This is a genomic window from Mucilaginibacter sp. dw_454 (assembly GCF_018449775.1).
Lineage (GTDB): Bacteria > Bacteroidota > Bacteroidia > Sphingobacteriales > Sphingobacteriaceae > Mucilaginibacter.
In genome coordinates this window covers 460483-691168 of record NZ_JAAVVB010000001.1, presented here as the reverse complement: position 1 = coordinate 691168, position 230686 = coordinate 460483, and the positions used below count along the sequence as shown (strand labels likewise).

Genomic DNA, 230686 nt, shown 5'->3' with positions numbered 1-230686 from the left:
ACGGCCACCCTCTGCCATGCACAAAACAGCATGATGTATAGCCGGTAAAAAATTCCGTATACCTTTGCGCCCCGGGGCGTGTATCCCCAAAAAATAGCCTGCGCCGGTAAAAACAGCTGGTTCGTTCATCACCATCCAATGTTTTACCAGGTCGCCAAAGGCGTCGGCACAAACAGCAACGTATTCGCTAAACCAGTCAACCACATCACGGTTTGTCCAGCCGCCTTTCGCCTCGAGCACGTGCGGGATATCCCAGTGATATAGGGTGATCCATGGTTCGATACCATTATCCAGGCAGTATTGAATTACTTTACGATAATAGTTGATACCCGCCTGGTTAACCTTGCCGGTACCATCGGGCAATATGCGCGACCATGCTATCGAGAACCTGAAATTTGGAATATTTAATTGTTTGATGAGATCGATATCGGTTTGATAACGATTGTAAAAATCGGTTGCTGTGTAATGATGGTGACCGTGTAAGATCTTGCCTTTTTTGGTAGCAAAAACGTCCCAGATGGATTCACCTTTCCCGTCGACATCAAATGCACCTTCAATCTGCACGGCGGCAGTTGACACCCCCCATATAAAATCCTCGCCGAAAAGCTGTTTACTTAGCGGTGTATTCTGAGTATTAGATTCCATTAAATTGAGCTACGCGACGCCCAAATTGTATATTAAAATTGTATAAAAGAAACTATAGCGAAAATAAATTAATGAATGAATGACGATCCGATACTTTTAAGTATGATCCACTCACGCAAGCTGTTGAATAAATTGCCGATGAATTTCATAATTATTTGCTTTTGTTTGATACTAAGGTAGCCAGGTAGTGTGTGTTTAGCATATCGCTAACATTATCTTATTGTTAACTAATACAATAACCGCCAAGTACAAATATTGTTTAAATTAGCCCTGTTTATCAAGCAGCTATGCACCTATCCTATTACACCATTGCCCAAGTATTTGGCATTTCAGAAATATTATTACTCATCGCCAAACGATCAAAGAAAAGCGGCACTAAAAGCCAATCCGACAAAAGCTCATTAATTACGCTGTGGGTAATAATTACAGGAAGTATTACCATAAGTAGTTATGCCGTCATAGCCGGCATAGGTCAATTAAATCGTACCAACCTGGCAATGGATATAGGCGTTGCTGTGGCGATGATAGGTTTCATCATCCGCTGGACGGCTATTTTACAATTAGGAAAAATGTTCACGGTTGATGTTGCTATTACCAGCAGTCATCAATTAAAAACAGATGGATTATACAAGCTGGTACGCCATCCCAGTTACCTGGGGCTATTGCTCATTATTTGGAGCATTGCTATTTGCGAGCATAATATTGTGGGCTATGCAGTAATGATTATACCGAATTTTCTGGCACTAAGTTACCGTATCAATGTAGAAGAAAAAGCACTGACAGCCGAATTTGGCCAGCAATACATCGACTATAAAAAAAATACCGCCCGTTTAATTCCGGGGATATATTGAGTTATAATGAAAGACTATTTTTTGAGAATGTTTGGCTATGATTTATATGCCAATCAAGAAATGTTAACCGCAATACGCGGACTTAACAATCCCGAAAAACCCGTACAACTGCTTGGCCATTTACTGGCTGCCCAACAACGCTGGTTAAGGCGTTGTAAGAATGAAAGCGATGCCGATGTGATCATCTTCCCAAAAACCGAAACCGTGCGGTTTGAAGAATTAATAGCGGCAAACAATCGGGAATGGGTGGCGTTTTTAAATGGTTTGACTGAAGAAGATATGAATCGGGCTATCACTTACCAAACATCTAACGGTGCCCCATTTACCAATACTATTACAGAAGTTGTAACCCAGGTTATTAATCATGGCACGCATCATAGAGCACAGATTGGTCAGCAGTTAAAATATGCAGGTATGGAAACTTTACCGCTTATTGATTATATATTTTACATCCGCCAATAATTTAACCTACGGATTACACAAAACAGCCTGTTTAATGTAATTTTGCAGGCATCATAACCAAACACTTTATGAAGAAGATATTTCTGTTAGCATTTGCTGCTATAGCATTTGCCGCCTGTAATGATTCAAAGAACGACGAGAAAACTGTTTTGAACGATGTGATTAAAATACATGACACCGTAATGGCGCATAGCGACCAGTTAATGCACGACAAAATGAAGCTGGATACCTTGCTTAAAACCGCCGATGACACCGCCAAAACCAAGATTAGCCTTCTAATTAGCAAGCTTAATAATGCCGACGGCCAGATGGAAGATTTTATGCAGAAGTTTGATCCGGAGCAGAAAGGTAAATCGCACGATTATATGATGAACTATTTGACCGCACAAAAGATCCGTATCCATGCTGTTGATTCTATGATCAACTCGTCAGTAAAAGAATCAAGCGAATATTTGAAACATCTAAAGAAATAACATGAAGATATTGATTGGTGCAGCGGCCCTGTTATTTTTAGCAAGCGCCTGTAAGTTTAACGCTGCGCAAAATACCACTTTGCCCATTTATGGCAATCGTACCCCGGTAACAAACACAGTAGCTGGTAAAACCACAACAGATACCTTATATCAAACCATTCCCGATTTTAAAACTGTTAACCAATATGGCGACAGCATCAGTAGTAAAAACCTGAAAGGTCAGATCTATGTGGCCGACTTTTTCTTTACCACCTGCCCCTCTATCTGCCCTGTAATGGCCAAGAATATGCTGGATGTATATAACGCTTATAAAAACGACAAGGACGTAAAAATCATTTCTTATACCATCGACCCCAAACATGACAGTGTTAATGTATTAAAAAAATATGCGGATAAATTAGGCGTTGCGGGCAATACCTGGTGGTTTTTGCAAGGCAAAAAAGAAGAGATCTACAAATTGTCAGAAAGCTACCTGGTGCGCAAGCCCGAAGAGGACGCCAAGCAAATGTTTATTCACGATGGTTATTTTATTTTGATTGACAAGCAAAAACGCATCCGCGGTACCTATGATGGCACCGTGCCTGATCAGGTAACTCACCTTATTGCCGACATTAAAACACTAAAAGCGGAGTCCGGCCAGAAATGAAAATCAAGGTAATAAGCGTTTTATGTGTGCTGCTGGCCATACTCATTTACTCGTGCCAGAACGAAGACGACATTACTTTTAAACGCTATTACACCACAGGCAGCCTGGTTTACCAGTCGCATTGCCAAAACTGCCATGGTAACGACGGGCTGGGCCTATCGGCACTGATGCCTCCACTAACGGACACCGCTTTTCTGAGGAAAAATAAAACTTCGCTAGCCTGCTTTATCAAGTATGGATTGAAAGACAAGATACTTATCGTCGACAAAAGATCATACGATAACGATATGCCGCTCACCGACCTCGCTCCCATTGAAATTGCAGAAGTGTTGACTTATGTAGCCAACTCTTTTGGTAATAATCAGGGCTTGATTACCTCGCAAAAGGTCGAGGCTGATTTGGCCGAGTGTAAATAGACCATCTGTCATTGCGAGCGTAGCGTGGCAATCGCACGCGTTCCTTTTCTCCTTGCGATTGCCACGCTACGCTCGCAATGACAACAATTGAGTAACTTCCCGTCTAAAACCTTACCTTTACTCCTGCAAAACGTTCTATCGCTGCCCCGGCTTTTGTTGGGGCGGAGGAAAGTCCGGGCAACGCAGAGCATCCTGCTTCCTAACGGGAAGGCGCCGGCAGCCGGCGACAGCAAGTGCCACAGAGAATATACCGCCTCGCTTGCGGGGTAAGGGTGAAAACGTGAGGTAAGAGCTCACGGCTTTTCCGGGCGACCGGGATTGCGGTAAACCTCAGGAGTTGAAAAACCAAATAGGTCCCGAATGCGAAGCTGCTCGCTTCCGTCCCGATTTATCGGGGCATCGGGATGGGTAGGTTGCTTAAGCCTGTTGGCAACAGCAGGACCAGATTAATGATAGAAATCGTTCGCCTTCGGGCGGACGAAACAGAACCCGGCTTACAGATTTGCTGCTGTAAAAAAACGTCTCTTCTTAGGAAGGGGCGTTTTTTTGTTTTAGGCTTCGCTGTTTATATATTTGTTAAACCAATTAACCTCGCCTATGAAAGTAATCCTAAAGGCTGCCGCTTTACTCATATGTTTCCACTTTTGTGCATCAGGCGTATTTGCGCAAACTAACGAGAAAGCTTTTTACGGCAGTTGGGAGCTTGATCAATCAGCCTACTATGGTCGGCAAGAGCCGCCTACCCGTTACACCAAGATCTTTAACGCCGACCACACTTTTGCCAACCTGCAAACGCAAGCCGGCAAAACCTTCACCTCGCACAGCGGAAAATACCAGGTAAATAACGACGACTATTATACAGAAAGAGCCTTATACGTTAAAGAAGGGATGAGCTTCGTATTCAAAGACAAAGACGTTATTATCCACTACCATTTTAGTGATGATAAAAAATGGCTCACATTCAGTTTCACTGTTCAAAACGGCACCGCTTTTACTGAACGCTGGCGAAGATCAGACCAGGCCTATGCCGATAACAGCAATTTAAGTCAGAAAAAAATTAACCCAACCACAAGATAGTAAGCGGCATTCTTATATTTTCATCCCCCCTGCTCACGCCTAACCAATAATCTCCAACCTCTAATCGTTAATCTTCTATCCCCGCCAACCCATCTTTTCCACAATTGATAAAAAATCAATCATCAGCAAAACAAGTAGCACTAAAAAGTGTTTAGTTTCCTATACAATACCCTATATTAGTTAACGTTATTACAAGCATCCTATCTAAACATTATAATGGCTAAAATTTTAATTATTGACGACGAGCGGGCTATCCGTAATACCCTGCGCGAAATATTGGAATATGAAGACTACGAAGTTGAAGATGTAGACAACGGTATTGACGGCTTAGAGCTGATCGCCAATAACGACTACGATCTTGTACTTTGCGATATAAAAATGAGCCGTATGGACGGCATGGAGGTGCTTACCGAAGGTTTGGTTATCAAACCCGATCTGCCTTTTATCATGATATCGGGTCATGGCACAGTAGAGACCGCGGTTGAAGCCAGCAAGAAAGGCGCTTTCGACTTTATTTCTAAACCACCCGATCTGAACCGGCTACTGATCACCGTTCGTAACGCGCTTGATCGTGGTAGTTTGGTGGTTGAGACCAAGGTACTGAAACGCAAGGTATCGAAAGTTAGACCTATTTTGGGCGAATCTAACGGCGTAGCCAAGATCAAAGAAACTATAGACCGCGTAGCACCTACTGATGCCCGCGTACTCATTACCGGTGCCAATGGTAGTGGTAAAGAACTGGTAGCCCGTTGGTTGCACGAAAAATCGAATAGAGCTAACGCTCCTCTTATAGAGGTTAACTGTGCGGCTATCCCGTCGGAACTAATTGAGAGTGAATTATTTGGCCACGAAAAGGGTTCGTTTACTTCAGCTATTAAGCAGCGTATCGGTAAATTCGAGTCGGCTTCTGGTGGTACTTTGTTTATGGATGAGATTGGCGATATGAGCCTTTCTGCCCAGGCCAAAGTATTACGTGCCTTACAAGAAAACAAGATAACCCGCGTAGGCGGCGAGAAAGAGATAGATGTTGATGTACGCGTAGTAGCGGCAACCAACAAAGATCTGCTAAAAGAAATTGAAGCCGGTAACTTCCGGATGGACCTTTACCACAGGCTGAGCGTTATCCTGATCCATGTGCCCTCATTAACCGAGCGTAGAGACGATATTAGTCTGCTTACACAAAGCTTTCTGGAGGAGATTTGCAGCGATTACGGCATGCCGGTTAAAAAGATCTCTGAAGGTGCACTGGAAGCCTTAAAAGCCCTGCCGTGGACGGGTAATATCCGCGAACTACGTAACATGGTGGAGCGTTTAATTATTTTGAGCGACAAGACTATTACCGAAGAGGATGTAAAGGCATTTGCCAATCCATCTGCACCGGTTGCTGCAGAAGCACAAGCTGCTGCCCCACAAACCGATTTTAACCAGTTTAAAAACTTCCAGGATTATAAAGATTTTGCCGAGCGAGAATACATTAAATTCAAACTGGAAAAAAACAACTGGAACGTATCTAAAACTGCAGATGACATTGATATACAACGCAGTCACCTATACAGTAAAATTGAGAAATACGGCTTAAAACGCGGCGAGTGACACGATTGAAGAATTAAACACGATTGAAGGATTGTTAAGATTATCAGGATTTAAGATTAATCAGATTCTCCAATTATACCGAAAAGATAAAAGCCCCATCAGCCAAGCTGATGGGGCTTTTTATATAATATTAAGAATCTTATATAATCTTAAAATCCTGCAATCGTGTCATTCGCCCAATAGTTTCTTTTTCTGCGCTTCGTATTCGGCTTTGGTAATGGCACCCGAATCCATCAGCGCTTTGAGTTTTTTGATCTCGTCGGCTACCGAACCGGCACCTGTGGGAGATGCAGTGTCGCTTTTGCAGGGTTTTACTTCGCAGGCGTCAATAGCATCGTCAATAAAAACGGTGTAGCGCATCGGTCCCCCCGCGTTCACGCTAAACATATACTTATCAATGCCGCTAACCGTTGTTTTGCGCATGCTTTTAATAACGGCACCTCCGTTGGCAAACTGTTTGGGTAAAGTACGCACCGATCGTGGGTTTGGTATAATGCCATGATCTTCAAAATACATAAATGAGCCATCGGATTTAGTGCCATGACCCAGCCTCAAGGTATCGCCCACATGGTAGGTTATTCCATTAGACGCTTTGTATTCGGTGATCTGCGCCTTGCTTAGAAACGGAATGCAAAGCACAGCGAAAAATAATATTTTTTTCATGGGATGATAATTAATTAACCAAGATATCTAATAAAATTAAAGATTCTTTTTCCGATTTCAATCAAAATATTTATTATTACTTATCTAAAACCGATATTGCTATGGACGCCTCTCCTTCTATTACTGTTGCACCAAACGTTTGCGCTGTATGCTCAAAAAACGTTGATATTAACGACTCATTCTGTGATAACTGCGGATATCCTTTAAAAGGATCTGAAATGGATCAGCAAACTTTCGTAGTTACCCGCAATAACCACGAAATTGACCTGAATGAATCCCTGAAAAAAGTAAAAATGGCAAGCAACACTTTGTATTGGATTGCGGGAGCTACGGCCTTATTTGGCATTTTTAGTTATTTTATTACTGATGATCCGGCAACAAAAATAAGTTTGCTCATTGTTAATTTTATTTTGGCTGCGGTGTACCTGGGATTGGGTATCTGGAGTAAAAAGAAACCTTTTGCGGGCATTGTGTCGGGCTTTTCATTATATATATTGGTGATTATTCTAAATACTATAAATGATCCTGCCACTATTGCTAAAGGCCTTTTTATAAAAATAATTTTTATCGGTTATTTTATAAAAGGTATAAAATCTGCTCTTGAAGCAGAGCGGATTAAAAAAGAGCTGAATATTGAATAATCCTGCGATCGAAAATAGCATCGCAGATCAAAAAAACTGTAGCGCTTGCAATGAAGTGTTAGCCGCGGACAGCAGGTTTTGTAAATATTGCGGCGCTGACCAGGTACGTGAACATATTGTTTTAGGTAACCAAAGGTGGGTTGCAATTAAACAGGCTGCGTTATTTTATTTGTTCGATATAGCGCTTTGTTGCCTTGCTTTATTTGTACCGGCTTTTAAAACATTTGGATGGTCTGTACTATTTGACACCCTGCTTGCTGTAGTTGCAGTGGCCTTTTTTAGTTTAGATTGGAAAAACAATAAATCAATTTTAGCTTGGCGCAATTTTTCTGTGACCAGGCTTTTAAGTTATATCATATTGGCTGTTGCAGGGTCATTATTTGTAAGCTACACTATTGGGTGGTTAAATCAAACCCTTTTTTCAAAGCAATTATCTTATTATTGGCTTTATTCAAATCTGAGTTATGGTAAAGTAATTATGGTGATTTTTGTAGCCATAATGCCCGCCTTATTCGAAGAACTGGCTTACCGGGGATACCTGCTTCAGAAATTACTTTTTATAACCGAAAATAAACAGGCTATTTTCATATCCGCTTTTTTGTTTTCAATAATGCACATGAGTCTTATCTCGATAATTTGGTTAATTCCTTTTGCATTGTTATTAGGTTATGTTCGGGTTAAAGAAAACACACTATGGTATGGTGTTGTAATGCACTTCAGTTTCAATTTAACTGTATGTTTAATTGAGTTTCACCAAATGGCCCATCTAGCCTGACAAAACATGGCTGCCGGATTACTATTAGTTTAACCGTCCCTCAAATGCCTGCTTGTTACGGCGCCTATGCGCTTATAGACAAAAACTAAGATAGGAAACCATACAAATTTATCGCCTAAAAAACCTATTTTTGCGCCTGAATGAAGCACATACGCAATTTTTGTATTATAGCACATATTGACCACGGTAAGAGTACTCTTGCCGATAGGTTATTAGAGTATACCAACACCATTACCCAACGAGAAAGCCAGGCACAATTGCTTGACGACATGGACCTGGAGCGCGAGCGTGGTATCACCATAAAAAGCCACGCCATACAAATGGATTATGAGCTTGACGGTCAGAAATATGTACTAAACCTGATAGACACTCCCGGCCACGTAGATTTCTCGTACGAAGTATCACGCTCAATAGCGGCCTGCGAAGGCGCTTTATTGATTGTAGATGCAGCACAAGGCATCCAGGCACAAACTATATCTAACCTTTATTTAGCTTTAGAGAACGACCTGGAAATTATTCCGGTACTGAATAAAATGGACCTACCGGGTGCTATGCCAGAAGAGGTAAAGGACCAGATAGTTGAGCTGATTGGCTGCAAGCGCGAAGATATCTTAGCTGCATCAGGCAAAACCGGCATGGGTGTACATGATATTTTACGTGCCATTATAGAGCGTGTACCCGCTCCCGTTGGCGATCCGGATGCGCCATTACAAGCCTTGATCTTTGACTCGGTTTATAACTCGTTTCGTGGTATTGTGGCTTATTTTAAAGTGGTAAACGGCGAGATCCGTAAAGGCGATAAAGTAAAATTCTTTGCTACCGAAAAGCAGTATATTGCCGAGGAAGTCGGCACTTTAAAATTAAAGCAATTACCCAAAGACGTCATTAAAACCGGCGATGTGGGTTATATTATATCAGGTATTAAAGAATCGCGCGAGGTTAAAGTCGGCGATACCATAACCACTATTACCCGCCCTTGCGAAAGCGGCATACAGGGTTTTGAAGAGGTTAAACCAATGGTATTTGCGGGGATCTACCCGGTTGATACCGACGATTTTGAAGAACTACGCGAATCAATGGCTAAGCTGCAATTGAATGATGCATCTTTAGTTTTTGAACCGGAATCGTCTGCCGCTTTAGGCTTTGGTTTCCGTTGCGGTTTCCTGGGCATGCTGCACATGGAAATCATCCAGGAGCGCTTAGAGCGCGAGTTTAACATGACGGTGATTACTACCGTGCCCAACGTGTCTTACCTGGCTTACTCAACCAGAGGCGATGAAATCATCGTAAATAACCCGTCTGACTTACCCGACCCAAGTAAAATTGACCGTGTTGAAGAGCCTTATATTAAAGCAACTATCATTACCAAGTCTGAATTTGTTGGGCCGGTGATGTCGCTTTGTATCCAGAAACGCGGTTTTATTAAAAATCAATCCTACCTGACCTCAGATCGTGTAGAATTAATCTTTGAGATGCCGATGGGCGAGATTGTATTTGACTTTTACGATAAGCTAAAGACCATATCAAAAGGCTATGCATCGTTTGATTATCACCAGATAGGTTATCGCCCAAGTGATTTGGTACGTTTAGATATCAAACTAAACTCTGAGCCGGTTGACGCTTTATCATCATTGATTTTCAGAGGTAACTCATACGATTTTGGCAAAAAGATCTGCGAAAAGCTGAAAGAGCTTTTACCGCGCCAGCAGTTCGAGATTATTATCCAGGCTTCTATCGGCGCCAAGATCATCGCCCGCGAAACCGTAAAAGCCATGCGTAAAGACGTTACCGCCAAATGTTATGGTGGTGATATATCGCGTAAACGTAAACTATTAGAGAAACAAAAAGCCGGCAAAAAACGCATGCGCCAGGTGGGTAACGTAGAGATACCACAAAGCGCGTTTATGGCGGTGTTGAAATTAGATTAGACCGGAGAGAAATTTATGTCTGATAAAACACTTAAAATATCATCAGGATTACTATCTCTTGCTCTTTTAGTAACATTAATTTTCAAGTTGCAGAATGTGCCCGGAGGGATGATTCTGTCCGGACTTTTCTTAGGGTTAATGATCATAGTTGGCATTTTATTAGCCTGCATACCTGTTGCCTCACTTCTAAAATTCGTCTTTAAGAAAAACTCCTTTTTAACCCTCTATTCAATTTCGACTGTTGTAGCTTTTTTGTACTTTCATTACACGTTGTACTCTCCAACTTTAAAGTTAATTGTTCCCATAGGTTATAAAGGACAGGTCAACTTGGTTTTATCAAATGTAACTGATAATATATTGGTTTTGGATACCAACGGTATAGGTTATATAAATGAATGGACATTTAACCATACCTATTCCATTCCACAAGTTTACTATTCAAACGGTATAAACATAAATAATCTTTGCGTGGGATTTAATCCATCCACTTTTTGGGGCGGGGGGAAAACATGTTGCATGAGCGGACGAGAGATACAGTCATTATCTTTTGAAATTGTTTCAAAAGATAAAATCGGCCAAAAGTCATACGATAACAAAGATTTGACATTGCTTGTAAACAAGAAATTAGCTACGCTTTTAAAACCAGATCAATATACAAAAATACAAACCGATTCGGCAAAAGTACAAACCAAATAGGTCATTGGCCCTTACAACATTGCATATGCAGCTCTTAGACGGAAAATACGTATCAGAAAAACTTAAAGTTGAAATAGCCGAAGAAGCGGCTAAGATCTTAGCAACTACCGGCCGCAAGCCTCATTTGGTGGCAGTATTGGTTGGCCATGACGGCGGCAGCGAAACTTATGTAGCCAGCAAGATCAAAAACTGCGAGAACGTTGGTTTTAAATCAAGCCTGGTACGTTATGAAGATACGGTTACTGAGGCTGAGCTATTGAAAAAAGTGGAAGAGCTGAATGCTGATGCGGATATCGACGGCATCATTGTACAGCTTCCCCTGCCGAAACATATCGACCCCGAGAAGGTAACTGAGCGTATCGATTATCGTAAAGACGTTGACGGCTTCCACCCTATTAACCTGGGCCGCATGCAGCGTAATTTGCCTTCATTTATTCCGGCTACACCTTATGGCATTACTTTAATGTTGAAAGAATACGGCGTGGAGACTGCAGGTAAACATTGCGTAGTAGTTGGACGCAGTAACATTGTAGGCTCGCCTATGAGTATCCTGATGGCGCGTAACACCACTCCGGGCAACTGTACGGTAACCATTTGCCATAGCCGCACTCCTGATATCAAAAAGTTTACTTTGGATGCTGACATCTTGATTGTAGCCATTGGCAAGAAAAATTTTATTACTGCCGACATGGTGAAAGATGGCGTGGTAGTTATAGATGTGGGCATGAACCGCGAAACTTCAACCACAACCAAATCAGGCTTTAAATTATACGGCGATGTCGATTTCGAAAACGTGGCGCCAAAATCGTCGTTCATTACCCCGGTACCCGGTGGTGTTGGTTTAATGACGATTATCGGGTTATTAAGGAATACTTTAGCTTCGGCTAAGAAAGAAGTATACATTTAGTTAGAATCAAGAAACAAGAGCTAAGAATCAAGATAAATTGAGGTTCAACCTGTCTTGGTTCTTGATTCTTGTCTCCCTCTCTACTACTCAAGTAACCAACCCTACCCGGTAGTTCCAAGAGCTAAGAATCAAGCGTCAGGATTTGTTCTTCTTGATTCTTGACTTTCAACCCTCGACCCATTCTCGCCCAAATAATCAACCGGCACCTGGTAGTTTTCATTCTCATCGTTCCACACCATTGAGGTGATCTTCCAACTTTCGTCTATCAGAACATATTGAATGAAATTGATACCACGGATCATCTGGTCTTGCTGGTAATCAGAAAAGCTGCGTTCATAAACGCTGATGCGCTGTGCTATTTTACCAAACAATTCGGTTCGTGAATAAATTTCGTGTTGGTTGAATTGATTCGTCTCTCCCAAGGCAACCTTCGACTCCAGTTCCTGCACAAACGATTCAGCGGTATATAGAACCATTTGTTTATCGCTGTTGTTAATCAGTAGCCCATCACCGTGAAATATGGATTGCAATGATTCAATATCCGGAATCAATCCATTTTCAAAACTGATGTTATCGTAAAATTCTGTGGTTAATTGATCTATTGCTGTTACGCTCATTTAAATACCTGTTTAATTTTTTCTAAAAAGGAATCGATGCGGATGTAAATGCCGTCGTCCCGTATTTCAACAGGATAGGTATCTACAAAATCATGCTGACCGGGATCGCCCTTGCCTGTATGTATGTCATACGAGTAACGGTGAATAGGGCAAATAAGTTTTCCGTTTTTGCACCAGCCGCCGCTCAGTTCGCCACCGGCATGCGGGCAGGTTGATGACAAAGCATAGATGCTACCGTCATAGCCTACCAGGCAAATGCCACGTCCGTTAACTTTTACTTTTTTGATAAATGGCTGGTCAGTGTATTGAAAATCAGGTATTTTATACCAGGCCATAGTTTTAGAAATCTATTTTCAGGTTCATCACCGTTGGGTCCTTAATCACATCATCCATGGTGGTGGTGAGTGTAACATGGCGACGATCGGCAGAGACAATAGCTCTGGGATTGTTTACCTTTTTTACCGGCCTGGCAAAATTCAGTACTACTTTATACGGCATATCTATTAGCATGGCTTTAGCCATTACCAGTGTATTTTGAGTCTTCTTGAGAAAAGCGTTGAATTTAGCTTTGTCAATAATGCGGTAAAATTTGTGCGGGGTAACATCGTATTGGTAATAATCCTGTCCGCCTAACAATTCTCGTGCGTCATAACCATGGGTTTGTTTTGAACTTTTAGTTACTGCATCCAATTGACTATTCATTGAGATTTTGGAAAGATGATCCAAATAATACTGCAAATCATCTGCATCTTTAGCCATATGCGTGATACTCAACTTCATGACGCTTTTTTGCAGATCCATTTTAACAGACAGGTTGCAGTTGGCTGCCAAGGCTAACTCGTCTTTACTAAGCTTGGTTTCCAGGCTATCCGGCATTGCCGCCAAAAAGCTCATTGTAGTATCTTTAACTAAATTAAACTGAGGTGTTTGTTTAACTGAATCGGCGAGTATATTCTTAAAAACTTCAACAGCGCGGCCCATGTCAAAACCATAAACCACATTACATGAACCGTCTAATTTAAAATCATAATGCTCCTCTATGTCCACGCATGAGGTGAGGCAAAAAAGCAGGCATGAAAAAATTAGCAGGTAAGGCTTCTTCATCTATATCAAAGCTAGGTATTTAAGCTGAAAGCAGAAAGACCAAAGCTTAAAGCCTTAAGTTTTAAAAAAGTTTAATCTTTACGTCAGCTTATTGTCGCTTTCTGCTTTAGTCTTTCTGCTTTAAGCTTGAAAGCTTTCCGCTTTAAGCTCAAATAACTACCTTTGCGCCCTATTATGGCACACCAGGTTCCGGAAGACGGCACATTGCTTCCTTTAATGGAAGAGTTTTATACGATACAGGGAGAAGGATACAACACCGGCAAGGCAGCGTATTTTATCCGGCTGGGTGGCTGCGACGTGGGCTGCCATTGGTGCGACGTTAAAGAAAGCTGGGATGCCGAACTGCACCCGCTAACCGCTGCCGATACGATCGTTGAAAATGCCGAAAAATATCCCGGCAAAGCTGTAGTAGTTACCGGTGGCGAACCGTTAATTTATAACCTGGATTACCTTACTGCTCAATTACAGGGCAAAGGCATCAAAACGTTTATTGAAACTTCAGGTGCCTATCCCCTGTCTGGTCATTGGGACTGGATCTGTTTGTCGCCAAAAAAATTTAAAGGTCCTAGTGCGCATATCGCGCAGCATGCTAATGAGTTGAAGGTGATTGTCTTCAATAAATCTGACTTTGAGTTTGCCGAACAACATGCCGAACTTGTTTCATCTACTTGCAAGTTGTACTTACAGCCTGAATGGTCTAAAGCCAAAGAGATGACCCCGCTTATTGTTGATTACGTAATGAACAACCCAAAATGGGAAATATCTTTACAGACGCATAAGTATCTTAATATCCCTTAATTTTTTAACTTAGCGTGTACCATTAGGCGCTAAATTAAAATGAAAAGTGTATTCCTTACATTTTTATTGCTGTTTTTAACTGTTTGCGTTTTTGCGCAGCAGCCCTATTCTACCACCAATCAGGAGGCTATAAAAAACTACGCGCTGGGCAATCAGGCTATCGACGAGCATAGCTATCCTGAAGCTATCGATTTTTTGAAAAAGGCCATTGCTGCCGACGATAAATTCGTAGAGGCCCACGCCTTGTTAGGCAACACCCTGCATCTTACAAAAAACAACAAAGGCAGTATAGACGAATTTAGAAAGGTTATTGCTTTAAATCCTGATTTTAGCCGCGCCATATACATGAAGGTTGCCGATATGGAAATCTCTGAGGCTCAGTACAAGGAGGCTACGGCCCATCTGCAAAAATTCCTGTCATTACCAAATAATGCGGATCGCGACCGTGATTATGCACAGAAGTTACTAAAGGACTGCATCTTTGCTATTGATGCCATGCAGCACCCGGTGCCGTTTAAACCCGTCAACATGGGGCCTAATATCAACACCACTAATGATGAATACTCACCGGTATCTACAGCTGACGATAAGACCATTATTTTTACGCGACAAATAGCCCAAAACGAAGATTTTTATCAAAGCGATAAAACTAATAACCAATGGCAAAAAGCAGTGTATCTGAGCGACCGTATCAATACGCCAAACTATAACGAGGGTTCAGAATCTGTATCGCAGGACGGTAAATTTTTGTTTTTTACGGGATGTAATCGTCCTGATGGTCACGGGCGTTGCGATATTTATGTCGCCACAAAAAAGGGCGACGATTGGGGTAAGCCGTTTAGCTTAAGCCCCCCGGTTAATACCAGTGGCTGGGAGTCGCAGCCTTCTATCAGTGCCGATGGCCGCACGCTATTTTTTGTGAGTAACCGTAAAGGTGGATATGGTGGATATGATATCTGGAAATCGACGTTAGGAGACAAAGGCTGGAGCGAACCGGAGAACTTGGGACCTAATATCAACACCGCTTATAACGAACAATCGCCATTTATACACCCTGATGATAGCACGCTCTACTTCTGCTCTAATGGATGGCCGGGAATGGGCAACCAGGACCTTTTTGTAAGCCGCCTGGGTAAAGATGGCAAATGGCAGGTTCCTAAAAACCTGGGCTACCCTATCAATACTAATGGCGACGAAAGCGGATTAAGCCTTAATGCTAGTGGTAACCTGGCTTTTTTCTCGTCAAACAAACTAGACGGTTATGGCGGCTTCGATATTTATACCTTCGAGATGCCAATGGAGCTGCGCCCGCATATGGTAACCTATGTTAAAGGGTTTGTAAGCGACGCCAAAACGCATCAACCGCTCCAGTCGGCGGTAGAGATCATCGCACTGGAAAACAACCGCCCTGTTTATCAAGACTACAGCTCTGAGGACAAAGGCGACTTCCTGGCTACGATAACCGCCGGTCAAAACTACGGCTTAAATATCTCCAGACCCGGCTACCTGTTTTATTCCGAGAATTTTTCGTTGGTTGGGCACACCTCCAGCAATCCGTTTTTTATAACGGCTTTGTTAGAACCTATTGAGGTGGGTAATAAAGTTATCCTTAAAAACATCTTTTTTGACACTAATAAATTCCAACTAGAGCCGGAATCGAAACCGGAGTTACAAAAGTTGATCGAATTTTTACAGTTGAACCCTACAGTGCATATTGAAATTTCGGGCCATACCGATAACGTTGGTAAAGATGATTTGAATCAAACTTTATCAGAAAACCGGGCAAAATCGGTTTATAACTTCCTGATTAGCGGCAAAATTGATCCGGCGCGGATGGTGTTTATAGGCTATGGCAAAACACAGCCTTTGGCACCAAATGATACTGATGAAAATCGGGCTAAAAACCGCCGCACGGAGATTAAGATTACGGCAAAATAGTTGGACCTTTATTTATCAATCAAACTATAAATAATTTTATTCAATCGTCTGATAAACTTAACTTGATGGTTGTAGGCCACCATAAAGATTTTATTTTTTTCTTTTAAGCCATCAACGAGAAGAGGTTTTTGCAAATCATGATATTCCCTATTTAATTTTAGTTGCTCGTCCCCTTTTGCCGAAGCCTTGGCAAAATTATAATTCCTGCAATTTGAAATAAAATTATTAACGCTTACGAGTATATTTCCTTCTAATTCCATAGTTGATATTGCCAGCTCTCTTTCTAATTCCAAAAGTTCCAAATCATGTAAGTATAAATGCAAATTGTCTCTCGCTACGTTAAAAGCGAGCTGCTTTTCATTAAAAAACAAATCTATAGAAGTAAGGCTTTCAAAATTGTCGTATGAATAATATATCAGTGAAAAAGAATTTAGAGCATTTAACCAATCAGAGTATTTTAAATTTATTTCAATCAAAGCATTTCTCTCAAGGGTTTTTATATCCGTAAAACTTTGATTGTGTAGATTTAATTGACTTTTCAAATATTCGGTATCGTCATTATATTGTTTTTTTACCTCTTCAACAAGTTGAGTAATCTTAGCGATGTCTTGTTGCGTTGCTAAATTTTTTCCTTTTTCTTGAAAAAATGATTTAACAAAGGCCAAATATAAGCCAATTAAAATGGCAACACTTTCTAAGATTATATGTGTTATCTCCATATATTATTTAAAACTTTGCCTTTAATTTAGCGCAATACATGCGCATACAACAAAGGCCTCCAAATTGGAGGCCTTTGTTGTAATGTTAGTTAGTTTCCTAATTCTGACATGAATTTTATCCGCATCAGCTGTACTTCTTCGCGGGTATAGTCATCAGCGCCCAGCTCGGCCAACGCGTCGTCTATCGAGTCTATTTCGGCTGTACGGAAGTAATCAAACACTTCTTCCTGCTTGTCCTCATCTATCACCTCATCTATATAATAGTTAAGATTGAGTTTAGTACCCGAGTTAACGATGGTTTCAACCTCCTTCAACACTTCCTCGTAAGTCAATCCTTTTGAGGCAGCTATATCGTCGAGATTTAAATGCCTGTCGATATTTTGGATAATGAACACTTTCAATGCCGATTTATTGGCAGCACTTTTAATCACCATATCAACCGGACGGTCAATATCATTATCCTCAACATATTTCTTGATCAGATCAATAAACGGAGCGCCAAACTTAGAAGCTTTGCCCGCTCCTACGCCCGATATTTGTTTCAATTCGTCCTGCGTGATAGGATAATGCGTACACATCTCCTCTAAGGACGGGTCCTGGAACAACACAAACGGTGGCAAACCTTTTTGCTTCGCTATTTTTTTGCGCAGATCTCTCAGCATTTGCAGCAACTCTGTATCCAGCGCCCCTCCTCCCTGTTTGGTGTCGTCATCGCCACCATCATCATCAGCAGGCTCTATGGCGCGGTTCAAGATAAACCGAATACTGTGCGGGTTATCTAAAAAAGAGTGCCCCAGCTTGGTTAAACGCAATAAACCGTATTGATCAATATCTTTTGACAAATAATTATTCAGCAATGCCTGGCGCAGTAAGGAGTTCCAAAGTACTTCGCCGTCGTCTTTACCGGTGCGGAAAAGCTCCAATAAATGATGCTCATAATTATGCACCTGCTGGGTTTCAACACCCATTAATATATTGATAATGTGATGATCGTCAAACTTCTCGCCTGTTTGCTTGATTAAGTTTAACGCCTTGTGTAATTGCTCCTCAGCATCAAAATATGTTTTTTGCGCGCAGCAGTTGTCGCACATGTTATTACAACCGGCCTCGTTAAAATTTTCGCCAAAGTAATGCAATAACTGCTTACGACGACAAACAGACGACTCGGCATAATCAATAACTTCTTTCAGTATCTGGGTGCCGATCTCGCGTTCAGCAACCGGCTTATCTTTCATGAATTTTTGAAGCTTGTCTACATCTTTTTGTGAGTAGAAAGCCACACAAACCCCTTCGCCACCATCACGGCCGGCGCGGCCGGTTTCCTGGTAGTAACCTTCCATGCTTTTAGGCACGTCGTGGTGTATTACGTAACGTACATCGGGTTTATCAATACCCATCCCAAAGGCAATGGTAGCCACAATTACGTCCACATCTTCCATCAGGAATTTGTCTTGCGTATCGGCACGTACTTTAGGGTCAAGGCCGGCGTGATAAGGCAAAGCCTTTACCCCATTTAATGCCAATACCTCAGCCACTTCTTCTACCTTTTTACGGCTCAGACAGTATATAATGCCCGATTTTCCCTGGTGCTGTTTTACGTATTTAACAATCTCTTTGATGACATTTCGCTTGGCACGTACTTCGTAGAAAAGATTTGCGCGGTTAAACGACGATTTGTAGATCGTCGCATTATTCATCTGCAGGTTTTTTTGGATGTCCTGCTGTACTTTAGGCGTTGCGGTGGCCGTTAAAGCTATGATAGGTATATCGTCGCCAATATTGCTGATCACCTGGCGTATTTTTCGATATTCGGGCCTGAAATCATGCCCCCACTCTGAGATACAATGCGCTTCATCAACAGCCACGAACGATACGTTGTTCAAGCGTAAAAAATCAATATTTTCTTGTTTGGTTAATGACTCGGGCGCTACGTAAAGCAACTTGGTTTTGCCACTCAGCACATCATCTTTTACTCTAACTATATCGGCTTTGGTTAATGAAGAATTTAAGAAATGCGCAATACTGTCTGATCCGCCGAAGGCTCTTAATTGATCTACCTGGTTTTTCATCAGTGCGATAAGCGGCGAGATCACAATAGCGGTACCCTCGCTCATTAAAGCGGGTAGTTGGTAACACATAGATTTACCACCACCTGTAGGCATAATTACAAACGTATCATTACCGGCCAGGATGTTGGTGATAATCGCTTCTTGCTCTCCTTTGAAATTATCGAACCCGAAAAAGTTCTGGAGGTTGTCAAAGAGCGATTTTTTTGTCTCTATCATTATAGGTACTCCTATTTATTGTAATAATTTGAAAGTTTAAAGTAACAAAAATTTATGAATAAACGATAGATTTACTTTAAAATTTTATACTAAAATGATTATCCGTTAAAAAACAATTTGTTTATTTATCCTTTTATATGCTTATGCGATTTGTGCGGACAACAATATCATACCGGTTAACGATTACTTAACAGATAAATGCCCACATTTGCTGCAACAATACCAAACTAAATTTCTACAATAACAACATGAATAAAAACTATTATGCCATTATTATGGCGGGAGGTATAGGAAGCCGTTTTTGGCCTATAAGCCGTACCTCGCACCCAAAACAGTTTATTGATATTTTGGGCACCGGTAAAACGTTAATACAGCAAACGTATGACCGTTTTTTAAAAGTATGCCCTAAAGAAAATATTTTTGTTGTTACTAATGAAAGCTATACCGAACTGGTAAAAACCCAGTTGCCAGATATGGCCTACAACCAGATACTAACCGAGCCGGTAATGCGCAATACAGCGCCCTGCGTAGCTTACGGTTGTTTTAAAATAGAATCTATCAATCCGGATGCTGCTATTGTTGTGGCGCCGTCAGATCACCTGATTCTTGACGAAGCTGGTTTTGTAGCCACCATCGAAAAATCATTACAAACTGCTACAAAACACCAGTGCCTGGTAACCCTGGGTATTAAACCGTCTCGCCCGGATACAGGTTACGGTTATATTCAATACACTGAAAACGTTATTGACGGCGACTTCCATAAAGTAAAAACGTTTACCGAGAAGCCTACGCTGGAGATTGCAAGAACCTTCCTGCAAAGCGGCGACTTCTTGTGGAACGCGGGGATCTTTGTATGGTCGGCCAAAGCTATTGTAAAAGCATTTGAGCAATACCTGCCTGAAATGAATGATATTTTTGCCGAGGCACGCCCGCATTACAATACCGAAAATGAGCGCACCCACGTAAACCAGGCCTATATGCAATGCACCAATATCTCTATCGATTATGGTATTATGGAAAAGGCTGACAACGTTTACGTTTTGCCATCAGAGTTTGGTTGGTCAGATTTAGGCACCTGGGCCTCTATTTATGAGTTGGCTGATAAAGATTACGTAGGCAATGCGGTTATCCCGTCAGAAAAAGTGATTATGTACGACTCGTCGAACTGTATGGTGAATGTACCCGAAGATAAACTGGTGATTTTACAAGGCTTGCATGATTACATCGTGGTTGAATCAAACAACACACTACTGATCTGCCCGCGCGACCAGGAACAAAACGTTAAAAAAGTGGTTGCCGATGTGAAGCAACAGTTTGGGACAAAATATATTTAAGTTTAGTGATTAGAGATCGGGGGGCTAGAGATTAGTTTCTATCGATGGTCTACTTATAAAAACAAAAATCGCCTGATAATCAGGCGATTTTTGTTTTTATTTCAAAATATTTTTTATAAATTTAATTTGATTAACGTCACAATTAAACCCTAAAAACTATGAACCCAGCTTTGATCAATTGGCCCGCCGTTTTGGTGGCGGCTCTTTCTTCTTTTGTTATCGGCGGTATTTGGTACAATCCCAAAGTATTTGGCACCGCCTGGATGGTGGACAGTAAACTTACCCAAGAAGAGGTGCGAAGCGGCAACAGCGCCAAGATATTTGGCTTTACTGCTTTGTTTTCTTTAATATCATCGGCAAACCTGGCCGCTTTTTTGGCAACGCCTGCTACCACCACGTCATGGGGTGCCACCGCAGGCTTCCTGGCTGGTATCTGGACATTTGGTGCAATTGCCACGCATAGCTTGTTTGAGCAAAAAAGCTGGCGACATATTTTTATTAATGGACTTTACAGTATGGTAGCGCTGGTGGTGATGGGTGCGATATTGGGCGCCTGGAGATAATTGAAATATGTAGAGACGCAATATTTTGCGTCTTAGGCTTGCGATTCGACACGCATATACATCTTGCGATGATGCGGACAGAGACGCAAAATATTGCGTCTCTACAGTTGTTATTTTATTTTGATTATCCCTGAACGGTACAGATCGAGCGCTTGTTTTATTAGATCTTCAATGTCATCTACGGGCAAATCCTGATCAGGTTCTACAAACAGAATTTTCATCCTGGCGCGTTCTCCTAAAATCAAATCAGGATGATTGAGGTGTTTGCCTTCTACAAAACCGATGTAAGGTTTGTGGCTAACCTTATCTGCCCACAAATAGCAAAACATTTTGCCCTTATAACAAAAGAAAGGCATGCGGTATTTCCATTCGGCGGTAACGTCTTTGTCTTGATCTAAAATAAGCTTTCTAAGCGCAAGCAGACATGAGTTTACTTCATCGCTATGCTGTAAGTAGAAGTTATCCAGGTCGCTTATCATAGAATATCTATTCAAAAAATTGTCATCCTGAGCATAGCGAAGGATCTTACACGCCATACAAAGCAAATTTGATAAGATTCTTCGCTACGCTCAGAATGACAAGACGGTTTTTAACCTAACCGCTGCCTAATCGCCTCGTACAAAATTATCCCCGTAGCCACCGACACATTCAAAGACTCGATCTCGCCATACATCGGTATTTTAGCCAGGTGGTCTGCTATGCGGATGATATCGTTGCGTACGCCATCTTCTTCAGACCCCATGATGATGGCCGTTGGTGCGGTATAATCGGGTTTATAGATATACTCTTGCGTTTTTTCGGTGCAGCAAACCAGTTGCAGGCCACTTTCCTGCAGAAACTTGATGGTCTGCATAAAATTATCATGACGGCATACCGGGATCTTGTATAAAGCCCCTGCGGATGTTTTGATAGCGTCCGGATTAATTTGCGCCGAACCCTTTGCCGGTACTACGATGGCATGTACACCGCTGCACTCTGCAGTACGGGCAATGGCGCCCATGTTACGCACGTCGGTAATAGAATCCAACACCAAAATCAATGGTACCTCTCCTTTTTCAAATACCTGCGGAATGATATCTTCTATTTTCTGATAAGTAATTGGCGAGATAAACGCAATCACACCCTGGTGGTTTTTCATGGTGATGCGATTCAGCTTCTCTACCGGTACTTGTTGTGCCGTGATATTATATTCGGCCAGCAGTCCTTTTAGCTCCGCCAGCAGCTCGCCGCCGATGCCGCGTTGTATGTATAATGATTCAATTTCTTTACCTGCTTTGATGGCCTCAATAACCGCGCGGATACCAAAAACTACCTGGTTGCTTTCGCGGGGTTCCCTGTTATTATTATACATTTTGCTATTAGATTATGAGCGCAAAAATAGCCATATTAATTAACTTTGTACCGCGGGAGGTTATGCTGCGATTGATTGTATAAATTTTAGGTGTAAATAGCAAAATCGAGTTACTAACAACGCTATAGAAAGGGCGTTTTACAGTCAGAATATTTATTTACCAACAACGGACTGTTAACAACGCGATTTGAAAAAAAAAGTAATTAACTATAGGTAAATCCGCCGCTTTTTAGTATATTTTTGATGACCATGATTTTCGAGAACGATAACCAATACAACAAGCAAAATGCCAGCGATAAACGCAGCCGGATTACCAACCCAACCCCCTACACCGGTTTAGGCAAATTGCCCCCGCAAGCTATTGATTTAGAGGAAGCTGTATTGGGTGCCCTGATGCTGGAAAAAGATGCCCTGTCGTCTGTTATTGACATCCTGAAACCGGATGTGTTTTACAAAGACAGCCATCAACGAATCTTTAAAACCATACAATGGTTGTTCGAAAAAACGTCGCCGGTTGATATTTTGACCGTTACCTCGCAGCTGCGTGCCCAGGGCGAGCTGGAAATGATTGGCGGCGCTTATTATATTACCGAGTTAACCAATCGTGTGGCGTCTGCCGCTAATATTGAATACCACTCGCGTATCATCATTCAAAAATTCATTCAGCGCGAACTGATCCGTATTTCTACAGATATAATTACAACAGCTTACGAGGATACTACCGACGTACTGGACCTATTGGACAAAGCCGAGAAGAACCTGTTCGACATCGCCCAAAATAACCTGCGCCGCGATTCGCGCAAAATGGACGACCTGTTGCAGGAAACCTTAAAAGAAATTGAAGCCCTAAAAGATAAAAAAGACGGCCTAACGGGTGTAGCCTCCGGCTTTACCGACCTTGACCGTATGACCTCAGGCTGGCAAAAATCCGACCTGGTGATCATCGCCGCCCGCCCTGCGATGGGTAAAACCGCTTTCGTATTAACCTGTGCGCGTAATGCCGCGGTTGATTTTGAAAAACCTGTGGTGGTATTTTCTTTGGAGATGTCGTCGGTACAGTTAGTTAATCGTCTGGTATCTGGCGAAACCGAGATCGAGCAGGAAAAGATCCGTAAGGGTACGCTAGAGGAATGGGAATGGCAACAGATCCACTCTAAAATTGGCCGACTGGAACAGGCCCCGCTGATTATTGACGATACCCCGGCGCTGAACATCTTCGAATTCAGGGCTAAATGCCGCCGTTTAAAATCGCAGTACGATATCCAGCTAATCATCATTGACTACTTACAACTAATGCACGGTAAAAGCGATGCCAAAGGCGGCGGTAACCGTGAGCAGGAAATTGGTAGTATCTCGCGTGCCTTAAAATCGGTAGCTAAAGAATTGAACGTACCAGTTATTGCCCTGTCGCAGTTAAGTCGTGCGGTAGAGAGTCGCCCGGGTGCTAACAAAAGGCCAATGCTTTCAGATTTACGTGAGTCGGGTTCTATCGAGCAGGATGCGGATATGGTACTGTTCTTATACCGCCCTGAATATTACGGCCTGGAAGTTGACGAAGACAATAACCCAACCAAAGGCGTGGGCGAGGTTATCATAGCCAAGCACCGTAACGGCGAAACCGGAACTGTGCGACTGAAATTCGTTGGTAAATATGTGAAATTTACGGATTTGGACGCCAACGATTCATTCCAGCCAACCGGCAGCGCTTTCACCGGCCTTAACCCATCAACAGATTTTGATAAGCCGAGCAACTTTATTATCCGCCCGTCAAGAATGGATGATATGGAGGATGAGCCGCCGTTTTAATTTGATGTCGGAATTAAAAGATCTGTCATTGCGAGCGCAGCGTGGCAATCGCGAATTTACCCAGCTTCTTTGCGATTGCTTCGTCGTTCCTCCTCGCAATGACAAAAGGCTATTTTCTCTTGGCCGTTGTTGGTGTTATCACCAACAAGCCGTGCGGTGGGTAATGCTAGTAACGCCAATGATAGGGGGAGTTTTTTGAAATTATATTCGTGTTGTCATTTCGACCATCGGGAGAAATCTATACACGCGCAAATCATTCGGCAACTAACTCGTGTATATATCTCTCACTACCGTTCGAGATGACATTTACATACTTGGCAGTTGTTAGTATTAGCGCCGAATTTGGTATTCCTTAAACAAGCTCATAAGACTCCCGTATATAAACAAACACCCCCGGTTTGAGTTCATCGACATTGGTTAGCCGTAGGTGATTTTCATATTTTTTACCATTGGCCACGCTTTTTATCACCGGTTTTTCTTTATGCGGCTCTTTGGAGTAGAATTTTATATCGAGCCATTTTTTCATAGGGCGGATGATGAGGAAACCTGTGCGTTTATAAAACACAATGCAGTTGGGTGTGGTACTAATTAATACTTTGGGCCAGTCGGCTATCTCTGCCAGGATCTTGTCAAAAACAAGCACCAATTCTTCGGACCGGCCTTCAAAAAGCGAGTCGAGGCTAACCCGCTTACAATAATGCCGGAAATCTTGCCAGGGCAACTCGCGCTCACATTTGGGGCAGGTCCAGCTCATGGATTAGCAGGCATCAAGAATAATCATCCACTTATTGTTGTCGTCAAGCGCATAGGTTAGCCCGTCGCTCATTTCATAAACATGCCGGCCGCATTTTTCACTATAAAAGCTTTTGCTTTCGCGAACTATCTGTCCGCCGTTATCCTGGCGCAAATAGAAAGATAATGCACCCAGTGATGGATCAACATCACTAAGTTTTTGATACTCGCCCTCTTTTACAAACGCAGAACTCATAAAATCTTTATTTTTAAGAATTCTACAAATAATGTGCCTTAATACTTTTAACCTTCGGTGGCGCGAGTATGCAGCTCGGTATTTATTATTTTTTTGTCATTTCGACCGACGGGAGAAATCTATACACGCGCAAATCATTCGGCAACTAACTCGTGTATAGATCTCTCACTACCGTTCGAGATGACAAATTTTTACTCTTACCCACCACGTCATCGCGAACGAGGTACGAGTGTGGCGATCTCCGGATAAGCGGACTAACGCAACGGTCAGAGATCGTTACGCTCGTACCTCGCTCACGATAACGTAGCGGAAAATCTCTCGGCCGTTGTTGGTGTACGTTCTCTTGATGTAATGCGGTGATAACACCGACCACAGTCCAAAAGAGTGTAAACATTTATTTATTGCATATGTTGGCTAAACAACCACTCCATAATATGCGGATCGCTATAAACAGATAACCACGACAAGTGACCGGTTTGAGGATACAAAGTAAAGCCCGGGTGCGCACCTGCCTTACGCAATCCCAGCAGCATATCTACAGAGTTTTGATTATTAACGTTTGGGTCATCGCTACCCGCGCAGATCCACATTGGTATCTTGGCCGCTGCGCCGATCTTTGAGACATCGCCGCCACCACAAACAGGCAGGGCCGCAGCAAACAGATCTGGATAACGCTCAACCGCATCAAACGTACCAATCCCGCCCATGCTCAGGCCGGTAATGTATATCCGTTTAGTGTCTACATGATAATTTTTCACCACCTGGTCTATCAACTCACGCAAAGCCTGCATTGGCGTGGTTGGTGTCGACCTTAAATTGCCTATCATTCCGTTGTTACCTCTGTCGAAATTACCCCACTGTTGGCCCGGAGGGCATTGTGGTACAATAACTACTGCGGGATGCAAGGACATCATCTGGTCTGTAGCAAAAGCCATAGCGCCCCATTTTAATTGGGCCTGATTATCTGTACCGCGCTCGCCGCTGCCATGTAAAAATATCACCAGGGGTGTACTGCGCGAGATATCGTCATCCGGGCCAAGGATATTGTAACGCAAGGTATCGCCGGCTTTGTCTACAAATTTTTCGGCAGAAAAGCGCTCGCGTTGAGCAAAAGTATTAGTTGCAACTAAACAAAGTGCGAAGCAGGCAGAAGCCCGGAACAGGTTTTTTAAAGCTCTCATTGAATAAGTGGTTGATGGTTAATATAAAGCTAGTCTTTTATGCTTGAAAATTAAATATTTATTTACCGTTAGACACGGAGACCGGCGTATTGCTGCCATTTTGGAGTATGTAGCCTCAGCTTTGGATTGGCGATAAATGAGTTTGTTTTATAGATTAACGGTATTTCAATGCTGCGCCTGGCCGTTGTTGGTGTTATCACCAACAACTCGCCCGGTGGGTAATGCTAGTAACCCAATGATACTTGTTGGTGATAACACCAACAAGGGCGGACAATAGGTATGCAATATCATCCGCCTGGCGCGCAGAGATTGCTTCGTTCCTCGCAATGACGCTGTGTTGATTTTTTAAACGAATTGTTACTTTCGGTTCAATAATATATCATTTCGGTGTGCGCCCGATGGCCCCCGCTACCGCAAGCGTCCCGCTTGTGGAATTTAGGCTTTTTAATTTACCACAAGTGGGACGCTCGCGGTAGCTATATAATTAAGAGGCAACCTCCAACTTATACCCTCTCCCCCTCACAACAATAATATTGGTGTTCGGATCACCTTCCAATTTCTTCCTCAATTTTGATATAAACATATCCAGGCTGCGCCCCACAATAACACCCTCATCTTCCCAGATCTCTTTTTGTAGCCGGCTTCTTGCTATAGTCTCGTTAGGCGACAACGCGAAAATGATCAGCAGCCGCGTTTCCGTCCCGGTTAGCTCTATGGTGTTATTATTTATCACTAACTGGCGTTTCTCCGCATCAAACAATACCGAACCAAAATTGAATATCCTGGTGTGCTGATCGTTAGTTAAAGCTTTCCGCGGCTTAACAGATCTCAAGAAAATAAAACCAACAAAAGCCAGCAATGGCAGGCTGCCCAGCAGATACCCATTCTTTGTAGTAATTATGCCTGTTGGTTTAAATTTAACGTTAACCAGGTAACGTCCTTTGGGTTGCGTCCTTCCTCTGCAGGGAATAATACTATTATCTGCTTTATTTTGCGATATGGCATAGCCGTAGGCTACTTTGGAGCTGCCGGGGTTAAGCACGTTAACCACATAGTCGCGCGATAGTGGGTTTTTGGCCAGTAAACGCTTGGTGGTGTTAACCAACGAGTCCGGTTTAAAAGCAAACTCCTTCTCAAAGCTGATCTGGTATTCGTTTTCGGCGATTTTTTTTACCGGGAGCACTCTTGAGGTGCTATCGCCCGACTGTAATAGCAGTTTATCTCCTATCCTCCGCAGCAAAACTTCCCTCCTTGCCATATCAAAGTCGTCATCGCCGCTCATGCTGAAAGCTGCACAGATCAAAGCAATGAACGAGAGTAATAGCAACCCGAACAGGTACTTGCGTTTCCCGGAGAGCAAATTTCGGCTAAGAACCATATTGTCAAGTTTTTATTTACAAAGTTTACATTTTTATTTACAATCCCAATCCTTCAAGCCGAAAATATCAAAGTAATTTTGCTGAACCAATTGATTAGGATATGAAAAATAAAAGAAACGTTTTGCCCTGCCTGATTATTCTGCTTACAGGAGTAATTTATTTTACCGTACAGGCTCAGCAAAAGAAAAGCGTCAATCGCGCTAACTTTTCTGGTGAATGGAAATTTAATAAATCGAAAAGTCAGCTTGTTGAACAGTTTCCGCTGTGCATATTCGGGAACGATCGCATGAGATCTAAAACCATGAAAATAATCGGATACAAAGATTTTCTAACTGTCGAAGTAGAAAGTCTGTCTCCTGATGGGGCGCTGGTTACAAATCAACAGAAACTGATGTTCGACGGTAAAAAAAGGGAGGCCACTTATGTCGGAAACCCAAGGGACGAATCTACCGCAAGGTGGTCTGATGATGGCCGGACTATGACTGTTAACTCGGCCAGAACAATGACAAACCCGGTTAGCCCCCTTCATACATTCAATACAAATGTTGAGGCGGAGGCTATTAAAGTAACAGAGGTTTGGACGTTGATTAATGATGGAAAGTCTATGGCTGTCCAGGTCAAATCACACTCAAACTCCGGCGGGAATAGCATGACGCTGGTGTACGACAAACAACAGGCTGCGGATTACCGCTTCTAAGGCGTGAATTATAAACGACGCTGAGGTACAACCATGCTAACGATTTAAAACTGATTGGATATTGTTCCCGTCGCGTACTTTCTGCTACTCTTAACCAATATATTTTACTTAAAATTTAAAAAAATGAAAAGATTATTTGTATTTGTTCCGGCTATCTTGCTGGTGTTAGTTCTGCTAAATTCTTTTGCGCTAAAAGAAAAGAACCCAATAAAAGAAGGCAAATCACCGGCTATTGCCAACATCATTTTTAAATCTGCTGATGGCGGACAAACATGGCAGGACATTAGCGAAGGACTCCCTGAAGGATTGCAGAAAACAGGTGTGGGGGGAGCTGGTTTATTTGCAAATGACCGTGGGCTATATTTACGTGCCGGAAATGGCGTTTATCACAATGAGCCAAATTCTACAAATCTTCTTTGGACAAAAGATATTTTCCCTGGTGCCCAGCGTAACATTACCCCTGTCAAGAATGGAATAATTGCCTATAATTTCAGGGGGCAATTTTTACAAAAAATAAACGGAATAAATAATTGGTCGCCCATATATACTGATTTTCAAGAGCAAGCCGTACGCCTGGACAGAACGATAGATTGGATGTACAAGAATTTTAAAGAGCGGGAAGTACGCACCATTTTTGAAACTGCCGGGGGCACAGTTTTCATTGGCTCCAACAACAGCCTTTTTAGATCTGCCAACAGTGGAAAAACCTGGGAACAAGTGCATGTTGGAGACGGTAGCTTGAAATTAGCAGAGTCGGACGGTGTACTAATGACTACCAGCAACTATGGAATATTAAAATCGACCGATGATGGTCAAACCTGGGATCGTGTGCTTAGTGAAGGAGGCACCGGCATAGCTGTGGAACATATAGATGGGGGATTTGCTGCTATCATCTACAACGCAATAACCCAAACAAACAGTATACACATTTCACAGGATAATGGAAAAACCTGGAATGTTATAGGCGAAGAGCTTCAACCTTCCTGGTACAGTTTATTAATGAAAAAAATAGGCGTAACTAAATCCACTTCGAATATTTCATCAATTAAACAAATGGGTAAATATTTGATATGCGGCGGTTCAGATGGTATCTTCAGGTCGGGCGACATGGGCAAAACATGGAAAAAAATATCACTTCCTGATATAAAAAATTATGGCTTCAATTTATCTGTTGCAGGCAACGTGATTTATGTGCTACCAAATAAAGGATGTTAAAAAGATCCAAACGCAGCAATAATGTTTATTGCTGTGTTTAAAATAATTTGTCAAATGGCCGTTGTCGGTGTTATCACCACAACCCGCACGGATGATAATGATAGTAAGACTAATAGCCCTTGTAGGTGACAACACCAACAAAGGCGCAAAAAAAATTTCGACCTTTCTACCTTTCGAGGGTAACCCAGAGACGTCGTGGCAGCCGCCTTTTTAAATTATTATTCTATATTTAGCGCGGTACTAATTATAGATGAAAAAAATTGCCGTTTTTTTATACCTGTGGCTTGTTTTGCTGATGCAGGTAGTCAATGCACAAGTAATTTCAACTTATGCAGGCAACGGATACGACGGTGCTGGAAACAACGGCAATCCTAATTACAACGGCGACAACGGACCTGCGATCCAGGCCCAGATCAGTCCGCAATATATAGCGGCCGATTCCAAAGGTAATATCTATATTTCGCAAGGCGGGGCGTATTACACTGTAAGAAAGATAGATGCGAAAACAGGTATTATTACTACAGTTGCCGGCAATACAAAAATGGGCTATACTGGTGATGGCGGCCCGGCTACTTCGGCTAGTTTGAACGAACCTCGAGGGATTGCTTTCGATTCACATGATAACCTTTTTATAGCTGATTATTGGAATAACTGCATTCGCCGGGTGGATGCAGTTAGCGGTATAATAACAACTATAGCAGGGAACGGGAATATTATTAACGGCTATAGGGGCGACGGAGGGCCTGCCAAAGACGCTTTGTTATTTGAGCCATTTGCCATTGCTTTTGACAAAGCCGATGATTTATATTTTACTGATTTCAATAACAACTGCATTCGCCGTATAGACGCCGGCTCCGGGATTATTACAAAAGTGGCGGGAAGCGACCCACCAGGCTATGCGGGCTTTAGCGGAGATGGCGGACCCGCAGTGGATGCCAGACTATTTGCTCCGGGCAGTATTGCCATTAATAAATCCGGGGACGTTATTTTTGCTGATTTTGTCAACAACCGTATACGTCAGATCAATTCAAAAACCGGTATCATCAGCACGGTCGCCGGAAATGGTGAGGAAGGGTTTGGCGGAGATGGTGGACCTGCGGTAAATGCACAAATATACGCTCCGTGGTCGTTATCGCTTGATGATGCGGGTAATATCTATGTGTGCGACGGCGCAAATAACAGATCAAGTTACCAGGTGCGCAAAATTGACGTCTCTACCGGCATCATAAATGCTTTTGCAGGCAATGGCAGTCCTGATTACAGCGGTGATGGCGGCCCCCCACTTAAGGCGGGTATGGCTCCAAGAGGAACCGTGTTTGACAATGACGGAAATATGTTTATAGGAGATGCGGGGAGTTCCCGTGTCAGGAAAATCATTGTCGCGCCCTTAGGTCCCCCAAAAATTGATTATACCGGCACCTGTACGCAAAAAGCAACCTCTTTCAAATTGACGGCGGCCTATGTTATTGATTCGGCCAGGTGGAGTTTTGGAGATACCGGCAACACTTCAATAGAAACCTCTCCGCAATTTAGTTTTGCTGCTGCAGGCAAATATACCGTTAGCGTAACGGTGTACAGTGGCGGCAAAAGTGCAGCGGCCAATGCCGACATAAACATGATAGATTGCAGCACCTCCGGAGCTCCTGTGACACCGGGGGGATATTTTGAATTGCCGAATACCTTTACGCCCAATGGAGATGGCATAAATGACGAATTTAAACCGATATATGCTACGCCGCCACTAAATTATAACCTACTAATTTATGATCGGTATGGCAGCCTGCTGTTTGCTTCAAAAAGTATGACACAAGGTTGGAAAGGTAATTATAAGGAACACAACTGCCCCGTAGGTGTATATTACTATATAGCGACTTATCGATATGAGTCTGGAACAAAACAAACAAAATCGGGTAGTATCACTTTGTTGCGATAACATATAATCAAGGCTTTATTACTCTTGGCCGTCGTTGGTGTTATCACCAACAATCCGCGCGGTGTTGTTTAACTATCTTGTCATTTCTTCCAGCGGGATAACTACGCTCTTGAGCGCAGCGGAAACTCTATACACACGCTAAGCTTCAAGAATAACTCGTGTATAGATCTCTCACTATCGTTCAAGATGACACCTTTTTATTTGCTAACCTTGTAGTGTTTATTGCCTATATCAATCCGTTTTAGTGAAAAGATAGGTTTTTCCGCCTTGTATTAAAGTGAATGTCTTTTTAGCGGGTTCAAATGCTATGTTAACACCTGCTCTGGTAAACGAAAATTTATCATCGCCTTCGGCAGTAAGCGGAAAAGCGGGCTGACCGGTAGCTTGCCCAAATAATGTAGTCCCGTTTTTAGTTATGGCAATCTTTAGCGGCATTTGCTCGCTAGCGTAATGACCCAGATATTTATCAAGTTGGGCAGTAGTAAGGGTAATTTCTTTAAACTCGGGGATGGTGTAAGGTTTATTAAAATAAATGCTTAACGCACCTATACATATATCATTATTTGAATATCGCGCTCCATTAGAAGTATAGGCTATCGCCAGCTTGTCTTCCGGAAAATAGGTCAGTAAACTGGTGAATCCATCAATACTCCCACCGTGGCCATACCCTTTTTTCTCATAAAAAGGCATAACAAACATGGCCATACCAAAATTATCTTTCATTGTCTTCATCAACTGTAGGCTTGCCGGGTTAATCAACTTTCCTGCAAAAAGGGCGTCTATAAATTTAACAAGATCGGCGGGCGTGGATACAATAGCACCTGCCCCACCCGGGATGCTCATGTCGGTTTCGGGCATTTGGGTCCATTGCCCAGCGTAGGTGTAAGAGTAAGCTTCGTTTTTAGCCGGATTGGCTTTAGTGCCGTAATAAGTATTTGTTAAACCTATTTTTGAAGTAACGCGTTTTTTCAACTCTTGCGCATAAGTTTCACCGGTCAGCTTTTCAATGATATAACCCAGCAGTAAAAAATTAGTATTGCTATACTCCGCCTTTGTGTCCGGTTCAAAATCAGATTTCTCTTTGGCAATAATGCCGGTCATGTCAGCTTGAGACATAGGTTTGCCCATATAAGTGTGATAAAGCGAATCATTGGTAAAGTTATGAAGGCCGCTGCGATGGTCGAGCATTTCGCTTATCGTAATCTTTCCGGCATTGGGAAGTTGCGGGAAAAAAGAAGCCAGGGGTGTATCAAAGTTAAGCTTACCTTCATCAATCAATTGAAAGATCATGGTGGCGGTAAACATCTTACTAATGGAACCTATCCGATATTTGGTGTTAATGGTTGCCGGTGTTTTTAAAGTCCCATTCACCTGGCTGTAACCAACGGCCTTTTGATAAATAACCTTACCATCAACAGCTATTGTCATACTGCCCATGTTTTGGTTGTGCGCATTCAGCGCAACGAGAAAGCTATCTAACTTTGCTTTATTAAAGTTTTGTGCACAAGCCGCACCCTGTAAGAAAATAAAGAGCAATAACAAATTAACTGTTTTTTGGCGCATTATAGTGATGTTTAGATTATAAAGTTAACATTTAACGCTTTATAAAGGCTTTTATTAAAAGCCTACCATTGGTAGAAGTTAGCCCGCATTCTGCTTACAGACAAATACTTTTATCGCAACAAGCGTGAAACAAAAAAATACCTAAAAGTCATTTTTACTGTTTCATTCTGTTTCACTTTATTTTTATAAGTATATAATAATCAGCCAATTAATCAACTTTACTGTTTCACTTGTTTCATCTGTTACATACACACGTGAAACAAAACAGCAACCGCCTATCATTCCCCATCAGGGGGTTAGGGATCTAAAAGATCAGCCCCAGCGCTACCCCTATCAATATCACAAAAGGCGTTTTAATCTTAGTGAACTGCAGCAGCAAGAACGTGCAGATCATGATTGCATAGGCCATCCAGTTTAGGCCGAAGGGTTTGGTTAGTAATATGAGTGCCGTCGCCATAAAGCCTACAGCTACGGCGTTGATACCACTCAAGGAGTTCTTGATCCGCGTTATCTTCTTCAGGTCCTCCCAAAAGGGCACAATAAACAGGATCAGGATCAAGCCGGGCGAGTTGATACCGATAACAGCGATCAAGCTACCAATGATCTGCCCGCCTACACCATAACCTTGATTGCCCATCGTTACCCCGCCTAAGAATGAAGTAAAGCAGAATGTAGGCCCCGGCAGTGCTTGCTGCAAGGCATAGCCGGATAGAAACTCGGCGCCGGTGAGGTAATGCTTAACCTCCACAAACTCTGTGTACATGAGCGGTACCAGCACCTGCCCCCCACCGAAGATCAGGATACCATTACGGTAGAAGTTCTCGAACAAACGTATCGGCAAACTAAACGGCGATGTACGATTAATGATAGCACCCAGCGCAGCGAATGCCAGTAACACACCCACAAAGTACATCACCTTATTAGGGTTGGTATTAGCAAAGAGCTTAACACGCAGCTCGTTCTCTTGCGGTTGCGTTTCCAACGCAGAGGATACGATGCCGCCCAGCATAATCAATATCGGGAAGGCATAGGCATTCTGCAGGATCAGCGTAACAATGAAAGAGCCGATTGCCAGCATGGTGCTAACCCGCGTCTTCAAAAACTTGTTAGCAAACGTGTAAGTAGCATACGCCACAATACCCACGGCCATAGGCTGAATAAACTTCAGTATATCTGCTACTCTACCCCTCTCGGCAAACATCTTGTAGCTGATAGCCGCGGCGCACATAATGGCTGCCGAGGGTAAGATCCATAATAAAAACGTCGCGAGAGCTAACCACAGTCCGCCCACCTTCCAGGCTATGCCCACTAAGGTTTGGGTTGATGATGGGCCTGGCAGCACCTGCGCCAGCGCGTTTAGCTCCATTAATTCCTCTTCGGTAACATACTTACGCTTCTGCACAAACTCGCGCAGCATAACCGCAATATGTCCCTGCGGACCGCCAAAGGCACTCAGCGTATACAGGAAAGCATCGCTTAAGAAAAGGAGGTGACGTTTTCTCATGCAGCCCCCTCTAAATCTCCCCCGGTTGGGGAGACTTTTAATTTAAAGCCTTCCCTACCCGGGAGGGTTGGGTGGGGCTGATTAATAATCGTCGTCATCATCATAACCAATAGCTTCCCGATAAATGGATTGCAGCTCAGCAAAAGCATGATTATCGCGTTTAGCTTTGGTGATCTCCATACCTTTTTCGTAGGTCTTTATGGCGTCGTCTTTACGACCAAGCGCCTCATACAGTTTACCTAAATGATAATAGGTGCCAGCGTATTGAGGATGATTGGTAACCAGGTCCTCATAGTACTCCAATGCCCTATTTGCATCGTTTAAACGAAGATATTCAGTAGCCAGGGCATATTTTAAAAACTCGTCGTTTGGTTCGTTCTTTATAAACTCTAATAGCTTATCTAATCTGCTTGTCTCCATTTTCAATCCCTATCTTTTTTATCTAGATTTGTAGAAACCCTATGTTATGACCATCAGGAGCTACAATACTACTTAATTTGCTCCTGATAGCTTCGTTACCATAAAAAACAAATTACAGCAATGAAAACTCTTGTATGTATAAGCCATGTGCCCGATACCACCACAAAAATAACTTTTACCGATAACAACACGCAATTTAATACAAACGGGGTTCAATTCATTTTAAACCCGTACGATGAAATAGCTCTTGCGCGTGCTATCGAATTAACAGAGGGTGCTAATGGTACAGTAACCGTTATTAATGTAGGCGACGCCTCTACCGAGCCTACCATACGCAAAGCCCTGGCTATAGGCGCAACCGATGCCGTACGCATCAACGCGCAACCGCACGACGCATGGTTTGTGGCGTATCAGATAGCACAGTACATTAAATCAAATCCTTTCGACCTAATATTGACGGGCCGTGAGTCGATAGATTATAACGGTTCAAAGGTAGCTGGAATGCTTGGCGAACTTCTGGATATTCCGTCGGTATCAATCATTAAAAAGCTGGAGATTGAAGGTACTCAAGCTACTGTTGAACGCGAGATTGAAGGTGGCAAAGAAGTATTGGCCATTCCCTTACCGTTGGTAGTGGGAACTGCTGAAGGTGTCGCCGAACCTAAGATCCCCAACATGCGAGGCATTATGTCGGCACGTACTAAGCCGTTAACAGTTATTGAAGCTGTCGAGGTAAAAACAAATTCAGAGATCATCAGTTATGAAACACCAGCACCCCGTGGCCAGGTAAAATTGGTTGAGGCCGATGATCCGGCTAAATTAATTGAGTTATTACACACCGAGGCCAGGGTTATTTAATTAGATAGAAATACTATGTCAGTTTTAATATATGCGGAGAACGCTGACGGCAAATTCAAAAAGTCGACTTTTGAAGCTGTAAGTTATGCCCGCGCCATTGCCGACCAAAGCAATACTATACTTACGGCCCTATCCATCGGCGATGTAAGCGCAGACGAACTAAGCGCGCTGGCTAAATACGGTGCCGATAAGATATTGAACGTATCCAACAGTCAGCTTAAAAACTTTGTGAACCAAGCTTACGCTTCGGTGATTGCAGAAGCTGCTAAAAAAGAAGATGCAGATGTTGTTGTGTTGTCCAACTCCTTTTCGGGCCGGGGCCTCGCTCCCCGTGTCGGTGTAAAGTTAGAGGCAGGGATTGTTGACGGTGCCGTTGCATTACCCGAAATAAACGGCGGTAAATTTACAGTTAAAAAGACAGCATTTTCGGGCAAAGCCTTTGCTACGGTAGAATTAACATCAGTCAATAAAGTTATTGCGCTTACACCAAACTCCTTCAAGATAGCAGAGGTTGCCAAACCGGTAAAAGTTGAAGACTTTAGCACTGAGGTTAAAGCGTCTGATTTCAAGGCAATACTAAAAGAGATTGTACGCTCGACAGACAAGATTTCGTTGCCTGATGCTGAGATCGTTGTATCCGGCGGTCGTGGTTTAAAAGGACCTGAAAACTGGGGTATGATCGAAGAGCTCGCCGATTTATTGGGTGCAGCTACAGCCTGCTCAAAACCGGTATCAGACGCGGGTTGGCGGCCACATAACGAACATGTTGGACAAACTGGTATAGCTGTCAGTCCAAATTTGTATATTGCAATAGGAATTTCGGGCGCGATACAGCACCTTGCGGGTATCAGTTCATCGAAGGTTATTGTAGCGATAAACAAAGATCCCGAAGCTCCGATCTTCAAAGTAGCCGACTATGGTATTGTCGGCGATGCTTTTGAAGTGATACCAAAATTGATAACAGCGATTAAAGAACATAAGGCCTTAGTATAAGGATGTTGTGATGGGTAATAACATGAAAAAAATTAAGCTTGATATTGTTGGCTTGTCTTATAGCCAAACACAATCAGGCGCGTATGCGTTGGTTTTAGGCGAAGTTGGCGGCAGGCGCCGTCTACCGATCATCATTGGTAGTTTCGAAGCGCAGGCAATTGCCATCGAGATCGAAAAAATGACGCCAAGCCGTCCCCTAACCCATGACCTGTTCAAAAGTTTTGGCGAGGCATACGCTATTACCGTGCAAGAAGTGATCATTTACAACCTGGTTGACGGTATATTTTATTCAAAACTAATTTGCAGTGACGGTAAAAAAGTAATGGAGATAGATGCCCGCACATCTGACGCCATTGCTATTGCGGTACGTTTTGAGTGCCCCATTTATACTTACGAATTTATCTTATCAAGTGCCGGAATTGTTATTGAAGGAAACGACTTTGTTTACCTAGAAAACATCAGCGAAACGCCCGAAGATATATCAACGGTTTCGTCAACTGCCAGCGCCGGCTTTGGTGCGCTGGGTATCGAAGAATTAAAAGCCAAGCTACAAGAAGCTTTAGCTGAAGAATCATACGAGAAAGCCGCTAAAATTCGCGATGAGCTGAATAGACGTAAAGCCTCGTAGTTATTTATTGGTTGGAGATCAGAGATTAGGCTTAACATTACAATATTTGTCGATATAACTAATCTCTATCTCCCTTTCTATATTCCCATAAAATTCACTACTTTCAGATTTTGAATTTATAACTGATCGTCATTAATTAAAACCAGCCTGTATGAATGTTAAGTTTCGCTTGATACTAATGAATTTTATGCAATATTTTATATGGGGAGCATGGTTGCTTACCATAGGTGCATATTGGTTTCAAAACAAACATTGGTCGGGCGCTCAATTTGGCATTATCTTCTCTACGATGGGCATTTCGGCCATTTTTATGCCTGCTATAACCGGCATCATCTCAGATAAATTTATCAACGCCGAAAAGCTATATGGAGTCATGCACATTTGTGGTGGCATAGTACTGGCCTGCCTGCCACTCGTTACTAATCCAACTACTTTTTTTTGGGTGATGTTGCTGAATATGGTATTCTACATGCCAACATTGGCATTGTCAAATACTGTAGCCTACTCCGCTTTAAAAAGAGCCAATATTGATGTTGTTAAAGAATTTCCTCCCATTCGCATCTGGGGTACAATCGGCTTTATAGCCGCTTTGTGGGTAGTTAGCTTAACGCATAACGAAACCTCCGCCAATCAGTTTTATATTGCATCGGCTATAGCATTTGCTTTAGGTATTTATTCATTTTCATTACCAAAATGCCCGCCTTTATTGGCTAAGATCGACAATAAAACACTTGCAGGCGCTTTAGGCTTAAATGCTTTCGCGCTTTTTAAATCACCAAGATTTGCCATATTCTTTGCCTTCTCGCTTTTATTGGGTGCGGCCTTGCAGTTAACCAATGCCTACGGCGATACCTATATTCATGATTTTGCGAAAATCCCTTCGTACCAGGATACCATAGCGGTAAAATATCCGGCAATCATTATGTCTATCTCACAAATTTCAGAGACGTTGTTTATCCTGGCTATACCATTCTTTTTACGCCAGTTCGGTATTAAGTATGTGATGTTATTTAGCATGCTGGCTTGGGTACTGCGCTTTGGTTTGTTTGCATTTGGTAACCCTGCAGAAGGTTTATGGATGATTGTAATGTCATGTATTGTTTACGGCATGGCGTTCGACTTCTTTAACATATCCGGCTCATTATTCGTAGAAACACAGGCAGCTCCCGAAATCCGAGGTAGTGCGCAAGGTTTATTTATGATGATGGTTAACGGCTTTGGTGCTTTATTCGGTAGTTTTGCCAGTGGTTTGATCATTGATCACTTCTTCACTATGTCAAACGGCGACAAAGACTGGCACGGCATCTGGTTATGCTTTGCTGCCTATGCACTGGTAATTGCAGTGATATTTCCATTTGTATTTAAATACAGGCACAATGCTGCTTTAGAGCACGCTATTAAACACGCTTAAACACTAATACCATTTCTCGTTTTAATTAACTGATGAAAAAACATTATCGCAAAGAAACTGATTGTGCCAACTGCGGAACGCCGCTGCAGGGGAAATTTTGCTACCACTGCGGGCAAGAAAACCTGGAGCTGAAAGAGAGTTTTGGCCACATGATGAATCACGCAATCAGTGATTATTTCCACTTCGATCATCAGTTTTTCAGCACATTAAAACCCCTACTATTTGAACCTGGTAAACTAACTAATGAATATTTGGCCGGTAGGCGCGTGTCATACCTGCACCCGGTGAAAATGTACATTTTTATAAGTTTGATTTACTTCGTGCTACTATTTCAAAGTGGATATAAACCTCCGGTAAATATAAACGTGAGCAAACCAGAAGGACCTCATAAAAAGGAAATGGCCGTTACTGACAGAAAGCTGGATAGTGTGATTAAAAGTCCAAATACATCGGGATTAACTAAAAAAGTATTATCAATAACTAAAGGCAGGCTAGATTCTGAAGCTGTACATAAAACATCAGGTGATGTAGATCCCGACGACGATGTTGACGTGATGATTGGCGAAGGCCGTATGCCGGGAATGACCAAAGACACAACATACACGCAGTACCTGGCATCGCAGGCAAAGCTTCCAGATGACAAGCAGGATGGCTTCTTCGATCGCTTATACCACAAAAAATCATACGAATACAAAGAGAAATATGGTAAGCACGCCAGAGAGGCTTTTTTTGACGAGTTTAGGCACAATATGCCTAAAATGATGTTTTTAATGCTGCCATTATGCGCATTGATTTTCAAGATCACTTTTGCAAAGAATAAAAAATATTATGTAGAACATTTGATATTCACATTCCACTTGCATTGCTTCTTGTTTTTATTTTTGGCTATAATTATGACGCTGGAGCTGATTTTTCCAAAAAGCTGGGGTCTATATGATTGGTTAAGTTTGGCAGGTACAGTAGGTGTTATTTGGTATCTCTACAAATCTGTAAGGGTATTTTACCAAAGAAGCAAATGGCGCACAATAACCAAATTGCTGGGCGCCAGTCTGATGTATTTTATCGCATTTACCTTTTGCTGTAGTATAGCATTTATGCTGACAGCATTAACGATGTAACCCTAAGTTAGAATATTTTATAGGCTAAAGACAAGTTGAATAAATTGATTTTAGTCGATCCGGCTCCATAATTCTGTTTGCTTAATCCAGCCTCATAACGCAAATCGACAGATAAACTACGGATATCAATGCCGGTACCTAGTTGCCAGGCATAGTTTTGATTTTTATAATTTAGTCGGGTGATATTACTTGCCGCGTCGTCATAGTTTTGATCTTTGTTGATGGCAAATGACACCATAGGACCTGTATAAAAACGGGCACCAAAACCAAAAGCACCTACTTTTCCGCCAAATAGCAAAGGCACATCCACGCTGGTAAATTTCTGCTTGATACCATCTACGGTTACATTTTTTCCTGTTACATAGGCTTCTGGTTGAAAGTTAAAACCCAATGCTCCAAAACGCGCCCAGATGCCACCCAGGTAACCTGCCTGGTTGCTGCTATTGAAAGTACCAGATTTTGAAAGGTTGGTTAAATTCATCCCGCCTTTAATACCAAAAGCAAAGCTGGGAATTATTTGAGCTTGAGAAGTAAATCCTGTTGTTATAGCAACAGCGACGATTAATAAGATCTTTTTCATGGTTTAGTGAATTAAATAAAGGTCAAAATTATAATAAATTGTCATTGTGAGGAGGAACGACGAAGCAATCGCACGCTGCATAGTCCGCGATTGCCACGCTTCGCTCGCAATGACAAACTAAGTCTGAATTACACCTACATTAAATGGTTTCTCAATGGGCGAATGATTAGCAGCCTCAATACCCATCGATATGATCTTGCGAGTCTCCAATGGGTCTATAATGCCATCTACCCAAAGTCTGGCCGCTGCATAGTATGGCGTAGTTTGTGCGTTATAACGATCGGTTGTTTGTTTGAGCAGTTCAGCTTCTTTTTCTTCATTCACATCCTCGCCCCTTGCCTTCATGCCGGCCGCTTGCATTTGTACTAAAGTTTTAGCCGCTTGCGATCCACCCATTACCGCTATTTTTGCTGATGGCCACGCATAGATCAACCGTGGATCATAAGCTTTACCACACATGGCATAATTACCCGCACCATATGAATTACCGATTACAAAAGTAAATTTAGGTACTACCGAATTGGCTACCGCGTTCACCATCTTAGCGCCGTCTTTTATAATACCGCCTTGTTCTGACCGGCTACCTACCATAAAGCCGGTAACGTCCTGCAAGAAAACCAATGGAATTTTTTTCTGATTACAGTTCATGATAAAGCGTGTAGCCTTATCTGCCGAATCGGAATAGATTACCCCGCCAAACTGCATTTCTCCCTTTTTTGATTTGATGACTTTGCGTTGGTTAGCGACGATACCAACTGCCCAGCCATCTACCCTACCCAAACCGCAAATGATGGATTGGCCATAGCCTTCCTTGTATTCTTCCAGTTCTGAATTGTCCAACAGACGCAAAATGATCTCGCGCATATCATAAGCCTTTTCGCGATTATCAGGCAACAGTCCGTAAATTTCTTTTGAATCTAGTTTAGGCTGAACGGTTTTGATACGATCAAAGCCGGCTTTATTAAAATCGCCAACCATACTCATGATCTTTCGGATAGATTCCAGGCAGGTTTTATCGTTGGGTTGTTTGTAGTCGGTTACACCGGATATTTCACAGTGTGTGGTGGCACCGCCCAGGGTTTCGTTGTCGATGTCTTCGCCTATAGCGGATTTCACCAGGAATGATCCCGCGAGAAAGACGGAGCCTGTGCCTTCGACGATCATCGCCTCATCACTCATAATAGGTAAGTAAGCGCCGCCAGCTACGCATGAACCCATAATAGCCGAGATCTGAATGATACCCATGCTGCTCATCAGCGCATTGTTTCTAAAAATGCGACCGAAGTGCTCTTTATCCGGGAAAATTTCATCTTGCAAAGGCAAATAAACACCTGCAGAATCGACCAGATAAATGATGGGTAAACGATTTTCCATGGCAATTTCTTGCGCGCGCAGGTTTTTCTTTGCAGTTATCGGGAACCATGCACCTGCCTTAACCGTTGCATCATTGGCTACTATTACACACTGTCTGCCAGATACATAACCAATCCCGGTTATTACTCCGCCAGACGGACAGCCCCCATGCTCGGCATACATGCCATCGCCTACGAAGGCGCCAATCTCCAACCAGTTCGAATCCCGATCTATCAAATTAGCAACCCGCTCGCGGGCCAGCATTTTGCCTTTCTCTTTTTGTTTGGCAGCAGCTTTTTCGCCACCGCCCTGGTATATTTTTTTAAGCCGGTTATTTACTTCATAAACCAGCTGCTTATTAATATCCTCATTTTTATTAAAGTCGATATCCATGGTAAAGGTTATAACAGAAATACAATTTAGGTAAAAACGCTTGGTTGTGGCGTTTTTATATTGCTTATGCTAAATAACACAAAATGCAACATTTGTGTTACGAAAAAATTTGGAAGTGAAACTTTAATTCAGTTAATTCGTATAACTATTGATTAAACGCCCCTATTAAAACAGATGATTATATTAACAATAGCTTATTTACTCCGCCGCTTTAATGTGTTGCCACTTATCTATAGCAAAGTACTGGTAACTCAATTACCTGCATTCACGCTTGCCGCATTCGCAGCCTGCGCCTATCAAGTTTCTTAGGAAAGGTTTCTGTCTTTGAACCAAACCTCGTCCGGTTCAATTTTGGCGTGTTCCATCAGGTCAACTAATTCTATAGCATTAGCCGAGGTGATGACCAATTGGCGGTTTACCGGTTTAAGGAAACGCTGCTCAACCATTACGTCCATTTGCTTTAGCAGATAGTCGTAAAAACCATTAATATTCAGTACACCAACGGGGTGCTGGTGCAAACCTAGCTGTAGCCAGGTCAATACTTCAAAAAACTCTTCGAGGGTACCAAAGCCACCGGGCAGCATAATAATACCGTCGCACAAATCATTCATCATTTGCTTACGCTGATGCATATTCTCCACTATGTGTATTTCGGTAAGCCCTGTATGGCCAACTTCTTTATCCATTAAAAAGCCGGGGATAACACCAATAGCTTTGCCGCCGCGTTGTAAAACAGCATCCGCCATCAGGCCCATTACGCCTACCTTGCCACCACCATAAACCAAGGTAATGTCTTTGTTAATCATGACTTCGGCCAATAGCTCGATAGCCTCTTTTAAGACAGGATCGCCGTTAAAGTTGGCGCCACAGAAAACACATATGCTTCGCATTTGGTGATTGGAGATTAGTTAATTGGTGATTAGGTTTTGATTTATGATAATTGGAGACTAGAAATCAGGAACCCCAATATCTAACCTCCAATTTTTAATCCCTACCTGGTATAATTTGGTGCTTCCTTAGTAATCGTAATATCGTGCGGATGTGATTCGCGGATACCTGAAGCGGTGATACGGACAAATTTGGCTTGTTGCAGAGTTTCAATATCTTTAGCGCCGCAATAACCCATGCTGGCCCGCAGACCGCCTACAAATTGGTAAATAACCTCTGACAAGGTTCCTTTATAAGGTACACGACCAACAATGCCTTCTGGTACTAACTTCTTAATGTCATCCTCAACATCCTGGAAGTAACGATCTTTTGAACCTTGTTCCATGGCTTCGATAGAACCCATACCGCGGTATGATTTAAATCGACGCCCCTCATAAATAATACTCTCGCCGGGTGATTCTTCAACTCCTGCAAATAATGACCCTGCCATAATAGTACCTGCGCCTGCCGCAATAGCCTTCGCAATATCGCCGGTATGTTTGATACCGCCATCGGCTACAACAGGTACACCGGTGCCTTGCAGCGCTTTGGCACACTCATAAACCGCATATAGTTGTGGTACACCAACGCCCGCAATAATACGGGTGGTACAAATAGAACCCGGGCCAATACCCACTTTAACACCATCGGCACCGGCTTTAGCTAATGCTAACGCACCGTCGCCGGTTGCTACGTTACCTGCTATTACCTGCAAATCAGGATATTTGGCTTTAACTTCTTTCAGTTTATCAATAACGCCTTTTGAATGGCCATGAGCGGTATCAATAGCGATGACATCTACCCCGGCTTTTACAAGGGCGTCAACGCGTTCCATGGTATCAGCAGTAACACCAACGGCGGCGCCTACACGCAGGCGGCCGTGCTCATCTTTACAAGCGTTAGGGAAGTTTCTGAATTTCTGGATGTCTTTAAAGGTGATCAGACCTATCAGGATACCATTGTCATCAACAACCGGTAGTTTTTCAATTTTATGTTCCTGTAAAATCACTTCGGCTTGAGCCAATGTGGTACCTTTTGGCGCAGTAATCAGATCGGCTTTGGTCATTACTTCCTGAACCGGCTTGGTCATTTCTTTTTGGAAACGCAGGTCGCGGTTGGTAATGATACCTTTCAGCTTATTACTTTCGTCAACCACAGGAATACCGCCAATTTTGAACTCGCGCATGATCTTTATTGCGTCAGCAACAGTTGATGCTTCGTGCAATGTAACCGGGTCCTGAATCATTCCACTTTCTGAGCGCTTTACTTTACGCACCTGCTCGGCCTGGCGCTCAATGCTCATGTTTTTGTGCAGCATGCCTAAACCACCGGCTTGTGCCATGGCTATCGCCAATTTAGACTCGGTTACCGTGTCCATAGCGGCAGATACCAGCGGTATATTAAGCCTGATCTTTTTAGTTAAAAAAGAGCCGGTGTTTACATCGCGTGGTAAAACTTCTGAATAAGCCGGGAGTAATAGTACGTCGTCATAGGTTAATCCTTCGGCGACAAATTTTGATGGGTCTGACTGCATAGCAAATAATTATTTGGAGGTATTATTTGCCGGGCAAAGCTAATGATTTATTTCGGATTTCGGAAGTGTGATTTCGGAATTGGTCAAGATTTACAAAGCGATGATTATTAATTTCGGATTTTGGGTTAGTTAAATCCGAAATCGAAAATCCGAAATCCGAAATTCTAATATTTTCCTACAATAACCTTATAGAACTTGTCAAATTTTAAGTACTCATTAGCCAATTTCAATAAGTCGTTAGCAGTTACATTTTTGATGATATTGGTATAACGATCATAATAATCATAATCCATGCCTGAGAAATATAGATTCTTGAATTTATCGGCGTGCGAAAATACGTTCTCAAGGCTGCCCAGCAACGAACCCATCATGTAATTACGCACCAAGCTCAGTTCTTCTTCCGGCACTAATTCTGTTTTTAACAGATTGATCTCTTTTTCAATCTCAACGGTCGCTGCTTTGCAAACCTCTGCTCCCACTTCGGTAGCGATGAATAAAGCGCCACCCTGACGATATGAAACAACGCCACTACCAATGCCGTAGGTATAACCCTTATCCTCGCGAATGTTATTCATCAGCCTTGAGCCAAAATAGCCGCCCAGCACCGTATTTAATACTTGTACAGCAGGAAAGTCCGGATGTTGACGATTAATGAACGGCAAACCCATACGGATAGCTGATTGCAACGCGTCGGGCTTTTCTATAAAATAGAAATGTTCGGTAGCATTGTGTATTACTGGTTGGCTGGTATCTGCCGCTTTTGACTGGTTACTCCAATCATTCCCAAAGATATTTGTAAGCTGATCTATAGCTGTTTGTTCAACTTTACCGGCAATAATTAAGGTGCAGTTTGATGGCTGATACATTTGCTGGTAATGGGCCAATAAGTCCTCGCGTTTAACGGAATTGTAAGTTTCAATATCAGGCGTTAAACCGTAAATACTATCACCATACAAAGCTTTATTAAAAGTGCGACGCGCCACAACATCATTCTTTTGCAGGCCAACTTGTAATTTTTGTTGTTGATTGCGGATGTAGATATCCAGTTCTTTTTGCGGGAAGATAGAATTAACCAGGATATCCTTGACTACCGGCAAGGTTTTGTCTAAATGCTTGGTTAGCGAATACAAGGTAACCTGCGACTGCTCATGGCCATATTCTACCGATAAAAATGCGCCGTAAAAATCTATTTTATCGGCAATCTCGGCAGCAGTTAAGGTTTTGGTGCCATCGGTAAGCATAGTATTAACCGCGGTATTTAATAACGGCTTCGCCGGATCAAAACGCAGGTTATTAAAGATCCATTCAATTCTTACCAGTTCCTGATCGCCAGAATTAAAAGTATAAAGGCTACAGCCATTAGCAAACGTTGTTTTATCAGGCCTGATCAGGCTTATATGTTCTATCTGCTTTGATGCAGGAGCTTCCGTCCTATTTAATATATTAGTCATTGGTCTGTTCTGCAAGGTAAATTAATGTCGATGAATTATCTTTTCTGAACAGCTTGGTTGCTTCGCCTTTAATTTCCGCCGGTGTTACTGCCAGGAATTTTTCGGTTTCCTGATTAAATAATTCGGCATCACCCAAAAGCTCGTAGTACGCCAGGTTCATGGCCTTGTCTAACAACGACATCTCTGAAAATATCATAGTCGATTCGGTTTTGTTCTGCACTTTGGTCAATTCATCAGCGGGTACTTCTTGCCTCGTTAATTGCTCAACCTCGGCCCATAACGCAGCTTCAGCTTCTTCAACCGATACGCCTTCGCTTGGCTTACCTTCAAGTACAAACATGCCTTTATCCAGGCTACCGAAAACGTAGGCGTGAACCTCGCTAAATAATTGCTTATCTTTTACCAAACTACGGTACATGCGCGACGAATTACCACGCGAAAGAATATCAGACATCAACTCAATGGCATAAAATTCTTTCTCGCGCCTGCCCGGCATTTGCAAGGCGATATAGATGTCATTAACCGGCACTTTAGCGGTTATGGTTTCGCGGCGCTCGTCGTGCTGCTCATCTTCTTGGGGGAGATTACGATGATATTTTTCGCCGGCAGGTATCGGGCCAAACCATTTCTGGGCCAACTCTTTTACTTGCTCCAGCTTCACATCGCCCCCAACTACCATAATGGCATTTTGTGGGTTGTAATGCTTTTTAAAGAACGTTTTTACGTCTTCAATCTTAGCATCGGCAATGTGTTCAATCGTTTTGCCAATAGTATCCCAACGATAAGGATGCTTTTTAAATACCATGGGGCGCAAACGCAGCCAAACATCGCCATAAGGCTGGTTCAGGTAGCGTTGCTTAAACTCTTCTATCACCACGTTCCGTTGCACCTCCAGGCTTTTTTCACTAAAAGCCAGACTGAGCATCCTATCGCTTTCCAACCAAAAAGCAGTCTCTAAATTGGCCGATGGCAGTGTGATGTAATAGTTAGTGATATCATTGCTGGTAAAGGCGTTATTCTCGCCGCCAACCTGTTGCAGCGGGCTGTCGTAGTTTGGAACATTTACCGAGCCGCCGAACATCAGGTGCTCAAACAAATGCGCAAAACCGGTTTGTTCGGGGCTTTCATCGCGCGAGCCAACATCATAAAGGATGTTTAGTACGGCCATTGGGGTTGTGTTATCTTCATGGACAATCACCCGCAGGCCATTGTCTAATGTAAAACGGTTGAATTTAACCATGTATATTTAGTAGTAGTAAATTGTAGCGAACAAATGTATAATTTTTTAGATGTTTAGTGCTTAATTTTAAGAATTTGAAAATTGTATGATATGACCGCCGTAATATCAACCCCTATTTTTAAATAATGGATCAGAACAAACTCGTCAAACAGATAAGCGCTACCCTTGGTAAACTAAAAGTAATTGAGTTAAGCCGAATACTTAGAGATCAGCAATTTAACCTGCGCGATCTGATCGATATAACCCACTATCAAGACGAAGCTATTGCCTTCAGGGCCGCCTGGATCCTGGAGAATTTATTTCTGCAACAACCCGAAGTTTACGCATCGTATCTTGAATATTTGTTTAATGCTCTAACAGATATTAAATGGCCGCCTGTAAAAAGGCATTATGCCAAAATTGTGATGCATATCACGTCGCCTAAAGCGCCTAAAATCATTAAAGATCAATTAAAGCAAATTCATATAGAACCGGTGATTGAACAGTTATTTGAGTGGTTAATAGATCCGAAAATTAAAATAGCGGTAAAAGTATTTTCAGCAGAGGCTTTGTTTAATTTAAGAAATCAGCATGATTTGATCAAGGACGAACTGCGCAACCAAATTGAGTTTTTAATGCGCGATGGGTCTGCGGCGATACAGACCAGGGGGAAGAAGTTGTTGAAAGGGTTAGGATAATTAAAAACGTCATCGCGAGCGACAGCGTGGCAATCTCTGTGCAACAGACAGGTCTAATGTACAGAGATTGCCGCACTCGTTCCTCGTTCGCAATGACGTGTGCGAGATAAAGCAATTACGCTTGCGGTTTATCGCTGCTATGCAGGTTATTACTCACCATATAATGATGCAACTTAGCTTCAATGGCCGATGAGCTGTCATTAGCATAAGTGCCATAAGCGTTTACAATAATACCCTTAAGATCATATTTAGGCGAACTCACTGCGTACACTATCGACATATCGGCCGGGTTGCTTTGGCCCTCGAAGCGATAAAACTCATCTATAGAGAAATCATCCGCAGTCATGTGTATATCTTTCGACTTATCGTCGATCGTGTCGCCTTCCATACTCAGGTTGGCGGTATATCCCCTTTTCATCAAATCGTTAGTGGCATCCACTAAGGTTTCATAGTTTTCCATGGTTCTTGTAGTTTATTTAGGGGTAGCACAAAACCACCTCTGTTTATAAACCACAAAAGGAATATACTTGTTTGATTTTTACTGAAGATTTTTGGCTGATCAAACCTGCCTGTCGGCATCCCACTTTTCAAGATAATGCGCTATCCGGCTCAGGAAAGAGCCACCTAAAGCACCGTCTACCACCCTGTGATCGTAAGATAATGACATCATCATAATATGTCTTATGGCTATCACATCGCCCTCTGGCGTTTCAATCACAGCAGGCTTTTTCTTGATGGTACCCACCGCTAATATTGCCACCTGTGGCTGGTTGATGATCGGGGTACCTGATAGGTTACTAAAGGCACCAACGTTGGTAATGGTAAATGTTCCGTCTTTAACATCATCTGGTTGCAATTTACCTGTACGAGCCTTGTTAGCCAGGCTGTTAACGGCTTTGGTTATACCCAGTAAGTTAAGCTCTTCAGCCTTTTTAATCACCGGCACAATTAAATTACCATTTGGCAAGGCCGTAGCCATGCTGATGTTTATAGCAGCTTTTTTGATGATCTGTGTACCGTTAACCGATACGTTGATCATTGGATAATCTTTTATAGCTTTTACAACCGCCTCGATAAATATTGGCGTAAAGGTTATTTTTTCACCCTCACGTTTTTCGAAGGTGGCTTTTATTTTTTCGCGCCACAATACCAGGGCGGTAACATCAGCCTCAACAAATGAGGTTACGTGCGGCGATGTATGCTTGCTCATTACCATATGTTCGGCAATTAAGCGGCGCATACGGTCCATCTCTATAATTTCGTCAACGCCACTGGCTGTTAACGGTTTTGAATGCTCTATTTTGGTTTGTCCCGGTCTCGGCGCTTCCTGTCTTGGTGCAGCTGGCTGTGCCGGTTTCGGAGCAGCAGCTTGCGTACCGTTGGTTGCTCCATTCTGGTATCCTGGTGCAGGACTTGGAGCCGGTGCTGATTGAGGCGTAGCTGGGGGAGCGACTGTTCTCTTTTTTACATAAGCTAACAGGTCGTCCTTAGTTAACCTGCCCTCAGCACCACTACCAGGAATACTATCTAATTCGGCCTGGGTAATATTTTCTTGCTGCGCGATATGCTTAACTAAAGGCGAGTAAAATCTTGCTGCGCCCTTGGTATCATTGTTTTGTACAGGGGCAGTTGTTTGCAATCTTGCAGCTAACTGATCAACACCCGGAATTTGTGGTGGTTCTGGCTGCCTTACAGGTGCTGGCGCAGGGGGCGGTATACTTGCTGCTACAGGAGCAGGTGCTACAACAGCTGCTGGTGCCGGTGCGGCTTCTTCAGCAGCATCAGTTTCAATAATAGCTATGATTGAGCCAACCTGAACTACATCATTTTCTTTATAACGCTGCTCGACTAATCGGCCGTTTACAGGCGACGGGACTTCTGAGTCGACCTTATCAGTGGCGATTTCCATTACCGCTTCGTCGGCTTCTATATAATCACCTGGATTTTTGATCCATTTAATTACGGTTGCTTCTGCAACACTCTCCCCCATCTTTGGCAATAACAGCTGATATTTAGCCATACTTTAAAATATAGTTCTTTGGTCAAAATTAGATAATCTGCTGTTTACTTTTCAACATCCTTGAGTAAAGTATTCAACATAAATAATGCCGCTGAGGCGCTCCTTTCGATGTTTTGAAGCCTCTTGCTGCCGAATGTGTATTTCTTTCGCACCGTTTTTTGAGTCGATGCCGCCGCTATCCAAACCGTGCCGACAGGTTTATCGGGCATCCCGCCATCAGGGCCTGCAATACCGGTAACAGCAATAGCGTAATCTGATTTAAAATTGCGTAGTGCGCCTTCCACCATCTCAACTACGGTTTCTTCACTTACCGCACCATATTGCTGCAATGTCTCTTTTTTTACATCGAGGATGCTTTCTTTTAACTCGTACGAGTAAGAAACAGCTCCACCAAAAAACACTTTCGATGAACCCGGATGCTGCGTAAACAAATGCGAAATATAACCACCGGTACAACTTTCGGCTACCGAGAGTGTCAGATTACGCTCAGCCATAAAGTTCAGTATTGATTTCTCAAGCGCAATGTCTTCTTCGGCAATTACAAACTCGCCTACCCGTTTAACAATCTTTTTAGCATATTGTTCAATCTCATTGTTGAGCAGAACTTCATCATCGCCCTGGCCGCTTAAGCGCAGGCGCACCTGGCCCAGTTTGGGCAAATAAGCAAGCTTGATATGTTTAGGCAATGAATCTTCAATATCTTCAATACGCGTAGCCAGAAACGATTCGCCCTCGCCCGCCGTCAATATAGTTTTATGAATGATAAACGGAAGCTTAAACAAGGTTTTGATCTTGGGGATCACTACTTCCTCCATCATGTACATCATCTCAAAAGGCACACCCGGCATAGATACATAGATCTTGCCCCCAACATTAAACCACATTCCCGGTGCGGTGCCATTTTTATTGTCTATAACTTCACAGTTTGACGGAACCTGCGCTTGCAGCTTATTGATGTCCAGCATCGGGCGATTGTATTTCGCAAAAATGCGCATAACGTTGTCCAGTGCCTCTTTGCTTTCTACCATACCCACGCCAAAATATTCGGCCAGGGTATTTTTGGTAATGTCGTCTTTTGTAGGGCCCAGGCCACCGGTAATAAAGATCAGGTCAGCACGGCCTTTAGCTTCTTTCAAAGCTGTAAGGATATGTTGCTTATCGTCAGACACCGACGAGATCTGCTTTACGCGGATACCGGCACTGTTTAGCTGTTGCGCCATCCATGCCGAGTTCGTATCAACAATTTGTCCTATTAATATTTCGTCGCCTATAGTTATAATTTCTGCAAGCATGTTAATAGTTATTAAAGCTGGCGTTACTGGTGTAATCGCTTCGCTTGGTTAATTTGAGCGCCTGCAAAATTGCGGATTTAACCTTTAGTGTAACGTTGTACGATTTATAAAACCCAAACGGCACCCAGTTTACAGAAAGGTCCCAACAATGCAAATCGCGATATATAGCGAAAGATGTGGCACTACTCAATTGTTTTGCCTGCAAATCATAGTTGGTATTAAACTGTATTTTCCATTTCGGCGTCAAACTAAAATCGCCACTGAGCATTATGGTGTTTACGTGGTTGGTGTTTACGTAATTATCCGTGTAGCTAAAGTTATAATTCATCACCAGGTTCCACGGAATATTAAAGTCTATATACGCCGACGGATCACTATTGAGCAATGCCATGCTTTGCCGTTGCGCTTCTGTGGCGTTATTTAAGGTGTTTGGCAAATTAGGATTATAGCCCGGCAATGCGCTTGCGTCGGTATTATTGGGTGTTGGATGGAAAGACGCCGGGTTTAAGGTACCACTTAACGAGAAGTTAAAACTGGTTAATTTAGGGATTTTACCGTCTTGCCAGGTATAACGGTTAAACTTATGGCTATATGCGGTTACCCGACCGGCAGAAACCGAATCAAAGACCTTGGTTACATACGGATCAAACGAACCGCCAAAACTCACGTTAACTTTGTCATTGAATAAGCCCGTATGCCCAGAAATAGCTATCGGCGTTAACTTGAAAGAGTCGGCCGCAAAGTTGTAAAAAGTGTTAAAAGCTAGGCTTTGCAGTAGTTGCACTTTTTTAGGAGTTTGCGAGGTGTCCGTACTTTTAGGCCGAAATTTGGCTTCTAGGTTGTTATCAATGCTTAAGTTAAGCCCTGCCTGTCGCCCACCCTGCGGACCGCCATAAACACTATTTTGAAAGTAAGAATATCGTGAGTAAACCACGGGATATGGCACGCTGGCGTTACTTACTATTAAGTGATTATAACTTCTGTCAAGCCCAGAATAATCTGGCGCATACGAAAAGCTAAGGCTGGGTGTAATAACATGACGTACGGCCATTAACCGGCTATTTTTAAAATAGACTGTACCATAAAGCTTGGTAGACAACCCAGCGCTCAGATTATAATTACCTACCCTTTTAAATCCGGGTACCGTGTCGGTAGCCAATGAGTCGGCACGTGCATAATGCTGCCTTATTGATTGAAAATACCAGCGCTCGGTATAATTGGCGCCCATATTAAACTGGAAAAATTTAAACACGTTCAAGCTTAGCCCAACCGGTATCTGGTGTTGTATACCGTTTTGTAAACGTTTGGTAAGTGTCTCGCTTTTAAAGAGTTCAGATTCGGGCACATTGGTTATTTGGTTGGTAGCCGTCATGTTATAGGCCAACGTAATTTTCTCATACCATTTTTGCTCACCAACCTCGTCCTTCGATTGGAAAGGGTTTATGCTGGACATACTGAAGTTAATATTGGGCAATTGCAGGGAAACTGTTTTTGCCGTCAAATCCTGGCTATGATCCAAACTGGTAGTCATATTAAATGGCGTACCCTCCCAGGTTTTTGAATAAGAGATACTTGAACGCAAAGCGTTTGAGGTAAGTTGTTGCAGGTTATACCCGGTTGATGCCGGGTTATTCTGATAAAAGCTTGATGTACCGGCGTTTACTGATGCACTGAATGTACTGCCCGGGCTGGCATTTGGGTTTTGCGTGTGCTGCCAATCAATATGGAAATCTTTTTGCGGCGGGTCGCCGGCCAAACCGTAGTTGTGCGAGCTGTAGCTTAACGTTAAAGCTCCGTTATATTTATACCGGCTCATGTAGTTAAGCGCGCTGCTTACTTCGTACGATCCGTTGGAGTAATAAGTACCCAGGTTGGTTAAATCGGCGTAATCGCTTAAACCTATATAATAACCAAAGTCTCGCAAGAAAAATCCCAGCGTCGCATCTTCACCAAAAGTTGGCAGCAAAACTCCGGAAGAACGGGTGTCTTGTTTAGGGAAAAAACCAAAAGGTATGCCAATTGGTATCGGTATACCCTCAATCTCCAAATAAGCAGGGCCTGATATAATTCGCTTTTTTTCGCCAATACCACGGGTTATTACAATGCCATAATCGGGGGTTTCACCTTTTGATGGTTTGTCGCAGGCGCTAAAAATAACGTTATGATAAGCAACTTCATCGTCATTCAATTTCTTTGCCTCACCGTGCGAGATATAGTTACCATCTTGCTCAGAAAATGGATTATAAATATGTCCTTTTTTTGTTTCGTAGTTAAAATACAGCGAGTCGGATGTAATGGGCGATTCTTTACCCTGTTTAGATATCGGCCGGCCTATATAACGCCCGGTTCTTTTATCGGGCATGCCGCTGGCAAATATCAGGTGGTTTTTACGATCAATACGAATATATTCAGCATCCAGCTCAAAATTACCATAGGTAACGCGTGCATTGCCTATCCGGTAGCTTATTTGTGTTTTGGTATCATTAAAGCTTGAGTCGGCTATTTCTTTAACCTCATTATCTAAGGTAGATTTATTTTTGGAGGTATCTAAAATGGCGCCCCGTTTAGAAGTATCTCTTCCCACTGTCAGATTACCTCTTTTTGAAGTGTCATTTGCAATAACTTTTGGTATCGTATCGTTTTTTGAGGTAGAATTTCGCTTAGATTTCTTTAATTTAGCGGTAATTCGCGGAAATTTATCTGTTGAGTCGAGTTGTATAATAGTGTCCGCGGCAGATTTAAATATCGTAACCCTACCTTTATGAGCAAAGGCAATCAGGTTTACTATCAATATAAGTGCAAATAGAAAAATTAAGTTGACGAATTTCAAAATTGATTATGAATAGTATTTTTGCAGATATAGTTAACAGCGTTCAAAAATAATGAAAAATAAAGCATTGAAAAGATTGATTTTTGGATTATTGGCATTACCGGTGTGCTTTTCGTTATTTTCTTTTACATTAATTAAAACAATAAAAAACGATACCATTGTAAATAAAGGCTTTAAACTTAAAACCGTTATTATTGATCCGGGCCACGGCGGTAAACCTACCGGTACAGGCCATTTTTCGCACGGAGCATCTGGTTCTTTCTCTACCGAAAGAGGTGTAACGCTTGCTATAGGCCTAAAATTGCAGGCTGCCATACAAAAAGAATTGGATGGCGTTAAGGCTGTGCTTACACGTAGCAATGAGGATGATGTGTCGTGGGAGCGTCGATCAGAAATAGCTAATGAAAACAAAGGCGACCTGTTTATTTCGTTGCACTGTAATTCATTATCAGACAGAGTTGTTCGTGAGGCAGTGGGACACAAGCATGGCAAAACCGTTTACAAATCTGTGCGCGAACCAAACAGATCAGGCAAAGGGGTATTGTTACTGGTTTATGGCACCTGGCGCGGTCGCGAAGAAGAAAAGGCTATAAGCAAAAGTCAGTTAGAAGAGGGCGAAGAAGGCGAAGGCTCAGAAATGAATGCCGGGCTTGATCCTAATGACCCGGAATCCATCATCCTCATTAACCAATATAAAAGTAAATTCAGACAGCGCAGTATACATCTGGCTACCTTAATTAACACCGAATTTACTGATACTGATGGCCGCCCAAGCGAAGGCATACGCGAGCAAGGTGTACTAGTATTGTGCCACAGTGCAATGCCAGCGGTACTGGTTGAGACGGGCTATATCAATAATCCGGACGATGAAGAATACCTTAATTCTGACAAAGGACAGGACGAAATTGTAGCCTCAATTATCCGCGCTTTAAAGAATTACAGGGCCGATGTAGAACAAGTAGCCAAATAATTGGTTATAGTGTGAGTTCTGATAGCTATCGGGACTAAATGTGGGATAAGTGCGACGGACAAATAGTAAAATTTAATTAGCTTCATGCCCAACAATTAATCTCCAAACTAATATCACAACTACTACGTATGAAAATATCAAACGAGACCAAAATAGGCGCACTTACTTGCATTGTTATTGCCATGCTGATACTCGGATACAGTTTTTTAAAAGGTAACGACGTATTCTCAGGTTCAAATAAATATTACGCGATTTATAAAAGTGTAGACGGACTTACCGTATCAAAACCGGTACTGGTAAATGGCTTTCAGATTGGGCACGTATCAAAAATGCAATTGCATGAAGATGGCCGCACTACGGTTGAATTCAAAATCAAATCAGAATATAATATCCCTGTTAACACCCTGGCCAAACTGGTAAGTACCGACTTGCTGGGCAGCAAAGCCATTGTGTTTTTATTGGGCGATAGCAAACAGTATGCTGAAAACAAAGACACGCTGCGTGCTGATATACAAGGCAGTTTGGCCGAAAGCTTACAGCCTATCCAAACCAAAGCCGAAAACCTGATGACAAAACTAGATTCATCACTGGCTTCTATTAACGCTATTTTGAATCCAAACTTCCAGAAAAATGTAGACCGCAGTTTTGCCAGCATTGCTAATTCATTACAAACGTTGGAAGGTACCACCAAAAAGATCGACGCGTTGGTTGGATCGCAGTCAACCCATATTGATGGTATATTGGCCAATGCAGAAACTGTATCAGGTAATTTAAAAGTAACCTCTGTCGGCCTAAATAAAGTAACCGACAATTTTCAAAAATTTAGCGGTGATTTGGCGAATGGCAATATTCAACAGACTTTAGACAATGCCAACAAAGCTGTGTCTGAATTACAACAAACCATCGCTTCCATGAATAGTACCAAAGGTTCGTTAGGTTTATTGGTGAATGACGACAAGCTTTATAAAAATTTACAGTCTGCTTCTGATAATCTGAATTTATTGTTTATCGACCTGAAAGCTAATCCAAAACGCTATGTACACTTCTCGGTGTTTGGTGGTGGTAGTAAGAAGGATTAATATTACATACTCCAAAAATCGATTGTCATTCTGAGCGGTAGCGAAGAATCTTATCAAGTTTTGCTGTTCGGGCGTATAAGACTTTCGCTATCGCTCAAGATGACAAATAATTTCCTCATCTAAATTAGAAAAGTCTTCCCTTCAATCGCCAACGCCGTATTTGGGAATACGCTTTGCGCCTGTAGCAACAGTTCTTCCAATGTTTTGTAACGGGCGGAGAAATGACCAATCACTAATCTCTTAGCATTAACCTTAGCGGCTACTTCACCGGCTTGTAAAGCAGTGGTATGGTGGGTTTCATTTGCACGTTCAAGCATGTTATGCAAAAAAGTAGCCTCGTGATATAGCAGATCAGCGTTTTTTATCTGATCGAAATACTGCTCGTTATACATGGTATCTGAGCAATAAGCGTAAATTTTAGGATCGGCCGAATCGGCAGTAAGCGTATCATTTTTATATACTGTGCCCTGGTTATCTGTATAATCTACGCCTTTTTTTAAGGCTGTATAATATTCAACAGGCACGCCAATGCGTTCTATTTCATCTTTCAATAGCTTACGCAGTCGTTTCTTCTCTTTAAACAAAAACCCGGTGCAGTCAATCCTGTGGTCAAGCGGAATGGTTTCAACAACAACATCCTCGTTATCTATAATAACCTGTGGTGTTTTAGGATCAGTAGGATGAAATTCTATTTCGTACTGCAGAACCGTTTCTGAATATTTAAATTGAACCTCAATGATATCCATTAAATGTGGCGGACCGAATAGCTTTAAAGTTTTTTTTCGTCCGTTAAGGTGTAGCGAAGAAAGAAAGCCAATAAGGCCCAGATAATGATCGCCATGTAAATGGCTGATGAAGATATGATCTATGCGGCTGCTTCTTATATCAAAACGAAGCATTTGTTGTTGGGTGCCTTCGCCGCAATCAACCAAATATAGGCGCTCATTGATATTAAGCACCTGCGATGTAGGGTTTCTATTGTAAATGGGGGTAGCAGAACTGCTGCCTAAAATTGTTACCTCAAATCTCATATCAGGTAAACAATTAAGGTACTATCTTGCTTCTTTTTTTAATTCTTTTTCTATTTCTTCCATGAAGATATGGTCGATAGCCTCTTCAGTTGATGGAACAATAGTTAACACGCTTTCTAATTGTGATATAGTAACCAGGCGCGATACAGCGTCATTTAATCCCGTCAAGATAAAAGAACCTGTCGCGTTTTTACACAAACGATGGCCAACCAACAAACTGCTTAAACCAGACGAATCAGCAAATTTTACTTGAGAAAGATCAAGGATTATGTTACGTTGTCCTTCGGTATTGATCAATATCAGCTCAGATTTCAGCTGTGGCGTAATCAACGAGTTTAACTTAGACTCATTGAGTTTAAGCAATATATATTTCTCGTGTTTGTCTACTGTAAACTTCATTTTACTTCAATATTTGTAACTGCTAATATAGGCATAATTGGACAAAAAAAATCACAATGCCGGCAACGCCTTTTTTATAGCAAGTTCTACTCTGTCCAACACGTTTTCGGCAGTTGGCTTAACAAATTTTTCGCCGGTGATCTGTTCATAAAGCTCTATGTATCTCTCTGATATCGACTCCACCTTTTCAGGCGTCATTTCAGGCACCACCTGCCCGTCTTTACCTTGAAAGTTATTCTCTATTAACCATTTGCGTACAAACTCTTTAGAAAGCTGTTTTTGTGGCTCGTTTTTTTCCTGGCGATCCTGATATCCTTCACTATAAAAGTAGCGTGATGAGTCAGGTGTATGGATTTCGTCAATCAGGTAGATCTCGTCGCCTACTTTACCAAATTCATATTTAGTATCTACCAAAATCAAACCTTGCGCGGCAGCTATTTCAGTACCGCGGGCAAACAATGCACGGGTAAATTTTTCCAATAGTGCATAATCTTCGGCAGATACGATACCTTTTGCCAGGATATCTTCCTTAGATATATCCTCGTCATGCCCTACCGCCGCTTTAGTTGTTGGGGTGATGATAGGTTCGGGCAGCTTATCGTTCTCTTTCAAACCTTCCGGCAAAGCCACACCACAAACCTGGCGTTTGCCGGCAGCGTATTCGCGCGCTGCATGCCCTGCCAAATAACCACGGATAACCATTTCTACTTTAAACGGTTCGCAAATGCGGCCAATGGTTACGCTTGGATCGGGTACACTCACCACCCAATTAGGTACAATATCGGCAGTAGCTTTCAAAAATTTAGCTGCAATCTGGTTAAGCACTTGTCCTTTATAAGGTATAGCTTCAGGCAGCACCACGTCAAACGCAGAGATGCGGTCGCTCACTACCATTACCAGGTATTTATTATCAATAGTATAAACATCTCTAACCTTACCTTTATAAAAACTGGTTTGATTAGGGAAATTGAAATGGGTTTCTTTTAATGCATTCATGATTGAGAGTCAAGAATCAAGAGTCAAGAATCAAGATACTTGGATTCTTTCTCTTAACTTATTTATATATATAACGAAGAGTCAAGAATCAAAATCCATCTTGGTTCTTGATTCTCGACTCTTGCTTCTGATTACTGTATATCGCCGTAGGCGGCTAATATCTTTCTTACTAATTTATGGCGGACAACGTCCTCGCCGCTCAGGTATACAATCTCAATACCTTTGATATCGGTTAAGATGCGCAGTGCCGTGTGTAAGCCGGATTGTTGCTTCTTTGGTAAGTCGATCTGAGTAACGTCGCCGGTTACGATAAATTTTGCTGATGGCCCCATACGGGTCAGGAACATCTTTAGCTGCATATCCGTGGCGTTTTGCGCCTCATCCAATATCACAAAGCAATTATCAAGCGTACGGCCACGCATAAAGGCTAATGGAGCAATTTCTATAGTTCTGTTCTCCAGATATAATTTCAGTTTTTCGGCGGGGATCATATCATCCAACGCATCATATAGAGGGCGCAGGTATGGGTCAATCTTTTCTTTTAAATCGCCCGGTAAAAAACCCAGGTTCTCCCCTGCTTCAACAGCCGGACGGGTTAATATAATACGTTTAATCTCTTTATTTTTAAGGGCGCGTACGGCAAGTGCTACCGCGGTATAAGTTTTACCGGTACCTGCGGGGCCTATGGCAAACAGGATGTCGCTTTTATTGATACAGTCAACCATTTTACGTTGATTGGCTGTACGGGCTTTAACCATTACACCATTAGGTCCAAATACAATCACCTCGCCGCTGGCAAACTTGTCTGCAGCAGCGTCTGTACTCGGTGCAGAGGTATCCACTTTCGAACCCAGGATCCTTTCCAGATCGGTGATATTCAAATTTTCATATTTTTCGATATGCTCAATCAGGTGTTTGAACTTCTCTTCAAATACTACTAATTCACGCTCGTCGCCCAGTATCTTTACTTCGCTGCCGCGGGCAACTATTTTAAGTTTGGGATATTGTTTTTTGATGATCTCGAAATGATCGTTATTCGGCCCCCACAAAACTGCCGGATTTATATTTTCAATTGATAGTTTGAGCTCGTTCAATAGTAAATTTGATTATTTTGTTACCGATTTTTATGAATTAAAAATTGAATATTTGCAGCGTCTAACGCTTGTACAAGATTAGTAATAAATATTTAAAAAATTAATGGCAATAATAACTTTAACTACTGATTTGGGCGATAAAGACATTTATCAGGCTGCCCTTAAAGGAAGCATATTAAAGCTATTGCCCACTGTTAATATTGTCGATATTACTAACAATGTTTCTGCATACAATGTACAACAAGCGGCCTTCATTTTAAAAAATAGTTTTCACTATTTTCCAAATGGCACGGTACACTTAATTGGCATTGACACCGTTTACAGCGCCGACACCAAATATCTGGCCCTGCGCTATAAAAATCACTATTTTGTGGGTTCAGACAATGGCATTTTTTCGTTGATGTTTGTACAGGAACCGGATGAAATTGTGGAGATAAATATCAGGCAGGATCTTAATTTTTTACACTTTCCGCTGGCAGATATTTTTGTAAAGGCCGCCTGCCATTTAGCCAAGGGCGGTAAACTAATAGAGATTGGCTTGCCATTAAGTGGTATCGAACAAAAAATGAACCTGCAACCGGTGGTTGAGAAAAGTTTGATCAAGGGTGCCGTAATTTATATAGACTCTTTTCAAAATGTTATTACTAATATTACCAAAGAGTTTTTTAGTAAAGTGCAGCAGGGCCGGCAGTTTACGTTGTATTTTAAACGTAATGAAACCATCAACCACCTGAGCTGGCATTACAGCGAGGTGCCTGAAGGCGAAAAGCTTTGCTTATTTGGTATTAGCGACCATTTAGAGATCGCCATAAATAAAGGCAACGCCAGCGGCTTGCTGGGGCTTAATTTAGGCGACAGCGTTATTATTGACTTTGACTATCATTCATGAAAAAACTAATATCGTTTTGTTTACTGTGCTTTGTGTCTGTGAGCGTATTTGCCCAGGCAAATGCCGATTCGGTAGCTTATCAACGCCAGCGCACTAAGATCAATACCATGTTGGCCGTGCGCGGTACAAAGTTTGGCCAATACGATAAAAGCCTGAGCGAACACACCGGCATCTTTGGCCTGCAAACCAAGAAGGACATTCGCCGCAGCAATGATATCCTGATGGATATTGTTAAAACCGATAATGACATTTACCGCGAACTAAAAATATTACTGGAGTATCGCACTTTTCAGCAAAGCCAGGTTCAGGACCATTCTAAAGAAACTGAGCAAACCGCTACCGAATCTATGTATACCATTTCCAGGTTACAAGATCAGTTAGTGAAGGTTAAAAAGGAAAACGAAGCAAACGCCACACTGCTTGACAAAGAATCACTCAACTTTAAGATCATTGTTTTTATACTGGTGATTATCATCCTGTTCCTGCTGAGAAACCAGATACGCCGTAAGGAGAACAAGTCTTAATGAAATTAACTATACACGGTGCTGCCCGCCAAGTTACGGGTAGTATGCATTTGCTTGAAATTGGCCAATATAAGATATTAATAGACTGTGGTCTGGATTACGAGAAGGACCGCAGCATCCAATCAAACGAAGACTTTCCATTTGACCCGGCTGCTATTGATGTAGTGGTGCTTACGCATGCGCACATTGACCATTCAGGTAATATACCAACCTTGGTGCGCCTGGGCTTTGCGGGCCAGATCCTCTGCACCCCACCTACCGCCGACTTAACTGAACTGCTACTCCTTGACTCTGTCAACATATTCATGAGCAAAGCGGCTAAAAGCCACAAGCATGGCAAAGGCAAGTTTGGCACAAACGTGCAGCCGCTTTACCTGCAAAAGCATGTAATGGACGCTATGGACCGCTTTGTGACCATAGGCTTTAATAAGCCCTTCCGTATTACAGGTGATGTGGAGCTGACCTTTGTGCCTGTAGGTCACCTGCTGGGCGCTGCTGCTGCAGTATTTAAGATCAATGATGGCGGGGTTGAGAAAACCATGGCCTTTACGGGCGATATTGGTCGCAAGAACTACCCGGTTTTAGACGATCCCCAGGCCTTGCCACCTGTCGACTTCCTGGTTACGGAGTCTACTTATGGCGGCCGTGTGCATACCGCGGATAAATCGGTTGAGGAGACATTGGTTGATGTGATTGACAAGTGCTGCGTGAAAGAACAAGGACGCCTCATCATCCCGGCATTTAGTATTGGGCGTACGCAATCACTGGTTTACTCGTTAAACAAGATCTTTAGCAGTGGCTTACTGCCGCCGGTGAAAGTGTTTGTTGACAGCCCGATGGCTGCACGGGCTACCACCATCTTCCGCAAGTATCATAACCTGGTTAACAAGGAGGCGCAAGACTTCTACCAGTCGCAAGGCGATGAGTTTGAGTTTGATAACCTTACCTATGTAGAGAACCTGCATGACAGCCGCCAGGTTTCTAACTATTACGAGCCTTGTATCATCATCTCTTCGGCAGGTATGCTGGAGGGTGGCCGTATCCAGGATCACCTGTTTTACAATATTCAGAACTTCTACTGTACTATCCTATTCATAGGCTATTGCGCTAAAGGCACCCTTGGACACCGCCTGCTGCGCGGCGACTCCATAGTCCACATTAAGGACCGCGACCTGGCCGTGTATGCAACCATTAAGCAAACCGACGTACTGAGTGCTCATGGCGACCATGATGACCTGATGAACAACGTCAGAACCCAGGATAAGGCCCGGTTAAAGAACATCTTTCTGGTGCATGGCGAGGATAGCAGTATGCAGGCCTTGGCCGATGGTTTGAGTGCTGAGGGCTATACGGTGACCATACCTGAGAAGGGTTTGAGCTATACGTTGTAGTTCGTTCAAACCCTCATTTAACTAACCACCACGTCATTACGAGCGTAGCGTGGCAATCTCTACGCGCCAGGGAACTGCTTCGCCGGAGATCGCCACACTCGTACCTCGTTCGCGATGACGTGGCGGGGGCTGTTTTGTTTCACGTGCGTATACAACAAATGAAACAAGTGAAACACTATTCTAATTCAACTAATTGATATAAAGTTGTTTATAAAAAACAAGTGAAACAAAATGAAACAGTAAAAAATACTTATAAGTCATTTTTTGTTTCACATATAAACGTTTGTCATTGCGAGCGTAGCGTGGCAATCGCACGCGTTTAAGCTTTTCTACTTGCGATTGCCACGCTACGCTCGCAATGACAAATGAGACAGTTTAAAACACAAAAAAGGCGCTTAAAAGCGCCTTTTTTCAATTATTGTGAGTTGACAATTTTATTTTTTAAAATGACCAATAATTAAACTGGCCAATTCTACACCAATACGCTCCTGGGCCTCGTTGGTTGCGGCACCAATGTGCGGCGTTAACGAAATTTTTGGATGCGATAAGATTTCCTGACGCGGAGTAGGTTCATTATCAAACACGTCTAGTGCCGCGTAAGCTACCTGGCCGCTGTTCAAGGCATCAACCAAAGCCAGTTCGTCAATTAAACCACCGCGAGAAGCGTTGATCAATTGTACGCCTTTTTTGGTTTGTGCAAGCTCTTCTGCGCCAATCAGGGCTTTGTCTACAAATGGGGTATGCAGGGTAATAAAATCAGCAGTTTTAATGATCTCGTCGAGCGTAGTTTTTTTAACGGTAACATTAACTTTTGTACCACCGCTGCCTAATACTATTTCAACCTCCGGGTTAAAATCAAACAAATCATAGGCCAAAACATCCATACCAACGCCGATAGCAATTTTGGCTACCTCGCGACCGATACGGCCAAAACCTACAATACCCAGTGTTTTACCACGCAGCTCAATACCTTTAGCATAAGCTTTTTTCAGGTCGTTAAATTTGGTACCGCCATCAACCGGCATTTTGCGGTTACTGTCATGCAGAAAACGTACTCCGGTAAATAGCTGGGCAAACACCAATTCGGCTACTGATAGTGATGAAGAAGCCGGCGTGTTATAAACACCAATGCCTTTTCCTTTAGCGTAGTCAACGTCGATATTATCAACACCAACACCACCGCGGCCAATCAGCTTTAAATTAGGGCAGGCGTCAATTAAAGCAGCACGTACTTTAGTAGCACTGCGTACAGTAATGGCATCGTAGTTCTGTAATTTAACAGGCAATTCATCCTGCGGAATATTGTTAGTATCAACCTCAAAACCGGCATCCTCTAACATTTTTTTTCCAATGGGGTCTATCCCATCGTTAGCTAATATTCTGATCATTTTATTTGTCATTAGTCATTAAGTCATTGGTCATTGGGCTCTGTCACAAATGACTATTGACCAATGACCAATAAACTAACTCTATTTATTATTTTCCTGAAATTCTTGCATCGCGTCAATCAGGACGTGGACGCTGGTTATTGGCAATGCGTTGTAAATTGATGCGCGGAAACCGCCAACACTTCTATGGCCCTTGATGCCAACTATGCCTTTTTCGTCGCATAGTTTCAGGAATGGCTTTTCGTGCTCGGGGTTTTCCATCACGAAGCAAACGTTCATGTCTGAGCGGTCTTCGACAGCGCAAACCGGTTTGAATAATGGGTTACGGTCAATCTCGGTATATAAGGCTTTTGATTTTGCTTTGTTCTCTACCGCAATGGCTTCAACACCACCTTTTGATTTTAACCAGTTCAGTGTTAACATTGAAACGTAGATGGCAAATACCGGTGGCGTATTGTACATTGAGCCGCCTTCAATTTGCGTCTGGTAGTTCAGCATCGATGGGATCTTACGGGCAACTTTACCCAGGATCTCGTCTTTAACAATCACCAACGTAGTACCTGCAGGACCCATATTTTTTTGAGCGCCGGCGTAAATCAAACCAAAATCGGCTACGTTAATTTTGCGGCTAAAGATATCTGAAGACATATCGCAGATCATAGGGATCGGCGATTTAGGGAACTCATGCAGCTGTGTACCGTAAATGGTATTATTTGAGGTTATGTGGAAATAAGCAGCATCCGTTGGGATGGTGTAATCCTTTGGTATATAAGTAAAGTTGCTTTCTTTTGATGTCGCAATAACATCTACCTCACCAAAATATTTAGCTTCTTTTAAAGCTTTATTGGCCCACACACCCGATTCAAGGTACGCAGCTTTTCCGGTTGATGGTAGCAAGTTATAAGGCACCATGGCAAACTGTGTGCTTGCGCCGCCTTGTAAAAATAATACCGAATAACCTTCCGGAACTTCTAACAATTCTTTCACTAACTTAACAGCTTCGTCCAGCACGGCTTCAAATTCGGTCGAGCGGTGCGAAATCTCCAACAGAGATAATCCGATTCCATTAAGGTCAACAACTGCCTGTGCAGCTTGCTTTAAAACTTCATGAGGTAAGATGCCAGGTCCGGCACCAAAATTATGTTTCATATGTTTTGAAATTGGTTTTTACGCCACACGAATTAAGAACTTCGTATTTTGTTGCGGCAAAGGTAATTAATTTGACAAAGTTTATAGGTTTTATTTGCATTTATCCTAAAAAATGCAAATATTTTATAATTAAGGGCTTTAAAGCGCTGTGGTTAAAAGAATTAAAATTGGCATAGTGGCGTTATTACAATTGTAATAAACTTTTAAGCGTGTTTTAACATCGATATCATTTCGGAAGGACTGCTTGCGGCAAATACTGAACTACCTGCAACCAGCACATTTGCACCGGCAGCGTAAAGTTTACCGGCATTGTTTTTATCTACCCCGCCGTCAACCTCAATCAGCGCTTTTGAGTTACGCCTTTCAATCAGGTTTTTTGCTTCCGCGACTTTCTTATAAGTGTTCTCAATAAAATGCTGACCGCCAAAACCGGGGTTTACAGACATCACCAAAACTACGTCCAGGTCAATCACAATATCCTCTAATAACGACACCGGGCTATGCGGATTAATGGCCACCCCTGCCCTGCAGCCCAGTTCTTTAATAACCTGTACCGTGCGGTGTAAATTTGGGCAAGCCTCTAACTGCACCGTTAAACCGGCCGCGCCCGCTTCTGCAAATCGTTTAAGATAACGGTCGGGTTCAACAATCATTAAATGCACGTCGAGCGGCTTGGTAGCGTGCTTTTTAGCCACCTCGGCCACCGGGAAACCAAATGATATGTTAGGCACAAACACACCGTCCATAATATCCACATGTATCCAGTCGGCCTCGCTGTTATTCAGCATTTCGATATCGCGTTGCAGATTACCAAAATCGGCAGATAAAATTGATGGGGATACTAGATGGTCATTAGTCATTGGTCATTGGGTCATTAGTTAAGGCAAATATAATTTAATAGTTCATTAGTTCATGGGGAGGCTTTATCAAAAAGAAAATGTCATTTCGACCATAGGGAGAAATCCTATACGAGCGATATGCGTGGCGTTTAAGATTTCTCCCTATGGTCGAAATGACAGCTTTTTAAATACTAATGAGGTAGAAATACTAATGACTAATGAACCATTGAACTAATGAACCACCCTACTCATTTTTCAAACTCCTCACCGGGTTCATTAATGCGGCTTTAATGGCACGGAAACTTACCGTGGTTATAGTGATAATTACCGCCAACAAAGCTGCCGCGGCAAATACCCACCAGCTAATAGTGGTGCGGTAAGCAAATCCCTGCAGCCAGTGACTCATAACATACCAGGCAATTGGGAAAGCCACCAGCGCTGCTATACCTACCAGCTTCAGAAAATCATTAGACAACAGGCTCACAATATTGGTTACGCTGGCGCCCAAAACTTTACGGATACCGATTTCTTTGGTGCGTTGCTCGGCCGCATAAGTAACCAGGCCGAATAAGCCCAGGCAGGCTATAAATATGGCGAAGAATGCAAAACACATAAAGATCTTACCCGTGTTTTGTTCAGACTGGTAGATGTTGTTAAAATCATCGTCAAGGAAAGAATATTCAAAAGGCTGGCCGGCCATGTTCGCGTCGGCATTGTGGTAAAGCGTTTGTATTTTAGCTATTAACGACGGCAGATTTTTGGTGTCGACTTTAAATTTAAATGCACCACGCTGTTCGCCCAAATGCATGATTAAGGGCTCAATTTTATTGCGCATCGAACCAAAATTAAAGTCTTTCACCACACCAATAATATTAAAGACGGTATGATGCTCGGCACTCCCCCGGTAAAGACTTTTACTGAGCAAATTTTTCATGCCTAACATTTTCGCAGCTGCTTCATTGACTATTACCGCTGTTGAATCTGTCAAATTATCTTTTGAAAAATTGCGTCCTTCAAGCATTTTCATATCCAGTGTCGGGATGTAATCTTCGTCTATGTACCATGAAGCGATACTCAGCGATTGCCCCGGGCTGTTGGCTGCGTCCTTGCTGTAAACTTCGGTATCGTCGCTTTGTGAGGCAGGCGAATACCCGGACATGGTGCCACTCCTAACCCCGGCCAATTTCAACACATCCTGTTTGAAAGACTTTGCGTGCAGGTAAAGCGGCGATGTGTTGTGTATAACCAATATCTGGTCGCGATTGTAGCCCAGGTCTTTATTACGGATATAATTAAGCTGACTGTGAATAATCAGCGTGCTTACAATAAGCACTATTACCGTGGTAAATTGAAAAACCACCAGGCTATTGCGCAACCAGCTACCTTTAAAGCCCGAAGACAGTTTGCCTTTCAGCACATCAACAGGCTTAAATGCCGACATGAAAAACGCGGGGTACAAGCCGGCCAAAAAGCCTACCAGCAATGTAATACCCATTAACGCAGGGATGATCCAAACAGCGGCTAAAAGGTTAAGCGTAATTTCTTTACCAGATAACCGGTTAAAATAAGGCAACAGCAAAAAGGCAAAGCCAAGCGCAATAAACATGGCAATAAAACAAGTAAGCGTAGATTCTGATAAAAACTGGTAAACCAACGTTGATTTACTAGAACCCAATACTTTACGCACTCCCACTTCCCTGGCGCGGCCGGCAGAGCGGGCCGTGGACAGGTTCATGAAATTAACACAGGCTATCAGCAAGATAAATACTGCTATTACAATAAAAATATAAACGTATTGCATGTTACCCCCCGGCTCGATCTCGCTCGACAGCGTTGATTGCAGGTGGATATTTGCGATCGGCGTGGGTACAAATCTAAAATGATCGCCCTTACGTTCCATGTCGGCTATGCTGGTGTGCAGCCAGTGAATTAATTGAGGATCTGCATATTTTTTGGTGGCTTGCCTTAAAAAGCCCTCTAAATCTTTGCTGGTGACGCTTGGCCTTACCATAATGTAAGTTAAAAAGTTCTCGCCGGTCCATTCGGGGCCGTAGCTTTCTTTTAAACCAACCATCGACCTGATGATGTTAAAATGAACATGCGATTGCCTGGGCGTATTTTTGATAACGCCGGTTATTTTAAAATCGGTCGTGTTATTGAGATGCAGGGTTTTGCCAATTACATTAAGCGTGTTAAAATATTTCATGGCAGCATCCTGGGATACTACTGCTGTGTTAGGTTCTGCTAACGCTGTATTGGGGTCGCCTGCGATGAACGGTAAGGTAAAAACTTGAAAAACATTAGCATCGGCATAAAAATCATGCTCTTCGATCAATGTTTCGCTGCCTTTTCTAACCAGGCTCTTGCCATTGGGCCTTAAGCGCGTTGTTGTCTCAATTTGCGGATAGTCTTTCTTCATCTCGCCCGCCATAGATGCCGGCGAATTGATGTCTTTGAAGGTGCTACCATTCACCTGGAAATCTGAGCTTATCCGGTAAATGCGGTCTGCGTTCAGATTATACCTATCGTAACTCAACTCATCAATCACAAAAAGTGTTATGAGTAAGCAAACAGCCAAACCTATTGATAGCCCTAAAATATTAATGGCCGAGAATCCCTTATTTTTCCAAAGATTTCTGAAAGCGATTTTAAAGTAGTTCTTGAACATGCGGCTGCGATTTGGTCAACAAAAATCGGCGAAGATAATGCCATACAAATAAAGTATTGATTTGCAGAACATTAAGGCATACTCATTAAAGATAAATCGTTCGTTTTCGATACAGTAGCCGTTCAACACCGAACATCAGAGCTATTAGTTTTCTTTAAATATAGCCAGGAAAACTGATGAACCATTGAACATTTAATCAATCACAATTCAATAAAAGGTCGTAGTATTTTCTCATGAGTATGATGTCGTAATTTACTAATGAGGTGTAGGCTTCGGTTACCAGTTCGGTAAGTATAGACGAGCCAAGTTGACCGCCTCCATTTGGGATAGAGTCGTAATAAGCAATAAGTTCTTTCACCCTTATAATTTCGTACAATAGCTGCTGAACCAGGTCGGTGTGGGGGCCACCGGGTTTACCTGAATTATTGCCGCTATTGAGAAAATCTAAGGGATCGTTAGAAATAGAATTCATCGTCAAAATTCAGATCTGCCTTTAGCTTTTATCAATCAACTTCAAAACTATAAAGTTGTATACACAAATTTTGTTTTAAATATTTTTAAATAATTAAAACAAAATCAGTGTTAAATAGTAAAAGCCTTATTTCTAAGGCTTTTACCCCTCCCAACCCTCCCCAAAGGAGAGGGCTATAAGAGGCTTGTATTTTAAGTCTCTCCGCCAACCGGCGGAAGATTTAGAGGGGTGTTAGCTGTTAACTTCCGGCTTAGGCAATAAAGCTTTACGAGAAAGTTTTAATTTACCTTGCTTGTCAACTTCCAGCAATTTAACACGCACTTCGTCGCCTACGTTAAAGATACCGTCCATGGTTTCGAAACGTTTGTGGTCAATTTCTGAAATGTGTAATAAACCGTCTTTACCAGGCATGATCTCAACAAATGCACCAAAAGGCATAATTGATTTCACTTTACCTTCGTAAATCTCGCCTACTTCTGGTTTAGAAGCAATGTTTTTGATACGGGTAACCGCTTTATCAATAGCTTCTTTATTATCGGCAAAGATTTGTACGATACCCTGGTTGCCAACTTCCTCGATAGAGATAGTAGCACCGGTTTCGCGTTGCATTTCTTGAATGATCTTGCCACCGGGACCGATAACCGCACCAATAAACTCTTTGTCGATTTTGATGGTGATGATACGCGGAGCGTGTGGTTTGTAATCTTCGCGGGCCTCTGTAATGGTTTTAGCCATTTCGCCAAGGATATGTAAACGGCCCTCTTTAGCCTGATTTAACGCGTTGGTTAATACTTCGTACGACAGACCGTTAATTTTCAGGTCCATTTGTACTGCAACGATACCGTTTTTAGTACCTGTTACTTTAAAGTCCATATCGCCCAGGTGATCTTCGTCGCCAAGGATGTCAGAAAGGATAGCGTATTTGGTACCCATTTCGTTAGTGATCAATCCCATTGCGATACCAGATACCGGGTTAGTGATTTTAACACCGGCATCCATCAAAGCCAATGTACCGGCACAAACCGTAGCCATTGATGATGAACCGTTTGATTCTAAGATATCAGAAACGATACGGATAGTGTATGGATTTGCGTCATCAGCAGGTAATACGCGTTTTAATGAACGCATAGCCAGGTTACCGTGACCAATTTCACGACGGCCTGCACCTCTGTTAGGACGAACCTCGCCGGTTGAGAAACCTGGGAAGTTATAATGCAATAAGAATTTTTGGTATCCGTTGATGAATGCACCATCAATCATTTGCTCATCGTCTTTAGCACCTAAAGTAACGGTAGTTAATGATTGAGTTTCGCCACGTGTAAATACAGCCGAACCGTGAGCAGCAGGTAAATAACCTACTTCGCTCCATATCGGGCGGATTTGCGTAGTAGTACGGCCGTCTAAACGTTTACCTTCGTCTAATACCAGGTTACGGATAGCGTCATACTCAACATCATGGTAATATTTTTTAGCTAAGAATTTGGTGATATCATCAATCTCGCCTAAAGTTGCTATGTACTCGTCACGCACTGCTTTAAATTTAGCACCACGTTCGTCTTTACCAGAAGCCTCGCCTGCAATAGCGTAAACTTTATCATAAGTAGCAGCGTAGATAGCTTTTTCAAGCTCGTCATTGCTGTGCTCATGGCTGTAAACACGTTTCTCGGTTTTACCAACTTCGATAGTTAATTGTTTTTGTATAAAGCACTGTACTTTAATAGCTTCGTGCGCAAATTTAATTGCTTCAACCAATTCAGCTTCTTGTATTTCAGCACTTTCGCCTTCCACCATGTTGATGTCATGCTCGCTACCTGCAACAATAAACTCTAAAGTTGCTGTTTGCAATTGCGTTAAAGTTGGGTTGATAACTAATTTACCATCAACTTTAGCTACGCGAACTTCTGATATTGGGCCATTGAAAGGGATATCAGAAACAGATAAAGCGGCAGATGCTGCCAAACCTGCTAAACAATCAGGCATGATATCTTTATCAGCTGATATTAAGGTAATCATTACCTGAGTATCTGCGTGATAATCTTCAGGGAACATTGGGCGCAATGCACGGTCAACCAAACGAGAGATCAAAACCTCATAGTCTGATAAACGAGCCTCGCGGCGTAAAAACCCACCGGGGATACGACCGGTAGCAGCGTATTTTTCTTGATAGTCTACAGAAAGTGGTAAAAAATCTACCCCTTCTTTAGCTTCTTTAGACGATACTACAGTAGCCAATAACATGGTATCACCCATTTTAATTACTACAGAGCCATCAGCTTGTTTGGCCAGTTTTCCAGTTTCGATCTCAATGGTGCGGCCGTCACCTAAATCGATTACTTTTTTAATTACGTTTAAACTCATTTTGTTTGTGTTGTGATATGCTTTTCATCTTTTAGAGCACATCGGTTTTTTTATGTGTGTAATTTTTGTTTCGTAAAGAAAAAAAGCCATCCGCCTGGATGGCGGACGGCTTTTTATAAAAAATAAGTTTTAGTTACTTAATGATATCTCTCAGCGCTAATGCTTTGATGATGGCACGGTATCTTCCAATATCTTTTTTGTAAAGGTAAGCCAGCAATCCGCGGCGTTTACCTACTAGTTTTTGCAGTGACAATTGGGTTGAAAAATCATGTTTGTTTTTTTTCAAATGCCCTGTTAAATGTGCGATACGGTAAGTGAACAATGCTACCTGACCTTCGGTTGTTCCGGTGTCGGCTGCGTTTTTACCGTGTTTTGCGAAGATTTCTTGTTTTTCTTCTGTACTTAAATACATTACGTAAATAATATTAAAGCGTTACTAATTTTTGTTAATTGTGGGGCAAAGGTAGGCAAACTGTTATATATATACAAGTGTTGTTTTGATTATTAATGCATTAGTACAATTGGCCGATGTCACTAATGGCGTTCCCTTCGGGCCGGTCCGCCTTAAGGCGGATCATACGCCACAAGGCCTTAAGCGCGGGCCGGTATCCGCTTCAATCCCTAACGCAAAATTACTATGTTTGCTATATAGATTTATGACTGCAACCACCCAATACGCCACCTTCGAAACCGAATACCGCGTTCGCCCGGACGATATAGATATGTATCGGCACGTGCACAATAGCAAATATTTTGACTACGTATTGGCTGCCCGTTACGACCAGATGGAGCGCTGCTACGGTATGTCGATGGAGAAATTCCTGGCCGATGGATACGGCTGGCTGGTGCGCAGCGTGTTTGTAGATTATAAACGCCCGCTCATATTAGGCGATTACTTCGTAGTAACTACAGGTATCGAAAGTATCGACGACAAGATCTGCCGTGTAAAATTCAACATCAAAAACAAGGTTACCAATAAAATTTGCTGCGATGGCTGGTTTGATTTTGTAATGATTACCCTGGCCGATGGTAAAGCGTCTAAAATCTCTGAGGAGGTGATTGAACACTATACATCGTTCAAGAAAGCCTAACACTCGTTCTCGTTTTCTTGCTCTTTAAATCCATTTGTCATTGCGAGCGAAGCGTGGCAATCGCGAACATCGCATTCTTGCGATTGCCACGCTTCGCTCGCAATGACAATTTGTTATATTGGTGGCATGCTTTGAAGGCTTGTGTAGCTATCTTTACAAACCACCCTCAATTAACTCCCCATAAAACTCACCCAAATCCATACCCGCTGCCCTCACCTGCTGTGGTATTAAGCTGGCGGATGATTGGCCCGGCGTGGTATTGATCTCAATAAAATAAAACTCCTGCGTATCGTCCAGTAAAATAAAGTCTACCCGTGCCATGCCGCGGCAATTTAAGCGCAGGTATACCTCGGTAATGATCTCAGCAATCTGCGCATCTTTAGCCTGGCTCAAATCGGCCGGTGTTATCTCTTCCGATGCACCAGCGGTATACTTAGCCTCGTAATCAAAAAATTCTGTTTTGCTGATAATCTCCGTTGCCGGTAATACAACTACTTTGCCATTTAACCGGGCTATGCCCCTGCTAAATTCGCGGCCCTTAATAAACTCCTCGATCAAAATCTCACTGTCTTCATGAAAAGCTTTATCGATAGCAGCAGGCAACTCTCCTACTGTATGCACTTTGCTCATGCCTACACTGCTGCCGCCATTATTAGGCTTAATAAATAATGGGAATTTTAAGGCTGATGCGATAGTGCCTATATCATGTCCGTCCTTTTTAAACAGGCGGATAGATTTGGCGGTATTCAACCCGTGGATACCATGAACGATAGTTTTGGTATAAGCCTTATTCATAGTAATGGCCGATGTAGTAACATCGCAGGTATTATATGGTACGCCTATAATATCCAGATAGCCCTGCATTTTACCGTCCTCGCCGGGGGTGCCGTGTATAGTGATGAAGGCAAAATCAAACTTGATCTTTTGGCCGTCTAAGGTCAGGCTGAAATCGTTTTTATCTACGTCAAAACGTTCGCTGCCGCGCTCGTAAAACCAGCGGTCGCGGTTGATCAGAATGATATAAACGTTATACTTTGTCTTATCTAAATTATTGGCAATATTGCCGGCGCTGTTTAAAGATACCTCGTACTCGCCGGTAAAGCCGCCCGCCAAAAGTGCTATGTTTTTCATCGTCATACGGCCAAAGATAAATATTTTTTTTAGGCCGTATTCCTAACCCTATTTATTTATCAGTAACCAATTACAACCCCATCGGGGTTAAACGCCGGTAGAAATATTTGGCCCAAAAATGGCGTGCCGTTAGGTACGCTACTTGTGCAGCACCTACGGAGCTGACAGATATGACGCTATAATTAATTCTACCAACGTTTTGCTCCTATGGAGCATTTAATACATTAGTATTTCAAACTTATAAATGCGAAATTATCCTTATGTTTGATGCATAATTAAGTATAATATCACCAAACCCACCAATGAGTAAATTTGGTTCTTATTTAAAAACTACCTCTTTCCGCAACACGCTTTTAATGGCCATTGGCGCTGTTATAGCCGTTGTTTTGATTGCCTTTTTCAGCCTTAGCTTTTACACTAATCATGGCTCGGGCATACCGGTACCCAAATTAAAAGGCATGCCTATTGACAAGGCTATCGATATTTTAAAAGATCAGGGCTTTGATTATCAGGTTGATTCTGTGTATGTGGGCGATGCTCCTCCGGGTACCGTGGTAGAGCAAGACCCTGACCCGGGTACCAACGTAAAAGAAAATAGAAAGATCTACCTTACCATGGTTACGCTGAAGGCGCCGCCGGTGGCTTTGCCTGATATTGACCAGATGCCTTATATACAGGCGGTGGCCACGCTATCAAATGCAGGCCTTAAAGTTGGCGATACCAGTTACCGTGCAGATATAGCGCTAAATGTAGTATTAGAAACCAAAATGGGTGGACAAGCCATCAAAACCGGCCAGCGTATTCCAAAAGGTTCGCGCATTGACCTGGTATTGGGCGATGGCGTAGGCGCCAGCGAGGTGGATGTACCCGATTTGACTAACCAGGATCTGGATGCCGTGCGTTTTGTATTAAAGAATGCCAACCTGGGCATAGGTACCATTACCTACCAGGGTGTTATTACCGACTCGAGCAATGTGGTAGTGGTAAGCCAGTTCCCTATGAAGACTGATTCTGTCAGCAAGGTCAGCATCGGCACAAAAATCAACCTGACTGTTGAGCAGGCAAAAAAATAATGCAAGAAATTAGTGCACAAAGCTTTAACAACAAATTACAAAGCGGCCAGCCGCTTAATTTGTTGGATGTGCGCGAAGAAATTGAATATCATACCTACAACATAGGCGGCAAAAACATCCCGCTATCTAAACTGATTGAAAAACTTAGCCTGGTGCATCCTAACAAAACCGACGAGATTATTGTTATATGCAAAGCCGGTTTGCGCAGCCAGACAGCGCAAACAATTTTAACACGAAACGGCTTTACCAACGTAACAAACTTAACTGGCGGGCTGTTAGCGCTGCAACGACTACAGGCGTAATAATTTTTATAATATCATGGCTAAAAAACAAGCATCATCAGGCGGTACTTTCAAAAAATTCATCATCGCCCTGGTAATTTTGGTAATACTTGGTTTAGGCGGCACATTGGTATTTTATTACCTGCGCTACTTTGGCCCACAAGTAACAGGTAACGAAGAATATCTTTACATACGCACCGGCTCAAATTTCGACGACGTTTATAAAACCATCAGAGATAAAAACATAGTTCAGGACACCGCTACTTTTGCCTGGGCTGCCCATCAAATGAAATATGCTGAGCATGTAAAACCCGGCCGTTACCGCTTGCACGAAGGCATGAGTAATCGCAAGTTTATCCGGATGTTGCAACTGGGTGAACAGGACCCGGTTGACCTGTCGTTCCACGTATTCAGAACTAAAGAGCAATTTGCCGGCTTTGTGAGTAAAAAATTAGAAGCCGATTCATTGACCCTGCTACGCTATATTGACTCTGCCGATTTTGTAAAACAATTTGGCTTTGATACCGACAATGCATTTGTAATGGTGATGCCCGATTCGTACAAAATAAACTGGGACATATCGCCGGAAAAGTTCTACAAACGCATGTATAAGCATTACGAAGCCTTTTGGACAGACGAGCACAAGAAACAAGCAGCGGATATTAACCTGACCGTACCGCAGGTATCTATTTTAGCCTCTATAGTTGATGCAGAAGCAGTTTATGATGATGAGATGCCAACCATAGCCGGTTTGTACCTTAACAGGCTGCGGAAGGGCATGAAACTGGAGTCTGACCCTACCATTATCTTCGCGATGAATGATTTTACTATCCACCGCGTGTTAAACAAATATTTGACAGTTAACTCGCCTTACAATACCTACATGCACACCGGCCTGCCTCCGGGCCCGGTTATGTTGCCATCGGTAGCGGCGGTTAAGGCGGTGTTGAACTATCAAAAGAATGATTACCTGTATATGGTTGCAAAAGAGGATTTCTCTAATCGCCATAATTTTGCTACCAACGTCGCGCAGCATAATATCAATGCCGCTAAGTTCCGCAAGGCACTCACCGAGCGTAAGATCATGAAATAATGTTCGAGCATTCAACAAAAATACGTGTCCGTTACGGCGAAACCGACCAGATGGGCTATATGTACTACGGCAACTATGCCGAGTTTTACGAGGTTGGCCGCGTAGAAATGCTGCGTAGTTTAGGCCTTACTTATAGTGGCATGGAAGAATCAGGCATAATGATGCCGGTACTAGAGATGAAATGCAAGTACCTAAAGCCAGCCCGTTACGACGAAGAGATCACCGTCAACGTTATCATGGATAAAATGCCGGGGGTGAAAATCCATTTCAGGTACGAGTTATTCAATGAGAAGGACGAGCTTATTAACCAGGGCGAGACGTTACTGGTATTTGTTAATATGACCACCAATCGCCCTTGCCTCCCGTCCACTGAGTTTTTGGAGAAATTAAAACCATTTTTTGAGTAAATTACAGCACTGATGAGATGGGTGCACCGCTTACTTTTACGGATTAAGCTTTACCGTACATTTATAAAATGGACCAAGTCTATTGTATTACCCGGTTTTGGTAACCTGTCGGTATATGCAGTTACGATTTCGCTGCTCAACGAAATTTTAGAAGATTCGTTGCTTAACAAAGCATCGGCGTTAGCCTATAACTTTTTACTCGCGCTTTTTCCCGGTACGCTGTTTTTATTTACGCTGATAGCTTACATCCCCGGCGATAAGTTCCAGGAAAAGCTACTGGAGCTGATTCATACGGTATTGCCTACCTACGCCTACCTGGCATTCCAGGCAACCATTGTAGACATTGTTAAGCATAGAAATGCCGGCTTATTATCTTTAGGCTTCCTGACGGCCTTATACTTCGCTACCAATGGTGTAAGCAACCTGATGCGGGCCTTCAACAACTCGTCGTTAATATTAGAAAAACGTACCTGGTTAAAAAGGCGCTTTATAGCCATGGTGCTTACCATAGTTATTACCATTGCGCTAATTATAGCTATAGCCATCATGATTGCCGGCGAGAGCGTAATTGGGTATCTACAGGTGCATATAGCCAGTAAAAGTCATTTTTGGATCTATGTATTGATACTGTCGCGGTGGCTCATCATCGTCAGTATATTTTTTGTGACGATATCTTTGCTGTATAAATACGGGCCATCGCACAAGTTAAAGTGGCCATTCTTAAGCCCGGGTTCAATATTGGCTACCGGATTAGCAATCCTTACCTCGGCCGGGTTTACTTTTTACATTAATCATTTTGCATCATACAATAAGGTCTATGGCTCCATCGGTACTGTCATCGTAGTGATGTTATGGCTGTTCCTAAACTCTGCAATTTTGCTCATCGGCTTTGAATTAAATGCCAGCATTGACCTTTCTAAGCGGAATATCAAGGTGGTAAAAAAGCGTATTAACAGCTTTAAGACCGAAAAATTCATCGAACAGAAAAATAATTAAGTTCATTTTCAACCACTTAACAGCATTTTAACACAATGTTAAAAAAAGTGAAATTCCGATTTGCCAATTCGGGCCGGATTTGTACTTTTGTCCCCGGAGAGCTGGCAGAGTGGTCGATTGCGGCAGTCTTGAAAACTGTTGACTGTAACAGGTCCTGGGGTTCGAATCCCTAGCTCTCCGCAAATTTTGATAACAAAACACAACAAAAGCCTGCAAATCAAATGATTGCAGGCTTTTGTTTTTAGGAAAAAATCCTACTAAACCTTATGTTTAATTCGGTTTCGGTAACTTAACCGAAAAAGTAAATGTATATACCGATTTTTTATTATGGTTGACCGACTTGTTATTGTCTGCATTTTAAAAGCAACATACTTTTAAATGTCATTTGCAACAAACAAATGGATTTCAAAAATAATTTTGCATACCAATTAACCTTTAACCAATGAAGAACATTAAAGCACAATTACATTCAAATCTTAAAAACAGCAATTTATCTTTCGCTACCACATTTTTTTGTATGTTTTTGATTTTACCGGTTCTTACAAATGCGCAAAAAGTAACCTATCAACAGCTGAAAACGTATGAAGGGCTTTATCAGTCTGTAAATAATACCACATTAAAAATCGCAGCTTCGCCAAAAGATACCAATCTTTACGCAATTATCAATCTGTCAAGGTATAAATTGAGACCGCAGGGAAATAATGTTTTCCTGAATAGCACTAACCAGCCGGTAACGTTTTTAAAAGATCAAAACGGAAAGATTAAAGGCTATACCATCGACAGGGATACTTTTAAACTCCTTAGCCAAAATGTTAGTTTTCCGGTAAAAATGTGGTCTCCGAGGATGGTCGATAACCCGGATAAATTCGTTTACCGTTATCAGCAACCGGCACAACTTAATGATGCCCTACAAACTGGCACGCTGAAGGGAACGGGCCTAAATCCTCAATTACTTGCTGATATGATGCATTATATTGTTGCAGGTAAATACCCGGATGTACACAGCATTTTGATCATCAAAAATAAGAAGCTGGTGTTTGAGGAATATTTTTACGAATACACCCGAGATTCGCTACAGGAAATGCGATCCGCTTCCAAAAGCGTCATATCAGCGCTAACGGGAATTGCCATTCAACAGGGTTTGATCAAAAGCGTTAACGAAAAATTACAAGACCTTTTACCTTCGTATCATTTTGCCAACCCGTCACCTTTGAAAGATGCTATCAATCTTCAGGATTTACTTGATAATCAAAGCGGTGTCAACTATGATGAGGCATGGCCTAAATCTATGGGAAACGAAACAGATATGGGTATTTCAAAAGATTGGGTAAAATATACTTTTGATCTTCCGATGATTGATACGCCCGGTAAAATTGGCCGATACAATTCGGGAAACTCTATAACTGCGGGATGGATAATTCAACAATATGCACAAATGCCAATACATGATTTTGCAGCAAAAAATTTGTTCGGACCCTTAGGCATAACGAATTTCAAATGGGATTTCAGACCAGACCCTTCCAACGCTGCTAATTTTTGCCAGGTCATCCTGAGTCCAAGAGATATGGCAAAATTCGGCTTATTGTATCTGAATAAAGGTTTATGGAATGGTAAACAGGTTATACCAACAGCATGGGTAGCTGAATCGACAGCAAAACATTCAGTTGTGCAAGGTGTCGATTATGGTTATTTATGGTGGTTAAAATATCTGGATGCGGATGGCATAAGGTACTACGGTTTTGCAGCACAGGGAAATGGTGGACAGAAGATATATGTATTCCGTGATCTGGACCTTGTAGTAGTGACCACTGGCGGTAATTATAACACACAGTCGCCTGCAGACGAATTAATCAGGAAGTACATATTACCATCGTTTAATAAAAACGGCGGTAAGTAACATTTGAAAATTTAAATTCAAAGTATAGCATTAATCAGTAGTGCAATCAGGAAGATTTGTATCTGTTACAGGCTTACTGAAAAGTCCGATCATTCCGGCTTTTTCATTTAATGCTATTTTACTTAAATATCTTTTGTTTCAATCCTGTTTTCGAGAATATTCTTCACTATTTCCAAAATCCCCTCAAGGTGTTCTAATAGGTTCCCATTCACCCCGCAAACACAAATGCCACCCACTATAGTGGGTGGCATTTTTTATTTCAGCACGGTTCGTTTCCTAAGTTTATCAACGCAAAAAAGCCCTTCGCTCTACCAAAGGGCATAATTTACAATAAATTAAATTCAAGCAAAAAGTTGTTCAAGCCGTTTGCAGTTTCAAACCAAAGGTTCTAATCCATATGCTCGTACCAGTATCAGTATGATCTTTGGAAAGTCTTATAAACCGGGGGTTTGGTTGCGAATAAGGTTCATTTACCTTTTTACTACTAAAGAAATCGTCTTAGAATCGCCAAAAACCACTTTGGGCAGCTGGCTAGTTGGTTCTGTATCCCACAAACATTCTCTTACGGTAAGCTCCTGTTTTACCGCATCGAGCGAAATCAATTGAAATGACAATTTAGTTTCGTCTTTAGATGAATATTCACCCTTCATTGGCGAATCAACACGAAATGTATTTAATGCCACATCATTATCCGGGCCTCTGTAAACATAGAACTCATTCCAGTTGCTATTGCCATGAAAATACGCTTTGATGTTAGGGTGCGCCCTCAAAAAAGCCACCCAGCCGCGCTGTTCGATATCGGTTGCGCCGTCATTTTTTGCCGCTACGTGCCCTTCTTTATAATGTTCGGCGGTTAAGTTCTCAAATTTATTATCGAGTGTCATATTATACGGCGGTACCGGGTTGGTAAAATGCTTTGATTCGCAGGTTGGCTGGTCATGGCAAAACACAATAACAGGTGTGGTGTTAGCTACCTTTTGCAGATCTTTTTGCATCCAGATGCGCTCGGCAGAGTCTGGCCAAAGGGTAATAAATATTACATGTATCCCCTTTATGTTTAATGAGTAGTTGACCTTATCTGTTGTATAGTTATAATTTTCGTTGGTTTTGGGCTGAGCCGGTTTCATCATCAGGTTATAGATTTTCACCATAGCAGTTGGGTCTGTTTTTGGATTCATTGGTTTACTATAACCTATTGCATTTGATATGTCGTGATTTCCCGGAGCAAGCAAAAGTTTAGCAGGTTTGTGCTGATGATCTTTCAAAGTTACCCCATACCTATAATCGTGTTCAAACTGCGCCCAACTGGTAGCTGCGCTTTGATACGGAATCTCCATACGATTGGCAATATCGCCGCTTTGTATCAGGTAATCTACCGCAGTTACTTTTTTGCCCGATGCTATTCCGCCATCATCCGGCAACGTTAATGCCGGCACCGTATTAATGGCCTTGATCATGGCCGCATTCACAATTTTAGCATTTACGGCCGTATCGCCTTTAAAATTCTTTCTGGTGATGCCATAATGGGCGTCTGACGTATAAACCATTTGTACAATTTGGCCAAATGTAATAGAAGGATAACCAAGGCCAATCAACAGACCAAGAAGAAGCGCAATTTTAAGATGACGTTGCATAACAGGTTTTATTTTCTTTTATAATAAGATATAGTAGCAAGTTTTCCAGGGTAACCTTTTATCTCTGTGTCTGTATAATAACCAGATCCATCGGCAGCAAAGCCTACCCCCTCTCCTTGTGGTTCATTATCAGCATAAGGTGCAACCTGTGGCTGGGTTAAGAAGCCGCTTGATATAGTGGTTCCCGCCGCAAGTTTCCAATACCAGATCAATTCATTACTTCTAAGCAAGATCTCTGTACCGTCTGGAGATATATCGCCACCTGTTGCTTTATTAAAAAACAACTGCGCTACCGGCGATAAAACCGTTGTCGAAGTTAAACTTTGTGGGTAACGTGCAACGTATATTTTTGAAAAATTACTTTCCTTACTGGCTATATAAATATCTTTTGTTGACGGGTCAATCATAAGCGTTTCGGCATTGCGCGGCCCATCCGGATATTTTAATTGAATGATATCAACACTGTTAATATCGGCTACGTAAGGCAATGTTTTGCCGGTCAGGTCTGGTTCAGGGAAGCGATAAATAAACACAGAGCTGTAAACCGATTTATTATCGCCTATTTCGGCTATATAAATATAACTTACACCGGCCACAGGGCCTGGTCCAACCGCTATATCTTCCCAATCCCGGTTACCTACACTAGTAAGTGTCAATGTTCCCTTATCGGCACCCGTTCCGTCTGTTAAATACACCTGGGCAGCGTTACCACTATCATTATGGATATAAAGCACACCCGGATTGATCCGGCTGGCCGCAACGCCCGATATTTCAAGAAGATCTGTCCTCGAAAGCTTATTGGTAACAGGTATAGCATTAAATAATTTACAGGTATCTAACAACGATGGGCTGTAAGACGGGGTAATAAAATTGACCGTTACAGGTGGTTTGACTGCTGCAACAGTATCGGTATTAGGCGAAGTTGTAACCTGTGTCTTTTTGCACGAAAAACAAAAAAATATTATAAATAGTAACAACCCCATTTTCATGGGGTTGTTACTAAAATGAGGTGTTATATAAGATCTCATTAATTATTGACAGCTATTAATGATGGTTACCGGTACCGTCTGATTGATAGCATCCCATATCTTTTCCTGGCGCTGTTATGCCACTTGATCCAAAGTTAGGATCCATAGGGATTCCGGCAGTAATTGGCTGAAAAGCTGTTGTTGTGCCTTTACCAAGGGCAGGCGAACCACTTTGTAAACGAAAGTTATAACCATCTACAGAGCACTGGGTTATCCATGAACCGGCAACAGCAGGCAGTGGAAAATTGGCGAACATTGGGTTATTTTTGCCAACTAATGAGCTACCGTCATAAACAAGACCAAAAGCATATTTTGAGCCAAGGAAGGCTGCCATGTTAGGAATGTCAGTTGCTTGCGGATGTGTTACTACCGGCTGTGCCACGTTGGTAGGCACAAACTGGCCTGCCATGGCGGCGTTATCAGCATAATAATAATTGTAGCCGTAAGCAGTTTGTTTAATTAAGGATGATGAACTGTAAGTGGTATCTGCTAAATAAACTTTTGCACCGCCCGGGCCGCCGGCTATACGTACACCAAAATCGCAGTTAACGATAAGGTTGTTGTATACAAGCGCCCTTGAATTGTTTTCAATTTCAACAGAGCCGCTTCGTGCACCGAAAACACCATTGTTTCTGAAACCGTCATTCACATAAGTGTTGTTATACATGGTAAACTGGCATTCGCCTGCAGTGGTGCCATCGCTTGCTGTTTTAGTACCGTTGGTAGCGCCACCAATAATCAGGTTATAGGCCATATTACCTACAGCACTGCCTTTGGCGTTAAAGCCGTCACCACCGTTGCTTCCGCATTTTTCCATTGTGTTGCGCATAATGTTATAGAAACCGCCATAAAAACGTGTTGCGTCATCGGGCGAACCATACATCCATGAATCTTCCATAATAAACACACCGGTAGGATTAGTAAAATAAAGGATATACTGAGCGCCGGTTTTTAGCGAGTTTCCGTTAGGGAAAGGAAGGGCTTTCAACGTTGCGCCACCAAAGTCAAGGTGTGTCCATTTAATAACAACTAACTTGCTGGTAGGGCCTGCATATATACCGCCCCAGCCACCAACGTAAGCCGAATCAACACCTACGGTTGATGTGCCGGTAGTTTTGCTTCTGCGCGGATCGGTAATAGTAATCGGCGCGTCTTGAGTGCCAAGGCTTATCAAATCGCCGTTTACGATGATGTTGGCACCGTTAGTCATGTTTAGCTTTACACCCTTCTGAATCAATAATGTATCACCCGCATTTACCGTGATATCTCCACCAATGGTGTAAGTTTGGTTGGCCAGGAATGTGCCTTTGTAAGTTCCGGCAGGTAAGATGCCCGAGTTGGGTATCGCTTTCCCTACCTGTATCTGGGGTTGAGATACAATCGCATTATCGCCGCCTTTCTTACTGCATGCAGCAAGCGCTAAAAGCGATATTCCTAGTGTAATGATTTGTAACTTTTTCATAAAAATAAATCGAGGTTAATTATTTGTTTAATTGTTAATTGTTTAAAAATTGTACTTCACACCCAGGTTGTAGCGGGCATAATATTGGTCATACTGAACCGTAGTATAGGCTGCACTTTCCTGATGGGGATATTTGGCTATCCCTGAGTAGTTGTAAGTGTTGTTTTGTTTGATAACCAGCTCGTAAGGCGTGTTTAACAGATTATTAGCTTTTGCATAAACAATGAAGTGTTTGCCAAGCTTCTTCTGAGCAGAAAAGTCAAGGAATGTTGAAGGCCTTTCCCAGGTATCCAGGCCATAGTAGTTAGATACCGCTTCTATCCTTTCACCGATATAAGAAAGCGATAACTGGGCATCTATGCCATTTTTTTGATCTTTATACAGTAGCGATGCGTTGCCTATATTGGCTGCCTGTCCCTGCAGTGGCCTTGTTTGATCAATATGGGTCACCTGGTTGTCAAGCACAATACTTTTTGCAGTGGTAATCTGCGATTTAGTGTAGGTGTAATTAATTGATGCGCCAATGTTGCCAAAATATTTTTTAGCCTCTAATTCTAAGCCGTAATTGGTGGCATTACCAAAATTGTTTGGTGTAAGGTATAAGTTGGCGCCGCCCGAAGCTTGTTGCAGCTCGGTCTCTATCGGGTTAACCAGGTGCTTATAGAAGCCGCCTGCCATAAACTCATCAAATACCCGCGGGAAAAACTCGTATCTTAAATCATAGTTATCAATAACGGTATGCTGTAAATACGGGCTGCCAATATGCTGGTAATATTCATCGGCTGTTTGATCAGGGAAAGGGATCAAATCTGCAAATGCAGGCCTAAGGATAGATATATAATAAGATGCTCTTAAAGCTTGCTCATTAGTCAACGCATATTTAATATTGATGCTGGGCAGGTAATCTGTATAATCTATGGTCGCTGTTTTACCCGGAAAGGTAACCGGCAGTTGTGAAAGATAAGTTTGATAAGTATGTTCGGTTCTGACGCCGGCCACCACATCCAAACGATCTGTGATATAATACTTGAACATGCCATAAGCTCCCTGGATATTTTCAGTGAAAGTGTATACACCCGGGTCGTGAGCCGATGAGCCTTTGGCATTTACCGTATCAGCACCTATAAACAAGAACCTGGCATTTGGTATGGTGGTGTACGTTTCTGGCAAACCGTCAACAATCGTATTCGGTAAACTGTAGCTGTTATTATAATTATCCCTGGTTTTATGCCTGAACATGCCACCTGCCGAGAAAGTAATATCACGCCCAAATAACCTGGCGTTATAATGCAGGTTTAAATAAGCAGAAATATCTTTATCAGTGTTGTGTGACCAAACTCTCGATTCGTTTTGAACATAAGTTGGCCCGGTTGTAATGTTATGGGCAACCGAAACAGTTGGCTCCTGGGGGTTAGAGGTGTTTGCGCTGGTAGTGGTACTTGGATCGTCAGCAGTGCTGTATTGAGTGTCAAATTCTGCATCATCGGGCATTTTATGCGTTGCCTGTGAGCTGGCAATCGTCCAGTCGAGAGATAACGGTTTTAATATTTTATGCTTACCATTTAGCGTAATGTTATAAATATCTTGCTTATCGGTACGGGTTTCGGTCAGGTTATCTACCTGAAAAGTGCCGCGATAGCCCTGGTAAGTATAACCGCCGTAGGTATTGTCCTGCGTCTGTCTAACGCGATATTGGTTTAACTGTAGATAGCTGGCAAACAATTGCACGGTGTTGTTACTGTTAAACTTATAATCGATAGAGGCAATGGTACCTAAACGCTGTAACTGGGTAGAATACTGACGATTGTATGAACTTTGAAAAGCAGTTTCTTCGTTTTGTTGGGCACTACCTACCGGCGGACCTACAGTGTTTGTCTGTATTACAGCAAAGCTGTTAGCGCCCTGGTATAAATCTTGATAGCTACCAGAAAAAAGCACTCCTAATTTTCCGTTTAAGTAACGGTTGCCGATAGTAAGGCTGGCATTAAGATTTGGTGTAGCGTTGGCTGTTTTGGTAACCAGGTTTTGATAAGGAAAATCATTAGCAGTTGCAATTCCACCAGGATTAATTTCGCCGGGCGATTTACTGTTTACTGTGCTATGATCAAAACTGGCCAATGGCCTGTCAAAAAATATCTGACTGTAACCTGTACCAAACTCTCCGTCAACTTTTAGCCTATCCGGTGCAGTCTTCATCACCAGGTTAACTACACCGCCCGAGGCGTCGCCTTCCATGTCCGGGGTAAGCGTCTTGAATACCTCAATCCTATCCACTAAACCAGCGGGGAATATATCCAAAGGCACGTACCTGTTTTTGTTATCCGGGCTTGGTATTTTAATACCATTTATGAGCGTGGTGTTATACTGCTTATCCATACCGCGAATGATGACATGTTGCGCGTCGCCGGTATTGCTGCGGTCTATAGAAATACCCGATACACGCCCCAGTACATTTGACACCAGCACATCGGGAGAGATAGCAATTGACTGTGCCGAAACCACATTCATGGTGTTATTAGAAACTTTCTCTGTGTTTCTTGCGGAATAGTCGGTTGCCTTACTTACATATTCTATAACTGCCACTTCGTTTATTGCGGTGGTATTATCAATCATGGCAATATTTAATACAGTTGCTTTGTCTGCCGGCACATCTACATCATATTCTTTAGTTGTTTTGTAGCCGACATAAGTTACATGTAGCTTATAGTTGCCGGCCGCCATGTTATTAAAAGTGTAGGTACCATCTAGTTTAACCGAAGTATTTATTGTAGCGGCGCCATTTTCAAGATGCACGGCGGCGCCAATCAGTGTTTCGCCGGTTTTTGAATCGGTAACATGCCCTCTCAAAATGGTTTGAGCAAAAGACGGAAGACAAATTGCGGTTAATAAAAAAATTGTAAAAAGGTAAGATTTAGGTAGTAAGATTAATTTCATGAACAGGGGCTTATGATGTAACGTTTTGCGATGCTTTTTTAATAAAGCGCAAAGAAACCGCCTCAATTCTGAGTGAATCCTGAGTTTTACAACTGATTTAAATGAGTTAACGCAATGATTTTTTTATGTTAATATTTGACACGTTTTGATAACATTATCAAGGCTTAAATCAATTTTAAATTGATGGCTTTGTTATACTGCTCGTATTAAAATAATGTAATCAAACTAAAGCCCTGAGATTAACAGCTATTTATCACACAAAAAAGCCCCGCCAATTATGGCGAGGCTTTTTTGCCAGCACGCGGTGCTTATAAGTTAGCTACAAGGTTTTTTGCCTGGTTCAATAGTTTCACACCCGGTTTTAGGCTCTGTGTGGTTTTACTGATAATGCTTGCACTTTCAATCAGGCTAATCAATTGCCAGGCAATGTCTTCTGCTGACAAGTCCTCTCTAAATTCCTGATTGTTTATACCAGTTTGAATAATCTCTGCTAGCTCCTGCTTCCACAACAAAAGGGCCTTGGCAACCTTTTTCCTCATCTCTTCATGAACAGCGCCGGCTTCAATAGCCAGGCTAAATAAAGGGCAGCCGTTGCCAACCAACGTATACTCTGTTTTAGGGTGATGGAACTGGATATGCGCATTTAGTTTCGATCTGTTATCTGTACAGCCGCTAACCAACTCGTCAATTGCCTTTTTGCTTTGTTGCAGGTTATGATCCAACACAGCCATGGTAATATCATACCGGTTGTTAAAATAGCCATACAATACCGCTTTGGTTTTGCCCGTAGCTTTTTCTATTTCAGGTACGGAAACATTGCAATAGCCTTGCTCTGCCATTAAGGCTGCGCAATCTTTGATAATTTTTTCGCGGGTTTCAATCCTGGCCTTAGATCTGGCAATTAACGTCATCGGGTGGGCAATTAATCCTTTTTAATGAAATTGCCTTTTTCGTCAAATATCAAATCGCCCCCTTTAACTTCAGCCTCGTAGGTTACTTTGTGTGCAGCATCGGTAACAAGGCCCGCCTCTTTTATTTTGGCGCCTTTGTAATGTGCAGCTACATAGGGTGCAACGGCCTTAGGTAAATCATTTACGCTAATGGCCTTAACTATTTCAATAAAAACACCGGCCGGGGTAAACATCACAGAATTATCCTCGCCCGATTTACCACCCCAATTGGCCTCGTAATTACCCTTTTCTTTTTCCCAGGATACTTTGGTTGCTTCCGGGTATTTGGCCTTTAAAGCGGCTTTAACGGGTTCGGGCACAGCGGTGCTTTTAATGTCCTGCGCCATAACGCTGACAGTTAAAACTATACCTGCTGCTGTCAATAAGATCTTTTTCATGGTCTTGAATTTTTGTCAAGTTAAAAAGTCATTCTGTAGACAATCAGAACACATTCTGTAGTAAAACTGAGTTAATTTTAATTCTCCGGCGGGGCCTGTAAGCCACCGTTGTTATCGTCGTTTTCTTTTTCTTTCTTAAACTCCAGCTTCCCGAATTTATAGCTCAGGCTCAAGCCAAATGTGCGAAAGGGTACCTGACGCAAACTGCTTTGCGTAAAATTAGTGCCCGATGTGAGGGAGCGTTGATCAACATACTTGGTAAACGGATCTGCAGTGGTAAAACCTATGCTGGCGTTTTTATTAAAAAACAACTTGCGGATGGCTAAATTATAGGAAAAGAAAGCCGGCCGCGTTCCCTGGATAGTTCGTTGTGACGAATTGTAATTTCCGAAAACCTCGGCCACCAGGTTTTGATCGAACTGATAAGTTGTATTTAAGTTTAACCGGTACGTAAACCCGCTAACTTTTGGATTACCCGGATTGGTGGTTATCCTATCGGCAAACATGGTGTTGGCGCGCAAGTTTAGTTTATTGCCCACAGGTACCGATCCGAACAGGCTTAAGCCCTCGGTAGTTTCTGTACCGACATTGTACCGCTGATTTAAAAACACATTGGTGTATTTTGTACCGCCAACATTAAGGGTATCAAACTGTGTTGTGTACGATTGTATATCGTTGGTATTATAACGATAAAATACTCCCGCATAAAAATTAGCCCCCGAGTTGTAAGATTTGTTATAACCCAATTCGTAATTATGCCCAATTTCGGGCCGCAGGTTTGGGTTACCCGTGCTAATGTTATGGGGGTCGCTGATGTTATAAAATGGGTTAAGGTCATTATAATCCGGCCGCTCAATACGATAGCTGTAGCTTACTTTGATAGATTGTGTTGGGTCTATTTTGTGCGATAATATGGCCGACGGCGCCAGGATATTATACCCAGGTATGTGCGCATTGGGGAAATCTGATCTCGTGTTGGTGTACTCGTCACGTAAGCCTGCCTTAGCATCAAAAAAACCGAACAAAGAAAATTGTGCAGACAGGTAGTAAGCATAAACATTGCGTTTGTAATTAAAACCATAGGTTTGATCAGCATTAGGCACAAAACCACCAGCCGCCAGTGTATCTGTAACTACATTATTGTTGATGTTTTCAAAAACACCTTTAACCCCGGTTTCTAAGCTGAAGTTTTTGCTGATAGGTTGCACATAATCTATAGCAATATCGGTCTCCCGGTCTTTACCCGGGTTGGTGTTCATGGTGCCCGATGAAGGGAAATTGCCGGTTTGATAATCTTGCTGCTGAAAAGAGTATGAGTTATTTTTACTTTGGCTGCTGTTGTATAAAACGTCCAGCTCCTGGCCCTCCTTTTTAAAAGTCTTTTTATAAGCGAGGCTGTAGTCTATGGCATTTGCATTGAACCTGCTGTTTGAGTTTCGTAACGACAAGAGATCTGAAATTGAATTTTCAGATGGGCTTTCATTGACCATTTGATCTTGATTGGTTATACCATTGGTATGATTACCAAAATGGTTAAACCCAACCGACGCAGTCAATTCATCTTTTTTGCTGATGTTCCAATTGAAACTTAAGCCCGATTGATAACCGCTTCTTGCAAAATTGCCGCTGCCTTTTTGGTAGAGGTGGGTTGTGTTATTCAGCGTATTGTCTGTGGTATAACGGTCGTTGGTTGTTATGGTGGTGGTATTAAATTGATCATTCCCGCTAAAAAAAGCGTTAACGCCAATATTACCCTTGCGTACACCTAAATTAACCGATGCTGTATTTAAACGCGTGCCGGCCGATAGATTGACAGCGCCATTAATGCCCTGAACTTTACTATCCTTTAAAATAATGTTGATGATGCCTCCGGTACCGTTAGCATCGTATTTAGCGCCGGGGCTGGTTACCACCTCTATACTTTTTATCTGGCTTGCGGGGATAGATTGCAAGGCATCGGTAAGGCTGGCACCGAAAATGCTTGATGGCTTTCCGTTAATTAGAAAGCGGATATTGGCGTTGCCCTGCAACTCGACATTGCCATCAATGTCCACCGTAACCTGGGGTACCTTCTTCAACACGTCCAGCGCGGCGCCACCTTGCGAGGTAAGATCATTAGCAGCATTGTACACCAGTTTGTCGATCTTATTTTCAACCATGGGGGCTTTACCCACTATGGTGACGTTTTGAAGCTGTGTTTGTGCAGGAACAAACGATATGGTATTTAAAGAAATGGCGCGCACGCTATTACTCAGTGCAATATGATCGATAGTGGCAGATTTATATCCCATAAAATCAATCCTGATTGAATACTCGCCGTTGGGGATATTACTGATAACGAAATTTCCTTTAGTATGAGACACCGAACCATTAAACGGACTGGCTACCCCGATTTTGAAAATGCTGATACTTACATACTCAATAGGCTGTTTAGTATCGGCATCAATTATTTTGCCGCTTACCCGGCCATTGGCTTGGGCATTTACCCTGATAAAAGAGACAATTAATATAAACAGGAGACAAATTCTTTTCATGCAATAATTCAGCTATATCGCGCAAAAATGGCAGTCAATGCTGAATTAATTCTGAATTAAGGTTACAATAACAGTAAATAAAAAAAGCCATGCAATAATGCACGGCTTTTTTTGATATGCTGATCAGGATTGACCTACGCGTTTTTCAACTCTGTTTCATACAGTACTTTACCGGTAAGGTCTACAGCTTTAATATTTAACCGGGTTGAGTCTACCGAAAAATACATAAACCCATGAGCCGAAGCTGCAAAACGGCTAAAGGCCGCGCCTTCAGTAACCTTGGTCAATTCAGAACCTGCACCTGATATGATCTGGTTAGTATGCCCCTCTCCTTTAAGATGCTGTAAAGAATGTTCATGGCCTGAAAGGTAAACGTCAACTTTATGATCTTCGAAAGTTTTAGTAAGCGCTTTGCGCATGGTCAAAGTTTCAAGGTTTGTAATACGTGGCCCTACCGTGTACATTGGGTGATGGCCAACTACAATTTTCCATTTCACATCGGCCGATGCAGCAGCAAGTGTTTCGTTTAACCATTTCATTTGTTTGGCTACATAATCGGCTTGGTCTTCGTGTTGAAAAGGGTCGGTATCCATCATCACAAAAAGCACTTTGTCTTTGGTTTTTACTTTTCCAGGCTCCTTTATCTCTTTGTCGGCATCCTTATTCAGGCTTACCTCTTTCGAGTAATAGCGTGCCGGCATGTTCCAACGGCGGCTTATTTTACTGTAACGGATCTGTGCGTCAACATCTGTATGATGGTCATGATTGCCTACCACAATATGCCAGTCGCATTGCAGCGAATGAGCCGTGTAAATGTTTTCAAACGAAAAGTTGAATAAGGGATCTTCCTCGCTCACCACACCCGAGGGATAAAAATTATCGCCGCATGATATCACAAAGTTATTTGGATGATCTGTGGCCCATTGGCCCATTTGTTTGGCAACCTCCAACTGGTCGTACTCGCCATTTCGGCCCCAATCTCCCAATGCCATAAAATGCAGGGCAAAATCGTCTTTTACCTTTGGTAATAAGGTTAGGTCCTTACTATCCAGGTAGGTTACTTTTTCGTCGGCAAAAGCTGCCGCGGGGCCAATCAATGATGCACCCAGGGCGGCAATGGCCGTGTTTTTTACAAAATCTCTACGCTCCATATTGTTAATTTTTTAATTCGTAAACCAATAGCTTGAAAGAGTTTGGCAGCTGCGTTTTAGTGCCTTCTTTATAATCAGATACCGGGAAATAGATCTTGTGCGTAGACGCGTCCAGCGCCATAGTTTTAGCATGGTATTGGGTGGTGATCGTTTGCAAAGCGGTATAAGCATCAGGGCCGTTTTGTTTAAAAACGCTGGCTGTGCCGTCGCCGTTAGATGCGATGATCAGTTTATTTACTGCGTCATAAACTACAGCGTCAACACCCGATCCGATAGGCAATGTTTGTATCACTTTACCGCTGGCGATATCAATCACGCTCATCCCCTTATTCTCGCGGCATACGGTGAACAAGCGTTGGTTGGCTTTATCAATAGCTAAACCAGTTGGGCCACCACAAGGATTAAGCGGGAAGCTTTTTACTAATTTTAAGGTTTTAGTGTCAATAATGGCCAGCTTGCTTTTGTCTTCCAGATTGTTGTAAATCATTCCCTTGCCGTCGGCCACTGCAAATTCAGGCGCTCCACCTAAATCCACTGTACCAACCTGCGTCAAACTTTGCGGGTCGACAACTACAGCGGCATTGCTGTCGCCTTCAAAAGCAAAGATTTTTTTTGAGAACGGGTCATAAATAATACCGTCCGGACCTTTACCGGTAACCGCGATGGTTTTAACAACTTGCAGCGTTTTGGTATCAAAAGCAACTACGGCAGTTCCTTTGCCATCAGTAATAAAGCCTTTGTTAAGGTCGCTTACAATAGCAATGCCGTGTACGCCTTTCATACCGCTGATGGTGCCAATTACCTTTTCGGTAGACAGGTCAACTACGTTTACCGCGGTGCCGTGCGATGCATACAGGCGTTTGGCAGTCTGGTCTATAAAAACATAATCATTACCGCCATCGCCAGGCAGGGCAATACTTTTTTCGAGTACATATTTTTGTGCCGATGCGTTAAATGCATTGCAAAATAGCGCCATCGTAAAAAGAAGAAACAAGATATTCTTTTTCATAATAATAAAATCAGGATATAAATAAGCAGAAATCTGTTTGCACAAATTCCTGCTTAATATGGTGTATCAAATTAATTAGTGTTTGTTGCCTTTACCGTCAGAAGTATAAGCACCGATATCTGCGTTGTAGGTAGCGTTACCTTTACCTATTGCAGGCGAGCCTGTTTTAACATGGAAATCATAAGGATTAGCGGCGCCGTTTGGTTTAATAAAAGAACCATCGAATGAAACAAACAATGGGTCTTTGCTGATTACGTCGCTGGTTTGAGCTGTACCTACACCGTCGCTTGGGTAAAAGTTAGCAGCCAGGTTAATCACCACATTGGCATTATCAGTAAATGTTGCTGCAGAAGCATAGAAAAGATTGTTTCCATAAGTGGTGTTTTTGGTATCACCGTCAGGGAAAATATCAACGCCCTGGTAGTTGTTCACCATTAAATTATTGTAGATGTGGCCAATTGCATTTACACCTACAGATACCCCTCTGCCTGGTTCTGCTGCACCTCTTCTCCAACCGTTAGCAACCATGGTGTTGTTGTAAACATTCACCACGGTTTGCGGGAAAGGCACGCTGCTGCTGGTTTCTAATTTAACACCAGAGCCGGCTTGATTATAGATTACGTTATAAGCAACGTCGCCGGTTACACCAGCTTTAAGGTTAATGGCTTCGCCATCTGTACTGCCTGATGATTGAATAGTATTACGTAATATAGTAACATGCGCTAATTTGATACCCATCAAGTCGTCTTGACCGTTAGTGAACCATGAGTCTTCAATATCAACATTGATGGCTACTGCAACACTTACTGATTTACGCGGATCGCCGCTTGGGTCTGGGCCGCCGGTATTGTTAACGTGAGCCCATTTTATAGTTACAGCTTGCGCGCTGTCGCAGGCAAAACCACCCCAAGAACCTGGTTGCTGTGAATCAGAGTCGAAAGTAACAGGGTTGTTTTGACTGCCTAATACTTGCAAAACACCGTTAATATTAATTTGAGCATCGTTTTTTATAACTACGATAGCACCAGGTTGGGCAGCCAATGTATCGCCTTTTTTAACGGTCAAATCTGCAGTAATTGTGTAAGTGCTGCCGGTTAATAAAGTACCTTTTACAAAACCGCTGATATTACCGGCCGCAATAGGATGCGATGGTGGTATTACCGGGGTGATGTTGTTTGTAGACTCTTTTTTGCTGCAAGAGGCCAGTATGGAAACAAAGGCCAAGCCCGTTACCAATAAAGAAAGCGTGTTTTTTTTCATGAGTTTATTGTTAATTGTTTTTTAGTTGACATATCGTAACCCGATATTATAGTTTGCTTTATAGATGTCACGGCCTACCGTGATGTTGTTGATGGTGGTGGTGGTGGGCGTATTTAACAGATTATTGAATTTTCCGAATAGCGTAAAATGCTTACCCACACCTTTTTCGCCGGATAGCGCAAGGAAGGATTGAGGTTGATGATAATAATCGTAACCATAATTATTATACACTTGCGAAAGAGTGGTGCCTATATATTGATAAGCTAGTTGAACAAAGACTTTATGCGCTCCGTCGCGATACATCAAAGATGCATTAGCAGAATTTTTAGTCTGTCCCTGCAGCGGGCGACTTTCCAGTTTGCCAACAGCAGTATTTTTTTGAGTAGTATCGGGGAAATCTTTTAACGACGTTACATTCGAGTAGATATAAGCGTAATTAGCCGATACGCCAATTCGCCCAAAATATTTGGTATATACCAGCTCTACGCCTTCAATAGTGGCTTCCGGGGCAATGTTGGTTGGCTTGTAGGTGATGTCTCCGCCACCAAAGCCAGTCAACTCCAGTTCTATTGGGTCATATAATTTTTTATAGAAACCGCTTATAAAAAGCTGTTCGTCATCTTTCGGGTAAAGCTCATATCGCAGGTCGAAATTGTCTGCTGTGGCATGTTTCAGGTTGGGGTTACCCGTTTCGCTGGTACCATTAGTTCCCTGTATATTGTAAGGCACTAACTCATAATAGTTAGGTCTTGAAAGCGATTTGAAATAAGACGCTCGAATATTGGTTTTAGCGTTTAATTTATAATTCAGCTGTAAACTAGGCAACACATCGGTATAGTTTTTCCGTACCGCGTTTTCAGCTGTCGGAATAAAAGTGGCATAGTCAAATCCCTGAGAGGTATTTTCTTCCCTAACGCCGCCAAAAATATCCAGTTTGTTTAATGACAATTTAAATTCGGCGTAGCCTGCTGTGATATCTTCAAAGGCCGTGTAATTATTCACATCATAGTCGGCTGTGCCCTTGGCATTATAAACACTCCAACTTGCGTTCTCTATGCCGGTATAAATTTGCTTGCCACCATCGGCTCCTGCCAAAGGTTTAAGCTGATATTGATCCTGTTCATTAAATCTATCCTTGTGGCGGTATAATCCCCCAACTTTTAATTCAAGCGTATGATCATTTATTTTCCCTTTATAGGTCAAATTGGCAATTCCATCCTCATCCTTATCATTGTTATGCTGCCAGGTATGTGTAATACCGTCGAAGTAATCGGGCGTGCTGGTAAAGTCTGTTTTGATGAGGTGATTGATGGAGATATCTGCCTCATCGGGCATCTTCTTGGTAGAAACCGAAAACACACCGGCCCAATCAAACAATAAATGTTTAGAAAGGATGTGCTTACCCTCCAATTTGAAATTCTCCAATAATTCTTTTTGTACCAGGGACCTATTGTCATCGGTCACCGTACCAGTGCCGGGACCATTACGACCGCCATTTCCGCCAACAATAGCAGTATCTATCCCTAAACGAGCTTGCGCAAGGTAGCTATAGAGAAAAACGTTATTAAATAAGATCTTGTTACGTTTGTCAATGATATAATCTGCATGTACGGCAAGCCCATTATTGATTTGGTGATTAGAATAAGTCAGGTTAGAGAAATCGGTTATACCCGGCTTAAAATCATCCTGCGGATTAGCCACAACCGGGTTAAACTGCGAATTGGTACCGAAATATTGATTTTGATAGTTATCCGCTATCATAATCCCGAGCTTGCCATCCAGGTACCTATTACCGTAAGTTAGTCCGGCTACTGCCGAAGGCAAGGCTGTTTTCTGTTTAAAGTCAAGATTTGAGCGGCTAAAATCTCCGGGCTGTGCTTTATAGTCGTCGCCATTGATTGCCAACGGACTTTTAGAGCTGATATCTGCTGTCGAGAAGCTCTGAAACTTGCGGTCAAGGAATATCTGGCTATATCCAATTTGCGCGTTCGCTTTAATTAACATGGTATCCGGCGCGTCTTTAAACACCATATTTATTGTACCGCCAATAGCATCGCCCTCCATTTCCGGAAGCAATGATTTACTTACTTCTATCTTCTGCAATAAGTCCGACGGCACTACGTCAAGTGACACGTATCTTGATTTTTCATCAGGGCTTGTAACTTTTACCCCATTTATCAATGTGTTATTATATCGCGGTTCCAGTCCTCTGATCATGGCATAGGCTTCGCTGCCACCTGTATTACGTTGAATAGTCACACCAGAAACGCGTGACAGTACATTGGCCGCGTTAATATCCGGCGAACGCTCCATAACTTTTGCAGTGACTACGTTAGTAATGTTGTTGGCATCCTTTTCAGCCGTTCTGCCTGCAGCCTCCGACTCTTTATCCAGCCTTCCGAATACACTCACAGCCTGAAGATTTTCCTCTTTTTGCTCCATGGTGATGTTCAAGACCACGGTTTGGCCGGGGCTAAGTTTGATTTTCTTCTCAAACTCTGCGTAGCCAACATATTTCACCTTGATCTTATACTCGCCGGCAGCTACCGATAAGATGTAGTTACCATTTTCGTCAGTTATTACAGCGTGCTTTTCTTCATCAAAACGCACGGTAGCACCTTGTAAGCGTTCGCGTGTTTTTGTATTGGTGATCTGCCCTCTAAGTGTTGCGTTTTGTGCACAAACTATCGTGGTAGAGAATATAAGAAGTATAAAAAAATAAAGTTTTTTGACCATGTGTTTAGCTCATTTAAGAGCAAAAAAGCCGGCCAATGTTGGAGGAAGATTGGATTATGAGTGTATAACCCGATGTTTAATTAAATCGTAATATAAAGTTAATAAACAACTAGTTATGAAGCAGATGTGGTAACTTTAAATCAGACAAAATTAACAATTACTTAAAGCTTGCCGCTAAAAATTAATTATAAACTGATGGTAGGGCGAATCAAATCTGTAGGTTAATAACAAATCAAAGTTCTCGCAGATCTGGCGGGATATGGTTAACCCTAAACCACTGCCTTCTGACCCGGAAGATTTATGAAACCTGGTAAAAATATCTTCAACGGGTAAGGGTTCCCTGGCACCAGTGTTACTAATTATAAAATGTGCTGGTGTCAGTTCAATCCGGATCGATCCACCCTCGTAGTTATGTCTGATAGCATTGGTGATCAGGTTGCTTAATAAAACTTCTATCAGATAAGGGCTGGCCAGTATTTCTTTGGCTTCGAAATGGCAGGTAAGTGTGAGTTGCTTGTCCTGGTATATTTCTTCAAACTGGACGATCATTTCTTCGATCATCATTTTTAAATCAATCGACTGCCATTCCTGGAACAACCGGTTCTCAATTTTCACTAACAGCAACAAAGACTGGTTTAACCGGTTTAATCTGGAAACGCCACTGTAAAGATCATCCAGCAACTTGCTTTGTTTCTCGCTGAAGTTATCGGTTTGCAACAAAGAGTCTAATTTAGAGTTGACTATCGATATGGGCGTTAAAAACTCATGAGACGCATTCTCTGTAAAAGTTTTCAATGTGCTATAATCTTGCTTTGCTTTAGCGGCCATTTTTGTTACTGCGATATTCATGGCTCTGAATTCATCGATTTGCGTGTCTAACATCGGAATAGTAGACGGTTCGGTGATATTGAACAGGTTTAGCTCATGCATAATGCTATGAAATGGACGCCATAACCGGTTTAACATCAAACGGCCGGTTAAAAACAATGCCAGCAGCAGAAGAAGAATGACGCCGGCAGTGATGAGAAAAATAATCCGGATCAAATCTTCGGTTTCAACTTTTGATTCGACGATCACTACTTTATAATACTGGCCCCCTAAGGTTACCGATGTAATCAGCCCTCTGCCGGGTTCAAGATTACCGTCACGATGATAGGCTAATCTTTTAGGATTATCCTTGCCCCATTTTTTAAAATACAGCGTATCAACAAATTTGCGTTTTATAGAATTTGGAGTGGCTTTCTTAAAACCTATTTGTAGATACTTCGAGTCAAAAATCTGGGGTAATTGTTGATTAACGTGCACATGCTCCGCTATCTCCATTTCCTCGTTTTGCAGATCTTTATCTTTTTGACGCGTAAGCACCCAACTGATAGCCTGATAATAAGCAATGCCGGTAATAAGCGTAAGTACAATATAAGCAATTAGGTTTACCTGATTATATCGGTCAAATAGCTTCATTCTTCTGAGAATTTATACCCTGTGCCGTACGCGGCTTGTATATAATCTTTACACCCAGCTTCCATCAGTTTTTTACGGGTGTTTTTGATATGCGAGTAGATAAATTTGAAGTTGTCGGCTATGTCAATACGATCACCCCAAAGATGTTCCGCAATAGCATTCTTTGAGACAACCTTATCTTTATTAGCTATAAAATAGAGCAATAGCCCGTATTCTTTTGGAGTGAGCTTTACAATCTGCCGGCCCACTTTTACTTGTTTTCCCAATAAGTCGATACTAATCTCATTAAACTTAAGCAAATTACTGCCGTTAAATGATTTTCGACGTATTATTGCGGTGACCCTGGATTTCAATTCGGAAAGATGGAACGGTTTAACCAGGTAATCATCAGCACCCAGGTCCAGTCCTTCTAACTTATCATCCAGTGAGTTTTTAGCCGATATGATAAGCACGCCATCCGGGTGATTATTTTCCTTTAAATTTTTAAGCAAATTTATACCACTGCCCCCAGGCAAGGTTATATCCAGTAAGATACAGTCGTATCGGTAAAGATTTATTTTGGTCAAGGCATCGGCGTAATTCCCGGCAATCTCACAAACATTTCCCGCTTCAGAAAAGTAATCTTCAATACTTTCGCGCAGGGCTTGCTCATCTTCTACAATCAGTATTTTCACGAGTTTTTTTGTGAAAATAAATATAAATATTGGAGATATTTTGGAGAAGTGGTTAAGTCGAAGTTTACAATCTTAATATACCTTAAAGACAATGTCCCTTTTTGAAAAACATCTTTAACTACTGCCAAAATCGCAGAAAGGTGTTCAATCCTGATCTCCTTAACCCCGCAAATAAAAACCTCAACGAATTTAAAATCAATTAGTTGGGATTTTATTTTTACATAGGGCGCAAATTGGACTGCAATTACCACCTGGTTCAAGCCTCTCCTATCACTACACTCTTTATATTCATATCTCTTACATGTATTCGGCGAATTGATAGTAAATAACTATTTCGATTGCGTAAATTTTTCATGGTTCATTTTAGTTTTCATTAACAAAGATTTCTATCATTGTTAATGACCAATAATAAATCATGAAACCCAAGCTTATATTATCCGGATTCTTTTGCCTCTTTTCTTTAGCAGGTTATTGTCAAAAAAAGCAAGTTTCATTAGTTCCTGATAAACCGTCGCAGGCTCCAGATTATTTCTGTACCTGGAATGTTCAGGGCTATGTAACCAGTTACGGGCCGTCAACGGTAATGAGGAAGGCCATGATCGAACAAAATATTTTTGGTTCTGGCACATATGAGCGTTGGGCTGCCATGTTTTCTAAATTGCATAAAGACCTTTATTTAGTTTTAGATGACGATTGGGAAACACCGCTAAACGGCGACAAAAGCTATTATGGAAGCTTAATTGTTGATGATGGACGGTTCCCGTCTGTGAAAGGCTTGCCGCCTGAGCAAAAATTAGCTTCCTTATCAAAAAAAACAAAGGCATTAGGCTGGAAGGGTTTAGGGCTTTGGATCTGTGCGCAACAAGCACCAAAATATAAAACCGACGATAGTATAGCCTATTGGACGGATCGTTTTAACTGGATGAGAGACGCAGATATCCGTTACTGGAAGGTAGATTGGGGAAACGATTCAAAAAAAGCAGCCTGGAGGGCCTGGTTAACAAAATTGGGCAAACAGGTGGCTCCAAATCTCATTATTGAACAAGCTATGACATCGTCTGTATTATCAACAGCAGAAACTTACCGTACTTATGATGTGGAGAACATTATCGCTGTTCCGCATACCATTGACAGGATTGGCAAGTTATTGACTGCGCTTCCAAAAGGTCAGGCGGTGAGTATCATTAACTGTGAAGACGAACCTTATATAGCTGCCGGCACAGGCTGCGCTATCGGCATTATGCGTCACGAATTCAATGGCAATTTACCGGATGGCACGCAGGACTATACCTTTCCTCCGGTGGGCAGAGATTTAAAAAGCAGGCTTGATGAGGTAACGCGCTGTGTAATGTGGCATAAAATAGCAGCACCATTTGGCATTAATAAAACAGACTTTTATATCGATACCACCTTATTGTACGATCACTGGTTGATGAAAAGCCGCGAATCATGGATGAGTAACCATGGTGAAGGGTATAACAATGCCTTTCAAGCCCCTGCAATTATTACCCGCGGACTGGAAAAACCAATCGTTACCTTGAAAAAAGGCGACAGCATACCGCCTTATATCCTGGCATCAAGATATCCTGATGGCGCTATCGCCATAGCATCTATTGGCCGCACTATTGGCCGGGAATACCTTACGCCTCGTGCCGATGTATTATTAAAGGTCGAAGGTATCGATAAACCATTCGGGATATTCGGTCATTATAATAGCCTTACGTTACAGGTTGAACACCCTACAAAATTTAAACACGTATATGCTCAAGATCTGGCCGGCAATGTACCAACCGACATTACAGCCCAGGTTTTACGTAAAGGAAATAAGTTCACGCTTCCCGGAGCTATCATTGACAAGGTAGGTTTGGCCGCGGCATCAAAGAACGATCAATCTGAACCGGGGTTGGTATTAATATTCAAACAATAAAATCATGAAAAGTTATCTTAAAATTTGCCTGTTCGCTTTAATAGCGCTGGTTGCAAACAGCTCTTTGGCCCAGGTTACTCCAAAACAGCAAGCAGCCATGGAGAGAGCTAAAACAGATTCATTGACGAAAGTTAATTACCGGGAGACACTGCAAAGCTTAGGCATTAAGTTACCGATACTTCCATCTATGGCAGACGATCCAAACCGGCCTAAAAATTCAATTTCAAGAAGTGATGGCAGTGGCTATACTGATGCTCACGGCCAATCACTCCATCGCACGCTATGGGGTACCTGGGTTAATTATGATGAAGATAAAGCGAATGACTATACCCTGCCCGATCCATTGGTATTAAAAAATGGAAAACCGGTTACCAGCGCTAAAATATGGTGGCAGCAACGTCGCCCGGAAATTGTGGACGATTATGAAAGCCAGGTATTTGGTCGCGTGCCTAAAAATACCCCTAAAGTTACTTTTAAGGTAAGCGATATCGATAAAACAGCTTTGGATGGTACCACGATAAAAAAAACTATTACCGGCCACATTGATAATTCGGCCTACCCTGCTGCAAAACCGCAAATTAATGTCGCACTATACCTGCCTGCCAGGGCAACCGGTGCGGTGCCGTTGATGGTGATAGCCTCTTCGAATACAAAAGGAAATAACGAGACCATCAAACTTTTAATCAACGCTGGTTGGGCAATAGCCTATTTTGATACCAATTCAGTACAGGCCGATAACGGGGCCGGATTAAGTGAGGGAATCATCGGGTTGGTGAACCATGGCAAATTAAGAAGCCCGGAAGATTGGGGTGTTTTGAGAGCATGGGCCTGGGGCTTAAGCCGGGCATTAGATTACTTTGAAACCGACAAAACCATCAATCCTAAACAAATTGGCATTGAAGGGCATTCACGCTGGGGAAAAACAGCCTTGTTAGCCGGCGCGATGGACACCCGTTGGGTCATTGTATTTGCCAGTTGTTCAGGATCGGGCGGCGCATCATTGGAAAAAAGAAACTTTGGCGAAAACCTGGGTTTGATTGCCGCCGAAAACGAATATCATTGGATGGCTCCAAATTTCATCAAATATGGCGGCGACTGGAAAGCGTTCCCGGTTGATGCGCATGAAATGATGGCTCTGGTAGCACCAAGACCATTATTTATCACCGGCGGAACACAAGATATCTGGGCTGATCCTTTGGGCGAGTTCAAAGCTTGCGTTGCAGCAACGCCTGTGTATACGTTATTAGGTAAAACAGGGATCGTTTCCAAGGAACTGCCGGCACCGGATGTCGCATTGCTTAATGGCGAATTGGCATTTCGTGAACATGCAGGCGGCCATACTGACTCGCTGGATTGGCCGACTTTTGTTGAATTCGCGAAAAAATATTTTAAATAACCATTACAAAAGCGAAAGAACTATTATTAAACAAACCGATTAAGTTTTTCAGCTAAAATATTCTTAGGTACCGGACCAGCTTGTCTATCGACTAACTCCCCTGACTTAAAAAACAGTAACGCTGGCACATGCGAAACTTTATAGCGCTTGGCGGTTAAAGGATTTCGCTCAGCATCGATCTTAGCGATTATAGCCACTTCTTTATAATCAGTGTACATTTCATCTATAACCGGACTGATCATTTTACAGGGGCTACACCAGTCGGCCCAAAAATCAAGCAATACCGGTTTTGTCGACCGAAGCACCAATTCCTCGAAGTTTTCATCTGTTATTACGATTGCCATGGTACTATTTGATTGTCTGTGCTACGGGTACTTGCAAGGCTTTTTTTCTGACGAAGTAGCCTATGATCAACGCTATCAACATAACTACTTATTTAACTATACCTGCAAAACGTTGATAAAAAGCCGTCGTACTATCGGCATGCTTAGGTTGATATTTTCCGGCAATAATTGGAATATATATCACGCGCCTGCGGCTGGCCTCGCCAACTATAGATGACTGCGCTACGCGGTGCCATAATCTGCCATCGTGGATGGTCAAATCTCCGGCTTTTGGTAAAATGGCTATTTCGTCTTTATCGGTATCGTGGTCAAGGAAATACTTTTTTCGGAACAAAAGTTTATAGATGCTTTGCTGATGTGTGCCCGGCAACAGACGTAATCCCCCATTTTCAGGACGGGCATCACTTAAATGAATGCCGACATTCAGCATCGGGCTTAATTTTTGACCTAAAAATATGTCGCGCAAACCATCGGTATGCCAACCCATTTTGGTGAACTTACTTAGCGGGCCATTAATGTAGTGATTTAACACCATACCATCTTTCTCATTTATACCCAAGCGTGCATCGGGGCCAATTAATTTAAGCAGTAATTTAAACCGGTCATCTCTGGTTAGCTCTTCAAAAGCTGGATGTTGTTGGTTAATAAAGGCAAAACGTTGTACAATTGGAGCGCCATCCACGTCATAACCATATTTAATGGGCACGCCATTTATTTTTTTAGTGTTGTTTATCAGCAGTTTTTGCTGCACAGCTAATGAAGCATCTATTAATTGGTCGACGGTTTCTTTTTCGAAAAAATTCTGAAAATGGATATACCCGTTTTCGTTAAAAAATTGTTTTTGTTCGGCGGTAATTAAGCCGCCAAGGCTATACCTTGAATAAGTATTGTTCATAAAAATGGAGAAATATTAACGTAAGAAAATTATAGCCCGCAAGCTGAGGCCACTATTAATTCGAGATCGAATTGAGATGATCAATTAACAACAACAACACATACAGGCGTTCTCCTGGGCGAAGAACATTGGCCCGAAATGTTTAAAGGATATATTGTTTTTTTAAATTCATTAATATCTATTAAGTCTATAGATTAAGTAAAGATAATTATAATATTAAATAATCAAATAAAAATTGAATAATTATTTTTCATACAAACCACCACCTATCCGTTCTACAAAACTCTTGCTTACCAACCTAACCGCAAAGGCAGATAGCTTGTTAAGTGTTCCGGGTATTATCTCTGCTTTTTTTGCAAATAAGCCTTTTACCGCTACGTTAGCTACCTCATCAGGACTCATGTTAAACTTCTCTGCAAGGTCTGCAAGTTTATCCATGCCCGCACGTTTGGCAAAACCGGTATCTGTGGGGCCGGGGCATAAACAACTAACACCAACGGGGCCTTTTCTTAATTCATAGCGCAATGCCCGACTAAAAGACAGCACAGCAGCCTTACTCGCCGAGTATAATGCCAGCGTCGGTACGGCCTGGTAAGCGGCAGTACTGGCCACATTCAGGATATACGCTTGTTTTTGCTTTGACAGCAACGGCAGTAGCTGATGACTTAAAGAAACTACAGCATCAATATTCAATCTTAACATCTGTAGTTGAGTATCGAGTGACAATTCTGCAAATTTACCCCATAAGCCAAAGCCCGCATTATTAACTAAAATAGAGAGGGGGTAATTGAGATCTTTTATCCACTGCACAACCTCGTCAATGCCTTTGGTTCCGGCCAGGTCGGCAGTATAATAAACGGCTTGCACGCTATAATCTTTTTTGAGCGTTTCGGCAAGCAATTCAAGCTCAGTTGTCGATCTTGAAACCAGCAGCAAATTATATCCCCGTTTCGCTAACGTTAAAGCTATTGACCTGCCTATACCACCGCTTGCACCCGTAACTAACGCAAAATCTGACATACTGCTCTTTATTTAATTTAAAGGTAAGGCCTCAACCAATACATCCCAATGGGCTATAACTAATTCAAAGCGGTGTTGCTCTGCTTTTTCATAAACTTCCTTATCCGGAAAGAGTTGCTTTTTATACGGGTCGACAATGCTGTAATCCAGGGCCAGGTGTTCTGTTTTGAAAGTAATGACTACTTTAAAATCCCAACGAGTATCCTCGCCGCTATGAACTATGGGCGTCTCTGCTTTGATGCTTATTACATCACCTTTTTCTTGTAGTTTTTTAAGCAACGGATAATGATTTTTCTTCCACAGCGCTATAAACTCATCGCTATACCCCCACTTCACTTTATAATAGCTTTCAATGGTTAAAGGTTTGTCGGTTTGCGCAAAAACAGACACGCTGCTAAGCAACAGGCACGCTATAATTATTATTTTTTTCATGAGGTGTGAGGGCGGGATCGAACCGCCATATTGAGCTTTTGCAAACCTCCGCCTAACCACTCGGCCACTCCACCTTATTTTATTATGCAGCTACAGCCTGATATACTACAGCCAATTTCCCGGCAACCTGGTCAATCTCTTCTGCAGTATTAAAATGCGAAAATGAAAAACGGATAGCCGTACGATCCGGATCTACCCCCAAAGCCTGCAATACCGGCGATACCGAACCTGTACAACACGCACTGCCGCCCGATACCGCAATCCCTTCGGTATCCAGATAACGCAACAAATCTACACCGGCAGCCGGAAGACTTGCACTAAGCACCGTATAAATACTTTTATTTGCTATTGCAGATTGACCGTTGAATTGTACTTCGGGCAAAAGCTCAGTTAGTTTGTCAATAAGCTTGCTTTTTAATTGTTGAACATAGCTTTGATGCGAAGCGAGTTTCTCGTTTGCGAGCTGCAGCGCTTTGGTCATGCCCACAATACCCGGTAAATTTTCGGTGCCCGCCCTCGACTGTTTTTCCTGCCCTCCACCATGAATTAATCTTGTCAACCCCTGGCCTTTACGGCAATACAAAAATCCCACACCTTTTGGACCATGAAATTTATGTGCAGAAGCGGCCAGGTAATCCACTTTTAGTTGTGACAGATCAAAGGCGTAGTGCCCCATTGTTTGAACGGCATCGGTATGAAAAACCACTTTATATTTTTGGCACAATTGTCCAATTGTTTCAATATCATTCAAATTACCCACCTCGTTATTACCATGCATTACCGATACCAGGTTACGGGTATTGGTGCGTAATAAGTATTCCAAATGATGCAGATCAAGGTTGCCTGATGTATCGTGTTTAATAAAACTTATACGTGTATGGTATTGACGGCTCAATGCTTTCAAAGTTTGCAATACAGCGGGGTGCTCGAAAGATGTGGTAATAACATGATCAATCTGCCCGCAAGTTACTGCCGACACGATAGCCAGGTTATCTGCCTCAGTACCGCCTGACGTAAAAACAATTTCTTCGGCATCAGCCCCAATCAAATTAGCTATGGTTTTGCGGCAGGCTTCCAATGTAGCCTTAGCCTCGCGCCCAAATTGATGGTGCGATGAAGGGTTACCAAAATGATTTAATAAATAAGGTGTCATGGCGGTTAATACTGCCGGCTCTAATGGTGTGGTTGCTGCGTTATCCAGGTAAATACTCATAATTTTTATTTTAAATGTTTATTTCCAGAAAGCGCCGGGCGGCTGCCTGTTTAATCATTCAATCTTATCTTTCTCCTTTTTTCGGAGTAGGATTTGGCACCTTTTAGCATGGTAAAATGTTACAGGTTGCCAAGACGTCATCGGGCCTTTCCCTCGGTCTTTCTGGATAAATTTTATTAAAGAACTGCTGCAAATATACAATTAATCTATAATTCCTATAGAATTTATAGATATTTTTTGAAAAGACAAAATTATCGGTTACGTTTGTGCTGTTAAGCAAATTTAGATGTCGCAAAAAACAGCTCAAATCATATCGATCGATACCGTTTTTATACAGAATGCGCCGGGCTGCTGTTGTTGCTGCCGTTAATACCCGCGTTACCTTGCCCCCTATCTTTTAGCACGCGCTGTGCCTCATTACTTTAAATCTGTCCCCATGAAAAATAATAGAATAAACTATTTATTGTTATTGCTGATGCTACTATCGCCGATAAAGTTATTGGCTCAATCGGGTCATCGTGTGCTTGTCGTAATTGCCCACCCTGACGATGAAAGCATACTCTCAGTAACGTTATATAAGCTGGCTAAAGAGCAGCACACCACGGTCGACCTTTTCGTGATTACTAATGGCGAAGGCGGTTACAAGTATTCAACGCTGGCCGAGCAGTATTATGGCTGCAAATTAACCACCGCAGCCGATGCTAAAAAGAGACTGCCTGCCATCCGTAAAAAAGAGCTTCGCGAAGCCGGTAAAGTTATCGGCATTACTAACTATTATTTTGCCGACCAGCCGGACAGCCATTATACGTTAAACGAGCACGAATCCTTAGACACCAGCTGGCAGGTAGCCAAAGTAAAGAAGCGGTTGCATGATATTTTAGTGCGTAATCATTACGATGATGTATTCTGTCTTTTACCCGAAGCCGATACGCATGGCGGGCACAAAGCTGCTACCCTATTAGCTTTAGACGCTGTAGCAGCATTACCTGCCAATCAACGTCCGCTTATTTTTGGTGCCGCTTTGCGGGATAAAACAGACAACGCCAGGACATTTAATGGCTTGGGCACCTATCAGTTGACACGTACAGATAATCCGCTACCCTCTTTCGTGATAGACCGTACAGTAAGTTTTAGCTACCAAAATCGTATCAACTACAAGATCATAGCTAACTGGGAATTGGCCGCACACAAAAGCCAGGGCGCTACGCAAATGACTATAAACGATGGTGATCTGGAAGAGTTTTGGAGTTTTTCTATTAACAATACAGACAAAAAAGTTGAGGCTGACACTTTATTCGCCCGTTTGTGTCAATCGCCTTACAAAACTAAAGTTAGCAGCGCGCCAATAAATTCGCTTGCTTATAAACAATAAATTTCCGATGAAAACACATCTACCCGTACACCTTAGATATACATTGATCACCGCTGTATGCCTGTTAACCGTTCAGAAAGCAAATGCGCAACAAGAATTAGCGGCGCACTTTGAGCGTTATCATAATACAGAAAAAATATCGACCCCGCCTACTGTTGCCGGATTGACCAGAAGAGCTGAAAAACAGCGACTTCTTGACTTCCTAAAAGAGCTGAACGTACCGGCCGTACCCTACAATGAACCTGCCGATAAACAATGGAACAAATTAGCCGGGCTGTTTACCCGGTTAAAGCTGTATCCACTGGCAATGAAATGCTACTTAAAAACTTTAACTCCCGACAGTTTGGTTAATGACGATATCCCTGTAACGGGCGATGACCAGTTAAGTGTGGCAAGTCAGCTCAAACAACTTGGAAAGAACACGAAAGCTGCAAACTCCAGCATCATACAGGTTAATCATATCCTGGAAACGTTTCACGACGGCAAGTCCGCGCTTGCCTATGCTATGATCCTGCATGTTAAACAACCTATTCGCGGCACCACCAGGGTGCATAAACTGGCCAACACCGGGCATACCTTTATTACATTGATTAAGTTTAATACAGATTCATCTTACACAACCTTGTCCTTTGGTTTTGGGCCGCGTAAAGACAACCTGCTTTCGGCTACGCCGCTGATACCTTCAACCTCGTCAAAGTTTACAGACGATGGTAGCCATGAGTGGGACGAGGTGGTTGGTAAATTTATTTCGAAACGCCGGTTTGAAAAGATCCTGGAACTAACCCACCAATACGACGGGCTTGCTTATCACCTCAGCACTAACAACTGCACAGATTTTGGTTTAAAAGCCGCCCAAATGGCGGGACTTAATATAAGTGATACCAAAGGTACCTGGCTATTGGGTGGCGGCAATAATCCGGCTAACACCGGCGAGAGTATCCTGCTGGGCAAATTTAGCAACGCAGATACCGGAAACTTAGACCAGTTATACATCGATACGGCCCAGACTATTCCAATCAATCTCAATAAAAATTAAAACCTGGCTTATCTCAGGAAATATTTAAATCAATTATATACTATGACAAAATTCAACTTTCTCACAATTATTTTATTTGCTTTTACTTCGACAACCTACGCGCAAACCGATGGCGACTGGTATGGGTCTGTATCCAGAAACGGACGAACAGGCAGCGTATTAGCTTTGCATTTAAAGGGCAAGAATGCCACTGTAGATTTTCTGTCCGAACAAAAAAATGATCAGAAACCATCAGAGGTCGACATCAACGACAAATCAATTTACCTGGTATTGCCCGAACGCGAAATAGCGATAGAAGGTACGCTAAACGATAAGGCCGAACTGGTAGGCAATGTTATTTACAGCGGCAAGCCTTATGCCATAATCTTTACAAAAAATAAGATTGAAGCCGCTACGCTCGAAAAAAAACGAGGTGGACCGGACGTCGAATTTTCCGATAAATCCATGTCGCCAGATCCGGATACCAAAAGGGTGATCCCCAAATCTGCTTCACTTTTTATAGAAGAACTTACCTGGCTGGATGTTCGGGACAATTTGCGCGAAGGAAAAAACACTATCATCATAGGTACGGGCGGCGTTGAACAATCGGGCCCGTACATCCCGACAGGAAAACATACTTACATAACCAGGGTGCTTGCTAAACGCATTGCCGAAAAGTTAGGAAATGCATTAGTTGCGCCGATAGTACCGTTTGTACCCGAAGGCGGTTTTTATCCGCCAACCGGGCACGTTAAATATCCCGGCACCATCAGTGTACGTGAAGACACCTACGAAAACCTGTTAAGCGATATCGCTACAAGCTACAAGGTGGAAGGCTTTAAAACCATTGTTTTTTTTGGCGATAGCGGCGGTAATCAATGGGGCATGTACCGGGTTACTAAAGCGCTAAACGACAAATGGAAAGGCGACGGTACCCACGTGATATTCGTGCCTGAGTATTATGACAATAACCGCCTGTCTGCCTGGTTGAAAACGCAGGGCATAGAAGAAGGTAATGAAGGGATACATGATAACTATAAAGTCGAATCACAAATCATGGTGCTTGACCCGGCCCTTGTCAGAGCGCAGCAGCGTATAGAAACCGGTCATTTTTCAATTAATGGTGTGCAGCTTGCCCCGGTTGAAAAAACGGTTGAAATGGGTAAAAAGATAGTCGACTACCAGGCAGATATTGTAGTGAAGCACGTGCAAAAGGCATTAAGCGAACAGTAAAATGACATCGCTTACAAAGGCTTCCTGGAAAAGTTATATTTCTTTAATAGCCGGTCCGCTGCTGTTTGGCATCATCGTATTATTCAAACTGGTCTCTGCCGATGCGCATATCCGTAACACAGTAGCCGTAGCGGGATGGATTTTGATCTGGTGGGTTACAGAAGCAGTACCCATCCCGGTTACAGCTTTGTTGCCGCTGGTGTTGTTTCCAATTATGAGGGTACTCGATCTGAACGCTACCGCGGTTAACTACGCCAACCCTACTATATTTCTGTATATGGCCGGCTTTATATTTGCCCTGGCCATGGAAAAGCATAAACTCCACATCCGGATAGCTTTATACATTGTGCGCTTTGTAGGCACCAAAAGTAACCGGATTGTATTGGGTTTTATGATTGCCACAGCTTTTATTAGCATGTGGGTTAATAATACTGCCACCACGTTAATGATGCTACCCATTGCAACCTCGGTATTGACACTAATGGAAGACGAATTTTTAAGCGCAGGACTGGAAAGCGATTATAAAAATTTTGCTAAAAGTGTATTGCTCAGTGTGGCCTATTGCGCCAGTATAGGCGGCATGGCCACCATCATTGGCACGCCAACCAACGCCGTTTTGATCACCTTCTTCAAGCAATTCTATCAAATAGATATATCTTTTGCAGGATGGTTTTTGGTTGGTTTCCCGGTATCCGTTGTTATGCTTATTGCTGCTTATTTTATTATAGTTAAGCTTTTGTTTAAGGTAAAAACTCAATCATTACCCGGCACGCAAAATATGCTCGATGCTAAAATCAACGAGCTTGGTAAAATGTCTTTCCAGGAATATGCCATAAGCACGGTGTTTATTATCACTGCCCTGGGCTGGGTACTGCGAACGCCGTTTATAGAATGGTTTGGTTTAAACTTTTTGAATGATACCATCATAGGGCTATCCGGAGCTTTACTGCTTTTCATGATTCCTGACCCTGCCAGCGACACTCGTTTTTTGTTTGACTGGGGCAGTATGAAGAAATTGTCATGGGGCATTTTATTTCTGATAGGTGGCGGGCTGGCCCTTGCAAAGGCCCTGGAAAACTCGGGAATTATTAAATTGGTTGGTCATGCCATTACTGCAAACGGCATTAGCGGCACGTTTATTTTAGTGGCGATATTAATAGTTGTAACCTTATTATTAAAGCAATTTATAGGCAATACAGCGCTGGCAACCATCATGCTGCCTATGGCATTCGGTGTAGCAAACGCAACCGGTATCAATCCAATTTTGTTGGGCGCCCCGGTTACCCTGGCCTGCAGTTGTGCATATATGTTGCCCATGTCAACTCCCCCTAATGCCATTGTTTTTACAACCGGTAACGTCTCCATAAAAGATATGATGCGAAGCGGCTTTTTACTGGTGATCGTATCCTTCCTGGTGTTACTGGCAGCTTATGGGTTATACAGCCAGATGCTATATGGAAGTTTAAAAGTATCCGGCAAATAAGTTCCGTTTATTGCTGCTGAGTTACTAAACGCTAACTTAAAAAGCTTTTTTTTAATAATGATTTTAAAAAGCAAAGCCCCCTACGCCAAAGGGGGCTTACGCAACGAATCAGAAACTAAAACGCTGAAGAACTTAAATAGAGGGCTAGTAGCTACCAGCCTGTAATTTGCTTGGCGTTAACGCATAGGGTTTATTAATCCTGTCAAGCACTACATAAATAGAATCCTTTTTCTCGTTGATTCCTTTCAGGATCACATGCGAACCATCAGTGGTACTATAGGTCAGAATCATGTGGTCGCGCTTAAACGGATCCTTTTTCTCGGCAGCTATACCACGTGTGCGGCGGGTTGACTGAGCGATTTTGTTAATTGCCGTATTTTCATCGCGGATGTTAGCCAGGGCTTCCTTAGGGATCCGGTTTTGAACAACTTCTTTCTTACGTTTCAAAACAGTGTTCTTACTCCTTACACCACCCGAGCCAAGTGCACGTGTATTTTTATCCTGCAGATACAAAGTATGGTTAACTGTATCAGCATCGTAATAAAACACACGTTGGCCACCACCTACGCCCGAGAGTTCGAACGTACGGTTAATATCGCGCATAGGCGCGCCACCACCGTTAGAAAGGTCAAGCCAAACCGGTTTATTAACCCGGTAAGTTAATGTCGACCATTTTTCAAAAGTCACAGCGCTCCAGCGTACAGAATCTTGAGGATTGTAAGGGATTTCGTGATTGTTGATCTTAAACTCAGTTACATTGTAGTTTCCACGCAGAGTTTTAATACCACTGGTAGATGGTTGTTTATACGGGTCGTATTTCCAGTTGATGAACTGCAGGTAGAAAAACAAGATCAGGAATACATAGATGAAGGCTGTTTTTACACCAATACGTGTGTACTTAATCCATTTGGCCGACAGATCAGGATAAAAGTTCTGCGGAATCGTATACTTTTCCAATACCAAAAGGCTGTATATTTTCGGTACATCATAAATAATCAAAAACGACGAGGTTAATACAAAGAATGAAGCGTACACATGCACACCGCCATTGTAAGAAAAATTAACAAAAGTAATGTCGGCCAATGCGCCAAAAAGCAATACTGAGCCTAATAAGGTTGTTCTTCTGAAAAAGAGCAACGCGCCGGCAGCAACTTCTACTACACCGGCAAATATCTCATACCAGGGTACAATACCCACTTGCAGCCAGTAAATTTTTTGAGCGGTGATATCGCCAAAATTTGTATTTAAAACCCCTAATGAAGGATAAGGCAATTGTACCGGCAAAAACTTGGTAAAACCAAAGCCTATAATACCGATAGCAGCACGATAACGTACGATAACACGCAACCAGTAATATAACCTGTCGTATGATTTATTTTTGTTATCAATAGCGCTCCAAATCAAACCACCTATTATACCTATGGCGAAAGCCTCAACCCAATCAATGTAACCTAACAGGTTATAAGCCGGATTTGAGAACCGGTAAATTGACGGCGAGTATAGGGTTAAATCATAAAGGTCGCGGTAATGCAGGTTAAACCAATCTATTGTAAAAAGGGTTTTATACCATGCCGCCGTAAAAGGCAAAGACATGATCAAAAAGAACACAAACGCTATCCTGAATAAAACTCTTTGATAAGGTTTCCAGGGTACCGGTGTTTTGGACGCTATGGTCAATTTTTTTCCTCCAGTCGGCTTAACCACCTGCGTCGGTGTTGCTATAACAGTTTCATTTTCTGTTGACATAATAATTTCTTTTTATGATGATGAAATGGACTGATTAGAGTTTGATTGACTTATCGCGGCCCTTTTTGGCAACTTCCTGCAACAGATACTTTTTATCAATCTTATCTAAAACAGCATAAACCGAATCCTTACCTTCAACACCCGACAGTACGAATCTGGTACTATCAGGCTGTGTATAGTGTAATATGATCTGGTCGTTTTTATAGTTACTGTTTTTGTTTTGCAGTTTAAGCACCTGGTTTACGCTGTCTACAACGTAGCTGTAGTATTGCCTGCCGGTAGAGCCTGCTAATTCATAGTTCCTTTCCGGGTCTTTGTAGTTAACTTCTTCAGTAAGTGCCGAATCTAATTTGACAGGTTTATTTACTGCAATGCTGATAGTAGCCCATTTCTCGAACACAAGGTTTGTCCAACGCGAGGTGTCGGTAGCCGAATAAGCCAGCGTATCTTTATTCAATTTGAAACTGCTTACATTATAAAACCCGGCAGCGTCTTTTAATCCTGCTGCTTTCGGAAATTGATAAACATCATTATGATAAGCCGAGTAGGTTTTAAATCCGTAGATCACAACAAAAAATAAAATGAATACACTTTTAAGTACCAAACGCGCGGGTTGCCATTTTTTTGGTAACGATGGCTGAAAGTGATTAGGCTGGGTAGGTCGTTCAAAACCAATCAGGTTAACTAAGCGAATGATATCGAATGATAATAACAACAGACCAAGGGAGATCAGATACAAGGCATAAATAGCCTCGCCCCCATCATAAGCCAAATTTGAAAAGAATACGTTGCCTAGAAAGACCACGATGATCAATGCACCTATAGTTGCAGTTTTCCTAAATAGCAAAAGCAAACCACCCACTATCTCCACCAAGCCCAAAAACGATTCATAAGTAGGTACAATGCCCAGGCTTAATGAAAATATTTTCCAACGGGTAAAGTATCCGTAAGGTGTATTTAAGTTACTGATAGATGGAAACGGCGCCTGCAACGGGAAAAACTTGATAAAACCGTAAGCGATAATACCTATCGCCAAACGGTAGCGCACAATCACCCGCAGCCAGTAATATAGCTTATCGTAATCAAGTGTTTTCTGTTCTCGAAACGACCAGATTACCGCACCTATTCCTGCAAGAACCAACAGCACAACCCAATCGATATAGGTGTTAAGTCCCCAGCCACTGGCAGCATGGCTGCCAATGATCTGAGGAGTATAACGGCTAATATAAAATATATCACTAAACTGAAGATGTAACCAATTGATGGAAAACAAATTGCGGTAATATTTCCAGTCGAACGGTACAGCTTGCAATATGAAGTAAATGAACGCAATACGAAATATCGCCTTCTCAAAACCAGACCAATCCGACTGGTGTGAGGATGTTATTACTTTACTCATTGTTTCGTTAATTAATGGTACCCTGGATTTTGAGGTATATTAGCGGTTACCTGGTCAAACGGAATAGGCAAAAGGAATTTATTAGGATCTGTGATACCTAAAACTGCGGCTGCTCTGCCTGTGCGTACCAGGTCAAACCAACGATGGCCTTCTTCAGAAAACTCCAGGCGGTTCTCGTTTTCAATTGCCAGTAATATATCTGCCTGGCTGATTGCTGTTGTAGGCGGTAATCCTGCACGATCACGCACAGCGTTCAAATCAGTAGATGCACTGCCTGCTCCTATCAGATTATTTTGTTGCGCACGGGCTTCGGCACGGATCAGATACACCTCGGCAATACGTATAACGTAGGCCGGGTCTGTAGCCGGACTGCGATAGTAAAGATTACCATACCATAAACCGGCAGAAGTTTTAGCAATGATGGTGTTGCGATTTCCACCTATGGTAGGATCATTAACCAACGTAATAAACGCCGGGCTTGGCGCCCATTGGCGTGTACCACCATTCGCAGGCGGCTGCCAGCTTCCGCGCTCGCCATTGGTATAGGTGGCGCTGTAAGCTAATTCAAAAACAGATTCTTTGGTAGCTACCGCATTATTGGCAAACCACGCACTATAAGGTTTTAATAAACTGTAATTGGTGACGTCGCCCAACACTTGGGTAGCATATTTTTCGGCGTTTACCCAGTCTTTTTGGTATAGATAATACCTGGCTTTAAGCGCCCATGCCGTTTCGCGATTAGCCCTTACAGGGTTTTGAACAGTTGGCAAAGGCAACAAAGGCTCGGCTGCGTTCAGGTCACTCAATACCTGCGCGTAGGTATCTGCCAGGCTGCTGCGTTTAATATTATTTCCGTCGGAAGATGTCACTGTTGGAGTAGTTACTATAGGTACCCCACCCCATGTGCGGGCCAAATCAAAATAGCTTAGTGCCCTTATAAAATAGGCCTCGCCAATTAACTGGTTCTTTTCAGTTGCAGTAAGCGCAATATCATTAACTGCAGGGATTTTCGCTATAGCATTATTTGCCCGGTTAATGGTGCTGTAGATGCCCGACCAAACACCTTCAACAGTGGCATTATCCGTCTTTACGTTATGAGAGATAAAATCTTGCACAATGGATTGAGAACCCGTCCATTGCACATTATCACCACCGAAGTAACCTATCGACACAAAGCTTGAGCCGTAATAACTGTCGCCCGCCAATCCGCGGTATATACCACGAACAGCCGTTTCGGAGGATGATTTATCAAAAATAGTTTGATCGTCAGAAACTGCATCCTTAGGCTTAACGTCCAGGAATTTCTTGCAGGATTGGATCCCGGTAATCACCAGCATCGCCGGAATTATATAGGTAATTTTTTTAAACGTTTTCATATAGCGTAATAATTATAATGTAAGATTTACACCAATCTGGATGGTATGCGGCTGTGGCGGCGTACCCAAATCAAGTCCTTGTGTTTGTGAGCCACTGGTTACGTTAGCTTCAGGATCTGGCCCGGTGTATTTGGTGATGATGAAGAGATTAGATGCCGACGCGAATACACGTAGTTTTTGAATATCGATTTTACGCGAAATTTCTGCAGGCAATGTATAACCAATGGTCAATGATTTCAACCTTATGAATGAGCCATCCTCTAAAAAGCGGCTGTTTTGATCTAACGTATAGTTATTACCATAAGCAGTTACTCTTGGTACATCGGTAATTTGGCCAGGATGTGTCCAACGGTTTAGCTGGTCGGCAAAAATTACCCGGTTTGCATCGCGGGTACCACCACCTTCACCAAAGAATTTATTCATATTCAACACTTTATTACCGTACTCGTAAGTAAATAGTAAGCCGGCATCAAATGCGTGATAAGTGAAGTTATTGGTAAAACCACCCTGGAATTTAGGAAGTGCATTTCCAACAATCTGCCTGTCTGCAGTAGTTACAGTAGGTCCTTTAGTGCCATCGGCATGCTGGAATATAGCATTACCGGTAGCGGGATCAACATAAAGTTGTTTATACATCCAGAAAGAATACATAGAAGAACCTTGTCTTAGTGTTATCCAGTCGCGGCTATATTCAGAAATAGGCGCAGGTAATGTGATCACTTTGTTTACGTTGCCTGAAATATTAAATTCAGAATTCCAGCTAAATTCTTTCGTTCTAACGATATGGGCATCAATGCCAAATTCATAACCTTTATTACTTACTTTTCCGGCATTGCTGTAAACAGTGCTAAACCCTGTAATTTCCGGAACAGGAGTTTGTAAGAGTACGTTATTGGTTATTTTTGAATAAACATCAAACGTTAAACTCAAGCGGTTATTTAACAAACCTAAGTCCGCACCTACGTCAAATTGCGTAGTACTCTCCCATTTCAGGTCTTTATTAGGCAACTGTTGAGGGGCTGTACCAGCCTTATCGCCACCTGAGGTAATATCCGGATAACCTGCTCCGCCAGTCCAAAGTCCCTGAGATGCAAAATTGCTAATGCCGTTAGAGTTACCGGTAGTTCCGTAGCTGGCACGAAGTTTCAAGTCGCTTACAGCACTAACATCACGCAAGAAATCTTCATCTTTTAAACGCCATGCTGCGCCTACTGCCGGAAAATATCCCCATTTATTGTTAGTACCAAATTTTGATGAACCATCTGCCCTGGCGCTGGCCTCTAAATAATATCTGCTATCATAGTTATACGATACTCTTGAGAAAAATGAAGCGAGGTCTGATTTTGTCCAGGTTTGAGATGCTGTACGGGTAGCCGCAGACGTAATATCTGTATAAGCATTATTAGGGAAGCCTGAACCTTGTGCAAAGGTGTTTTTACTAACGTTATTTTGTATAGTATTACCAACCACCACATCTAAGGTATGCTTGCTGGCAAATAGCGTATGGTAGTTTATAGTTTGCTCATTTACCCAGGCACTGGCATCTGTAATAGACGATGTTGCCAAACCATTGGTAGGTGCGGCGCCTAGCTGGGTCTTGTCGTTCCAATATTCAGATTCGTTATAGTTATTATAATCAAGGCTCCAGCTTGTTTTAAAGGTTAATCCTTTTGCCAGTTTAACATCAGCATAAAAATTGCCTACATAGCGTAAACTTGTAGTACCTACTTTATAATTATTTAACAATACCTGCAGATTATCAAAACCAGCCCAGCGGGCAGGCGTACCATCGGCATTAACCTCGGGCAGGTAAGTTGGCGTATGCAAAGCAGATTGGAACAAACCACCGGCAGGCCCGTCACCGGCACGTGCCTGGTTTCTGAATGATCTTGACAAGCTATTGGTTACACCAACTTGTATAAAGTCATTAACTTTTTGGTCGATGTTTACACGTAGATCGCCTCTGTCAAAATAAATAGGTTTAATATCCGCATCCTGGTAGTTATATCCGGCACCGATATAATATTTAGTGTCTTTAGAGCCGCCGCTTATAGAAAGGCTGTAATCGCGCAACGCACCGGTGCGAAACAACTCGTCCAAACGGTCGTAAGTATGTTGGTCGCCCGGCAAGCCACGCGGCGCAGGGGTAGCTGTAGGATTATCTGTAAGTGCTCTGAAAGGCAGATATTTGTAAGTTGCTGCACCCGCAGTATTTCCGGCCGCAATGGCATCCGCTTCAGAATTTGTATAGAACTCATTAACAATTTCAGCATGCTCAGGTCCGGTAGTCAGCTTCCACAAATCGCCTTTAGGCTCATAGGCAACACCTTGGGTGACACTAAAGTCTATTTTTGGCTTGTCGTTAAACTTGCCGCGTTTAGTGGTTATAATTACCACGCCGTTTGCCCCCCTTGATCCGTAAATAGCGGTTGCGCTTGCATCTTTCAATACTTCAAAGCTTTCTATATCACTGGGATTGATATCCGCAATTGGTGACGTTGCCCGTCCGCCGGTATTTACAGTTTGCAAACTGGTATTATTTAGAAACACACCGTCAACTACATACAAAGGGTCGTTAGACGCATTGATAGACGTAGTACCACGTACGCGGACAAATATACCGTCGCCGGGTGTACCTGTATTTGAATTGATTTGCAAGCCGGCCGCTTTACCCTGCAGTTGTGCATCAAAGCTTGCCACCGGTATGCTTTTTACCTCGTCGGCTTTAATGGTTGATTGGGCGCTAACCAGGTTTTTACGGGTACTTGAGCCGTAACCAACTACAACTACGTCGTTCAGATTATTGATATCCTCCTGCAACTGTATTTCTATTGGGCTGCCATCTGCAACAACTTCTGTAGTTTTATAACCTACGTAGGTTACAACAAGGGTGTAAGGATATTTTTGGGCAGTAATAAATTCAAACCTGCCTTTTTCATCAGTAGCTACCACGTGAGTAGTTCCCTTTATTGCAACCACCGCCCCGGGAATGGTTTGTTTAGTCACAGCATCTGTAACTACACCTAGAAGTTTTGAATTATTAGGAGGTAATGATCCTTGCTGCGCGAAAGTGGCAGTGGAGAGGAGGACAAGAAACAGTTTTGTGACAATGGAGTATAGATGTTTCTTACGTATAAATATTTTCATACATTTAGTGGGTTTTGTTTTTGATTAATCTTAAATGGAATCTGGAAATGAGGATCAGTAAGTGATTTGCCGTTACCGCTGATCATTCATTCTGCTAAACCGGCGAGGCTACCTTGCCGGTTTTCTAATTTCAGTTTTTTTTCAACACATATGCTTATTGGGGGGACAGGGGGATTACTTAAAAAAATTGTTAAGAAAAATGAGCACCATTAACAACAACACATCCATTCCCCAAAAGAAATAGACATTTCTGAATATAAACCTGCAGCTTCTGGCGAAGCGGGTTTATGGTTGTTATTTGTTGCTGTTGTAAACATTCTCGCCAAACATATAAATTATTATTTAATCTACCAAATCCATAGACAAAGTATATTATATTCTGAATTCAACATTTAACAACCTTAAATAATGGTCCTTATACTTGAATCAGGCTACCGGTACCTCCAATATTACAAGAATCGAATCCCTATTTCTTTACAAACAAAAAAGGCTAAATGGTTTATAAACCATTTAGCCTTTTTTGTTTTTTTTTGCAATAATTGATACTAAAGATTGATATTATACGAGTTTTTATTCTCGCACATAACAAAAGTGCTGTGCGTGCTACCAATACTTGTTACCGACCCCAACTTGTTAAAAACAAAATCCTGGTAGTGTTTCATGTCTCTCGCGTAAACTTTTAAGAGAAAATCAAAATCGCCCGAAATGTTGTAGCATTCAACTACTTCTTTCAATTGCATAATGTCAGTAACAAACTCATGCCCTATGCTTTTGTCGTGCTGTTTTAGCTTAATATTACAAAACACAATCAACCCATAGCCTAGCTGTTCAGCATCTATCAACGCTATATACTTCTTGATGTAACCGTTGGTCTTTAGCCTCTTTACCCTTTCAAAAACCGGCGACGGTGAAAGATTTACACGTGCTGCCAGTTCTTTAATGGTAATTCCCGAGTCTTGTCCAAGCAATGTCAGTAATTGGATATCTGTATGGTCCAGTTCTTCCATAGAATAATTTTCTTTGAGGTTATGGTTTAGATAGCTTACCAAGCTTAAAAATCCTAATTTTACCGCAAAATTAGAATTTTATACTTAACTATTATTATATATACAGTTATTAAATCTTACTTAGTAGCTTTGTTTGGAATTTAGTCCTATAATGGACTACAACAACTCAGCGTTCTTTTCTATACTTTATCTACCAGAAAAGGTTTCCCGTCTTTGATGACGGAAATTAAAAGGGAACCGTGTGCAAATCACGGGCTGTCGCGCAACTGTAAGTAACAAAAAAAAGTTTTAGCCAGCAATGTCCACTGTCTGCAGACGGGAAGGACGGCTAGAATGTTATAAGTCAGGAGACCTGCCTGTTCTGGAAGGACAATGCTTTCGCGAAATAAAGCAAATGGTCTGATCTGATAGTATAAACGGCTGGCATTCTGCCTGCTTAAATACTGCTGCATGCCCATTTTCGTGAAGTTTTGTAAAGTTTTTCAAAAGCGCTTTAAACAGTATTCATCATTAAATCTTTAAAGAAATGCTAACGCAAAACCTGGGCTACCCGCGTATTGGTAGCCAAAGACAACTTAAAAAAGCCTGTGAAAACTATTGGGCAGGCAAAATCGATCTAAGCGAATTGAAAGAGGTTGCCCGTGCGATCAAAGAAGCAAACTGGCAAACACAACTAGACGCAGGCATTGACCTGATTCCTTGCAACGATTTTAGTTTTTACGACCAGGTATTGGATACCAGCCTGATGCTCGGAGTTATCCCGCAACGCTATACGCAAGTGCTGTCGCAAGTAAAAACAAACGGAGAAATTGATCTCTATTTCGCCATGGCCCGTGGCTACCAAAAAGATGGTTTGGATATCACAGCTATGGAAATGACCAAATGGCTGGATACCAACTACCATTATATAGTTCCTGAATTTACTGCCAAACAGGAATTCAGCGTTTTTTATGAAAACGTTTATGGCGAATACCATAGTGCCCAAAAAGCACTCGGCAAAAAAGCTAAGCCTGTATTGGTTGGCCCTGTAAGTTATTTGTTGTTAGGCAAAGAAAAAGAAGAAGGATTTGACCGCATAGACCTCATTAAAAAACTGGTTCCTGTTTATGTGGAGATTATTAACCGCCTTAAGCAATTAGGTGCAGAATGGGTACAATTGGACGAGCCATGCCTGGCGCTTGATCTTTCAAAAAAAGAAAAAGAAGCTTTTGAGTTTGCTTACCGCGCTATTGCCAACCGCGTAAGTGGCGTTAAAATATTAGTTGCAACTTATTTTGAGGCTCTTTTAGACAACACCCAATTAGCCGTAAACCTTCCGGTTACAGCTTTGCACGTGGATCTGGTACGTGCACCAGAACAATTAGATGAAGTATTAAGCTTAATTCCAGACCAGCTTCAACTTTCTGTAGGTGTAATAGACGGCCGTAATGTTTGGAAGAATGATTACGAAAAATCATTGCAACAGATTAACAAAGCCATTGAAAAATTAGGCGCAGATCGTGTAATTATCGCGCCATCATGTTCGCTGCTACATAGCCCGATCGATCTTGAGCTGGAGACTGCGATTGATCCGGAAATTAAAAACTGGATGGCGTTTGCTAAACAGAAATTGACTGAAGTTGCAGCATTAAAGCAAATAGCGGAAGGAAACAACGAATTACTGGATGCTAATAAAAAAGCCATTGCAAGCAGGCGTTCATCGCAAAAAGTTCACAAACAAGTGGTGAAGGACCGCGTATCGGCTATCACAGATGCAGATGCTGCCCGTAACAGCGCTTTCCCGGTACGTCAGCAAATACAACGCGAACGTTTCAATTTGCCATCATTCCCTACTACTACCATTGGCTCATTCCCACAAACAGATGATATCCGCCAATTGCGCGCTAAATTCAAAAAAGGTGATTTGACGCTTGAGCAATACGAAAAGGAAATAGAACAAGCAACTATTGATGCTATCCGCTGGCAGGAAGAGATTGGCCTGGACGTACTGGTACATGGCGAGTTTGAGCGTAACGATATGGTTGAATATTTTGGCGAACAATTGGATGGATTTCTGTTCACCAAAAATGGCTGGGTACAAAGCTATGGCAGCCGCTGCGTAAAACCGCCGGTTATTTTTGGCGATGTTAGTCGCCCGAAAGACATGACCGTACGCTGGACACAGTTTGCTGCCGCGCAAACCGACAAGCCAATGAAGGGTATGTTAACCGGACCCGTAACTATTTTACAATGGTCGTTTGTTCGCGACGATCAACCACGTGATGTAACGACTAACCAAATTGCGTTAGCAATTCACGACGAAGTGTTGGCGTTGGAAAAAGCCGGCGTAGGAATTGTTCAGATAGACGAGGCCGCTATTCGCGAAGGCTTGCCATTGCGTAAAGCAAAACGCCCGCATTACCTGGATTGGGCAGTAAAAGCCTTCCGTGTTACTGCAAGTGGCGTTCAGGATAATACACAGATCCATACGCACATGTGCTATAGCGAATTTAATGATATTATTGAGCATATCGCTGCCATGGATGCCGATGTGATCACGATAGAAACCTCACGCTCTCAAATGGAACTATTGCATGCATTCGCGCATTTTGAATATCCTAATGAGATTGGCCCCGGTGTGTACGATATTCATTCGCCGCGCGTACCAACTACCGAGGAAATGGTATCTCTTTTGACTAAAGCAGCAGACTTATTGCCTGCACAAAACCTATGGGTAAATCCAGACTGCGGGTTAAAAACACGTAAATGGCCGGAAACTAAAGCGGCCCTGGAAAACATGGTTGCCGCAGCCAGGCAAGCCAGAGAGCAAATTAGCATAGAAGCGTAATTAAATAACAAGAACAGCGGGCGATTAGCCCGCTTTCTTATTTTAAACCTTAAGCTATCTATGATTGCTTAACTTGCGCGCCGGCAAATGTTCAATTTATACTCACCTCTACAAAAAAAATGACGCTAGAAGAACGCATACAACAATCAGAGACACGCATTTTTAAAGCGGTATTCCCCAATTCTACTAATCATTACGACACATTATTTGGCGGCACTGCTATGCATATGATGGATGAAGTAGCGTTTATTGCGGCCACCCGCTTCAGCAGACAGGTAATGGTAACCGTAAGTAGCGATAAGATCGACTTTAAGAAGTCCATCCCGGCGGGAACTATCATTGAATTGGTTGCACGGGTGGGCCATGTTGGCAATACCAGTTTAAAAGTGGATGTAGAAATCTATATCGAGCAAATGTACGCAGAGGGCAGAGAGCTTGCTATACGTGGTAGTTTTACGTTAGTGGCCATTGATGAGCATAAGAAGCCGGTGTTGGTTATCAAATAAGCCTTAAAAGTCTTTTAGGTTTGAATAGATATTTCTCGTCATCTTAAAACAAAAAAGCCGCCCCAATAGGGACGGCCTTCACTATTCAACATCACAACATCTGTTAGAATAAAGAGAACTCGACGCGACGGTTTTGTTGACGACCTGCGGCAGTTTTATTAGTAGCAATAGGTTGGTTAGGGCCGTAACCTGTTGCTTCTATAGTTGATGCGTTAGCACCCTTTGATACTAAATACGCTTTAACAGCTTCTGCTCTGTCTTTAGATAAAGCCAGGTTTAATTGCATTGAACCGGTATTATCAGTATGACCAGCTAATTTTAAGCTAAAGTTTTTCTGAACCAATAGGTCAGCAACACGGTCAAGCGTTGGATAAGATCTTTCTTTGATAGTAGCTTTACCTAATTCAAACTCCAGGTTTTTGATGGCTTCGCCAACAACCTTACGGTCAGCTTCGGTAACGATCACTTTCTCGCGGATAACCGGTGCAGGAACTTTTAACGGACAGCCAGCTCCATCTACTACTGTGCCAGACGGAGTGCCCGGGCATTTGTCGTATTTGTTAGCTACGCCATCGCCATCATCATCACCAAAATCTTTAGTGAACGCGGCATAAGCTTCTTCGTCACGCAATCTGTTTTGTTCTGCAATAGCTAAACGGTTACGCAGTTCGTTGCTTTCGGCTGCACTCTCTTCGCGTAAAGCGGCAATAGCGCTGTAATTTTGTAATTGAGAACTTTTTCTTTTACCCAAGGCAATTTCAATACCTGCGTGGGCATAAGAATAACGATCATTCAAGGCACTTGTTACCCCATCAAAATCACGAGATTTCATGAAAGAAACGGTATAACCTAAATCAAGGTTAACTGCACGGGACAAACCGAATTTAAAACCGGCACCAATTGGAATAAACCAATTTTCGTGATAGCTGGTGTTAATACCGTCCGGCGTATTGAAATCATGTGCGCTTGATGATAAATAACCTGCACCTGCAGTTAAATAAGGCGACAAGAAATTACGTTTTTGATTTAAGCTTACGTTAGCAATAGTAAAATTAGCTACAACATCTCCAGACCATTGAATGCGGGTAGCAAAACTGCTGTTACCTTGAGCTACAGATCCTGCAGGCAAAGAGTTAGCATTATCACCTTTGATAGTACCGGCTAAGAAATCAGCCTGGATACCAAATCCTGGTAAAATTTGTTTTTTAATGTAGCCACCATAACCCCAGCTTATTTGCGGGCTTTTATAGTCGCCATTGCTTTCTCCGTTAAACGGAGTGTAGTGGCTCAATATGCCACCATTTAGGCCTATAGACCAGGTACGAAATGATTTTTTTTGAAAACGAGTTGTTGAATCAGCTCCCATGTCCTGAGCAGACGCTGCAACCGATAAACCCACTAATGAAAGGGCAAGCAGCGATTTTGTAAATTTGTTATTCATGTTATTATTATTTGTCTAGTTACACTTATGTGCAACGCAGAGCAATAAACAATAACCCGGCCCTAAAGCTAAAAACAACAAAAAATTATTTTATTAAGATAAAAATTGGCGTAAAACATAATATTATTTTATATATCTCCAAAAAATATATTGTGTTATTTTCCCGACAAACTGTTTACCAGCGACGAATTGTTGACATATGTTGATAAGACTTCGGCTGGTTTTATAGCGAATAAAGGCGAACGACCGGATACGCAGTCGCTCGCCATTAATTGCTGTTACACGGTGATACTGTCGATGCCTTTTTGCAAAGCTGCTTCTGCCTGGCCGGGATAAGCAGATCCTTCCACACGGAAGATTGTTAAGTCGGTCATCCCCAAAAAGCCCAGTAAACTTTTCAGATAGCTTGAAACAAAATCGTAAGGTTGCATAGGTCCGTCAGAATAGATGGCACCCGATGACATAGCAACGTATACTATTTTGCCTTTGATCAAACCCTCTGCCCCATTTTCATCATATTTAAAAGTGACATTGGCACGAGCGATATGATCTATCCATGCTTTTAGTACCGATGGGATACCAAAATTCCATAACGGTGCACCAATTACAATGATATCCGCGTCCTTAATTTCTGCAATAGCTTCGTCAGAGTGTTTGAGTGCTTCCTTACTTTGGGGTGTTTGATTCTCGGCCGGGGTGTAAAACGCAGCAAGCGTTGCTTCTTCCAGGTGCGGAAAAGGATTTTTAGTGAGGTCCTTAATTTTTACGGTACTACCCGGATTGGCAGCTATAATTTTATCTACAATAGCATTTCCTAATTTAATGCTGAATGAATTTTCGCCTTTAGGGCTTGAGATGATATGCAAGATCTTTTTCATAATGTATTTTTTATTTGTACAAGACAAACCTACCTACCCCAGCTTTCAAAAAGATACTACTATCCCAAAGGATACCGGTATCCTTTGGGATAGTGCTTATCTTTGCCAGGTATGAAAACTGATGCTGAAACACAAGAAGAGGTTGCCAGCCCCTGCGTTGAAATCAACTGCGCCGATGGTGTAGCACGTATACGGGATGCATTGTATGTATTGAATGGCAAGTGGAAACTGCCATTGATATTTGCGCTTACAGAGGGGCCTGCACGTTTTAAAGATCTGCAACGCTCGTTAGGCGATATCACCCCTAAGATATTATCTAAAGAATTAAAAGAACTGGAGCTAAATGAGTTTGTTGTGCGTAATGTATATTCTACCACACCGGTTATGGTTACTTACGAATTGACCGGCTATAGCCGTACACTATATAACGTATTACACGAGCTTAAGGAATGGGGCACACAACACCGCGAGCGCATTGTAGCCAACAGAAAAAGCGCCAAATAGACCACATAAAAAAAGCCTCTCATTTTCAGGAGAGGCTTTTTTATTATATCAGCGACACCAATTCGGCAATCCGGTTGGATATACCTACTTCATTATCATACCAGGCCACTACTTTAACCATTTTGCCCAACACCTTGGTTAAACTGCCGTCGACGATTGAAGAATGCGTATTACCTAATATATCAGACGAGACCAATTGTTCTTCGGTATACTCCAGAATACCTTTAAGAGAGCCACCGGCGTACTCTTTAAACTTGGTATTGATCTCGTCAATAGTTACTTCTTTTTTGAGGTTGATAGAAAGATCGACAATAGAAGCATCAATAACCGGCACCCGGTACGAATAACCATCCATTTTTCCCAGCAGGTTTGGCAAAACATTGCCTATGGCTTTAGCTGCACCGGTAGTTGTGGGGATGATAGAATAAGAGGCCGCCCTGGCACGGCGCAAGTCCTTATGGGGTGCGTCCTGTAAATTCTGATCTGATGTAAAAGCGTGAACTGTCACCATAAAACCCGATTCTACGCCATATTCTTTATCCAATATCGCTAACACCGGGGCTATACTACCCGTTGTACAAGAGGCGGTCGAATAGATCTGATCTCCACCAATTAACTCATTATTAACGCCATGTACAATAGTTTTTACACCGCCTGTTGCAGGCGCAGTTATCAATACCTTTTTCGCACCGGCATTGATATGTGATTGTGCACTGCTTTTATCCGTAAAACGCCCGGTCGACTCGATCACCACATCAATCCCAAGCGATGCCCATGGTAATTTCTCAGGGTCTTTTTCTTTGAGCATGGTTATCGATTTTCCGTTAACTATCAGCGTATCGCCCTCGGTGGCAATATCGCCGGGAAAACGACCATGTGCGGTATCATATTTTAATAAATGTGCCAGTGTTTGCACATCGGTAAGATCGTTTATAGCTACAACTTCAACAGCCGATTGCTGCTGTAAAGCTCTTAAAGTCATTCTGCCTATCCGGCCGAATCCATTGATTGCAATTTTCATATTCTTTATATTTAATGGTAAAAAAGTTAATACCCGCCCTTTGGCGCCCATTGCTAACTGGTGCGCTTTAGGCATTTTGCCTGTAAAATAATTAAACGGTGTTGCCGTCTTCTATCCCTGGGTGTATCAGCAGGTCCTCTATTCCTGCGTCCTTTAACGCGGTGCGGAATACCCGCCGATAATCGGATGGTGTGGTCATTAAATGCCTTAAAAACGTTCGGCGCATAGATACCAGGTTACCCAGGCCGCATTGTTCTGCAATTCTTTCTAATGAGATATCTGTATCTTCCAAATATTTCCGGGCTTTCTCTACCCGCACCTTTTCAATGAATTTGGCGGGTGGCATACCCGTTTCTTTATGGAATACACGGGTGAAATTGCGTGTACTCATATTCATATGTCCAGCCATTCTGCTAACATCCAGCGACTCATGCAGATGTTCATTTAACCAATTCTGTATTTTTTTGGCGATGTTTTCGCTTTCATAAACCGGCAGCAGATTGCCAAATTGTGTTTGAAAGCCTGGCCTGCTTAGGTAAAAAACCAATTTCCGGGCCACGCGTATGGCCACATCTTTTCCGAAATCTTCTTCAACCATGGCCAGGGACAGGTCGATACCCGAAGACACCCCTGCCGAGCTATAAATATTGCCATCATTAGTAAAGAAATGATTGGCATTCACCTGCACCAATGGATACTCTTTTTTCAGTCTCTCACTCAAATCCCAATGAGTGGTAACTTTTTTACCATCTAATAAACCAGCTTTTGCCAGCGTAAAAGCACCACCGCATACAGACCCTATTCGCCGCGTATTAGAAACATTGATCTTTGAAAGCCATTGATAGAATTCCCTAAATGATTCAACACTACTTTCGCGGAAATCATTGCCGGCGATGATCAGCGTATCAATTGGTGTTGTTATATCCATTACAGAATACGGGCAATGGATTTCAACCCCCGTAGCTGCAACAACTTTACGATTTGCTGTAGGCGCAACAATTAGCACTTCATAACCAGCTACACCTTGTACGCTCTGCAAAATGTTGTTAGCGTTGGTAAAAACATCAGACGGACCGGCAAAATCAAGCAGCATATTGGCTGTCATGACAACTATAACTACTTTCTTTCTATCTTCCTTGATATTCATAAATCAAATTTACACATTGCCGCACTTGTCTCAAAGGACATTAATTATACAATTTAGGCCAAGTTGACTATCCACACTACAAACAGGAATATTTATTATCTTAGACTAAAACGATTACGATGAAAAAATTAACATTAATAGGCTTGCTTTGTATGGCCTTTTTGTTGGGATATGGTTTTAGCCGGTTAACCAGCCCGGCCAATAGCGGCCCCAGGGTAACAGGCATTGGCGGGATCTTTTTTAAAGCAAAAGATCCGAAGGCGCTGAAAGCCTGGTATAGCAAGAACTTAGGTATCAAAATGAGTCCATATGGTTCGACATTTGAATGGCACCAGGGCATGGACAGCACAAAGAAGGGTTTTACCGCATGGGCGGCATTTAAAGAAACTACCACGTACTTTGCCCCTTCTGATAAACAATTCATGATCAATTACCGGGTAGAAGGGTTAGATCAGCTGTTGGCTCAAATGAAAACCTCAGGCATTGTGCCGGTTGATACCGTACAAAAAGTAAGCTACGGTAAATTTGTACACCTGATGGACCCGGAAGGTAATAAAATCGAACTATGGGAACCTAATGATGTGGAATATGCTAAAATGGGCAGTATCACCACCAAATAATGTTAACAAGAACGGCAGAACAACGGCTGTATCAGGTTTGATTTACACCTTGATTATTTTATAATTTGCCTGGCTATGGTTTGAATAGCCAGTAACTCTACCTTATCCAATTGGCCAAACAAGCGTTGTTTGTGCATATCAAATGAGCGTTGGGGTTGTTGATCTTTACCTGCTTTTTGGTCGCCGTTATGGAAACACCAGCCGCCGGCACCGCCCGTTATAGCCCCCTTCAAATCTGCAATGTAGTCATCTACGTCAGGCTGCCAAATGGTATAGCCGCGGCGAAAAGGTTCTTGATAATGTACCGGAATTACATGGCCGTAAGCTTCCATTTCACGAATGTATTCACGTGTTTTTGATGCGGTTTGCATTGCCGAACCTTCATTTCTTGGCCTGTGTGGACTGATAAAATCAACTTTAACAGTTTCCAGGTAAGCTTCCAGATCTGCATTGCTGATATCGTCGCCCGCCGAAGCAGTAACCGGCAAATCATTATCGAGCGCCTGGCACAGCGCTCGCAGGTCTTTCAGATCGTTAAAACTTACATACCTGTCATCTTTTACATCATGCTCATTGGCAAGATCCAGATACCAGTTTTTGTACAAACCCAAAGCAGATATAACAGACTTTACAGCGTGTTGATGAGCCTCGATAGTTTTTAATGAACGGCCATCTTTATTGTTCCCATGTGCAAGTGTTATGTCAACAATAATACCACGCCGATTGCACTGTCCTACCAGCCATTTCAATTTGTCCATATATGGTTTAACTGCAAAGCCTTCGTCGTCAACGGCGCTTATGTCGGTATTGCCACCGGCCCAATTAACCCACACACGTATCCAATTAAATTTATATCTTTTTATATCTGTAAGATCTTGCCTGATTGACCGGCGGCTGGCTCCCAGCGCACCATAATAACTGATGCCGTAAAGAAATGCAAGCTGATCATTGATGGTAAATGTGCTTTCTGAAATACCTAATTTAGTTTTAACATAAAACGAATTACCGTTTGTTTGAGCGTACAATTGGCACGAAAACAGAAAAAAGCAAAATGTAAGTATATGTTTACGCCCCATTAAGCTAAGGTAGTCAATCAAAGTTTATTTTTCTGGTACTTGTTGGTGGCAGCACTGTCCGCAGTCTATAAATCGAACAATTAGGCGCGTGGTCTTCATAGTACAAAAAAAGCCTCTCATTTTCATGAGAGGCTTCCGGGTAAATGATGGGGCTCGAACCCACGACCCTCGGTACCACAAACCGATGCTCTAACCAACTGAGCTACATCTACCGTGTTGGGAGTGCAAATGTATAAATTTGGTCATTAATATCAAGGTAAAATTTAAAATTACAATTTGGTTACCCTAACATTTAGAATGGCTCTAAATAATAAGGTAAATTTGATACATCATGACAGAACAACTGATTGAACTGAACGTAACCGGGATGCACTGTAATAACTGTGCCCTGTCTATACATAAATTACTCGAAAAGAAAGGCTTGCATAACATATTGGTTGATTTTGCCGGCGAGGAAGTAAAATTCAGCAATGACAATAACACCCAATTGCCAGAGATTATTAAGGGTATAGAGCAATTAGGTTTTAAAGTGGTTGACGACCCTGCATTGCATGCGCCAAAGTTCTATGAGAAGGTAGAAAACAAGTTTTTGTTCTGCGCCATCTTCACCGCTCCCCTCCTTTTACATATGATCTTCCCGTGGCATGTATTGCATATGCCTATGGTGCAGCTGCTGCTTTGCCTGCCTGTTTTTATTGTGGGATGCCTGCATTTTGGCAAAAGCGCCTTTCATTCGGTTAAAGGAGGCGTACCTAATATGGATGTGTTGATCTTTATCGGCTCAACCTCGGCATTTGTTTATAGTTTGGTGGGCACCGTGCAAAACCTGGGCGAGCAATATCAATTTTACGAAACCTGTGCTACTATTATCACGTTGGTGTTGCTGGGTAACGTGTTCGAGAAGCGCTCGGTTAGTCAAACCACATCAGCAGTAAAAGACCTGGTGAAATTTCAACAGGTTAATGCTAACCGTATAATTGATGGCACTGTAGACGTGATCAGCGCGCGCGACGTGAAGCCGGGCGATGTCCTGATTGTAAATCATGGCGATAAAGTACCGGTTGACGGCGATATTTTAGAGGGTGATGCCTCGGTAGATGAATCTATGCTCACCGGCGAAAGCATCCCGGTTGATAAAGCTAAATATGACAAGGTTATTGGCGGGACTATTTTGGTTCAGGGTAATTTTAGAATGATAGCTACTAAAACCGGATCAAATACCGTACTGTCGCAAATCATCGAACTGATGAAAAAAGCACAAGCCGCCAAGCCACCGGTTCAAAAACTGGGTGACAAAGTAGCGGCTATATTTGTCCCAACGGTGATATTAATTTCATTATTCACCTTCGTGCTCACTTACTTTTTGAGCGATAAAGGCTTACAGCAATCTTTAATGAACGCCATAGCCGTATTGGTTATCTCCTGTCCTTGTGCTATGGGTTTAGCTACGCCTACGGCAGTTATGGTGGGATTGGGTCGTGCGGCCAAGGGCGGCATATTAATAAAAGGTGGCGACACTATTGAAGCCGTTGCTAATACCAAATATGTAGTATTTGACAAAACCGGAACCCTAACCACCGGCAAGTTTAGTATAGATGAGATCAAAATTGAGGCTGATGCAACCATAGAGCAGATTAGAGGCATTATTATAGCTATCGAGGAACGATCTAACCACCCTATTGCTAAATCGCTGGTAAGCGAGTTAAAAAGCTTGCCACAGAACAAGGTGATATTAAAAGCCGTGTCAGAAGAAAGAGGATTGGGTATGCGGGCCGAAGATGTGGAAGGCAACACCTACTTCTTAGGTGCAGGTAAAACGGCTGCCGATGGTAATTTTAACTTATCGCTTTTCAAAAATCAAAAACCCCTGGCGCAGATCGCTATTGATGACAGCATCAAACCCGAAGCCGTTAATTTGATTAGTGAGTTGAAAGCTATGGGTATTATACCGGTGCTACTAAGCGGCGACCGCCAAAATCGCTGCCAGAAAGTGGCCAAAGCTATCGGGATAACCGAAGTACATGCCGAAAAGCTACCCGATGAAAAACTAACCGTCATCGACATCTATAAACAAAAGGGCAAAACGGTAATGATTGGCGATGGCATTAACGATGCTCCTGCCCTTACCAAAGCCGACGTTGGGGTTTCGATGAATGACGCCAGCCAGATAGCCATACAATCAGCCCGTGTTATTTTGTTGAATACCGATTTGCAATCAGTGGTTAAGTTCCTGCAGATCAGCAAGCATACATTGGTCACCATCAAACAAAACTTATTTTGGGCATTTGCTTATAATATCATAGCTATTCCCGTCGCGGCCTTAGGTTTCCTTAATCCTATGATGGGTGCCTTCACCATGGCATTTTCCGATGTTGTGGTCATCGGCAATTCGCTGCGTTTAAAACGTAAACGCTTAGATTAATTTTTCTATTTTTGAACCCAGGCTATGGACTATCGACCGTGGTCTATGGACTAACTAATGATTGAAATTTACACAGACGGCGCTTCAAGTGGTAACCCGGGTCCGGGTGGATATGGGGTGATATTACGTTCGGGGCAGCATTATAAAGAACTGTCGGAAGGATTCAGAAAGACTACCAATAATCGCATGGAGCTACTGGCCGTTATCAAAGGGCTGGAAGCTATAACCAAACCCAACCAGGACGTTACCATCTTCTCCGACTCCAAATACGTTATCGACGCCATAGAAAAGCGCTGGGTATACGGCTGGCTCCAAAAAGGTTTTAAGGATAAAAAGAATAAGGATCTTTGGCTGCGTTATCTCGACATCAGCAAACTGCATAACATCAAATTCACCTGGGTACGCGGCCACAACGGCCACCCCGAAAATGAGCGTTGCGACGAACTGGCTGTTGCGGCCGGCAAGCGTAAAGAACAATTACTGATAGATTCGGTATTTGAAATGGAAGCGGCTAAGACTAACATGTTTTAAATCAAATTTGTCATTGCGAGCGTAGCGCGGCAATCGCAAGGAGAAAAGTTGAACGCGTGCGATTGCTTCGTCGTCCCTCCTCGCAATGACAGATTAACAAATAGGTAATCGAATGGGGTGGATAATGGGCAAGTTCAGAACTATTTATTTAGCCCTCCCCACCACGTCATCGTGAGCGAGGTACGAGCGTGACGATCTCCAGACAAGCGGGGTTAGCACGCCGGTCAGAGATCGTCACGCTACGCTCACGATGACGTGGTGGAAGTATCTGTCATTTCCCCTTCAAAATACAGCGGATTTAATAACTCAGTATGACAGGTATATTACTCTGCCTTCGACGGTGTCTTATTCACGCCCAGCTCTATAACCTGCAGATCCTGGATCTTATTGCCATCAATATTAAAACGCATCAACGTACGTACTTTTTGCCAACCCTGTTTGCCCGCAGCACCGGGGTTTAGATGCAGGCAATTGATCTTTTTATCAAAAATAACTTTCAAAATATGCGAGTGGCCGGAGATAAACAATTGCGGCGGATTAGCATAAATTTCATTCCTGATCCGCAGATCATAGCGATCCGGGTAGCCGCCAATATGCGTCATCCATACATCAACATCCCCACACTTAAATCGTAAATTTTCGGGATAAATTTGTCGAATTTCTTTACCATCGATATTACCATATACACCACGTAGCGGTTTAAATGCTGTAAGCTTATCGACTAACTCTATGTTACCAAAATCACCGGCATGCCAGATCTCGTCGCAGTTTTCAAAGTGTTTGAAGACGGCGTCGTCCAGGAAGCTGTGGGTGTCTGATAATAGGCCTATGCGAGTCATGTTAATTTCGGATATCGGATGTTCGATTTTAGATCTATTCAAAAATAGTAAAGAATGGCGTTAGCAAAAGCTGATATTGTTGAGAATACACTTTCGGAGCATCGTAGATGATAAACTGGTCATCTTTTTCTTTTATTTCTGCGAACGAGAGTACTAAAATCTTCCGATGCGCTTCGCTGTCGGGATAACTAAAAATTCGGATTTGTTTTTGAAGCTTTAGGCCGATTGACGCTCCGATAACTTTAACTAATTCAGCGGTTTGCAGAGGCAATATCAACCAGAACGCTCCATCATCAGAAAGATGTCCGCCAGCCGACTTAATCAATCTATCAAAAAAATCTGCATCAGCATGTTTAGCCAAACTCTTCTTTTCACCGGGCGATTCCAGCGAATTGATATAAAACGGCGGATTGGATACGATCAAATCATATTTTTTCTGCGGATGATCTTCTAGGAATGCTTCAAAATCATCAGTATATAAACTTAACCGATCGGCAAAAGGAGAATTGTTAAAGTTTCGTTGGGCTGTCTCAGCAGCCAATTCGTCGATCTCTACAGCATCTATCTGCGCGTCAGAAAAACGCTGCGCCAGCATTAAAGCTATTACGCCCGTGCCGGTCCCGATATCCAATATGGTTTTAGGCTGATATGCTTTAGCCAATGCACCAAGCAATGCGCCATCGGTATTGATCTTCATAGCGCAACCGGTCTGGTCTACATTGAATTGTTTGAAACGGAACATTGCATATGTTATTTGTCATTGCGAGCGTAGCGTGGCAATCGCGAACTTTTCTCGTTATGCTTTTCTACTTGCGATTGCCACGCTACGCTCGCAATGACAATTGGTTTTACTACCGCTCGTAAAACTCAATCGGCAACCCATCCGGGTCAGCAAAGAAAGTAAAACGTTTGCCGGTAAACTCGTCTATGCGGATAGACTCTACTTCTACCCCATCCGCAGTAATAGCAGCAATAGCCTCATCAATATTATCTACCTCAAAAGCCAAATGGCGCAGGCCTGCAGCCTCCGGCCGCGATGGGCGTTTGGCTGGCTCCGGAAAAGAAAAAAGCTCGATCTGGTATTGGTTGCCCACTGCCAGATCAAGCTTGTATGATTTGCGCTCCGCGCGATAATTCTCTGCTACAATTTTAAAACCAAGTATCTGCGTATAAAAATGCTTCGACCGTTCATAATCAGAGCAGATAATAGCAATGTGATGTACCCGGTTAACTTTTAACATTTTGAAATTCGTTTTAGCACAGTATTTCTAACAATTTGTCATTCTGAGCATAGCGAAGAATCTTATACGCCTTAATAGCCGCTTTTATAAGATTCTTCGCTATGCTCAGAATGACAACTTATTGTTTTTAAATTACTCGCCCAATATCGTATGTAACACGTTATCGTAAACCAATTTAACATCGGTAACGTGGCCAAAAGATTGCTCGTCAACACTCAGGTAGCCATTAGTTACATTACCCAGTAAGCTAAACTCAACTTCGCTGGTAGCCATCATCTCGATAAAACGTTCCTGATCTGCCGGGGCAATACTCACTACTACCCTGCCTTGTGCTTCGCCAAACAAGAAAGCATCTTTACGCACGTTCGCATCGGCAGCTATCTCAAAGCCTAAGCCGTTTGGTAAAGACGACTCAACTAAAGTAATAAACAAACCACCGTCGGCCACATCATGTGCAGACTGGATAACTTTATGCAGAATCAGTTGTTTAACCACCTGGTGCATAGCATATTCTTTATCCAGGTCAAAATATGGCGCCGGGGCAGCCAATACTTTATGCCATGAAGCTAAATATTGAGAAGAAGCAATATCATTTACAGACTCACCAATCAGGTAAACCAGGTCATCCGGCTGTTTAAAGTCTGATGTCATGATGTTTGAGATATCGTCCATCACCCCCAACATACCAATAGTCGGCGTCGGGAATACCGGGCCATCATCAGTAGATTGGTTATAAAAACTTACGTTACCACCGGTTACCGGGGTTTCAAATTTGGTACAAGCTTCGCTCATGCCTTTTATGGCACCCACAAACTGCCAGTAAACTTCAGGCACATACGGGTTACCAAAATTAAGACAATTGGTAATGGCCACCGGTTCGCCACCTGCACAGGTAATATTACGTGCAGCCTCAGCCACGGCGATAGCGGTACCTTTCTGCGGATCGGCATAAACGTAGCGCGAGTTACAATCTACTGTAATAACAATCGCTTTATTGGTGCCAATAACATTTACCACCGCTGCGTCGCTCGGGCGGTTAGTGGTCATGGTAGATACACCTACCATAGAGTCGTATTGATCGCTAACCCAACGTTTCGAGGCTATATTTGGATGAGATATTAAATGCTCGGCCACATCAACCAGGTTTTGAGGCTCGGCAATATCTTCAATTTTAAATTTTTTATTTTCTGCAAAATAAGCAGGCTCTTTATACTCGCGCTCATAAACAGGTGCGCCGCCGCCTAAAACCAGATCATCAGCAGGTACATCGGCAACTAATACGCCGCCTGCATAATATTCTAAACGTTTGGTATCAGTAACCTCGCCTATGATAGCGCAGTTCAGATCCCATTTATCAAAAACAGCTTCAACCTCTTTTTCGCGGCCTTTATGCACCACAATCAGCATGCGCTCTTGTGACTCAGATAATAAGATTTCGAAAGGCTTCATGTTTTCCTGGCGGGTTGGTACCGCGTCCAGGTTAATTTTCATACCGTGCTCGCCTTTGGCAGACATCTCGGAGTTTGAGCAGATAATACCTGCCGCACCCATGTCCTGCATACCTACAACAGCACCGGTTTTAATAACTTCTAAAGTAGCCTCCAATAATAGTTTTTCCTGGAATGGGTCCCCTACCTGTACCGCAGGCAAATCGTTCACAGAATCTTCAGTAATATTTTTCGACGCAAAAGCCGCGCCGTGGATCCCGTCTTTACCTGTGGCCGAACCAACTATGTAAACCGGGTTACCAACTCCATATGATGTTGCCGAAACGGTTTCGCCAGCTTTAACAATACCTGCCGAGAAAGCATTAACTAATGGATTGATGTTATAGCAATCGTCAAAAAACAGCTCGCCGCCTACAGTTGGTATACCAAATGCATTACCATAATGGCTAATGCCTTTAACCACACCTTTAATAAGCCATTTGGTTTTGTCTAATGTGATATCACCAAAGCGCAATGAATTAAGCTGTGCGATTGGGCGTGCACCCATGGTGAAAATGTCACGGTTAATGCCGCCTACCCCAGTAGCCGCGCCCTGATAAGGCTCTAATGCAGATGGGTGATTATGCGATTCGATCTTGAAGGCACAACCAATACCGTCGCCCAGATCAACCAAACCAGCGTTTTCTTCGCCGGCTTTGGCCAGCATGCGCGGGCCGTCTTTTGGCAAAGTTTTCAGCCAGGTAATAGAGTTTTTGTATGAGCAATGCTCGCTCCACATTACAGAGAAAATAGATAGCTCGGTAAAGTTGGGTACGCGGCCCATGATTTCAATAATGCGTTCGTATTCGGTTGGGAGTAAGCCTAAATCTTTGGCGGTTTCAACGGTGGTAAGTTCCTGGGTCTCCAATGTTGTCTGTTTTTTTGAAAGGATGCCCAAAAGTAGGGAAAAAAGGCGAAAGCCGAAAGCTAAAAGCTGAAAGCCTGATACTCAAAAGTTCAAATTTTTATGCTTTTGGCCTTCAGCTTTCGCCTCAAAAACCTAGTCGTTTATAGTAAAACTAACTGGCAAGGTTAATTTAACACGCACTGCTCTACCGTTTTGCATGCCGGGTTTCCAGGCTTTGGCAATTTTTAAAACGCGGGCAGCTTCTTCATCTAATCCGTAGCCCGGCCCGCGTTCTACTTTTATATTAGAAAGGTGTCCATCCTTTTCAACAATAAAACTTACCAGCACTCTGCCGCTTACGCCATCCTGCATCGCTTTATCAGGATAATGGATATTTGATTGTAAGAACCTCGACCAGGCTGCATCGCCACCAACAGGTTGGGGCATCATTTCAACAGCGGTGTAGGGTGTGTTAACATCATCGTCACCAGTGCCAACCCCGGCACCAGTGCCAGTCGATGCCTTGTCTGTGCCATCGCCGGTATTAATCGCGGTTCCCGTTCCTTTTACATTTTCGGCGCCAACATTTGCTGCTTTCAACTCGTCCAGTTTCGGAGGTTCTTCAGCAATTGGATCTGCCGTAACAACCGGCGGTACAAATCGAACGGTAGTAGTTGGAGCAGCGGGTGCCGCTGCAGCCTTCGGCGCTTGCACTATGGGTTTGGGTGGCTGCGCTTTAGGTGCCGGCGGGATAACATAAATTTGGTCGAGTTTCGCGACAACCATTACCTCAGTAACAGGCTTGGTTCTGATGGCGATACCGATAAGCCCCACTATTACAGCAACGCCAAATACGCCAATGATAAATGATCTGAAAACAATTTCTGAATGATGTTGCCTGATGTAATAAGCACCATATTCTTTGTTACGTTTAGCAAATACAAGTTCGAGCCACTCGTCCTTGCACAAATTAAAGTTGGAGATAAGCATAGTGATTAAAATTTAAAGTTTAATAGAATAACGCTTACCAAATATCAGTTGTTGCAACAATATTGCTTTTTAGTATTTTTTCAACATTATTGCGTTTTTAGTTATTAAGCTGATAATCTTACCTTTAATTTTCAATCAACATGCCAATATAATGCAATATTGTTGCAATTAGTGTTTTGTCAAAATCGGCCAAAACCAAAAAAACTGCCCCGATTTCGTCGGGACAGCTCCTGTTTTAGAGAAATCTCTAGATATTGTTATTAGAATGAGTAAACCGCAGCAAATAAAAATTGAGAAGCGCTTTTAGTTGGTGCACCATCTTTGTTGGTAAAACCGGCGTTTACATCTTTGTTGTTATCCAATCTAACTTCCGGAATGAAAGTAAACGGACCTGATTTGATGTTAGCAGTAAGAGTTGAGCCAATTACTGAATTTCCTACAGTAGTTACACCAGCAGCTGTTACGTCGCTTAGTTTGAAGTATTCTTCTCTTAAACCTAAAGTAACTGCTTTTGAAACCGCTAACTGTGGATATAATGCAGCGCCTTTATAGTTGGCCGCACCGTTACCTGTTTTATTAGCAGCATTTAAGCCTAATTTAAAGGCATCAGTAATTTGGTAGTTGGTGGTTAAATCTAATATTGTGCCTGAAGAAGGACCTGTTAACAAGTTGATATAAGCAGTCCAACCTTTAACCGGCGCAACCATTAACTGTGCACCAAAAGTATTAACTCTTGCAGCAGCAGTATATACGTTCCACTCGTCGTTAAATGCACCAGCCATTAAGCTAACTGCAGGCGAGAAAGTGTAAGTAGCTTTAAAACCGGCATTTTGAAACGGACCGGCAGTGAACAGGTATGAAGTTGAATAGTTAAAGTTTCCTACCGGAGATATTACTTCTTCGCCTACAAACGTACCCATAAAACCAGCGGTTAAGTTAAACGCATCAGTAACATTATAAGAAATATATAAGTTTTGGATGTGGTAAGAATCGTTAGCAGCACCGGCAACTATTGATTGTTCCTGGCCTCTTGGACCGAATGAAACCTCACCCACGAAAGATGCTTTACCAACCGACTTTTTTAATGCCAGATCAAGCATGCCTATTGAAAGAGAGTTTTGATCGCTGGCGAAACTTGTTGGGATATTTTTGTGACCAGAGAAATCGTATTTATAATAAACGTCGGCCGAGCCAGAAATTACCAGGGGTGCATCACTGGTAGTTTTTACAGTATCCTGCGCTTTTGAGGCCAGGCTAAATGCAGATACACCAAGGATTAATAGTAATAATTTTTTCATGATTTGATTGATAAGTGTTAATTGATTAATTGTTGTGTTTTGATTTGATTGTTAATATTATTTGTAAGATCGGGCCTGCAAAGCGGCTGCCAAAGGCTCCATTCTTAAATTGACCATTGATCTTCAATAATTTATATTTTATTATTTATTGACCATTTCATTCTTCCTACCAAAATGGCAGGGTGTGTGATAGAAAAATCCGGTTATAACAAACCCTTGTACGGTAGATAATAGCGTGGCATTATCAGCCGCACAAGGGTTGTAATGTTTATTTCAAATCCTTAAGCTGTAACTTTAGCGCCTTTGTCAAAAAGACCGCTTAAGCTTACATCTTCGTCAGTATTTGGGTAAACTTCCATACCGTGGTCAAACACATCGATACCACCTGCACCAAGCTCACCGTGTTCTTCGATACGTAATTTCCATGGATGAGGTAATGCATTGATAACGTACATCATGGTGATGGTAACAACAAATACTGCTATAGCAATAGTAAATGTACCAATAGCTTGTGCTTCTAACACACCAGCGCCACCACCGTAGAATAAACCAGTTACCGGAGCGCTGTTGTCGGCACCTAAAGGACCTGTAGCACCGTATTGGCCTGAAGCAAATAAACCTAATGATAAAGTACCCCAGATACCTGCTGCACCGTGTACTGATACTGCACCAACTGGATCGTCTATACGTAACCACTCAATAAAGTTCATTGATAAATAAACTACTGCACCGGCGATAGCGCCTAAGGCAAGCGCACCAAGCGGGCTAACCCAGTAGCATGGGCAGGTAATAGCTACCAAACCACCTAATAAACCGTTTAAAGTGTAACCTAAATCAAATTTACCTTTGGTTGCGCCAAACCATAAACCTAATAACATAGCCATCATACCACCAGAGCAAGCTGCAAGTGTGGTGTTAGCAGCAACACGGCCAATACCTTGTACGTCCATACCTGACAATGTAGATCCAGGGTTAAAGCCGTACCAGCCAAACCACAGGATGAAAGTACCTACAGCAGCCAGTGCCATGTTGTGTCCCGGTGGCATGCCTCCTTTAGCTTTATCGTCGCGGGCGAAGATTCTACCTAAACGCGGGCCTAATACAATTGCACCTGCTAATGAAGCAATACCACCTATGGTATGTACTACTGTTGAACCAGCGAAATCACGGAAACCATTGCCTAGTGTTGGCAAGAAGTGACCGGCGCCGCCCATTAATGCTAAGAAACCATCAGGTCCCCAAGCCCAGTGACCGATAATTGGGTAAATGAAACCAGTGATACCGATAGAGTAAAGAATATCGCCACGGAAACTAGTACGACCAATCATTGCACCCGATACGATTGTAGAGCAGGTATCAGCAAAAGCGTATTGGAAGATCCAGTGTGCCAAAATTGGAACGCCGTAAGCTTCGTAAGTAGCCGGGGTGTTTTGCAGGAAGAACCAGTTTTTACCATCCGGGCCGCCCCATCCTATAAATCCGTTTCCATGTCCAAACATAAATGCGTAACCAACAGCGTAGAATAAGATACCGCAAAGACAGGTATCATAAATACACTCCATTAATACGTTTACTGTTTCTCTCTTACGAGCGAAACCAGCTTCAAGCATAACGAAACCAGCCTGCATACCGAATACTAAGAACGCTGCAACCAATGTCCAAACTGTGTTAATTGAATTAACGATTGAAGTTTCAAGATCGGTTGGTTTTGGAGCAGCAGCAGCGTGCGCTGCAGATGGCAATAAGCCGGGGATAGTGAACATTGCTGCTACTACCAAGCCTAAGCCAATCATCTTTCCAGTTAAAATGGTCGCTCCCAGCGCCCATTTTTCCCGCGTCAATCCGCGAAACGCGCTTAGCAGGGTGAATTTTGGTGTTTTTACTTTCATTTTGTTTGTTGATTTGGAGAATTAGTTAAATGTGATTCTTTGTTTTCTATAAATTATTAAGTGTTGTTGCAATGATTCTTATTAAACATTAGCAATATCGTTGTTGAAATATCACTTTGTTAATATTTTCATAAAATTATAGACCAAAATCATAAAAAACAAGAGTTTAGTTAAAAAAATCGCATTAAAACATGAATTATTACAAAAAATATAAAAATTAACAATTATTTAACTCATTTTTTGAATAATTTTCAATTCAAAAACCAATATTAATTCAAATTATATAATTTTTTATTTCGATTTTTTTATGTTTTACCAAACAAAAGGTCGTTTTAGCAGTTTTATTTGACCTAAAATTTAAAAAAGTCGTGCAAATCGGCGTTTTAAAATCAAAATTTTCATAAAAACAGCGATTTTTCATCGATAATTTTCAATAATTATCAGTCAAAAGAGAAAATCAAGAAAAAACAGTAATCTTTTTTAATTCATTAATGATTTAGTCTTTATTTATAAAGTATAATTCTAATTTTGAGCTAAACCATCAAAATAAAACGCAAATCATGCCTAATATTCGTTTTCAAGCTCTTCAGGCTGTATTAACACGGACAATTCCTGAAACTAAAGCGCCATCTACCAAAATTTCCGACTATTTCGGGGCAAATGTGTTCGATATTAAAAAAATGAGAGAGCTTCTTTCAAAAGAAGCCTATAATAGTATTATAAACTCCATTGAAAAAGGCGAACCAATACCCCGCGATATGGCAGAACAGGTAGCAACCGCCATGAAATCATGGGCATTGGGCAAAGGCGCTACACATTATACACACTGGTTCCAGCCATTAACCGGTACTACTGCCGAGAAGCACGACTCTTTCTTTGAGCCAACTGCCGATGGCGGTGCGATAGAAGTTTTCTCTGGCGATGCACTGGCGCAACAAGAGCCTGATGCATCCAGCTTCCCTAGTGGCGGCATTCGCAATACTTTCGAGGCCCGTGGTTATACCGCCTGGGACCCTTCGTCTCCGGCCTTTATCATGGCGCGTACCTTATGTATACCAACCGTATTTGTATCGTACACCGGCGAGGCGCTAGATTATAAGGTACCATTATTAAAGGCGGTAAGCGCTTTAGATAAAGCCGCGGTTGATGTTTGCCACTATTTTGATAAAGGCATTGAAAAGGTAAATGCCTCTTTAGGTATTGAGCAGGAATATTTTTTGGTTGACATAGCCTTATTTAATGCCCGCCCTGATCTGTACCTGACCGGCCGCACCTTATTTGGACATGAATCTGCCAAAAATCAGCAGTTAGAAGACCATTATTTCGGATCGATCCCTGAACGTGTTTACGCGTTTATGCAGGATATGGAAACCGAGTCGTTATTATTAGGTATACCTTTAAAGACACGCCATAACGAAGTTGCACCATCGCAGTTTGAGTGCGCCCCTATTTATGAAGAGATTAACCTGGCTATAGATCATAACCAGTTATTAATGGATTTGATGGATCGGGTAGCCAAGCGTCATAACTTTAAGGTGTTATTACACGAAAAGCCTTATGCAGGCATTAATGGCTCTGGCAAGCATAATAACTGGTCGATGATTACCAATACGGGTAAAAACCTATTGTCGCCGGGTAAAACGCCTAAGAACAACCTGATGTTCCTGACTTTCTTTGTAAACACCATCAAAGCGGTTTATGAGCATGGCGATTTATTAAGAGCATCCATAGCATCAGTAAATAATGACCACCGTTTGGGTGCCAATGAGGCCCCTCCTGCTATTATATCTATTTTCCTGGGTAGCCAGTTAAGTGAGCTGTTGGACGAGATTGAAACTTCACGCATCAGCAAGAAAGTAAAAGACGAAGCTTTGCTATGGCAGGGTATCCCTAAGATCCCGCAGATCCTGAAAGACAATACCGACCGTAACCGTACCTCGCCATTTGCCTTTACCGGTAATAAGTTTGAGCTTCGCGCGGTAGGTTCGTCGGCCAACTCGGCCAGCCCGATGACTATTTTGAATTTGATTGTGGCAGATCAGCTTAAAAAATTCAAATACGATGTAGATAAGCTATTAAAGAAAGGCGAAAAGAAGGACGTTGCCTTATTAATGGTGATTAAACGCTACATCAAAGAATCAAAAGCCATCCGCTTTGAAGGTAATGGTTATAGCGAGGAATGGGAAAAAGAAGCCGCGACAAGAGGTCTGTCTAACTTTAAAACCACCCCAAAAGCGCTTGATGCCTTTATCTCTGATAAATCGGAGATCTTATTTTCTGAGACATCTGTTTTTACCAAACGCGAGGCACATGCCCGTCATGAGATCTTATTAGATGCCTTTTACAAGAAATTACAGATTGAAGCCCGCGTAATGGGCGAACTGGTGATGAACGTAATCATTCCTTGTGCTATTGATTATCAAAGCAAACTGGTTGAAAATGCCAAAGGTTTGAAAGATCTTGGTTTAGACAAATCAACCTACCAGGTGCAGTTAGACATTATTAATAAACTGGCGGAGCATATCAATTTTATTAAAGCCAATGTCGACGCCATGGTTGCCGAACGTAAAAAGGCCAATGAAATTGAGGACCTGCGCGAAAAAGCCATTACTTATGATGAAAAGGTTAAATCATACTTCCAGCCTATCCGCTACCACGTAGATAAACTGGAGCAATTGGTTGACGATTCGTTATGGCCGCTGCCTAAGTTTAGAGAATTGTTATTTATTAAATAAAAAAAGCCCCGCTGGTCGGGGCTTTTTTGTTATAGGACATTTTACTATAAATAGGATCTGTCATTCTGAGCAAAGCGAAGAATCCTATACGACTTGATAAGATTCTTCGCTTTGCTCAGAATGACAGGCCAGGGAATATCTCTCGCCCTTGTCGGTGTTATCACCAACAACTACCGATATGACCATGATTGTACTGCGCTGACGCAACGCACTGGTTGTTGGTGATAACACCAACAACGGCAAGAGCGTATAACAATTCGGTGATAACACCGACCACAAGCTAAATCTTAAATGTTTTCTCCGCCCTTGTTGGTGTTATCACCAACGAGTAACGATAGGTTGTGATTTGCACTACATCAACCCACGGATTGGTTGTTGGCGATAACACCAACAACGGCCGAGAATTGTTATTTATTAAATAAAAAAAGCCCCGCTGGTCGGGGCTTTTTGGTTGGATAACGTTTTCAACAGGAAATAGTCTAATTTTACAAAAAAGAATATTCATAGTTAATTGATTAAATATATTGAGCTTGGAAAACGTTGACAACATATTTGATAAAGAGGCGCAATTAAAGCAAATTAAAGAACGTGGACTTGACTCATATTTAGACAGAGACTTAAAAGAGTTTTATCAAAAATTTGAAAGACTAAAGGAGTTAGTCAGTACAGAAGCTGATAATGAACACTTTGAAGAGGCTTATGACCTTTTTTGTCATATCTTCGACGCCGTTCCTATCATGCTTCACAAACTGTATGGAATGAATGTAATTCGTGCTGCAAGAAATAAGTTAGGCGAAATATTCACAACACAGGAGCGAATTTCCTATAACAAGGAAACCGCACATATAGGACCTGGCAAATTCAACGTCTGGTATCAATCGATGTTTTACGGGTGTTTACCCTATATACCGACAAATAAGGGCTTATATCCAGAGCCAAGATTAGTCGCGGCATTAGAATGTTGTAAAGACCTTCACCGCGCTGGGGTAGAATTACTCATTCAAGATGTCACAATCGGTGCATGGAAAATAGTAGAACCGTTCATTGCTGTTAACTTCGCCTTCGATCCAGTGCATCTTTCCAATAATCCTGAGATGAAATCAGCGACTGAAAACTTTTTGTTAGATATGAGCAAAGGATATTCAAACGAGGCCATGGATTTTATTCGAGAAGTGTATGAGTATTTTTCTTGTCTTTGCAGGACAGGTAGCGACGAAAGAAGCTATTATGTTCTAACCGCCTTATACCTCGCAATCAAAGAGTATTATAAAAAAATGTTAAATACAGATGTACTGGCACTAATAAGTTCTAGTGCAGCTTCAGAAGGATACGGTCTAAATATCGTCATGACTCCTGAAGCTGTAGATCGCCATTTAAAGTTAAAAATGGTAATGATGGAGCGGTTTCATTTAGAAACCATTGGATCAACTAATTATATTGCGTTACCGATAACCGAAATAATTACCAACTCGAACGACGTGGAAAATTTCCACTATCATTTTGAAAAGTATTTACCATTGCCCGATCACATACTTGTTGAGTTTAAAGGTGCAGATTACGGCTACTTACCGCAGTAGAGATTCTACGCCCTTGTTGGTGTTATCACCAACAAGTATTACTCGGCATAATGTTTTAATAACCCAAAATCGTCTATACCTGTTTCATAAAACTTAGCTGACGAATATTTATAATCTTCCGGATAATTCGCTAACCTCCATTTTTCCTGTATTGGGTTGTTGTGAATATAATCCAACTTTTGGATAAATACAGCCGCGGTCCACAGATCAACACTCAACGAATTTCGTTCCCAAATCTGATATTCTCTATCCTTGGCATTTACCCGGTAGTTTTCAAGTTGTTCAGGATTTATTTTTGTTAGTTCGAATTTTAATTGTTGACCAGTAAACTTCAAAAAACGCAATTGTATCTTTTCTTTAATGAACCCATCTTGTATCTGCCAAATTAAATGAATATGGTTTGGCATTATTACAAAGCCGTAAACAACGATACTTCCCTCGTTCTTTAAAAACAATAAGCTGTTAATGATGATGTCTTTAAAAACGTCGGGCTTTAACAAAAGCTTCCATTCTAATATCGTCGCTGTAAAAAACTGAGCGTGGTAATCAAAATTAATATCAGCCATATCGCTAATTTACAAAATATCGGTATTTGTTGGTGATACCACCAATGAGTACCGATACGCCGTGATTTGTACTGCGCTAACCCAGCGCACGAGTTGTTGGTGATAACACCAACAACGGCCGGAGAATCCTATACGACTTGATAAGATTCTTCGCTTTGCTCAGAATGACAGGCCAGGGAATATCTCTCGCCCTTGTCGGTGTTATCACCAACAACTACCGATATGACCATGATTGTACTGCGCTAACGCAACGCACTGGTTGTTGGTGATAACACCAACAACGGCAAGAGCGTATAACAATTCGGTGATAACACCGACCACAAGCTAAATCTTATACGTTTTATATCGCTTTTAAAAGATTCTTCGCTATGCTCAGCATGACAATTTAGGCGGGAAGTGCTTTCGTTATTTGTTTTATCACCAACAAGTATCCTATAAAATTATGAGATATTTTTAAATTTCGTCTTACTGTTTCATAACACTTCAGTGAAACAAAAAAATACCTAAAAGTCATTTTTAGTGTTTCATTTTGTTTCACTGTAATTTTGCAAAAAACTTATTATCAAATACTTACATTAAAATACTGTTTCACTTGTTTCATTTAGTACATACACACGTGAAACAAGCAACAGCTCATATTAATGATTATCGACATTAAGCGTATATTTGGGCCATGGTTTCTTCGCAAAGATATGATCAGCGGGGCGTGTCGGCCTCGAAAGACGACGTACACAACGCTATTAAAAACATAGACAAAGGTATCTTCCCACAGGCCTTCTGTAAGATCATCCCCGATATACTAACCGGCGATGCCGAATACTGCAACATTATGCATGCCGACGGTGCGGGCACCAAATCGTCATTAGCTTATACCTATTGGAAAGAGACCGGCGATATCTCGGTATGGCGCGGCATTGCCCAGGATGCTATCATCATGAACCTGGACGATTTGCTCTGTGTGGGTGCTACGGACAACATACTACTGTCATCAACCATTGGCCGTAACAAGAACCTGATACCGGGCGAAGTGATTGCTGCCATCATCAATGGTACCGAAGAGATCCTGGCAGAGCTACGCGAAGCCGGAATAGGTATCTACAGCACCGGTGGCGAAACCGCCGATGTAGGCGACCTGGTACGCACCGTAATAGTCGACTCGACTGTTACCTGCCGCATGAAGCGCGAGGACGTGATATCAAACCACCGCATCCAACCCGGCGACGTGATAGTAGGCCTGGCCTCATATGGCAAAGCTAACTACGAACAAGAATACAACGGTGGCATGGGTTCGAACGGACTAACTTCTGCCCGCCACGACGTTTTCAATAAAAGCATAGCAGATAAGTACCCTGAAAGCCATGATGCGGCTATTCCGTATGAGTTGATCTTTTCAGGAAGCAAGAGCTTAACCGACCCGATTGAAATAGGTAATGGCGAAACGGTTAGTGCCGGCAAGCTGGTATTGTCTGCTACACGCACCTACGCGCCTATTATTAAACAGATATTAGATAAGTACCGCAGCCAGGTTCATGGCATGGTGCATTGCAGCGGCGGTGCGCAAACCAAGGTACTGCACTTTGTAGATAAGCTGCATATTATTAAAGATAACCTGTTCCCTATTCCACCGCTGTTTAAGCTGATCCACGAGGAATCTAAAACCAGCTGGCAGGAGATGTACAAGGTATTCAACATGGGGCACCGTATGGAGCTGTATGTACCACAAGAGATAGCTGGCGATTTGATACAGATCTCTAAGAGCTTTGGGGTTGATGCGCAAATTATTGGTCGCGTTGAAGCTGCGGAGCAGAAGCAGGTAACTATCCGTTCGGAATTTGGAGAGTTGGTTTATAACTAAACAGCAGCTATAAAGCCATAAAAAAGGCCTCCAATTTGGAGGCCTTTTCGTTTAGTTTACTTTCTATTTAAAGATTAAAACAACGTGAATTCAACACGACGGTTTGCCTGACGACCTTTTGCAGTTTTGTTGGTTGCAATTGGTTGAGTTTCGCCATAACCGGTAGCTTCAATGCGTGATGGATTAGCACCTTTGCTTACCAGGAATGATTTAACAGACTCTGCACGGTCTTTTGATAATCTTAAGTTAGCATCGTTTGAGCCAACGTTATCTGTATGACCAGCCAGTTTTAAGCTAAAGTTTTTGTTAACCAACAGGTTAGCAACTCTTTCTAAACTTGCATATGAGTGTGCACGGATGGTAGCTTTACCAAAGTCAAACTCCAGGTTTTTGATAGCGTCTCTTACAACTTTTCTATCTTCTTCGGTTACATAGACTTTAACATCAGGTTTTGGAGCTTCAGCAACCGGAAGCGGGCAACCTGCACCGTCAACCTTAACACCTGCCGGCGTACCAGGACATTTATCAAAGAAATCCGGAACACCGTCACCATCACTATCTGTAGTGAATTTGGCAAGGTTAGCGTTTGTAGCATCCAGGTCGCTTCTTAACTTGTCGTTAGCAGCTTTTTGTGCGTCAATTTGATTTTGCAATCTGCGCTCTTCTGTCATGTATTCGTTTTGAATACCAACAATAGGATTAGACCACTGCAAACTAGGTTTTGATTTTGCACCCAATGAGAACTCTAAACCTCCATATCCATAAGAATAGTGGCTGGTTTTAGGATATTGACTAACGCCATTAAAACTGTTAGCATCAATAAAGTTCTCAGTATAGCCAAAGTTAAGGGCAACGGCGTCACTTAATCTGAATTTAACTCCACCACCAATTGGCATAACCAAAGCAGATGATTTAAAAGATGAAGACGCTGTAGTAGGGAAGTCGCCACCGTTATAGCCTGTAACGGTAGGCGTGTAATAAACTACGCCTAAACCGCCATTCAAATAAAATTGAACTGCGTTTTTGCGACGCAGATAGTCAACCGTAGCAACGTTAAGTACACCATTTAAACTAACCTGGTTAAACTTGGTACTAAAAGCTGTATAACGATTTCCGAGGTTATTAGTAACATATGGAAGGCTGCCGGAAACGTCGCCTTTTACCATACCGCCGTTGTAATCAAGAGATATACCAAATGAATGAACAACCTGATCTCTGATAGACAAGCCATAACCGGCTGTGGGTTGCCAGTGGTTAAATCCATTATGACCACCTGTTAATAAATTTAATGAGGGCAAACCGCCATTAATACCGATAGACCAGGTATTGTAAGCACCTGCGCCCGAAAATGGCTTGATAGCGTCACCGCTGCCTGCATCATTAGTTTGGGCAAATACACTACCGCCTAACAGTACTCCTGTTACCATAAGGGCAGCCTTTTTTAAATTTGTTTTCATAATTGTTGTTGTTTTTGTTGAAACCTGCTCTTAAAAAAGAGCAGATGTTACCATGTGTAGGCAATTGCGGTGCCACAAGAACAAAATCAACTAAACATACTGTGTAACAACAGCTAATAAAAAAGGGCGATATTAAAATATCGCCCTTTAAAATATACAGTTTTGTATGATACGGATAAGATTACAGCATCATATTAGCTAGCGCTTTTGGCTAAAGCCTGAGTAATATCAGCTATCAAATCATCAGCTTTTTCTAACCCACATGATATACGGATCAATCCTGGTGTAATACCTACAGCTAATTGCTCATTGCTAGACAATTTGGAATGTGTAGTACTGGCAGGATGTGAAGCTATACTGCGTGAATCGCCAAGGTTGGCGGTTACGGTTAAAAGATCCAAAGCATCCAGGAATTTACGGCCGGCTTCTACCCCACCTTTTAGTTCCAGGCAAAATACGCCGCCCCCCATCTTCATTTGCTTTTTGGCGATCTCAAACTGCGGATGCCCTTCAAGCAAAGGATATTTTACCCAAGCCACGGCAGAATTACCTTGTACGGCTTTAGCTACCGCAAGTGCGTTTTCACAATGACGGGTCATGCGTACATCTAAAGTCTCTAAACTTTTGCTTAATACCCAGGCGTTAAATGGTGCCAGCGATGGCCCTGTATTGCGGCAGAACAAATAGATCTCATTGATCAAATCTGCACGGCCAAGAACAATACCGCCTAATACACGGCCTTGACCATCTATCCACTTGGTAGCAGAGTGCACCACCAAGTCTGCGCCGTATTCAATTGGTCTTTGCAGCAAAGGCGTCGCAAAGCAATTATCTACATTTAAAATAAGATTATGTTTCTTGGAGAATTTGCCGGCCCATTCCAGGTCCAAAACTTCTAATTGTGGATTAGTAGGCGTTTCCAGGTAAACCATTTTAGTGTTAGGCTTTACAGCGGCTTCCCATGCAGCATCGTCATTGGCAGGCACCAGGGTGTGCTCTATACCATAACGCTGCAAGTATTTGGTAACAATAGTGTAAGTACTGCCAAACACAGAGCTACAGCATATTAAGTGATCACCTTGTTGAAGCAATGCAAAAAACGACCCGAATATAGCGGCCATACCGCTGCTGGTAGCAAAACCTGCTTCGGCACCTTCTAACGCGCACATCTTAGCAATAAACTCGTCAACGTTAGGATTGCTGAAACGCGTGTAGATATTATCGTCAGATTCGCCGGCAAACGCTGCGCGCATGCTTTCAGCATCTTCAAAAGTAAAACTGCTGGTTATAAACAAAGGCGTTGAATGTTCGCGATGTTGCGTTTTCTCAGACTGGATACGTATAGCCTGGGTTACGGGGTCTAATTGAGATGACATTGAGATATTAATTTTATTACTGTGTTACGGCAGGATGTACAAACACCTGCGTTTTAATAGCGGCGCCGGCATGCTCTAAAGTAGCCGCAACCGAACAATATTTACCTACAGACAATTCAACCGCGCGGCTGGCTTTGTCCGGGTCGATATCACCATACAAATGAAATTCGATGGTTACCTCTTTCCATAGCGATGGTTCTTTACCTGCTTCGCGATCACCACTGATTACCATTTTATAGTCTTGCACGTCTTGACGTTGTTTCTTCAAAATAGTAATAACATCAATGGCCGAGCAGCCGCCCAAACCCATCAGCAACATCTGCATCGGGCGAACGCCAAAATTCTCGCCGCCACTTTCGGGGCTGCTATCCATATTAACGGTATGTCCGTTTTCATCGCTTGCGGCAAAGCCAAAATCGCCGTGCACGCGCTCTAAGTTTATTGTAGCCATAGTCTATGTAACAAGTGTGCTAAGTTAGCACTTTTACGCTGAGAAATTTGGGCCAAAATCCACATTTGTGTAATTTTAAACACATCACACTATCAACTAAACCTATGAAAAAGTTATTATTTAGTTTACTATTCTGCTGTTCGGCAGGTTTCTGTTTTGGCCAGCAAAACTTAATTTCTTATGAGGATATTAAATTCTTGCTACACAACAACCTGGCGCAGGCCGATACCTTTTTAACAGCAAAGGGTTACACCACCACGCAAAAAAATGTAAAAACCAAAAATCGGGCTTATGGCCTCAAATTAACTGATGGGTCGTTTGTAACACTAACTATGCGCGCTGATGGCAAAAAGCAATATATCGAGTTGGAAACCAACGACATTACTCAGTACACCCTCATCAATAACTCTATATCGCAATATATTAACAAAGAAGGCTCTATTGGCGATGTACAGACGTATTACGTTAAAAACCTGTGCAATATTTATATTACAGTTAATGATACGAAGCCCTATAATCCGATTAAACGTGATTATGTAATGCAGATAGTGCCTGATAAAAATATAACAGCATACGAGTAGTTAAAAGCAGTTTCTACCAGGAATGGCAGCTTTAACGCCTTCGATTGTTTAAATTAAGTTAACATTAGCTTGTTAAATTTACCTGATAAAAATACGGCTATGTCAAAAATCACTTTTAGGGTAAAACCTTTACCAATAATAGTTTTGATATTTATTGGAGGATGGGCTTGCGCGCAAGTGCCCGGTAAAATTGGAAACAGCGAACAGGTGTTATTACCCAATGGCTGGAAACTAAGCCCTGCAGGCAGGCAACTGCCTTTGGGCGATCTGCCACTTAATATGCAGCTGAGCGCCAGCGGTAAACTGCTTGCGGTTACCAACAATGGGCAGAGCACGCAATCTGTACAGTTAATCGACCCAAAAAATGAAAAATTATTAGATCAAAAAGTACTGGCTAAATCGTGGTATGGCCTGGCGTTTAGCCATAACGAACAACATTTATATGTATCTGGCGGCTATGATAATTGGCTGCTTGACTTCCCGATACAACAAAATAAGCTTGGCACAGCCGACACCATCAGATTGGGTTTACGATGGCCAAAGAATGACATCTGCCCTACAGGTTTAGTTACCAATAAAAGCAATTCCAGATTATATGCTATCACCAAAGGCGATAGCTCATTGTATGTAATTGAACCGGCCACTAAAAAAGTCCTTACTACGGTTCAATTACCCACTATTGCTTATGATTGCCTTTTATCGCCGGACGAAAAGACGTTATATATCTCTTTGTGGGGTGGTACTGAGGTAGCTGTTTACAATGTATCGACTAATAAAATAACCACCACTATTTATTCGGGTCACCACCCTAATGAATTGTTGCTGAACAAAAGTGGCAGCCGGCTTTTTGTGGCTAATGCTAATGACAATACGGTATCAGTTATTGACACTAAAATCAATAAGCTTACTGAGACTATATCAACCGTTCTGTATCCGACAAAGCTACCCGGTTCAACAACCAACGGACTAGCGCTTTCGGCAGATGAAAAAACCTTATACATAGCGAATGCCGACAACAACTGCCTTGCTGTGTTCGATGTTTCAAAATCAGGCAACAGCCTTAGCCAGGGCTTTATACCTGTTGGCTGGTATCCTACCAATGTAAAAACCCTGGGTAACAAAATTATTGTAGCTAACGGAAAAGGTTTGACCTCGATGGCTAACCCGCTGGGGCCGCAGCCCTTTTTAAAGGACAATAACATTGGCGAACACGTGGGATTGACCGCCAACAGTATGATCCAGTATATTGGCGGCTTGTTTAAAGGCGCATTATCTTTTATTGACGCACCAAATCCAGATCAGCAGAAAGCTTATACTAAACAAGTTTACGCCAACACGCCTTTCAATACCAAAAAAACGATACAAGCTGATGGCGAAGCCGGCAACCCTATCCCGCGTAAAGCCGGAGAGAAATCGCCCATTAAATATGTTTTTTACATCATTAAAGAAAATCGTACTTACGACCAGGTATTAGGCGATATGCCTGAAGGCGACGGAGATACTTCGCTTTGTATTTTTGGAAAAAATGTAACACCTAATCAGCATGCACTAGCTAAACAATTTGTGTTGCTCGATAACTTTTATGTAGATGCCGAAGTAAGCGAGGACGGACATAACTGGAGCATGGGTGCTTATGCTACCGATATTATTGAAAAAACATGGCCCACCAATTACGGCTCGCGCGGGCCGGCTTACAGTGGCAATGCAACCGGCGCAAATGAGGGTTATATCTGGGACTATTGCCAGCGTGCCGGTGTAACTTACCGCAGCTATGGCGAGTTTGGGTCATTCAATAAAGCGCAAATCAAATCATTACAGGGCCACATGGGTCCGCATTCGCCGGGCTTTAATTTGAAAATAAAGGACCAGGTAAGAGCCAATGCCTGGATCCATGATTTTGATTCATTACAAGCCATTAATGCGATACCACAATTCAATACGTTGCGCATTAGCCAGGATCACACCAGCGGGCAAAAAATTGGCGAATATGCACCGATCGCGTCTGTCGCAGATAACGACCTTGCCGTGGGCCGCATTGTAGAACACTTGTCTCAAAGTCCGATCTGGAACCAGTCTGTCGTGTTTATTTTGGAGGATGATGCTCAGGCAGGTCCCGACCATATTGATGCACACCGTTCGCCGGCTTATGTGGTGGGTACGTATGTTAAGCACAATGCCGTTATACATAGCATGTATTCTACATCCGGCATGCTGCGTACCATGGAGTTAATATTGGGGCTCCCTCCTATGAGCCAATATGATGCTGCCGCGCTACCATTTTATGAATGTTTTACCAGCAAACCGGTTTTAACGCCATTTAAAGTGATACCTGCGCAGGTTAGTATCGATGCCCGCAATGTGGCTGTCAATCAAAGCAGTAAACGCTCGGAGCTTTTTAACCTGGCCAATGAAGATAAGGTACCAGACAGAGATATGAATGAGGTAATATGGAAAGCGGTAAAAGGGGAAAACGCCGTTATGCCGGCTCCTAAACGCAGCGCATTCGTAATCCTCGAGAAGAAAAAGAAAGATGATGATGATTGAGTTTGGTGCTCTTATCGTTATTTAAAGTAAAACAACTCAGTTCTGTATATTTGGATAGCAGCTCCGGCTGCTATCTTAGTTTATAATAAGCTATCGCATGGAATCACAACTGGAAAAAATCCGCGAACAACAAAAGCAATCCTGGAACAAGTTCTCGCCGGGATGGAAAAAGTGGGACGAGTTCAACATGGCCTTTTTACACCCAATGGGAGAAGCTATTATCAAACAGCTTTCTATCACGGAAACTGATCATGTATTAGACATTGCCACAGGTACCGGCGAACCGGGTTTAACTATTGCCGCGCTGGCTACACAAGGCAAAGTAACAGGTACGGACCTGGCTGAGGGCATGCTTGAAGTCGCGCAGCAAAACGCAAAAGAAAAAGGGTTACCGAACTACGAAACCTTAACCGCCGATGCAGGCGAATTGCCTTTCTCCGACGATTCATTTGATGCTATAAGCTGCCGCATGGGCTTTATGTTTTTCCCGGATATGCAACAGGCGGCTAACGAAATGTACCGTGTGCTAAAACCCGGTGGACGCATCGCGGTATCGGTATGGGGTAATCCTGCTCACAACGATTGGGTAAATACAATCATGAGCGTTATTAAAAAACATATAGAGATACCACCCCCTGCCCCGGGTTCTCCTGGCATGTTTCGCTGTGCCGCGCCAAATTTAATGTCGGATCTATTTAAACAAGCCGGCTTTAAAAATATAGAAGAAGCAACGATAACCGACAAAGCAGCTTATAAAACTTTCGACCAATATTGGGAAATAATGCTTGATGTTGGCGCTCCTATTGTGGCCGCTATGGCGGGTGCCACTGAGGAAACTGTCGCTGCTATCAGAACAGAAACAGCAGCGTTGTTTAAATCAAAGAATCCGGGTGGCGGGGCTGAGCTGTGTTATGATGCATTAATTATTTCCGGTGTAAAATAATCGCCAAACGTTACGAGATCTGCCATTAACTCAGATGAGTTTACTATTTATCATCAGTTGGTAGGTTGAAAGATTTTAAAACCTTATCTTCTAATTCTTTACGGCGATTTGCTACGATTTCGGCGGTATTTTTCTTATTGATCATATTTTCGTGATACGCTGGTCCAAATGAAGTTTCATACTTAATACTGTTTATTATCACTTTATTTATTGAATATACCAACACCTTTTTGTCTTCGATCGGTCTTCCAAATAAGAAAATATTAGGAACGCTCTGAGCTTGTGCAAAATCTTGCAATGGCTCTAAAAGGCGGATTGACATCCCTTGTATTGTGTCAAAAGGAATCGCACCTGTTCTAGCGTAACTAAAGTAAGATGGATAAATGATTCCGTCAAACCCTTCTTCTCTGATACGTTTCGCGATTCTACTACAAATGGGATAAGAATGTTTTCCAGCAAGAAATAGAAAATGAATAGCTAAGTCTAGGCTAGTAAATTCGGTAACGCCTTCTTCTCGAACCACCGCAGACAGGTTAATCATTTTTAACTCTGCCTTAGGTACTAATTTGGCGACAAACATATCATCCTCTACAGTTGCTCTGCATTCGTGGATGCAAAGTTCCAAATCAGGAGATGCGTATAGACCAGCTTCGCCGTTATCGTCAAAGCGATTATTCCCACCATAACCTTGTGGCGGGCTGTCATATTGCGCTGAGTCATGGGGTATGTCTGGATTTAAACGAATACGGTAGAACGGATGATTTTCATTTAATAAGTGAACAGGATAAATTTGTAAAATCCTTTCAATAATTGAATCTATTTCTTCTTCCTTTTGGAGTGATTTTAACGGTTCAATCTCTCCTAGCATCCACAATCTCGGTCCATAATAAAACAGGCCAATCTCTCCCGCTTGTTCAATAAGTTTTACATCTTGTTCTAGCCAAGGTGATACGTGAATATTTGAATCATTGAAGCGCAACTCATTCATTTGAATCAATGGAAATCCACCGAACTCAAATCTTTCGATAGTACCTCGAACGAAAAAACGATAACATAGATGTCTTACAAGAGGTCTAGTTAATTTTTTTCCATCTGATTTACCACAGTTAATGCATTTACTGGTATTATCTATACCTATTGTAGTGGAATCCAAGCGCAGTCCCTCATCGTTAAAACATAATGAGCAAAGAATTTGATCACCAGAAACATCACCTTTCTCGAAGAAATTCTGATACATCCCCTGTTGTCTCATTACGTATTGATAAGCTAACTCAAAATTTGCCATGTAATTTACTTATTTATAAACGAGTAGGTTTTTCAAAAAGAGTGTTCAACGGTCATTTCACTACCCCATCCACCACGGGCCGGGTATCACGATTAGCCAAATCCCAGCCGGTGTAAAAAACCAGTTGTGTACGTTTTATCAACAAGGGGAAATTGATCTTGCTCACTTCGTCGCTGGGCTGATGATAATCGGCATGCAGGCCGTCGGTAAAGAATATAATGGGTATGCCGTTCTTGGCAAAATTATAATGGTCTGAACGATAGTAGATTTGCTCAGGGTCGTTAGGATCGTCGTATTTATAATCCAGTTTAAGCTTTGTATAGGTATCATTAGCCTTTACATTGACCTGCTTAAGTTCTTTACTCAGCTTTTCAGACCCAACCACATAAACATAATCAGCAGAATCGGGCTTGCCCTGGTACTCAAACCCGGTGCGGCCTATCATATCAATATTCAAATCGGTAATGGTACTGGTCAACGGGAAAACCGGGTGACTTGCGTAATACTCAGAACCTAACAGTCCTTTCTCCTCTCCTACATTAGCTAAAAACAGCAGGCTGCGGCGCTGGCCATGACCATCCTTTTTGGCTTGACTAAATGCACGCGCCAATTCCAATACAGCAGTTGTACCAGATCCGTCATCGTCAGCACCATTATTTACTTTATCCGGGCCTTCTGCGTTAAGCCCAATGTGGTCATAATGCGCAGACATCACCAATACTTCATTTTTCAAATCAGTGCCTGGAAGATAGCCCACAACATCAACAGCCTTTACATCTTTGATATCGGTATGGTAGTTTATCTGTACATCGGCCTTAACGATTTGCGTAGTGTTAGCGCCGCCACCAGCCGTGCTTAATAAATCGGCAAAGGTTTTACCGACAGATTTCAATAATTCATCGGCCACTTTATCTGTTATTAATATCATTGGCATAGAGGCGTCCAAAGGTTCGGGTTTGTCAGGTTTTACACTCAAGCTTGAACCAAGTATGGTAGCGCGAAATTCTTTAAAAGCGGCAGGCAATTCAGGATTGGCTGCCAACATAATAGCTGGTTTTTTATTTTTAATTGCAGCAATCAGCTTCTTACGATCGTCTGAAAGTCTAAAGCCGGTATTTGTTTTTACACCTTCGTGCGGTTTATCCTCATTTATCCATAATAACACTTTGCCGGCAAGATCAGTATTTCCAATCTCTGCATCGGTACCGTAGCCTATAAAAAGTATTTCATTTGCCTTTATGGCGTTATCGGCGTGCGATCCGGGTAGATAAAAATCATAAGCCTTAGCCATTTTTTTGCCGTTTACTGTAAAGTCGGTATTCAACGAATTTTCAACCAACGGCACATTTAAAAAGTAAGAACCATTTACCGGGGCAGTAAGGCCCATTTTCTTGAACTCGCCGGCTATGTAATTGGCAGCCATATCCGCGCCGCGTTTACCGGTTTCGCGGCCCTCAAAAGCGTCAGAAGCTATAATGGTTAAATGTTTCCGGGCATCGACTGCCGATATGTATTGCGCATATTTGCCTGGATCTGCTTTTTGTTGAGCATTAGTTACAAATGCGGCAAATAGCAGCGAGTTAATGATTAGTATTTTTTTCATTGATAATGAGATTGTTAGTTAATTAACGTGAATATAAATATTTTACGGTTTATAATAATCGACTTAGCTAATCAATCAACAAAAAAGCCTGCAAATGAAATACTTGCAGGTTTTAACGTAACAATGGCATTGCGTTTAATTAAAAGATAGCCTGAACTACAAAGTATTGATTTTAAATAACTTGCTGAACGACTGCATATGCTCAAACCCTAACTCCTAAGTTATATAACCAACACGCTAAAATACCTAACAATTATAATCCTCTCTTAGATATAGTTTTAATTAACTACCTTTAAGCTTTACCGCACACCACTATCTTTTGCTTTTTGCATTCCCGCCGACGGTAGTCTTTTGCTTAATTTCTTCAGAAAAACAATAAGCATAAATCCGCTAATCAGCGGATAACAAAAAATCTACATTAAACAAAAACATCATGAAAGGTAAAACCATGCAAAAAGACAAAAGAAAACTTGCAAATCCTGACGCTAAAAAATCAAAATCAGACTATCAATCAGGCAAAACAACATCCTCCAGTAATGATGTATCGCCATTTGCCAAGAAAAACAAATAAGCCGGATTATTTTGATGCTATCGGCACCAACTCGATTCTGTGCATCGTTGGTTTGTTGATGGCATAGATTTTATCAATCAACACATCCATCTCTTTTTGCCAGGCATCACGTAGCGCAATATAACGGGCCCGGCTGTAGGTATCTTTATTGGCATTCAGGAAAATATCTTTGGCAGAATATTTTTTGACTGAATCCAGTGCAGCGTTGCTGTCATTATGCAGCAGGCCTTTACCTTTTAAAAAGTCGTACTCTACCCAAACATACATACGGATGCGGCGTTCGATATCCCAGCGTTCTTCATTTAATTCGCGGATCTGTATGGCTTGTTGATATTGCGGCGTGTTCGGGATATCGGCCATGTTAATGCCTGATGATAATTCGGCCGACGTAAAGCTTTTCATCCGCTCGCCATCGATCAGTAAATCATATTTACCATCTTTTAGATTCTTAACGGTCAACAATTCCTGATTAAACTCTTGATTAAAGGGCACAACCTTTAAAGCGTCCGACTGCGGGAACCGGCTGCCCCAACCACGGGGCAAAGTATCTATTGGGTAAGGCAATGATTTAGCCAGGTAATTCAAGCTGATACCATTATTTGCTAACGCGACTTTGGTTACTGTGCTGTTAACGGCTCTCTCCACTTTTTTAGTCGCAGCATCAACGCTGACATCGGCTACCACATTATTAGCCAGGCCCTGCGTTTTTAAAAACAGGTAAGCCATTACCAGGTGGCCGTTATTGTCGGGGTGAATCCGATCGTTTGGTGTTAAACTAAAGGCTGTATCACGTACTTGTTCGCGCTTATTGATGGCATCCATAGGGTGATAAAAATCGACATATCCCCAATGATTATTTTTGGCTGATTCTTCCTGATGCGCCACAATTTTGGCAAGTTGAACGCTTTTGCCCGGATAGTAATTTTTTGTTGAGAACTTAGTCGTTTCATCATAAGGCGAACCGCCAATCAGGATGGCTCTGATATTGGGCATAGACTTCAGGCGGTCCTCCAGCTTGCCGTAAGTATCATAGCTGCCCGCCAGTCGCTTATCCATAAAATCCTGCGCATCTTTACGGTACCATTCAAAGTAACCGCTATCGTTCATGCCCCAGGTTAAGGTTAGCACAGTTGGCTTTTTAGACAGCACGTCATAGTCAAACCTATCGGCTATCTGGCCAATAACGTCGCCCCCTATACCGGCATTATAGCAGGTAATGCGGCGTGTTGGATAATGCGTCATGTAATACAACCAGATATAAGCGTGATAATGCCCGCCGTCGGTTATGCTGTTGCCTACAAAAACCACTCTGTCGCCTTGTTTAAAAGGTGCCACAGTTTGCCCGTTGGTAAAAAAAGTTATGCAAAAGCAAAGGTATAGCGCTATGATGATTGATCTCATGAACTGATTGTTAGATTTAATTGGCTGGCCATAAGCCGTCTCAAATATAGCATAAGCGTAGATTTTAAATAACTGAAGCGTGTATATTTTGGTTATTATTTGGCTTGATTTGATTAGGTTTAAACTTCTATATTTGGTTACCTAAAAAGCCGGAGTACATTAAATTTCCTTCGGTAAAACAAAAATGTATTACATTCATTTTCTATCATAATTAATAACAATAATATAACACCAATTATATGCAGGAATTAGATCCAAACGTTCTGAGCAAGGCCCTAACATGGCTTAACGGAAACTATGATGCTGACACCAAAGCCGAAATTCAGCGCCTTATTGACACCAATGCTACTACCGAAATAACCGACTCATTTTACCGAGACCTAGAGTTTGGTACCGGCGGTTTACGCGGTATTATGGGCGTTGGCTCTAACCGCATCAACAAATACACCATTGGCGCTGCCACCCAGGGCCTGGCCAATTTTTTAAAGAAGACCTACCCCGGCGAAAAGATCGCCGTAGCCATAGCGCATGATAGCCGTAATAATTCTGACGTGTTTGCCAACATTACTGCCGATGTTTTTTCGGCCAATGGTATCCATGTTTATTTTTTCCGCGAGCTGCGCCCTACACCGGAGCTGTCGTACGCGGTGCGCCGCTTAAAATGCAAGAGCGGGGTAATGTTGACGGCGTCGCATAACCCTAAAGAATATAATGGTTATAAAGCTTATGGCGAAGACGGCGGTCAGTTTGTGTCGCCATATGATAAAGCGGTGATGGACGAAGTATCGGCTATTGCAAGTGTAGACGATATTAAATTTGAGCGCATTGCCACCAATTTTGAGATTATTGGCGAAGAGATAGATCACGAATACATTGCTAAAATCACTGAGCTTTCGGTATCGCCGGATGCTATTGAGCGCCAGAAAGATTTGAGCATTGTTTATTCGCCTATTCATGGTACGGGTATTACTTTGGTGCCGCCTGCTTTGTATAGTTTTGGTTTCAGGAACGTTACCGTGGTTAAAGAACAAGAAACGCCTGACGGCAACTTCCCTACCGTGGTATATCCAAACCCGGAAGAAAAAGAAGCGTTGACCCTGGCGCTTAAAAAGGCCGCTGAGATTGATGCCGACCTGGTGCTGGCTACCGACCCTGATGCCGACCGCGTAGGTATCGCCGTAAAAAATACCGAGAACGAGTTTATCCTGCTTAACGGCAACCAAACCGGTAGCTTACTAATTAACTACCTGCTTACCGCGTGGGAAGAAAAAGGAAAACTTACCGGCAAAGAGTACATCGTTAAAACCATTGTTACCAGTAACCTGATAGAGGCTATCGCGACAGCAAAAAATGTAACTTATTACAACACGCTTACCGGCTTTAAATACATTGGCCAATTGATGACCCAATTTGAAGGCAAGCAAACCTTTATTGGCGGTGGCGAAGAAAGCTATGGCTACCTGGTTGGCGAACTGGTAAGAGATAAAGATGCGGTGGTATCGGCAGCGTTTATCTCAGAAATGACCGCTTTTTATAAAGACAAAGGCAGCAGCTTATTTGAGGCCATGATTGATATGTACCTGGAGTATGGTTTCTATAAAGAAAAACTGATATCGATCACCAAAAAAGGCAAAACAGGCGCCGAAGAAATCAAGGCCATGATGGAAAAATTCCGCACTAATCCACCGGCTACTTTGGGTGGCTCAAAAGTGGTTACTGTCAAGGATTACGAAAGACGGATTGAAACAGATATCGCGTCAAAAACTACCTCGGCTATTGAATTGCCGGAGTCTGACGTACTACAATTTGTTACCGGGGATGGCAGCATTATTTCTGCGCGCCCGTCTGGTACAGAGCCTAAGATCAAGTTTTATTGCAGTGTGAATGGTAAGTTAGCCAGCAAGGAAGCCTACCAGCAAACCGATGCTGAACTGGATGCCAAGATTGACAATATTATTAAGGATTTGGGTGTGTAATACCTACTGGTTAAATATTGTTAAAGTCTCGGGTAATTAGCCCGGGACTTTTTTGTTTATCGCTATACTACCTGTATATTTAAACCATAAACCAAGCATACAACCTTATCATGAAAAACTTCATTGTTCTTATTGCCTGCCTGTATAGTCTAAACATATCGGCCCAAACACATAAAAAGAAAACGATGCCGGTTGCTGCAGCACCGTCTCAAAAACCTGTTGAATACACCTTACTAAAAGGCCACATAGATAACTATACAGATAAAACCCTTGACTACTTCGCCGATAATTATTTTGGCGGATTTTCTGGTACTATCAACATTAATAACGACGGCAGCTTTAGCACCAAAATACCGCTCGATATGTCTTACAGAACAGTTACATTGATGCCAGGTGACGAACACATTCCTATACTTTTTATAGGTAAAGACACTATTGAGGTATCCTGGGATCAGAAGGATATAGAAAAAACCACGAGGATTCACACTACCAACTCTGCCCTCGCCGACGAATTGATAGCGTATATTACACTGGACAGAAATCACACCAGAAATCGTAATGATTTAAGCAGCAAGATGTATGACAGGACGATAACAGATTCGGCCAAGTTTGCTATGGTGAATAAAGCTTATAATCAAGATATAGAAGAAATCTCGGCGAAGCCAATAACTGACGCCTCTGCAAAACATGCCATAGATGTTTACTTTGATTATGCCGACTTATTGCGCAGCGCTGATATATTAGATAGTTACAGGCTTGAACTAAAAAACAAACCCGCTGCGGATAGCCGTTTGATGAATATTGTTGGCGATAACAGATACCCGCGCTATAAAAACGAGAATGACTGGTTCTTTAAGGTTAGCGATACCTACCGTAAATTTATTTTTGATTATGTGCGGTTTAATAACGCGTTCAACTCTTCTAGTTTTAGTGGCGATGCACGTCAAATGGAGGATGCAACTCAGCCATTTGCCCCTGCACTGAAAGACTACCACTTGGGTATGGCAGCCTTCAACATTACTTCCATGCGCGATTGGTTTATTACCAGGTCTATCTTCCAGGATTTTGAACATTACTCATTCGATAATGCCCTTTGGGTGTACCAGGAGTATTTGCCTCAAATTAAAACAGCTTATTATGCTGATACTTTAAAGAAATATTATGCCCAGGTTCAAAGTCTAAAACCGGGTGGTCCCGCGCCAATTTTTACTTTGAAAGATGAAAACGGTAAAACAGTATCGTTAAATAATTTCAGAGGTAAAAATGTCTATATCGACTTTTGGGGTGTAGGTTGTGGACCCTGCATTTATGACATAACCAACAACGTGCCTAAACTACACGAAACTTATAAAGACAAAGATGTGGTATTCATCAATATTTGCGTAGACGCGAACGAAGCTGAATGGAAAGAAAATCTAAAAAAATTAAATCTTCATGGTATCAATCTGCTGGCCGAAGGCTGGACCAAAAATCCGGTTTGTAAAGCCTATAACGTGAATGGTATACCACATTATTATTTATTGAATACTAACGGCCAGATAGTAGACAACAACAGTAAACGCCCCGGTAGTGGTATTAACGACGATATAGATAAGTTGTTAAAGCATTGAAACCGCTGGAATACCAACAGTCGCAATCAACATAATTAAAACCCGGCCTGCTTGTGCCGGGTTTTTTGTTTTTGTGCGATGGAAATGCTAACTATACATTAAAATAAACCTATGCGCTGCCTGAAATATATTGCTTTATTGATTGGAGTATCTAGTCTTAGTTATGCTCAGAAAAAACAACCAATCGACTACGTCAACCCCTTCATTGGCACCTCAAATAGCCGTTGGATGCTGTTTCCTGGTGCCACTGCGCCTAACGGCATGGTAAAACTAAGTCCCGACAACCAGGGCGATGTTTGGCAGGGCGGTTACGAATATTCTGTAGGTAGCATTCATGGCTTTACGCATATTCATGGCTGGACGATGGCCGGCCTGTTAACTATGCCCACCAATGGCGACCTGGCGCTAAAACCCGGCCGTGCCGACGAACCTTTTAAGGGAGCGGGCGCCGGTTATCATTCGCGTTTCAGGCATGATCAGGAACATGCTTCGCCAGGGTATTATTCGGTTTATTTGTTAGACTCGCACATCAAAGCCGAGCTAACCGCTACCGAGCGCACCGGCGTACAACGCTATACCTTACCTGCAGATAGCACTAACCGTATCATGGTTCAGTTAAGTATGCCGTCTGAATATGGCCTGGATTTGAAAGATGCACAAATTACCAAGGTAAACAATACCGAGATTGAAGGTTTCGCCAAGTCATCTGCCGCAGGCTTTAATGATTATGTGTTGTATTTTGTGATGCAGTTTAATCGACCTTTCAGCGGCTTTCACGGCTACGTCAATCAGCAGGAAATCAAGAGCGATATAGAAGTTAAAGGCAGTAAGGATCTGGGCGCATACGTCACCTATCCTACTGCAAAAGCTGAGCAGGTTATCCTTAGAACAGGGATATCTTTTGTAAGCACAGACCAAGCCAGATTGAATTTAAAAACCGAGCTAAAAGGTTTTGATTGGGATTTTGATCGACTAGTCAAACATAATCGCGATAGCTGGAACAATATCCTCAAGACCATCACCGTCGAAGGAAATTCTGAAACGGATAAAGTTAAATTCTACACCAATTTTTACCGCTGCTTTAGCGCCAAGATGACCATGAGCGATGTGAACGGCAAATACGTCGACGCGTGTGAGAATGTGCAGCAATTGCCGGCCGACCGCAAAGCCATGATAGGCGGCGATGCGTTCTGGAACACCTTTTGGAATTTGAATTTGTTGTGGACGCTGACTTCACCAGAGACGGTGCAAAAACTAGTAGGTACACAACTGGAAATGTACGAGAAAACGGGTTGGCTATCCAAAGGCCCTACCGGGATTGAATACTCCGGCATTATGGAGGGTTCACATGAGATGGCGCTGATTGAAAGCGCCTATTTAAAAGGCATTGTTAAAAAAGATGCCGATGTGGCTTTTGCAGCCATGAAAAAGAATGTGGAAGTTGAGCCCACGCCTACTTGCGGTGGTAATCCCGGCAATCCGCAGATCTCGGTATATGCTAAATATGGCTATGTACCTATTGAGAAAGGTGTCACTTCAAAAACACTCGATTACGCCTACGATGATTGGTGCGTGGCGCAGATGGCCAGGCTTCTCCATAAAACAGACGACTATAATTTCTTTCTCAAACGCTCTGACAGCTGGAAAAATGTATTTGACCCGGTAAGTAAATACGTCATCCCTAAAAAGGAGAATGGTAAATTCATCGATAACTTTGATCTATTTTCGGTAGCGCATTTTGTGGAAGGTAATTCCTGGGAGTACTCTTTTTACGTACCCCACGATGTACCGGGTCTGGTAAAATTTGTAGATAGAACACGATTTACCGATCGCTTAGAAAACGGGTTTAAAAAATCAGAAAAGCAACAGTTCACCGCCCCTGCGCTGGACAGAACCTGGGGCCAATCTGCAGAGTATTATATCAATCACGGTAATGAAGTGACCATGCAGGCGGCTTATCTTTTCAATTATACCGATAAGCCCTACCTCACCCAATATTACACCCGCAAAATATTGAGCACCTTTTACGATGCCTCGCCTTATACCGGCTGGGGCGGCGATGAAGACGAGGGCCAGATGGGTTCCTGGTTTGTGATGAGTTCAATGGGTCTTTTTGAGATGAATGGCGGCACATCTCCGGACCTGCGCATTGATTTGAGCAGCCCGATCTTCAACTCTATCAAAATCAATTTGGACCCCAATTTTTATAAAGGCAAAACCTTCGAGATCAAAACCTATAACAACTCGGCGAAGAACATTTATATCCAATCGGCTAAGTTGAACGGCAGGGTTTTGAACGGCAACTTCATCAGTTTTAAAGATCTGGTTGCGGGTGGAAAACTGGAATTATTTATGGGGGCTAATCACAAACCTTAATAACATTTGTCATTCTGAGCAGAGCGAAGAATCATATAAAAGCAGTTAGCAAAGCGTATAAGATTCTTCGCTACGCTCAGAATGACAATATTTTTGAACGGCATCGCTACAAATTAAAAGTCGCCTTAGCCATCACTATGCGCCCGGGTATAGTATAAGTACTGGAAGAATAGGTATTAGCCGACAGGTATACAGCAGTATAGTTCTTAGTATTGAACAGGTTCTGAGCGTCTAATTCTACATCCAGTTTAGTTTTCAAAAAGCGATAGCGGATGGAGGCTTCGGCAAAAATATATTTCAGATCGCCTGCATTTTGCTGGCGGGTATAGTAATGATCGCCGGATACGTTGAAGAAAAAGTTACTGGCAATGTTATAATTTGCTGATGCCGATTGAATCAGGCGGTCAAAATTACTGGTACTGCTTACCGCCGGCGATTTACTGGTGGTAATACCATAATTGCCGGTATAACTCAAGGTTATTTTATCGCCGGCTTTGGTATCGGCGCTAAATGACAGATTTTCATTAATAGTGTTATAAGGCAGCACCAATCCGTTTTGGATCTGGTTAACTTTCGAGGTTTGGTAAGACCCGCCCAAACTAAATGTGGTATGCAGCGCGAAAGAATATTTGCTCACCTTACTGCTTAATGACCAGCTATTAAATTCATTATCGTAAGGCAAAACAACTCTTTCTTGTATATTATTAGTTAGCAAAGCTGATGCAATACTGTTTGAGTTTTGGTGAGTGTACGAGACATTGATATTAAAAAACAGTAAAATAATAGCTTTACGATAATTGAACCCAAGATTTGCTGACTGCGTTTGCGATTCGGTCAGATCAGCATTATTAGCGCCGAGGCTGCGATAGTTAGAAAGTATAAAGCCCCGATAAACATCGGTTATGCTGCCAATACCATGGCGATAATTATAGCCGGCAGATAAATAGTTTTCGACACTGGTCTGGTATTTCGCAAACAAGTTCGGATCGAAATACAGACGATTAACGCTCTTGTTCAAGTTATAAAGCCCCTCGTTATAATCAATATCCAGGTAAGTTAAAGGCAGTGACACGGTAAGTTTTAAAATTTGACCTGGGATATCATAGTCAGCTTCTGTATATAATTTATTGCGCGACCAATTGAGATTATTCCGCGCACTGTCAGACACTAAATTAACCGAATTATCCAATTGCGTTACTGACAGATCAGAATTCAACATTTGCGCCTGCCGGCTAAATCCCACCCGATATGATTGTGTAAGATATTGCCTGGGGATACGATAGTTAACGTAATTATTGCTAAAAAAACTCGGGATATTGGCATTTTGTGTTAGCTGCGAATACCCCATATTATTGTTAAAAATGTCCGGATTTAATCCCGGATCTATTACCCTATCCTCCGGCTCGCTCGAATGATTGATATAGCTGGAGCCTTCGATGATGTTGGAATTTTTGAGCGTTTGCATAAAGCTTAAATCATTCGAGGCATCCAGTAAATTATCTCTTAAAACCTGGTTAACGGGCACACCATTGGCTACCAATGACGAGTAGCCTGTTTGATGGCTATAATCTGTAGTTAGGTTATCATTTAGGTAATATTTAGGATTGTTAATGTTCAAGCTAAACTGGCTATGCAAAATGTCCGGTCGGTTTTTATTGTGTTGTGTTTCGGTATAGTGCACTGTATCACCGGGCAGATAAACGTCGCTGGTGCGATTGTAGTTTTGTAGTTGACGGTCGCGCATGTACGACAGATTTAGCCTCAGCTGCACATCCTTTTTCAAATTGATCAGGTTATTCAGATTCAGCAAACCCGATTGATTCATCAGGTAACGATTACGCGGTAGGTCAGGATCGCCGGCTGTGCCCAGCGATAGCAACGAAGATGGCTTATTATTATCATTTCTCGAAAAGTAACTATTGCTGTTGTGTGATATCAATTCGGAAGCCACGTCATAACCAATATTGTTGCCCTTCAGGTAATTTATGGCTTTATACTTATCCTTAAACATCATGGCGTTTACGTCGATATCGTAATTACCAGGCAAGCCGCCACCAAGCGTTTCCTGCCCTATCATTTGTAGTTTAGCTTCTTTTTTAATGGTTAAATTAAGAGCGACATCATCACTGTTAACTTTGCCCTGCAATGCTTTTATGGGTTGATGATTTTGAATCACCTGCAACTCGTCCACTACCCCGTTCGGAATGTTACGCGTAGCTATGTTGTATTTATCATCCAGCAAATTGTCGCCGCCGATGTATAGATTGGAGATAGATTTCCCATTATAGCTGATCTTGCCATCTTTGTCTACATCCATACCCGGCAGTTTTTTGATCACATCGCCAATAACCCTATCCTGCGGACTGCTAAAATCAGATACCTTATAACTCAGTGTATCACCGCTGGTACGCAGAAAGGGGCGGTTATTTTTAACCACAATCCCCTTTAATTGATTAACCGCTACTTGCAGCTTAAAATTATAAGGAGCAGACAAATCAGTTATCGGCAGCGAAGCTTTTTTAAAGCCGATACAGCTAACCTCCAGCTTAAGCCCGTCTTTATCTGCAGTAACAGGCACCGGCAAACTATACCCGCCTTTATTGTTAGTGCTGGTGTAAGCTATGATCAGACCTTTACTATTTTTTAAATTTATACCGGCCATAGCTACTGGCTTGTTTAAACTATCGGTAACATCACCCTTTATGCTTTGAGCAAGGCATGCCAGTGGCAACAGCAACCATAAAATGGCTACTGCACCTGTTTTTTTAAAGCTGATCATGGTTTTTCTGGTAGTTCCAAAGGATTGTTAATCACAGCTTGCGGCCCCATCATTACCTGTACTTTAGGACCCGAACCCGGCGCACCGCCCCCCGACGAACCAAAAGAAGCGCCGCCCATGCCGTTTCCTACAGCTTTGCCAAAGGCTTGTGGATCTTTACGCATGGCCTCGCGAAGTTTTTCAAACTCTTTTTGAGTGGTTCTTACAGCATCGGCTGGTATAGCAATTACGTTGGGGTCGGTGCTATCGTCATCCATACCTATCAACTTGATCGTTGGACCCGCATCTGTGGTAACTGTTTTAATTTGCGGGGTTGCCTCCTCCATACTGTCAAATTTAAAGACCACTTCTTTGTTCTTATCATAAGCCTCCACAATCAAACCAGGTAAACCATTCAACTTCCAGGGGCCTGTATGAAAAGGTAGATCAGGGCTAAACCAGGCCGTATAATCGCGGCCTTTAAAATGCGTTGTCGCCTTTTGGCAATGTACGCCGCCAATGGTCAGTGTATCACTGCTGATGGCCCAATTAATAGCCGGCATTTTGTCTTCAATAAGATATGGCGTAATTAGCCGCTCCTTGGTAATCAATTTATTTTGAGCCGGAAACTGATAATATTCTGTGCTGCTGGTCGGCGCACGGCTGGTAATGCTAAACCGCATATTACCAGAACCTTTCTGCTGTGCAGCCTGCTCTTCAATTTGTTTACGCATCATGGCCTGCTGTAACTTACGGTCATAGCTTTTGTAAACGCTGGCGTTCTGCCCGGCAAACAACACCATGTTTTCGGTATAGGGTTTGTCGCGCTGCGTGGTATCACGCAGGTGCGAAAATTTAAAATGTACAATTAGTTTAGCGGTATCTGCCTGTTGGGCCAATGCGGCAAATACCGGCAATAGCAGTGTTAAAATAAGCGTTGCCTTTTTCATGATTGTGATTAGTGTTAAAAGTTCAGTAACTATTGATGCTGAACAAATGTAGCTAATTGGCAATCAATCTACGAAATATTCGTAGATAATTTAACACATTTTAACATATTACGAAAAATTCGTAATGCAAGGAGGCTTATTAGTCAGGTGGTTGTGTGATCATCGGGAATTCAAGTGTAAACTCGGTACCAACATTAAGATTGCTATTTACGTTGATAGAACCACCCAGGCTCTCTATTTGCATTTTTACCATAAACAGGCCAACTCCCTTACCTTCTACACTCCAGTCAAAACGTTTATATAAACCAAACAGGTGTGTGCCGTATTTATGCAGATCGATGCCCTTGCCGTTGTCTTTTACTGTAACAATAATTTTGTCGCCCAATATTTTGCTGGCGATATTGATAATCGGGCTAACATCGTCCCGGCGATACTTGATGCTGTTTATCACCAAATTTTGTAAAATACTGTATAGATAGCTTTTCAGGATATAAAGGTCATCAATGTTAAAATTACCGGTGATAGTCACTTTATTTTTGGCGATCATTTGACTAATGCCGGCCTTTATTTCATTTAACAATGCAGACAATGAAACTTGTTCTATCTGGTCATTCACCTGGCTGCGTACCTGCAGTATTTGGTTTAGATCAAGAATAACCTTATCCAGGTTGTTTACCGACAAGGCAAGCGCCTCCAGCATATCATTGCTATCAGGCATGCCCGGTTCCATATCGCCCAATAGCGCCGCAAGCCCCTGGATATTGGCTACCGGTGCACGCAAGTTGTGCGATATGATATAAGTAAACTGCTCCAGGTCTTTATTACGTTGAGCCAGGTCGGCAGTCATATTTTCGCGCTCCGACTCGCGATTTTTCTTTTCCGTGATATTTTTAAAGGTAAGGATCATCCCTACAATTTCGTTCTGCCTGTTAGTTACTCCCACCCATTTAATATCATACCATTCGCAATCGCCATTGGGTAAGGCAAAACTGGTCTCGTACGAGGCGATTTTATGCTCCTTAACCAGCGCAATAGCTTTGCGGATAGACTGGCGCCTATCTGCAGGGAAATAATTAATGACAGGCTTACCAACCTTTAAGGGTTTATTAAAGTGTTTAATCATGGCTTCGCTGGCGCTACTGTTGCAGGAAACCACCTTCAGGTCCATATCAAACAGGATAATAGACAAATCAATATTTTCGAACACCGAGCGCAGGTTGGCTTCTGATTTTTGCAATAACGCTTCTGCCACTTTTCTATCGGTGATATTTGTATGCAAAATTACTGCACCTTTTTGAGTTCGATCATGTAGAGGCGCAACAACCATCATATACCATTCCTTACCACCCAACGAAACATATTCCATCACAAATTCCTTTTCGTTTCCCTTGATCACTTCCCGGATACCTGCTTCGATTTTGCTGCTGGTGGCTTTGTCAATACCTGTAGCTGTTTCTGATATGGCCAGATAGCTATAACCCAAACCATAATTCGGAATTCCCAGGTTATTAAACAGCGCCAGTTTTTTCCAGGAATCATTAACGGCAATGATCTTCCCTTTCTCGTTAATGAGTACAATATTTGGTGGCAGGGCATTTAAAATAGTGGCCTGTGTCTCTGACGCTTCCTGTATTTTTTGTTCGGCAAGTTTTTGTTCGGTAATATCCTGGGTAAAGCCTTTTATGTGAATTGGCTTACTATTATTACCTCTATTAATCAGCAACTTAGCATGCAGGTATTTAACGGAGTCGGCTTTGTGGGTTTTGATTTTAAAATCAAGGCTAACAGAATCTGCATACGCTAAGGCCTCATCCATTTCCTGCTTAATTCGAGCGGCATCATCCAGATGCACCTGATTAAGAAAATTACTGAATGAGGGTTCAATCTCCCCCGGCTCAAAACCCAAAATGTGGTATAACCCGGGCGACCACTGTGCAGCCTGGGTTATCATATCGATATCCAGACTACCAATATTGGCAATGTTCTCGGCCTCACGCAATAGCGCCTCGTTCGCTATCACCTCCTTCATGTATTTTTCGCGTTCGGCTTCAAGCCTGGATGTCTGTAATGCGTTTTCAATGGCATTCGGCAGGCGCTGCATACGGTCTTTCAACACATAATCGGCAGCGCCATTTTTCATAATTTCAACGGCAAACTCTTCTGATATGGTAGCTGTGATCAAGATGAATGGCACGTTCAATCCGCTTTTTTTCAGTATGGCAAAAGCTTCGATAGAATCAAATTGGGGTAAAGAATGGTCAGACAGTACAATATCTGGCTTATATTCGTTAATAGCCCGAGTGTAATCGACCCTGTTATCAACAACTATTTTTTCAAATATCAGCTTAGACTTTCTCAGCGTCATATCTACCAACTCGGCATCGGTTGGCATGTCCTCAAGGTGTAATATTTTTAATTTATCGTCACTCACTTTGCGTCCTGATGCTATATGGGTGGTTGGTTAATAATTAACCAATACAAACCCAGGTCAGAGATGGCTTTAGCAAAGGCCTCAAAATTAACGGGCTTTACCACATAGCTATTTACACCCAGCTTGTAACTTGTTATAATATCCTGCTCCTCGCGCGACGATGTCATGATCACTACCGGGATAGTTTTAGTCGCTTCGTTTGATTTGATCTGGCGCAGTACCTCTATACCATCTACCTTAGGCATTTTTATATCCAGTAAAATAACTTTTGGCCGGCAATACGTATCGCGGTCAGCAAAGACGCCTTTGCCGAAAATGAAATCCAGCGCTTCTTCTCCGTCTTTTACATGCACCAGGTTATTAGCCAGGTTTACTTTGTTTAAAGCGCGAATGGTAAGTTCAGCGTCATTTATATTATCCTCTACCAGTAAAATCTCTACTTCGTTGTTACTCATCCTTATTCATTTTTATAGGCGTGCTAAAGTAAAATGTAGCGCCGTGTCCCTGAATAGATTCGGCCCAAATGTTGCCGCCATGCTTGTTAATGATACGCTTTGCCAATGCCAGGCCTACGCCTGTACCTTCAAATTCCTGCGCGCTGTGCAGGCGCTGAAACACACCGAAGAGCTTGTTGCTGTATTTCATATCAAAACCAACACCATTATCTTTCACATAATAAATGCGCTTGTTGTCGTCCTTAATACTACCTATTTCAATTACCGGATGTTCAGACTTCGAGCTATATTTCACAGCATTACCTATAAGATTGAGCAATACCTGTCTTAACAAATTAACATCGCCGCGGGTTGGCGGTAACTTATGGATGATAATTTCGGGAAGCAGCGGCTGATTTTGAATAATCTCACGAATGCAAACTTTAACCAGCGCATCCATATCCACCCTGATGGCTACCATTTCTTTACGGCTCATGCGCGAGAAAGCCAGCAGATCGTCAATCAACTGACCCATCAGGCGCGCATTTTGGGTTATGGTGTTAATTACCCGGTTACCTTCATCGCCCAGTTCATTTTCAAACTCCTCTTTAAGCATCATGGCATAACCATTTACAGCGCGCAGCGGCGCCCGTAAATCATGCGAAACGGAATAAGAAAATGATTCCAGTTCCTGGTTGGCCGCTTCTAACTGTACAGTGCGTTCAACTACCTTTTTTTCCAGATTTTCATTAAGTTGCTTAATTTGCAGGTCGGCCTTTTTGCGGACAGATATATCACGAATAAAAACGGTTAAACCACCATCAGGCATTGGGTAAATATGATTTTCATGCCAAAGGTTAAGCGGCTCATAATAATCTTCATTACAGATATATTCTTTTTTAGATGCAGCCCTGTTTAAAGCCTTATACGTGGGCGAGTTTACCGCGTCGGCAAATTCGGTCCAGATATATTTACCAATCAGATCTTGTGGATCTCGGCCTATCATTTCGCCTATGCGTTTATTGGCGTAAGTATAGCAGAAATCTTTATCCAACGCTATAAAACCATCGGCAATGCTCTCTAAGATATTCTCGATCTGTTGATTTTTAGAATTAACAACTTCCTCGCTTTCAATGCGTGCGGTAATGTCTCTGAAGTTACATAAGATGGCTTTGATCTTTCCATCGTTCAGCCAATTGGTAAACATTGCCTCAACCCAGATATAGTGCCCTTTTTTATGCTTAGTGCGATAGTTGGATAAAATAGGCTCGCTTGGTTTTGCTATCACTTCTGCTAAAAGTTTTTTGACCTTTATCCTGTCTTGCGGATGCACCATATCATCAATTATAAGGCCCTGCCGGTCTTCATTACTCCAGCCGCTTATCCGTTCTGCCGACTTACTTCTGAAAACCACGTTCATGTTTTTATCCAGCATGGTGATGCCGTCGTGACTGTTTTCAATCAATTTTCTAAACCTTATCTCATTGGCTGCTATCTGTTCTGAAGTTTGCTCTATCTGTTTCTCAAGCTCTGCGTGGATCTCTTCTTTTTGTTCATCTTTCTCTTTTTGAACAGTAATGTCACGGGTTATTTTGGCGAAGCCCACCAAATGGCCGGCATCGTTATAAATGGTAGTAAATGTAGCGTTAGCCCAAAATACCGACCCGTCTTTACGCACCCGCCAGCCTTGCATTTCGCGCACACCATTTTTAAGTGCAAGATTCAGATTTTTACCAAATTCGTTGCTTTTGTTGTCGATATTAGTATAAAAAATGGAAATATGCTGGCCTATAACCTCGTCTTCGGTATAGCCATGTATGTTTTGCGCACCCTGGTTCCAGCTCATGATATAACCATTAGGGTCTATCATAAATACGGCATAGTCACTTATACTCGCTACCAGTAAGCGAAAAAGCCTCTCGTCAAAACTATGACTTAAAGCAACACGATCAATATTTTGGCTCAGCACAAAATTCAATTAGGTGTAAGATGTCTCTCTAATAGCATCCGGCGATTCATAACATAAAAGGGAGAACGTTATCAAAAAGCCACAACAGATGCAGTGATTTAAAAATATATAAAGAGAACCATTTCTACAACCTTTAGGTTTACAACTGAACAAACTGAACAAACCAAAACGTCCAAATTCATAGGTAAATCCAGGTATTTTGGCTATATAAATGGATAAATTGGCAAATGGTTTTGGGCTTAGCTGCCAAACACACTTTTGGCCTTTTTTATAGTTTTTTCAAGGTCTATGCCTTTATCCAACACGCCTTTAAACAAATCTCCGGTTTCTTTCAATCTGTCAATAGTGTTAAAAATGGTGAAATGCTTCATGGTAAGGCCGGGTTTTACCTCGTCCCAGGTTAATGGCATAGATACCGTGGCACCTACTTTCGGCCTTAATGAATACGGCCCGGCAATGGTAGCGCCGGGGCGATTTTGCAAAAAATCAAGGTACATTTTACCTTCGCGTTTAGCAATCATACGCTCCAGGCTGGTATAATCGGGGATTTGTTTGTGCACCAGCGAAACAATGATCTTAGCAAACATTTGCGACTGATCATAATCGTACTTAGCCCCCAGGGGGATATAAATATGCATACCTGTCGAACCCGAGGTCTTAGGGTAGCTGGGCACATCCAACGCATCTAACACCTTTTTAACTTCGAGCGCAGCTTCTATTACCTGGTCAAAAGTATTTTTATCCGGATCAAGGTCTATCACACAATAGTCCGGGTTATCCGGCGATTTATAGCGACTGAACCATGGATTCATCTCGATACAGCCTAATGAGGCCATCCATAATAAGTAAGATTCATCAGACCCCACCAAATACTCTTTATGTTCGCCATCGCCATTGGTGTATGGGAAAGTTTTGGTGATCCAATCGGGCGCTTTACCTTTTACGTCTTTCTGGTAAAAGCTTGAGCCGTGTATACCATTCGGGAAACGATTTAGTGACATTGGCCTGTCCTTTAAATACGGCAAAATATATTCAGCTATGCGATAATAGTAATTAAACATATCGCGCTTGGTTACACCGTCTTCGGGCCAGTAAACTTTGCTTAAATGGGTAAATTTGAGTTCATGTCCGCAGATCTCGCGCACCTGGGTTTCGTCTTTGGGGTTGAGCAGCGTTTTCCGGTCCTTGTCAGCCGGCGGTTTAATAGCCGCGTGTGTGGTTTTTTTAGGGATCGCTGTATCTTCAACGCCGTCGACTGTTTCTTTGGTATCCTTAGGTGTTTCCAAAATTACCTCCTTTGCTTTTTTGTCTTCTCGTAAACCTTTAAACGATGCCTGGCGGAATACCCCGTCGCTGGTTACCTCAGCAAATGCCACCTCGGCTACCAATTCGGGTTTTAACCACGTTGGCTTGGCGCCTAGTCTTTGCGGGCGGAAACGCGATGGTTTATCTACATCCGGCTCCACATCGAAAGGCACTTTATCAGTGATTAATGGCTTAAACCTGGCCATCATTTCTTTTTGTAGCTTTTCTGAGAAACCGGTACCTACTTTACCAACGTATTTCAAAACCTTACTATCATAAACACCCAAAATCAATGCGCTGAACGATTTCGATGTGCCCTCATTCTTGGTAAACCCGGCAATGATTACCTCTTGCCTTCTCTGCACTTTGATCTTGAGCCATTCTTTCGAGCGCAGATCCGAAGTATATACACTGCTACCTTTTTTAGCAATGATGCCCTCCAAACCAATCTTCTCCGCCGCCTTAAAGAACTCGATGCCATTAGCTGCGAATACTTTGCTTTGGCGTACGCTATCGTTATTAGTTGGCAGGATTTCTTTCAAGATGGCCTGGCGTTGAGTCAATGGCAAGTCCATCAGGTTCTTACCCTCATACCATAAAATATCGAATACATAATAAACCAGGTTACCATCTGCCTCGCTGCGCCAGTTTTGCAATGCACCAAAGTCGGATAGCCCTTTATCATTCAATACCAGGATCTCGCCGTCAATAACAGCGTTGATTTGCCAATCCTTCAAAATTTGGTTAATGGGATAATATTTATCGAAAGGAATATTATTGCGCGATATCAGTTCCGCTCCTTTTTTGTCGACGATCGCGAGCGCACGGTAACCGTCCCATTTTACCTCGTAAACCCAGTCCGGGTCGTCAAAGGGCGCGTCCACCAACGTGGCTTTCATGGGTTTGATATTTTTAGGGACAGCAGATTTTGGAGCGGCTTTCAGAAGAGCCCGTACATCAATATCTTTTGCTGTATCCCGGGTGTTCCCTAGCTCATCCGCAGCTTCATCCTCATGCGTCAGGGCTTTTTTTTTATTTTTTGGCTTTTCTGGTTTTACATCTTCTTCATGCCCATGCTGCCAGACTTTTTCGCTGGTCTTTTCCATGGTCTCGATAGTTTTGCCAGACAGGATCGACTTATCTTTTTTGGTGATGTCTTTGGTTGATGCAAAGTCGTCGTTATGTTTAATCAGCAGCCAGCCGTTCTCGCCCATGCCATGGGTTTTCACCAGTGCAAACTCGCCATGCAGCTTTTCGCCATGCAGCTTTATCTTAACCGAGCCTGATTTAAGCTGCTGTAACAGGTGTTTTTCCTGTTTTTTCTTGCCTTTTATTGCTTCAATTGGCTCATAGGTACCCTCATCCCAAACAATCACGGTACCACCGCCATATTCGCCTTGCGGGATGATGCCTTCAAAATTGGCGTAGTCAAACGGATGATCTTCTACCATCATGGCCAAGCGTTTAACCTTGGGGTCGGTCGACGGGCCTTTGGGTACCGCCCAGCTCTTCAACACGCCATCCATCTCCAGCCTGAAATCATAATGCAGGCGCGAGGCATCATGCTTTTGTATCACAAACATTAAATGATCTTTGTCTTTACTCCTGCCTGCTTTGGGTTCGGCAGTTTTGGTAAAATCACGCTTCGCTACATATTTTTCCAGGCTCATAATAATGCTGTTTATTGTTAGAGTAACAGCGTGATTTGGGGAATGGTTTTAGGGAAATAGCTGCAACTATTCCCTAAAAACATCATTGCGAGGAACGAAGCAATCTCTACACTTGCTAATCAACGTCCGCAATGATCGTGCTGGCTATCGCCGATGAGATTTATCCTATTGACTGTCTGTTGTAGAGATTGCTTCGTTCCTCGTGATGAAAGACCGATCCACAAAACAAAAAAGCCGAAGCGAAAAATCGCTCCGGCTTTTAGCTGTTGGTCGTCAGCTTAGTTAGTTTTCAAAGAGAAAATCCAATTCAAAATCTCTTTTGCATCCTCTGGTTTCAAATCAGGGTGAGCCGGCATGGTTACATCGCCCCAAACACCACTACCACCATTTTTGATCTTATTGATCAACTGTTTGTAAGTGTCTTTATCTTTTTTGTATTTGTTAGCTACATCAACAAATGCAGGGCCTATTACGTGCTCTTTAGCTTTGTGGCACGATTTGCAATCCATCGACATAAATAAGGTCTGCCCCTTAGCAAATTTTGATGATGGATCTATCGGCTCGTCCGTGCTGCCTGCAGCAATAATTACCTGCTTACTGGTTGCGGCTTTTAGGCTTGGATCTTTAACCGTAACCGAGGCTTTAAAGCTACCTGCTTTTGCATAAATATAAGTTACCCAAGGCTTGGTAGTTACTTTCTTAATACCGTCGCCAAAGCTCCAGGTATAAGTCATTTTATCATTTTCAGGGTCTGATGCCTTTACATTCAGGGTTACTTTCAGCGGTAAGGCACCGTATGCTTTATCTACCGTGATATCAGCAATTTCAGGTGCGCGGTTACCCGGATTGTAATCTACACGTGCTATGCCCGAATCTTTATTTTTCTTGAACCAGCCATCGCTGTTACCATATTCTAATACATATAGGTGACCATCAGGACCCATTTCCATATCAATCATGGAGTTGAATTTGGTTTTGTCCATAAATGGCTCTATCGATACCAGGTTGCCGGCAGCATCCATAGTTACCGCCTTGATCCATCCACGGATAAAGTCGTAAATAAACAGTTTGTCATTGTAGTACGACGGTAGTTTACCGGCAGCGGTAAAATCTTCTGAATGATAAACCGGACCAGCCATAGCAGTACGGCCACCAGAACCCAACTCAGGGAACTCAGGAGATGCTGCGTAAGGATACCAGATAAAGGCTGGCTGCGCATCAGGCAATACCGTTAAACCGGTGTTATTACGTGAGTTGTTAACCACATGGTGCGGATCAAAAGCTACACCCGGATCGCCGGTTGCATAATTATACTCGCGGTATGGGTAGTTGTTACCTACAAAGTACGGGTAACCAAAGTTACCTGCTTTACGAGCCTGGTTAATTTCGTCATAACCACGCGGGCCGTGTGTTGCTAAACTATCGTTGTTAGCATCCGGGCCAACCTCGCCCCAATATAAAAACCCGCTCTTTTTATCAACAGAAATACGGTACGGGTTACGGTTACCCATTACATAAATTTCAGGGCGGGTTTTAGCTGTTCCTTTGGGGAAAAGGTTTCCTTCGGGGATGCTATAAGTTCCATCAGGATGCATTTTTAAACGTAGAATTTTACCGCGCAGATCGTTGCTGTTACCAGAACCTCTGCGATCGTCATACTGCTCAAATCCCGGACGGTCATCCACCGGAGAATAAGAATAGCTATTTGGCGGATTTTTACCACGACCTTCGTTAGGTTCGTCAAACGGTGTAGTATTATCGCCCTGCGAAACAAACAGCACATGGTCTTTGCCAAACGCTATAGAACCGCCGGTGTGGCAGCAAATCTCACGCATAGTTTTAACCTGTAGCACAATCTTTTCGCTCTTAGGATCTAACTTGCCGTTGGTAAAAGTAAAACGCGATAAACGGTTTACTGAAGTGTCCAGCGGGCTGTAATAAGTATAAATGAAGTGGTTGGTTTTAAAATCAGGATCGGCTTGAATGCCTAATAGACCTTCTTCGGCATTAACGCCCTTACCTTTTTCTGTAAGCGTGTGGCTGTAAACAGACACAAAACCAACTTGCTTTACCTTATGAGTTAAATGGTTATACAACATAAACTCGCCTTTACGCTGCGCTACCAAAATATCCAGATTTGGCAGGATAGTCATTTCGGTAGGCTCGTCAAATACGCCGGCTACCAGTTGTGTTTTGTTGAAACGATTTTCTTCAGGAACGCGTGGCGTTTTTGCTTTAGCATAGTTTAAAGGCGCATTGTTACCAATGGCATACTTGATACCGCCCAGCAAGTGCGCCAGGAATAACGGATCGCTGTATGATTCATCAGTATGACCTAAACCTGTGTAGAACACCCGGCCATTCTCAAAAGTATGATACCATTCTATAGGGTGATTAGGCCCCATTTTAAAAGCATCATCCCCACCATTTTTTGCATAGGTTAATGACGATTCTTCTAAGTTGATCAATACGTGAATATCTTTAGCAACGTTTTTGTAATGATACCATTCGTCTTTACGTTTCCACTCTGTAGGCAGCATTTTGGTTGACGGGAAATTTTTGTCGACCACCGTTAATGTTGCCATTTGCTGTGCCGGGTGATGTGCAAAATAGCCACCTACCATGCGGCCATACCATGGCCAGTTGTATTCTGCATCTGCAGCGGCGTGTATGCCTACAAAGCTACCACCTGCCTGCATATAGCGTTCCAGGTCGGCTTTTTCGGGAATATTTAAAAAATCACCTGTCGTGCTTACAAAAACAAGCGCGGCATATTTTTTAAGATTGGGTTCGTTGATTTTGTCGGCATCGGTGGTGGTGTCAACAATAAAACCATTTTCCTGCCCCAACTTAATAATGGCATCTGCAGCCAACGGAATTGAGCCGTGGTGATAACCTGAGGTTTTTTTAAGAACCAGGATACGCGGTTTTGATTTAACCTGGGCGTTGGCAAAATTTACGGTCGTGAAAACGGCCAGTAGGCTAATGCCTAAAAAACTAAATAATTTAAATTTCATCGATTGGTAAGGGTTTATATTGTCTGGTTTTGACTTTACAATACTTTAACGGCTAAAAGTATTCAAATTCCAAACAAATCCTCAAACTTTTTTCAAAAAAGACAATCGATTGCACGTAACTTATTCTTTACATCTTGAATTAGACTTACGAAGTTTTAAAAACTTCGTAAGTCTTTGCGATTATCTCGCTCCACAAAAAAATAGCGATGGGTTTGAAACCCATCGCTATTAAAAAACTATTTAGTTATTGTCAATACGGTTATCTCCAGCCGCCACCAAGCGAACGGTACAATTCCGCTACTGCTTGTAAATGTTCGGTTTTAATGCTGGCCAATTCCAACTCGCTTTGCAGCACGTTGCTTTGGGCAGTAATCACCTCCAGGTAATTAGCCAAACCATTTTTAAATAGTTGGTTAGCGTTTGATGTTGCCTGTTGCAAAGTGTTTACTCTTTGAGCAGCAATGTTTTGCTGTTCTTTTAGTTTGTCGATCTTCACCAATGCGTCAGACACCTCACCTACTGCGTTCAAAACAGTTTGGCGAAATTGGATCACCGTTTTCTCGCGATTGATCTTAGCTACTTCAAAATTGGTTTTCAGTTCTTTATGATCCAACAAAGGCGTAACTAAACTACCGGCTACTATACCAAACAATGATGCCGGCACATTAAACCAGTTACTGGCTTTAAAAGAGTTAACGCCACCTTGTGCGGTAATACGCAAAGCAGGATACATTTCTGCCTGGTTGATACCAACGTTTGCGTTAGCTACAGCCAAAGCCAATTCGCTGCTTTTTACATCAGGGCGACGGCTTACTAATGCCGATGGTAACCCTGCCGGTAAATTATCGGCAAAGGTTACCTCATTCAATTTTCTATCGCGGACGATGCTTGCAGGTAGCTCGCCGGTTAAAATACGTATAGCATTTTCTTGCAAAGCGATATTCTGCTCAAACTGAGGGATCAGTCCGGCTGCAGTTTGTTGTTGCGCTTGAGCCTGCTGTACAGCCAGTAAAGTTACCTGACCAGCGTTGTATTGCAGCTTAATGATATTTAAAGTACTGTCATTCAATCGCACATTGCTTTGCGCAGTTTGTAGCTGCGCATCCAGCATCAGCAGGTTATAATAACCTTGTGCTACAGAAGCTACTATGTTAGTCTGGATAGCTTTTTTAGCTTCAGCAGTTTGCAGATAAGCAGCTAATGCAGCCCTGTTTTGATTGTGGATCTTGCCCCAGATATCGGCCTCCCATGATAATGAAAGGTTGGCCGAATAATCCTCGATATGCTTGGTAGTTATACCAGCTTCTGATAGACTTAATCCATCCAAACTATTGTCAGACGGGCGGCTGCTGCTGGCGGTAACATTCAGGCCAACTTCAGGCACGTAGTTCCATTTCACTTGTTTTACCAACAGTTGCGATGCTTCGATATTTTTGATGGCCAGTTGCATATCGTAGTTTTTGATGATAGCGCTGTCAATCAGTTTTTGCAATTCGGCATCGGCAAAGAAATCTTTCCAGGGGATGTCAGCAATGCTGGTGGTATCCGTGTTGGTGGCACTTCTAAAATTTGCAGGCAATGCTGCCTGCGGTGTTTTGATATCTTTTGATACGCCGCAGGCGGCAAGCACCGGCAGCACCATCATCAAAAGATATTTATCTATATTTTTCATTGTCGTATGTATTAAAATTAAACCAGTTCGGTTTTATGAACATTTACCGGTATACCATTTGGATGGTGATGATCGCTGTCTTTATTCTCTTCATTTATCGTAAAAGGCACACCTGTTATTTTTTCCTGGAGACCCTGGAAGATTACAAACAATACCGGGATAATAAACAAGCCTAATAGCACACCAGACACCATACCGCCGGCAGCGCTGATACTGATAGAGTGGTTACCCTGCGCAGACGGACCGGTAGCAATACTCATTGGAAACAAACCAAATACGAAGGCCATTGAGGTCATGACGATTGGGCGTAATCTCAGTTTAGCCGCTTCAATAGCCGAGGCAACCAAGTCGTGCCCTGCCCTGCGGCGTTGTACCGCAAACTCGACGATCAGGATGGCATTCTTGGCCAGCAAGCCGATGAGCATGATCAAAGCCACCTGTACATAGATGTTATTTTCTATACCGGTTAAGCCCAATACCACAAATACACCCAATATACCTGTTGGGATTGACAGGATAACCGCTAATGGCAAGATATAGCTTTCATACTGAGCTGCCAGTAAGAAGTATACAAACACCAGACACATCAGAAATACAATGGTTGATTGACCGCCTGACGAGATCTCTTCGCGGGTTTGACCCGAGAACTCATAAGCATAACCCTGAGGCAATTCTTGTTGTGCTGTTTCCTGGATAGCGCGGATAGCATCACCAGAGCTAAAGCCCGGTTTTGGTATCGCATTGATCTCGATAGAGTTAAACAGGTTATACCTTGACGCAGTTTCCGAACCAAGTACATGGCTAAATTTAACCAGGGTGTTTATCGGTACCATTTCGCCTTTGTTGTTTTTTACAAAAACGCGGTCAATAGCCGAAGCATCTGTACGATCTGCAATATCTGCCTGCACAATTACACGGTAGTATTTACCAAAACGATTAAAATCTGATGCCTGCGCTGTACCAAAGTAAGCCTGCATGGTAGATAATATATCTTTTACGCTTACACCCAATTGCGCGGCTTTCTCGTCATCAACCTCTAATTGCAATTGAGGGTAATCTGCTTTGTAAGACGTAAAGGCAAAAGCAATTTCCTTACGCTGCATCAGTTTACCTATAAAGCTGTTGGCTATGCCGCTAAACTTGGGTAAACTACCGTTGGTTTTATCTTGCAGCATCACATCAAGCGCTTCTACGTTACTAAAGCCCGGCACCGTTGGGAAACTGAATACGAAAAACGTACCACCCGGAATGGCACCTAATTTTCCTCTTACTATATTTTGGATATCGTCGATATTCTTGACAGCGCCACGTTGCTCATTAGGCTTTAAGAGTAAGAATATTACCCCCGCTGATGGGCTGCTGGATTGTGTTAAAAAGTTGAAACCGGATAGTGCGGTAACAAACCTTTGCGACGGTAGTTGCTTTAACTGATCTTCGGCTTGTTTGAATATTTTATTGGTAGCATCAAGGGATGTACCCGATGGAGTTGAAACAGCTATGGCCACAAAACCCTGATCCTCGGTTGGGATAAAGCCAGATTTGGTGGTATTTACCAGGTAAACGGTAAGTGCTATTACTACGCCAAGACCTGACATAGCAACCCATTTATTTTTGATTAACGACCTAACCCCACCGATATATTTATCGGTCATGTAGTTGAAACCGCCGTTAAAGCCCGCATAAAATTTCTCTGTGAAACTTTTCTTAGGTTCCTCGTGGCCGTCAGCACTGTGTTTGTTCTTTAAGAACAACGCAGCTAGTGCAGGGCTCAAGGTTAGTGCATTAACAGCCGATATCAAGATAGCTATGGCCATGGTTAACGCAAACTGCCTGTAGAAGATTCCGGTAGATCCCGTCATGAAACTCACCGGTAAAAACACAGCTGCCATAACCAAGGTGATCGATATGATAGCGCCGGTTATTTCATGCATAGCTTGTGCAGTTGCCTCTTTAGGGCCAAGGCCCGGGTTATGCTCCATTTTGGCATGCACCGCCTCGACGACTACAATGGCATCATCCACCACAATACCTATGGCTAACACCAGTGCAAACAAGGTTAATAAGTTAACAGAGAAACCGAAAAGGTTCATGAAGAAAAACGTACCTATAATAGCAACCGGTACCGCAATAGCCGGTATTAAAGTTGATCTGAAATCTTGCAGGAATATAAATACTACGATGAATACCAATATAAATGCTTCGATCAGGGTATGTTCAACCTGTTTGATTGATTCGTCAAGATCTGTTTTGGTACGGTAAAACTGGTTGTATTTGATGCCGACAGGAAAATCTTTCGATGCTTTTTCTAATACCTTATCAACTGCAATCTGTATATCGTTAGCGTTTGAGCCTGACAGTTGGATAACACCGATAATTATACCGTCGTGCCCGTTAAGGTGACTGGCGCTGGTGTATGAATAAGTACCCAGCTCAACACGTGCTACATCTTTTAAATGCAGTACAGAACCATCGGCATTTGCACGAATAGCTATGTTTTGATAGTCTTCTGGTTGAGTAAGCTTGCCTTTGTATTTAATTACATATTCGAACGCTTCTTTGCTTTGCACGCCCAGTTTACCCGGTGCTGCTTCCAGGTTTTTGTCCTGGATAGCGGCCATTACCTCGGCAGGTGTAATATTATGACTTGCCATTTGGCTTGGATTTAACCAAACACGCATTGAATAATCTTTAATACCACCAAATATACTTGCAGAACCTACACCCGGAATACGTTTAATTTCGGGGATGATATTGATTTGTGCATAGTTGGCAACAAAGGTTTGATCGTATTTCTTAGGATCTTCTGTATAAATAGCAATCGCACCAATAAAGCTGTTTTGTTGCTTGGTAGTGGTAATACCGTATTGAACCACTTCTGCCGGTAATTGGCTGGTAGCTTGCGATACACGATTTTGCACGTTCACAGCCGCCTGGTCAGGGTTAGTACCCTGTTTAAAGTAAACCGTAATACCCAAAGTACCATCATTACTGGCGGTAGATGTCATGTAGGTCATGCCTTCTACACCGTTGATTGCTTCTTCTAAGGAAGGCGTTACCGAACGTAAAATAGTCTCGGCATTAGCGCCCGGGTAAACAGCAGATACCAATACCGCCGGAGGGGCTATATCAGGAAATCGCTCTAAGGGCAATTTGCTTAGGCCAAGCACACCCACTATCACCAGTAAAATGGAGATAACAGTTGCCAGTACCGGCCTTTTTATGAATATCTTAAACATAATGTTTTGTTTTTTAGAGACAAGAATCAAGAGACAAGAGTCAAGACAAAAATCACTCGTCGCACTCTCTTGTTTCTTGGTTCTTGGCTCTTGTTTCTAAATAAGTAATTAGTTTTTAGCTACTTTATCAGTTGCTTTTTGTGGGGCTATTTTGGCGCCTTCCTGCAAGTGATCCATGCCGCTTAGCACAATCTGGTCGCCGGCTTTTAAGCCATCTTTAACTACGTAGTTGTCGCCGTCTTTACCGTCAATAGTAATAGGTACTTTCTTAACCTTGTTACTATCTGCCAAAGCAAAAACAAAAATCTTGTCCTGCATTTCTAAAGTAGCCGATTGCGGTACGGTCAATGTATTGTCATGCACCAGGCTTAGGCGAATTTTACCTGTGTTACCAGAGCGTAACAAGCCTGCTCCATTTGGGAAGGTTGCACGTACTGTAATAGCGCCGGTAGTTTTATCAAACTGGCCATCAATCATATCTATCTTACCTTTAACATTATACTCGCTGTTATCAGCCAGTAACAATGACACTGCAGGCAAGCGGTTCAGTTTATCTTTTAATGTTGAGCCGGGATATTCTTCTTTAAAGCCTACAAAATCCTTTTCACCTAAAGAGAAGTATACGTGCACGTTATGTACGTCTGACAGTTGCGTTAACGCTTCCACATCTTGCGGAGACACCAGGCTACCTTGTTTCTTCAACAAACGACCGATATAACCCGCTACAGGAGCTTTAATAATAGTGTAACCCAGGTTGATCTGCGCCGTAGATACGTTGGCTTTAGCCTGCTCTATATTAGCTTTAGCAATTTGGTTAGTGGCAACCGCAGTTTTCAATTGAAAATCTGATACTACCTTATTTTGTACCAATGGAGTAAGCTTGTCAATCTCTAATTGAGAGTTCAGTGCGGCACCTTCGGCAGCATGTAAGTTTGCTAAAGCATTATTTAAAGCAGCGCGGTATGGTTGATCATTGATTTTGAACAATGGCTGGCCGGCTGATACCGCTGCGCCTTCGTCAACAAAAACACGATCCAGCGCGCCGCTTACCTGCGGGCGAATTTCTACGTTTACCGCGCCCTCTATAGAGGCTGGATATTCCTGGTAAGTGGTTACCGAAGATGTTGCTACGGTTTGAACCGGTAACGACGGTGGTGGTGGCGCCGTTTGGGCGGCCGGGGCGGTTGAGCAACTGCTGATGAATAACAGCGTTGCCAACGCAATCAATACTGCTATAACGCTATTAATTTTCTTAACAGCATTAAATGGAAGCGAATGTGATGGAGTTGTCATGATGTTTTATTTATTAGTGTAGATTTTACGATTTGATAATTTTAATTTAACACTGTTAAATAATTTAACGGCGTTATTTCAGCTTGAAAAAAATTTATCCTTTTATTGAACGGATAATGCCTGTGATGGCAGTTTTAAGAACCTCTTGATTCGTTTCGTCGGTATTACCGCGGTTTACCATGTTGATGGAGATCAAACCATGTATAACCGACCAAAAGGTGTAGTATTTAATGCAGACTTCTTCTTCGGTACCAACGTGGGGCAGCATCAGCTCCACTATGACGTCCCAAATCAGGTCCATGGGCATTTCAGATTCGGGCATGATCTTGGCCATCTCACAACAGCTCACTCTAACGCCATACATTACCTGGTATAATTCACGTTCGGCAAAGGCAAAGTCCCAATAAGCCGACCACATAGCCTGCAATTGTTTTTCAGGCAGGCGATGCCTGTCTCTGGCTTCTTCCAGTTGTTTAGCTAACAACAAAAAGCCCTTACGGGTAAGCTCCATTAAAATGGCATCTTTGCTTGCGTAATACTCGTAAATAATAGGCGCGGTATATTCTATCTCGTCTGCTATTTTACGCATACTTAAAGCGTCCCATCCCCCCTCTTTTACAATTTTAAGCGAGGCATCCAGTATGTTACACCGGGTCTCTTCTTTTAATCGTAATATTCTGTCCTTACTTGCCATTGCTTTATGACGTAAATTTATTTAACACTGTTAAACAGTACAAATGTATGTCGGGTTTTTTAATTATTTGCCATGCGTTTGTCATGAATTTAACAGTGTTAAATAAATTTATGGGCGGTAAGTTTAATGAGCGATTGAGTGAATTAGTGATTGAGTGAATGGAGTAATTCATTAAATAAACACTTGAATATTAATTAATTACATCAGCGATAATTTAAGCACTCAACTAATCTCTAATAAACTATTCTCCAATCACTAATCAATGGCGTTCCCTACGGGCCGTGCTGTACGCTCATACTGCTCATGGCCTTAACCATAGGCCGGTATCCGCTGCCATCACTAACGCGGGCTGCATGCAAATTATTACTCCATCCGTTTGGCCGGTAATACCTGTAAACTCCCGGGGTTTATTACAATTATCCGGTAAGCGTTATAATTATCGTTAATCGTTCATTAATTACCAGATTTGAGTGTCGTTTAACTATGACTTGAAATTCTTTTTTATTTTTTTATGGTCGCTTGTTAAGACGTTATGATTATTTTCGTAAATACAACCAATCATTTCCCTAAACCATGGAAGTCTTCGCCAGCCGGCCGTCTTTTAAAAGCGCCGGGATTGTTTTTTTAATAACGATATTCCTGGTACTAACCGGCAATGGTTTTGTTATGGCTCAAAACTGTACTGGCAGTTTAGGCGACCCGGTTGCTACTATCACCTTTGGTAACGGCGCCAACCAAACCGCTGCGTTAGATCCAACTAAAACCAATTTAACTTATGCCTTCAGTTGCCCCGGAAATGATTCGTACGCGATAGTTTCTAACAGTGGCAACTGCAATAGCGATTGGCATGTAGTAAACAAAGACCATACCGGCGACACTGACGGCAAGTTTATGCTGATTAACGCTTCGGCTACGCCGGGTAATTTTTATGTGACGCAGGTAGATGGCCTTTGCTCAGGCACTACCTATCAGCTTTCAGCCTGGATGATAAACATGGCGAAAGCAATAGGCATAGACCCAAATGTTACTTTCACTGTAGAAACAACAACCGGCACATTCTTAAGTTCGCATAGTTATATTATTCCCCAAATTTTTAGTTCCGAATGGCAACAATACGGCTTTACCTTCTCTTTGCCGGCGGGTGTGAGTTCTGTTGTCATTCGCATAAGCAATAACAGCACATATACCACCCCGGGCAATGACCTGGCTTTAGATGACATCACACTCAGACCATCCGGGCCGCCTATTAATCTTAGTATACAAAACGTAACTGACGACGCTATATCAATTTGTCAAAACTCTTCGTCGCCAATAATTTCTGCCAACGTGGGTGCCTGCTTTCCAAATACGGCTTATCAGTGGCAGATTTACCGGTCGGACGATGCCAACCCTTCATGGAAAGATATTAGCGGTGCCAATGCTTCAATCTGGGCCGTTAACACAACACAACCTGGTGCTTATCAATATCGTTTGTTGATAGCCGAAGATGGAAATATTCAATCGTTAAACTGCAGGGTAATATCATCTGCGGTAAGCATAAATATCGACGCTCCGTCGCAGGCCACGGTAAGCATAACAACACCTAAACAAACAATTTGCCTGCGTGAAAAAGTAACCTTTAGTTCATCTGCTTTAAATGTGGGCAATGGTACACCTACTTACGACTGGCAGGTTAATGGTGTTTCTGTTAATGTAAATACAAACCAATACACTACCCAAGATCTTGTTGATGGCGATAAGGTAACCTGCACAATTACAAGAACGCCGGTATGCGCCGCTCCGGGTATCTCTAACACAATTACAATGCATGTCAACGGGGTTGCACCCGAAGCTGTAATCAAAACAGTAGGATGCTCCGGCGGGCAGGCTACATTTTCTGTTAGTACCAACCAAACTACAGGCCTAACTTATGATTGGCTGGTTAATGGAAAAAGCACAGGGATAACCGGCGCTACTTTTGCAAATCAATCGATTCCAAATAATGCTGTAGTATCTTGCATGGTGGGCAGCTCTACCTGTAGCACACCCGTACCGTCAAATGAAATATTGATGACCTATATTAATGTTGCATCAACAACAAGTATTTCTGCAGACGCCACAACGGTTTGCCTAAACCAATTGGTTACATTTAAAGCCAATCCACTACCGGGCGCTTCTTATCAGTGGCTAAAAAACGATCTTCCTGTCGGCCCCCGTGACCCTACTTTTACTACCTCCAATATCAATGACGGCGACGTTATAACTTGCAATATAAATAACACTGCCTGTGGGATCCCGGCGATATCTAATGCTATTACCATGCACGTAGCTGGGTTTATAACTTCAGGAAGTATCACCTCCACCCCATTGGCAACCACCATTTGCAAAGGCACTCTTATGACATTTACCGCAGACGCCGGCGGGGTTACCGGGGCAAGTTATCAATGGGAAGTAAATGGTATAGACGTTGGGCAAAACGTCGGGACTTTTACTTCAACCACCCTAAATGATGGAGACGTTGTAAGCTGCGTACTAAGCAGCAGCGCGGACTGCTCGACCCCTTTTACAACTAATAGCATTACTATGCACGTGGCAGATGCCATAACCGCTGTAACCATCACCTCTGATGTTAATAATGTGTGCGAAAGTACTCCTATAATATTTACAGCCGACCAGACATCGGCAGCCAGTTATCAATGGCTAAAAAACAATGTAACTGTCGGCACAAACAGCCCCACCTATATGGCTAACGACTTTAACGATGGGGATGTAGTTAGTTGTACGCTGACCAGTAATTCAACCTGTACTACACCGGTTCCATCTAATAGTGTCACTGTACACATCATTAAACCTGTAAAGTCTGTGGTGGTTAGTGCATCAGAAACTACCATATGCAAAGGTTCGCCGGTAACATTCAGTACAATTGTCGACCAAACAACGGGTATAACTTATCAATGGATGCTTAATGGTCAACCCGTTGCTGCCGCTACTACCGATACACTTGTTACCAGTAATTTGAACAATAATGACGCAGTTACCTGCACAGTGACTTCTACAGCTGGCTGTAATCCGCCTGTAACACCAAATCCTATTATTATAATGGTAGAAGATTTACCGCAGATTACGCTCCCAGCCACCAATTACCAAATAAATCAGGGCGAAAGCGTCAATATCGTGGCTTCGGCCATTGGCAATGGTTTAACTTACAAATGGTCGCCTGCTACGGGCCTGGATAAGATAGATATAGCCAGCCCGACGGCCAGCCCGCTTAACACGACACAATACACTTTATTGGTAACAACCCTGGCAGGTTGCACCCTAACCAGCGCCTCGGTAACGGTAAAAGTGATCATCAAAGAATTAAAGGTCCCTAACTCATTTACGCCCAATAACGACGGTGTTAATGATACCTGGGAAATCCCCGGCCTGGAAAATGACGCGACGGCCAAAGTGCAGGTTTATAATCGTTATGGCTCGATGGTATACAGCAGCCTTGGCTATAATACCCCGTGGAGCGGAAATTATAAAGGAAAACCGCTGCCGGTAGGCGTTTATTATTATACTATCCGTTTAACAAATAATACCCAGAAGCTCACAGGGTTTGTAACGATAATCAGATAGCGACCGGCTTCAACTCTGATCTGTTTTAACCAAATTCCGTACATCAAAATCCTTGTTAGCGGCCAGCGTGATCAGGTGATTATAGGTCTGTGAGTCCATGTGCGACTTGCGGCCCAGTATCCATAAATACTTGCGGTTAGGGTGCCCTACTAATGCATATGAGTAATCATGCGCTAGCCCAATGATCCAGTATTTGCCTGTGAACGGCCATTGAAATTGCACGGCCAGCTTGGCGTTGGTTTTGGTGTCGGTAACAGTAGCTTTGCCTTTAGCTACTTTGATCTTACCATCTTTAACGCAGGTATTCGTCACCTGGATGGAACCGTCTTTGTTTTTGGCATATTCGGCAACTGTATGGCTGCAGCCGCGTTCAAAGCTCTGCGGGAAAGCAGCTATTTCATACCATTTGCCCAGGTATTTATCCAGCTCAACATATTGAACGGTTGATAACGGTTTGTTTTTAGAATACAAAGCCAATGCGGCTATGCTGGTAAGCCCGAAAGCGGCTGTTCCGGCAATGATTTCTCTCTTGTTCCTCATGGTTAGATAACGCCCGGCAATACCTAAAAGTTTCTGTCGTTAAATAAAAAGACTGATATTTGGGATATGACGGTAAGCATTTTGGGTTGCGGATGGTATGGTTTAGAGCTGGCTAAAGCGCTGGTAAATAAATGGGTAAAGGTTAAAGGGTCCACCACCTCAACCGATAAATTGGAACTATTATCTGAGCAGGGGATTGAGCCTTATCTCATCAATCTATCCATCGAAGACCCTATAGATACTGCATTTTTTGATTGCGATGTTCTCTGGATCAGCATTCCACCACGCGCACGATTTGGCAATGGTGGCTTATATCTGCAAAATATTAAACAACTTATCCCGCTCATTATAGCTAATCATATCCGCCAGGTGGTTCTGATCAGTTCGACAGCGGTATATGGCGATCACAACACTGAAGTCACGGAGCTGGACACACCTGATCCGGATACAGAGTCAGGACAAATTCTGCTGGCAGCCGAACAGCTATTAAAAGCACAAAACGACTTTACTACTACCATCATACGTTTAGGTGGCCTGATAGGCCCCGGCCGCGATCCGGGTCGGTTCTTTGCAGGTAAAACAGATATCCCTAACGGCGAGGCGCCGGTAAATCTGATCCATCTTGACGATTGCATCGCCTTGAGTTGCGCCGTATTGGATAACCAGGCATTTGGGCACACTTTTAACGCGGTGTCACCGTCGCATCCAACCAAAGCAGAGTTTTATACAGCAGCAACTATTGCTTCAGATTTAGAAGAGCCACAGTTTATTGAAGAGAAGACAAATTGGAAAATTGTGTCGACCGTTAATATTGGTGAGATCTTAGGTTACACTTATAAAAATACTTTGTCATCCTGAGCATAGCGAAGGATCTTATAAAAGCGATTAGCAAAGCTTATAAGATCCTTCGCTCCGCTCAGGATGACAAGTAGTAAATCTGACTACTCTACTCCTCTCACATTCATCTTCAGCATATAAACACTCTTTGAAGCGGTGATAAACAACACATCGCGGTTCTTTCCGGCAAAGCAAACATTACCCGTCCAACTATCTGTATTGGGAATATGCGCTATCTTTTTACCTTCCGGGCTATAAATGGTAACCCCTTTGCCGGTAATGTAGATATTACCTTTTTCGTCCAGCGTCATCCCATCCGATCCCTGATTAAATAGCAGCGTCTTTTCACTTAGCGTAGCATCTTTGTTGATGATATAACGATAAGTCTTACCACCGCCCAGGTCTGATACATACAGGTATTTGCCATCTGGCGTACCCACAATGCCGTTTGGTTGGCGCATATCGCCTACAACCTTGATTGGCGTTTTTGCGCCTTTAGGCAGATAGTAAACGTGCTCGCCATCCAGTGCTGAATGTTTGCGGGTCCAGTAATCGCGCTGATAGTATGGATCGGTCATATAGATACCGCCTTTGCTATCTATCCAGATATCATTTGGGCCATTCAACTGCTTGCCATCCAGATCTGTCATGAGCACAGTAACTTTGCCTTTGGGGCTAATAGACCATAACTCTCCTTTATCATCGGCACAAGTAACTAAATTACCCTTTTTGTCGAAATATGTTCCGTTCGACCGGCCCGATTTCTCCATAAAAACAGACAGCTTGCCCATTTCCATCTCATACTTCCAGATCTTATCATTCGGCTGGTCAGTAAAGAATACGTCGCCGTTCTTATCTACCGAGCAACCCTCGGTAAAAGCAAATTGGTTGGATATCAACGTAGGCTTAGTAAGCGTATCAAACAAAGTATGTTGTGCAGATGCAGTCATGGCTGTGATGGTAAATGCGGTAAGTATTATGGCTTTTTTTAGAGCTATCATTCGTATCTTTTATTAGTTATTTAGTGCAGCTTCTTTAAATAGGCCGAAATCGCTTAATGCCGGGCTGACAGCGGCAGCTGTTATTCTTAATCTAACTTTGCTGGCAGTTACATCATCCTTCAATCTTATTAAGCGGTTACCGCCTATGCTGGTAGCAGTGGCTACCTCTTCCCACTTACCGTCTACCCATGCGTCAATCGCGACAGCGTCAATCCGTTGTCCTAACTTTATATTTTCACGAAGCCGCACCACGTTAAAGGTTTTGGGCTGATGAAGGTTCAAGATCAGTTGGGGTGTAGTAACGTTATCGTCCGTTGCCCAATAGGTATACCGGTCATTATCAACCAAATTGGCCGGGCCATACTTCAACTTGTTTTTGCCGCGGACATTGCTTGCGGTTATTGTCGCTCCTTTAGCCAGGTTGATCTTAAAGGTTTCTTTTACGATGTTGCCAAATTCGGCCAGCGAAGTCACATCATGGTCGTCCAGCAAACCTAAACGATTTGGCGACAGACCCAGATCCAAACAAGCACCTCTGCCCACACTTTTATAGTATAGATCAAGCAGTGTAGCCGGCGATTTCACCTGCTCATCCTGCGTGGCGTGGTAAAACCAGCCCGGGCGCAGCGCCACATCGCACTCGGCAGGCATCCAGTATTTACCATCGCGATGGCCCTCGGTACCTTCTTTATCCAGCACAAAGCCATTGCCCGGTGCTTTGCCAGCTTCCGGTGAGTGCGGTGTATAGGTGGCCCAGCAAGTCTCGCCGGCCATACCGCGCTCGTTACCAACCCAACGCACATCGGGGCCGACATCACCAAAAATAGTAGCGTTTGGTTGTAGCTTACGGGCTATGCCCCAGGTTTCGTCCCAACCGTAATAAGTAGAGCGGTCAATAGTTCGTTTCTCTTTGGCGCCTCCGTAGTAGCCGTCGCCGCCATTTGCGCCGTCATGCCATACTTCAAACAATGGGCCGTAGTTACTATATAGTTCTTGTAACTGTTTGCGGTATACTTCGGTAACATACTCAGGTTTGCCGTACAATGCACTGTTCCTGTCCCACGGCGAGCAGTAAACACCCATCTTCATGCCTAACTTATCGCAGGCTTCGCGGTATTCTCTCAGGATATCGCCTTTGCCGTTTTTGTAAGGGCTTTTAGAGATGTTATGCTCGGTAGTTTTGGTGGGCCATAAACAAAAGCCATCATGGTGCTTGGCTACCACAATCACGCCTTTAAAACCACCCGCTTTAGCTGCACCTACGATCTGCATAGCGCTAAACCTGGTGGGGTTTACTATTGCCTCATCTTCGTCGCCATCGCCCCATTCCTTGTCGGTATAAGTATCCGGCCCGAAATGGATCAGGCAATACATCTCTGTTTCCTGCCATTTTAATTGGCGGGCGCTGGGCAACGCACCATAAGGTTTGGGTGCCGACTGGCTAAAACCCGTCAGACCAATGCCACATAGCAGGGCTGTCAATATCAGTTTATTCATAAGGGTTATATTGGTTTAGCTAATGTAATTGTTTTTGCGATAGGTTGGTTGATTTTGTGCTTGTCGATTTTTATTATCGGCGAAGACTCACCCGGTCTGCGCTACGCTGGACCACCCTCTTCGCCTTTGGCGGAAAGAGGGTTATTTTAATATCGAATAATGAATTTAGAATGGTCGAACGCCGAAGTACTTCATCATTCATTATTCAACATTCGATGTTCATTATTTAAAGCCCCTCTTTCCCGCTTGCGGAAGAGAGGGGCGACGAGCGAAGCAAAGTCGGGGTGAGTCCCCCGCCTGCAAGTGATCCACGCGAGAATGTGGATCAATTTGGATCAGTTGGATGACTTCAAAAATACAACAAATTATAAATCAATAAGTTAATTGTAAACTAGTTTAATAGTTGGATCAATTTGGATCACTTTTCATGACTTTTAAGTCATTTTTGGATCACCCATTACAGCCTGAATTTGATTTGTACAATCAATCTATTTTGCTAAATTTGTTAGTATGAAGCGTTCAGGAAGTGCAGATATGCCCCTACATTACGGCTATGTACCGCAATGGCTGGCAGAGCGGATGGCCAAGCTGGGACTGGCCGTAGTAGAGACTATAGCGATGGACTATGGCAAGGACGAATTTTTGCGCCGCATCAGCGATCCGTTTTGGTTTCAAAGCCTGGGTGCGGTTATGGGGATGGATTGGCACTCATCAGGCATTACAACTTCGGTGATGGGTGCTTTGAAACGAGCCGTTAATCCGCATAGCAAAGAGCTGGGGATTTATATTTGTGGCGGCAAAGGCAAATACTCCAAACAAACGCCGGATGAACTGCTACGCATCAGTGAACGCACGGGACTTGACGGCAATTACCTGGTGAAGTGCAGCAAGCTAAGCGCCAAGGTAGACAATACCGCCATTCAGGACGGTTTCCAGTTATACACGCACAATTTTATTTTGAGCGATACCGGCAAATGGAGTGTGGTGCAACAAGGCATGAGCGATGCTTCGAGTACCGCCCGTCGTTATCACTGGCATTCTGATAACTTAACTAGTTTTGTTGATGATCCGCATACCTCCATCTACGGAAAAAACAATGGCTATATTTTAAATATGGCCGATAGGAATGCCGCGCCATCCCGCGCCGGTGTAATGCAGATAGCCAGTGAAAACCCGGATAAAATGCTGCGTGAGATTGGTCATTTAACTATGCCATCGCATCATGATGTCAGAGCGGAAGATATCGATCTGAAAAGATTAGGATCTGTACTGTGGCTGGCGCATGAAAAGCGACCGGAAGATTTTGAGGAGTTGTTATTATTAAAAGGATTAGGGCCGCGTACGCTGCAATCATTGACTTTAGTGAGCGAGGTAATTCACGGTACGCCGTCGCGGTTTAAAGACCCGGCAAGGTTTTCTATGGCGCATGGTGGTAAAGATGGTCACCCCTTTCCTGTCCCGGTTAAGGTTTATGATGAAACGATTGGCACACTACAAACCGCTATACACAAAGCGAAACTAGGTAACAGCGAAAAAAACGAAGCTATTAAACGGCTCACTCAAATAGCCCAACGTGCAGAACAGGATTTTATTCCCAACGCCAATTTTAACAAAGTAATTGAAGAAGAGCGTAATAACTCCTGGAAATATGGCGGTCGTACTGTACTCGGGAAGGCCCAACCACCCAAGCAGGCTCAACTAAAACTCTGGTAATATTATTTTAAGGACGCAGCAATAGCAGTTGCCGAATCGAGGTGCGCTTGCAGTATGGGTAAAGTTTTATTGGCGAATTTTTTAATATCCTCGTTATTATCTGCTTTGGCAGCAGTAAACAACTTGATGGCATCTTGATGACCGGTGATCATTGTCGTTAGATAAGCCTTATCAAATTTAACGCCGGAGTAGTTATTCAGATCTGTGATGGTAGCTAAATGCGTTGCGCTCACTGAGTCGCCGCCTGTTATTTTATCGGCTATCGCAAATTTCTGTAAGTCGTCACTGATACCATCGTTATCGGTCACTACCATTTGGGCGAAGTTAATCACCCGGGTATTTTTTGAGGCGGTTTGCGCCAGTTTAGAAGCTTTGATGCCGGTTTCACTATTTTCCAAGCCTTGTTTGATAAACGACGAAGTGTTGCCATCTACCATGTCGTTATAATTTTTAGCGTGTTTACTGTTAACGCATGATACAACTGCCAATAACATCATCATTGCAGACAGGCAACCAATCAAATTTCTCATCTTAAACTTATTAGGGTCTATATCGGTATAGACAAATATAACGTCAACAAGTTTAAAACAATTAATTATTAGTAGAATTTTTTTATTGACAGCTTTGTCATTGCGCGGCCGGAACGACGAAGCAATCGCACGCTGCAAAGTTCGCGATTGCCACGCTACGCTCGCAATGACAGAGGTATAAAAAAAGCGATAGCCGGAATACCAACTATCGCTTAAAAATAATTTATAAAAATAGCCTAGGCCAAATTACGCCCGGCATTTACAATACCATAAACGGTACGGATAATCAGTTTATCATAAATCTCTAACAGTTCTTTATCGGTAGTGTTGTTACGAAGGTTTAATGCGTAATGCTGCATGATAACCAATGGCAATACAATTTTTTCGCGAATGCCAATAGAGCGGCGATCAACCGGCGAATCCTGCATCAGCATTTCTGTACCGGTTAGCTCTAAAAGCAGCGATTTTGTTAATTCGAACTCGTCTTTCAGTTTTTTCCAGAAGCCTCCGAATTTTTCGTCTTTTTCCAAATAAGCCGTCACCCTAAAATCTGATTTAGACATAGACATGATACAGTTATCCAACATCGTTTTAAAGAAACCTGAGGTATGATATAGTTGAGCAACTTCTTTCCAGCGGCCTTCGTCTTTCATTTTCTTTAAAGCGGTACCTACCCCATAAAAACCCGGAATACTTTGTTTTAACTGGCTCCATGAAGTCACAAAACTAATGGCACGCAAATCTTCCAGTTTCAACGGCGCATCGGCATTACGTTTGGTTGGGCGGCTGCTGATGTTGATTTTCGACAACAATTTCAGCGGGCTGAATTTTTCGAGGTACTCCACAAACAATGGCTGCTTACGCAGGTTCATAAACAGCTCGTAGCTTTCATCGGCCATGTTGGCTATCAGCTCCTTTTCTTTCGCGCTTAACAGATCATTGCTATCCGGGTTCAATGCTGATGTTACACCGGCATTGATCAACTGCTCCATGTTAAAACGGGCAGTTTCTACCGAGCCGTATTGTGAGCTTACGGTTTGGCCCTGTATGGTTAACTGGATATGTTCGTTAGCTATCTCTTTACCCATTGAGGCATAGAAACGGTGCGTTTTACCGCCGCCACGTGCCGGTGGCCCACCACGGCCGTCAAAAAAGGCCAGATCAATATCATATTTACGCGCTATGGTAGTCAACTCAACCTTTGCTTTGTAGATGGACCAGTTTGCCATTAAGTAGCCTCCATCTTTAGTACTGTCAGAAAAACCCAGCATAATACTTTGCTTATTGCCACGTCTTTTCAAGTGTTCTTTATAGAACGGATGGGTATATAGTTTTTCCATTACCTCGGCTGCAACTTTCAAGTCGTTCACGGTTTCAAATAATGGCATAAAATCAACGGTTAAGCTATCTGCCTGCCAACCGCTCCAAAGGAACAGATCAATGAGTTGCAGAATATCAGATGCCTGCTGGCAGTTACTGATAATGAAACGCTGGCAGCCTTTCTCGCCATTGGTATGCTGAATATGTTTCATCAGCATAATGGTGTTCAGGGTGTCGCGCGTCATGTCGTCGGCATCTTCAGGGCATAAAAAGTTAAGTTCGTTAAAAGCAATAGCGCCTAGTTTTTTATCCTCATCCAACTCGCCATAGTTTGCCGGTAGGCCGGTGGCTATGCCTTTATCTACACAATAATCAAATACATTGCGCAATATGCGGCTGTCCTGGCGGATATCCAGCGTAGCAAAGAAACAACCAAACAAACGCACTTTACGCGTAAAGTCCTCTACAATATCAACAAATAAGCTATCGTGGTTGGTTATAAGGGTTTCACGTACATTGCCTAATAAGGTTAACAATTCGCCTTGAAGATCTTTTGCGTTATGCTGATGCTTGTTAAAGGCATTTTCATACAACATATTCTCAAGCGAAGTCATCTGCGCTTCGATACCTCTGAAGGTAATGCGACGTTTCAACACCCTGAAATCGCGGTAATAACAACGGAAGATGATCTGTCTTAACAAACAGGCCACATCATAAGTGGTTTTGGTATTTACGTTAGGGTTACCATCACGGTCGCCGCCCGGCCAGAAGCCCAGTTCTAATATCGGCGCGCTGTCTACATCGATATCAAACTCCTCTTCGAGTTTGGTTTGGATACCGGCTACTGCATGGTAAAAAGTATTCTCCAGGAACCACACCAGGCTCACGGCTTCGTCAACCGGGGTTGGTGCTTTTTTGTTAAAGAACGGCGTTTTACCCAATTGCTGTAATAAAACGTCGATGCTGTTAATGTCGTTGGTTTTAAGCGCCTCAATCAAATCCGTCATGATACCTAAAACCGTACCCGGATAAAACTGGGTTGGGTGTGCCGTAAGCACCAGGCGCAATGAAAAATCTTTTAATTTTTCGCTGATCTGCTTGCGCACCTGGTCGCTGGCGGCGGCGCTTTGCAGCAGACCGGTTAAGGTGCCTACATCGTCGGCTCTGCCTATTTTACTGAATGATGAATCTTCGATAGCATCAAACAAAACCACCTGGCGTTCAATGTATTGAATAAACCTAAACATGCGGTTAAGCTGCTCGCGATGGTCAATATCAGGTACGTATTTTTTAAAGAACGATTCAATAATTTCGGCCGGCGACTCCTCCTTTATGGCACCCTTATCGCAATGCGAACTAAAAAAGGGCAACAAAATGCCTATTTCTTTTACCTGGTAAAAAGGTAAGGTCTGAAATAAGCTGTTATATAACTCAAAGCGGGTAACAACTTCATTATTAAAAGCCGTTTCTCTTTGGCTGAGTTTTAACGTAGAGGACATATTTGGTTGTATAAAAATGTAAAAAAGGCTGCTTGGTCTACAGGTAGATCAAAATCGGTGTGAATTTAAACTAAAATCGTTAAAAATTATATAATTATTAAAAAAAATACACATTCGCCTTAATATTGATTATAAAAATCGCCGTGAGATAAAATTTTTGCAAATTCATATATCAGTCTTTTTTTACGAGATTTGTTGAGACCATGCTTCAAACCAAAGAGATAAAAACCTTCTTCTTCAGCCAGTACTTTTCTGACGGTTTGCGCATCACGCTTGGCGTTTTATTGCCGTCATTAATATGCACACAGTTTGGCCAGTTTGACTTGGGGATAACCCTCTCTTTAGGAGCCCTTTGTATCTGCGTAATTGACAGCCCCGGCCCGGCAATACACAAGCGTAACGGCATGCTGACAGGCAATTTGTGCCTGTTTATTGTAGCCGTTACTACTGGTTTTGCAAGATTGAATGTGGTTACATTAGGCTTGGAGGTTACTGCATTTTCCTTCCTGTTTTCCATGTTTACCGTGTATGGCAACCGCGCCGCATCTGTAGGTACCGCGGCTTTACTGGTAATGATTTTTATGATGGATAAGCAGATTGTTCCAAATGAGATCATCTCCTATAGCGCAACCATACTGGCCGGCGGGGTTTGGTACATGATATTTAGTTTGATCTTCTTCGGCATTCGCCCCTATCGCGCAGCGCAGCAAGCATTGGGCGAGAGCGTGGCCGATATAGTTAAATTTCTGCGGATAAAAGCCGATTTCTATTTGCCCGAAACGGACATAGACGAGAATTATCACAAACTGGTATCGCAACAAATTCATGTGAGCCAGAACCAGGATGTGGTGCGTGAGCTATTGTTTAAAAGCCGGTTAATGGCCCGCGAGTCGACCAATGCCAGCCGTATTTTGGTGCTGACCTTTGTCGATTTGATAGATATGTTTGAGCAGATCATGGCTACTCATTACGACTACGGCCAGATCCATGAAAAATTTAAAACTGCCGGTATACTGCCCCAAATAGCCGAACTGATCCACAAAATGGCTAACGAGCTGGAAAACATCGGCTTTGCCATATTATCAAACACCCGCTACAAGCATCTGGCCGATTTTAACGGCGACCTGGAAAAGTTGAAAACAAAGATTGATGTCATAGGCGACGAAAATGAAACCAGTAACCTGGTGCTCAAAAAAATCCTGATCAATTTGCGGGATCTAAATAAGGAGATTGAAAATATATTTAATTACTATAATTCAGCCTCGTCTAAAATATTGTTAGAGAAGAATAACGATATAGAGTACTCCAAATTTGCGCCACGCCAGGATTTTGAACCACATGTTTTCTTCGATAATTTTACCTGGGATTCGGCTGCGTTCAGGCATGCTTTACGCGTGAGTTTGGTTTGTTTGATAGGCTTTGTCGTGGCCAAAGCGTTTTCTTTGGGCCACCATAGTTACTGGGTCTTGCTGACGATTATTGTGATATTAAAACCCGGTTACAGCCTCTCTAAACAACGCAACTATCAGCGTTTAATGGGGACCATAACCGGTGGCGTAATTGGTATATTGATCCTGGTATTTGTACCCAACGTAAAAGCGCAATTTATGCTGATGCTGGTGTTTATGCTGGGTGCCTACAGTTTTCAACGCCTTAACTATGTAGTGAGCGTTTTTTTTATGACGCCCTATGTATTGATTCTCTTTAAGTTTCTAGGCGTTGGACATTTGAATATTGTGGAGGAGCGCGTAGTAGATACCGCAATCGGCTCTACCATTGCGTTTATAGCCAGTTACCTGATCTTCCCTACCTGGGAGTTTGAGCAGATCAAACATACACTGGCCGACGTGATTTGCAGCAACCTAAATTACCTGGTCAAGATAGCCCAAAGCATAACGGGCAAGCAAGTCACCACCACAGAATATAAGCTGGCCCGTAAAGATGTCTTCGTTAAATCGGCCAACTTATCTGCCGCCTTTGAACGGATGACGTCGGAGCCAAAAAGCAAGCAGCGTAATATTAAAGACATTCACAAATTTGTGGTGCTGAACCATATCCTGTCGTCGTATACAGCTACCGTAGCCTCCGAAATCACGGTAAAAGGTATGCACCAAGCCACCCCAGATACCTTAAAGCTGGTCAAGAAAAGCATAGCCATCCTGAATGATACCGCTCAAAAACTTGGTGGTAAACGTTTGGAGTTTACCGGGGAAAAAGCAGAACCGGCGGAGATTGCTGTTCCTACCGTGACGGAGAATTTATTAAAAGAACAATTGGGCTTTATTAATAAGATCAGTACAGATATTTCGAAGATTACGGATGATGTGTTGAGGTAGCTAAGTTTTGTCATTGCGCGGCCGGAACGACGAAGCAATCGCAAGGAGAAAGGCATGAACGCGTGCGATTGCCACGCTACGCTCGCAATGACAGGTCTTTTTTATTTACAACAACTCAGTAGCCAAATTAGCCAACTCACTCCGCTCCCCTTTTTGCAGCGTAATATGCGCGTACAACGGATGCCCTTTAGCACGGTCAATCAGGTAGGATAGTCCATTACTTTCGGCATCGAGGTATGGGGTATCTATCTGGTAAATATCACCGGTAAATACAAATTTGCTGTTCTCGCCGGCGCGGGATATGATGGTTTTTACCTCGTGTGGGGTAAGGTTCTGCGCCTCGTCCACAATAAAGAATATCTTACTCAGCGTACGCCCGCGGATGAAGGCCAGCGGTGCTATAGAGATCTTTTCATTCGTCACCAATTCATCCAGTTTGGCTTGCATTTTTTCGTCGTCGGCAAACTGATCTTTAATAAATTTCAGATTATCCCAGATCGGCGCCATGTACGGGTCTATCTTTGATTTAATATCGCCCGGCAAAAAGCCAATGTCCTTATTACTCAACGGAATAATGGGCCGCGTCACAAAGATCTGGCGGTAATATTTGCGCTGCTCTAACGCGCCCGCCAAAGCCAGCAACGTTTTACCTGTGCCTGCATTACCCTGTATAGTCACCAGTTTAATATCCGGGTTTAACAAAGCATGAATGGCGAAAGCCTGCTCAACATTTTTAGGTTGAATGTTAAAAATAGGCTGGTCGGTTACTTTTTCCAGTAGGCCGGTCTGCGCGTTATAAAATGCCGGTACATTACCTTTTTTACCCTCAAGAATATAGAAATGATTGGCCGAGCTTTTGTTTAGCGCCAAGCCATCAACAGGCAAAATATTTTGTTTATTGAGTTGAGTTAATTGCTTATCGGTAACGTTTAGCGAGGTTTTGCCGCTGTACAGTTCGTCAAGGTTTTTAACCTTGCCGGTTTCGTAATCTTCAGCATGTATGTTAAGCGATTTAGCTTTGAGGCGCAGGCAAATATCTTTCGATACCAACACTACGTTTTTATCAGGGTTTTCGCCTTGCAAACCCAAAGCAGCATTCAGTATACGGTGGTCTACCTTGTCTGATCCAAAGATAGCTTCAGCATCAACTCCGGTGGTTTTAGTGTCGACAACTACTTTAAAGCTGCCTTTATCTTTACCATTGAGCGGGTGCCATTTACTGATGAGTTTTTTGCGGGAGATATCATCAATCAAACGAATAAAACTGCGGGCCTCGAAATTGCGGGTATCATTACCGCTCTTCATGTTGTCCAGCTCTTCCAGCACCTGTATGGGGATAGCCACATCATGCTCCTGGAAATTCTCGAAAGCGTTATGATCGTACAAGATCACAGAAGTATCTAAAACAAATATCTTTTTCTTATCGGCAGGTCTGCTCTTATCATCCTTTTGCATACCACGCTAAATTAGGCAATTTAAGGCCTAACGAAAAATTATTTGTTAACCAAAGGCGCCACTTTTGTACCCAACAGTTCAATTGCGCTCAATAATTGCTGATGCGACAGCCCCGCGTTATCCATCTGGAAAGTAATGCGTGATATACCGCCAAGCGCTTCGCTATGGTGTAAAATCTTCTCGGCAATCTCCTCCGGACCACCAACCAGCAACGCGCCAGTCGGGCCATTCTGCGCGTTAAAATGCGGACGGGTAACCGGCGGCCAGCCACGTTCACGACCAATACGGGTAAAGACTTCAGCGTAGCCGGGATAAAATTCTTCAACAGCTTTTTCGGTAGTTTCGGCAATATAGCCCAGCGAATGCAAACCAACTTTCAATTTGTCCGGAGAATGTCCCGCCTTTTGGCCGGCACTGCGATACAGATCAACCAATGGCCTGAAACGATGCGTCTCCCCGCCTATCACGGCTACCATTAAAGGCAAGCCCAAAGTACCGGCACGGGCAAATGAAGCCGGCGTACCGCCCACGCCTAACCATATGGGTAAAGGTTCTTGCAAGGGCCGAGGATAGATAGGCTGATTATTCAAAGCCGGACGGAATTTACCATTCCAGGTTACATATTCGTTGTTTTGGATATTTAACAGCAGATCAAGTTTTTCAGTAAACAACTCATCATAATGGTGCAGGTTATAGCCAAACAGTGGGAACGATTCAGTAAACGAGCCACGACCAACAACCATTTCGGCCCGGCCCTTAGAGATCAGATCCAGTGTCGCAAAGTTTTGGAAAACACGCACCGGGTCGGCAGCACTTAATACGGTAACCGCGCTGGTTAGTATAATGCGCTTGGTGCGCGCCGCGGCAGCAGCCAGGATCATGGTTGGCGCCGAATCCAGGAATTCTTTACGGTGATGCTCACCAATACCAAAAACATCCAGGCCTACTTTGTCGGCATGTTCCATCCTGTCCAGTAGTTGTATCAGGGCGTCGCTGTTATTGGTGGTACCCTTTACATTGGCGGCAGCAAAGCTGTCTATTCCGATTTCCATGAGCTGATAATATATGTTTAAACAAATATCTGCAAAGATTGTGAAAGATGGATCAGATGGAGGTAAAATTACTTGTCATTGCGAGCGTAGCGTGGCAATCGCAAGAAGAACAGCCGGAACGCGTGCGATTGCCACGCTCGTTCCTCGCTCGCAATGACAAAATTGAGGGAGAAAAAATCGCTATAAAACAAAACGGGAGCCGCCTCTTTCGATTTGTCTCCCGTTTCTCCTCTATGAGCAACCGTGGTCGTCCATAAAGCCTCAAGCTTTCTATAAGTTAACCGACTCGCCCTGGCCCTTGTGCCCTTGCGGGTTGGGGTTACGTCAAAGTCATTAATTAGGCTGCACACCTCCGTAAAAATCTGCAGCTTGTGTTAATACCCTATTGTAGTTAGCACCGTGTTTCTGTTGCTTGCGCGGTTTCTGTTTAATGTAACTCAGGCAGTCCCGTGATCTTTAGCGCTTCCGAAGATTTGCCCGATTCACTTTCTGTTATTCCTGTAAGGCTGTCAAAGTACGTCGTTCTTGATGATATCAATATCGGGACATCTGCACCATTTGCAAAATATTTTTAATGATTTTTATTAACGCGTTGCTAACAGTAATTTGGTGGTTATTAACAGGTTGTAGTGTGGTAATTTGTAAGTTAGATATTTCATTTTTTTAGTCGTTTGAGGTTGATTTTGATGTTAAATAATTGCTTTAGAAGTTGGTTTATTAACAGTGTAGTTTTTAACAATATTGGGTAGGTTTTGAAAATTCACTTGGATGAAAAATGCGTAAAAATGAAGTTTTGAGGTTTTTATTAAGAAAAGAGGGAGAGATTTTCAGGCATTTTGGCGTTCCCTTTGGGCCGCGCTGTACGCTCATACGCCACAAGGCTTTAGGCGCAAGGCTGGTATCCGCTGCCATCGCTAACGCGGGGGACTCACCCCGACTTCGTTTCACTCGTCGACCCTCTCTTCGCCTTTGGCGGAAAGAGGGTAAAAAAACAATTTAAAACTTAACAACTGCATTGTACAGAACTCTAGTGTGTATAGCAACCGTCAGACGCACAGCTTCGGGCGAAAGCGGTAAAACAATGGTGGCCTTGTGCGGCCGCAGGGCTGTCTGGTCCCGATAGCTATCGGGAGTGCCTGAAGCGTAGGGATTGTGCGACAAACGGCGGCAACAGGCCCCTGCCCAGTCCCGATAGCTATCGGGATTATCGCTTTGCAGGGCAACGGCCCAGAGCGCAGAGAAGCATTGCGTATGACTTGATTTTTTGGTGACTTTTCATCAAGAGGCGATTATATGAAATGGATGTGAAAGGTTTTTATAATAATCTGATAGTAAGGTTTTATATTTAGTGTAAACTTATCACTAGGTAATGAACCGTAATCATAGAAGATATAATCGCAATCAGCCTCCACATCAAGCCAATCGCACCAATCTTTTGCCCCCGACCCCATCTGTCAACAATAGTCCCCAAAACGAAAACAGTGAACGCGAAAGCGACAATATCCGAAATAACCATATAATTCCGTCCCCAAATAAAAATGCTTGGCGATACGCTGATACAATAGCGGTTTTCGCCCTTATTGTAGGTGTGGTAATGGCTGTTGTTACATACAACTTGTTTAGCATTAGTCAATACCAAGCTCAAAGCGTAATTGATGCCGGAAATGCCGCTAAAACATCTGCGACTATAGCTAGAAATACTCTTACCGAAACACAAAGGTTTAACAGTCTCACGCTTTCTAATCAGCAAAAATCTGATAGAAAATCTGATACTACGGAAAGTATTAAAAGAAAAAATGATAAAGCCACCTTTGAACTTCAACAAAAAGTTTATACAAACAGCATAAATGACGCTAAAAAAAGATTTTATATTGACACGCAAACTTTGCATTTGCAAATAAAAGGTCTTAAGCAAACTCAAGATCAATTTACGAAACAGTACGAACCGTATCTCAAGTTGAATGTAGATAGCATAATTGTAAGATTTAATAAATTGTACATTTATTATACCATGTTTAACCTCACAAATACGCCGGTTAAAGTGGTTAGCATTGAAAGCACCGCATATATCAGAGGAACAGAATCTATAATTCCTGTTAAAATGCCAAGTCCTGCTAGCGAGTCCATGTATATTATAAAAGAAACTCCGCAAATAAGGTTTTTTTCTATACCGTACGCTACCACAGATGAAATAAAATATGTTGTTACGGGTTTGTGGTCTGTCTTTTGGGACGTGGAATTTGAATACATAAATCAAATTACAGACGAAAAACGACGTTACATTGTATCTGTAAAACTTAATAAGACAAGAGGAGAAAACCCGCCATATCCTACTTACAAAAAAAACGACAATATCTCTAATTGAAGTTACGTATTAATTAGAGCATGACTTTTTACCACCTTCTCACGGTTTAACAGCTATATAGTCTCCTATCAAGATGAAAGACACTCCTTTAGTGGCAATTAAGCGCTAGACGAGCGACAAGTTAATAAAGCGATCCGGAGATTGTCACGCTCGTACCTCGCTCACAATGACGGAGGTGGTTAATTTGCATGTGGGATGCCGAAATAAATTCGGCATGACAACGGGATTAAAAACAAAAACGGGCGCCGCCTCTTTCGATTTGACTACCCGTTTTCAACTCTATGCCACACCGTGGTGTCGCGTAAAGCATCAAGTTTTGTGTAATATGACCGACCTGATCTCATCCGTGTTATTTTGCGAACATTGCTCCATCTCGTTCCAGTTTGTGGATACCGACTTAACATCGTTATGTTGCTGTAGGCTCGATTCTGTTTGTGACCCTCGCGGGCTTTAACTCCTCTGTTCTAAGCTCAAACGCGATACATCTGTTTCCGTTCTAAAAGGATCTGCAGATCTGATCATTGTTTGCTAACACCGATTGCTTCAAGGTCATTAATTGTATTGCTATTCTCCGTAAAAAATTTGCAAACTCTTAATACCTCGCTAGTTACACACTGTTTCGGCCGCTGTCGCTGCTTCTGTTTCAATGTAACTCAGGCTTTCCCTTGATCTTTAGTTTGTCCGAAAACTCACCCGATTCAATTTCTGTTATTCCTGTAAGGCTGTCAAAGTACGTCGTTCTTGATGATTTCAATATCGGGACAGCAAGCACTTTTTACAAATTTTTCTCACCGTTTTTATTAACGCGTTACTAACACCAAAACCGCAGTTATCAACACATTAAAACCTATAAAAATCAGTAACATACAGGTATTATATCGTAGGTTATCCACATCCGGATTATTCACAATTCTGAGATATTTTTTCATTTTGATTGATTTAAAAAATGCGTAAAACTGATTTCAGGTTAAATTTTCTCGGTTAAATGCTTCCAATATCGCTTGGGAATATGGCGCACATGCAGCTTGGTGTTTTTGCGCATCGGGATGTTTACGCTATGGAAATAGCTCTTCCACAGGTGCTGGTAAATGCTTTCATCCTCGGTATAGGCAGATATTACATCGCCGGGGTTAGCTACCGTAGCAAAGTCAAGTGTGATAAATTGTGTATCGTGCCCATTATAGTAAATTCCATAACTGCGCTTCAGATCATAGATCATCCATTTTTGATCGGCATAGCGGCTTTTAAAATGACGGATTAGTAGCGGTAGCACATTAAAATCCGGTTCGACCGACGCATAATAGGTATCGTCTTTCAATTTCTGGAAACGCACAAAGGCCTCCATCCGGTGCTTTTCGCGGCGCATCATGCGGATAATCTCCGAGAGGCGTATTACATACCGGTTTCCATAATCGTCCTCAATATTCTGTGCGCTATCAAAAACGTAACGGATAAAGCCCACCAGGTTATTCTCCTCATTATCCATTTCGGCCATGTGCGCTATGTACAAGCGCTGCACACCATTAGGCGACAACTTTTTGCGCAAACCTTTTAATACCCGGGTGGCGTAGACTTCATTAGTAATCACATCCAGCTTTTCCCCGAACATCGCCCCTGCCTGCTGCTGCCCCTTAAATAATCTCACTACCGATAATTTACGATCATAGATTTCAAAAATCACAGTCAGCAAGCCCTCAAACGTGCCGTCATAAAATAGCGTCGTCATTTTAAAACAGGTTAAGCTGGTTGGGTTTATTCTTTAGGTATTTACTTTGAGATTCGGCCAGGATAAACTGCTTGATATTATTCCCGGTGAGGTCGCGCCGCTCAAACTCCGGGCTGTTACAGGTAACAAAATACCTCGCCCGGTTTACCGATACGCCTATTTTTTTTAGCTGATCCCAATTCAACTTACCAAACTTGCGGGCACTCACAATCTTTTGAGCCGATTGTACGCCTATCCCCGGCACACGCAATATCAATTGCAAGTCCGCCTTATTAATATCTATCGGGAAAGCCTGCATATTGCGGATGGCCCAACTTAGTTTCGGGTCAATATCCAGATCAAGCAGCGGCTGCCCCTGGTTTACTATTTCGTTAACATTAAAGCCGTAAAAGCGCATTAGCCAATCGGCCTGGTACAACCGGTTTTCGCGCACCATAGGTACACTGGTATTTAGGGCCGGCAAACGTTTATCGGCCAAAACCGGCACATAACCCGAATAATAGACCCGCTTTAAATTAAAATTCTGATAAAAATAATTAGCCGACTGCAACACCTGCTGATCAGTCTCGGGCGTAGCGCCTACAATTACCTGCGTACTCTGCCCCGCCGGCGCAAATAGGGGCGCTTTCTTGAACAGCTTTTTTTCTTCTTTGCGGAGTATGATCTCGTCCTTTAAAAACTGCATCGGGTCAATCATATCCTGCCGATTTTTATCGGGCGCTAAAAGTTTCAAACCCTCTTCGGTCGGCATTTCCAGGTTAACACTTAATCTGTCGGCATACAATCCTGCCTCGCGCATCAGCTCATCGCTGGCGCCGGGGATGGATTTAAGGTGGATATAGCCATTAAACTTATGTTCAGTACGAAGCTTTTTGGCTACTTGCACCAGCCGCTCCATCGTAAAATCGGCATCCTTAAAAATGCCTGAACTCAGGAATAGCCCTTCTATATAATTACGTCGATAGAAATTGATAGTTAGATCGACTACCTCCTGCACCGTAAAAGCCGCCCGCTGGATGTCATTACCTTTGCGCGACACGCAATAGGCGCAATCATAAATGCAGTAGTTGGTTAACAGAATTTTCAGCAGCGAGACGCAACGCCCGTCTTCGGTATAACTATGGCAGATGCCGTTACTGGCATTACCCAAGCCTTTGTTCTCGTTTTTGCGCTTACTGCCGCTAGATGCGCATGATACATCATACTTAGCGGCATCGGCCAAAATACTCAACTTCTCTGTTATCCTGTCTGCATTCATATCAAATCAAAAATACTAATATTTTTAGCATTTTGTTTGTGATGTGGATATTTAAATTATTCTTGGCGGATGTATTGAAAGTAGCAATCAAACATTATCCCGCTAACAAGGTTGAGTTTTAAACTACGATTATGAAAAAACTATATACTGCCGTTGTCACCGCCAAAGGCGGCCGCGACGGCCACATTAAATCTGCCGACGGCGTGATTGATTTAGAACTAAAAAAGCCCAAAGAACTGGGCGGTGAAGATGGCTATGCTAATCCGGAACTTTTATTCGCCGGCGCATGGGGAGCTTGCTATTTGGGAGCGTTAGGCTCTGTTGGTAAACGTGACGGCGTTGATGTAAGTGAAGCGACTGTTGATGTACACGTCGGCTTTAATCAGGAAGGCGAAACCAGCTATGCGCTATCTGCCGAGTTACATGTGCACGTGCCTGGTATCACGGTAGAGCAGGCTCAAAAACTGGCCGATGCCGCGCACAAAGGCTGCCCTTACTCCAAAGCAACCCGCAACAACATCGAGGTAAAAATTATTGCCGAATAGTTTTTAAATAAGGCGGCAACGCGTTGCCGCCTTATTGCGTATCTTTAGTTATGGATGAAAAGGAAATCGAGCGTTTAATCAAAATCAGCCGCGAGCGCCCCCTGATGCCGGAGACCTATATCCCCTGGCAACTGGAGCCAGAGCCTGATGACATTTTTCTGCCCGAAACTTTGACATCCTTACAGGGGCTTGATCTTTACGATACGCTTAGCCCTACTCAAAAATTGGAACTGGGCCGGCACGAATTGGTACAGGTAATTGCTTCTTATGCCTGGGGCGAGTGCCTGTTCTGCGTTTTTATGACGCGCCATTTGATAACGCTGCCTGCTGATAATGTGGAGCATCAATTTTTAATTCGCGAACTGATTGAAGAATTCCGTCACCAGGAAATGTTTGCGCAGGCTATTGCCAAATTGGGCGGCAAGCCAATCAAACAAAGTCGCCTGCATAAATTTTTCGGCGAATTCAGCAATAAATACCTGCCTGCCGATTACCTGTTTATGGGCAGCGTATCGGTTGAGTTAGTGACTGATGTTTACGGCAACTACGCACGCCGTGCCCCAAACATTTACCCGGTGCTCAAAAAGATGTTCGACCTGCATAATATTGAAGAAGGCCGGCATATTTTATTCACCAAAGCACTGCTAAAAACCTATTCAGAAAAAGCAGGATTTATCAAACGCACGTTATACAGCTACGTAATATTGTTCAATATTCTCTTTGTACGCACCATGTATGTTAAGCGCGAAATCTACCAGCGCATCGGCCTGGAAAACCCGGATGAAGCGTATAAACTAGCATCTAAAAACTTCAAACAAAAATTTGCAGATAGATGCCTGGAGGATATCACTGAGTTTGTAGCCGGCTGGAAAGGTTTTAATTTGCTAACGCGATTTGCCTGGCGGTGGGTTTTAGGCGCGAAGGTGTAGTTATCGGTAAGGTGCTAGTGAGATTGGATCGCAAATCGTCAAATCATACCTTAACCCTGAAGAAACTCCCCACTTTTTTTGGACTTTCAAAAAGTACTGTAATTTTTCAGAGTAAGATAACTTAGCAAAATATAGCGCTCTTTCTTTTTGATCTTCTTCCCACGTAGTGTTAAACCTTATATATTTCATTTGAAATTATAAATTTAAGAACCATTCATTCTTAAGCTCAACCGTTTCTGTCAACTTAGTAGCAACTCCTAAATTAAGTTCCTTTAACTTGTCACAAAGCAGCTCACCATCTATTAGGTCAATCGGCGGAGCCCCGTCTCGGGTAGCTTCTTTAATTGCTTCTCTTGTAAATGTACCTGTTGTAATTACCAAACCTTTATCAGCTCGTCCCTGCATCGCGCCCCTGAAATCTCTGATTTGACTTGGTGTAACGGAACCTTTGTATCTTTTACATTGGAATATCACGTGAAAGCTTAGCAAACCTCCAACTCTGATTATTCCCTTTCCGTCAATTCCTCCATCGCCAACTTTTCCTGTAACTTCCACTTGGGAAAATCCGCTTTCACGAAGTATACGCTGAGCTAATCTTTCAAAGGCGGCGGGTGTAATATTATACAAAATATTAAGAAGTCGACTTTTCCACTCTTCAGAATTGTCGACCTCCTCTTCAACTTCTTTCTCTATCTGTATTGTGGAGGTTTGAGCGGCTATCTTTTTTTCTAGCGGCTTAGACTGCTCCCTAACGTACCTGACAATCTCTACATTATCCAAATTAGACACATCGATATCTGATTTGAGCAAAGCCCAAATACCGCGAGATGAATTTTCGAGCAGGCCGAATTTTTTCAAATAAGTCCTGCTCCACGCAAGGCGATAATCTACCTCTTTGATAGTTTCACTTTCTCCATGGAAAATCTGTAAAACATCTTCAGAAATAGACGCGATTTCATAAACATAGTTATTAATCTCTTCTACTGATCCAGAACCGCCGAGTTTTAAAAGGGCTTTAACCGTCGGGATAATAAGTTCGTCAAAAGATGGCAAATTAGTATTGGTTTTCTTTCTCGCCATTTCTTTGAACTTATATCACCTCATTAATACTCATTTCCTTAATCTCTTTAATTTCCGGGCGGCCATTTTTGAAAGCTTTACGCGGGCTTAAACCCAACAGCTCAAACATGGCCATATCTTCATCAAAAGATGGATTTGGTGTGGTTAACAGCTTCTCGCCGGCAAAGATAGAGTTGGCACCTGCCATAAAGCAGAAAGCCTGCTCAACAGTATTCATTTCTGTACGGCCTGCTGATAGACGTACCACAGTTTTAGGCATAATGATACGGGTAGTAGCAATCATACGCACCATATCCCAGATCGATACTCTTGGTTGATCTGCCAGTGGTGTGCCTTTTACCGGTACTAATGCGTTGATTGGCACCGACTCAGGATGTTGGGGCAGGTTAGATAAAGTTTTTAGCATAGAGATCCTATCCTCGGTAGTTTCGCCTAAACCAATGATCCCGCCGCTGCACACAGAGATCTTCGCTTTACGCACATGCTCTAATGTTTTCAGGCGATCATCATAAGTACGGGTGGTGATGATACGTTTGTAATCATCCTCTGAGGTATCCAAATTATGGTTGTAAGCATACAGACCGGCATCGGCCAAACGTTGCGCCTGCGACTCGGTAAGCATGCCCAGCGTACAGCAAACTTCCATATCCAGGCCGTTAACGGCTTTCACCATGTCAATTACTTTGTCAAAATCTTTGTTGTCGCGTACTTCGCGCCAGGCAGCGCCCATGCATAATCTTGAAGCGCCGCCGGCTTTTGCTTTTTGAGCTACCGCGATCACTTCCTCTTTAGGCATAATGGCATGCACATCTACACCGGTATTGTAACGGGCAGCTTGAGGGCAATAAGCGCAATCTTCAGGGCAGCCGCCGGTTTTTATCGAGATAAGCGAGCTGATCTGTACTTCGGCGTAATCTTTATTTTCGCGGTGGATGCTGGCGGCCCGGTAAACCAGGTCAAGCAGCGGGGTATTGTATATATCGGTAATTTCTTCTTTAGTCCAGTTGTTTCTTACTTCTGCCATTTTAGATCAGTTTTGATTTTCAAATTTACAATAAAAGGTTTTTATAAAATCAATGATGTGATAAAACCTGTGGTAATAAAAGGTGAGTTGCCAGCCACAGGGTAAGCCAAAATCCGGCGCAGTCTGTAAACGTGGTGATGATAATAGACGAAGCCACAGCCGGGTCAATACCTACCCGTTTCAATATCAGCGGGATACCGGCACCCGATAAGCCCGCGACAATGAGGTTACCGGTCATCGCTACAAACAATACCAAACCCATCAGCGGGTTACCGTCGTAGAAAAAGGCAAAGGCTCCTACCACAATTCCGTTAACGGCGCCATTTATTAAGCCAATCAAAAACTCTTTTAATACGGTACGGTAAGCCTGATTATCGCTCAAATCGGTTAATGAAATACGGCGTACGGTTACCGCCAGGGCCTGTGTAGCTGCGTTGCCACCCATACCGCTTATAATAGTCATATAGGCCACAATAGCCGGTATAGCCACCTGTACATTTGGAAAACGCCTTACTACACCAGCCGCCAAAAAGCCGGTAGCCAGGTTAATAATCAACCATGGCAAACGGCTTTTTACCGCTTCCTGCCAGTTACCGCTCAGTTCTTCATCCTCAGATACACCGGAGATCTTTAACATGTCCTCGGTACTCTCCTGCTCCATTACATCGATGATGTCATCCACCGTAATTCGGCCCAGCAGCTTCATATTATCGTCTACAACGGGTATAGTTGTTAAGTTATATTGCGATATCAGCTTGGCTACCTCTTCCTGGTCAAGCTCTGCTTTCACGTAGATAGGATCGTCTTTATAAATAGCGCTAACTTTAACGTCAGCATGTGCTTTAATGATGTCTTTAATAGAGACCACACCTTTCAGCACCTTATGCTCATCCACCACATAAATGGTGTAAAATTCCTCCATCTCTTCCGACTGCCGGATGATCTCGTCTAAAGCGCTTTTTTTGTCCGAATCGATATTAATACAGATCAGCGCCGAGTTCATCAAGCCACCGGCGGTATTCTCGTCATAGCTTAAAAGCGCACGGATGCTGCTGGCATCCTCCTCATCGATATCTTCCAGGATCTCCTGCTGCTCATGCTCTTCTAACTGCGAGATGATATCCGTCGCGTCGTCATAATCCAGCTCTTCTACTATCTCAGAACGTTTGTCGGGATGCAGGTTAATGAGGAGTTCGCCGGGGCGATGCTCCTCGTCCATTTCAGCAATAACGTCCGACGCGACAACCGTAGGCAGGATATTGATAATACGTTCCTTATCCTCCTGCTCCAGCTTTTCGAACAAAATAGCAATCTCCGAAGGGTGATACTCCTTCAGAACTAACTCTAATTCAGCATCATCGCCTTCGAGCGCGGTTTTAATGCGCTGGACGTCGGTTTTATCTATTTCAAAAGATTGCATACCCGACTAAATTAGGTATTTAAGCCCGGAAAAAAGCAAAATAAAATCCTCTTTTTGAATGTTGAACAACCAGTAGCTTGTCATCCTGAACGTAGTGAAGGATCTTATAAAAATGACAGGCATAGCGTAACTGTTAATCGTACAAGATTCTTCGCTATCGCTCAGAATGACAACCTGGTTTTTAAATTCATTGATTCCTACAAGCTATGATCGTACTTAACTTTTACCCCTGTTAGTTTATCCAACTTAGCCAAAACCATATTTACCTGCGTTTTGCGAATAGATACCTGTATGCTGCAATCATTATCAAACTGTTGTTCAATAATTTGCAGGTCGGCATCTTTGATCAGGCGCATTATATCGTTCATCTGCAGATAGTCAAAACTGATGGTGTAAATATCATTCACCGTTTTTTCTATGATCTGCGCAGCGGCCAGCGCTTCTTCGGTGGCAACTTTGTAAGCGTTGATCAATCCCGGCACGCCTAGTAATGTGCCGCCAAAATAACGGACCACAACCACCAGTATATTGGTGAGATCTTTAGATAGTAAAGTGTTTAAGATTGGTCTACCTGCTGTGCCAGATGGTTCGCCATCGTCATTTAACTTAAATACTGAGCGATCAACAGTTAACCGCATGGCCCAGCAATGATGATTAGCCTTGGGGTGTTCTGTTTTTAATTTAGCGACGATCTCCTTGATCTGGCTGTCTGACTGGATAGGATAAGCAAAGGCCAGGAACTTACTGCCACGATCGCGAAAAACACCTTCGGCAGCCGAAACTATAGTTTTATAGGTATCGTCAAATAGCATCGACGATGGTTAAAAATTAAAGATTACGATAACGGCTATCAGCGCCAGGAAAATACCAACTTTATTGAGCGTACTCAATTTTTCTTTGAAGATGAACAGCCCTACCAACGTGCCCAACACAATTACACCAATATTCATCGCTGTAAAAACTGTCGAAGGTTTGCTAACCAAAGCCTGGTGGGCCTTTAAGTAAAACAGGATATTACCAAAGTTGGCAACGCCCAGGGTCCAGCCAATCAGGATATGCGGAAATGAGAATTTAGTTTTCCCGCTGATGATTTTGATGATCAGCATGATAAATGCGCAGATAAATGCCAGCACAAACACCATGAACAGCAGCGAAGTATACGGTACTGATTTAACGGCCGAAAGCTGCTTAAATAAAACATCGATCACACCCATCCCAACAAACACCACCAGCAGATAAAACCACCCGCCCGACGTAGCTTTGCCACCGCTTTTGCCCCAGGGGATGGAACATAAAATAGCAATCAAGCCAACCACAATGCCTGCTATTTTAATCAAGCTTAAATGTTCGCCAAAAATAAAATATGATGCCAGTATGGGGATAAATAACGATAATCGCTGCGCGACATCTGTACGTACAATTCCCGTTTTGGTAACAGACGCGGCCAAAATTACAAACAGCACCGGCAGCAAAATGCCCAGGCCACCTAAAATATTTATCGGCGCCGCATCAAGGTTTACCCAATGCGGTTTAAAAATAAGCCAGGTTAAAACAATAGCGATAGAATAGTTCCAGGTGATGGCCTGCAGCACGTCGACATGGTAACGCTTGGCCAATTTAAGCATGATGGAAACCGCCACGCTGCAACAGATACTTAATAAAACGTATAGCATCAGCTCTGTTTATTTTTTGTAGATAATTTGTAGATGATCTGCTCCTATTGGAATCTCGTCTGCAATAATACCGTTAATTTTTGGTGCTTTTATACCCGATGTTAAAGTTGCTTCGCCGGTAAATACCCGCGCCTCATCCCATACCCCTGCTTCGATAAACGAATTCAGGGTGTGCGCCCCACCTTCTATAATTATTGACTGAATATCCTGCAAATACAATTGATACAGGATGTATTGCGGCACATAACGGTCAAAATCTTCCAGGGCTATGTATTTGATCTTGCCGTCCACATCGGTCTTCACTTCATTAAAAATAAAAGTCTCGACAGATTGATCGAATATATGAAGGTCGTGACTTAACTCTAACCTGCGATCTATCACCACACGTTTTGGCGATCGGCCATCCCCATACCTGACATTTAGCTGCGGATTATCAATCGCAGCGGTATTTTTCCCTACCAAAATGGCATCTTCCTCACTGCGCCATTGGTGTACCAACTTGCGCGACTCAGGCCCGGTTATCCATAACTGGCTGTTATCGTCCGGCGCGAAAAAGCCGTCCTGCGTTTGCGCCCATTTTAAAATAACATAAGGGCGTTGATGCTGCACTTTGGTAAAAAAACGCCGGTTTAAAAAGCGGCACTCCTCTTCCAACACACCCACTACGACATTAATACCCGCAGCTTCCAGTTTTTCAATGCCTTTACCATCAACCTGCGCGAATGGATCGCGACAGCCTACTACCACTTGTGGGATGCGATGCTTGATAAGCAGATCGGCACAAGGTGGTGTTTTACCGTAATGCGCACATGGCTCGAGTGATACATAGATGGTCGACCCACGAAGCAGATCTTCGGCATTATCAAAGTTTGCGAGCACCTGGTTTACCGCGTTTACTTCGGCATGGGCCTGGCCATATTGTTGATGATAGCCCTCGCCTATTATTTGATCATTATGCACAATAACAGCACCCACCATAGGGTTTGGGCTTACCTTACCTGCACCTAAAATGGCCAGGTCGAGGCAGCGCTGCATGTATATTTCATAATGAGGCATGGGCGAAGATAGTGATTAGTGCTTAGTTGATTAGAGATTAGTGACTGGTTTTTTAGTTTTTGTCACTCCAAATACAATCACCGCTACGTCATCGCGAGCGAGGTACGAGCGTGGCGATCTCTCGATCACTTTGCAGTCTTTAGAAAAGATTTAAAGTACAAATGGCTAACTTCGTTGCGATGAAAACTATTACTGACGCTTTTAAAGCATTTAAAGAGGGGCTCTCCGGATTGTATGACGATCGGGAAATTGCGTCTGTATCTTTAATAGTTTTAACCGAAGTGATCAATTCGTCGAGCGCAACCATCAAGGCATTTGGCGACCGGCCGTTGACTTTTGTTCAGCAGCAAAAAATAAACGACATACTTACCCAATTAAAAACCGGCAAGCCGCTGCAATATGTGTTAGGCTACACAGAGTTTTATGGTTTAAAATTTTTGGTAAATCCGGCAACACTAATCCCACGGCCTGAGACAGAGGAATTGGTAGAATGGGTGCTGGATTCGGTGGCGGGTGACGGGACGCCGGATTCGGGATTGCGTGTTTTGGATATTGGTACAGGCTCGGGGTGCATTGCCATTAGTTTGAAAAAGAATTTGCCGGGTACAGATGTGTCGGCTATAGATTTTTCTGTCGATGCCTTAAATACCGCCAAAAAAAATGCAAAACTACATGAGGTTGAGGTTAATTTTATCGAGGCTGATATTTTGAATTATAGTTCTAATGCGTCGTATTCTATTATCGTATCCAATCCACCTTATGTTACTTTGGAAGATAAGAAACGGATGCACCGTAACGTGACTAATTTTGAACCGCATTCTGCGTTGTTTGTACCAGAGGATGATCCGCTGATATTTTATAGGGCTATTGCTGATTTTGCGTTGAAATCGCTTGAACCGAATGGATTATTATTTTTTGAGATCAATGAGAGTTTGGGTAAGGAAACTGCAGGGCTTTTGGAAAGCAAAGGATTTAAGGATGTTGAATTAAAGCAGGATTTAAGTGGTAGAGATAGAATGATAAAGGCGACAAGATAATATTTCTGTCATTGCGAGCGTAGCGTGGCAATCGCAAGAAGGACGGTTTAAACGCGTGCGATTGCTTCGTCGTTCCTCTTCGCAATGACAAATTAATTACCAACCTGTCATTGCGAGCGTGGCGTGGCAACCGCAAGGAGGACGGTAAAACGCTCGCAATTACAATCTAAATTATAGATTAAGCAAACTTTCAGTCCCAACCTTCATACCATCCATCAGACAAATCCAACCACTTAGGATTATCGTTATTCACCAGATCAATTTTCTTTTGACGCGATCCGGCTTTTAGTTGCTTTTCCCTTGCTATAGCATCTTGGACGTATTTAAACTCTTCGTGATAAACCAATTTATTGCAACTGTAAGTTTTGGTAAAGCCATCATTGCTTCCCTTTTATGTTGCCATACCCGGTTTTGAAGATCATTAGTTACTCCGACATAGATCACGGTATTGCCTTTATTGGTTAATATGTAAACGTAATACAAATGTTGTTTAGGCATAAAGCAATGTAGTATTTTAATATATTATTCGCCAACGCTTGTCTGTTACCTTCTCCTTGCGGTTGCCACGCTACGCTCGCAATGACAAAAATTTTTATTTTTAAATTTCATATCATCATCCTAATTGACCATCAAATCCCTAAATCGTGTCAGTTCCTCGGATGATACTGTATAATCGTCCCTTTCAAATACTCCCTGTCCAAATGCGTATAAATTTCCGTCGTGGTAATACTTTCGTGGCCCAACATTTCTTGCACTGCACGTAAATCAGCGCCGCCTTCAACAAGATGGGTAGCAAATGAATGCCGAAACGTATGCGGACTGATGGTCTTTTTCAATCCGGTTTGTGCGGCCAGATCCTTAATCAGCATAAAAATATAAACCCGGCTTAATCTCGACCCGCGGCGATTCAGGAAAACATAGTCATCCTCGCCTTTTTTTATCGGATTATGCACCCGCACTTGTTCAATCCAGATCTTTAAGGCTTTTATGGCCGAGCCGCCAATAGGCACTAGTCGCTCTTTGCTGCCTTTGCCAAATACTTTGATGAACTCGATATCAAGATACAGGTTGGATAGTTTGAGTTCGGTGAGTTCAGATACCCGCAGTCCGCAGCCATACAATGTTTCCATAATGGCCTTGTTTCGTGCGCCTTCAGGGCGCGATAAGTCGATGGCATCAATCAGCTTATTGATATCCTCATAACTCAAAGTATCAGGCAGTTTGCGCGTTATTTTTGGCGATTCCAGCAATTCGGAGGGGTCGATCTTAATCAGATCCTCCATCAGCATATATTTATAAAAAGCTTTAATGCCCGATAGGATCCGCGCCTGCGAAGACGGGATCATACCCAGCTCATTTATCCAGGTGATAAAACGGCGCAGGTCTGAGAGGGTAACGCTTTCGGGCGTTAGCTTAGATTCCTGGATCTCGGCAAACTCAAACAACCGCCCAATATCGCGGGTGTAGGCCTCGATGGAGTTTGGAGAGAGCGATCTTTCCAGTTTTAAATAGGCCTGAAACCCTTTTATTGCCGATGGCCAATTCAATTGATTTTAGATTTAATGTTTTATACTTAAGTTTGAGCTAATGAATATACAGATAATAAACGGCCCAAATTTAAACTTACTGGGCGTTCGCGAGAAATCTATTTATGGCGATGCCAGCTTTGAGAGCTACCTGGAAACGTTAAAAACGCGTTATCCGGAGTTGAATATAGCTTACTACCAAAGCAATGTAGAAGGCGAGATCATCAATAAACTGCATGAAATTGGGTTCAGTTTTGATGGCGTGGTATTAAATGCAGGCGCTTATACCCATACCTCGGTAGCTATTGCCGATGCCATTGCCGCCATTAATACGCCGGTTGTGGAGGTGCATATCTCTAACGTTTATAAACGCGAGGAATTTAGGCACCATAGCATGCTTGCCGCCAGTTGCAAAGGTGTTATTGCCGGTTTTGGTATGGACAGCTACCGCCTGGCTATTGAGAGTTTGACCGTTAAATAAAACATTTTGAGCGTTTTGTTGTCATTGCCGTAGTAAACTATCACCATTAAAAATTGTGCTTTAGCCCCTTAAAATGCAGAAAATATTAAGACCTATATTATTTATCGCCGTTCTACTTTCTGTTTTTTGCGTTGATGCGAATGCACAAAAGTTAAAATCTGCCAGCGCCAGGCAACGCAAAGCCATGCGTGCGCGCGACTCGGTATTGCGTGTTTTTAACGGAGCAGATACTTCGGTAAGCACCCTGTTGCAACACCTTGAAACATACAACAGCAGCTTTGTCCAGATCAGGAATGATTTTGCCGATGGCCTGGATACCACTGATGTCGCCACCCGGGTACCATCTATTTTAAGACGACTTAATAAAATAAAGGACCAGGCAAATACACACAAAGCCAGCACTTTAAGATATCTTTTTGTATTACGCAATAATCTTGATCATATTCAAAGCTCACTTGATGATTGGCAAGGCGATCTGGATGCGATAAACGACAAGCTGGTACAAAACCAAAAGGATTTAATTAAGTTCCACACAGATTCTGTCCTGATTAAAACTATCCCCAGCGACAGTATATTGAGGGCCAGGTTTTTTGAACGCCGCAGGGAAGTTATTTTATTATGGATCTCTATCGATTCGGCCAACAGGCGCAATCTGTTTAAAATAAATATCCTGCAAAATAAAGTTGCCATAGCTAACGCCAACGCGCTTGACGAAACCGACCAGATAGACGACAAGGTAAAACGCTTTGCAGAACGCGCCTTTGAGGGCGAGTTTGGTTACCCGTGGCAGATCGATCCAAGCTATAACAATATCAAAACAGCGGTAAACGGTACACTGGCGCTTACCAAAACTCAGCTCAATTATTTTATCAGCAAAGAAACAACTACGCACCTAATAGGCACCTTTTTCTTGCTGCTGGTGGCTATTTGGGTGATTTATAACCGCGAAAAAATTAAACGCTTCAAAGAAGAAACCGAACTTATAGCCAGCCAGGCCAACCTGATCTATAAATACCCGGTAATATCTGCGCTATTAGTGCCTGTAGTAATTGTCCCTTATTTTTACGATCACCCACCGGTAGTTTTTTTGGAGATATTTTTTCTGCTATCGCTGATATTGGTATTGATGCTGACAAAACGGGTGTTTAATCCTGAGGTTTTCAGAGCGCTTAGAGGTTTATTTTTTATAACGATTGTATATAGCGCCAGTAACATGCTGGTGCAGATTACCAACCTCGATAGATTGGTGATCCTGGTGTTGACTATAATCGGCGTTATCATAGCTTACCGGTTTCATAAAAAAGTTTTTGCAGCCCCAACGCATTATCCCAAAAACACACTGTGGATACTAAAAATATTTATCGCGCTCCAACTGCTTGCAATCATTTGTGATGTTAGCGGCAGATTCAGTTTAGCAAAGATCCTGGCCATTACAGCTACTTACAACCTGTGGTTATTGGTGAGCTTATATTTTGTTGTGGAGATCATAAGCCAGGGGCTTTTATTACAATTCCATACCCAAAAAGATGATGACAGCATTATCAGTTGGATAGACCATGCTATTTTACAGACAAAATTCAGAAAGATCTTAACGCTTGGTGCCGCGGCGCTGTGGTTATTCTTCCTCTTCCAAAATTTGAATATAGACGATGCTGCTACCGATTACATCAGCAATATCCTTAACCAGGCCCACACGGTAGCCGGCGCTTCATTTACCTTTGGGGGCTTTGTGATTTTCATCGCGGTGATCTGGTTATCATCCGTACTGTCAAATATCATCAGTTATTTTTATGATATTTCGGCGCAGCGCTCTGATATCGAATCATTAAAAAAGAAAAACCGCACCTCGACCCTATTGATTAGGATAGGTGTATTTACCCTGGGATTTTTCCTGGCTGTGTTTGCATCCAATTTCCCGTTGGATAAGATTACCATCATCATCAGTGCCTTCGGTATAGGTATAGGTTTCGGCTTGCAGAACATCGTAAATAACCTGGTGTCGGGTATTATCCTGGCGTTTGAAAAGCCGGTGCAGATAGGCGATATCATTGAGGTCGACAGCCGCTCCGGAACTATTAAAGAAATCGGTATCCGCGCCAGCAAAATTGCTACGGCCGATGGTGCCGAAGTGATTATACCTAATGGCGACCTGATTTCGCACCACGTAATTAACTGGACACTGAGCAACAACAACCGCCGTGTCGAGCTGATCGTCAGTGTAGCTTATGGCACCGAAATAGAAAAGGTAAAACAACTGCTTAAAGATATTCTGAATCGTCGCGAAGACATTATGAAAGAATCTGAGCCGCTGATCTTTGTGCATAACCTGAGCGAAAGCTCGGTTGATTTCAGGGTGTTATTCTGGGCGGCAGATATTAACCAGTGGCTGCAGCTTAAAAGCGCGGTATTGGGCGATATTTATGCGACATTCAAAAAAGAAGGTATTGAAGTGCCGAATAAAGCTACCGAGATCAATATGAAATTGCCCGACGGCACCACAGTTAGTATGGGCGACAATAGTAAAACGTTAGGTATCATACCACCGCCGGAATCAAAGGCTTAATAAAAACGCTTGCGTTCCAGGTCGGTAAACTTGCGGAGTTTCTTAACAAAAAAGGCCCACATAATACTGCCATGGTACATGCCGGTTAGTTTAGCGTTATATTTCTTAAGATGTGTGCTTGACGCGTGCTCACCGCTTTTAAATAAGTGCGCAATAAAATAACGATGCGCACGGCTAACGGCACCGGCATCTTTGCGCTTACCTTCGGTTAAAAAGCGCAGTAAGGCTGCAAAGTCCAGGAAGTATCTGGCGGTTATCACAATAAAACCTTTCCAAAACGGCAGGTTCTTTTTAATAAGCAGTAAATTATTTCTGAAATTTAGATAGGTCTTGAACGGATTCTCGGCGGTTAACGTTCCCCCGCCTACGTGAAAAATTTCTGATTGCGCACAGTACATCACTTTGTAGCCACTGTTCTTTAGTCGCCAGCAAAGGTCAATTTCTTCCATGTGCGCAAAGAACTCCTCATCAAAACCCTCGGCTTCATCCCAGTATTTCTTTTTGATGAACATAGATGCACCCGATGCCCAGAAAACTTCGCCCGACTCTTCGTACTGCCCATGATCTTTTTCCACCTCATTTACAATACGGCCACGACAAAACGGATAGCCAAAGCTGTCAATAAAACCACCGGCAGCGCCGGCGTGCTCAAAGCTATCTTTCTGGTCGTAAGCTTTTATTTTGGGTGCGGCTACGGCAATCAACGGGTCGCTTTCCATGAGGGCTATTACGGGTTCTATCCAGTTGGCAGGCACCTCCACGTCAGAATTTAGCAGGATATAATAATCGGCCTCTACTTGCGCCAAAACACGGTTATAACCACCGGTAAAGCCATAGTTATCATCATTTTGAATGATGCGAATGCCGGGGTAATTTTCGCGAATAAACTCGATCGATCCATCAGTCGAGGCATTATCGCCAACAACAATGTCCAAATTGGGCCATACGGATGAAAGTACAGAAGGCAAGAACTGGCGCAGGTGCTTTAAGCCGTTCCAGTTTAATATCACTATAGCTACTTTTGGGTGTTGGGTCATCTTTTATATTTCACGTGCTCCGGCTTAAACTTCCATCTTCTGTGCGACCATAGCCAGTATTCAGGGGCTCGTTTAATAATGTCTTCCAGAAATTTCACGTGTGCTTTAGTGATCTCGTATTCTTGTGTTTGTTGTGGTTCTTCAAATAAGGTATGCAACGTGTATGTATAATACCCCCTTTTTACACGCACCATGTCATAATAAAGAACAACGCTGTTGGTGGTACGCGCAATTTTTTCAACGCCCAAAAATACAGGAGTTTTTTGGTTTAAAAAATCAACAAAGTAATCTAACTCCTCTCGCGATGGTGTTTGATCGCCCAGCAAGCCTATTGCCGGCTGTTCATTTCTTAACCGGGCCAACTCGCGCATTGCTCTGTTCATGGCTACCGGTACAGTGCCAAAACTGCTTCGGATACGGTAAAAAAATTTGTCAAATATGGCATTTGATAATGGCTTATACACTATCAAAAACTTTTTATCGGTATAAAACGGAAAATTTAAGCCGGCCCACTCCCAGTTGCAATAGTGCCCGCCAATAGCCACCAGGCTGCGCCCCTGCACATAATAGTGGGTAATTACTTCAGGGTTAGTCAGTACCACGCGGCGGCGCAATTGTTTTTCTGATATGGTGAGCGATTTAACCGTCTCCAAAACCATATCGACAAAGTAGTGGTAAAATTTGCGGGCTATCTGATCAATTTCTTTTTCGCTTTTTTCGGGAAATGAGTTCCTGATATTTTCATAAATTACCTTGCGGCGATAACGGATCACGTAATAAAGAATCACATACAGAAAATCGGAAAACGCAAAAAGCGCCCAAAAGGGCAGTAAAGAAATAAAGTATAAAATAAAGATTGCTATGCGCAGTAGTCCGTTTTTTAGCACCAGGTAAAAGTTTTTACAAACTTAAACATCACCTCAAAACAAAGGTTGGCTTAACTAACCGGCGCTTGATTTTTTGACATTAATTTAACCTTTAGCCCCGTTGGGTAAATTTCCACCGGCGGTGCGACCATAGCCAGTACTGCGGCTCGCGGCGAATCATAGTTTCCAGGTATTTAACATGAGCCTCGGTAATTTCATGCGTTGCAGATTCCTTTGACTTCTCCATCAACGGCACTATCGTATAGGTATAATAACCGCGTTTCACCCGTTTCATATCGTAAAATATTACGGCCGAATCTATCAGCTTGGCAATCTTCTCAATCCCCAAAAAAACCGCCGTAGGCTGATTCATAAACTCTGTAAAATAATTGGCAGTCTCTAACGGAGGTGTTTGATCGCCGGCATATACCGATACCGTAAACTCGTTTTTATGGGCGACAGAAGAGCGCAGGGCCTGCCCCATTGGCACCACCACGGCGCCAAAGCGAGAGCGCATTTTTATAAAGAACTGATCAAAGACCTGGTTACCCAGGTTTTTGTAGATCACAAACAAACGGGTATCAATGCTAAACTCCAATCCGGCCCACTCCCAGTTGCAATAATGTCCCGCCACAGCGGTAACACTTTTGCCGGCGGCCTCATAATTTTTAACAATTTCAGGGTTGGTACAAACCACGCGGCGCTGCAATTCGCTTTTTGATATGCTGGTCATTTTGATGGTTTCCAAAATCAAATCTGCCAGGTAATGATAGTATTTCTTCTCGATGTCCGCCCGCTCGGCATCGGTCATTTCAGGGAAAGCATTGCGCAGGTTTTCTTGGGTTACCCGCCGGCGATAACCGATGACATAATAAAGTACCACGAACAAGATATCGGCTACTAAATAAAGCAGCCAAAAGGGCAACAACGAGATCAGGTATAAAAAGACTGTCCCTAACCTTGAAAGCCCTTTATTTATCATTATTTTTGGAGGTTTATACTACAAACATAATTTATATGATTGACAAAGGCGCTGTATTGCCCCTATTTTATCTTCCGCCGGTTGCATATTTCTCGTCGTTTAAGGCGCATAAGCCTGATATACTGATAGAGCGCGATGAACATTTTCCAAAACAAACCTACCGTAACCGGGCCAATATTTACTCGCCGGACGGTATGTTGACGCTAACTGTGCCTGTAGTTAAAGGCTCAAAAATACATACCAAGGTAACCGATGTTAAAATCAGCTACGATTTTAAATGGCAGCGCCTGCACTGGATGAGCCTGGAAACCTGCTATCGCCGGTCGGCTTATTTTGAGTATTATGAGGATGATTTTGCGCCGTTTTATCAAAAGAAGTTTGATTATTTGTTTGATTATAACGAACAGATGCTGCAGATGATCCTAAAGTTTGTCAAACTACCCATCGAACTAAAATATACCGAAACCTACGAGGCCCAATATCCGCAATTAGAAGATTTGCGCGACGCCATCAGCGCCAAAAAAGCGTATGATATCGAACAAAAACCCTATTTTCAGGTTTTTGAAGAACGCAACGGCTTTATCAAAAACTTAAGCATCATAGACCTGCTGTTTAACCAGGGGCCGCAAACAATAAACTACTTATAATGGGTCATATAAAAAGAGTACGGTACAGAACTGTTAAACATCAAAACGTGGGCGAACGCCCCGGTGCCATTACCATTGCCGATGACGCTTTAAAGCCTATCATCACCGTTTACTCTTATAATGAAAAAGAACTGATAACTGCCGATGGACACGATATGAAGGTGATCCTGGAACAGTTTAAAAAATGTAAGGACCACACACATTGGATACAGATCAAAGGCTTGAATGATCAAAAACTGATCGAAGATATAGGCAGCTTGCTCAATATCAACTCGCTGGTTTTAGAAGATATAACCAATACCCACCAACGCCCTAAATTTGATGAGTATGATGATTATGTTTTTAGCGTAAGCCGTCAGATTTACTTTACCGCCGATAACGAACTGTGTAATAACCAATTCTCGGCTCTGGTAAAATCAAACATGATCATCAGTTTTGAAGAAACACACGACGAACATTTTGAAGGTGTAAAAGCACGTTTAGCAGCCGGCAAGGGCGCCATACGCACGGCCGGCCCTGGTTATATGTGCTATGCACTAAACGACACCATCATTGATACGTATTTTGTGTTACTGGCTCATATTGGTGACGAACTGGATGGTGTAGAAGACCGTTTGTATACCAATGCCGATAAAACCATTATGTACGATGCGCAGCAGCTTAAACGCACGCTGATCATCCTGCGTAGGATTACCTGGCCGGAGCGCGACAAGATCAACGACATTTTACGCAGCGAACACCCACTGGTGACTGCCGAGGTAAAAATGTTTTTGAAAGATGCTTACGACCATTGCATACAGGTAATGGACCTGATTGAAAATTACAAGGAGATTTCCAGTAGCATTATTGACTTATACCTGTCGTTGGTAAGTAACCGCATGAATGAGATCATGAAGGTGCTCACCATCATTTCCGTAATATTCATACCGCTGACGTTTGTGGCCGGTATTTACGGGATGAACTTTTCACGTACAGACCCTGCAACCAATAAAGTAATGCCGGCTAATATGCCTGAGCTTTACTCGCCGCATGGGTATGTTTATGCACTGGGCGGTATGTTGCTGATTGGTGTGATACAGGTTATTGTTTTTTGGAAAAAGGGTTGGTTTACGAAGTTGTAGACCCTCTTTTTTCATGCCGACACTGTAAAAATTGTCATTGCGAGCGTAGCGCGGCAATCGCGAACTTTGCAGCGCGCGATTGCTTCGTTGTACCTCCTCGCAAAGACAAATCGTTCGCCTGTCATTGCGAGCGTAGCGCGGCAATCGCAAGTAGAAAAGCTGTTGAACATTGCATCCTTGCGATTGCTTCGTCGTTCCTCCTCGCAAAGACAGTTTGATATTAATTCTTGTGGTCAACCGCCGGCGGCATATACTCCCATGGCAGTTGGTCGGCTACGCGTTTACGCCCCCAAAATCCCTGTATAAATATGTGGTCATAATTGGTAAAACTACCACGGCTATCTACACGGGCATCGGTATTAAAAATAGAGCCGTAATAGTATAAATTATTAAGCTCATCTGTACCAACATGGGTTGGGTCTGGCTTGGCGGCTTTCTTTTTATCATACACAATATAAAACCGCGCATCGTACCTAAAGGTTATCAGGCTTGTCTCTGATCTTTTAATAATTTGCTCTGCAGGGATAGGTATGGTTTCAATCACTATCGGGAAAATCGAACTCACTATTTTGTAAACCAAAAATCCTTCCTGCCTTGTGGTGCCGGCATATAATGAACGCAGGTAATGCATCAACGAGCCTTCATAAGCCTCTTGCCTGGCCTTTTCCCATTTTTGCTGTTGCTGGGGCGTACCCTTCATCTGTTCAAAGCTGTAATCGCCATCATAATAAGTTAAATCCTGGGCCTCCTGGTGCGAGAAAGTTTTAAGCAGGTATTTAATACGATAGCCCAAGGCATTATTCTCAATGATCAGGAAATCAGAAGTGGTTGCTTTTAATGTCCCTTTGGCGGTAGAGAATTCCAGCAGGTCCGGATTTAATATTTTGCAATATTTAACGTTGGATGACTCGCCCATAAAAGCATCGGTAAATATCTTGATCTGTTTTTTTCGGTCCGATTTACCAATGTTAACGTCATTCAGCAAGATCGTCTTTGTCGCCAGGGTTATAGAAACCGTTTCGGCTGCATTTTTTAAAATTACGTTTTGCTTTGCCGACTCATAGCCCAGCATATTAACCACCACCTGGTAGGTGCCCGGTGTTAATCCATTAAACCTAAAACGGCCCTCGGCATCGCTGGCAGCAGCTTTTTCTGACCCGGCTATAAATACAGTTGCCGATGCCAGCACCTCTCCTTTTTGGTTTTTGACGGAGCCGACGATGCTATAGGTTTCCTGGGCTTTAACATTTAAGGCCAGCAAAAGGCAAACAATACTTGTAAGTAGATATTTCATCGGATAAGTTTTCGGTTTGTTATTTATTCACCGGGTGATCGTCGGCAACATATTCGTATTCATAAGGCAACTGCCAGGCTATCCTTTTTGTTGTCCACCAGCCCCTGATAGTTATATTTTCGTATTCATCCAAACTGCCTCTGTTGTCGAATTTTCCACCTATCCTAAAAACAGAACCATGTGGTTCGGGATTATATAAACGTTTGTCTTTATCATTTGTAACAACAACTTCGGTTGCGGCTGCGGCCTTTTTGGGGTCGTAAACAACATAGAACCAATTGCCGCCAAATTTAAACGCCGCCTGGTCGCCGCTTTCGCGCTTAATTATTTGTTCGGAAAAAATTGGGGCCGGTTTCATGTCCATTACGGGGTAATCAATAGTAGTGACCTGGTAGGTTAAAAAACCTTCTTTTTGAGCGGTTTGCGCGTACAACGATCGCAGGTAATGCATAAACGAACCCAGGTAAGCAATTTTACGGTTTCGCTCCCACACCAATTGCTGTTCGGGCGTACCGGTCATGGGTTCGAAAGAATAGTCTCCGTCATAAAAATATCGATTCTCACGTGGGACATATTGAAAAAACCGGAGCAGGTATTTTATACGGTAACCCAGGGCTTTATTTTCGACAATCAAAAAGTCTGAGGTAGTGGCTAATACCGCAATACCCTGCTCTTTAAACCTCAATATTTCGGGATTTAAGACCTTGCATTCATTAGCAAAAACAACAGTCCCGATAAAAACTTTAAGAAACATTTTAATTTGCCACGGCTTTGGCAAATGCCTGGTATCGTTAATCTTAACTTCTTGCAGGGCTATCTGTTTTTCGCCAAGCGCTATATCAACAACTTCG

At 42.7% G+C, this 230686-nt stretch carries 186 protein-coding genes, 3 tRNA genes, 1 other RNA gene and 2 riboswitches (2 of these 192 running past the window's edge); of the genes, 74 read left to right on the top strand and 116 right to left on the bottom strand.

The window, feature by feature from the left end; all coding sequences use genetic code 11:
- Window positions 1-645: the 5' portion of a GH1 family beta-glucosidase gene (locus HB679_RS03140; protein WP_214070475.1), read on the bottom strand. Its footprint begins 711 nt before the window's first position; 645 of the gene's 1356 nt are visible here — the first part of the coding sequence; the start codon lies at window positions 643-645; the stop codon falls past the left edge of the window.
- Window positions 646-932: 287 nt separating this feature from the next.
- On the opposite strand from HB679_RS03140, the gene HB679_RS03135 reads away from it, so the two are divergent.
- The 8 genes from HB679_RS03135 (at window position 933) to HB679_RS03100 (ending at window position 6163) form a co-directional block, all read left to right on the top strand.
- Window positions 933-1496 (top strand): isoprenylcysteine carboxylmethyltransferase family protein, encoded by a 564-nt coding sequence (locus HB679_RS03135; protein WP_214070474.1) that lies wholly within the window; start codon window positions 933-935, stop codon window positions 1494-1496.
- Window positions 1497-1502: 6 nt separating this feature from the next.
- Window positions 1503-1958 (top strand): DinB family protein, encoded by a 456-nt coding sequence (locus HB679_RS03130; RefSeq protein ID WP_214070473.1) that lies wholly within the window; start codon window positions 1503-1505, stop codon window positions 1956-1958.
- A gap of 68 nt (window positions 1959-2026) precedes the next feature.
- On the top strand, window positions 2027-2431 hold the full coding sequence (locus HB679_RS03125) for a hypothetical protein (protein ID WP_214070472.1): 405 nt from the start codon (window positions 2027-2029) through the stop codon (window positions 2429-2431).
- Between the two features lies 1 nt (window position 2432).
- Window positions 2433-3077, top strand: a complete 645-nt coding sequence (locus HB679_RS03120) for an SCO family protein (protein WP_214070471.1) — start codon at window positions 2433-2435, stop codon at window positions 3075-3077.
- Window positions 3074-3493 carry a cytochrome c gene (locus HB679_RS03115; RefSeq protein WP_214070470.1) on the top strand — a complete coding sequence of 140 codons (420 nt, stop codon included), beginning with the start codon at window positions 3074-3076 and terminating at the stop codon, window positions 3491-3493. Before HB679_RS03120 ends, HB679_RS03115 begins: the two co-directional genes overlap by 4 nt.
- A gap of 122 nt (window positions 3494-3615) precedes the next feature.
- Window positions 3616-4006: RNase P RNA component class A (gene rnpB / locus HB679_RS03110), an RNA gene on the top strand.
- Between the two features lie 84 nt (window positions 4007-4090).
- Window positions 4091-4570 (top strand): DUF4488 domain-containing protein, encoded by a 480-nt coding sequence (locus tag HB679_RS03105; RefSeq protein ID WP_214070469.1) that lies wholly within the window; start codon window positions 4091-4093, stop codon window positions 4568-4570.
- 216 nt (window positions 4571-4786) lie between these two features.
- Complete coding sequence (locus HB679_RS03100) at window positions 4787-6163, top strand: sigma-54 dependent transcriptional regulator (protein ID WP_214070468.1); 1377 nt, start codon at window positions 4787-4789, stop codon at window positions 6161-6163.
- A 168-nt stretch (window positions 6164-6331) separates the two neighbouring features.
- Here HB679_RS03100 and HB679_RS03095 read toward each other — a convergent pair whose 3' ends face one another.
- Window positions 6332-6826, bottom strand: coding sequence for an SHOCT domain-containing protein (locus tag HB679_RS03095; RefSeq protein ID WP_214070467.1), 495 nt, complete (start codon window positions 6824-6826; stop codon window positions 6332-6334).
- A 101-nt stretch (window positions 6827-6927) separates the two neighbouring features.
- Here HB679_RS03095 and HB679_RS03090 point away from each other — a divergent pair, with 101 nt between their 5' ends.
- The 5 genes from HB679_RS03090 to HB679_RS03070 all read left to right on the top strand — a co-directional run bounded on the left by HB679_RS03090 (window position 6928) and on the right by HB679_RS03070 (window position 11773).
- On the top strand, window positions 6928-7467 hold the full coding sequence (locus HB679_RS03090; protein ID WP_214070466.1) for a zinc ribbon domain-containing protein: 540 nt from the start codon (window positions 6928-6930) through the stop codon (window positions 7465-7467).
- Entirely contained in the window at window positions 7460-8242 is a 783-nt protein-coding gene (locus HB679_RS03085) for a CPBP family glutamic-type intramembrane protease (RefSeq protein WP_214070465.1), read from the top strand. Before HB679_RS03090 ends, HB679_RS03085 begins: the two co-directional genes overlap by 8 nt.
- Before the next feature lie 140 nt (window positions 8243-8382).
- The gene (gene lepA, locus HB679_RS03080) at window positions 8383-10170 is read left to right on the top strand and encodes a translation elongation factor 4 (RefSeq protein WP_214070464.1); all 1788 of its coding nucleotides are present in this window, start codon (window positions 8383-8385) and stop codon (window positions 10168-10170) included.
- Window positions 10171-10185: 15 nt separating this feature from the next.
- On the top strand, window positions 10186-10866 hold the full coding sequence (locus HB679_RS03075; RefSeq protein WP_214070463.1) for a hypothetical protein: 681 nt from the start codon (window positions 10186-10188) through the stop codon (window positions 10864-10866).
- A 25-nt stretch (window positions 10867-10891) separates the two neighbouring features.
- On the top strand, window positions 10892-11773 hold the full coding sequence (locus HB679_RS03070) for a tetrahydrofolate dehydrogenase/cyclohydrolase catalytic domain-containing protein (RefSeq protein ID WP_214070462.1): 882 nt from the start codon (window positions 10892-10894) through the stop codon (window positions 11771-11773).
- Window positions 11774-11901: 128 nt separating this feature from the next.
- Here HB679_RS03070 and HB679_RS03065 read toward each other — a convergent pair whose 3' ends face one another.
- From HB679_RS03065 to HB679_RS03055, 3 genes are read right to left on the bottom strand one after another with little or no spacing between them, the layout of a single operon-like run.
- Complete coding sequence (locus HB679_RS03065) at window positions 11902-12390, bottom strand: hypothetical protein (RefSeq protein WP_214070461.1); 489 nt, start codon at window positions 12388-12390, stop codon at window positions 11902-11904.
- Window positions 12387-12725, bottom strand: a complete 339-nt coding sequence (locus tag HB679_RS03060; RefSeq protein WP_214070460.1) for a Rieske 2Fe-2S domain-containing protein — start codon at window positions 12723-12725, stop codon at window positions 12387-12389. The genes HB679_RS03065 and HB679_RS03060 overlap by 4 nt, the downstream gene beginning before the upstream one ends.
- 4 nt (window positions 12726-12729) lie before the next feature.
- Window positions 12730-13494, bottom strand: coding sequence for a hypothetical protein (locus tag HB679_RS03055; RefSeq protein WP_214070459.1), 765 nt, complete (start codon window positions 13492-13494; stop codon window positions 12730-12732).
- Between the two features lie 174 nt (window positions 13495-13668).
- Here HB679_RS03055 and HB679_RS03050 point away from each other — a divergent pair, with 174 nt between their 5' ends.
- Together HB679_RS03050 and HB679_RS03045 are read left to right on the top strand one after the other, a co-directional pair.
- Window positions 13669-14292: a 7-carboxy-7-deazaguanine synthase QueE gene (locus tag HB679_RS03050; RefSeq protein WP_214070458.1), complete on the top strand. Its 624-nt coding sequence runs from the start codon at window positions 13669-13671 to the stop codon at window positions 14290-14292.
- Window positions 14293-14331: 39 nt separating this feature from the next.
- Window positions 14332-16230, top strand: a complete 1899-nt coding sequence (locus tag HB679_RS03045; RefSeq protein ID WP_214070457.1) for an OmpA family protein — start codon at window positions 14332-14334, stop codon at window positions 16228-16230.
- A gap of 8 nt (window positions 16231-16238) precedes the next feature.
- Here the strand turns inward: HB679_RS03045 and HB679_RS03040 are convergent, their stop codons facing one another.
- Window positions 16239-16949: a hypothetical protein gene (locus HB679_RS03040; RefSeq protein WP_214070456.1), complete on the bottom strand. Its 711-nt coding sequence runs from the start codon at window positions 16947-16949 to the stop codon at window positions 16239-16241.
- 89 nt (window positions 16950-17038) lie between these two features.
- Window positions 17039-19231, bottom strand: a complete 2193-nt coding sequence (recQ, locus tag HB679_RS03035) for a DNA helicase RecQ (protein WP_214071242.1) — start codon at window positions 19229-19231, stop codon at window positions 17039-17041.
- 251 nt (window positions 19232-19482) lie between these two features.
- Here recQ and HB679_RS03030 point away from each other — a divergent pair, with 251 nt between their 5' ends.
- Both HB679_RS03030 and HB679_RS03025 read left to right on the top strand, forming a co-directional pair.
- Complete coding sequence (locus tag HB679_RS03030; protein WP_214070455.1) at window positions 19483-20568, top strand: mannose-1-phosphate guanylyltransferase; 1086 nt, start codon at window positions 19483-19485, stop codon at window positions 20566-20568.
- A 158-nt stretch (window positions 20569-20726) separates the two neighbouring features.
- On the top strand, window positions 20727-21131 hold the full coding sequence (locus tag HB679_RS03025) for a DUF1761 domain-containing protein (RefSeq protein ID WP_214070454.1): 405 nt from the start codon (window positions 20727-20729) through the stop codon (window positions 21129-21131).
- A 110-nt stretch (window positions 21132-21241) separates the two neighbouring features.
- On the opposite strand, the gene HB679_RS03020 is transcribed toward HB679_RS03025, so the two are convergent.
- Both HB679_RS03020 and rlmB read right to left on the bottom strand, forming a co-directional pair.
- Window positions 21242-21610: a DUF1801 domain-containing protein gene (locus tag HB679_RS03020; RefSeq protein ID WP_214070453.1), complete on the bottom strand. Its 369-nt coding sequence runs from the start codon at window positions 21608-21610 to the stop codon at window positions 21242-21244.
- Between the two features lie 110 nt (window positions 21611-21720).
- Window positions 21721-22482, bottom strand: a complete 762-nt coding sequence (rlmB, locus tag HB679_RS03015; RefSeq protein ID WP_214070452.1) for a 23S rRNA (guanosine(2251)-2'-O)-methyltransferase RlmB — start codon at window positions 22480-22482, stop codon at window positions 21721-21723.
- A 249-nt stretch (window positions 22483-22731) separates the two neighbouring features.
- On the opposite strand from rlmB, the gene dnaB reads away from it, so the two are divergent.
- Window positions 22732-24288, top strand: a complete 1557-nt coding sequence (gene dnaB, locus HB679_RS03010; protein WP_214071241.1) for a replicative DNA helicase — start codon at window positions 22732-22734, stop codon at window positions 24286-24288.
- Window positions 24289-24640: 352 nt separating this feature from the next.
- On the opposite strand, the gene HB679_RS03005 is transcribed toward dnaB, so the two are convergent.
- From HB679_RS03005 to HB679_RS02990, 4 genes are all read right to left on the bottom strand, one after another.
- Window positions 24641-25042: a DUF5655 domain-containing protein gene (locus HB679_RS03005; protein WP_214070451.1), complete on the bottom strand. Its 402-nt coding sequence runs from the start codon at window positions 25040-25042 to the stop codon at window positions 24641-24643.
- Between the two features lie 3 nt (window positions 25043-25045).
- Window positions 25046-25276, bottom strand: a complete 231-nt coding sequence (locus tag HB679_RS03000; protein ID WP_214070450.1) for a hypothetical protein — start codon at window positions 25274-25276, stop codon at window positions 25046-25048.
- Between the two features lie 398 nt (window positions 25277-25674).
- Complete coding sequence (locus tag HB679_RS02995; protein WP_214070449.1) at window positions 25675-26457, bottom strand: prolyl oligopeptidase family serine peptidase; 783 nt, start codon at window positions 26455-26457, stop codon at window positions 25675-25677.
- 484 nt (window positions 26458-26941) lie between these two features.
- On the bottom strand, window positions 26942-27835 hold the full coding sequence (locus HB679_RS02990) for a winged helix-turn-helix domain-containing protein (protein ID WP_214070448.1): 894 nt from the start codon (window positions 27833-27835) through the stop codon (window positions 26942-26944).
- Between the two features lie 101 nt (window positions 27836-27936).
- Here HB679_RS02990 and HB679_RS02985 point away from each other — a divergent pair, with 101 nt between their 5' ends.
- The 3 genes from HB679_RS02985 (at window position 27937) to HB679_RS02975 (ending at window position 31681) form a co-directional block, all read left to right on the top strand.
- A complete protein-coding gene (locus HB679_RS02985; protein ID WP_214070447.1) occupies window positions 27937-28533 on the top strand; it encodes a hypothetical protein in 597 nt (198 codons plus the stop codon).
- Between the two features lie 123 nt (window positions 28534-28656).
- A complete protein-coding gene (locus HB679_RS02980; RefSeq protein ID WP_214070446.1) occupies window positions 28657-29748 on the top strand; it encodes an exo-alpha-sialidase in 1092 nt (363 codons plus the stop codon).
- Window positions 29749-29998: 250 nt separating this feature from the next.
- A complete protein-coding gene (locus HB679_RS02975) occupies window positions 29999-31681 on the top strand; it encodes a gliding motility-associated C-terminal domain-containing protein (RefSeq protein WP_214070445.1) in 1683 nt (560 codons plus the stop codon).
- A gap of 231 nt (window positions 31682-31912) precedes the next feature.
- Here HB679_RS02975 and HB679_RS02970 read toward each other — a convergent pair whose 3' ends face one another.
- The 3 genes from HB679_RS02970 to HB679_RS02960 all read right to left on the bottom strand — a co-directional run bounded on the left by HB679_RS02970 (window position 31913) and on the right by HB679_RS02960 (window position 35168).
- A complete protein-coding gene (locus HB679_RS02970) occupies window positions 31913-33244 on the bottom strand; it encodes a serine hydrolase domain-containing protein (protein ID WP_214070444.1) in 1332 nt (443 codons plus the stop codon).
- A 304-nt stretch (window positions 33245-33548) separates the two neighbouring features.
- The gene (gene chrA, locus HB679_RS02965) at window positions 33549-34748 is read right to left on the bottom strand and encodes a chromate efflux transporter (RefSeq protein ID WP_214070443.1); all 1200 of its coding nucleotides are present in this window, start codon (window positions 34746-34748) and stop codon (window positions 33549-33551) included.
- A gap of 81 nt (window positions 34749-34829) precedes the next feature.
- Complete coding sequence (locus tag HB679_RS02960; RefSeq protein ID WP_214070442.1) at window positions 34830-35168, bottom strand: tetratricopeptide repeat protein; 339 nt, start codon at window positions 35166-35168, stop codon at window positions 34830-34832.
- Window positions 35169-35288: 120 nt separating this feature from the next.
- Here HB679_RS02960 and HB679_RS02955 point away from each other — a divergent pair, with 120 nt between their 5' ends.
- The 5 genes from HB679_RS02955 (at window position 35289) to HB679_RS02935 (ending at window position 40176) form a co-directional block, all read left to right on the top strand.
- Window positions 35289-36026 carry an electron transfer flavoprotein subunit beta/FixA family protein gene (locus HB679_RS02955; RefSeq protein ID WP_214070441.1) on the top strand — a complete coding sequence of 246 codons (738 nt, stop codon included), beginning with the start codon at window positions 35289-35291 and terminating at the stop codon, window positions 36024-36026.
- Between the two features lie 15 nt (window positions 36027-36041).
- The gene (locus HB679_RS02950) at window positions 36042-37019 is read left to right on the top strand and encodes an electron transfer flavoprotein subunit alpha/FixB family protein (protein ID WP_214070440.1); all 978 of its coding nucleotides are present in this window, start codon (window positions 36042-36044) and stop codon (window positions 37017-37019) included.
- A 22-nt stretch (window positions 37020-37041) separates the two neighbouring features.
- A complete protein-coding gene (locus tag HB679_RS02945) occupies window positions 37042-37647 on the top strand; it encodes a bifunctional nuclease family protein (RefSeq protein ID WP_214070439.1) in 606 nt (201 codons plus the stop codon).
- Between the two features lie 151 nt (window positions 37648-37798).
- A complete protein-coding gene (locus HB679_RS02940) occupies window positions 37799-39058 on the top strand; it encodes a nucleoside permease (protein ID WP_214070438.1) in 1260 nt (419 codons plus the stop codon).
- A 32-nt stretch (window positions 39059-39090) separates the two neighbouring features.
- Window positions 39091-40176: a DUF3667 domain-containing protein gene (locus HB679_RS02935; protein ID WP_214070437.1), complete on the top strand. Its 1086-nt coding sequence runs from the start codon at window positions 39091-39093 to the stop codon at window positions 40174-40176.
- 7 nt (window positions 40177-40183) lie between these two features.
- Here HB679_RS02935 and HB679_RS02930 read toward each other — a convergent pair whose 3' ends face one another.
- From HB679_RS02930 to HB679_RS02905, 6 genes are all read right to left on the bottom strand, one after another.
- Window positions 40184-40756, bottom strand: coding sequence for an outer membrane beta-barrel protein (locus HB679_RS02930; protein WP_214070436.1), 573 nt, complete (start codon window positions 40754-40756; stop codon window positions 40184-40186).
- A gap of 117 nt (window positions 40757-40873) precedes the next feature.
- A complete protein-coding gene (locus tag HB679_RS02925) occupies window positions 40874-42502 on the bottom strand; it encodes an acyl-CoA carboxylase subunit beta (protein ID WP_214070435.1) in 1629 nt (542 codons plus the stop codon).
- A gap of 305 nt (window positions 42503-42807) precedes the next feature.
- On the bottom strand, window positions 42808-43392 hold the full coding sequence (locus tag HB679_RS02920) for a TIGR00730 family Rossman fold protein (RefSeq protein WP_214070434.1): 585 nt from the start codon (window positions 43390-43392) through the stop codon (window positions 42808-42810).
- A 101-nt stretch (window positions 43393-43493) separates the two neighbouring features.
- A complete protein-coding gene (gene guaB / locus HB679_RS02915; RefSeq protein WP_214070433.1) occupies window positions 43494-44963 on the bottom strand; it encodes an IMP dehydrogenase in 1470 nt (489 codons plus the stop codon).
- Between the two features lie 164 nt (window positions 44964-45127).
- Window positions 45128-46414: a pitrilysin family protein gene (locus HB679_RS02910; RefSeq protein ID WP_218625283.1), complete on the bottom strand. Its 1287-nt coding sequence runs from the start codon at window positions 46412-46414 to the stop codon at window positions 45128-45130.
- Window positions 46407-47654, bottom strand: coding sequence for a pitrilysin family protein (locus tag HB679_RS02905; protein WP_214070432.1), 1248 nt, complete (start codon window positions 47652-47654; stop codon window positions 46407-46409). Before HB679_RS02905 ends, HB679_RS02910 begins: the two co-directional genes overlap by 8 nt.
- A gap of 125 nt (window positions 47655-47779) precedes the next feature.
- Between HB679_RS02905 and HB679_RS02900 the strand changes: the two genes are divergently transcribed.
- Window positions 47780-48331 carry a hypothetical protein gene (locus HB679_RS02900; RefSeq protein ID WP_214070431.1) on the top strand — a complete coding sequence of 184 codons (552 nt, stop codon included), beginning with the start codon at window positions 47780-47782 and terminating at the stop codon, window positions 48329-48331.
- Between the two features lie 115 nt (window positions 48332-48446).
- Here the strand turns inward: HB679_RS02900 and HB679_RS02895 are convergent, their stop codons facing one another.
- The 4 genes from HB679_RS02895 to HB679_RS02880 all read right to left on the bottom strand — a co-directional run bounded on the left by HB679_RS02895 (window position 48447) and on the right by HB679_RS02880 (window position 54473).
- A complete protein-coding gene (locus tag HB679_RS02895) occupies window positions 48447-48791 on the bottom strand; it encodes a phosphoribosylpyrophosphate synthetase (protein ID WP_214070430.1) in 345 nt (114 codons plus the stop codon).
- 99 nt (window positions 48792-48890) lie between these two features.
- On the bottom strand, window positions 48891-50351 hold the full coding sequence (locus HB679_RS02890; RefSeq protein WP_214070429.1) for a dihydrolipoamide acetyltransferase family protein: 1461 nt from the start codon (window positions 50349-50351) through the stop codon (window positions 48891-48893).
- A 44-nt stretch (window positions 50352-50395) separates the two neighbouring features.
- On the bottom strand, window positions 50396-51643 hold the full coding sequence (locus HB679_RS02885; protein ID WP_214070428.1) for a competence/damage-inducible protein A: 1248 nt from the start codon (window positions 51641-51643) through the stop codon (window positions 50396-50398).
- Between the two features lies 1 nt (window position 51644).
- A complete protein-coding gene (locus HB679_RS02880) occupies window positions 51645-54473 on the bottom strand; it encodes a putative LPS assembly protein LptD (RefSeq protein ID WP_214070427.1) in 2829 nt (942 codons plus the stop codon).
- Between the two features lie 52 nt (window positions 54474-54525).
- Between HB679_RS02880 and HB679_RS02875 the strand changes: the two genes are divergently transcribed.
- Together HB679_RS02875 and HB679_RS02870 are read left to right on the top strand one after the other, a co-directional pair.
- A complete protein-coding gene (locus tag HB679_RS02875) occupies window positions 54526-55443 on the top strand; it encodes an N-acetylmuramoyl-L-alanine amidase (RefSeq protein WP_214070426.1) in 918 nt (305 codons plus the stop codon).
- A gap of 128 nt (window positions 55444-55571) precedes the next feature.
- A complete protein-coding gene (locus HB679_RS02870; RefSeq protein ID WP_214070425.1) occupies window positions 55572-56522 on the top strand; it encodes an MlaD family protein in 951 nt (316 codons plus the stop codon).
- A 119-nt stretch (window positions 56523-56641) separates the two neighbouring features.
- Here HB679_RS02870 and HB679_RS02865 read toward each other — a convergent pair whose 3' ends face one another.
- The 4 genes from HB679_RS02865 to HB679_RS02850 all read right to left on the bottom strand — a co-directional run bounded on the left by HB679_RS02865 (window position 56642) and on the right by HB679_RS02850 (window position 60042).
- A complete protein-coding gene (locus HB679_RS02865; protein WP_214070424.1) occupies window positions 56642-57553 on the bottom strand; it encodes a ribonuclease Z in 912 nt (303 codons plus the stop codon).
- A 21-nt stretch (window positions 57554-57574) separates the two neighbouring features.
- The gene (locus tag HB679_RS02860; RefSeq protein ID WP_214070423.1) at window positions 57575-57952 is read right to left on the bottom strand and encodes an STAS domain-containing protein; all 378 of its coding nucleotides are present in this window, start codon (window positions 57950-57952) and stop codon (window positions 57575-57577) included.
- 51 nt (window positions 57953-58003) lie between these two features.
- The gene (locus HB679_RS02855) at window positions 58004-58948 is read right to left on the bottom strand and encodes a phosphoribosylaminoimidazolesuccinocarboxamide synthase (RefSeq protein WP_214070422.1); all 945 of its coding nucleotides are present in this window, start codon (window positions 58946-58948) and stop codon (window positions 58004-58006) included.
- 131 nt (window positions 58949-59079) lie between these two features.
- The gene (locus HB679_RS02850; protein ID WP_214070421.1) at window positions 59080-60042 is read right to left on the bottom strand and encodes a PhoH family protein; all 963 of its coding nucleotides are present in this window, start codon (window positions 60040-60042) and stop codon (window positions 59080-59082) included.
- Window positions 60043-60145: 103 nt separating this feature from the next.
- Between HB679_RS02850 and HB679_RS02845 the strand changes: the two genes are divergently transcribed.
- The 3 genes from HB679_RS02845 to HB679_RS02835 are packed head-to-tail and all read left to right on the top strand — an operon-like array spanning window position 60146 to window position 62846.
- Window positions 60146-60931, top strand: coding sequence for an SAM-dependent chlorinase/fluorinase (locus tag HB679_RS02845; RefSeq protein ID WP_214070420.1), 786 nt, complete (start codon window positions 60146-60148; stop codon window positions 60929-60931).
- The gene (locus tag HB679_RS02840; RefSeq protein WP_214070419.1) at window positions 60928-61455 is read left to right on the top strand and encodes a hypothetical protein; all 528 of its coding nucleotides are present in this window, start codon (window positions 60928-60930) and stop codon (window positions 61453-61455) included. Before HB679_RS02845 ends, HB679_RS02840 begins: the two co-directional genes overlap by 4 nt.
- Window positions 61455-62846 (top strand): MBL fold metallo-hydrolase, encoded by a 1392-nt coding sequence (locus HB679_RS02835; protein ID WP_214070418.1) that lies wholly within the window; start codon window positions 61455-61457, stop codon window positions 62844-62846. The genes HB679_RS02840 and HB679_RS02835 overlap by 1 nt, the downstream gene beginning before the upstream one ends.
- A 434-nt stretch (window positions 62847-63280) precedes the next feature.
- Here the strand turns inward: HB679_RS02835 and HB679_RS02830 are convergent, their stop codons facing one another.
- From HB679_RS02830 to rpsO, 7 genes are all read right to left on the bottom strand, one after another.
- Window positions 63281-64234 (bottom strand): D-2-hydroxyacid dehydrogenase, encoded by a 954-nt coding sequence (locus HB679_RS02830; RefSeq protein WP_214070417.1) that lies wholly within the window; start codon window positions 64232-64234, stop codon window positions 63281-63283.
- 81 nt (window positions 64235-64315) lie between these two features.
- Entirely contained in the window at window positions 64316-65383 is a 1068-nt protein-coding gene (serC, locus tag HB679_RS02825) for a 3-phosphoserine/phosphohydroxythreonine transaminase (RefSeq protein ID WP_214070416.1), read from the bottom strand.
- Window positions 65384-65586: 203 nt separating this feature from the next.
- On the bottom strand, window positions 65587-66243 hold the full coding sequence (gene rpe, locus HB679_RS02820) for a ribulose-phosphate 3-epimerase (protein ID WP_214070415.1): 657 nt from the start codon (window positions 66241-66243) through the stop codon (window positions 65587-65589).
- A gap of 223 nt (window positions 66244-66466) precedes the next feature.
- On the bottom strand, window positions 66467-68890 hold the full coding sequence (locus HB679_RS02815) for an ABC transporter permease (protein ID WP_214070414.1): 2424 nt from the start codon (window positions 68888-68890) through the stop codon (window positions 66467-66469).
- 196 nt (window positions 68891-69086) lie between these two features.
- Entirely contained in the window at window positions 69087-69362 is a 276-nt protein-coding gene (locus tag HB679_RS02810; protein ID WP_214070413.1) for a hypothetical protein, read from the bottom strand.
- Between the two features lie 231 nt (window positions 69363-69593).
- Window positions 69594-71720 (bottom strand): polyribonucleotide nucleotidyltransferase, encoded by a 2127-nt coding sequence (locus tag HB679_RS02805; RefSeq protein WP_214070412.1) that lies wholly within the window; start codon window positions 71718-71720, stop codon window positions 69594-69596.
- 133 nt (window positions 71721-71853) lie between these two features.
- Window positions 71854-72132, bottom strand: coding sequence for a 30S ribosomal protein S15 (gene rpsO, locus HB679_RS02800; RefSeq protein ID WP_214070411.1), 279 nt, complete (start codon window positions 72130-72132; stop codon window positions 71854-71856).
- A 244-nt stretch (window positions 72133-72376) separates the two neighbouring features.
- Here rpsO and HB679_RS02795 point away from each other — a divergent pair, with 244 nt between their 5' ends.
- Window positions 72377-72811 carry an acyl-CoA thioesterase gene (locus tag HB679_RS02795; RefSeq protein WP_214070410.1) on the top strand — a complete coding sequence of 145 codons (435 nt, stop codon included), beginning with the start codon at window positions 72377-72379 and terminating at the stop codon, window positions 72809-72811.
- A gap of 153 nt (window positions 72812-72964) precedes the next feature.
- Here the strand turns inward: HB679_RS02795 and HB679_RS02790 are convergent, their stop codons facing one another.
- Window positions 72965-73942: a D-alanine--D-alanine ligase gene (locus HB679_RS02790; protein ID WP_214070409.1), complete on the bottom strand. Its 978-nt coding sequence runs from the start codon at window positions 73940-73942 to the stop codon at window positions 72965-72967.
- Between the two features lie 302 nt (window positions 73943-74244).
- On the opposite strand from HB679_RS02790, the gene HB679_RS02785 reads away from it, so the two are divergent.
- The 7 genes from HB679_RS02785 to HB679_RS02755 all read left to right on the top strand — a co-directional run bounded on the left by HB679_RS02785 (window position 74245) and on the right by HB679_RS02755 (window position 79689).
- On the top strand, window positions 74245-75015 hold the full coding sequence (locus HB679_RS02785) for a PASTA domain-containing protein (RefSeq protein WP_214070408.1): 771 nt from the start codon (window positions 74245-74247) through the stop codon (window positions 75013-75015).
- Window positions 75015-75317, top strand: a complete 303-nt coding sequence (locus tag HB679_RS02780) for a rhodanese-like domain-containing protein (RefSeq protein WP_214070407.1) — start codon at window positions 75015-75017, stop codon at window positions 75315-75317. The genes HB679_RS02785 and HB679_RS02780 overlap by 1 nt, the downstream gene beginning before the upstream one ends.
- 16 nt (window positions 75318-75333) lie before the next feature.
- Entirely contained in the window at window positions 75334-76389 is a 1056-nt protein-coding gene (mltG, locus tag HB679_RS02775) for an endolytic transglycosylase MltG (protein WP_214070406.1), read from the top strand.
- Window positions 76389-76796: a thioesterase family protein gene (locus HB679_RS02770; RefSeq protein WP_214070405.1), complete on the top strand. Its 408-nt coding sequence runs from the start codon at window positions 76389-76391 to the stop codon at window positions 76794-76796. Before mltG ends, HB679_RS02770 begins: the two co-directional genes overlap by 1 nt.
- 12 nt (window positions 76797-76808) lie before the next feature.
- Window positions 76809-77792, top strand: a complete 984-nt coding sequence (locus HB679_RS02765) for a YihY/virulence factor BrkB family protein (RefSeq protein WP_214070404.1) — start codon at window positions 76809-76811, stop codon at window positions 77790-77792.
- A 95-nt stretch (window positions 77793-77887) separates the two neighbouring features.
- Window positions 77888-77972: transfer RNA gene (locus HB679_RS02760), tRNA-Ser, on the top strand.
- A gap of 262 nt (window positions 77973-78234) precedes the next feature.
- Entirely contained in the window at window positions 78235-79689 is a 1455-nt protein-coding gene (locus HB679_RS02755; RefSeq protein WP_214070403.1) for a serine hydrolase, read from the top strand.
- A 470-nt stretch (window positions 79690-80159) separates the two neighbouring features.
- On the opposite strand, the gene HB679_RS02750 is transcribed toward HB679_RS02755, so the two are convergent.
- The 13 genes from HB679_RS02750 to HB679_RS02690 all read right to left on the bottom strand — a co-directional run bounded on the left by HB679_RS02750 (window position 80160) and on the right by HB679_RS02690 (window position 98920).
- On the bottom strand, window positions 80160-81323 hold the full coding sequence (locus HB679_RS02750) for a metallophosphoesterase (RefSeq protein ID WP_214070402.1): 1164 nt from the start codon (window positions 81321-81323) through the stop codon (window positions 80160-80162).
- Between the two features lie 8 nt (window positions 81324-81331).
- On the bottom strand, window positions 81332-82351 hold the full coding sequence (locus HB679_RS02745) for a hypothetical protein (RefSeq protein WP_214070401.1): 1020 nt from the start codon (window positions 82349-82351) through the stop codon (window positions 81332-81334).
- 16 nt (window positions 82352-82367) lie between these two features.
- Entirely contained in the window at window positions 82368-83813 is a 1446-nt protein-coding gene (locus HB679_RS02740) for a hypothetical protein (protein ID WP_214070400.1), read from the bottom strand.
- 42 nt (window positions 83814-83855) lie between these two features.
- On the bottom strand, window positions 83856-86747 hold the full coding sequence (locus HB679_RS02735) for a TonB-dependent receptor (RefSeq protein ID WP_214070399.1): 2892 nt from the start codon (window positions 86745-86747) through the stop codon (window positions 83856-83858).
- 308 nt (window positions 86748-87055) lie between these two features.
- Window positions 87056-87658, bottom strand: a complete 603-nt coding sequence (locus HB679_RS02730) for a helix-turn-helix domain-containing protein (RefSeq protein ID WP_214070398.1) — start codon at window positions 87656-87658, stop codon at window positions 87056-87058.
- Window positions 87659-87669: 11 nt separating this feature from the next.
- A complete protein-coding gene (locus tag HB679_RS02725) occupies window positions 87670-88095 on the bottom strand; it encodes a PepSY-like domain-containing protein (protein WP_214070397.1) in 426 nt (141 codons plus the stop codon).
- Between the two features lie 77 nt (window positions 88096-88172).
- On the bottom strand, window positions 88173-90629 hold the full coding sequence (locus tag HB679_RS02720) for an outer membrane beta-barrel family protein (protein WP_214070396.1): 2457 nt from the start codon (window positions 90627-90629) through the stop codon (window positions 88173-88175).
- A 134-nt stretch (window positions 90630-90763) separates the two neighbouring features.
- The gene (locus tag HB679_RS02715; protein WP_214070395.1) at window positions 90764-91780 is read right to left on the bottom strand and encodes a metallophosphoesterase; all 1017 of its coding nucleotides are present in this window, start codon (window positions 91778-91780) and stop codon (window positions 90764-90766) included.
- A gap of 4 nt (window positions 91781-91784) precedes the next feature.
- Window positions 91785-92789: a YncE family protein gene (locus HB679_RS02710; RefSeq protein WP_214070394.1), complete on the bottom strand. Its 1005-nt coding sequence runs from the start codon at window positions 92787-92789 to the stop codon at window positions 91785-91787.
- Window positions 92790-92864: 75 nt separating this feature from the next.
- Entirely contained in the window at window positions 92865-94049 is a 1185-nt protein-coding gene (locus HB679_RS02705) for a hypothetical protein (protein WP_214070393.1), read from the bottom strand.
- 21 nt (window positions 94050-94070) lie between these two features.
- Complete coding sequence (locus HB679_RS02700) at window positions 94071-96785, bottom strand: TonB-dependent receptor (RefSeq protein WP_214070392.1); 2715 nt, start codon at window positions 96783-96785, stop codon at window positions 94071-94073.
- A gap of 174 nt (window positions 96786-96959) precedes the next feature.
- Complete coding sequence (locus tag HB679_RS02695) at window positions 96960-98246, bottom strand: HAMP domain-containing sensor histidine kinase (RefSeq protein WP_214070391.1); 1287 nt, start codon at window positions 98244-98246, stop codon at window positions 96960-96962.
- Complete coding sequence (locus HB679_RS02690) at window positions 98243-98920, bottom strand: response regulator (protein WP_214070390.1); 678 nt, start codon at window positions 98918-98920, stop codon at window positions 98243-98245. Before HB679_RS02690 ends, HB679_RS02695 begins: the two co-directional genes overlap by 4 nt.
- Window positions 98921-99335: 415 nt before the next feature.
- Here HB679_RS02690 and HB679_RS02685 point away from each other — a divergent pair, with 415 nt between their 5' ends.
- Window positions 99336-100847 (top strand): hypothetical protein, encoded by a 1512-nt coding sequence (locus HB679_RS02685; RefSeq protein ID WP_214070389.1) that lies wholly within the window; start codon window positions 99336-99338, stop codon window positions 100845-100847.
- 4 nt (window positions 100848-100851) lie between these two features.
- Window positions 100852-102243, top strand: a complete 1392-nt coding sequence (locus HB679_RS02680; protein WP_214070388.1) for a hypothetical protein — start codon at window positions 100852-100854, stop codon at window positions 102241-102243.
- Window positions 102244-102269: 26 nt separating this feature from the next.
- Here the strand turns inward: HB679_RS02680 and trxA are convergent, their stop codons facing one another.
- From trxA to HB679_RS02650, 6 genes are all read right to left on the bottom strand, one after another.
- On the bottom strand, window positions 102270-102587 hold the full coding sequence (trxA, locus tag HB679_RS02675) for a thioredoxin (protein ID WP_214070387.1): 318 nt from the start codon (window positions 102585-102587) through the stop codon (window positions 102270-102272).
- 88 nt (window positions 102588-102675) lie between these two features.
- The gene (locus HB679_RS02670; protein ID WP_214070386.1) at window positions 102676-103482 is read right to left on the bottom strand and encodes a phytanoyl-CoA dioxygenase family protein; all 807 of its coding nucleotides are present in this window, start codon (window positions 103480-103482) and stop codon (window positions 102676-102678) included.
- A gap of 243 nt (window positions 103483-103725) precedes the next feature.
- The gene (locus HB679_RS02665; RefSeq protein ID WP_214070385.1) at window positions 103726-104502 is read right to left on the bottom strand and encodes an SDR family oxidoreductase; all 777 of its coding nucleotides are present in this window, start codon (window positions 104500-104502) and stop codon (window positions 103726-103728) included.
- 12 nt (window positions 104503-104514) lie between these two features.
- A complete protein-coding gene (locus tag HB679_RS02660) occupies window positions 104515-104934 on the bottom strand; it encodes a hypothetical protein (RefSeq protein ID WP_214070384.1) in 420 nt (139 codons plus the stop codon).
- Between the two features lies 1 nt (window position 104935).
- Window positions 104936-105008: transfer RNA gene (locus tag HB679_RS02655), tRNA-Cys, on the bottom strand.
- Window positions 105009-105016: 8 nt separating this feature from the next.
- Window positions 105017-106147: a cysteine desulfurase family protein gene (locus HB679_RS02650; protein WP_214070383.1), complete on the bottom strand. Its 1131-nt coding sequence runs from the start codon at window positions 106145-106147 to the stop codon at window positions 105017-105019.
- A gap of 61 nt (window positions 106148-106208) precedes the next feature.
- Window positions 106209-106320: riboswitch (SAM riboswitch) on the bottom strand.
- Window positions 106321-106583: 263 nt separating this feature from the next.
- On the opposite strand from HB679_RS02650, the gene HB679_RS02645 reads away from it, so the two are divergent.
- The 4 genes from HB679_RS02645 to HB679_RS02630 are packed head-to-tail and all read left to right on the top strand — an operon-like array spanning window position 106584 to window position 111250.
- Window positions 106584-107519, top strand: coding sequence for a PIG-L family deacetylase (locus HB679_RS02645; RefSeq protein ID WP_214070382.1), 936 nt, complete (start codon window positions 106584-106586; stop codon window positions 107517-107519).
- Between the two features lie 7 nt (window positions 107520-107526).
- Window positions 107527-108555, top strand: a complete 1029-nt coding sequence (locus HB679_RS02640; RefSeq protein ID WP_214070381.1) for a hypothetical protein — start codon at window positions 107527-107529, stop codon at window positions 108553-108555.
- A 42-nt stretch (window positions 108556-108597) separates the two neighbouring features.
- The gene (locus HB679_RS02635) at window positions 108598-109767 is read left to right on the top strand and encodes a creatininase family protein (RefSeq protein ID WP_214070380.1); all 1170 of its coding nucleotides are present in this window, start codon (window positions 108598-108600) and stop codon (window positions 109765-109767) included.
- A gap of 1 nt (window position 109768) precedes the next feature.
- Entirely contained in the window at window positions 109769-111250 is a 1482-nt protein-coding gene (locus HB679_RS02630) for a DASS family sodium-coupled anion symporter (protein ID WP_214070379.1), read from the top strand.
- A 144-nt stretch (window positions 111251-111394) separates the two neighbouring features.
- Here HB679_RS02630 and HB679_RS02625 read toward each other — a convergent pair whose 3' ends face one another.
- The 5 genes from HB679_RS02625 to HB679_RS02605 form a co-directional block, all read right to left on the bottom strand.
- The gene (locus HB679_RS02625; protein ID WP_255547526.1) at window positions 111395-112996 is read right to left on the bottom strand and encodes a hypothetical protein; all 1602 of its coding nucleotides are present in this window, start codon (window positions 112994-112996) and stop codon (window positions 111395-111397) included.
- Window positions 112997-113030: 34 nt separating this feature from the next.
- Window positions 113031-114395, bottom strand: coding sequence for a DoxX family protein (locus tag HB679_RS02620; protein WP_214070378.1), 1365 nt, complete (start codon window positions 114393-114395; stop codon window positions 113031-113033).
- Window positions 114396-114406: 11 nt separating this feature from the next.
- Window positions 114407-115771 (bottom strand): RagB/SusD family nutrient uptake outer membrane protein, encoded by a 1365-nt coding sequence (locus tag HB679_RS02615; protein WP_214070377.1) that lies wholly within the window; start codon window positions 115769-115771, stop codon window positions 114407-114409.
- Between the two features lie 12 nt (window positions 115772-115783).
- Window positions 115784-118918, bottom strand: coding sequence for a TonB-dependent receptor (locus HB679_RS02610; RefSeq protein WP_214070376.1), 3135 nt, complete (start codon window positions 118916-118918; stop codon window positions 115784-115786).
- A 545-nt stretch (window positions 118919-119463) separates the two neighbouring features.
- Entirely contained in the window at window positions 119464-119925 is a 462-nt protein-coding gene (locus HB679_RS02605; protein WP_214070375.1) for an Lrp/AsnC family transcriptional regulator, read from the bottom strand.
- Window positions 119926-120108: 183 nt separating this feature from the next.
- Window positions 120109-120300, top strand: a riboswitch (cobalamin riboswitch).
- Window positions 120301-120451: 151 nt separating this feature from the next.
- Between HB679_RS02605 and metE the strand changes: the two genes are divergently transcribed.
- A complete protein-coding gene (gene metE, locus HB679_RS02600) occupies window positions 120452-122752 on the top strand; it encodes a 5-methyltetrahydropteroyltriglutamate--homocysteine S-methyltransferase (protein ID WP_214070374.1) in 2301 nt (766 codons plus the stop codon).
- A gap of 119 nt (window positions 122753-122871) precedes the next feature.
- Window positions 122872-123258 carry an acyl-CoA thioesterase gene (locus HB679_RS02595; RefSeq protein ID WP_214070373.1) on the top strand — a complete coding sequence of 129 codons (387 nt, stop codon included), beginning with the start codon at window positions 122872-122874 and terminating at the stop codon, window positions 123256-123258.
- Between the two features lie 103 nt (window positions 123259-123361).
- Here the strand turns inward: HB679_RS02595 and HB679_RS02590 are convergent, their stop codons facing one another.
- Window positions 123362-124699, bottom strand: a complete 1338-nt coding sequence (locus HB679_RS02590; protein ID WP_214070372.1) for an OmpA family protein — start codon at window positions 124697-124699, stop codon at window positions 123362-123364.
- A 278-nt stretch (window positions 124700-124977) separates the two neighbouring features.
- Window positions 124978-125577: an FMN-dependent NADH-azoreductase gene (locus HB679_RS02585; RefSeq protein WP_214070371.1), complete on the bottom strand. Its 600-nt coding sequence runs from the start codon at window positions 125575-125577 to the stop codon at window positions 124978-124980.
- 111 nt (window positions 125578-125688) lie between these two features.
- On the opposite strand from HB679_RS02585, the gene HB679_RS02580 reads away from it, so the two are divergent.
- The gene (locus tag HB679_RS02580; protein WP_214070370.1) at window positions 125689-126081 is read left to right on the top strand and encodes a helix-turn-helix domain-containing protein; all 393 of its coding nucleotides are present in this window, start codon (window positions 125689-125691) and stop codon (window positions 126079-126081) included.
- Between the two features lie 43 nt (window positions 126082-126124).
- Here HB679_RS02580 and gap read toward each other — a convergent pair whose 3' ends face one another.
- Both gap and HB679_RS02570 read right to left on the bottom strand, forming a co-directional pair.
- Window positions 126125-127102 carry a type I glyceraldehyde-3-phosphate dehydrogenase gene (gene gap / locus HB679_RS02575; RefSeq protein WP_214070369.1) on the bottom strand — a complete coding sequence of 326 codons (978 nt, stop codon included), beginning with the start codon at window positions 127100-127102 and terminating at the stop codon, window positions 126125-126127.
- A gap of 91 nt (window positions 127103-127193) precedes the next feature.
- Window positions 127194-128249 (bottom strand): helix-turn-helix domain-containing protein, encoded by a 1056-nt coding sequence (locus HB679_RS02570; RefSeq protein ID WP_214070368.1) that lies wholly within the window; start codon window positions 128247-128249, stop codon window positions 127194-127196.
- A 119-nt stretch (window positions 128250-128368) separates the two neighbouring features.
- On the opposite strand from HB679_RS02570, the gene HB679_RS02565 reads away from it, so the two are divergent.
- Window positions 128369-128869 carry a VOC family protein gene (locus HB679_RS02565; RefSeq protein ID WP_214070367.1) on the top strand — a complete coding sequence of 167 codons (501 nt, stop codon included), beginning with the start codon at window positions 128369-128371 and terminating at the stop codon, window positions 128867-128869.
- Between the two features lie 53 nt (window positions 128870-128922).
- On the opposite strand, the gene HB679_RS02560 is transcribed toward HB679_RS02565, so the two are convergent.
- Window positions 128923-129894 (bottom strand): hypothetical protein, encoded by a 972-nt coding sequence (locus HB679_RS02560; RefSeq protein ID WP_214070366.1) that lies wholly within the window; start codon window positions 129892-129894, stop codon window positions 128923-128925.
- Window positions 129895-130083: 189 nt separating this feature from the next.
- Window positions 130084-130157 (bottom strand) — tRNA-His (locus tag HB679_RS02555).
- Between the two features lie 119 nt (window positions 130158-130276).
- On the opposite strand from HB679_RS02555, the gene HB679_RS02550 reads away from it, so the two are divergent.
- Window positions 130277-132367, top strand: a complete 2091-nt coding sequence (locus HB679_RS02550) for a cation-translocating P-type ATPase (RefSeq protein ID WP_214070365.1) — start codon at window positions 130277-130279, stop codon at window positions 132365-132367.
- Window positions 132368-132424: 57 nt separating this feature from the next.
- Entirely contained in the window at window positions 132425-132898 is a 474-nt protein-coding gene (gene rnhA / locus HB679_RS02545) for a ribonuclease HI (RefSeq protein WP_214070364.1), read from the top strand.
- Window positions 132899-133221: 323 nt separating this feature from the next.
- Here rnhA and HB679_RS02540 read toward each other — a convergent pair whose 3' ends face one another.
- The 7 genes from HB679_RS02540 to HB679_RS02510 all read right to left on the bottom strand — a co-directional run bounded on the left by HB679_RS02540 (window position 133222) and on the right by HB679_RS02510 (window position 141489).
- Complete coding sequence (locus HB679_RS02540) at window positions 133222-133737, bottom strand: metallophosphoesterase family protein (protein ID WP_214070363.1); 516 nt, start codon at window positions 133735-133737, stop codon at window positions 133222-133224.
- A 34-nt stretch (window positions 133738-133771) separates the two neighbouring features.
- Complete coding sequence (locus HB679_RS02535; protein WP_214070362.1) at window positions 133772-134479, bottom strand: methyltransferase; 708 nt, start codon at window positions 134477-134479, stop codon at window positions 133772-133774.
- Between the two features lie 109 nt (window positions 134480-134588).
- Window positions 134589-134978 (bottom strand): VOC family protein, encoded by a 390-nt coding sequence (locus HB679_RS02530; RefSeq protein WP_214070361.1) that lies wholly within the window; start codon window positions 134976-134978, stop codon window positions 134589-134591.
- Between the two features lie 132 nt (window positions 134979-135110).
- Window positions 135111-137333 (bottom strand): phosphoribosylformylglycinamidine synthase subunit PurL, encoded by a 2223-nt coding sequence (gene purL, locus HB679_RS02525; protein ID WP_214070360.1) that lies wholly within the window; start codon window positions 137331-137333, stop codon window positions 135111-135113.
- A gap of 132 nt (window positions 137334-137465) precedes the next feature.
- Window positions 137466-138302: an energy transducer TonB gene (locus HB679_RS02520; protein WP_214070359.1), complete on the bottom strand. Its 837-nt coding sequence runs from the start codon at window positions 138300-138302 to the stop codon at window positions 137466-137468.
- A gap of 260 nt (window positions 138303-138562) precedes the next feature.
- Window positions 138563-139600, bottom strand: a complete 1038-nt coding sequence (locus tag HB679_RS02515) for an outer membrane beta-barrel protein (protein WP_214070358.1) — start codon at window positions 139598-139600, stop codon at window positions 138563-138565.
- Between the two features lie 281 nt (window positions 139601-139881).
- The gene (locus HB679_RS02510; protein WP_214070357.1) at window positions 139882-141489 is read right to left on the bottom strand and encodes an ammonium transporter; all 1608 of its coding nucleotides are present in this window, start codon (window positions 141487-141489) and stop codon (window positions 139882-139884) included.
- A 560-nt stretch (window positions 141490-142049) separates the two neighbouring features.
- Between HB679_RS02510 and HB679_RS02505 the strand changes: the two genes are divergently transcribed.
- Window positions 142050-144224, top strand: a complete 2175-nt coding sequence (locus HB679_RS02505) for a glutamine synthetase III (RefSeq protein ID WP_214070356.1) — start codon at window positions 142050-142052, stop codon at window positions 144222-144224.
- 530 nt (window positions 144225-144754) lie between these two features.
- Window positions 144755-145801, top strand: coding sequence for a hypothetical protein (locus tag HB679_RS02500; protein ID WP_214070355.1), 1047 nt, complete (start codon window positions 144755-144757; stop codon window positions 145799-145801).
- Between the two features lie 38 nt (window positions 145802-145839).
- Here HB679_RS02500 and HB679_RS02495 read toward each other — a convergent pair whose 3' ends face one another.
- Window positions 145840-146367 carry a transposase gene (locus HB679_RS02495; RefSeq protein WP_214070354.1) on the bottom strand — a complete coding sequence of 176 codons (528 nt, stop codon included), beginning with the start codon at window positions 146365-146367 and terminating at the stop codon, window positions 145840-145842.
- 673 nt (window positions 146368-147040) lie between these two features.
- Here HB679_RS02495 and HB679_RS02490 point away from each other — a divergent pair.
- Complete coding sequence (locus tag HB679_RS02490; RefSeq protein WP_214070353.1) at window positions 147041-148222, top strand: AIR synthase related protein; 1182 nt, start codon at window positions 147041-147043, stop codon at window positions 148220-148222.
- A gap of 74 nt (window positions 148223-148296) precedes the next feature.
- On the opposite strand, the gene HB679_RS02485 is transcribed toward HB679_RS02490, so the two are convergent.
- The 3 genes from HB679_RS02485 to HB679_RS02475 all read right to left on the bottom strand — a co-directional run bounded on the left by HB679_RS02485 (window position 148297) and on the right by HB679_RS02475 (window position 151506).
- Window positions 148297-149679, bottom strand: a complete 1383-nt coding sequence (locus tag HB679_RS02485; RefSeq protein ID WP_214070352.1) for an OmpA family protein — start codon at window positions 149677-149679, stop codon at window positions 148297-148299.
- 194 nt (window positions 149680-149873) lie between these two features.
- The gene (locus tag HB679_RS02480) at window positions 149874-151055 is read right to left on the bottom strand and encodes an aminotransferase class I/II-fold pyridoxal phosphate-dependent enzyme (RefSeq protein WP_214070351.1); all 1182 of its coding nucleotides are present in this window, start codon (window positions 151053-151055) and stop codon (window positions 149874-149876) included.
- Between the two features lie 16 nt (window positions 151056-151071).
- The gene (locus tag HB679_RS02475; protein WP_214070350.1) at window positions 151072-151506 is read right to left on the bottom strand and encodes an OsmC family protein; all 435 of its coding nucleotides are present in this window, start codon (window positions 151504-151506) and stop codon (window positions 151072-151074) included.
- 104 nt (window positions 151507-151610) lie between these two features.
- On the opposite strand from HB679_RS02475, the gene HB679_RS02470 reads away from it, so the two are divergent.
- The 3 genes from HB679_RS02470 to HB679_RS02460 all read left to right on the top strand — a co-directional run bounded on the left by HB679_RS02470 (window position 151611) and on the right by HB679_RS02460 (window position 155574).
- Window positions 151611-152087 (top strand): hypothetical protein, encoded by a 477-nt coding sequence (locus HB679_RS02470; protein ID WP_214070349.1) that lies wholly within the window; start codon window positions 151611-151613, stop codon window positions 152085-152087.
- A 99-nt stretch (window positions 152088-152186) separates the two neighbouring features.
- Window positions 152187-154631 carry a bifunctional YncE family protein/alkaline phosphatase family protein gene (locus tag HB679_RS02465; protein ID WP_214070348.1) on the top strand — a complete coding sequence of 815 codons (2445 nt, stop codon included), beginning with the start codon at window positions 152187-152189 and terminating at the stop codon, window positions 154629-154631.
- 97 nt (window positions 154632-154728) lie between these two features.
- Window positions 154729-155574, top strand: a complete 846-nt coding sequence (locus tag HB679_RS02460) for a class I SAM-dependent methyltransferase (RefSeq protein WP_214070347.1) — start codon at window positions 154729-154731, stop codon at window positions 155572-155574.
- Window positions 155575-155617: 43 nt separating this feature from the next.
- Here HB679_RS02460 and HB679_RS02455 read toward each other — a convergent pair whose 3' ends face one another.
- Both HB679_RS02455 and HB679_RS02450 read right to left on the bottom strand, forming a co-directional pair.
- On the bottom strand, window positions 155618-156859 hold the full coding sequence (locus HB679_RS02455; protein WP_214070346.1) for an RES family NAD+ phosphorylase: 1242 nt from the start codon (window positions 156857-156859) through the stop codon (window positions 155618-155620).
- A 52-nt stretch (window positions 156860-156911) separates the two neighbouring features.
- Window positions 156912-158462, bottom strand: a complete 1551-nt coding sequence (locus HB679_RS02450) for a M28 family peptidase (RefSeq protein ID WP_214070345.1) — start codon at window positions 158460-158462, stop codon at window positions 156912-156914.
- Between the two features lie 433 nt (window positions 158463-158895).
- Between HB679_RS02450 and HB679_RS02445 the strand changes: the two genes are divergently transcribed.
- Window positions 158896-159033, top strand: a complete 138-nt coding sequence (locus HB679_RS02445; protein WP_214070344.1) for a hypothetical protein — start codon at window positions 158896-158898, stop codon at window positions 159031-159033.
- Window positions 159034-159039: 6 nt separating this feature from the next.
- Here the strand turns inward: HB679_RS02445 and HB679_RS02440 are convergent, their stop codons facing one another.
- On the bottom strand, window positions 159040-160434 hold the full coding sequence (locus tag HB679_RS02440) for an SGNH/GDSL hydrolase family protein (RefSeq protein WP_214070343.1): 1395 nt from the start codon (window positions 160432-160434) through the stop codon (window positions 159040-159042).
- 239 nt (window positions 160435-160673) lie between these two features.
- Here HB679_RS02440 and HB679_RS02435 point away from each other — a divergent pair, with 239 nt between their 5' ends.
- The 3 genes from HB679_RS02435 to HB679_RS02425 all read left to right on the top strand — a co-directional run bounded on the left by HB679_RS02435 (window position 160674) and on the right by HB679_RS02425 (window position 166396).
- A complete protein-coding gene (locus HB679_RS02435) occupies window positions 160674-162410 on the top strand; it encodes a phospho-sugar mutase (protein WP_214070342.1) in 1737 nt (578 codons plus the stop codon).
- Window positions 162411-162520: 110 nt separating this feature from the next.
- Window positions 162521-164020: a TlpA disulfide reductase family protein gene (locus HB679_RS02430; RefSeq protein WP_214070341.1), complete on the top strand. Its 1500-nt coding sequence runs from the start codon at window positions 162521-162523 to the stop codon at window positions 164018-164020.
- Between the two features lie 111 nt (window positions 164021-164131).
- Window positions 164132-166396 (top strand): GH92 family glycosyl hydrolase, encoded by a 2265-nt coding sequence (locus HB679_RS02425; protein WP_214070340.1) that lies wholly within the window; start codon window positions 164132-164134, stop codon window positions 166394-166396.
- Between the two features lie 106 nt (window positions 166397-166502).
- Here HB679_RS02425 and HB679_RS02420 read toward each other — a convergent pair whose 3' ends face one another.
- The 11 genes from HB679_RS02420 to HB679_RS02370 form a co-directional block, all read right to left on the bottom strand.
- Window positions 166503-169175 (bottom strand): TonB-dependent receptor, encoded by a 2673-nt coding sequence (locus tag HB679_RS02420; protein ID WP_214070339.1) that lies wholly within the window; start codon window positions 169173-169175, stop codon window positions 166503-166505.
- Entirely contained in the window at window positions 169172-170104 is a 933-nt protein-coding gene (locus tag HB679_RS02415) for a GLPGLI family protein (RefSeq protein WP_214070338.1), read from the bottom strand. Before HB679_RS02415 ends, HB679_RS02420 begins: the two co-directional genes overlap by 4 nt.
- A 139-nt stretch (window positions 170105-170243) precedes the next feature.
- On the bottom strand, window positions 170244-172535 hold the full coding sequence (locus tag HB679_RS02410; RefSeq protein ID WP_214070337.1) for a PAS domain S-box protein: 2292 nt from the start codon (window positions 172533-172535) through the stop codon (window positions 170244-170246).
- Between the two features lie 14 nt (window positions 172536-172549).
- Window positions 172550-172990: a response regulator gene (locus HB679_RS02405; protein WP_214070336.1), complete on the bottom strand. Its 441-nt coding sequence runs from the start codon at window positions 172988-172990 to the stop codon at window positions 172550-172552.
- A complete protein-coding gene (locus tag HB679_RS02400) occupies window positions 172983-174938 on the bottom strand; it encodes a PAS domain S-box protein (RefSeq protein WP_214070335.1) in 1956 nt (651 codons plus the stop codon). Before HB679_RS02400 ends, HB679_RS02405 begins: the two co-directional genes overlap by 8 nt.
- Window positions 174939-175177: 239 nt before the next feature.
- Window positions 175178-177913, bottom strand: coding sequence for a DNA ligase D (gene ligD, locus HB679_RS02395; protein ID WP_214070334.1), 2736 nt, complete (start codon window positions 177911-177913; stop codon window positions 175178-175180).
- A gap of 278 nt (window positions 177914-178191) precedes the next feature.
- Window positions 178192-180930, bottom strand: a complete 2739-nt coding sequence (locus tag HB679_RS02390) for a ThuA domain-containing protein (protein WP_214070333.1) — start codon at window positions 180928-180930, stop codon at window positions 178192-178194.
- A 259-nt stretch (window positions 180931-181189) separates the two neighbouring features.
- Window positions 181190-182602 (bottom strand): efflux transporter outer membrane subunit, encoded by a 1413-nt coding sequence (locus tag HB679_RS02385; RefSeq protein ID WP_214070332.1) that lies wholly within the window; start codon window positions 182600-182602, stop codon window positions 181190-181192.
- Window positions 182603-182619: 17 nt separating this feature from the next.
- Window positions 182620-185838 (bottom strand): efflux RND transporter permease subunit, encoded by a 3219-nt coding sequence (locus HB679_RS02380; RefSeq protein WP_214070331.1) that lies wholly within the window; start codon window positions 185836-185838, stop codon window positions 182620-182622.
- A gap of 108 nt (window positions 185839-185946) precedes the next feature.
- Window positions 185947-187131 carry an efflux RND transporter periplasmic adaptor subunit gene (locus tag HB679_RS02375; RefSeq protein WP_214070330.1) on the bottom strand — a complete coding sequence of 395 codons (1185 nt, stop codon included), beginning with the start codon at window positions 187129-187131 and terminating at the stop codon, window positions 185947-185949.
- 94 nt (window positions 187132-187225) lie between these two features.
- Entirely contained in the window at window positions 187226-187825 is a 600-nt protein-coding gene (locus HB679_RS02370; protein WP_214070329.1) for a TetR/AcrR family transcriptional regulator, read from the bottom strand.
- 573 nt (window positions 187826-188398) lie between these two features.
- Between HB679_RS02370 and HB679_RS02365 the strand changes: the two genes are divergently transcribed.
- Window positions 188399-191425: a gliding motility-associated C-terminal domain-containing protein gene (locus HB679_RS02365; RefSeq protein WP_214070328.1), complete on the top strand. Its 3027-nt coding sequence runs from the start codon at window positions 188399-188401 to the stop codon at window positions 191423-191425.
- Between the two features lie 9 nt (window positions 191426-191434).
- On the opposite strand, the gene HB679_RS02360 is transcribed toward HB679_RS02365, so the two are convergent.
- Window positions 191435-191965 carry a lipocalin family protein gene (locus HB679_RS02360; RefSeq protein ID WP_214070327.1) on the bottom strand — a complete coding sequence of 177 codons (531 nt, stop codon included), beginning with the start codon at window positions 191963-191965 and terminating at the stop codon, window positions 191435-191437.
- 66 nt (window positions 191966-192031) lie between these two features.
- Here HB679_RS02360 and HB679_RS02355 point away from each other — a divergent pair, with 66 nt between their 5' ends.
- On the top strand, window positions 192032-192823 hold the full coding sequence (locus HB679_RS02355) for an SDR family oxidoreductase (protein WP_214070326.1): 792 nt from the start codon (window positions 192032-192034) through the stop codon (window positions 192821-192823).
- A gap of 83 nt (window positions 192824-192906) precedes the next feature.
- Here the strand turns inward: HB679_RS02355 and HB679_RS02350 are convergent, their stop codons facing one another.
- Window positions 192907-193803, bottom strand: a complete 897-nt coding sequence (locus tag HB679_RS02350) for an SMP-30/gluconolactonase/LRE family protein (protein WP_255547525.1) — start codon at window positions 193801-193803, stop codon at window positions 192907-192909.
- A 12-nt stretch (window positions 193804-193815) separates the two neighbouring features.
- Entirely contained in the window at window positions 193816-195300 is a 1485-nt protein-coding gene (locus HB679_RS02345) for an alpha-L-fucosidase (protein WP_214070325.1), read from the bottom strand.
- Between the two features lie 510 nt (window positions 195301-195810).
- Between HB679_RS02345 and HB679_RS02340 the strand changes: the two genes are divergently transcribed.
- On the top strand, window positions 195811-197013 hold the full coding sequence (locus tag HB679_RS02340; protein WP_214070324.1) for a DUF763 domain-containing protein: 1203 nt from the start codon (window positions 195811-195813) through the stop codon (window positions 197011-197013).
- Between the two features lie 2 nt (window positions 197014-197015).
- Here HB679_RS02340 and HB679_RS02335 read toward each other — a convergent pair whose 3' ends face one another.
- Together HB679_RS02335 and HB679_RS02330 are read right to left on the bottom strand one after the other, a co-directional pair.
- Window positions 197016-197543, bottom strand: a complete 528-nt coding sequence (locus tag HB679_RS02335) for a DUF4142 domain-containing protein (protein WP_214070323.1) — start codon at window positions 197541-197543, stop codon at window positions 197016-197018.
- 236 nt (window positions 197544-197779) lie between these two features.
- Window positions 197780-200362: a phosphoenolpyruvate carboxylase gene (locus tag HB679_RS02330; RefSeq protein ID WP_214070322.1), complete on the bottom strand. Its 2583-nt coding sequence runs from the start codon at window positions 200360-200362 to the stop codon at window positions 197780-197782.
- Between the two features lie 203 nt (window positions 200363-200565).
- Between HB679_RS02330 and HB679_RS02325 the strand changes: the two genes are divergently transcribed.
- On the top strand, window positions 200566-202698 hold the full coding sequence (locus HB679_RS02325; protein WP_214070321.1) for an FUSC family membrane protein: 2133 nt from the start codon (window positions 200566-200568) through the stop codon (window positions 202696-202698).
- Window positions 202699-202803: 105 nt separating this feature from the next.
- On the opposite strand, the gene HB679_RS02320 is transcribed toward HB679_RS02325, so the two are convergent.
- Together HB679_RS02320 and HB679_RS02315 are read right to left on the bottom strand one after the other, a co-directional pair.
- Window positions 202804-204153, bottom strand: coding sequence for a PhoH family protein (locus HB679_RS02320; protein WP_214070320.1), 1350 nt, complete (start codon window positions 204151-204153; stop codon window positions 202804-202806).
- A gap of 38 nt (window positions 204154-204191) precedes the next feature.
- Window positions 204192-205205 carry an LLM class flavin-dependent oxidoreductase gene (locus tag HB679_RS02315; RefSeq protein ID WP_214070319.1) on the bottom strand — a complete coding sequence of 338 codons (1014 nt, stop codon included), beginning with the start codon at window positions 205203-205205 and terminating at the stop codon, window positions 204192-204194.
- A gap of 1369 nt (window positions 205206-206574) precedes the next feature.
- Here HB679_RS02315 and HB679_RS02310 point away from each other — a divergent pair.
- Window positions 206575-207570 (top strand): hypothetical protein, encoded by a 996-nt coding sequence (locus tag HB679_RS02310; RefSeq protein WP_214070318.1) that lies wholly within the window; start codon window positions 206575-206577, stop codon window positions 207568-207570.
- A gap of 800 nt (window positions 207571-208370) precedes the next feature.
- Here HB679_RS02310 and HB679_RS20570 read toward each other — a convergent pair.
- The 3 genes from HB679_RS20570 to HB679_RS02300 are packed head-to-tail and all read right to left on the bottom strand — an operon-like array spanning window position 208371 to window position 210554.
- Entirely contained in the window at window positions 208371-208499 is a 129-nt protein-coding gene (locus tag HB679_RS20570; protein WP_255547524.1) for a hypothetical protein, read from the bottom strand.
- Window positions 208500-208537: 38 nt separating this feature from the next.
- A complete protein-coding gene (locus HB679_RS02305; RefSeq protein WP_214070317.1) occupies window positions 208538-209296 on the bottom strand; it encodes a TIGR03915 family putative DNA repair protein in 759 nt (252 codons plus the stop codon).
- A gap of 1 nt (window position 209297) precedes the next feature.
- A complete protein-coding gene (locus HB679_RS02300) occupies window positions 209298-210554 on the bottom strand; it encodes a putative DNA modification/repair radical SAM protein (RefSeq protein ID WP_214070316.1) in 1257 nt (418 codons plus the stop codon).
- A gap of 131 nt (window positions 210555-210685) precedes the next feature.
- Between HB679_RS02300 and HB679_RS02295 the strand changes: the two genes are divergently transcribed.
- Both HB679_RS02295 and HB679_RS02290 read left to right on the top strand, forming a co-directional pair.
- Window positions 210686-211099 (top strand): organic hydroperoxide resistance protein, encoded by a 414-nt coding sequence (locus tag HB679_RS02295; protein ID WP_214070315.1) that lies wholly within the window; start codon window positions 210686-210688, stop codon window positions 211097-211099.
- A 50-nt stretch (window positions 211100-211149) separates the two neighbouring features.
- Entirely contained in the window at window positions 211150-212028 is an 879-nt protein-coding gene (locus HB679_RS02290) for a diiron oxygenase (protein WP_214070314.1), read from the top strand.
- A gap of 195 nt (window positions 212029-212223) precedes the next feature.
- Here the strand turns inward: HB679_RS02290 and HB679_RS02285 are convergent, their stop codons facing one another.
- The 6 genes from HB679_RS02285 to ribD form a co-directional block, all read right to left on the bottom strand.
- On the bottom strand, window positions 212224-213108 hold the full coding sequence (locus HB679_RS02285; RefSeq protein ID WP_214070313.1) for a restriction endonuclease: 885 nt from the start codon (window positions 213106-213108) through the stop codon (window positions 212224-212226).
- 10 nt (window positions 213109-213118) lie between these two features.
- Window positions 213119-214132: a biotin synthase BioB gene (gene bioB, locus HB679_RS02280; protein WP_214070312.1), complete on the bottom strand. Its 1014-nt coding sequence runs from the start codon at window positions 214130-214132 to the stop codon at window positions 213119-213121.
- A gap of 49 nt (window positions 214133-214181) precedes the next feature.
- Window positions 214182-215552 (bottom strand): magnesium transporter, encoded by a 1371-nt coding sequence (gene mgtE, locus HB679_RS02275; RefSeq protein WP_214070311.1) that lies wholly within the window; start codon window positions 215550-215552, stop codon window positions 214182-214184.
- Between the two features lie 197 nt (window positions 215553-215749).
- Window positions 215750-216364, bottom strand: coding sequence for a YigZ family protein (locus tag HB679_RS02270; RefSeq protein WP_214070310.1), 615 nt, complete (start codon window positions 216362-216364; stop codon window positions 215750-215752).
- A gap of 9 nt (window positions 216365-216373) precedes the next feature.
- Entirely contained in the window at window positions 216374-217225 is an 852-nt protein-coding gene (locus tag HB679_RS02265; protein ID WP_214070309.1) for a DMT family transporter, read from the bottom strand.
- A 9-nt stretch (window positions 217226-217234) separates the two neighbouring features.
- Window positions 217235-218281, bottom strand: coding sequence for a bifunctional diaminohydroxyphosphoribosylaminopyrimidine deaminase/5-amino-6-(5-phosphoribosylamino)uracil reductase RibD (gene ribD / locus HB679_RS02260; protein WP_214070308.1), 1047 nt, complete (start codon window positions 218279-218281; stop codon window positions 217235-217237).
- Window positions 218282-218460: 179 nt separating this feature from the next.
- Between ribD and prmC the strand changes: the two genes are divergently transcribed.
- Window positions 218461-219318, top strand: coding sequence for a peptide chain release factor N(5)-glutamine methyltransferase (prmC, locus tag HB679_RS02255; protein ID WP_214070307.1), 858 nt, complete (start codon window positions 218461-218463; stop codon window positions 219316-219318).
- 303 nt (window positions 219319-219621) lie between these two features.
- Here the strand turns inward: prmC and HB679_RS20565 are convergent, their stop codons facing one another.
- Complete coding sequence (locus HB679_RS20565) at window positions 219622-219816, bottom strand: GIY-YIG nuclease family protein (RefSeq protein ID WP_255547523.1); 195 nt, start codon at window positions 219814-219816, stop codon at window positions 219622-219624.
- A 149-nt stretch (window positions 219817-219965) separates the two neighbouring features.
- Entirely contained in the window at window positions 219966-220865 is a 900-nt protein-coding gene (xerD, locus tag HB679_RS02245) for a site-specific tyrosine recombinase XerD (protein WP_214070306.1), read from the bottom strand.
- 40 nt (window positions 220866-220905) lie between these two features.
- Between xerD and aroQ the strand changes: the two genes are divergently transcribed.
- Window positions 220906-221325, top strand: coding sequence for a type II 3-dehydroquinate dehydratase (gene aroQ, locus HB679_RS02240; RefSeq protein WP_214070305.1), 420 nt, complete (start codon window positions 220906-220908; stop codon window positions 221323-221325).
- Between the two features lie 73 nt (window positions 221326-221398).
- Complete coding sequence (locus HB679_RS02235; RefSeq protein WP_214070304.1) at window positions 221399-223888, top strand: mechanosensitive ion channel domain-containing protein; 2490 nt, start codon at window positions 221399-221401, stop codon at window positions 223886-223888.
- On the opposite strand, the gene HB679_RS02230 is transcribed toward HB679_RS02235, so the two are convergent.
- The 3 genes from HB679_RS02230 to HB679_RS02220 all read right to left on the bottom strand — a co-directional run bounded on the left by HB679_RS02230 (window position 223885) and on the right by HB679_RS02220 (window position 226773).
- Window positions 223885-224925, bottom strand: coding sequence for a glycosyltransferase family 2 protein (locus HB679_RS02230; RefSeq protein WP_214070303.1), 1041 nt, complete (start codon window positions 224923-224925; stop codon window positions 223885-223887). The two genes, HB679_RS02235 and HB679_RS02230, sit on opposite strands and share 4 nt — an antisense overlap.
- On the bottom strand, window positions 224922-225812 hold the full coding sequence (locus HB679_RS02225) for a lysophospholipid acyltransferase family protein (RefSeq protein ID WP_214070302.1): 891 nt from the start codon (window positions 225810-225812) through the stop codon (window positions 224922-224924). Before HB679_RS02225 ends, HB679_RS02230 begins: the two co-directional genes overlap by 4 nt.
- 91 nt (window positions 225813-225903) lie before the next feature.
- Window positions 225904-226773 (bottom strand): lysophospholipid acyltransferase family protein, encoded by an 870-nt coding sequence (locus HB679_RS02220; protein ID WP_214070301.1) that lies wholly within the window; start codon window positions 226771-226773, stop codon window positions 225904-225906.
- Between the two features lie 35 nt (window positions 226774-226808).
- Between HB679_RS02220 and HB679_RS02215 the strand changes: the two genes are divergently transcribed.
- A complete protein-coding gene (locus tag HB679_RS02215) occupies window positions 226809-227420 on the top strand; it encodes a WbqC family protein (RefSeq protein ID WP_214070300.1) in 612 nt (203 codons plus the stop codon).
- Window positions 227420-228541 (top strand): magnesium/cobalt transporter CorA, encoded by a 1122-nt coding sequence (gene corA, locus HB679_RS02210; protein ID WP_214070299.1) that lies wholly within the window; start codon window positions 227420-227422, stop codon window positions 228539-228541. Before HB679_RS02215 ends, corA begins: the two co-directional genes overlap by 1 nt.
- 220 nt (window positions 228542-228761) lie before the next feature.
- Here the strand turns inward: corA and HB679_RS02205 are convergent, their stop codons facing one another.
- Both HB679_RS02205 and HB679_RS02200 read right to left on the bottom strand, forming a co-directional pair.
- A complete protein-coding gene (locus HB679_RS02205) occupies window positions 228762-229835 on the bottom strand; it encodes a carboxypeptidase-like regulatory domain-containing protein (RefSeq protein ID WP_214070298.1) in 1074 nt (357 codons plus the stop codon).
- Between the two features lie 19 nt (window positions 229836-229854).
- Window positions 229855-230686: the 3' portion of a carboxypeptidase-like regulatory domain-containing protein gene (locus tag HB679_RS02200; RefSeq protein WP_214070297.1), read on the bottom strand. It continues 272 nt past the right edge of the window; the window shows 832 of its 1104 coding nt (coding positions 273-1104); the start codon falls outside the window, past its right edge — the gene reads right to left on this strand; the stop codon is at window positions 229855-229857.

Bases quoted from the DNA above. Each gene is read 5' to 3' on its own strand.
- HB679_RS02930 (WP_214070436.1), bottom strand. From the start codon at position 40,756: ATGAAAAAGATCTTATTAATCGTCGCTGTTGCTATAACAACAGGATTT.
- HB679_RS02685 (WP_214070389.1), top strand. From the start codon at position 99,336: ATGAAACCCAAGCTTATATTATCCGGATTCTTTTGCCTCTTTTCTTTA.
- HB679_RS02985 (WP_214070447.1), top strand. From the start codon at position 27,937: ATGAAAAATAAAAGAAACGTTTTGCCCTGCCTGATTATTCTGCTTACA.
- HB679_RS02595 (WP_214070373.1), top strand. From the start codon at position 122,872: ATGACGCTAGAAGAACGCATACAACAATCAGAGACACGCATTTTTAAA.
- HB679_RS02840 (WP_214070419.1), top strand. From the start codon at position 60,928: ATGAAAAAACTAATATCGTTTTGTTTACTGTGCTTTGTGTCTGTGAGC.
- HB679_RS02425 (WP_214070340.1), top strand. From the start codon at position 164,132: ATGCGCTGCCTGAAATATATTGCTTTATTGATTGGAGTATCTAGTCTT.
- HB679_RS20570 (WP_255547524.1), bottom strand. From the start codon at position 208,499: ATGAAAAAATATCTCAGAATTGTGAATAATCCGGATGTGGATAACCTA.
- HB679_RS02705 (WP_214070393.1), bottom strand. From the start codon at position 94,049: ATGAAAAAAAACACGCTTTCTTTATTGGTAACGGGCTTGGCCTTTGTT.
- HB679_RS02420 (WP_214070339.1), bottom strand. From the start codon at position 169,175: ATGATCAGCTTTAAAAAAACAGGTGCAGTAGCCATTTTATGGTTGCTG.
- HB679_RS02580 (WP_214070370.1), top strand. From the start codon at position 125,689: ATGAAAACTGATGCTGAAACACAAGAAGAGGTTGCCAGCCCCTGCGTT.
- HB679_RS02715 (WP_214070395.1), bottom strand. From the start codon at position 91,780: ATGGAGCGTAGAGATTTTGTAAAAAACACGGCCATTGCCGCCCTGGGT.
- HB679_RS02895 (WP_214070430.1), bottom strand. From the start codon at position 48,791: ATGGAAAACTATGAAACCTTAGTGGATGCCACTAACGATTTGATGAAA.
- HB679_RS02855 (WP_214070422.1), bottom strand. From the start codon at position 58,948: ATGAATGCATTAAAAGAAACCCATTTCAATTTCCCTAATCAAACCAGT.
- aroQ (WP_214070305.1), top strand. From the start codon at position 220,906: ATGAATATACAGATAATAAACGGCCCAAATTTAAACTTACTGGGCGTT.
- HB679_RS02205 (WP_214070298.1), bottom strand. From the start codon at position 229,835: ATGAAATATCTACTTACAAGTATTGTTTGCCTTTTGCTGGCCTTAAAT.
- HB679_RS03070 (WP_214070462.1), top strand. From the start codon at position 10,892: ATGCAGCTCTTAGACGGAAAATACGTATCAGAAAAACTTAAAGTTGAA.
- HB679_RS03095 (WP_214070467.1), bottom strand. From the start codon at position 6,826: ATGAAAAAAATATTATTTTTCGCTGTGCTTTGCATTCCGTTTCTAAGC.
- HB679_RS02430 (WP_214070341.1), top strand. From the start codon at position 162,521: ATGAAAAACTTCATTGTTCTTATTGCCTGCCTGTATAGTCTAAACATA.
- HB679_RS02375 (WP_214070330.1), bottom strand. From the start codon at position 187,131: ATGACAACTCCATCACATTCGCTTCCATTTAATGCTGTTAAGAAAATT.
- HB679_RS02565 (WP_214070367.1), top strand. From the start codon at position 128,369: ATGAAAAAATTAACATTAATAGGCTTGCTTTGTATGGCCTTTTTGTTG.
- HB679_RS02360 (WP_214070327.1), bottom strand. From the start codon at position 191,965: ATGAGGAACAAGAGAGAAATCATTGCCGGAACAGCCGCTTTCGGGCTT.
- HB679_RS02950 (WP_214070440.1), top strand. From the start codon at position 36,042: ATGTCAGTTTTAATATATGCGGAGAACGCTGACGGCAAATTCAAAAAG.
- HB679_RS02480 (WP_214070351.1), bottom strand. From the start codon at position 151,055: ATGTCATCTCAATTAGACCCCGTAACCCAGGCTATACGTATCCAGTCT.
- HB679_RS02755 (WP_214070403.1), top strand. From the start codon at position 78,235: ATGAAGAACATTAAAGCACAATTACATTCAAATCTTAAAAACAGCAAT.
- HB679_RS02975 (WP_214070445.1), top strand. From the start codon at position 29,999: ATGAAAAAAATTGCCGTTTTTTTATACCTGTGGCTTGTTTTGCTGATG.
- HB679_RS02535 (WP_214070362.1), bottom strand. From the start codon at position 134,479: ATGTTCCGTTTCAAACAATTCAATGTAGACCAGACCGGTTGCGCTATG.
- HB679_RS02710 (WP_214070394.1), bottom strand. From the start codon at position 92,789: ATGAAAAAGAATATCTTGTTTCTTCTTTTTACGATGGCGCTATTTTGC.
- HB679_RS02550 (WP_214070365.1), top strand. From the start codon at position 130,277: ATGACAGAACAACTGATTGAACTGAACGTAACCGGGATGCACTGTAAT.
- HB679_RS02465 (WP_214070348.1), top strand. From the start codon at position 152,187: ATGTCAAAAATCACTTTTAGGGTAAAACCTTTACCAATAATAGTTTTG.
- HB679_RS20565 (WP_255547523.1), bottom strand. From the start codon at position 219,816: ATGCCTAAACAACATTTGTATTACGTTTACATATTAACCAATAAAGGC.
- dnaB (WP_214071241.1), top strand. From the start codon at position 22,732: ATGATTTTCGAGAACGATAACCAATACAACAAGCAAAATGCCAGCGAT.
- HB679_RS02610 (WP_214070376.1), bottom strand. From the start codon at position 118,918: ATGAAAATATTTATACGTAAGAAACATCTATACTCCATTGTCACAAAA.
- HB679_RS02995 (WP_214070449.1), bottom strand. From the start codon at position 26,457: ATGAGAGCTTTAAAAAACCTGTTCCGGGCTTCTGCCTGCTTCGCACTT.
- HB679_RS02765 (WP_214070404.1), top strand. From the start codon at position 76,809: ATGAGATGGGTGCACCGCTTACTTTTACGGATTAAGCTTTACCGTACA.
- HB679_RS02805 (WP_214070412.1), bottom strand. From the start codon at position 71,720: ATGAGTTTAAACGTAATTAAAAAAGTAATCGATTTAGGTGACGGCCGC.
- HB679_RS02875 (WP_214070426.1), top strand. From the start codon at position 54,526: ATGAAAAATAAAGCATTGAAAAGATTGATTTTTGGATTATTGGCATTA.
- HB679_RS02700 (WP_214070392.1), bottom strand. From the start codon at position 96,785: ATGGTCAAAAAACTTTATTTTTTTATACTTCTTATATTCTCTACCACG.
- HB679_RS02325 (WP_214070321.1), top strand. From the start codon at position 200,566: ATGCTTCAAACCAAAGAGATAAAAACCTTCTTCTTCAGCCAGTACTTT.
- HB679_RS02660 (WP_214070384.1), bottom strand. From the start codon at position 104,934: ATGAAAAAAATAATAATTATAGCGTGCCTGTTGCTTAGCAGCGTGTCT.
- HB679_RS02315 (WP_214070319.1), bottom strand. From the start codon at position 205,205: ATGGAAATCGGAATAGACAGCTTTGCTGCCGCCAATGTAAAGGGTACC.
- HB679_RS02520 (WP_214070359.1), bottom strand. From the start codon at position 138,302: ATGCTTATCTCCAACTTTAATTTGTGCAAGGACGAGTGGCTCGAACTT.
- HB679_RS02920 (WP_214070434.1), bottom strand. From the start codon at position 43,392: ATGCGAAGCATATGTGTTTTCTGTGGCGCCAACTTTAACGGCGATCCT.
- HB679_RS02490 (WP_214070353.1), top strand. From the start codon at position 147,041: ATGGTTTCTTCGCAAAGATATGATCAGCGGGGCGTGTCGGCCTCGAAA.
- HB679_RS02885 (WP_214070428.1), bottom strand. From the start codon at position 51,643: ATGCTTGCAGAAATTATAACTATAGGCGACGAAATATTAATAGGACAA.
- HB679_RS02925 (WP_214070435.1), bottom strand. From the start codon at position 42,502: ATGGATATCGACTTTAATAAAAATGAGGATATTAATAAGCAGCTGGTT.
- ribD (WP_214070308.1), bottom strand. From the start codon at position 218,281: ATGCCTCATTATGAAATATACATGCAGCGCTGCCTCGACCTGGCCATT.
- HB679_RS03005 (WP_214070451.1), bottom strand. From the start codon at position 25,042: ATGAGCTGGACCTGCCCCAAATGTGAGCGCGAGTTGCCCTGGCAAGAT.
- HB679_RS02450 (WP_214070345.1), bottom strand. From the start codon at position 158,462: ATGAAAAAAATACTAATCATTAACTCGCTGCTATTTGCCGCATTTGTA.
- HB679_RS03000 (WP_214070450.1), bottom strand. From the start codon at position 25,276: ATGAGTTCTGCGTTTGTAAAAGAGGGCGAGTATCAAAAACTTAGTGAT.
- HB679_RS02665 (WP_214070385.1), bottom strand. From the start codon at position 104,502: ATGTCAGATTTTGCGTTAGTTACGGGTGCAAGCGGTGGTATAGGCAGG.
- HB679_RS02355 (WP_214070326.1), top strand. From the start codon at position 192,032: ATGACGGTAAGCATTTTGGGTTGCGGATGGTATGGTTTAGAGCTGGCT.
- HB679_RS02720 (WP_214070396.1), bottom strand. From the start codon at position 90,629: ATGAAAAGAATTTGTCTCCTGTTTATATTAATTGTCTCTTTTATCAGG.
- HB679_RS02445 (WP_214070344.1), top strand. From the start codon at position 158,896: ATGAAAGGTAAAACCATGCAAAAAGACAAAAGAAAACTTGCAAATCCT.
- HB679_RS02790 (WP_214070409.1), bottom strand. From the start codon at position 73,942: ATGAAAAACATAGCACTTTTGGCGGGCGGCTTTACCGGCGAGTACGAG.
- HB679_RS02615 (WP_214070377.1), bottom strand. From the start codon at position 115,771: ATGAAAACGTTTAAAAAAATTACCTATATAATTCCGGCGATGCTGGTG.
- HB679_RS02540 (WP_214070363.1), bottom strand. From the start codon at position 133,737: ATGACTCGCATAGGCCTATTATCAGACACCCACAGCTTCCTGGACGAC.
- HB679_RS02815 (WP_214070414.1), bottom strand. From the start codon at position 68,890: ATGTTCAAGAACTACTTTAAAATCGCTTTCAGAAATCTTTGGAAAAAT.
- HB679_RS02290 (WP_214070314.1), top strand. From the start codon at position 211,150: ATGGATGAAAAGGAAATCGAGCGTTTAATCAAAATCAGCCGCGAGCGC.
- HB679_RS02335 (WP_214070323.1), bottom strand. From the start codon at position 197,543: ATGAGAAATTTGATTGGTTGCCTGTCTGCAATGATGATGTTATTGGCA.
- HB679_RS02220 (WP_214070301.1), bottom strand. From the start codon at position 226,773: ATGATAAATAAAGGGCTTTCAAGGTTAGGGACAGTCTTTTTATACCTG.
- HB679_RS02350 (WP_255547525.1), bottom strand. From the start codon at position 193,803: ATGATAGCTCTAAAAAAAGCCATAATACTTACCGCATTTACCATCACA.
- HB679_RS02745 (WP_214070401.1), bottom strand. From the start codon at position 82,351: ATGAGATCTTATATAACACCTCATTTTAGTAACAACCCCATGAAAATG.
- HB679_RS02435 (WP_214070342.1), top strand. From the start codon at position 160,674: ATGCAGGAATTAGATCCAAACGTTCTGAGCAAGGCCCTAACATGGCTT.
- HB679_RS02530 (WP_214070361.1), bottom strand. From the start codon at position 134,978: ATGTTAAAAGTTAACCGGGTACATCACATTGCTATTATCTGCTCTGAT.
- corA (WP_214070299.1), top strand. From the start codon at position 227,420: ATGGGTCATATAAAAAGAGTACGGTACAGAACTGTTAAACATCAAAAC.
- HB679_RS02780 (WP_214070407.1), top strand. From the start codon at position 75,015: ATGCAAGAAATTAGTGCACAAAGCTTTAACAACAAATTACAAAGCGGC.
- HB679_RS02340 (WP_214070324.1), top strand. From the start codon at position 195,811: ATGAAGCGTTCAGGAAGTGCAGATATGCCCCTACATTACGGCTATGTA.
- HB679_RS02650 (WP_214070383.1), bottom strand. From the start codon at position 106,147: ATGAGTATTTACCTGGATAACGCAGCAACCACACCATTAGAGCCGGCA.
- HB679_RS02415 (WP_214070338.1), bottom strand. From the start codon at position 170,104: ATGAAAAAGGCAACGCTTATTTTAACACTGCTATTGCCGGTATTTGCC.
- HB679_RS02385 (WP_214070332.1), bottom strand. From the start codon at position 182,602: ATGAAAAATATAGATAAATATCTTTTGATGATGGTGCTGCCGGTGCTT.
- HB679_RS02475 (WP_214070350.1), bottom strand. From the start codon at position 151,506: ATGGCTACAATAAACTTAGAGCGCGTGCACGGCGATTTTGGCTTTGCC.
- HB679_RS02390 (WP_214070333.1), bottom strand. From the start codon at position 180,930: ATGAAATTTAAATTATTTAGTTTTTTAGGCATTAGCCTACTGGCCGTT.
- HB679_RS02455 (WP_214070346.1), bottom strand. From the start codon at position 156,859: ATGGCAAATTTTGAGTTAGCTTATCAATACGTAATGAGACAACAGGGG.
- HB679_RS02670 (WP_214070386.1), bottom strand. From the start codon at position 103,482: ATGAACAATACTTATTCAAGGTATAGCCTTGGCGGCTTAATTACCGCC.
- HB679_RS02505 (WP_214070356.1), top strand. From the start codon at position 142,050: ATGCCTAATATTCGTTTTCAAGCTCTTCAGGCTGTATTAACACGGACA.
- HB679_RS03100 (WP_214070468.1), top strand. From the start codon at position 4,787: ATGGCTAAAATTTTAATTATTGACGACGAGCGGGCTATCCGTAATACC.
- HB679_RS02970 (WP_214070444.1), bottom strand. From the start codon at position 33,244: ATGCGCCAAAAAACAGTTAATTTGTTATTGCTCTTTATTTTCTTACAG.
- HB679_RS02590 (WP_214070372.1), bottom strand. From the start codon at position 124,699: ATGAATAACAAATTTACAAAATCGCTGCTTGCCCTTTCATTAGTGGGT.
- HB679_RS03060 (WP_214070460.1), bottom strand. From the start codon at position 12,725: ATGGCCTGGTATAAAATACCTGATTTTCAATACACTGACCAGCCATTT.
- HB679_RS02730 (WP_214070398.1), bottom strand. From the start codon at position 87,658: ATGACGTTAATTGCCAGATCTAAGGCCAGGATTGAAACCCGCGAAAAA.
- HB679_RS02680 (WP_214070388.1), top strand. From the start codon at position 100,852: ATGAAAAGTTATCTTAAAATTTGCCTGTTCGCTTTAATAGCGCTGGTT.
- HB679_RS03125 (WP_214070472.1), top strand. From the start codon at position 2,027: ATGAAGAAGATATTTCTGTTAGCATTTGCTGCTATAGCATTTGCCGCC.
- HB679_RS03040 (WP_214070456.1), bottom strand. From the start codon at position 16,949: ATGGAGATAACACATATAATCTTAGAAAGTGTTGCCATTTTAATTGGC.
- gap (WP_214070369.1), bottom strand. From the start codon at position 127,102: ATGAAAATTGCAATCAATGGATTCGGCCGGATAGGCAGAATGACTTTA.
- HB679_RS02570 (WP_214070368.1), bottom strand. From the start codon at position 128,249: ATGAATATCAAGGAAGATAGAAAGAAAGTAGTTATAGTTGTCATGACA.
- HB679_RS02990 (WP_214070448.1), bottom strand. From the start codon at position 27,835: ATGGTTCTTAGCCGAAATTTGCTCTCCGGGAAACGCAAGTACCTGTTC.
- HB679_RS02330 (WP_214070322.1), bottom strand. From the start codon at position 200,362: ATGTCCTCTACGTTAAAACTCAGCCAAAGAGAAACGGCTTTTAATAAT.
- HB679_RS02380 (WP_214070331.1), bottom strand. From the start codon at position 185,838: ATGTTTAAGATATTCATAAAAAGGCCGGTACTGGCAACTGTTATCTCC.
- HB679_RS02740 (WP_214070400.1), bottom strand. From the start codon at position 83,813: ATGAAAAAGTTACAAATCATTACACTAGGAATATCGCTTTTAGCGCTT.
- HB679_RS02215 (WP_214070300.1), top strand. From the start codon at position 226,809: ATGATTGACAAAGGCGCTGTATTGCCCCTATTTTATCTTCCGCCGGTT.
- HB679_RS02365 (WP_214070328.1), top strand. From the start codon at position 188,399: ATGGAAGTCTTCGCCAGCCGGCCGTCTTTTAAAAGCGCCGGGATTGTT.
- HB679_RS02770 (WP_214070405.1), top strand. From the start codon at position 76,389: ATGTTCGAGCATTCAACAAAAATACGTGTCCGTTACGGCGAAACCGAC.
- HB679_RS02645 (WP_214070382.1), top strand. From the start codon at position 106,584: ATGAAAAATAATAGAATAAACTATTTATTGTTATTGCTGATGCTACTA.
- HB679_RS03075 (WP_214070463.1), top strand. From the start codon at position 10,186: ATGTCTGATAAAACACTTAAAATATCATCAGGATTACTATCTCTTGCT.
- mltG (WP_214070406.1), top strand. From the start codon at position 75,334: ATGGCTAAAAAACAAGCATCATCAGGCGGTACTTTCAAAAAATTCATC.
- HB679_RS03115 (WP_214070470.1), top strand. From the start codon at position 3,074: ATGAAAATCAAGGTAATAAGCGTTTTATGTGTGCTGCTGGCCATACTC.
- HB679_RS02270 (WP_214070310.1), bottom strand. From the start codon at position 216,364: ATGCTATTTGACGATACCTATAAAACTATAGTTTCGGCTGCCGAAGGT.
- metE (WP_214070374.1), top strand. From the start codon at position 120,452: ATGCTAACGCAAAACCTGGGCTACCCGCGTATTGGTAGCCAAAGACAA.
- HB679_RS02625 (WP_255547526.1), bottom strand. From the start codon at position 112,996: ATGTCAACAGAAAATGAAACTGTTATAGCAACACCGACGCAGGTGGTT.
- mgtE (WP_214070311.1), bottom strand. From the start codon at position 215,552: ATGCAATCTTTTGAAATAGATAAAACCGACGTCCAGCGCATTAAAACC.
- HB679_RS02810 (WP_214070413.1), bottom strand. From the start codon at position 69,362: ATGAATTCTATTTCTAACGATCCCTTAGATTTTCTCAATAGCGGCAAT.
- HB679_RS03055 (WP_214070459.1), bottom strand. From the start codon at position 13,494: ATGAAGAAGCCTTACCTGCTAATTTTTTCATGCCTGCTTTTTTGCCTC.
- HB679_RS02910 (WP_218625283.1), bottom strand. From the start codon at position 46,414: ATGACTAATATATTAAATAGGACGGAAGCTCCTGCATCAAAGCAGATA.
- HB679_RS02320 (WP_214070320.1), bottom strand. From the start codon at position 204,153: ATGCAAAAGGATGATAAGAGCAGACCTGCCGATAAGAAAAAGATATTT.
- HB679_RS02795 (WP_214070410.1), top strand. From the start codon at position 72,377: ATGACTGCAACCACCCAATACGCCACCTTCGAAACCGAATACCGCGTT.
- HB679_RS02865 (WP_214070424.1), bottom strand. From the start codon at position 57,553: ATGAGATTTGAGGTAACAATTTTAGGCAGCAGTTCTGCTACCCCCATT.
- HB679_RS02955 (WP_214070441.1), top strand. From the start codon at position 35,289: ATGAAAACTCTTGTATGTATAAGCCATGTGCCCGATACCACCACAAAA.
- HB679_RS02230 (WP_214070303.1), bottom strand. From the start codon at position 224,925: ATGACCCAACACCCAAAAGTAGCTATAGTGATATTAAACTGGAACGGC.
- HB679_RS02980 (WP_214070446.1), top strand. From the start codon at position 28,657: ATGAAAAGATTATTTGTATTTGTTCCGGCTATCTTGCTGGTGTTAGTT.
- HB679_RS02935 (WP_214070437.1), top strand. From the start codon at position 39,091: ATGAAAAAACATTATCGCAAAGAAACTGATTGTGCCAACTGCGGAACG.
- serC (WP_214070416.1), bottom strand. From the start codon at position 65,383: ATGAAACATAATTTTGGTGCCGGACCTGGCATCTTACCTCATGAAGTT.
- HB679_RS02870 (WP_214070425.1), top strand. From the start codon at position 55,572: ATGAAAATATCAAACGAGACCAAAATAGGCGCACTTACTTGCATTGTT.
- rnhA (WP_214070364.1), top strand. From the start codon at position 132,425: ATGATTGAAATTTACACAGACGGCGCTTCAAGTGGTAACCCGGGTCCG.
- HB679_RS02835 (WP_214070418.1), top strand. From the start codon at position 61,455: ATGAAATTAACTATACACGGTGCTGCCCGCCAAGTTACGGGTAGTATG.
- HB679_RS02900 (WP_214070431.1), top strand. From the start codon at position 47,780: ATGGATCAGAACAAACTCGTCAAACAGATAAGCGCTACCCTTGGTAAA.
- HB679_RS02285 (WP_214070313.1), bottom strand. From the start codon at position 213,108: ATGGCGAGAAAGAAAACCAATACTAATTTGCCATCTTTTGACGAACTT.
- HB679_RS02635 (WP_214070380.1), top strand. From the start codon at position 108,598: ATGACAAAATTCAACTTTCTCACAATTATTTTATTTGCTTTTACTTCG.
- HB679_RS02695 (WP_214070391.1), bottom strand. From the start codon at position 98,246: ATGAAGCTATTTGACCGATATAATCAGGTAAACCTAATTGCTTATATT.
- HB679_RS02485 (WP_214070352.1), bottom strand. From the start codon at position 149,679: ATGAAAACAAATTTAAAAAAGGCTGCCCTTATGGTAACAGGAGTACTG.
- HB679_RS02305 (WP_214070317.1), bottom strand. From the start codon at position 209,296: ATGACGACGCTATTTTATGACGGCACGTTTGAGGGCTTGCTGACTGTG.
- HB679_RS02585 (WP_214070371.1), bottom strand. From the start codon at position 125,577: ATGAAAAAGATCTTGCATATCATCTCAAGCCCTAAAGGCGAAAATTCA.
- HB679_RS03045 (WP_214070457.1), top strand. From the start codon at position 14,332: ATGAAAAGTGTATTCCTTACATTTTTATTGCTGTTTTTAACTGTTTGC.
- HB679_RS02515 (WP_214070358.1), bottom strand. From the start codon at position 139,600: ATGAAAAAATTATTACTATTAATCCTTGGTGTATCTGCATTTAGCCTG.
- HB679_RS03020 (WP_214070453.1), bottom strand. From the start codon at position 21,610: ATGATAAGCGACCTGGATAACTTCTACTTACAGCATAGCGATGAAGTA.
- HB679_RS03065 (WP_214070461.1), bottom strand. From the start codon at position 12,390: ATGAGCGTAACAGCAATAGATCAATTAACCACAGAATTTTACGATAAC.
- guaB (WP_214070433.1), bottom strand. From the start codon at position 44,963: ATGCAGTCAGACCCATCAAAATTTGTCGCCGAAGGATTAACCTATGAC.
- HB679_RS02345 (WP_214070325.1), bottom strand. From the start codon at position 195,300: ATGAATAAACTGATATTGACAGCCCTGCTATGTGGCATTGGTCTGACG.
- HB679_RS02510 (WP_214070357.1), bottom strand. From the start codon at position 141,489: ATGAAAGTAAAAACACCAAAATTCACCCTGCTAAGCGCGTTTCGCGGA.
- rpsO (WP_214070411.1), bottom strand. From the start codon at position 72,132: ATGTATTTAAGTACAGAAGAAAAACAAGAAATCTTCGCAAAACACGGT.
- HB679_RS02940 (WP_214070438.1), top strand. From the start codon at position 37,799: ATGAATGTTAAGTTTCGCTTGATACTAATGAATTTTATGCAATATTTT.
- HB679_RS02750 (WP_214070402.1), bottom strand. From the start codon at position 81,323: ATGCAACGTCATCTTAAAATTGCGCTTCTTCTTGGTCTGTTGATTGGC.
- HB679_RS02495 (WP_214070354.1), bottom strand. From the start codon at position 146,367: ATGGCTGATATTAATTTTGATTACCACGCTCAGTTTTTTACAGCGACG.
- bioB (WP_214070312.1), bottom strand. From the start codon at position 214,132: ATGGCAGAAGTAAGAAACAACTGGACTAAAGAAGAAATTACCGATATA.
- HB679_RS02860 (WP_214070423.1), bottom strand. From the start codon at position 57,952: ATGAAGTTTACAGTAGACAAACACGAGAAATATATATTGCTTAAACTC.
- HB679_RS02640 (WP_214070381.1), top strand. From the start codon at position 107,527: ATGAAAACACATCTACCCGTACACCTTAGATATACATTGATCACCGCT.
- rpe (WP_214070415.1), bottom strand. From the start codon at position 66,243: ATGACTAATGACCATCTAGTATCCCCATCAATTTTATCTGCCGATTTT.
- HB679_RS02440 (WP_214070343.1), bottom strand. From the start codon at position 160,434: ATGAGATCAATCATCATAGCGCTATACCTTTGCTTTTGCATAACTTTT.
- HB679_RS02310 (WP_214070318.1), top strand. From the start codon at position 206,575: ATGAACCGTAATCATAGAAGATATAATCGCAATCAGCCTCCACATCAA.
- lepA (WP_214070464.1), top strand. From the start codon at position 8,383: ATGAAGCACATACGCAATTTTTGTATTATAGCACATATTGACCACGGT.
- HB679_RS02725 (WP_214070397.1), bottom strand. From the start codon at position 88,095: ATGAAAAAGATCTTATTGACAGCAGCAGGTATAGTTTTAACTGTCAGC.
- HB679_RS02300 (WP_214070316.1), bottom strand. From the start codon at position 210,554: ATGAATGCAGACAGGATAACAGAGAAGTTGAGTATTTTGGCCGATGCC.
- HB679_RS03105 (WP_214070469.1), top strand. From the start codon at position 4,091: ATGAAAGTAATCCTAAAGGCTGCCGCTTTACTCATATGTTTCCACTTT.
- HB679_RS02605 (WP_214070375.1), bottom strand. From the start codon at position 119,925: ATGGAAGAACTGGACCATACAGATATCCAATTACTGACATTGCTTGGA.
- rlmB (WP_214070452.1), bottom strand. From the start codon at position 22,482: ATGTATAATAATAACAGGGAACCCCGCGAAAGCAACCAGGTAGTTTTT.
- HB679_RS03050 (WP_214070458.1), top strand. From the start codon at position 13,669: ATGGCACACCAGGTTCCGGAAGACGGCACATTGCTTCCTTTAATGGAA.
- HB679_RS02370 (WP_214070329.1), bottom strand. From the start codon at position 187,825: ATGGCAAGTAAGGACAGAATATTACGATTAAAAGAAGAGACCCGGTGT.
- HB679_RS02735 (WP_214070399.1), bottom strand. From the start codon at position 86,747: ATGAAATTAATCTTACTACCTAAATCTTACCTTTTTACAATTTTTTTA.
- HB679_RS03030 (WP_214070455.1), top strand. From the start codon at position 19,483: ATGAATAAAAACTATTATGCCATTATTATGGCGGGAGGTATAGGAAGC.
- HB679_RS02960 (WP_214070442.1), bottom strand. From the start codon at position 35,168: ATGGAGACAAGCAGATTAGATAAGCTATTAGAGTTTATAAAGAACGAA.
- HB679_RS02905 (WP_214070432.1), bottom strand. From the start codon at position 47,654: ATGGTTAAATTCAACCGTTTTACATTAGACAATGGCCTGCGGGTGATT.
- HB679_RS03090 (WP_214070466.1), top strand. From the start codon at position 6,928: ATGGACGCCTCTCCTTCTATTACTGTTGCACCAAACGTTTGCGCTGTA.
- HB679_RS02235 (WP_214070304.1), top strand. From the start codon at position 221,399: ATGCAGAAAATATTAAGACCTATATTATTTATCGCCGTTCTACTTTCT.
- HB679_RS03135 (WP_214070474.1), top strand. From the start codon at position 933: ATGCACCTATCCTATTACACCATTGCCCAAGTATTTGGCATTTCAGAA.
- HB679_RS02890 (WP_214070429.1), bottom strand. From the start codon at position 50,351: ATGGCTAAATATCAGCTGTTATTGCCAAAGATGGGGGAGAGTGTTGCA.
- HB679_RS02830 (WP_214070417.1), bottom strand. From the start codon at position 64,234: ATGATCAGAATATTAGCTAACGATGGGATAGACCCCATTGGAAAAAAA.
- HB679_RS02295 (WP_214070315.1), top strand. From the start codon at position 210,686: ATGAAAAAACTATATACTGCCGTTGTCACCGCCAAAGGCGGCCGCGAC.
- chrA (WP_214070443.1), bottom strand. From the start codon at position 34,748: ATGAGAAAACGTCACCTCCTTTTCTTAAGCGATGCTTTCCTGTATACG.
- HB679_RS02460 (WP_214070347.1), top strand. From the start codon at position 154,729: ATGGAATCACAACTGGAAAAAATCCGCGAACAACAAAAGCAATCCTGG.
- HB679_RS02265 (WP_214070309.1), bottom strand. From the start codon at position 217,225: ATGCTATACGTTTTATTAAGTATCTGTTGCAGCGTGGCGGTTTCCATC.
- HB679_RS02945 (WP_214070439.1), top strand. From the start codon at position 37,042: ATGAAAAAAATTAAGCTTGATATTGTTGGCTTGTCTTATAGCCAAACA.
- HB679_RS03120 (WP_214070471.1), top strand. From the start codon at position 2,433: ATGAAGATATTGATTGGTGCAGCGGCCCTGTTATTTTTAGCAAGCGCC.
- HB679_RS02620 (WP_214070378.1), bottom strand. From the start codon at position 114,395: ATGAGTAAAGTAATAACATCCTCACACCAGTCGGATTGGTCTGGTTTT.
- HB679_RS03025 (WP_214070454.1), top strand. From the start codon at position 20,727: ATGAACCCAGCTTTGATCAATTGGCCCGCCGTTTTGGTGGCGGCTCTT.
- ligD (WP_214070334.1), bottom strand. From the start codon at position 177,913: ATGAGCCTGGAAAAATATGTAGCGAAGCGTGATTTTACCAAAACTGCC.
- HB679_RS02845 (WP_214070420.1), top strand. From the start codon at position 60,146: ATGGCAATAATAACTTTAACTACTGATTTGGGCGATAAAGACATTTAT.
- HB679_RS02785 (WP_214070408.1), top strand. From the start codon at position 74,245: ATGAGTAAATTTGGTTCTTATTTAAAAACTACCTCTTTCCGCAACACG.
- HB679_RS02630 (WP_214070379.1), top strand. From the start codon at position 109,769: ATGACATCGCTTACAAAGGCTTCCTGGAAAAGTTATATTTCTTTAATA.
- HB679_RS02470 (WP_214070349.1), top strand. From the start codon at position 151,611: ATGAAAAAGTTATTATTTAGTTTACTATTCTGCTGTTCGGCAGGTTTC.
- HB679_RS02405 (WP_214070336.1), bottom strand. From the start codon at position 172,990: ATGAGTAACAACGAAGTAGAGATTTTACTGGTAGAGGATAATATAAAT.
- HB679_RS03130 (WP_214070473.1), top strand. From the start codon at position 1,503: ATGAAAGACTATTTTTTGAGAATGTTTGGCTATGATTTATATGCCAAT.
- trxA (WP_214070387.1), bottom strand. From the start codon at position 102,587: ATGGCAATCGTAATAACAGATGAAAACTTCGAGGAATTGGTGCTTCGG.
- prmC (WP_214070307.1), top strand. From the start codon at position 218,461: ATGAAAACTATTACTGACGCTTTTAAAGCATTTAAAGAGGGGCTCTCC.